Source organism: Myxococcus sp. MH1 (assembly GCF_059738865.1).
Map to the genome: position 1 here is coordinate 7,855,141 of NZ_AP026947.1, position 230,686 is coordinate 8,085,826.

177 protein-coding genes and 3 tRNA genes (2 of these 180 running past the window's edge) are annotated in these 230,686 nt (G+C 70.5%); 82 read left to right on the forward strand and 98 right to left on the reverse strand.

The annotated features are described in order from the left end of the window. The 3 genes from AC6JA9_RS30785 to AC6JA9_RS30795 all read right to left on the reverse strand — a co-directional run. Positions 1 to 1,044 carry the 5' portion of an LVIVD repeat-containing protein gene (locus tag AC6JA9_RS30785; protein ID WP_497958260.1) on the reverse strand. The gene continues 588 nt to the left of window position 1, outside the view, so the window shows 1,044 of its 1,632 coding nt (coding positions 1-1,044); the start codon lies at positions 1,042 to 1,044; its stop codon lies off the left edge, out of view. An 87-nt stretch (positions 1,045 to 1,131) separates the two neighbouring features. Beyond that, positions 1,132 to 1,623, reverse strand: a complete 492-nt coding sequence (locus tag AC6JA9_RS30790) for a hypothetical protein (protein ID WP_223745401.1) — start codon at positions 1,621 to 1,623, stop codon at positions 1,132 to 1,134. 154 nt (positions 1,624 to 1,777) lie between these two features. Continuing rightward, complete coding sequence (locus AC6JA9_RS30795; protein WP_473567212.1) at positions 1,778 to 2,494, reverse strand: hypothetical protein; 717 nt, start codon at positions 2,492 to 2,494, stop codon at positions 1,778 to 1,780. Between the two features lie 235 nt (positions 2,495 to 2,729). Here AC6JA9_RS30795 and AC6JA9_RS30800 point away from each other — a divergent pair, with 235 nt between their 5' ends. After that, positions 2,730 to 3,527: a helix-turn-helix transcriptional regulator gene (locus AC6JA9_RS30800; protein WP_223745399.1), complete on the forward strand. Its 798-nt coding sequence runs from the start codon at positions 2,730 to 2,732 to the stop codon at positions 3,525 to 3,527. Positions 3,528 to 3,544: 17 nt separating this feature from the next. Here AC6JA9_RS30800 and AC6JA9_RS30805 read toward each other — a convergent pair whose 3' ends face one another. The 3 genes from AC6JA9_RS30805 to AC6JA9_RS30815 all read right to left on the reverse strand — a co-directional run bounded on the left by AC6JA9_RS30805 (position 3,545) and on the right by AC6JA9_RS30815 (position 4,847). Next, a complete protein-coding gene (locus tag AC6JA9_RS30805) occupies positions 3,545 to 3,877 on the reverse strand; it encodes a hypothetical protein (RefSeq protein ID WP_267700059.1) in 333 nt (110 codons plus the stop codon). Between the two features lie 129 nt (positions 3,878 to 4,006). Beyond that, positions 4,007 to 4,354: a hypothetical protein gene (locus AC6JA9_RS30810; protein ID WP_223745397.1), complete on the reverse strand. Its 348-nt coding sequence runs from the start codon at positions 4,352 to 4,354 to the stop codon at positions 4,007 to 4,009. Between the two features lie 211 nt (positions 4,355 to 4,565). Then, entirely contained in the window at positions 4,566 to 4,847 is a 282-nt protein-coding gene (locus AC6JA9_RS30815; RefSeq protein ID WP_223745396.1) for a hypothetical protein, read from the reverse strand. A 183-nt stretch (positions 4,848 to 5,030) separates the two neighbouring features. Here AC6JA9_RS30815 and AC6JA9_RS30820 point away from each other — a divergent pair, with 183 nt between their 5' ends. Both AC6JA9_RS30820 and AC6JA9_RS30825 read left to right on the forward strand, forming a co-directional pair. Continuing rightward, positions 5,031 to 6,572, forward strand: a complete 1,542-nt coding sequence (locus AC6JA9_RS30820) for a gliding motility protein (protein ID WP_497958261.1) — start codon at positions 5,031 to 5,033, stop codon at positions 6,570 to 6,572. Between the two features lie 127 nt (positions 6,573 to 6,699). Next, positions 6,700 to 11,805 carry a CARDB domain-containing protein gene (locus AC6JA9_RS30825; RefSeq protein WP_497958262.1) on the forward strand — a complete coding sequence of 1,702 codons (5,106 nt, stop codon included), beginning with the start codon at positions 6,700 to 6,702 and terminating at the stop codon, positions 11,803 to 11,805. 62 nt (positions 11,806 to 11,867) lie between these two features. Here AC6JA9_RS30825 and AC6JA9_RS30830 read toward each other — a convergent pair whose 3' ends face one another. Both AC6JA9_RS30830 and AC6JA9_RS30835 read right to left on the reverse strand, forming a co-directional pair. After that, positions 11,868 to 12,065 carry a putative metal-binding motif-containing protein gene (locus AC6JA9_RS30830; protein WP_497958263.1) on the reverse strand — a complete coding sequence of 66 codons (198 nt, stop codon included), beginning with the start codon at positions 12,063 to 12,065 and terminating at the stop codon, positions 11,868 to 11,870. A gap of 425 nt (positions 12,066 to 12,490) precedes the next feature. After that, positions 12,491 to 13,399 (reverse strand): hypothetical protein, encoded by a 909-nt coding sequence (locus AC6JA9_RS30835; RefSeq protein ID WP_223781956.1) that lies wholly within the window; start codon positions 13,397 to 13,399, stop codon positions 12,491 to 12,493. Positions 13,400 to 13,549: 150 nt separating this feature from the next. Between AC6JA9_RS30835 and AC6JA9_RS30840 the strand changes: the two genes are divergently transcribed. Continuing rightward, positions 13,550 to 14,290: a hypothetical protein gene (locus AC6JA9_RS30840; protein ID WP_497958264.1), complete on the forward strand. Its 741-nt coding sequence runs from the start codon at positions 13,550 to 13,552 to the stop codon at positions 14,288 to 14,290. Between the two features lie 1,098 nt (positions 14,291 to 15,388). Then, positions 15,389 to 16,522 (forward strand): hypothetical protein, encoded by a 1,134-nt coding sequence (locus AC6JA9_RS30845; protein WP_497958265.1) that lies wholly within the window; start codon positions 15,389 to 15,391, stop codon positions 16,520 to 16,522. A gap of 21 nt (positions 16,523 to 16,543) precedes the next feature. Here the strand turns inward: AC6JA9_RS30845 and AC6JA9_RS30850 are convergent, their stop codons facing one another. After that, the gene (locus tag AC6JA9_RS30850) at positions 16,544 to 17,677 is read right to left on the reverse strand and encodes a hypothetical protein (protein ID WP_483578440.1); all 1,134 of its coding nucleotides are present in this window, start codon (positions 17,675 to 17,677) and stop codon (positions 16,544 to 16,546) included. 324 nt (positions 17,678 to 18,001) lie between these two features. Here AC6JA9_RS30850 and AC6JA9_RS30855 point away from each other — a divergent pair, with 324 nt between their 5' ends. Next, positions 18,002 to 19,480 carry a hypothetical protein gene (locus AC6JA9_RS30855; RefSeq protein WP_483578441.1) on the forward strand — a complete coding sequence of 493 codons (1,479 nt, stop codon included), beginning with the start codon at positions 18,002 to 18,004 and terminating at the stop codon, positions 19,478 to 19,480. 574 nt (positions 19,481 to 20,054) lie between these two features. Here AC6JA9_RS30855 and AC6JA9_RS30860 read toward each other — a convergent pair. Next, positions 20,055 to 20,534 carry a hypothetical protein gene (locus AC6JA9_RS30860; RefSeq protein ID WP_483578442.1) on the reverse strand — a complete coding sequence of 160 codons (480 nt, stop codon included), beginning with the start codon at positions 20,532 to 20,534 and terminating at the stop codon, positions 20,055 to 20,057. Between the two features lie 162 nt (positions 20,535 to 20,696). Here AC6JA9_RS30860 and AC6JA9_RS30865 point away from each other — a divergent pair, with 162 nt between their 5' ends. Both AC6JA9_RS30865 and AC6JA9_RS30870 read left to right on the forward strand, forming a co-directional pair. Continuing rightward, positions 20,697 to 20,984, forward strand: coding sequence for an alpha/beta hydrolase family protein (locus tag AC6JA9_RS30865; protein WP_483578443.1), 288 nt, complete (start codon positions 20,697 to 20,699; stop codon positions 20,982 to 20,984). A gap of 7 nt (positions 20,985 to 20,991) precedes the next feature. Beyond that, the gene (locus tag AC6JA9_RS30870; protein ID WP_483578444.1) at positions 20,992 to 21,420 is read left to right on the forward strand and encodes a hypothetical protein; all 429 of its coding nucleotides are present in this window, start codon (positions 20,992 to 20,994) and stop codon (positions 21,418 to 21,420) included. Between the two features lie 8 nt (positions 21,421 to 21,428). On the opposite strand, the gene AC6JA9_RS30875 is transcribed toward AC6JA9_RS30870, so the two are convergent. Together AC6JA9_RS30875 and AC6JA9_RS30880 are read right to left on the reverse strand one after the other, a co-directional pair. Continuing rightward, a complete protein-coding gene (locus AC6JA9_RS30875; protein WP_267700052.1) occupies positions 21,429 to 21,797 on the reverse strand; it encodes a cupin domain-containing protein in 369 nt (122 codons plus the stop codon). 203 nt (positions 21,798 to 22,000) lie between these two features. Then, positions 22,001 to 22,204, reverse strand: coding sequence for a cold-shock protein (locus AC6JA9_RS30880; RefSeq protein ID WP_046715299.1), 204 nt, complete (start codon positions 22,202 to 22,204; stop codon positions 22,001 to 22,003). Positions 22,205 to 22,555: 351 nt separating this feature from the next. Here AC6JA9_RS30880 and AC6JA9_RS30885 point away from each other — a divergent pair, with 351 nt between their 5' ends. From AC6JA9_RS30885 to AC6JA9_RS30900, 4 genes are read left to right on the forward strand one after another with little or no spacing between them, the layout of a single operon-like run. Further along, positions 22,556 to 23,071: a periplasmic heavy metal sensor gene (locus AC6JA9_RS30885; protein WP_267700051.1), complete on the forward strand. Its 516-nt coding sequence runs from the start codon at positions 22,556 to 22,558 to the stop codon at positions 23,069 to 23,071. 36 nt (positions 23,072 to 23,107) lie between these two features. Beyond that, complete coding sequence (locus AC6JA9_RS30890; RefSeq protein WP_408889644.1) at positions 23,108 to 23,350, forward strand: hypothetical protein; 243 nt, start codon at positions 23,108 to 23,110, stop codon at positions 23,348 to 23,350. Positions 23,351 to 23,364: 14 nt separating this feature from the next. Further along, positions 23,365 to 24,045, forward strand: coding sequence for a response regulator transcription factor (locus AC6JA9_RS30895; protein WP_046715302.1), 681 nt, complete (start codon positions 23,365 to 23,367; stop codon positions 24,043 to 24,045). After that, positions 24,045 to 25,640: a sensor histidine kinase gene (locus tag AC6JA9_RS30900; RefSeq protein ID WP_324289158.1), complete on the forward strand. Its 1,596-nt coding sequence runs from the start codon at positions 24,045 to 24,047 to the stop codon at positions 25,638 to 25,640. Before AC6JA9_RS30895 ends, AC6JA9_RS30900 begins: the two co-directional genes overlap by 1 nt. A 117-nt stretch (positions 25,641 to 25,757) precedes the next feature. Here the strand turns inward: AC6JA9_RS30900 and AC6JA9_RS30905 are convergent, their stop codons facing one another. The 5 genes from AC6JA9_RS30905 to AC6JA9_RS30925 form a co-directional block, all read right to left on the reverse strand. Then, on the reverse strand, positions 25,758 to 26,597 hold the full coding sequence (locus AC6JA9_RS30905) for a carboxypeptidase regulatory-like domain-containing protein (RefSeq protein ID WP_223745385.1): 840 nt from the start codon (positions 26,595 to 26,597) through the stop codon (positions 25,758 to 25,760). A gap of 83 nt (positions 26,598 to 26,680) precedes the next feature. Continuing rightward, complete coding sequence (locus AC6JA9_RS30910) at positions 26,681 to 27,538, reverse strand: ABC transporter permease (RefSeq protein ID WP_223745384.1); 858 nt, start codon at positions 27,536 to 27,538, stop codon at positions 26,681 to 26,683. Then, positions 27,535 to 28,524 carry an ABC transporter ATP-binding protein gene (locus AC6JA9_RS30915; RefSeq protein ID WP_223745383.1) on the reverse strand — a complete coding sequence of 330 codons (990 nt, stop codon included), beginning with the start codon at positions 28,522 to 28,524 and terminating at the stop codon, positions 27,535 to 27,537. Before AC6JA9_RS30915 ends, AC6JA9_RS30910 begins: the two co-directional genes overlap by 4 nt. Before the next feature lie 31 nt (positions 28,525 to 28,555). After that, positions 28,556 to 29,440 carry a heme o synthase gene (gene cyoE / locus AC6JA9_RS30920; RefSeq protein ID WP_223745382.1) on the reverse strand — a complete coding sequence of 295 codons (885 nt, stop codon included), beginning with the start codon at positions 29,438 to 29,440 and terminating at the stop codon, positions 28,556 to 28,558. A 288-nt stretch (positions 29,441 to 29,728) separates the two neighbouring features. Further along, positions 29,729 to 32,092, reverse strand: a complete 2,364-nt coding sequence (locus AC6JA9_RS30925; protein WP_223745381.1) for a tetratricopeptide repeat protein — start codon at positions 32,090 to 32,092, stop codon at positions 29,729 to 29,731. Positions 32,093 to 32,285: 193 nt separating this feature from the next. On the opposite strand from AC6JA9_RS30925, the gene AC6JA9_RS30930 reads away from it, so the two are divergent. From AC6JA9_RS30930 to AC6JA9_RS30945, 4 genes are all read left to right on the forward strand, one after another. After that, a tRNA-Ala gene (locus AC6JA9_RS30930) sits at positions 32,286 to 32,361 on the forward strand. 106 nt (positions 32,362 to 32,467) lie between these two features. Continuing rightward, a complete protein-coding gene (locus tag AC6JA9_RS30935; protein ID WP_223745380.1) occupies positions 32,468 to 33,076 on the forward strand; it encodes a DUF2760 domain-containing protein in 609 nt (202 codons plus the stop codon). A gap of 61 nt (positions 33,077 to 33,137) precedes the next feature. Beyond that, a complete protein-coding gene (locus tag AC6JA9_RS30940) occupies positions 33,138 to 35,000 on the forward strand; it encodes an Hsp70 family protein (protein ID WP_223745379.1) in 1,863 nt (620 codons plus the stop codon). Between the two features lie 25 nt (positions 35,001 to 35,025). After that, the gene (locus tag AC6JA9_RS30945; protein WP_223745378.1) at positions 35,026 to 37,803 is read left to right on the forward strand and encodes an Hsp70 family protein; all 2,778 of its coding nucleotides are present in this window, start codon (positions 35,026 to 35,028) and stop codon (positions 37,801 to 37,803) included. A gap of 115 nt (positions 37,804 to 37,918) precedes the next feature. Here the strand turns inward: AC6JA9_RS30945 and AC6JA9_RS30950 are convergent, their stop codons facing one another. The 3 genes from AC6JA9_RS30950 to AC6JA9_RS30960 all read right to left on the reverse strand — a co-directional run bounded on the left by AC6JA9_RS30950 (position 37,919) and on the right by AC6JA9_RS30960 (position 41,665). Next, positions 37,919 to 38,311 carry a hypothetical protein gene (locus tag AC6JA9_RS30950; protein WP_141332656.1) on the reverse strand — a complete coding sequence of 131 codons (393 nt, stop codon included), beginning with the start codon at positions 38,309 to 38,311 and terminating at the stop codon, positions 37,919 to 37,921. Positions 38,312 to 38,535: 224 nt separating this feature from the next. Further along, positions 38,536 to 40,329 carry a bifunctional metallophosphatase/5'-nucleotidase gene (locus AC6JA9_RS30955; RefSeq protein WP_497958266.1) on the reverse strand — a complete coding sequence of 598 codons (1,794 nt, stop codon included), beginning with the start codon at positions 40,327 to 40,329 and terminating at the stop codon, positions 38,536 to 38,538. Between the two features lie 46 nt (positions 40,330 to 40,375). Next, the gene (locus AC6JA9_RS30960; RefSeq protein WP_483578446.1) at positions 40,376 to 41,665 is read right to left on the reverse strand and encodes a myxosortase-dependent phytase-like phosphatase; all 1,290 of its coding nucleotides are present in this window, start codon (positions 41,663 to 41,665) and stop codon (positions 40,376 to 40,378) included. Between the two features lie 139 nt (positions 41,666 to 41,804). On the opposite strand from AC6JA9_RS30960, the gene gmd reads away from it, so the two are divergent. The 3 genes from gmd (at position 41,805) to ybiA (ending at position 44,299) form a co-directional block, all read left to right on the forward strand. Further along, positions 41,805 to 42,779, forward strand: coding sequence for a GDP-mannose 4,6-dehydratase (gmd, locus tag AC6JA9_RS30965; protein WP_223745375.1), 975 nt, complete (start codon positions 41,805 to 41,807; stop codon positions 42,777 to 42,779). After that, the gene (locus AC6JA9_RS30970) at positions 42,780 to 43,712 is read left to right on the forward strand and encodes a GDP-mannose 4,6-dehydratase (RefSeq protein WP_223745374.1); all 933 of its coding nucleotides are present in this window, start codon (positions 42,780 to 42,782) and stop codon (positions 43,710 to 43,712) included. It abuts the gene before it with no gap. A 77-nt stretch (positions 43,713 to 43,789) separates the two neighbouring features. Next, entirely contained in the window at positions 43,790 to 44,299 is a 510-nt protein-coding gene (ybiA, locus tag AC6JA9_RS30975; protein ID WP_473567233.1) for a riboflavin biosynthesis intermediates N-glycosidase, read from the forward strand. Here the strand turns inward: ybiA and AC6JA9_RS30980 are convergent. From AC6JA9_RS30980 to AC6JA9_RS30990, 3 genes are all read right to left on the reverse strand, one after another. Next, positions 44,296 to 45,021, reverse strand: coding sequence for a hypothetical protein (locus AC6JA9_RS30980; protein WP_497958267.1), 726 nt, complete (start codon positions 45,019 to 45,021; stop codon positions 44,296 to 44,298). The genes ybiA and AC6JA9_RS30980 overlap by 4 nt on opposite strands. Before the next feature lie 34 nt (positions 45,022 to 45,055). Then, positions 45,056 to 45,583 carry a hypothetical protein gene (locus AC6JA9_RS30985; protein ID WP_223745371.1) on the reverse strand — a complete coding sequence of 176 codons (528 nt, stop codon included), beginning with the start codon at positions 45,581 to 45,583 and terminating at the stop codon, positions 45,056 to 45,058. Between the two features lie 69 nt (positions 45,584 to 45,652). After that, positions 45,653 to 46,756: a glycosyltransferase family 4 protein gene (locus AC6JA9_RS30990; protein WP_223745370.1), complete on the reverse strand. Its 1,104-nt coding sequence runs from the start codon at positions 46,754 to 46,756 to the stop codon at positions 45,653 to 45,655. Between the two features lie 29 nt (positions 46,757 to 46,785). On the opposite strand from AC6JA9_RS30990, the gene AC6JA9_RS30995 reads away from it, so the two are divergent. The 4 genes from AC6JA9_RS30995 to AC6JA9_RS31010 all read left to right on the forward strand — a co-directional run bounded on the left by AC6JA9_RS30995 (position 46,786) and on the right by AC6JA9_RS31010 (position 55,280). Then, complete coding sequence (locus AC6JA9_RS30995) at positions 46,786 to 49,020, forward strand: glycosyltransferase family 4 protein (protein ID WP_408889634.1); 2,235 nt, start codon at positions 46,786 to 46,788, stop codon at positions 49,018 to 49,020. Further along, positions 49,017 to 49,853: a hypothetical protein gene (locus tag AC6JA9_RS31000; protein WP_223745368.1), complete on the forward strand. Its 837-nt coding sequence runs from the start codon at positions 49,017 to 49,019 to the stop codon at positions 49,851 to 49,853. The genes AC6JA9_RS30995 and AC6JA9_RS31000 overlap by 4 nt, the downstream gene beginning before the upstream one ends. A gap of 410 nt (positions 49,854 to 50,263) precedes the next feature. Next, complete coding sequence (locus AC6JA9_RS31005) at positions 50,264 to 51,094, forward strand: glycosyltransferase (protein ID WP_141328194.1); 831 nt, start codon at positions 50,264 to 50,266, stop codon at positions 51,092 to 51,094. Positions 51,095 to 51,500: 406 nt separating this feature from the next. Further along, positions 51,501 to 55,280 carry an FAD-dependent oxidoreductase gene (locus AC6JA9_RS31010; RefSeq protein ID WP_497958268.1) on the forward strand — a complete coding sequence of 1,260 codons (3,780 nt, stop codon included), beginning with the start codon at positions 51,501 to 51,503 and terminating at the stop codon, positions 55,278 to 55,280. A 16-nt stretch (positions 55,281 to 55,296) separates the two neighbouring features. On the opposite strand, the gene AC6JA9_RS31015 is transcribed toward AC6JA9_RS31010, so the two are convergent. Then, positions 55,297 to 55,968: a hypothetical protein gene (locus AC6JA9_RS31015; protein WP_223781947.1), complete on the reverse strand. Its 672-nt coding sequence runs from the start codon at positions 55,966 to 55,968 to the stop codon at positions 55,297 to 55,299. Between the two features lie 195 nt (positions 55,969 to 56,163). Here AC6JA9_RS31015 and AC6JA9_RS31020 point away from each other — a divergent pair, with 195 nt between their 5' ends. Both AC6JA9_RS31020 and cyaY read left to right on the forward strand, forming a co-directional pair. Next, positions 56,164 to 56,658 carry a SixA phosphatase family protein gene (locus tag AC6JA9_RS31020; RefSeq protein WP_141328200.1) on the forward strand — a complete coding sequence of 165 codons (495 nt, stop codon included), beginning with the start codon at positions 56,164 to 56,166 and terminating at the stop codon, positions 56,656 to 56,658. A 16-nt stretch (positions 56,659 to 56,674) separates the two neighbouring features. After that, positions 56,675 to 57,007: an iron donor protein CyaY gene (cyaY, locus tag AC6JA9_RS31025; protein ID WP_223745364.1), complete on the forward strand. Its 333-nt coding sequence runs from the start codon at positions 56,675 to 56,677 to the stop codon at positions 57,005 to 57,007. Here the strand turns inward: cyaY and AC6JA9_RS31030 are convergent. The 6 genes from AC6JA9_RS31030 to secA all read right to left on the reverse strand — a co-directional run bounded on the left by AC6JA9_RS31030 (position 56,995) and on the right by secA (position 64,539). Next, positions 56,995 to 57,963 carry a diguanylate cyclase gene (locus AC6JA9_RS31030; protein WP_497958269.1) on the reverse strand — a complete coding sequence of 323 codons (969 nt, stop codon included), beginning with the start codon at positions 57,961 to 57,963 and terminating at the stop codon, positions 56,995 to 56,997. The two genes, cyaY and AC6JA9_RS31030, sit on opposite strands and share 13 nt — an antisense overlap. Then, positions 57,963 to 58,520 (reverse strand): ribosome recycling factor, encoded by a 558-nt coding sequence (gene frr, locus AC6JA9_RS31035; protein ID WP_141328206.1) that lies wholly within the window; start codon positions 58,518 to 58,520, stop codon positions 57,963 to 57,965. Before frr ends, AC6JA9_RS31030 begins: the two co-directional genes overlap by 1 nt. 45 nt (positions 58,521 to 58,565) lie before the next feature. Continuing rightward, on the reverse strand, positions 58,566 to 59,318 hold the full coding sequence (gene pyrH, locus AC6JA9_RS31040) for a UMP kinase (protein ID WP_223745362.1): 753 nt from the start codon (positions 59,316 to 59,318) through the stop codon (positions 58,566 to 58,568). A 214-nt stretch (positions 59,319 to 59,532) separates the two neighbouring features. Further along, positions 59,533 to 60,186, reverse strand: coding sequence for a translation elongation factor Ts (gene tsf, locus AC6JA9_RS31045; protein WP_223745361.1), 654 nt, complete (start codon positions 60,184 to 60,186; stop codon positions 59,533 to 59,535). 159 nt (positions 60,187 to 60,345) lie between these two features. After that, the gene (rpsB, locus tag AC6JA9_RS31050) at positions 60,346 to 61,323 is read right to left on the reverse strand and encodes a 30S ribosomal protein S2 (RefSeq protein WP_370640295.1); all 978 of its coding nucleotides are present in this window, start codon (positions 61,321 to 61,323) and stop codon (positions 60,346 to 60,348) included. A 366-nt stretch (positions 61,324 to 61,689) separates the two neighbouring features. Next, entirely contained in the window at positions 61,690 to 64,539 is a 2,850-nt protein-coding gene (gene secA, locus AC6JA9_RS31055) for a preprotein translocase subunit SecA (RefSeq protein WP_223745360.1), read from the reverse strand. 343 nt (positions 64,540 to 64,882) lie between these two features. Between secA and rlmM the strand changes: the two genes are divergently transcribed. Together rlmM and AC6JA9_RS31065 are read left to right on the forward strand one after the other, a co-directional pair. Further along, the gene (rlmM, locus tag AC6JA9_RS31060) at positions 64,883 to 65,905 is read left to right on the forward strand and encodes a 23S rRNA (cytidine(2498)-2'-O)-methyltransferase RlmM (RefSeq protein WP_223781944.1); all 1,023 of its coding nucleotides are present in this window, start codon (positions 64,883 to 64,885) and stop codon (positions 65,903 to 65,905) included. Between the two features lie 57 nt (positions 65,906 to 65,962). Then, positions 65,963 to 66,670, forward strand: a complete 708-nt coding sequence (locus tag AC6JA9_RS31065) for a nucleotidyl cyclase domain-containing protein (RefSeq protein WP_497958270.1) — start codon at positions 65,963 to 65,965, stop codon at positions 66,668 to 66,670. Positions 66,671 to 66,989: 319 nt separating this feature from the next. Here AC6JA9_RS31065 and AC6JA9_RS31070 read toward each other — a convergent pair whose 3' ends face one another. The 4 genes from AC6JA9_RS31070 to AC6JA9_RS31085 form a co-directional block, all read right to left on the reverse strand. Next, positions 66,990 to 67,901, reverse strand: coding sequence for a M23 family metallopeptidase (locus tag AC6JA9_RS31070; RefSeq protein WP_141322888.1), 912 nt, complete (start codon positions 67,899 to 67,901; stop codon positions 66,990 to 66,992). 219 nt (positions 67,902 to 68,120) lie between these two features. Further along, a complete protein-coding gene (locus tag AC6JA9_RS31075; protein WP_046715334.1) occupies positions 68,121 to 68,918 on the reverse strand; it encodes a Stp1/IreP family PP2C-type Ser/Thr phosphatase in 798 nt (265 codons plus the stop codon). A gap of 60 nt (positions 68,919 to 68,978) precedes the next feature. Further along, a complete protein-coding gene (recN, locus tag AC6JA9_RS31080; protein WP_223745356.1) occupies positions 68,979 to 70,718 on the reverse strand; it encodes a DNA repair protein RecN in 1,740 nt (579 codons plus the stop codon). Positions 70,719 to 70,863: 145 nt separating this feature from the next. Then, entirely contained in the window at positions 70,864 to 74,136 is a 3,273-nt protein-coding gene (locus AC6JA9_RS31085) for a DEAD/DEAH box helicase (protein WP_223745355.1), read from the reverse strand. A 134-nt stretch (positions 74,137 to 74,270) separates the two neighbouring features. On the opposite strand from AC6JA9_RS31085, the gene AC6JA9_RS31090 reads away from it, so the two are divergent. The 7 genes from AC6JA9_RS31090 (at position 74,271) to AC6JA9_RS31120 (ending at position 80,148) form a co-directional block, all read left to right on the forward strand. After that, positions 74,271 to 75,257, forward strand: a complete 987-nt coding sequence (locus AC6JA9_RS31090; RefSeq protein WP_497958271.1) for a 2-hydroxyacid dehydrogenase — start codon at positions 74,271 to 74,273, stop codon at positions 75,255 to 75,257. Further along, positions 75,254 to 75,808: an adenine phosphoribosyltransferase gene (locus AC6JA9_RS31095; protein WP_223781941.1), complete on the forward strand. Its 555-nt coding sequence runs from the start codon at positions 75,254 to 75,256 to the stop codon at positions 75,806 to 75,808. The genes AC6JA9_RS31090 and AC6JA9_RS31095 overlap by 4 nt, the downstream gene beginning before the upstream one ends. A 104-nt stretch (positions 75,809 to 75,912) precedes the next feature. Continuing rightward, the gene (locus AC6JA9_RS31100) at positions 75,913 to 76,749 is read left to right on the forward strand and encodes an alpha/beta fold hydrolase (RefSeq protein ID WP_223781940.1); all 837 of its coding nucleotides are present in this window, start codon (positions 75,913 to 75,915) and stop codon (positions 76,747 to 76,749) included. 82 nt (positions 76,750 to 76,831) lie between these two features. Then, positions 76,832 to 77,428, forward strand: a complete 597-nt coding sequence (locus AC6JA9_RS31105; protein ID WP_497958272.1) for a TetR/AcrR family transcriptional regulator — start codon at positions 76,832 to 76,834, stop codon at positions 77,426 to 77,428. A gap of 166 nt (positions 77,429 to 77,594) precedes the next feature. Continuing rightward, positions 77,595 to 78,911, forward strand: a complete 1,317-nt coding sequence (locus AC6JA9_RS31110; protein ID WP_497958273.1) for an MFS transporter — start codon at positions 77,595 to 77,597, stop codon at positions 78,909 to 78,911. Further along, positions 78,908 to 79,405 (forward strand): pantetheine-phosphate adenylyltransferase, encoded by a 498-nt coding sequence (coaD, locus tag AC6JA9_RS31115; protein ID WP_497958274.1) that lies wholly within the window; start codon positions 78,908 to 78,910, stop codon positions 79,403 to 79,405. Before AC6JA9_RS31110 ends, coaD begins: the two co-directional genes overlap by 4 nt. Continuing rightward, positions 79,402 to 80,148, forward strand: a complete 747-nt coding sequence (locus AC6JA9_RS31120; RefSeq protein WP_223781937.1) for an MBL fold metallo-hydrolase — start codon at positions 79,402 to 79,404, stop codon at positions 80,146 to 80,148. Before coaD ends, AC6JA9_RS31120 begins: the two co-directional genes overlap by 4 nt. A gap of 54 nt (positions 80,149 to 80,202) precedes the next feature. On the opposite strand, the gene AC6JA9_RS31125 is transcribed toward AC6JA9_RS31120, so the two are convergent. Further along, positions 80,203 to 82,098: an alpha-amylase family glycosyl hydrolase gene (locus AC6JA9_RS31125; protein WP_223781936.1), complete on the reverse strand. Its 1,896-nt coding sequence runs from the start codon at positions 82,096 to 82,098 to the stop codon at positions 80,203 to 80,205. Between the two features lie 244 nt (positions 82,099 to 82,342). Between AC6JA9_RS31125 and AC6JA9_RS31130 the strand changes: the two genes are divergently transcribed. Then, positions 82,343 to 83,956 carry a bifunctional metallophosphatase/5'-nucleotidase gene (locus AC6JA9_RS31130; protein ID WP_497958275.1) on the forward strand — a complete coding sequence of 538 codons (1,614 nt, stop codon included), beginning with the start codon at positions 82,343 to 82,345 and terminating at the stop codon, positions 83,954 to 83,956. A gap of 227 nt (positions 83,957 to 84,183) precedes the next feature. After that, on the forward strand, positions 84,184 to 85,242 hold the full coding sequence (locus AC6JA9_RS31135; RefSeq protein ID WP_223781934.1) for a 2-oxoglutarate and iron-dependent oxygenase domain-containing protein: 1,059 nt from the start codon (positions 84,184 to 84,186) through the stop codon (positions 85,240 to 85,242). A gap of 4 nt (positions 85,243 to 85,246) precedes the next feature. Here the strand turns inward: AC6JA9_RS31135 and AC6JA9_RS31140 are convergent, their stop codons facing one another. Both AC6JA9_RS31140 and AC6JA9_RS31145 read right to left on the reverse strand, forming a co-directional pair. Next, positions 85,247 to 86,020 (reverse strand): YdcF family protein, encoded by a 774-nt coding sequence (locus tag AC6JA9_RS31140; protein WP_223781933.1) that lies wholly within the window; start codon positions 86,018 to 86,020, stop codon positions 85,247 to 85,249. A gap of 10 nt (positions 86,021 to 86,030) precedes the next feature. Continuing rightward, positions 86,031 to 86,876 (reverse strand): NAD(+)/NADH kinase, encoded by an 846-nt coding sequence (locus AC6JA9_RS31145; protein WP_223745343.1) that lies wholly within the window; start codon positions 86,874 to 86,876, stop codon positions 86,031 to 86,033. Positions 86,877 to 86,994: 118 nt separating this feature from the next. Between AC6JA9_RS31145 and AC6JA9_RS31150 the strand changes: the two genes are divergently transcribed. Continuing rightward, complete coding sequence (locus tag AC6JA9_RS31150) at positions 86,995 to 88,329, forward strand: replication-associated recombination protein A (protein WP_426745497.1); 1,335 nt, start codon at positions 86,995 to 86,997, stop codon at positions 88,327 to 88,329. A 78-nt stretch (positions 88,330 to 88,407) separates the two neighbouring features. Here AC6JA9_RS31150 and AC6JA9_RS31155 read toward each other — a convergent pair whose 3' ends face one another. The 3 genes from AC6JA9_RS31155 to AC6JA9_RS31165 all read right to left on the reverse strand — a co-directional run bounded on the left by AC6JA9_RS31155 (position 88,408) and on the right by AC6JA9_RS31165 (position 92,237). After that, a complete protein-coding gene (locus AC6JA9_RS31155; protein ID WP_141322903.1) occupies positions 88,408 to 89,868 on the reverse strand; it encodes a sigma-54-dependent transcriptional regulator in 1,461 nt (486 codons plus the stop codon). Further along, the gene (locus tag AC6JA9_RS31160) at positions 89,865 to 91,445 is read right to left on the reverse strand and encodes an ATP-binding protein (RefSeq protein WP_141322904.1); all 1,581 of its coding nucleotides are present in this window, start codon (positions 91,443 to 91,445) and stop codon (positions 89,865 to 89,867) included. Before AC6JA9_RS31160 ends, AC6JA9_RS31155 begins: the two co-directional genes overlap by 4 nt. Positions 91,446 to 91,613: 168 nt before the next feature. Continuing rightward, complete coding sequence (locus tag AC6JA9_RS31165; RefSeq protein WP_483578451.1) at positions 91,614 to 92,237, reverse strand: GGDEF domain-containing protein; 624 nt, start codon at positions 92,235 to 92,237, stop codon at positions 91,614 to 91,616. Between the two features lie 450 nt (positions 92,238 to 92,687). Between AC6JA9_RS31165 and AC6JA9_RS31170 the strand changes: the two genes are divergently transcribed. Both AC6JA9_RS31170 and AC6JA9_RS31175 read left to right on the forward strand, forming a co-directional pair. Next, the gene (locus AC6JA9_RS31170; protein WP_223745340.1) at positions 92,688 to 93,476 is read left to right on the forward strand and encodes a glycosyltransferase family 2 protein; all 789 of its coding nucleotides are present in this window, start codon (positions 92,688 to 92,690) and stop codon (positions 93,474 to 93,476) included. Between the two features lie 7 nt (positions 93,477 to 93,483). After that, positions 93,484 to 94,332, forward strand: a complete 849-nt coding sequence (locus tag AC6JA9_RS31175) for a ChbG/HpnK family deacetylase (protein WP_223745339.1) — start codon at positions 93,484 to 93,486, stop codon at positions 94,330 to 94,332. Positions 94,333 to 94,558: 226 nt separating this feature from the next. On the opposite strand, the gene AC6JA9_RS31180 is transcribed toward AC6JA9_RS31175, so the two are convergent. From AC6JA9_RS31180 to AC6JA9_RS31220, 9 genes are all read right to left on the reverse strand, one after another. Then, positions 94,559 to 95,230, reverse strand: a complete 672-nt coding sequence (locus AC6JA9_RS31180; protein ID WP_223745338.1) for a methyltransferase domain-containing protein — start codon at positions 95,228 to 95,230, stop codon at positions 94,559 to 94,561. Then, positions 95,227 to 96,360: a mannosyltransferase family protein gene (locus AC6JA9_RS31185; RefSeq protein ID WP_141322909.1), complete on the reverse strand. Its 1,134-nt coding sequence runs from the start codon at positions 96,358 to 96,360 to the stop codon at positions 95,227 to 95,229. Before AC6JA9_RS31185 ends, AC6JA9_RS31180 begins: the two co-directional genes overlap by 4 nt. Before the next feature lie 65 nt (positions 96,361 to 96,425). Beyond that, positions 96,426 to 98,657: a fatty acid oxidation complex subunit alpha FadJ gene (gene fadJ / locus AC6JA9_RS31190; protein ID WP_497958276.1), complete on the reverse strand. Its 2,232-nt coding sequence runs from the start codon at positions 98,655 to 98,657 to the stop codon at positions 96,426 to 96,428. Further along, positions 98,657 to 99,958 (reverse strand): acetyl-CoA C-acyltransferase FadI, encoded by a 1,302-nt coding sequence (gene fadI, locus AC6JA9_RS31195; RefSeq protein ID WP_223781928.1) that lies wholly within the window; start codon positions 99,956 to 99,958, stop codon positions 98,657 to 98,659. Before fadI ends, fadJ begins: the two co-directional genes overlap by 1 nt. Positions 99,959 to 100,161: 203 nt before the next feature. Then, the gene (locus tag AC6JA9_RS31200; RefSeq protein ID WP_223781927.1) at positions 100,162 to 101,652 is read right to left on the reverse strand and encodes a hypothetical protein; all 1,491 of its coding nucleotides are present in this window, start codon (positions 101,650 to 101,652) and stop codon (positions 100,162 to 100,164) included. Positions 101,653 to 101,897: 245 nt separating this feature from the next. Then, positions 101,898 to 102,944: a uroporphyrinogen decarboxylase gene (gene hemE / locus AC6JA9_RS31205; protein WP_267700020.1), complete on the reverse strand. Its 1,047-nt coding sequence runs from the start codon at positions 102,942 to 102,944 to the stop codon at positions 101,898 to 101,900. A 13-nt stretch (positions 102,945 to 102,957) separates the two neighbouring features. After that, the gene (locus tag AC6JA9_RS31210) at positions 102,958 to 105,435 is read right to left on the reverse strand and encodes an alpha-amylase family glycosyl hydrolase (RefSeq protein ID WP_497958277.1); all 2,478 of its coding nucleotides are present in this window, start codon (positions 105,433 to 105,435) and stop codon (positions 102,958 to 102,960) included. Further along, a complete protein-coding gene (locus tag AC6JA9_RS31215) occupies positions 105,426 to 106,925 on the reverse strand; it encodes a carbohydrate porin (protein ID WP_141322915.1) in 1,500 nt (499 codons plus the stop codon). Before AC6JA9_RS31215 ends, AC6JA9_RS31210 begins: the two co-directional genes overlap by 10 nt. 39 nt (positions 106,926 to 106,964) lie before the next feature. Next, positions 106,965 to 109,373 carry a glycogen debranching protein gene (locus AC6JA9_RS31220; RefSeq protein ID WP_223745331.1) on the reverse strand — a complete coding sequence of 803 codons (2,409 nt, stop codon included), beginning with the start codon at positions 109,371 to 109,373 and terminating at the stop codon, positions 106,965 to 106,967. A 268-nt stretch (positions 109,374 to 109,641) separates the two neighbouring features. Here AC6JA9_RS31220 and AC6JA9_RS31225 point away from each other — a divergent pair, with 268 nt between their 5' ends. From AC6JA9_RS31225 to AC6JA9_RS31255, 7 genes are all read left to right on the forward strand, one after another. Next, positions 109,642 to 110,730 carry an ABC transporter ATP-binding protein gene (locus AC6JA9_RS31225; protein ID WP_497958278.1) on the forward strand — a complete coding sequence of 363 codons (1,089 nt, stop codon included), beginning with the start codon at positions 109,642 to 109,644 and terminating at the stop codon, positions 110,728 to 110,730. Continuing rightward, complete coding sequence (locus AC6JA9_RS31230; RefSeq protein ID WP_483578455.1) at positions 110,727 to 112,901, forward strand: extracellular solute-binding protein; 2,175 nt, start codon at positions 110,727 to 110,729, stop codon at positions 112,899 to 112,901. The genes AC6JA9_RS31225 and AC6JA9_RS31230 overlap by 4 nt, the downstream gene beginning before the upstream one ends. Beyond that, a complete protein-coding gene (locus AC6JA9_RS31235) occupies positions 112,901 to 113,749 on the forward strand; it encodes a sugar ABC transporter permease (protein ID WP_046715363.1) in 849 nt (282 codons plus the stop codon). Before AC6JA9_RS31230 ends, AC6JA9_RS31235 begins: the two co-directional genes overlap by 1 nt. Before the next feature lie 6 nt (positions 113,750 to 113,755). Continuing rightward, positions 113,756 to 117,046, forward strand: a complete 3,291-nt coding sequence (locus AC6JA9_RS31240; protein WP_497958279.1) for an IPT/TIG domain-containing protein — start codon at positions 113,756 to 113,758, stop codon at positions 117,044 to 117,046. A gap of 141 nt (positions 117,047 to 117,187) precedes the next feature. After that, positions 117,188 to 117,259, forward strand: a tRNA-Val gene (locus tag AC6JA9_RS31245). Between the two features lie 7 nt (positions 117,260 to 117,266). Continuing rightward, a tRNA-Asp gene (locus AC6JA9_RS31250) sits at positions 117,267 to 117,343 on the forward strand. Positions 117,344 to 118,016: 673 nt separating this feature from the next. Then, a complete protein-coding gene (locus AC6JA9_RS31255; protein ID WP_223745327.1) occupies positions 118,017 to 118,571 on the forward strand; it encodes a cell wall protein in 555 nt (184 codons plus the stop codon). A gap of 210 nt (positions 118,572 to 118,781) precedes the next feature. Here the strand turns inward: AC6JA9_RS31255 and AC6JA9_RS31260 are convergent, their stop codons facing one another. Beyond that, the gene (locus AC6JA9_RS31260; protein WP_223745326.1) at positions 118,782 to 119,012 is read right to left on the reverse strand and encodes a hypothetical protein; all 231 of its coding nucleotides are present in this window, start codon (positions 119,010 to 119,012) and stop codon (positions 118,782 to 118,784) included. 172 nt (positions 119,013 to 119,184) lie between these two features. After that, positions 119,185 to 120,573, reverse strand: coding sequence for a hypothetical protein (locus AC6JA9_RS31265; RefSeq protein WP_223745325.1), 1,389 nt, complete (start codon positions 120,571 to 120,573; stop codon positions 119,185 to 119,187). 250 nt (positions 120,574 to 120,823) lie between these two features. Between AC6JA9_RS31265 and AC6JA9_RS31270 the strand changes: the two genes are divergently transcribed. The 3 genes from AC6JA9_RS31270 (at position 120,824) to AC6JA9_RS31280 (ending at position 124,219) form a co-directional block, all read left to right on the forward strand. Then, on the forward strand, positions 120,824 to 121,702 hold the full coding sequence (locus AC6JA9_RS31270; protein WP_223745324.1) for an alpha/beta hydrolase family protein: 879 nt from the start codon (positions 120,824 to 120,826) through the stop codon (positions 121,700 to 121,702). Positions 121,703 to 121,781: 79 nt separating this feature from the next. Next, a complete protein-coding gene (locus tag AC6JA9_RS31275) occupies positions 121,782 to 122,603 on the forward strand; it encodes a Rossmann-fold NAD(P)-binding domain-containing protein (protein WP_473567441.1) in 822 nt (273 codons plus the stop codon). Between the two features lie 269 nt (positions 122,604 to 122,872). Next, entirely contained in the window at positions 122,873 to 124,219 is a 1,347-nt protein-coding gene (locus tag AC6JA9_RS31280; RefSeq protein ID WP_223745322.1) for an alpha/beta hydrolase family protein, read from the forward strand. A gap of 74 nt (positions 124,220 to 124,293) precedes the next feature. On the opposite strand, the gene AC6JA9_RS31285 is transcribed toward AC6JA9_RS31280, so the two are convergent. Continuing rightward, complete coding sequence (locus AC6JA9_RS31285; protein WP_223745321.1) at positions 124,294 to 125,064, reverse strand: outer membrane beta-barrel protein; 771 nt, start codon at positions 125,062 to 125,064, stop codon at positions 124,294 to 124,296. A gap of 259 nt (positions 125,065 to 125,323) precedes the next feature. Then, positions 125,324 to 126,397 carry an NADH:flavin oxidoreductase gene (locus AC6JA9_RS31290; RefSeq protein WP_497958280.1) on the reverse strand — a complete coding sequence of 358 codons (1,074 nt, stop codon included), beginning with the start codon at positions 126,395 to 126,397 and terminating at the stop codon, positions 125,324 to 125,326. A 105-nt stretch (positions 126,398 to 126,502) separates the two neighbouring features. Here AC6JA9_RS31290 and AC6JA9_RS31295 point away from each other — a divergent pair, with 105 nt between their 5' ends. Continuing rightward, positions 126,503 to 127,198: a DUF6766 family protein gene (locus AC6JA9_RS31295; protein ID WP_497958281.1), complete on the forward strand. Its 696-nt coding sequence runs from the start codon at positions 126,503 to 126,505 to the stop codon at positions 127,196 to 127,198. A gap of 9 nt (positions 127,199 to 127,207) precedes the next feature. On the opposite strand, the gene AC6JA9_RS31300 is transcribed toward AC6JA9_RS31295, so the two are convergent. The 4 genes from AC6JA9_RS31300 to AC6JA9_RS31315 form a co-directional block, all read right to left on the reverse strand. Next, the gene (locus AC6JA9_RS31300; RefSeq protein ID WP_473567446.1) at positions 127,208 to 128,290 is read right to left on the reverse strand and encodes a fatty acid desaturase family protein; all 1,083 of its coding nucleotides are present in this window, start codon (positions 128,288 to 128,290) and stop codon (positions 127,208 to 127,210) included. 24 nt (positions 128,291 to 128,314) lie between these two features. Next, positions 128,315 to 134,869, reverse strand: coding sequence for an SDR family NAD(P)-dependent oxidoreductase (locus AC6JA9_RS31305; RefSeq protein ID WP_497958282.1), 6,555 nt, complete (start codon positions 134,867 to 134,869; stop codon positions 128,315 to 128,317). Between the two features lie 24 nt (positions 134,870 to 134,893). Then, positions 134,894 to 136,408, reverse strand: coding sequence for an SDR family oxidoreductase (locus AC6JA9_RS31310; RefSeq protein ID WP_408889599.1), 1,515 nt, complete (start codon positions 136,406 to 136,408; stop codon positions 134,894 to 134,896). A gap of 392 nt (positions 136,409 to 136,800) precedes the next feature. After that, positions 136,801 to 137,223: a YciI family protein gene (locus AC6JA9_RS31315; RefSeq protein ID WP_141322932.1), complete on the reverse strand. Its 423-nt coding sequence runs from the start codon at positions 137,221 to 137,223 to the stop codon at positions 136,801 to 136,803. Between the two features lie 306 nt (positions 137,224 to 137,529). Here AC6JA9_RS31315 and AC6JA9_RS31320 point away from each other — a divergent pair, with 306 nt between their 5' ends. Both AC6JA9_RS31320 and AC6JA9_RS31325 read left to right on the forward strand, forming a co-directional pair. After that, positions 137,530 to 139,365, forward strand: coding sequence for a fibronectin type III domain-containing protein (locus AC6JA9_RS31320; protein ID WP_408889598.1), 1,836 nt, complete (start codon positions 137,530 to 137,532; stop codon positions 139,363 to 139,365). 74 nt (positions 139,366 to 139,439) lie between these two features. Next, positions 139,440 to 142,508 carry a DEAD/DEAH box helicase gene (locus AC6JA9_RS31325; RefSeq protein ID WP_408889597.1) on the forward strand — a complete coding sequence of 1,023 codons (3,069 nt, stop codon included), beginning with the start codon at positions 139,440 to 139,442 and terminating at the stop codon, positions 142,506 to 142,508. 134 nt (positions 142,509 to 142,642) lie between these two features. On the opposite strand, the gene AC6JA9_RS31330 is transcribed toward AC6JA9_RS31325, so the two are convergent. Together AC6JA9_RS31330 and AC6JA9_RS31335 are read right to left on the reverse strand one after the other, a co-directional pair. Then, complete coding sequence (locus AC6JA9_RS31330) at positions 142,643 to 145,690, reverse strand: protein kinase domain-containing protein (protein WP_408889596.1); 3,048 nt, start codon at positions 145,688 to 145,690, stop codon at positions 142,643 to 142,645. Next, positions 145,687 to 146,583 (reverse strand): transcriptional regulator, encoded by an 897-nt coding sequence (locus AC6JA9_RS31335; protein ID WP_408889595.1) that lies wholly within the window; start codon positions 146,581 to 146,583, stop codon positions 145,687 to 145,689. The genes AC6JA9_RS31330 and AC6JA9_RS31335 overlap by 4 nt, the downstream gene beginning before the upstream one ends. Before the next feature lie 535 nt (positions 146,584 to 147,118). Between AC6JA9_RS31335 and uvrA the strand changes: the two genes are divergently transcribed. Together uvrA and AC6JA9_RS31345 are read left to right on the forward strand one after the other, a co-directional pair. Continuing rightward, positions 147,119 to 149,662 (forward strand): excinuclease ABC subunit UvrA, encoded by a 2,544-nt coding sequence (uvrA, locus tag AC6JA9_RS31340; RefSeq protein ID WP_408889594.1) that lies wholly within the window; start codon positions 147,119 to 147,121, stop codon positions 149,660 to 149,662. Between the two features lie 38 nt (positions 149,663 to 149,700). Beyond that, on the forward strand, positions 149,701 to 150,603 hold the full coding sequence (locus AC6JA9_RS31345) for a glycoside hydrolase family protein (RefSeq protein ID WP_223745310.1): 903 nt from the start codon (positions 149,701 to 149,703) through the stop codon (positions 150,601 to 150,603). Between the two features lie 15 nt (positions 150,604 to 150,618). Here AC6JA9_RS31345 and AC6JA9_RS31350 read toward each other — a convergent pair whose 3' ends face one another. From AC6JA9_RS31350 to AC6JA9_RS31365, 4 genes are all read right to left on the reverse strand, one after another. Beyond that, on the reverse strand, positions 150,619 to 151,989 hold the full coding sequence (locus AC6JA9_RS31350; protein ID WP_497958283.1) for a DNA/RNA non-specific endonuclease: 1,371 nt from the start codon (positions 151,987 to 151,989) through the stop codon (positions 150,619 to 150,621). Positions 151,990 to 152,109: 120 nt separating this feature from the next. Next, the gene (locus AC6JA9_RS31355; RefSeq protein ID WP_223781915.1) at positions 152,110 to 152,670 is read right to left on the reverse strand and encodes a gamma-glutamylcyclotransferase; all 561 of its coding nucleotides are present in this window, start codon (positions 152,668 to 152,670) and stop codon (positions 152,110 to 152,112) included. Positions 152,671 to 153,149: 479 nt separating this feature from the next. After that, entirely contained in the window at positions 153,150 to 154,394 is a 1,245-nt protein-coding gene (locus AC6JA9_RS31360) for a M28 family metallopeptidase (RefSeq protein ID WP_497958284.1), read from the reverse strand. A gap of 321 nt (positions 154,395 to 154,715) precedes the next feature. Beyond that, positions 154,716 to 155,657, reverse strand: coding sequence for a LysR family transcriptional regulator (locus AC6JA9_RS31365; RefSeq protein ID WP_223745306.1), 942 nt, complete (start codon positions 155,655 to 155,657; stop codon positions 154,716 to 154,718). A 152-nt stretch (positions 155,658 to 155,809) separates the two neighbouring features. On the opposite strand from AC6JA9_RS31365, the gene AC6JA9_RS31370 reads away from it, so the two are divergent. Further along, positions 155,810 to 156,373, forward strand: a complete 564-nt coding sequence (locus AC6JA9_RS31370) for a nuclear transport factor 2 family protein (RefSeq protein ID WP_426745449.1) — start codon at positions 155,810 to 155,812, stop codon at positions 156,371 to 156,373. A gap of 52 nt (positions 156,374 to 156,425) precedes the next feature. Here the strand turns inward: AC6JA9_RS31370 and AC6JA9_RS31375 are convergent, their stop codons facing one another. Beyond that, complete coding sequence (locus AC6JA9_RS31375) at positions 156,426 to 156,827, reverse strand: GFA family protein (RefSeq protein WP_426745448.1); 402 nt, start codon at positions 156,825 to 156,827, stop codon at positions 156,426 to 156,428. Between the two features lie 355 nt (positions 156,828 to 157,182). Between AC6JA9_RS31375 and AC6JA9_RS31380 the strand changes: the two genes are divergently transcribed. Further along, complete coding sequence (locus tag AC6JA9_RS31380) at positions 157,183 to 157,809, forward strand: LysE family translocator (protein ID WP_046715388.1); 627 nt, start codon at positions 157,183 to 157,185, stop codon at positions 157,807 to 157,809. Between the two features lie 49 nt (positions 157,810 to 157,858). Here AC6JA9_RS31380 and AC6JA9_RS31385 read toward each other — a convergent pair whose 3' ends face one another. The 5 genes from AC6JA9_RS31385 to AC6JA9_RS31405 form a co-directional block, all read right to left on the reverse strand. Then, positions 157,859 to 158,827, reverse strand: coding sequence for a hypothetical protein (locus AC6JA9_RS31385; RefSeq protein WP_223781914.1), 969 nt, complete (start codon positions 158,825 to 158,827; stop codon positions 157,859 to 157,861). A 37-nt stretch (positions 158,828 to 158,864) separates the two neighbouring features. Beyond that, a complete protein-coding gene (locus AC6JA9_RS31390; RefSeq protein WP_497958285.1) occupies positions 158,865 to 160,214 on the reverse strand; it encodes a hypothetical protein in 1,350 nt (449 codons plus the stop codon). Positions 160,215 to 160,467: 253 nt separating this feature from the next. Beyond that, complete coding sequence (locus AC6JA9_RS31395) at positions 160,468 to 161,787, reverse strand: DUF418 domain-containing protein (RefSeq protein WP_223781912.1); 1,320 nt, start codon at positions 161,785 to 161,787, stop codon at positions 160,468 to 160,470. Positions 161,788 to 161,867: 80 nt separating this feature from the next. After that, on the reverse strand, positions 161,868 to 162,293 hold the full coding sequence (locus tag AC6JA9_RS31400; protein WP_223745300.1) for an ATP-dependent DNA helicase: 426 nt from the start codon (positions 162,291 to 162,293) through the stop codon (positions 161,868 to 161,870). 534 nt (positions 162,294 to 162,827) lie between these two features. Beyond that, complete coding sequence (locus AC6JA9_RS31405) at positions 162,828 to 163,016, reverse strand: hypothetical protein (protein WP_141332274.1); 189 nt, start codon at positions 163,014 to 163,016, stop codon at positions 162,828 to 162,830. Positions 163,017 to 163,113: 97 nt separating this feature from the next. Here AC6JA9_RS31405 and AC6JA9_RS31410 point away from each other — a divergent pair, with 97 nt between their 5' ends. Genes AC6JA9_RS31410 through AC6JA9_RS31420 form a run of 3 tightly spaced genes read left to right on the forward strand, consistent with a single transcriptional unit; the run spans position 163,114 to position 167,472 of the window. After that, positions 163,114 to 163,497 carry a hypothetical protein gene (locus AC6JA9_RS31410; protein WP_223745299.1) on the forward strand — a complete coding sequence of 128 codons (384 nt, stop codon included), beginning with the start codon at positions 163,114 to 163,116 and terminating at the stop codon, positions 163,495 to 163,497. Positions 163,498 to 163,555: 58 nt separating this feature from the next. Continuing rightward, positions 163,556 to 167,113, forward strand: coding sequence for a DUF2135 domain-containing protein (locus AC6JA9_RS31415; RefSeq protein WP_497958286.1), 3,558 nt, complete (start codon positions 163,556 to 163,558; stop codon positions 167,111 to 167,113). 23 nt (positions 167,114 to 167,136) lie between these two features. Beyond that, the gene (locus AC6JA9_RS31420; protein ID WP_223781910.1) at positions 167,137 to 167,472 is read left to right on the forward strand and encodes a hypothetical protein; all 336 of its coding nucleotides are present in this window, start codon (positions 167,137 to 167,139) and stop codon (positions 167,470 to 167,472) included. Between the two features lie 16 nt (positions 167,473 to 167,488). Here AC6JA9_RS31420 and AC6JA9_RS31425 read toward each other — a convergent pair whose 3' ends face one another. From AC6JA9_RS31425 to AC6JA9_RS31450, 6 genes are all read right to left on the reverse strand, one after another. After that, complete coding sequence (locus AC6JA9_RS31425; RefSeq protein WP_223745296.1) at positions 167,489 to 168,403, reverse strand: hypothetical protein; 915 nt, start codon at positions 168,401 to 168,403, stop codon at positions 167,489 to 167,491. 97 nt (positions 168,404 to 168,500) lie between these two features. Further along, the gene (gene ypfJ, locus AC6JA9_RS31430) at positions 168,501 to 169,382 is read right to left on the reverse strand and encodes a KPN_02809 family neutral zinc metallopeptidase (protein ID WP_141331514.1); all 882 of its coding nucleotides are present in this window, start codon (positions 169,380 to 169,382) and stop codon (positions 168,501 to 168,503) included. 122 nt (positions 169,383 to 169,504) lie between these two features. Further along, a complete protein-coding gene (locus AC6JA9_RS31435) occupies positions 169,505 to 172,204 on the reverse strand; it encodes a M16 family metallopeptidase (protein ID WP_497958287.1) in 2,700 nt (899 codons plus the stop codon). 178 nt (positions 172,205 to 172,382) lie between these two features. Then, a complete protein-coding gene (locus AC6JA9_RS31440) occupies positions 172,383 to 173,945 on the reverse strand; it encodes a GMC family oxidoreductase (RefSeq protein ID WP_223745293.1) in 1,563 nt (520 codons plus the stop codon). After that, a complete protein-coding gene (locus AC6JA9_RS31445) occupies positions 173,942 to 174,559 on the reverse strand; it encodes a gluconate 2-dehydrogenase subunit 3 family protein (protein ID WP_223781909.1) in 618 nt (205 codons plus the stop codon). Before AC6JA9_RS31445 ends, AC6JA9_RS31440 begins: the two co-directional genes overlap by 4 nt. A gap of 99 nt (positions 174,560 to 174,658) precedes the next feature. Further along, positions 174,659 to 175,582, reverse strand: a complete 924-nt coding sequence (locus tag AC6JA9_RS31450) for a spermidine synthase (RefSeq protein ID WP_223745291.1) — start codon at positions 175,580 to 175,582, stop codon at positions 174,659 to 174,661. Positions 175,583 to 175,675: 93 nt separating this feature from the next. Between AC6JA9_RS31450 and AC6JA9_RS31455 the strand changes: the two genes are divergently transcribed. Next, the gene (locus AC6JA9_RS31455) at positions 175,676 to 177,805 is read left to right on the forward strand and encodes an ATP-binding domain-containing protein (protein ID WP_497958288.1); all 2,130 of its coding nucleotides are present in this window, start codon (positions 175,676 to 175,678) and stop codon (positions 177,803 to 177,805) included. Here the strand turns inward: AC6JA9_RS31455 and AC6JA9_RS31460 are convergent. The 3 genes from AC6JA9_RS31460 to AC6JA9_RS31470 all read right to left on the reverse strand — a co-directional run bounded on the left by AC6JA9_RS31460 (position 177,768) and on the right by AC6JA9_RS31470 (position 181,157). Then, positions 177,768 to 179,444, reverse strand: a complete 1,677-nt coding sequence (locus tag AC6JA9_RS31460; protein ID WP_223781907.1) for a sensor histidine kinase — start codon at positions 179,442 to 179,444, stop codon at positions 177,768 to 177,770. The genes AC6JA9_RS31455 and AC6JA9_RS31460 overlap by 38 nt on opposite strands. Positions 179,445 to 179,543: 99 nt before the next feature. Continuing rightward, complete coding sequence (locus AC6JA9_RS31465; protein ID WP_223745288.1) at positions 179,544 to 180,374, reverse strand: sensor histidine kinase; 831 nt, start codon at positions 180,372 to 180,374, stop codon at positions 179,544 to 179,546. Positions 180,375 to 180,464: 90 nt separating this feature from the next. Then, positions 180,465 to 181,157, reverse strand: coding sequence for a hypothetical protein (locus AC6JA9_RS31470; protein ID WP_223745287.1), 693 nt, complete (start codon positions 181,155 to 181,157; stop codon positions 180,465 to 180,467). Positions 181,158 to 181,325: 168 nt separating this feature from the next. Between AC6JA9_RS31470 and AC6JA9_RS31475 the strand changes: the two genes are divergently transcribed. Both AC6JA9_RS31475 and AC6JA9_RS31480 read left to right on the forward strand, forming a co-directional pair. Next, a complete protein-coding gene (locus AC6JA9_RS31475) occupies positions 181,326 to 182,633 on the forward strand; it encodes a pectin acetylesterase-family hydrolase (RefSeq protein ID WP_223781906.1) in 1,308 nt (435 codons plus the stop codon). 103 nt (positions 182,634 to 182,736) lie between these two features. Next, complete coding sequence (locus AC6JA9_RS31480) at positions 182,737 to 183,753, forward strand: metal-dependent hydrolase (protein WP_497958289.1); 1,017 nt, start codon at positions 182,737 to 182,739, stop codon at positions 183,751 to 183,753. Positions 183,754 to 183,867: 114 nt separating this feature from the next. Here AC6JA9_RS31480 and AC6JA9_RS31485 read toward each other — a convergent pair whose 3' ends face one another. From AC6JA9_RS31485 to rpiA, 3 genes are all read right to left on the reverse strand, one after another. After that, a complete protein-coding gene (locus AC6JA9_RS31485) occupies positions 183,868 to 185,307 on the reverse strand; it encodes a DUF1552 domain-containing protein (protein WP_497958290.1) in 1,440 nt (479 codons plus the stop codon). Between the two features lie 5 nt (positions 185,308 to 185,312). Then, a complete protein-coding gene (locus tag AC6JA9_RS31490; protein ID WP_267699977.1) occupies positions 185,313 to 186,926 on the reverse strand; it encodes a DUF1588 domain-containing protein in 1,614 nt (537 codons plus the stop codon). A gap of 327 nt (positions 186,927 to 187,253) precedes the next feature. Continuing rightward, entirely contained in the window at positions 187,254 to 187,967 is a 714-nt protein-coding gene (rpiA, locus tag AC6JA9_RS31495; RefSeq protein ID WP_223781905.1) for a ribose-5-phosphate isomerase RpiA, read from the reverse strand. A gap of 215 nt (positions 187,968 to 188,182) precedes the next feature. On the opposite strand from rpiA, the gene AC6JA9_RS31500 reads away from it, so the two are divergent. Then, a complete protein-coding gene (locus tag AC6JA9_RS31500) occupies positions 188,183 to 188,701 on the forward strand; it encodes a helix-turn-helix domain-containing protein (RefSeq protein WP_408891715.1) in 519 nt (172 codons plus the stop codon). 29 nt (positions 188,702 to 188,730) lie between these two features. After that, positions 188,731 to 189,279, forward strand: coding sequence for an IS630 family transposase (locus tag AC6JA9_RS31505; RefSeq protein ID WP_408891716.1), 549 nt, complete (start codon positions 188,731 to 188,733; stop codon positions 189,277 to 189,279). On the opposite strand, the gene AC6JA9_RS31510 is transcribed toward AC6JA9_RS31505, so the two are convergent. Further along, positions 189,276 to 190,562 carry an SBBP repeat-containing protein gene (locus AC6JA9_RS31510; protein ID WP_223745281.1) on the reverse strand — a complete coding sequence of 429 codons (1,287 nt, stop codon included), beginning with the start codon at positions 190,560 to 190,562 and terminating at the stop codon, positions 189,276 to 189,278. The two genes, AC6JA9_RS31505 and AC6JA9_RS31510, sit on opposite strands and share 4 nt — an antisense overlap. A 170-nt stretch (positions 190,563 to 190,732) precedes the next feature. After that, positions 190,733 to 191,386, reverse strand: coding sequence for a hypothetical protein (locus AC6JA9_RS31515; protein WP_223745280.1), 654 nt, complete (start codon positions 191,384 to 191,386; stop codon positions 190,733 to 190,735). Between the two features lie 228 nt (positions 191,387 to 191,614). Here AC6JA9_RS31515 and AC6JA9_RS31520 point away from each other — a divergent pair, with 228 nt between their 5' ends. Further along, positions 191,615 to 192,505: a LysR family transcriptional regulator gene (locus AC6JA9_RS31520; protein WP_223745279.1), complete on the forward strand. Its 891-nt coding sequence runs from the start codon at positions 191,615 to 191,617 to the stop codon at positions 192,503 to 192,505. A gap of 2 nt (positions 192,506 to 192,507) precedes the next feature. Here the strand turns inward: AC6JA9_RS31520 and AC6JA9_RS31525 are convergent, their stop codons facing one another. Next, a complete protein-coding gene (locus AC6JA9_RS31525) occupies positions 192,508 to 193,773 on the reverse strand; it encodes a right-handed parallel beta-helix repeat-containing protein (protein WP_497958291.1) in 1,266 nt (421 codons plus the stop codon). A gap of 68 nt (positions 193,774 to 193,841) precedes the next feature. Here AC6JA9_RS31525 and AC6JA9_RS31530 point away from each other — a divergent pair, with 68 nt between their 5' ends. Together AC6JA9_RS31530 and AC6JA9_RS31535 are read left to right on the forward strand one after the other, a co-directional pair. After that, entirely contained in the window at positions 193,842 to 194,210 is a 369-nt protein-coding gene (locus AC6JA9_RS31530; RefSeq protein ID WP_141328238.1) for a Spx/MgsR family RNA polymerase-binding regulatory protein, read from the forward strand. Positions 194,211 to 194,283: 73 nt separating this feature from the next. Beyond that, positions 194,284 to 195,162, forward strand: a complete 879-nt coding sequence (locus AC6JA9_RS31535; protein ID WP_497958292.1) for a GspE/PulE/PilB domain-containing protein — start codon at positions 194,284 to 194,286, stop codon at positions 195,160 to 195,162. 15 nt (positions 195,163 to 195,177) lie between these two features. Here AC6JA9_RS31535 and AC6JA9_RS31540 read toward each other — a convergent pair whose 3' ends face one another. The 4 genes from AC6JA9_RS31540 to AC6JA9_RS31555 form a co-directional block, all read right to left on the reverse strand. After that, positions 195,178 to 195,981, reverse strand: coding sequence for an SGNH/GDSL hydrolase family protein (locus tag AC6JA9_RS31540; RefSeq protein ID WP_223745276.1), 804 nt, complete (start codon positions 195,979 to 195,981; stop codon positions 195,178 to 195,180). A 76-nt stretch (positions 195,982 to 196,057) separates the two neighbouring features. After that, positions 196,058 to 196,813, reverse strand: coding sequence for an alpha/beta fold hydrolase (locus AC6JA9_RS31545; RefSeq protein WP_223781901.1), 756 nt, complete (start codon positions 196,811 to 196,813; stop codon positions 196,058 to 196,060). 1 nt (position 196,814) lies between these two features. Then, a complete protein-coding gene (locus tag AC6JA9_RS31550) occupies positions 196,815 to 197,642 on the reverse strand; it encodes an amino acid ABC transporter ATP-binding protein (RefSeq protein WP_223781900.1) in 828 nt (275 codons plus the stop codon). Beyond that, positions 197,639 to 199,120: an ABC transporter substrate-binding protein/permease gene (locus AC6JA9_RS31555; RefSeq protein ID WP_223745273.1), complete on the reverse strand. Its 1,482-nt coding sequence runs from the start codon at positions 199,118 to 199,120 to the stop codon at positions 197,639 to 197,641. Before AC6JA9_RS31555 ends, AC6JA9_RS31550 begins: the two co-directional genes overlap by 4 nt. 109 nt (positions 199,121 to 199,229) lie before the next feature. On the opposite strand from AC6JA9_RS31555, the gene AC6JA9_RS31560 reads away from it, so the two are divergent. From AC6JA9_RS31560 to AC6JA9_RS31570, 3 genes are read left to right on the forward strand one after another with little or no spacing between them, the layout of a single operon-like run. Further along, entirely contained in the window at positions 199,230 to 199,922 is a 693-nt protein-coding gene (locus tag AC6JA9_RS31560) for a response regulator (protein WP_223781898.1), read from the forward strand. Beyond that, the gene (locus tag AC6JA9_RS31565; RefSeq protein WP_497958293.1) at positions 199,922 to 201,247 is read left to right on the forward strand and encodes a sensor histidine kinase; all 1,326 of its coding nucleotides are present in this window, start codon (positions 199,922 to 199,924) and stop codon (positions 201,245 to 201,247) included. The genes AC6JA9_RS31560 and AC6JA9_RS31565 overlap by 1 nt, the downstream gene beginning before the upstream one ends. A 30-nt stretch (positions 201,248 to 201,277) precedes the next feature. Beyond that, positions 201,278 to 202,510: a cytochrome P450 gene (locus tag AC6JA9_RS31570; RefSeq protein ID WP_497958294.1), complete on the forward strand. Its 1,233-nt coding sequence runs from the start codon at positions 201,278 to 201,280 to the stop codon at positions 202,508 to 202,510. Between the two features lie 7 nt (positions 202,511 to 202,517). Here AC6JA9_RS31570 and AC6JA9_RS31575 read toward each other — a convergent pair whose 3' ends face one another. Next, positions 202,518 to 203,165, reverse strand: a complete 648-nt coding sequence (locus AC6JA9_RS31575) for a DsbA family protein (RefSeq protein WP_497958295.1) — start codon at positions 203,163 to 203,165, stop codon at positions 202,518 to 202,520. Between the two features lie 141 nt (positions 203,166 to 203,306). Here AC6JA9_RS31575 and AC6JA9_RS31580 point away from each other — a divergent pair, with 141 nt between their 5' ends. The 4 genes from AC6JA9_RS31580 to AC6JA9_RS31595 all read left to right on the forward strand — a co-directional run bounded on the left by AC6JA9_RS31580 (position 203,307) and on the right by AC6JA9_RS31595 (position 208,783). Next, positions 203,307 to 204,491 (forward strand): alanyl-tRNA editing protein, encoded by a 1,185-nt coding sequence (locus AC6JA9_RS31580; RefSeq protein WP_497958296.1) that lies wholly within the window; start codon positions 203,307 to 203,309, stop codon positions 204,489 to 204,491. Positions 204,492 to 204,707: 216 nt separating this feature from the next. After that, positions 204,708 to 205,259: an RNA polymerase sigma factor gene (locus AC6JA9_RS31585; RefSeq protein ID WP_473567721.1), complete on the forward strand. Its 552-nt coding sequence runs from the start codon at positions 204,708 to 204,710 to the stop codon at positions 205,257 to 205,259. Beyond that, a complete protein-coding gene (locus AC6JA9_RS31590) occupies positions 205,256 to 208,198 on the forward strand; it encodes a CHAT domain-containing protein (protein ID WP_497958297.1) in 2,943 nt (980 codons plus the stop codon). The genes AC6JA9_RS31585 and AC6JA9_RS31590 overlap by 4 nt, the downstream gene beginning before the upstream one ends. A 33-nt stretch (positions 208,199 to 208,231) precedes the next feature. Beyond that, entirely contained in the window at positions 208,232 to 208,783 is a 552-nt protein-coding gene (locus AC6JA9_RS31595; RefSeq protein ID WP_267699965.1) for a hypothetical protein, read from the forward strand. Between the two features lie 67 nt (positions 208,784 to 208,850). Here AC6JA9_RS31595 and AC6JA9_RS31600 read toward each other — a convergent pair whose 3' ends face one another. From AC6JA9_RS31600 to AC6JA9_RS31610, 3 genes are all read right to left on the reverse strand, one after another. Further along, positions 208,851 to 212,351 carry an AAA family ATPase gene (locus AC6JA9_RS31600; RefSeq protein ID WP_497958298.1) on the reverse strand — a complete coding sequence of 1,167 codons (3,501 nt, stop codon included), beginning with the start codon at positions 212,349 to 212,351 and terminating at the stop codon, positions 208,851 to 208,853. A gap of 156 nt (positions 212,352 to 212,507) precedes the next feature. Further along, a complete protein-coding gene (locus AC6JA9_RS31605) occupies positions 212,508 to 213,488 on the reverse strand; it encodes a type VI immunity family protein (RefSeq protein ID WP_497958299.1) in 981 nt (326 codons plus the stop codon). Beyond that, positions 213,481 to 214,110 carry a hypothetical protein gene (locus AC6JA9_RS31610; RefSeq protein ID WP_223781892.1) on the reverse strand — a complete coding sequence of 210 codons (630 nt, stop codon included), beginning with the start codon at positions 214,108 to 214,110 and terminating at the stop codon, positions 213,481 to 213,483. Before AC6JA9_RS31610 ends, AC6JA9_RS31605 begins: the two co-directional genes overlap by 8 nt. Positions 214,111 to 214,497: 387 nt before the next feature. Here AC6JA9_RS31610 and AC6JA9_RS31615 point away from each other — a divergent pair, with 387 nt between their 5' ends. From AC6JA9_RS31615 to AC6JA9_RS31630, 4 genes are all read left to right on the forward strand, one after another. Further along, complete coding sequence (locus tag AC6JA9_RS31615) at positions 214,498 to 216,513, forward strand: YgiQ family radical SAM protein (protein ID WP_223781891.1); 2,016 nt, start codon at positions 214,498 to 214,500, stop codon at positions 216,511 to 216,513. A gap of 63 nt (positions 216,514 to 216,576) precedes the next feature. Beyond that, entirely contained in the window at positions 216,577 to 217,035 is a 459-nt protein-coding gene (locus AC6JA9_RS31620; RefSeq protein WP_497958300.1) for a hypothetical protein, read from the forward strand. Positions 217,036 to 217,453: 418 nt separating this feature from the next. Then, complete coding sequence (locus AC6JA9_RS31625) at positions 217,454 to 218,509, forward strand: DUF3142 domain-containing protein (RefSeq protein WP_497958301.1); 1,056 nt, start codon at positions 217,454 to 217,456, stop codon at positions 218,507 to 218,509. Beyond that, positions 218,496 to 220,550, forward strand: a complete 2,055-nt coding sequence (locus AC6JA9_RS31630; RefSeq protein WP_497958302.1) for a hypothetical protein — start codon at positions 218,496 to 218,498, stop codon at positions 220,548 to 220,550. Before AC6JA9_RS31625 ends, AC6JA9_RS31630 begins: the two co-directional genes overlap by 14 nt. A 10-nt stretch (positions 220,551 to 220,560) precedes the next feature. Here AC6JA9_RS31630 and AC6JA9_RS31635 read toward each other — a convergent pair whose 3' ends face one another. Then, positions 220,561 to 221,226, reverse strand: a complete 666-nt coding sequence (locus AC6JA9_RS31635; RefSeq protein WP_223781887.1) for a cyclase family protein — start codon at positions 221,224 to 221,226, stop codon at positions 220,561 to 220,563. A gap of 229 nt (positions 221,227 to 221,455) precedes the next feature. On the opposite strand from AC6JA9_RS31635, the gene AC6JA9_RS31640 reads away from it, so the two are divergent. Continuing rightward, positions 221,456 to 221,944 carry a hypothetical protein gene (locus AC6JA9_RS31640; protein WP_223781886.1) on the forward strand — a complete coding sequence of 163 codons (489 nt, stop codon included), beginning with the start codon at positions 221,456 to 221,458 and terminating at the stop codon, positions 221,942 to 221,944. A gap of 45 nt (positions 221,945 to 221,989) precedes the next feature. Here the strand turns inward: AC6JA9_RS31640 and AC6JA9_RS31645 are convergent, their stop codons facing one another. Further along, a complete protein-coding gene (locus AC6JA9_RS31645; RefSeq protein ID WP_497958303.1) occupies positions 221,990 to 222,907 on the reverse strand; it encodes an RluA family pseudouridine synthase in 918 nt (305 codons plus the stop codon). A 297-nt stretch (positions 222,908 to 223,204) separates the two neighbouring features. Between AC6JA9_RS31645 and AC6JA9_RS31650 the strand changes: the two genes are divergently transcribed. Continuing rightward, complete coding sequence (locus AC6JA9_RS31650) at positions 223,205 to 225,019, forward strand: Hint domain-containing protein (protein WP_497958304.1); 1,815 nt, start codon at positions 223,205 to 223,207, stop codon at positions 225,017 to 225,019. Between the two features lie 319 nt (positions 225,020 to 225,338). Here the strand turns inward: AC6JA9_RS31650 and AC6JA9_RS31655 are convergent, their stop codons facing one another. Continuing rightward, complete coding sequence (locus AC6JA9_RS31655; protein ID WP_497958305.1) at positions 225,339 to 226,952, reverse strand: flavin monoamine oxidase family protein; 1,614 nt, start codon at positions 226,950 to 226,952, stop codon at positions 225,339 to 225,341. Between the two features lie 281 nt (positions 226,953 to 227,233). Here AC6JA9_RS31655 and AC6JA9_RS31660 point away from each other — a divergent pair, with 281 nt between their 5' ends. After that, a complete protein-coding gene (locus tag AC6JA9_RS31660; protein WP_267699953.1) occupies positions 227,234 to 227,473 on the forward strand; it encodes a hypothetical protein in 240 nt (79 codons plus the stop codon). Here the strand turns inward: AC6JA9_RS31660 and AC6JA9_RS31665 are convergent. The 3 genes from AC6JA9_RS31665 to AC6JA9_RS31675 form a co-directional block, all read right to left on the reverse strand. After that, a complete protein-coding gene (locus AC6JA9_RS31665; RefSeq protein ID WP_408889563.1) occupies positions 227,468 to 227,866 on the reverse strand; it encodes a hypothetical protein in 399 nt (132 codons plus the stop codon). The genes AC6JA9_RS31660 and AC6JA9_RS31665 overlap by 6 nt on opposite strands. A gap of 154 nt (positions 227,867 to 228,020) precedes the next feature. Continuing rightward, positions 228,021 to 228,917 carry a phosphatase PAP2 family protein gene (locus AC6JA9_RS31670; protein ID WP_497958306.1) on the reverse strand — a complete coding sequence of 299 codons (897 nt, stop codon included), beginning with the start codon at positions 228,915 to 228,917 and terminating at the stop codon, positions 228,021 to 228,023. Then, on the reverse strand, positions 228,910 to 229,845 hold the full coding sequence (locus tag AC6JA9_RS31675) for a fatty acid desaturase family protein (protein WP_497958307.1): 936 nt from the start codon (positions 229,843 to 229,845) through the stop codon (positions 228,910 to 228,912). The genes AC6JA9_RS31670 and AC6JA9_RS31675 overlap by 8 nt, the downstream gene beginning before the upstream one ends. 63 nt (positions 229,846 to 229,908) lie before the next feature. Between AC6JA9_RS31675 and AC6JA9_RS31680 the strand changes: the two genes are divergently transcribed. Next, positions 229,909 to 230,686, forward strand: the 5' portion of a protein-coding gene (locus AC6JA9_RS31680) for a DUF3419 family protein (protein WP_223745250.1). 197 nt of this gene lie beyond the right edge of the window; the window shows 778 of its 975 coding nt (coding positions 1-778); it begins with the start codon at positions 229,909 to 229,911; the stop codon falls past the right edge of the window.

The following is a 230,686-nucleotide window of genomic DNA, read 5'->3' on the forward strand; positions in this document are numbered from 1 at the left end:
GGGCGCCAGCGGGTCGGTGATGTCGTGCACGAACGTGCCGAGGCTGGGGGCCATGGAGTAGAGCCGGTCGCCGTCGGCGAGCACCGTGTGCGTGCCCGTGGCGCCCGTCGTGAAGCTCCGGACGAAGCGGGGGTTGGCGGGCTCGGAGATGTCATAGACGAGCGTCCCCGAGTCGTTGCTGGCCACGTACAGGGCATCGCCCTTGGCCCAGACGGCGTTCCAGTAGTTGTCGTGGGGCAGGGAGAGGGTGGTCTTGAGGACGGGGGCCGCGGGGTTGCTGACGTCGAAGACCGAGAGGCCGCCCAGCCGGACCTGCTTGGGGATGGAGACGACATAGGCGTGCCCCTTGGTGACGTAGAGGTCCAGGGGGTGGCCCAGGGGGGTGTACCCCTCGCCGTGCAGCGCGAGGCCGCCGGAGGACTCGGGCTCACCGCCCCAGTGGGAGACCCGGTGGGCCTCGAAGGTACCCGCGCGGGCGAACCGGTTGCGGTAGCAGTAGGCGAAGCAGCCGGTGATGAGGTCGGGCGACTTCTGCTCACAGCCCAGATAGGTGACGGTGGCGAGCCCGTTGGCCGAAGCGCCGCGGACGTGGAAGCGCCCGGGGCCCGTGTCCTTCACGGCCAGGGGCTGGGCGAACATGGTGCCGCCATCCTCGGTGAACCGGATGCCCCCGATGTCGGTCAGTCGGTAGCCTCCGTCCGGCACGTGCCGCCCGTCCCGCATCGGCGCGAGGTAGATGGCCCCGGGCTCGACGTCGGTGAGCGTGCCCAGGTCGCAGCCGGAGAGGTCGAAGCGAGACAGCTCCGTGCAGGCCAGGCCCCCCGCGTCCCGGGTATCGACGGTGCACGGGGCATAGGGGCCCGGGTCCTTGAAGTCTCCGTGCTCCTCGAGCTCGGTGTAGGTGCCATCCCAGGCGTCGGAGCCGGCGTCGGGGGTGCCGGCGTCCGCGGGCGGCCTCGGGTCGGAGTCGTCGTCGCAGCCGGAGAGGCCCGGCGACGACAGCAGGAGACAGGTGGACAGAAGGGCGCGGAGTGACGGCGTCATGTGAGGGCCTCCCGGAAGGCCGCCACGTGACAGCGGCGGCCTTCCGGGAGGAACGTCACGGCCCCTCATCCCCCCTCAGGGAATTTATTACTGACAGTTCGGCGGTCCCATGCACGAGAAGGTCAAGAACACCTCCGCCGAGGCGGACTCTCGTGTCGCGAAGCACTCGCCTCGCTCCTCCACCGCGTTGCAGACACCCCGGGGACACTGCGCCGCCGCGGCCGCCCGGGCGTCGTCGCTGGCCCTGAGATAGGCCCCGGCACACCTGGGGTGGGTGCCGCCCCCCGCGACCGAGTGCCTCTCGGGCTGACAGGTGCAGGCGGTGACGGCGGGACACCAGGTCCGCACGCCATCGCACTGCACCCAGCCCCCATTGTCCGCCCCCGAGGCACAGATGCCGCTCGCGGAGCTGCACGACACCGCGGTGTTCGTGCACTGCTGCGTCACCTGACAGGACACCGCCGCCTCGCTGCTCTCCAGCACGAGCTCGTCCCCGGTCGGGGCGTCGCCGCCACACGCCGTCAACGTCGCCACCAGGAAGACCACCCCCGCCAGGGGCACATCGAATCGCATCCGCATGCAGGCACCCTCCCATCCTCATCGAATGGTCAATGACACACACCGACGCTCCCACGCGTACCGATGAGCGTCGAAGGCACGCGGAGTCTGCACGCGCGCACGAGGGCGGAACAATCCCACGTTCCTGGGAGGATTCCGCCCTCGATGGCGCTGCTCAGTACATCTTCAAGTCATACGTCGGGGTGGGCCGCCAGTCGGAGCCCGCGGGGACGGTGCGCGTGTCGGTGACCTTCACGGCGTAGACGCCCGGCGCCACGTTGACCGACGTCCGGAACATCCTGCAGCTGGGCGTGAGGTCGGAGCAGACCAGGGTCTGCGTGCTGGCCAGCAGGGCCCCCAGGGTGCGGGTGGCGAAGTCATAGGCATGGACATCCACCCGAAGCTCTCCGGTGTTGCGCGGGTTGTAGACCTCCACCGTCAAGAGCTGGTGGAGGCTCGTTGCCCCGAGCACCCAGTCCGCGTCCTGCGCCTTGTGGAAGGTGTGCCCGAGCTGCGGCGTCCCCACGTAGGACGAGGCCGTGGTGTGGGAGTTATCGCTCTCGTACGCATCCGGCGGCGCGACCAGGCAATTGGCGGGCGGGCTGAACTTGCCGTTGTCGACGCAGACGTTGTTCGAGCAGGAGCAGCCCGACGCGCAGTCCGCCCCCGTCGTGCAGGCGCGCACCGGCGGCACGTCGCAGTAACCCGCGGGAGGAGGCGGACCGAAGCCCCCTCCGGAGCAGACGCCGTTGGTGCAGACACAGTTCGCGCGGCAGTCGAGCGACGTCGAACAGGCGCGCAGCTCCGCCGACTGCGCCTCCACGACCTCCGGCGGCCCCACGGCCTCGGAGGCGCCCTCGACGCTCCCACAGGCCGCGGCAAACACAGACACAACACAAAGACACCAACGAACCAGATGCATGAGTCTCTCCTGGGTGGACACAACCAAGGATGGAGACCCGCGAGACGATGCGTCGGCGCAAGGGTCCATCCCGCGAGGGCTTTGACGAATGTCGAGAAACCAGGAGACAGGCCCCGTCCTTCGGGAATCCAGCGCCTCGGTTCACACAGGATAGGGGCTGCCGAGGAGATGACCATTCCCCTGAACAGGGGATAGCCTCGGGAGCATGTCGGACCTCGTCACGTGGCGCGACGCACGCAACGCCTTCCGCCTGCTCGATGAGCTGGGGCAGCTGAGTCACGACACGCTGGCGTGGAGGCGTCACCTGGTCGCCGGGACGAGCACGCTCGTGGGCGCCCAGGTCGGCATGGCGGCGGAGACTCCGGAGGCAGCGCTCCTGGATGCGTCACGACACCAGGGCAGCGTGGACCTGGGGTGGGCCACGGCGTCCGACCGCCGCGTCTGGATGCAGGTCTGCGAGCGTCACGAGGCCGCGCTGGACCCTTCCGACGCCAGAATCGCGCAGCTCGGCGAGGACACCTTCACGGCGCCGAGGCAGGAGCTCGCGAGCGACCGGAGCTGGTATGCGTCCACCATCTTCAACGAGCACTACCGCCCCGCCCGGCTCAATCACTATCTGCTGTCGGCGCTCCACGTCCCCGAGCACCGGGCCATGCACTTCGTCTTCCTCTTCAGGGAGTCCTCCTCGGGTCCGTTCGACGCGCGGGAGCGCCAGCTCATCCACCTGCTCCACGGCGAGCTGGGGCTCCTGTGGCGCAGCGCCCAGGCCCTGCGACTCCCCCGGCGGCTCCAACAGGTCCTGGCGCTGTTCCAGGCGGGCCTCGGCGAGAAGGAGGTGGCCGAGCGGCTGGGGCTCAGCCCCGCGACGGTGCATGACTACAGCAAGGCCCTCCACAAGCGGCTGGATGCGCGCAGCCGCACCGAGCTGCTCGCGAAGGCCCGCGCCCTGCCCCGAGCGCCCCGCCTGTTGCTCCAGGAGGAGGACCTTCCCGCCCCGCGATGAGCGAGGGCGGGCCTTCCTCACTGCGCCGCCATCTCCTGGGCCACCAGGGGCGGCACGCCATAGCGATAGTCGAAGTGGTACCTGCCCTCCGCGTCGAGGCGGAAGAGCAGCCAGGTCCACGCCTCGCGCTGCCCCGCGGGGGTGTGCTCCTGCAAGGTGCGCAGCGCCTCCAACGCCTCCAGCGTCAGGTCCACGTCGGAGCGCTGTTCGTGAAGGAAGCCATTGGCCACGTAGATTTCAGAGGTGTCCCCGCCCCACGCGTAGCGCTCGTAGTGCACCTCGACGCGCTCCCAGGGCTCGGGGACGGACTCCAACAGTGCTTCGATGAACCGCTCCTGCAGCTCCAGCATGTCCGCTCCTGTCACCCGCGCACTGTAGACCGGGGCTGGTGGACGCGTGGTGTCGAGCACCGGAGGGCTGGCGACGGACGGGACTTCGAGGAAGCTGCGCTCGACCCACCTGGAGCCGGGGACGCGCCGTCAGGAGCCGCTGCAGCGGATCTGGAGCGGATGGCTCTCCAGCACCATGCACTCGCCGGAGCTGCACGTGAACAGGTCGCAGATGGCCGGGGACTGGACGCAGCGGATGTCACGGCCCGCCCCCAGGTCGAACCAGGCACAGGCGTAGCCCTCCGGACAGGTGAGCTCCACGCCCTCGCACTCCGGCCCCAGGACCTGGTCACCCTTCAACGACAAGGGGGAGTGGGAGGACGGGGGCGGCTCGCCTTCGGGGCCACGACAGCCGGCCAGGAACACCACCGCCACGAGCCACGTCCATCCCGGAACAGACCTGCCCGGCACCCTCGAGAGACCCTTGCTCGACGTCATGTGCGTCGCGAAAGCAAGACAGACGCCAGCAACGAACTCCGGCCGGAGGCCGCTGCCCTCGTCCGGAGCGCACCACGAACGTCACGTGGCCTCGCGTCCGGCCACGTGGAAATCCACGGCCCCCGCCCGCCCCTCTCAGTTTTCCGAGGCACCACGACGTCGAGGACCCGCCCCCGGAGCCCTGCGGCCCCGAGGGCGCAGCCGCGACCGCTCATTCACAGAGGAAGGCGTACTCGTCGTAGTACGACGTCACCACGCCGGACTGGGTGATGTAACCCAAGCAGTCCCCATGCAACGCCCCCGCCCACCGCGTCTTCGCGGCGTCGTGGTAGTACGTCCGGTGGAAGCCCTGGCGCCCCCCTCCCGGCGGCTCGGAGCGCTGCGCCACCGAGGCCGTGGTCTCCGGAGCAACACCCTCCTCCATCTCGGCCGGTCCACCACAAGCGCCGAGCAGCAACGCGGAGAATCCAATCACCCAACGAGACAGCGTCATCCGGGGCCCCTTGTCGTGAGAACTGTGTCGAAGTTGCAGTAACAACGATATCGAGTCCGGGTCCGCCCCGTCTACCCGGAGAGGGCCGTGAAACACGGGTGAACCGTGGCCGAGCGGACTGTTTCAAGCGAGGGCGCGACCTACACTGGGGCCACTCCACCCTGCCCTCGGATTCGCTCGCACATGAAGCCCACCGTCGGTGACATCTTCGTCGTCTACACCCCTCGGCTCGCGGCCTACACCGCGGTGCAGGTCACGGCTTTGAAGCAGGAGGGGAAGGACGAGCTGGCCTGTGTGCTGTCCCTGGATTGGGTGGGGCCCGAGCTCCCGGACGCGGCGGCGGTGGCGGCGATGAAGCCCATCGTCGTCAACTTCTTCTTCTGGAAGGAGCACCACGTCCACGTCTGGGCGCCCATCGACGTGCCGCATGGCTTCGTCCACGTGGGCAACCGGCCGCCGCTGCTCACGGAGAAGAGCGTCAGCTACAGCCACTGGCCCACGGGCCGCCACATCTTCAGCCAGCATCGTTGGGAGACCATTCCCCAGGCCACCCGGGACCTCTTCAAGCAGACCATCGCCAAGGAGGACCGCAGCGAGCTGGTGACGCTGGGCGGCCTGGAGCTGCGCCGCACGACGCAGCGGCTCGACACGGACCGGCTCCGCGCCGTCTCCGACCTGGCGGTGTTCGAGGCGCTGCCCATCCTGACGTCGGTCAACGCGGATGCACCTGTCACAGGATTGTTCGACTTCATCCGGCGCAGGCCCTTCGTCTACGAGTCCCAGGTGACGAACCACGGCCAGCGCGTGGTGGACGTGCGCGGGGCGCGGCTGAGCCGATTCGTGCTGGACGTCACGGGGGTCCAGGAGGTGTATCTCAACGACGAGTTGGAGACGCTGTCGCTGCTCGGAGAGGCCTCGCCCGGGCTGAGGATCCACGCCGAGGCGGACGGGCGCTGGCTGCACCTGCACACGAAGGACACCTCCTGGGTCTGGTCCGGGCTGGATGCCCTGGACGAGCTGCACGTGCATTCCTTCCGGGAGCTGGATGCCGGGAGCATCGTCCGCCGCTTCCCCAAGCTCACGGAGCTGCGGGCCACGGGCGCTCCGGGAAACCTGCGCGACACGGCGGAGCTGGGCGCGCTCACCGGGCTTCGCGTGCTCATGTTCAACGAGGTGTTCGGGATGTCCCCCGAGGAGTTCCCCGGGCCGGAGCGCTTCCCCGACCTGGGGCGGCTGTGGCTCACCAGCCTCCCCGCCGACGTCGCCGCCAGCGTGAAGAAGGCCTACAAGGCCGCCGCGCAGCGGGGCGTGGATGTGTCGGTGCGACAGCCGCGCAAGCCCGAGTGGCTGGCGGAGAACCTGGACAATCCCTTCCGCCACTGGGACGGCGAGGACAACATCCCCCCGGCCAAGGTGAAGAAGGCGGCGGCGCTGTATCGCCAGGCGCGCTCGGCCGCGCTCGCGGCCACGCCCCAGCACGGCGGCTCACCGTCCGCGCTCGTCTCCGCGCTCACCCCCATCGTCAAGGACTACACCGAGGGCTTCAACACGCTGGATGCGCGCCACGCCTTCATCTTCACCGTGGAGCGAGAGCACATCCACGACGCGCTGATGGGCATCCTCGACGCCGTGGATGGGAAGCTGAGGGCCGCCGGTGACGCGTCCGTCGTCCCCCTGGACCGCGACGCGCTCGTGGCGGTGATGGACTCGGTGCGCGACTTCTAGCGGGTCCTGGCACCCGCCCTGTTCTCCATGTTTTTCTGTCTTTTCACCTTAGACGCCGCGCACGTAATGGGAGACACGCCCTGGAAGGCCTCGGGGCACCCCATCCGTCGCGGCAAAGGGAGACGACATGAAGAGGGCAGCATGGAGAACGACCGCCAGCAGCGGTCTGCTGATGCTGGGTTTGATGGTCACAGGGAGCACCGGCTGTTCCGGCGGTGATGGGGCGTCACCAGCGACCCACCTGGGCGCCAGCACGGGTTCCCTGGTGAATGGACCGGACCTGGTCATCACCGACATGGTGGTGCCTCCGAGCTTCCGCGCCAGCAACTATCCCTACTCGCAGGCGCCGAAGGCGAAGGTCACCGTCTGCAACCAGGGCACCTCCCACAGCGACTCCACGGAGGTGGGCTTCTACATCTCCATGGACGACGTGCTGACGTCCCGGGGGCCCAGCGCGCCGCCTATCCCCGTCACGGACCAGGCGCAGGTGGGCAACGCCTGGGTGCCGGACCTGTATCCCAGTCAGTGCGCCACGCTCACCGCGGACCTCTGGCCCCACCTGCCGCCGGACGCCAATGGCCTCCAGGGGGCCTACTACTTCGGCGCCCTCGTCGATGAGTTCGAGAACGTGGCGGAGACGCGCGAGGACAACAACGCGTTCATCCACGGCCTGGTCGGCTTCGGCGACAAGTCGGACCTCGTCATCACCGCCATGAAGGTGCCGCCCAGCCTCCACATCGGCTGGCATCCTTCGTCGCAGCCCGTGACGGGCACGGTGACGGTCTGCAACCAGGGCACGCAGGACAGCGGGTCGACGCAGGTGCGGCTGTACCTGTCCATGGACGACGTGCTGACGGCGATGGGCCCCAACGCGCCGCCCAATCCGCCCATGGACCAGTCGCCGCTGGGCTTCGTCCCCGTGCCCTCGCTCTTCGCCGGGCGCTGCGCCACGGTGTCCACCCAGCTCACGCCCCAGCTGCCTCCGGACGCGCAGGGCAACAACGGCGCGTACTACGTGGGCGCCATCGTCGATGAGGACGCGAACGTCCAGGAGCTGCGCGAGGACAACAACACGTTCATCCATGGCCTCGTCGGCGCCGGCAACGGGTCCGACCTGGTCATCACCGCCATGGTGGTGCCGCCCAGTCTGCACAACAGCGGATATCCTTCGTCGCAGCAGCCCAAGGGCTCCGTGACGGTGTGCAACCAGGGCACGCAGCCCAGCGGGCCGACGCAGGTCCGGCTCTATCTCTCCATGGACGACGTGCTGACCGCCATGGGCCCCAACGCGCCGCCGCAGCCCGTCACGGACCAGGCGCCGCTCGGACATGCTCCGGTGCTCTCGCTCTTCCCCTCACAGTGCACCACCGTCTCCACGAACCTCTCGCCCGCGCTGCCTCCGGCGGCGCAGGGCCTCGAGGGCGCGTACTACGTCGGCGGCATCGTCGATGAGCAGGAAGACGAGCAGGAGCTGCGCGAGGACAACAACGCGTTCATCCACGGCCTCGTCGGCTTCGGAGTCCAGGCGGACCTGGTCATCACCCGCATGGAGGTGCCACCCAGCCTGCGCGGCAACAGCTACCCCTCCTCGTCGGCCCCGAAGGCGAAGGTCACCGTCTGCAACCAGGGTACCTCCCACAGCGACGCCACGGAGGTCCGGCTCTACATCTCCATGGACGACCAGCTGACCTCCATGGGCTCCGGCATGCCGCCCTATCCCGTCACCGACCAGGTGTACGCAGGCAGCGCCTGGGTGCCGAACCTCTACCCCACCCAGTGCATCACCGCCGCCGCCGACATCTGGGGCAACCGGCCTCCGGGCGCGCAGGGCCAGGACGGCGCGTTCTTCATCGGCGCCATCGTCGACGAATACGAGAACGTCCAGGAGCTGCGCGAGGACAACAACACGTTCATCCACGGCCTCGTCGGTATCGGCGACAAGCCGGACCTCGTCGTCACCGCGATGACGGTGCCGCCCAGCCTCCGCACCGGCTGGTATCCTTCGTCGCAGCCCGCGACGGGCACGGTGACGGTGTGCAACCAGGGCACGCAGGACAGCGGGTCGACGCAGGTGCGGCTGTACCTGTCCATGGATGACGTGCTGACGGCGATGGGCCCCAACATGCCGCCCTACCCGCCGATGGACCAGTCGCCGCTGGGCTTCGTCCCCGTGCCCTCGCTCTTCCCCGGGCGCTGCGCCACGGTGTCCACCCAGCTCACGCCCCAGCTGCCTCCGGATGCCTCCTACACGGACAGCACCTTCTACGTGGGCGCCATCGTCGACGAGGACTCGAACGTCCAGGAGCTGCGCGAGGACAACAACGCGTTCATCCATGGCCTCGTCGGCGTCGGCAACGGGTCCGACCTGGTCATCACCGGCATGGTGGTGCCGCCGAGCCTCCGCTCCCAGAGCTACCCGTCCCCGCAACCCCAGACAGGCTCGGTGACGGTGTGCAACCAGGGCACGCAGGACAGCGGGTCGACGCAGGTCCGGCTGTACCTGTCCGTCGATGACACGCTGACGGCCATGGGGCCCAATCCGCCGCCCTATCCGCCGATGGACCAGTCCACGCTGGGCTTCGCCACCGTGCCCTCGCTCTACCCCGGACGCTGCGCCACCCTGCCCACCCCGCTCGCGGCCTCGCTGCCTCCGGCGGCCCAGGGCCTCGAGGGCGCGTACTACGTCGGCGGCATCGTCGACGAGCAGGACGACGAGCAGGAGCTGCGCGAGGACAACAACGCGTTCATCCACGGCCTCGTCGGCTTCGGGAACAAGTCCGACCTGGTCATCACCGGCATGGTGGTGCCGCCCAGCCTGAACACCAGCGGCTACCCCTCCTCGCAGCCCCCGAAGGCGAAGGTCACCGTCTGCAACCAGGGCACCTCCCACAGCGACGCCACGGAGGTCCGGCTCTACATCTCCATGGACGACCAGCTGACGCCCATGGGCCCCGGCATGCCGCCCTACCCTGTCATGGACCAGGTGTACGCGGGCAGCGCCTGGGTGCCGAACCTCTACCCCACCCAGTGCATCACCGCCTCCGCCGACATCTGGCCCAACCGGCCTCTGGATGCACAGGGCCAGGACGGCGCGTTCTTCTTCGGCGCCATCGTCGACGAGTACGAGAACGTCCAGGAGCTGCGCGAGGACAACAACGCGTTCATCCACGGCCTCGTCGGCATCGGCGGCAAGCCGGACCTCGTCGTCACCGCCATGAAGGTGCCGCCCAGCCTCCGCACCGGCTGGTCTCCTTCGTCACAGCCCGCGACGGGCACGGTGACGGTCTGCAACCAGGGCACGCAGGACAGCACGTCGACGCAGGTGCGGCTGTACCTGTCCATGGATGACGTGCTGACGGCGATGGGGCCCAACGCGCCGCCCTATCCGCCCATGGACCAGTCACCGCTGGGCTTCGTCCCCGTGCCCTCGCTCTTCCCCGGACACTGCGCCACGGTGTCCACCCAGCTCGCGCCCCAGCCGCCTCCGGACGCGCAGGGCAACAACGGCGCATATTACGTGGGCGCCATCGTCGACGAGGACTCGAACGTCCAGGAGCTGCGCGAGGACAACAACACGTTCATCCATGGCCTCGTCGGCGTCGGCAACGGGTCCGACCTGGTCATCACCGGCATGGTGGTGCCGCCGAGCCTCCGGAACGGTCCTTCTTCTTCCGTGTCGGCCTCGGTGACGGTGTGCAACCAGGGCACGCAGGACAGCGGGTCGACGCAGGTCCGGCTCTACCTCTCCATGGATGACACGCTGACCGCCATGGGACCCAACACGCCGCCCTACCCCGTCATGGACCAGGCGCCGCTCGGAATGGCCCCGGTGCCTTCGCTCTTCGCCGGACGCTGCGCCACCGTGAGCGTCCCGCTCTCCTCCGTGATGCCTCCGGCGGCGCAGGGCCTCGAGGGCGCGTACTACGTCGGCGGCATTGTCGATGAGCAGGAAGACGAGCAGGAGCTGCGCGAGGACAACAACGCGTTCATCCACGGCCTCGTCGGTGTCGGCAACAGGGCCGACCTGGTCATCACCGGCATGGTGGTGCCGCCCAGCCTGCGCACCAGCGGCCCCTCCTCGCCGACCCCGACGGCCTCGGTGACGGTCTGCAACCAGGGTACCTCCCTGAGCGACTCCACGGAGGTCCGGTTCTACATCTCCATGGACGACCAGCTGACCTCCATGGGCCCCAGCATGCCGCCCTATCCCGTCACCGACCAGATGTACGCGGGCAGCGCCTGGGTGCCGAACCTGGCCTCCGGCCACTGCACCACCGTCACCACGGACATCTGGCCCAACCGGCCTCCGGACGCGCAGGGCCAGGACGGCGCGTTCTTCATCGGCGCCATCGTCGACGAGTACGAGAACGTCCAGGAGCTGCGCGAGGACAACAACACGTTCATCCATGGCCTCGTCGGCATCGGCAGCAAGGCGGATCTCGTCATCACCGGCATGAGCGTGCCGCCGAGCTTCCGGTTGGATGGGCCCCCTGCGCAGAACGTGACGGGCACGGTGACGGTGTGCAACCAGGGCACGGAGGTCAGCACGTCGAGCCACGTGCAGCTGTACCTGTCCATGGACGACGCGCTGACGGCGATGGGCGCCAACTCGCCGCCCTATCCGCCGATGGACCAGTCTCCGCTGGGCTACGTCCCCGTGCCCTCGCTCCTCCCTGGGAACTGCACCACCGTGCCCACGCAGCTCACGCCCCATCTGCCTCCGGACGCCTACAACACCGAGGGCGCCTACTACGTGGGCGCCATCGTCGACGAGGACGCGAACGTCCAGGAGCTGCGCGAGGACAACAACATCTTCATCAAGGGGCTCGTGGGCGTCGGCAACAAGGCGGACCTGGTGGTCACCGCGCTGACGGGTCCCTCCTTCGTCCGGATGGGGAACTCCTTCACCGCCACGGTGACGGTCTGCAACCAGGGCACCCAGCCCAGCGACCCGAGCAGCGTGCACCTCTACACCTCGCTCGGCACGGTGCTCACCCCGGACTCGGTGCAGCCCGCGCCGGATCAGGCCCTCCTCGGGGTCGCGAGCCTCAACTCGCTGAACCCGAACAGCTGCAGCACCCAGCCGCTGACCGTGTCGGCCAACCTCCCGCCCGGCGCGATGGGACTGGCCGGCGCCTACCACCTGGGCGCATTCGTGGATGCCACCGAGTCACTGCACGAGCTGCGTGAGGACAACAACACCCGCGTCACCGGGCTCATCGTCACCCCGTAGCCCGCGGCCTTGAAGCACCGCCGGGCATCCCACGACACGGGATGCCCGGCGGAGGGTCTCACTCAGGGCTCATGGCACAAGGGGTCGCCATTGCACGGGTTGGGATTGGGGTTCGTCGGCCCGCCGCAGTACGGGGCGATGTACCCATCGCAGTTGTTGTCGATGGTATCCAGGCAGGACTCCGGCTGGCCCGGGTTGATGGCCGCATTGCTGTCGTGGCAGTCGATGCCGTTGTTCGTGTAGCCCCCGGACGGTTGCACGCGTACTGCCAATGGCCACCGTGCCCGTAGCCGTCCCCGTCCTGGTAGCGAGTGGTACGCCCCCGGCGCGACCCGCGCCACCGACTGCCCGCCCGCGAGCGAACCGCGCTGGGTCCGCGACTCCGACTCCGACGCGTCGATGGGCAGCGTCTCGCCACAACCCATCCCCAATGCCAACAAGGCCGCCCGACACCAGCGGAACCCTGGGGGGCCTGCTGCCACTGTCTGCCTTTCAAGAGCGCCACTCCTGACACACCTCGGCCTTCCTCCCGAGACCGGGGTATCCGTGGGGGAATCAAGACATGGGAGGGCCGGTGACCGTAACCCAAGCATCGACAATGAAACACGGGTGAGCCGTGACACCCGAGCCAGGTGTCAGTCCCCCAGTTCCGAATGACCCGGTGTGGAAGGAGCGCCGAGGCGCGCTACTGGGCCGAGAGGACTTCCGGAGGGATGGGCTCCAGCGGCACCATGACGAAGCGCTGCGCGGAGTCCACGGAGACCACGCCCTTGGCAAGGGTGGCCATCTCCCCCGCGACGCGGCGCCAGCGGCCCTCCTCGACGAGGAACTCGCCGCGCCCCACATAGGACATCTCCATGGTGGCGGGGATGGGTTTGGCCAGCGCGGGGTTCTCGTAGCGGCCGGCGTGGCGCTCCGCGACGGTGAAGTCGATGACGGCCACCGTGGTGCCCTCGGCCTCGCGCTCCAGGGACACCAGCTCCACGCGGTTGATGGCGTCACTCTCGCCGTTCCAGTTCTTCCCCATGTCGACCAGGTCGGCGCTGTGGGTCCACACGTCGCCCACGGACACCGGGCGCGACGGCAGCTCCACCATGAAGGCCACCAGGTTGCGGTGCTCGCGCTTCAAGTCGCTGGTGACCAGCCCCGAGGGCGTGAGGGTGGCCCGAATCTGCACGCCGCCCTCCATGGCCTTCAGCTGCCGGGCCAGCTCCTTGGCCTCCTTCGACGCGCGCTTCGTCTTGGGAATCTCCATCTTCGTCACCACCACCCGCGCGGCCACGTCACCCGAGGGCTTCGGGGACAGCACGAGCGCCATGGCGGACTGGGTCGGCTGCGCCATCTCGAACAGCTTCTTGCGCTTGCCGGCGGGCTCGCCCCGCAGCCGGACGCCGGAGATGTCCACCTTCATGGTGCTCGACTTCGGGGACATCGTGTCCATCGTGTACGAATAGCCGAGCGAGGACGGCGGCACCTTCCAGCGGAGCGTCACCGGCGCGCTCCCCCCGGTCGGCGACGCCGCGACGGCCCACCCTGGCACCAGCATGGACAGGGCGACCAGCAACGTGACGCGGCATTCCAGAGACCTGGGCATGACACCATCATCAAGCGTGCGCGGGTGTTTTCGATAGTCCCCGCCCGCCACGAGCCTCGCCGCCGTCTGGCACTGGCATTGCTTTATCGTGAGGGGCGCGGTCCCGTGGCCACGCTCGCCCGTCATTCCCCCAACCCGCATGAGGCCGCAATGCCACGCCGTGGCAGTCTCGCCACCCTGCTCCTGGGCCTGGCCGTGTCGTGTCCGCTCCAGCCGGCGCCCCCACTCGCCCCCCGCGTCGTCCTGTGGGCGTGGGAGCGCCCCGAGGACTTGAGCTTCCTCGAGAATCCCTCCGTCGAGGTGTCCGTCCTCCTGGCGACGCTGGAACTGCGCGCGTCGCGATGGCGCACCCACTCGCGCCAACAGCCCATCCGGCTTCCGACCGGAAAGCGCCCTCGCGGCACCATCCGCCTGGAGATGCGCGACGGCGCCTCACTGGCGCACTACTCGCCCGCCCAGCTGCGCGGGGTGGCCCAGCGCCTGGTCGACCTGGCCCGCCCCCGGGACGTGTCCATGCTCCAGATCGACTTCGACGCCCGCGAGTCGGAGCAGGCGGCGTATCTGGCGTTGCTGCGCCAGACGCGCGAGCTGCTGGGCGCCTCGCGTCCCTTGTCCATCACCGGGCTCGCCTCGTGGTGCACGCAGGGGAGCTGGTTGGAGCAGGCCCCCGTGGACGAGGTCGTCCCCCAGCTGTTCCGCATGGGCCCGGAGGGGCCCACGTGGCGCGCCCGGTTCGCGCGCGGCGGCGCGGCGCCGTGTGGCCGAAGCGTGGGCCTCGCGCTCGACGAGCGACACCGCGCGCCCTCCGGCGTGGACACGCTCTACCTCTTCAACCCCCGCCCCTGGACGTCGGAGTCGCTCGCCCAGGCCCTGAAGGACCTGACGCCATGAAGCCCCTCCTCGCGCTCTGCCTGTAGCTCCTCCTGTCGTGGCCCGCCGCTCCGGCCGAGGCATGTGGTCCCGGGGGTGATCAGGCCAGCATGTACTCGCATCCCGACGCCCCCTTCGAGCGCTTCGCCGCGGGGCACCTGGAGATGCTCGCGGGCACACACCACCCCATGCACCTCGCCTATGCGTGGCGTTGGATGATGGGGGTGCCCACCACACCCGAGGAACAGCGCGCGGTGGTGGACACCTGGAAGCGCATGGAAGGCGAGCTGGAGCGCGGTGACACCTCGAAGGAGCAGGGTGTCTGGAACGAGGCCAGGTCGCTGGCCCTGCACTCCCTCGGCCTGGACTCCGCGAGACTCACATCCCCCCGCTCCGACATCCCGGAGGAGGAACGTCACATCCACGGCGACGCGTTCGAGCGCGCCGCGGAGACCGTGGGGACCTTGTCCCGGCTGTGGCGAAAGCACCCGGCGCTGCTGCTCGAGTGGGTCGACGCCCAGAACGCAATCTTCGCGGGCTCCTGCCAGCCCTTGCCCGCGCTGAGCGCCGGGGACCTCGATGACGTCGGGCGCCCCGTTAAACCCTCCGCGTCGGTGCAGGCCCGCCGGCAGGCCGAGCGCGACTACCAGGTCGCCGCCTCGCACCTGTATTGCAGCCGCTTCGACGAGGCCCTCGCCGCGTTCCAGGCCATCGAGGGACACCGCGACACCCCCTACCGGACCCGCGCCGCGTATCTCGTGGCCCGCACGCAGGTGCGCCGGGCCCTCAAGGAGCACAGCCCCTGGGGCAGCGGACGGCCCGAGGAGCAAGCCCGCTTCATGGCTCGCCTCGACGAGGCGGATGCGACCATCACCCGCATCCTCGCGAGGCCTCGACTGCGCGCCGTCCATGCGCAGACCCGGCGCCTGCGCAGCCTCGTCCGCTCCCGCACGCAACGCGAGGCGTGGGCCTGCACGCTGCCGACGCTCGTGCTCCAGCCCGGCACGGGGTCCGCGCTCGCGGCGGAGCTGGGCGACTTCGACCTGTCGTTCGAGCCGGGTCGCAAGTGTCCGTCGAGCCCCGCGCCCCCCCCAGGAGCTGCTCCAGTGGATTCACGTCATGCAGCAGGCCGCCGAGACCTGGCCCCCGGAGCAGGAGCAGCAGAAGCGGGAGGCCTATGTCGTGGCGCTCGCGAGATGGAAGCAGACCCACCTCGCCCCCTGGCTCGTCGCCGCGATGCTCAAGGCGCGGGGAGACTCTCCGGAGGTGGACGCGCTGCTCGTCGCGGCGGCCCGGGTGCCCCTCTCCGCCCCCCAAGGGCTGACCCTCGCGCTGCACAGCGTGAGGCTGCTGCGGGAGCAGCGATTGCTGGACGCGGCACGCGCGCGCCTGGCCGCCGTGCCACTCGAGCAGGTGCGGGCACGTCCCACGAGCAACAAGTTCGTCCACGCTGAGCGGCTCCTGCTCGCCACGAGCTGGGAGGCCTTCCTGGGCATCGCCCTGGAGCGCGTCGCCGAGGAAGCACCGTGGACCCGCCCCACCCTGGCCGACGGTCGCCTGGAGCAGCCCGCGGCCTTCAGCTACGCGGCGCTCTCCCTCCTCAACACGCCCATCACCGCGCGTCGCCTGGTCGCGCTGAGCTCTGACGAGCGGGTGCCCCCGGCCCATCGCCAGCAACTGCGATGGACCGCCTTCGTGCGAGCCGCCATCCTGGGCGATGATGAGACCCTCCAGGCCCTGGCGACAATGCTGGCCGAGTCGGAGCCCACCGCCCGGAGCGAGCTGCGCGCGATGCTCGGCAGGACGACCGTCGAGGAGCGGATGTTCGAGGCGCGGCTGCTCGTGATGGGGCTGCCCGTGCTCTCGGTCACCCTGGTGACCGACCCGAGGCGCATCTGGCACCCCGGCCTCACCACCTTCACCTCCGGGAAGGACAACTGGTGGTGCACACTGTACCCGGTGCAGGCGACACCGTTCTCCTTCGTGAGTGAGGAGGAGCGCGTGACGGCGGTCTCGGAATGGCAACGGATTGTCGAGGCGGGGAGCGCCGTGGTGTACTTCTCGAAGGTCGCGCTCGCATGGGCCAAGGAGCACCCGAAGGACCCTCGCTCGCCCATCGCCCTGTACCGCGCCGTGCGCGCCAGCAAGCGGGTCTGCAACCAGAACACCCCCGAGGCCATGGCCGCCTTCCGCCATCTGCACCGGCACTACGGCAAGAGCACCTGGGCCCAGCAGGTGCCCTATGTCTATTAGCGCCCCGTCACGGCCGGTCCGTCACTGAATCGTGGAGTTGGTGACGGTGATGGGCGTGTCCGAGTGATTCGAAATCTGGGGGTGCGTCACGTACCAGGAGCCGCCCAGGTTGTTCTGGATGACCGAGCGGTCGATGCGGATGTCGCCCGAGTGGTCATTGCTGACGAAGAAGATGGCGCTGCCGTGCGCGTTGACCTCGTTGTGCTCGATTCGCGTGCCGCACAGAGACAGCGTCATCCTGTTACCGTCGTTGTAGATGGCGCCGCCGCTGCCGCCACCCGGCGTCCCCGGACGCGAGGGATTGGCGCCGTTGCCGATGGCCCGGTTGTGGGAGAACAGGCTGTTGATGACGGTCCATGACACGCCGATGCTGCTGATGCCGCCGCCGTTCGAGCAGGCCCCGCCATAGCCCGCCTTGCCTCCGAAGGTCGTGTTCACCACGTACACGGGCAAGTCATTGTACTGGTCGAACACCCGCAGCGCGGCGCCGCCCACGTCGGGGCCGACATCCGCGCATGCGTTGTTGAAGAAGCGGGAGTTGATGACCTTCACGCGGCCACCGCGAACCCAGACCGCGCCGCCGCCGTCGAACTCCGTCTCGCTCTTGGAGCTGGCGTCGATGAAGGTGAGGTTCTGGAGCGTCAGCCGGGGGTGGTCCTGGTTGTCGCAGTGCGCGGTGGTCCAGACCTGATTCCTGTCACAGGTGTTCATGTACAGGATGCGGTGCCGGCCCGCGCCGCTGAGCGTCACCAATCCCTTTCCGTCGATGACGATGTCCGGCCCCTTGTCGTTGAAGACCTTCGCCGTCCGGTCGAGCGTGAGCGTCACCGGCTCCGGCCCACAGTCGAAGGTGATGACGCCGCCCTTGGCCACGGCGTCGATGAAGGCGGCGCTCGTGCAGCTCGCGGGCGTGCCCGTGCCGACGACGGTGGTGGGCCTGGAGACATCCGCGAGCCCCGCCTCCGCGGGCACGCCGCAGGTGGCCTCCGCGTTCGGGTTGCCGGCCGGGGGGCCGTCCTTGGGATTGGTCAACGGGTTTGGGACATCCACGCCGGGTTCATCATCGCTCGAGCAGCCCGGCGCGACGATGAGCGCGACGCCCAAGCCGAGCACCGCGCAGCGAGCAGACCATCGATGACGCCTCTTCGGATGCATGGGGTCTCCAGGAGGCGGCTGAGGGGCCACGCCTCGGCGCGAGGATACCCACCGCGCCCCCCTGCTGAAAGCGCCGTCTCCGGAAGGACGGAGCCCGCGTGGGGAAACGCAGGCGACGCATGGATGTATCGACGGGGCCAGGAATGATTGCACCGCGAAGGTCCGCGCCGAGCCTCCAGAGGCGCTCGTGTTACCGAGTTACTGGAGCAAACCCAATCCTTGGAGAGGTGGTCCTCGATGATGTCACTGCTGAGCAGGTCGACCCTGCGGGGGGCGACGTGTGCCCTCTGTCTGCTGGGATGCGGAGGCGGGCAGTCCGACGCCGTGAAGACGTCTTCGTCCCAGGCGCCGCTCGCCGAGGACGAGGTGCTGGTGACGAGCACCACGCGCTTCCACACCTCGGTGGGCATCGCGGAGCGCCTGGAGGACCTGTCAGCGGATCCTCCGGAAATCCATCTCCAGACGGGCACGTCGTTCACCCGCATCACCGGCGCTCCCGTGGCGGGCGGGTGGCGCTTCACGGGTGTGCCCAGGACGGAGTACTCCCTGCGCAAGGACTCGAGCACCCGGACCAGCCTCCTCACGTCCGCCCGCCACGTGGACATCGGCACCCACCGCATCGGGCGCGTGGATGCGGTGTATCCGAGCGTCGACTGGGTCCCCGTTCAGCTCGACGTGCGCAACCTCTCTCCCTGGCGTCGCCCGAGCGGCACGTATCAGCCCGGCTCCAGCCTTCAGGCGGTGGCCATGGACGTGGACCTGCTCGGGGACCTGCTCGTTCCGGAGGAGACGACGCCCGAGGGAGCGACCTCCATCGTCACCGACGAGGCCGTCCTGCTCTCCTACAACCGGATGGGCATCCCCGCCTTCCAGTCGAGCGCCGGGGACCGGATGTATGTCCATCAGCTCGGGGAGTTCATCGCGGGTGGGATGCCCGATGGGACGCGGGTGGGCTATTCCGCCGTCGAGCGCTCCGTGCACCTGCCGCCGCTCGACTTCGTGCCGGCCTGGGAGACAACGCCCCTGAGCGTCGACGCGGAACTCCAGCCGCTGGCGCTCCAGGAGTTCCCGCTCGACTGGCGTCTGTCCGAGTTCGCGCGTCAGGCCGTTCAGGTCCACCCGCGCGCGCTCCCGGGCACCGTCTGGTTCGAGGTCCATCCCACGCCCCACACCTCCGCGGAGCAATGGATGGGCGACGCCCAGCCGCTGCTCCGGCTGATCCTGCCCCGAGGGACTGCTTCGGACTTCGCGTCCCAGCTGCGGTTCGGCAATCCGTACCCCTCGGACTGGGATGTGGTCGGGAGGGTCAACTACAGCACCGTCTTCGCCACACAGATGCCGGGCAATCCCGCGCGCACCGTCAACCTGTTGGGAGGCTATACCGCCGTCGAGAAGCTCGAGGACCTGGCCTCCGGCCCCATCGTCCCCAAGCTGTCTCCCCCCCGCTCCCTGCGCATCGATTGGAAGTCGGCCAGTACGCCGCACGAAGTGAGCTCGGTCCATCCCTTGATTTCGTGGCGCCCGCCGGCCGTCGGAACGCCCACGGCCTATCAAGTGATTGTCCGACAGTTCTTTCCACAGGTCGGAGCGTTCGTGAGCATGGGCGCCATCAACGTGCCCGGTTCCATCCAGGAGCTGCGTGTGCCGCTCGACATGCTGGCCCCAGGCTCCCACTTCTATGTGAGCGTGCTTGCCATCGACGCGCCCCACTGGGACGTCGAGCACGCGCCGCTCGCCACACAAGAGCGGGCGCCCTACCGCGCCGCCATGACCTACAGCTCCATCTTCACCGTGGCGCCTTGAAGGCACCCGACGGGCGGCGGACAGTGCCGCCTCCGCCCTGTCGAGGTCATCCCGGGCCCTCCTGGTGACGCCCCATGAGAGCCATTGCCCTCCTCACCGTCCTGCCCGCCCTGGCGCTGGCCGGCCCTCGCCCGGAAGCATCCCGGCAACCCGCCGCGCCGAAGCGCTACACCGCCAAGCAGTTCATGGAGACGACCACGGTGCTCGGCGCGTCGTTCTACGCGGATGAGCAGCGGGTGCTGTATTCGTCGGACCAGACCGGGGTCTTCAATGTCTTCTCCATGTCGGTGAAGGGTGGCAAGCCCACGCAGCTCACCCACGCCACCAAGGATGCCACCCTCGCCGTCGGCTACTTCCCCAACGAGGACCGGGTCCTCCTCACCCGGGACTCGGGAGGCAACGAGCAGCACCACCTCTACGTGCGCACACCCGATGGGCAGGAGCAGGACCTCACGCCGGGCGACAAGCATCGCGCCACGTTCTTCGGATGGAGCCACGACGACGCGGCCTTCCACGTCCTCACCCACGAGCGCGACGCGCGCTTCCAGGACCTCTACCGCTACGACGCGAGGACCTATGCGCGCACGCGGCTGCACGAGGGGGACGGCGAGCACGTGCCCGCGGCCCTCTCACCCGACGGGAAGTGGTTGGCATTGGAGAAGTCCCGGACGCTGTCCGACAGCGACGTATCCCTGCTCGAGCTGGCCACGGGGAAGCTGCAGCACCTCACGGCGCATGCGGGCAACGCCACCTGGAAGGCGGCGACCAGCGACCCGACCTCCTCCTCGCTGTACCTGCTCACCAACGAGGGCTCCGAGTTCATACGCGTGGAGCGCCATGTGCTCGCCACCGGCCAGCGCGAGCATGTGGATGCGCCCGCCTGGGACATGCTCTCCACGACGTTCTCGAAGCGCGGCGCGCTGCGCGTCACCCGCGTCAACGAGGATGGGAAGACCACGCTCCAGGTCCACGACCTGAAGACAGGCACGCCTCGCGCGCTCCCGGCGCTGCCCTCGGGCACCATCTCGGAGGTGGCGCTGTCGGTGCGCTTCAAGTCCTTCGATGGACTGGAGATTCCCGCGCTGCTCTACAAGCCCCATCAGGCGAGCGCGAAACAGAAGGCCCCCGCCATCGTCTTCGTCCATGGGGGACCGGGCGGGCAGTCCGCGAAGGGATACACTACCAGGAGCTGGGCAATCCCCAGCCCCAGGCGGCGATGCTGCGGGAGATTTCTCCGCGGTTCCACACGGAGAAGATTCGCAAGCCCCTGCTCGTCATCCAGGGTGCCCAGGCCCCCCGCGTACCCAAGGCCCGGACGGACGAACTCGTGGAGGGCGTGCGCAAGAACGGCGTGCCCGTGGACTACTTCGTCCTCCCCGACGACGGTCACGGCTTCAGCAGCAAGAAGAGCGAGGCGGAGACGTCCGCCCGAATCCTCTCCCTCCTGGAGCAGCACCTCCGAAGAAGCGGTGCACGACCAGGAAGCGAGGCTGCTTCCGAATAGACAGGGGATGACCCTCTCGCGCCGAGCCCTCACCGCCTGCGTACCGCTGCTCTGCGCGGGCTGCGTCACGCCCTATCAGCCGATGACGGGCTCGGGCGGCTATCACGACATGGAGGTGGCCCCGGGCGTCATCCAGATTGAGGTGCGCGGCAATCCGCAGACACACCTGGGCACGCTGCAAGGCTACTTCCACCGGCGGGCCGCGGAGCTCTGTGGGGGGCGCGAGTACGACTGGTCCTTCGACACGGGGAGCCAGGGCGGGCCGCTCCTTTTCGTCGGGAAGAGCTCCAGTACGTCCGTCATCGTCACGGATTCGCCCGTGAACCGGCGGCACTGGGTGAAGGGCACCATCCAGTGCGGCGACGCCGCGCGGGCGAGCTCGGACGTCGCGCTGGAGGCGGCGGTGCCCCTCGAGGAGGCCCCGCCAGGCCCCTGAGCCCTCCGTCACGCCTTCGCGGGCTTCTGCTCGTGCGCGCCCTCGTCGCGGCCATGCACGGCGGCCGGAGGGCTGGTGGCCTCCACCGCGGAGAACGTCTCCAGGATTTTGTATGTGTGGCTGGCGCCGCGCGGCACGAGCCACGAGTCACCGGGGTTGAGCAGGATGAGCTGCCCCTCCAAATGCAGCTCCGCGCGGCCCTTCAGTACGAAGCCCACCGTCTCGTAGTCACGCGGCGCGGCGGGCTTGGGCTCCCCTGGCGGCTCGTCCTCCCACAGCCGCATGGACAGCCGCACGCCGGAGGCCAGGTACTTCTGCCCCATCTCTCCCCGGGGCGAGTGCCGGCTCTCCACCTTCTTCACGCTGGTATCCCCCATGGCTCGCGTCCCCTTCGCCCTCGGGCGTCTGGCGGCGGATGCGCCGCGCGTTCCCGTCGAAGGTAAGCCCCGACGCCCGGCCCGACGCGGCTGGCGCCCACGCCCGCCTGCCCCGCGGCCCTGAGCCCGCAAAGACGAAGGCCCAGCCTCCCCTAGGGAAGACCGGGCCTCGGGCTCACTCAAGGGTGGCCAGGATGACGCGATTAGCCCGCCGCGCGGACGTTCTGGGCCTGCAGCCCCTTGGGGCCACGGGTCACCTCGAACTCCACCTTCTGCCCCTCCTGCAGGGTGCGGAAGCCATCCATGTTGATGGCGGTGTGGTGGCAGAACACGTCCTCACCGCTGTCCTGCGCGATGAAGCCGAAACCCTTGGCGTCGTTGAACCACTTCACAGTACCGAATGCCATGTGACCTTCTTCTTTCTGCTAGACGGCGACCCGGGACCAGCCGGACCGCCAGTGCGGGGCGGACATCGCTCCGACACTGAAGCGAGAATCTACCTCAAGGACCGTTTTGTCCACCCGACCCCCACCCAGCGGGCAGGCGGTCGTCGGCCAGAGGACAGTCCCAGGGGCTGAAAATCGCTCCAGAGGTCAACAGGCCACATTCGCCCCTTCATCCCGGGACGGTGCGAAAGCCCTTCACGTTTCTTCACGGGGCCCCGGGCGTTGGCTTCACACCCGCCCTCTACCTTCCTGCCCATCCAAGACGGAGGCGCGCCATCCCGGCCCGCTCCGCTGGGAAGGAGCAGGACCTTCATGTTCGGATTTCTGTTCGGCTCGGCCTGTCTGGCCGGCCTCATCTACACCGTGCGGGGTGGCCGAGGCTGGCGCCAGCATGGACCTCGGCGGGGAGGTCGCTTCGGCTGGCGGATGCGCCTGCGCTGGCTGTTCGAGCGGCTGGAGACCTCTCCGGGCCAGGAGAAGGTCATCGTCCAGGCGACCGAGGAGCTCACCGAGGCCTTCGACAAGCTGCGTGACGAGGTGCGCCCCAGCCGCGCCGCGATTGGCACCGCGCTCAGGGGGGAGCACTTCGACGGCGCCGCGCTGCGGGAGCTCTTCGCCCGCCACGACGTCGCGGTGGACAACGCGCGCAAGACGCTCCAGGGCGCGCTGTCGCAGGTGCACGAGGCACTGGACCCGCGCCAGCGCCGTGAGCTGGCGGACGTGCTCGAGCACGGCTGGGGCCATGGCCACGGCGCGGGCCCCGGGTGGCACGGGCGCCGCTGCGGCGGGCACCAGGGCTGGCGAGGCGATGACCACCCGATGGTCTGAAACCCTCTCACACACGAATCGAGGAACCCCATGTTCATGATGCGACCCCGCCGCGGCATCCTCATCGTCGTCCTCACCCTGGGAGTCATCGGAGGCTTCATCTCCGGCTTCCAGAGCCTCTCGCGCCACCACGGTCCCTGTCCCGGCGACAGGGGCGCGGAGCGCTGGGGACGTCGAGCGCCTGCGGCCAACGGGCCCGAGTGCCCCCCGGACGCCACCGCGACCGCCGGCTCGCCGTCCTCCACCACGACCCAGGCTCCAGCGCCCGGGCCGCGTTAGTATCGACTCCGTCCATGTCCACACGCGTCCTGCTCATCGACGATGACACCCGCATGTATGAACTGCTCGCGCAGTACCTCGGGCAGAACGGCGTCAGTGTGACGCATGCCCCGGATGGGGGGCGGGGGCTCGCCGCGCTGGAGGCCAGTGCCTACGACGCGGTGCTGCTGGACGTGATGATGCCGGGCATGGACGGCCTCGAGGTGTGCAAGCGCATCCGCGCCAAGAGCCGCATCCCCGTCGTCATGCTCACCGCGAAGGGTGACGAGACGGACCGCGTGGTGGGGTTGGAGCTGGGCGCGGACGATTATCTTCCCAAGCCCTTCAGTCCCCGGGAGCTGCTGGCGCGCTTGAGGGCGGTGCTGCGGCGCTCGCAGCCGTCGGCGGTGGCGGACCGGTTGGAGGCGGGCGGATTGTCCATCGACGTGGCCGGGCGCGAGGTGCGAGCGGAGGGCAAGCTGGTGGACCTGACGGGGCTGGAGTTCGACCTGCTGGTGGCGCTGGTGCGCCGCGCGGGCCGCGTCATCCCCCGGGACGCGCTGCTGGGTGAGGCGGGGCGCAGCGACACGGTGGTGGGCGAGCGCACGGTCGACGTGCACATCTCCCACTTGAGGCAGAAGCTGGGCGACATCGGCACGCGGCTCATCAAGACGGTGCGCGGCGTGGGCTACGTCTTCGCCAAAGAGGGCCTCTGATGGGCCACCGGGACGACAAGGGTGGCAAGGGCGAGCCGAGGCGCTCCTCCCCCTGGCGCCGCGACGACTGCGGCCCGTGGGACTTGAGCTGCGAGGAGGCCGAGGAGTTCTCACGCTGGCTCCACCGCGAGGAGGAGGAGGCACGGGCCCAGGGACAAGGTGGACAGTGGGCGAACGACGACTCCTCGTCGGACAAGCGTCCGGGCTGGGGACGACGTTCCGGGGGTTGGGGGAAGCATCCCCGGCACGAGCACATCGAGCGGTGGCGGCGACACCATCAGGCGCGATGGAGTCACTGGCGCATGAGCCGGTTGGGCCACTTCGTGCGTTCCCGGCTGCACCGGCGCCTGTTCATGTGGTTCGGGTTGACCATCTCCCTGACGGGCCTGGTCGTGGGCCTGGTGTTCAACATCGTCGGAGGCACCACCTGGAAGCAGGAGATGGTCCGGCTCAAGAACTTCGCGAGCCACCGCTTCGAGGAGGTCTGGGACGAGCCCGCGCGCAGGGAGGCGCTGGCGCAGTCGGTGGCGCGGGACCTGGACATCGACGTGGAGCTGAAGGACGCGTCGGGCAAGCTGCTCGTGCTGGCCGGAGGGCTGTGCAACAGCACCGAGATGTCCCTCCCGGTGGTGCGCGGAGACACCACGCTGGGGCAGGTGCGGCTGTGCTACGGGAGCGAGCGCGCCAAGAACAAGATGAAGTTGATCCTCCCGCTGGTCGCCGCGTGCCTCATGCTGTGGATGGCCTCGGGGAAGATGGCGCGCAGGCTGGCCAAGCCCGTGGATGCGCTGGTGCAGGCCACCAAGGCGCTGGGCGCCGGACGGCTCGACGCTCGCGCCGAGGTCCTCCCCCACGCGACGGGTGAGTTCACCGTGCTGGCGGTCGCCTTCAACGACATGGCGGGGCGCATCGAGAAGCAGGTGGCGGACCAGCGCGAGCTGCTCGCGGCGGTGTCGCACGAGCTGCGCACGCCGCTGGCGCGGATGCGCGTGCTGACGGAGCTGTTGCGCGACGGCGGCGGGAATCCCAAGACGCTGGACCAGGTGGACCGCGAGGTGGTGGAGCTGGACGCGCTGGTGGGCGAGCTGCTGGCGAGCTCGCGGCTGGACTTCGGACAGCTCACGCCCCGGGTACTGGATGGGCGCACGCTGGCGAGTCAGGCGCTGGAGCGCGCGGGGCTGCCGCCCGAGCTGCTCGACTCGGAGCTGCCGGAGGCGGTGCTGGTGGGCGACGCGACGCTGCTGGGGCGCGCGCTGGTCAACCTGCTGGACAACGCGCGCAAGCACGGCGGCGGCGCGAGCACGCTGCGGGTGGAGGAGCGCGAGGAGGACATGTGCTTCTGCGTGGAGGACCGGGGTCCGGGGCTCCTCCAGGGTGAGGAGGAGCGCATCTTCCAGCCCTTCTACCGGAAGGACCGGGGCGGCGAGGCCCGCGAGGCGGGCTCACTGGGACTGGGGCTCGCGCTGGTGCAGCGCATCGCGAAGGCCCACGGTGGCGAGACGTTCGCGGAGAACCGCGAGGGCGGTGGCGCCCGCGTGGGCTTCACGGTGAAGAAGGCGGGGCCGCCGGGCTCGCTGGAGCAGCCCGCGGCGTAGGCGGGGCCTCCTCGCGAACGTGGCGAGGAGCCCTTTCCATCGAAGCGGACCCTGCGTCGTGCGCGAGGCCCGCGCCGCGAGGGGCCTTTCGTCTCGCGGAAGGCGCCCCTCCCAGCCCTACTTCTTCGCGGACGCGTCCTCGGCGGTGAACGCGAAGGCGACGGTGGCCGGCGCGTCGTCCTTCACCGTGACTTCTGCGCTCTTGGTGCCGAACGTCTCGTGCCACGCCTCCAGGGTGTACGTGCCCGCGGGCAGGCCCTGGATGGCGAAGGTGCCGTCCTCTCCCGTGGTGGCGAAGAACGGGTTCGGGTTGCTCACCACGAACGCGGTCATCCACGGGTGCACGTCACACTTGAGCTTCAGCACGTCATCCGCGGCGGGCACGGACTTCTGCACCGGCGCGCCCGAGGGCGGCTGGGCCACGTTGAAGGCCGACTTGGTGCCCACCACGCCGCGCACGTTGTGCAGCGTGCCGTCGCTGTTCTTGAAGACGACGGGCTGCCCCGCCACCGCGCCCTGCACCCGCGGCACGTAGGTGCACTTCGACTGGTCCACCACCACCGGCTCGCTCGGCACCGTGGAGGCCCCCGGCACAGCGCCTCGCACGCGCACCAGCACGTTGCGCAGCTTGCCGTCCTTCACCAGCACCGCCTCGTCCTTCGACGCCCGCCCCTCACAGGCAGGGTCCGCGCTGGGCGGCAGGTCCGCCGCGACGGGCGCCGTGCCCGTGAAGGTCACCGTGCCCTTCACCTCGCCCTTGCCCACGGGGACGTTCGTCGTCTGCCCCGGCGCCTGGATGGGCGTGGCGGCGTGCGGCGCCTTCTCCTCGGGCGCGCGAGCCGCCTGGGCGGGCGCGGCGGGCGGAGGCGTGGCCGGGGCCTCCTCCTTCTTGCAAGCGGGCAGGGCCAACAGCCCCGCGGCTCCCAGCATCGACAGGCCGAGCGTGCGCAGCGTCATGTGCAATCTCCTCGGTGAACCGGTACTTCGTCCGCGCTCCCTCGTAGTCAAAGGACGCGGACCTGTCCAACGGCCCGTCCGCGCTATTCGCGCCGGCTGACGCTCGCCGCCGCCAGCCCCAGGAACACCGCCGCGAACGCCAGCAGCACCGGCACCTCCCAGCCCGCGCCGGACAGGGGCGAGCCCACCGCCACGGACGCCTCGGCGCCGTACAGCGCGCGCCGCACGCCCTCCACGGAGAAGCGCATCGGGTTGAGCACCATCACCCACGACAGCCAGGTGTCCGCGCCCTTCAGCGGGAACATGGCCCCGGACAGCACCCACATGGGCAGCATCACGATGCTCATCACCGCGTGGTAGCCCGCGCTCGAGCGAACCCACCACGCCAGCGACATGCCCATGCCCGTCAGCGCCAGCGCCGACAGCACCATCACCGCCACGAGCAGCGGCAGGTCCAGGGTGGCCGCGCTCACGCCGGCGAGCGGCGCCAGCAGCAGGAACAAGGACGCCTGCATCAGGGCAATCGCGGACGAGCCCAGCGCCTTGCCCAGCACCACCGCCAGCCGGGAGCCCGGCCCCGCGAGCACCGCCTGGAGGAAGCCCTCGCGGCGGTCCTCGATGACCGTAATCGTGGCGAAGATGGCGCTGAACAACAGCACCATGGTGACGACGCCCGGGAAGAAGAACTGCTGGTAGCCCAGCCCCTGCGCGCCCTCGACGCGGAACGAGCCCGCGAAGCCCGAGCCGATGACGAACCAGAACAGGATGGGCTGCGCCAGCGCGCCCACCACGCGGCTGGGCTGACGGAAGAAGCGCACCACGTCGCGCGCCATCAGCACCCGCACCGTCGCCCACTGCAGCGCCAGCGTGCCCGGCGCACCCGGTGCCCGCGCGTCCTCGGCCACGGGGGGCGGCTGCGCGGTGGAAACCTCGGCGTTCATCGGCGTCTCCTCGGCGCGGCCTCCACGGCCGGCACGTCGGCGCCCAGCGCGCGCCCGGTGAGCTGCAGGAACACATCCGCCAACGTGGGGCGGCGCAGCGCGACGGACGTCATCCGCCCCGCCGGGAAGGACTCCACCAACCGGGGCACCAGCGCGTGGCCCTGCCGGGCCTCCACCTGCACCCGCCCCTCCACCACCTTCGCGTCCACGCCCAGCTTCTCGCGGACCTCCCGGGCCAGCGTCTCCGGCTCGGGCGCCTCCACCGTGAGGAGGTCCCCGCCCATGCGCGCGGCCAGCGCGGCCGGCGTGTCACACGCGACCAGCTTCCCCGCGTCGAGCACCGCCAGCCTGTCGCAGACCTCGGCCTCGTCGGCCCGGTGCGTGGTGAGCAGCACCGTCAGCCCCTCCGCGTCGCGCAGCCGCTTCAGGTGCGCCCAGAAGGTGCGGAAGGCGGCCTCGTCCAGGCCCTGCGTGGGCTCGTCCATCAACACCACGCGGGGCTGGTGCACCAGCGCGCGGGCCAGCTCCAGCCGGCGGCGCATGCCCCCGGACCACGTGCCCACCCGCTCGTCGCCCCGGTCCAACAGGCCGATGAGCCCCAGCATGGACTCCACGCGCTCGCGGGCCCGCTCGCCCGTCAGCCCGTACAGCCGGGCCCCGAGCATCAGGTTCTCCCGCGCGGTGAGCAGGTCATCCAGGCTGCCGCGCTGGAAGATGATGCCCATCTGCCGGCGCAGCGCCGGGTCGCTCAGGGACAGCTCGCGGCCGGCGAAGCGCACCTGCCCCGCGTCGGGCGCGAGCAGGCCCGCCAGTATCTGGAAGGTGGTGGACTTGCCGGCGCCGTTCGGGCCCAACAGGCCCAGGATTTCGCCGGGCCGCACCGACAGCGTGAGGCCGTCCACGGCCACGCGGTCCTTGAAGCGTCGGGTCAGCCCCTCGAGGTGGAGCAGCGCGGGTGGAGGGGTGTGAACCGAGGTATCAGGCATGGGCGGGCTTTCCGCCGGCTGCCCCGCGCGCCTAGCCGCGGGGAACGCGGTCCAGGCTCAGCGCCGCGAACAATCCGGTGAGGTAGATCAACGAGAAGATGAACGTCTGGCGCGCCCAGGGCTTCCCCAGCCGGCGGAAGAACCCCCACGCCCCCACTCCCAGGAAGCTCAGCCCCAGGCCCACCGCGGCCGCCAGGTACCAGGAGCCGGCGATGTGGAGCTGGAAGGGCAGCAGCGTCATGGGCACCAGCGCCACCAGGTAGAGGACGATCTGCGCGCGGCTGGACTCGTCGCCGCGCTCAATCGGCACGGACTTGAGGCCCGCCGCCGCGTACTCCTCCTTGCGGAACAGGGCGATGGCGATGAAGTGCGGCATCTGCCACAGGAAGAGGATGGCGAAGAGCGCGAAGCCGCCCGCGTCGATGCGGTCCGTCACCGCCGTCCACCCCATCAGCGGGGGCAGCGCGCCGGGGACGGCGCCCACCAGCATGGCCGCCGAGGTGCGCGCCTTGAGCGGCGTGTACGCCAGCACGTAGCTGAGCAGCGCGAGCAGGCCCAGCGCAGCCGTCAGGAGGTTGGCGCCCAGGGCCAGCGCCGGCAGGGACACCGCCGCCAGGGAGATGCCGAACCACAGCGCCACCGCCGGCTCCATGCGTCCGGAGGGCAGCGGCCGGTTCTGCGTGCGCGCCATGAACTTGTCGCTGTGGCGCTCCCAGTAGCAGTTGAGCGCGTTGGCCGCGCCCACCGTGCCGGCCGTGGCCAGCAGCGTCACCAGGGCATGGCCCGTGGACAGGGGACCTGGGGCCAGCCACATGCCGCCGGCCGTGGTGATGAGGACCAGGCTGGAGAGCCGGGGCTTCATCAGGGAGATCAGGTCGGACGCGGTCGTCGACACGGACTCGGCACGCGCGCTCAAGCGGACTCCAGGGGAGAGCGTGACAGGGACGCTGCCGACGCGGGAACCGCCCTCCCATACAGGCACCACCGGGGGGTGGGCAAGGACACGTCACCACGACGCGCCGGCCACGAACGGCCGCCCGCCCGGCGCCACACCGTGGCTCGGGCTCGCGTCCTCGTGTCTTGAAGGGTTCGGGAAGGCAAACACCCGGGGCATAGCCCCACTCGCGGGGGCCATCAACCCGGGGGGGCCGGGGCCGTGCGCGCCCTGCTGGCCGCGCGCATCAGCCCCACTTGTCCGACCTGCTCAGCCCCCGGTGAGGGTGCGCGCCGCGGTGGCGTGCTCGCCGCTCGGCTCGCGCTTGAGGTACTCCTGCGCCAGCATCTTCGCCTTGGGGCCCTGCTTGGCGTCCTTGGAGAGCAGCGTGGCGTAGAAGTAGTACGCCGGGGAGAAGGCCTCGTCGGCGTTGAGGGCGCGCTGGTACGTCTCGTCCGCCTTCGCCGCGTCGCCCTTGCCCTGGTAGACGCGCGCCAGCTCCGTGAGCGCGATGGCCGAGCGCTCGGGCTGGCCGACGAACTCCTGGCTCGCCTTCTCCAGCTGCGTCTGCGCGTTCGTCCAATCGGAGCGCTCGCGGTAGATGGCACCCATGGCCAGGCGGGCCTCGGGGTTCTTCGCCTTGGGGTCCTTCACCGCGCGCTCGTACTGCTTGAGGGCCTCATCCAGCTTGCCCTGGCGGCGGTAGGCGTTGCCCAGCATGACGACCAGCTTGGGGCTGTCGCCCATCGTCTTGAGGGCCGTCTGGAGCGCCTCGGCGGCCTCCTTCTCGCCGCCCTGCTTGCCCATCAGGGCCTTGGCCAGCTCGACGTGGAACTGCGCGCGCGAGCCGTCCACGCGGATGGCCTTGCGGATCTCCTCGGCGGCCTGGTCGAAGCTGCCCTCGGTCAAGAGCCGGCGGCCCTTGATGAGGTGCAGGTCCGGGTTCTGCTTGTCGAGCGTGAAGCCCGTCTCCTCGCTCTTGAGCATCTCCGCGCGCGCCTTCTGGGCGTCCAGCGGCACGCCCGTGGCCTCCACCAGCTTCTGCTGCATGTCCGGCTTCTCGTTGGGCAGCGACGCGGAGACGCGGCTGACCAGGAGCGAGCGCGCCAGGTGCGCGGCGGCCAGCTGACGGGGCGACGGCGGGGGCTCGGCGTCCAGCAGCTTCTTCAGCATGGACTGGACCAGGGGGTAGTTGGGCGAGTCCTGGTCGAGCATCAGGAGGGAGCGGCCCAGGAGCGACTCCGGGTGGTCCTTCTCGTAGCGCAGGGCCAGGTCGTAGTTCTTCCAGGCCGTGTTGTCCTGGCCCAGCCGGCGGTACACCGCGCCCAGGCCCGAGTAGATGCGCGGGTCGTCGGGCGCGAGCACCTGGGCGCGCTCCAGCGAGTCGCGGCCGCGGTCCAGGTCACCCGCGTTCATCTGGATGAGGCCGAGCGTCAGGTAGAGCAGCGAGCTGGAGCGCCCCTGGGCGTCCAGGCCCTTCACCGTCTCCTCCAGCTTGCCCAGGGCCTCCTTGCCCTTGCCGCCGTAGGTCTGCACCAGCGCCTCCGCGGCGATGAGGTGCGAGCTGACGTCGCCCGCCTTCATGCCCGCGGCCAGGTGCTCCTCGGCGCGGCGGCGCGCGTCGTCGCCGCCGCCGTGCTCACCCCAGCGGATGGCGTAGGCGTACGCCAGGTAGCCGTGGGCCAGGCCGGAGTCGGAGTTCACCTCCAGCGCCTTGTCGGCCGCCTCACACGCCTTCTTGTAGCTGTCGAAGGAGTCGCGCTTGAGCAGCTCCGCGGACGCCTCCAGGTGCTTCTTCAGCTCCCGGGCCACGTTGCGCGTGTGCCGCGTGTACATCATGTAGCCGGGGATGAAGAGGACCAGGGCGCCCAGCAGCGCCACCGTCACCCACTTGCCGCGTCCCCCACCCTGAGACGAATTGCGACGGCCGCGGGGCGAGTCGTCCTCGTCGTCGTCCTCCACCTCATCCACCACCACCGGCTGGGGGCGGCGGGGCTGGGCGGGGGCCGGACGCTGCGCGGGCGACTCGGCGCGCACCGGGGCCGAGGAGCCCGAGGGCGCGCGCGGCGTGGCCGCGGGCTTGGGCGCGGAGACAGGCTCGGCCGTGGCGGCGACGCCGCTGGCCAGCGACGCGGCGGACTGCTGCGTGGCGCTGGGCGCGAGCACCGGCGGCGCGGCGACGGGCGCCTGGGGCGCGGCCGGCCGCGGCGGGTCGATCTTGTGCTGCTGCAGCAGCGTGACGGTGTCCGGGTCTCCCGGGTCCACGCTGTACGCCTTGAGGAGGTTCGCCTTGCCGGGCTCGGCTTCGCCCGTCTTCAGCTGCAGGGCGCCGGCCATGCGCAACGCGCCCTTGTCCTCGGGCTGGACCTGGAGCGCGCCGAGCGCCTCCTCCAGGGCCTTCTTGTCCTTGCCCTGCTCCGCGTACACACGGGCGAGCAACAAGCGAGGGTCGGCGGCGTTCGGATGCGCCTTGACGCCCTTCTTGCAGACGACCATCGCCTCCATGAAGCGACCCATGCTCAGGTACGCTTCGGCTAGAGGCTTGTAGGCGGCGGACGAGGGGTCGGAAGCGAACGCGTGTTCGAGCTTCGCGAGCTCGGCCGGGCTCAACGTCTTCGAAGGGGAGGTAGACATTACCGGGGGGAGGGACACCGGGCGGAAAGGGTACGCCTGAGAAGAGGGGTTTTTATGGCATCCGCTGCGCGGCACGTCAATCGCACGGATGAGACCTGAAGGCTTGCGCTTGACAGCAGGGAAGGGGTCCGGTACTAGCCCGTTCACCTTCGGCGGCCCAAAACGCCGGGGCGCAGCACGCAGGGCCATTTGTGGGGGTGTAGCTCAGTTGGGAGAGCGTCGCGTTCGCAATGCGAAGGTCGTCGGTTCGATCCCGTCCACCTCCACCATGCAGCAAACGAAGGGCCTCACGGGAAACCGTGAGGCCCTTTGCATTTGGGGCTTTTCGAGCAACTGCCGAATTGCAAAGCAGGCGGGCTTTGTTATCCGGAGCCGATGACTGACCCGTCCGCCTCCCTGTCGTTCTTCGCGCGGTTCTGGCTCGCCTGGCTCTGCTTCTGGCGCTGCCTCGTCTCCGGAGACTTCGCCCGCGCGGTTCTGCCGGCCAGCCGGGCCTACGACGCCGGACAGCTGAACCTGCTCCCCTCCGGTGAGGCCACGCCCGCCACCCCGCCCCCAGCGGTGAAGCCCCCCGAGCCGCCCCCTGCCCTGCCGCCCGAGCGCGAGCACGCCAGCGCCCTGACGCTGCTGGCGATGCTGCAGCGGGAGGGTCGGCTGGTGGACTTCCTCCAGGAGAACGTGGCCGCCTACTCGGACGCCGAGGTGGGGGCCGCGTGCCGCACCGTCCATGAGGGGTGCCGCAAGGTGCTCGGCCAGTACTTCACGGTGAAGCCGGTGCTGCCCGAGTCGGAGGGCGCGTCGGTGACGGTGCCCGCGGGCTTCGACGCCCAGCGCATCCGCCTCACCGGGAACGTGACGGGCACCCCGCCCCACCACGGGACGCTGCGCCACCATGGTTGGGTGACGACGGAAGTGAAGTTCCCGGCGGTGAGCACCGCCATGGACCCGCGAGTGCTTGCCCCGGCGGAAGTCGAGCTCGCCTGAGCGTCACCCGGCGGACAGGCAGACCGGACAAAAGGGAGTCCCCCAGGAGTTCAAGCCCGATATGGCCCGCTATTCCATCGGCATCGACCTTGGCACCACCCACTCGGCGGTGTCGTACTTCAACCTCGAGGACGGCAAGCCTCGGGGCCGCTCGCAGTCCATGCTGCCCATCCCGCAACTGACGGCGCCCGGCACCCTCGAGGCCCGTCCGCTGCTGCCCTCCTTCTTGTACCTGCCCGCGGCGCAGGAGTTCCCGCCAGGGAGCCTCGCGCTGCCGTGGAACCCGGACGCGTCCTCGGTCATTGGAGAGCTGGCGCGCTCGCACGGGGCCAAGGTGCCCACGCGGCTGGTGTCCTCGCCCAAGAGCTGGCTGTCGCACCCGGGCGTGGACCGGCGCTCGCCGCTGTTGCCCTGGCAGGCGCCGGAGGACGTGCAGCGCGTGTCCCCGCTGGATGCGTCCGCCCGGTTCCTGCGCCACCTCAAGGAGGCGTGGGACTCCACCTTCGCCGCGGGGCGCGAGGAGGCCGACAACCAGCTGGCCCGTCAGGACGTCATCGTCACCGTCCCCGCCTCGTTCGACGCGGCGGCGCGCGAGCTGACGCTGGAGGCGGCCAAGGCGGCGGGAATCGAGCACCTCACCTTGTTGGAGGAGCCGCAGGCCGCGCTGTACGCGTGGCTGGAGGCGATGGGCGAGACGTTCCGCCAGCAGGTGAAGCCCGGCGAGGTCATCCTGGTGGTGGACGTGGGCGGCGGCACGTCCGACTTCTCCGTCATCACCGTGAAGGACCGGGACGGCGAGGTGGAGCTTTTGCGCGTGGCGGTGGGCGACCACATCCTGCTCGGCGGCGACAACATGGACCTGGCGCTGGCGCACACGCTCAACCAGCGCCTGGCGGCCGAGGGCAAGAAGCTGGACCCGTGGCAGTTCAACGCCCTCACCCATGGATGCCGGCAGGCGAAGGAGACGCTGTACGCGGACACCTCGCTGGACAAGGTGCCCATCTCCATCCCCAGCCGGGGCTCGTCGCTCATCGGCGGCACGCTGCGCACGGAGCTGACGCGCGAGGAGCTGGACCGGGTCCTCACCGACGGCTTCTTCCCGGTGACGCCGCTGTCGGAGCTGCCTCGCACGGCGCGGCGCACGGGCCTGGCGCAGATGGCGCTGCCCTACGCGCAGGACGCGGGCGTGTCGCGGCACCTGGCGGCGTTCCTCACCCGGCAGGCGCAGGCGCTGAAGTCCAGCCACGACGCGCCGGTGGACGTCGGCGACAAGTCCTTCCTGCACCCGACGGCGGTGCTCTTCAACGGTGGCGTCTTCAAGGCCGGGCCGCTCAAGGCGCGCGTCATGGAGGTGCTCAACCTGTGGTTGAGGGCGGACGGCGGCGAGCCGGCGAAGGAGCTGGAGGGCGCGGACCTGGACCTGTCGGTGGCGCGCGGCGCGGCGTACTACGGCTGGGTGCGGCAGGGGAACGGCCTGCGCATCCGCGGCGGCACGGCGCGCGCGTACTACGTGGGCGTGGAGTCGTCGATGCCGGCGGTGCCGGGCTTCGAGCCTCCGGTGAAGGCGCTGTGCGTGGCGCCCTTCGGCATGGAGGAGGGCACGCAGGCGGACGTGCCGCCGCAGGAGTTCGGGCTCGTCACGGGGGAGCCCACGAGCTTCCGCTTCTTCTCCTCCTCGATGCGGCGCGACGACCGCGTCGGCACGATGGTGGAGGACGTGGCGGACGAGCTGGCGAAGGGGGAGATGGAGGAGCTGGCCCCCATCGAGACCACCATGCCCGGACAGCCCGCGGCCTTCGGCGACCTGACGCCCGTCAATCTGCAGGCGGCGGTGACGGAGGTGGGGACGTTGGAGCTGCGGTGCCTGGAGAAAGGTGGCGACGGGCGTTGGAAGCTGGAGCTCAACGTCCGCATGAAGGAGTAGAACGCCGACCGGCAACCGGAGGTGTATGCGAATCGTCGGCATCGACCTGGGCACCACCCACTGCGCGGTGGCGTCCGTGGACCCCGCCCGGGGCGCGAGCGCGCCCGTGGAGGACTTCCCCGTCTCGCAGCTCGTCCGACAGGGGGAGGTGGCGCCGCGCGCGCTGCTTCCCTCCACCGTGTACGTGCCCGCGGGCCACGAGCTGAGCGCCGAGTCGCTGCGCCTGCCCTGGGGTGACGACGGCGGGCCGTGGGTGGTGGGAGAGCTGGCGCGCTGGCAGGGCTCGCGCGTGCCGGGCCGGCTGATTGCCAGCGCGAAGAGCTGGCTGTGCCACCCGGGCGTGGACCGCTCCGCGCCCATCCTCCCGTGGGGCGCGCCCGCCGACGTGGCGAAGCTGTCCCCGGTGGACGCCAGCGCGCTCCTGCTCACGCACCTGGCGCGCGCGTGGGACTTCGCGCACCCGGAAGCGCCGCTGTCGCGGCAGGAGGTGGTGATTACGGTCCCCGCCTCGTTCGACGAGGCCGCGCGCGCTCTCACGGTGAGCGCCGCTCGCAAGGCGGGGCTGGAGAAGTTCACGCTGTTGGAGGAGCCCCAGGCGGCCTTCTACGACTACACCGCGCGCCACCGCTCGGACCTGGAGCAGACGCTCTCCCACGTCCGGCTGGTGCTGGTGGTGGACGTGGGCGGCGGCACCACGGACTTCACGCTGGTGCACGCGGGCGTGTCGCCCGAGGGCCCCATGCTGCGGCGACTCGCCGTGGGCGACCACCTGATGCTGGGTGGCGACAACATGGACGCGGCGCTGGCCCGGCGCGTGGAGGAGAAGCTCTTTTCGGACGGGCGGCGGCTGTCCGCCACGCAGTGGACGCAGGCCATCCAGGCCGCGCGCACCGCGAAGGAGGCGCTGCTCGGCAAGGCGCCTCCGGAAAAGTACGGCGTGTCGCTGGTGGGAGAGGGCAGCCGGCTGTTGGGTGGAACGCTGTCCTCGGAGCTGTCTCGCGAGGAGGCCCACGCGCTGGTGCTGGATGGGTTCTTCCCGCGCACGCCGCCCACGGAGCGGCCTCGCCGGGCCGCGCGCATGGCGCTCCAGGAGCTGGGCCTGCCGTACGTGCAGGACGCGGCGGTGACGCGGCACCTGGCGGCGTTCCTCGCGCAGCACGCGGCGGCGGGCTTCGCGGCGCTGGGCGAGACGCCTGCTTTCGAAGGCGCCCTCCCCCGCCCCGACGCCATCCTGCTCAACGGCGGCGTCTTCAACTCGCCCTGGATTTCGGAGCGGCTGGTGGAGGCCGTCTCGGGGTGGTGGCCGGACGCGCCGCGCATCTCGCTGTTGCGCCACGAGTCGCTGGAGCTCGCGGTGGCGCGGGGCGCGGCGTACTACGGGCTGGTGCGGCGTGGGCATGGCCTGCGCATCGGCGGTGGCGCGGCGCGCGCGTACTACGTGGGGTTGCAGCGTCCCGCGGACAGCGCGGAGCAGCCCGCCTTGTGCCTCATCCCTCGCGGCTTCGAGGAGGGACAGAAGGTGGACCTGGGCGAGCGCCCCTTCACGCTCACCCTCGGCAGGCCCGTGCAGTTCCAGCTCTACTCGACGACGAGCGACCGCATCGACAAGCCCGGGGATTTGGTGCCCCTGGCGGAGGACCTGAAGCCGCTGCCGCCCATCCACACACTGCTCAAGGGGGCGGCGGGCAAGGTGGCGGAGGTGCCGGTACACCTGCAGGCGGCGCTGACGGAGATTGGCACGCTGGAGCTGTACTGCGTCTCCGACGTCGCGGACGAGCGGTGGAGGTTGGAGTTCGAGCTGCGCGGCACGGGGGGCTCGCACGAGCTGACCGTCACCGAGTCCATGCCCGCGCGCTTCGTGGAGGCCAAGGACAACATCGAGCGCGTCTACGGGAACAAGCCACTGCCGTTGGGGCCCAAGGACGTGAAGCAGCTGGGGCGGACGTTGGAGAAGGCGCTGGGGCCGCGCGAGACGTGGCGGGTGCCGGTGCTGCGCGAGATGTGGAGTACGCTGTACGCGGGCGCGAGCAAGCGCCGTCGCACCGAGGACCACGAGCGCGTCTTCTACAGCCTCACGGGCTTCACGCTGCGCCCGGGCTTCGGGTATCCGCTGGACGGCTGGCGCGCGGAGCAGACCTTCAGCCTGTTCGACGCGCTGGTGCAGCACCACACGGACAAGGCGGTGTGGACGGAGTTCTGGGTGATGTGGCGGCGCATCGCCGGTGGGCTGACGGAGGCGCAGCAGCAGAAGCTCTACGCGTACCTGCAGCCGCACCTGTCGAGGAAGGTGCCACCCAACGCGCCCGCCGCCGGGAAGCTCAAGGGCATCCAGCCCGAGGGGTTGGAGGAGATGGTGCGCACGGCCGCCTCGCTGGAGCACCTGTCGCCCGGGGACAAGGCGGAGGTGGGCCGGTGGATCGCCGAGCGGCTGAAGGCCGAGGCGAAGTCCGGTGGCCCGTGGGCGTGGTCCCTGGGACGGCTGGGCGCGCGGGTGCCGCTCTACGGCAGCAGCCACAAGGTCGTGGACGTGGAGACGGCCGAGGCGTGGCTGACGCTCCTGCTGGAGCTGGACCTGCGCAAGATCGACGGTGCGCCGTTCGCGGCGGCGCAGCTCGCGCGGCTCACCGGAGACAGGACGCGGGACGTGGACCCGGGCTTGCGCGAGCGCGCGGCCCAGGCGCTCGTCGCGGCCAAGGCGTCCGAGACATGGGTGCGCATGGTGCGTGAAGTCGTCGCGCTGGAGGCGGCGGACGAGGCGCGCGCCCTCGGCGACACGCTGCCCGCGGGACTCCGACTGTCCTGAGCGGCGAGGTGGCTCCACGGGCACCGAGCCCCGTGCGAGCCGAAAGGACTCCCTCACGGGTCGGTGCGGGGCACGCGACCTCGTGGGAGTCCTCGCTGGAGCCTCGACGGGGCGATCAGCCCCGGATGTCCGGGAGCACGTCGGACGAGGCGGGCTCGGCGACGGCCTTGGGCGCGGCACGCTCGACGACCTGGAGCACCGGCGTCGGCTCCGAAGGCGCGGCGGCCTCGCCCTTGCCCGCCTTGGGCTTCTTGGTCCCCGCGCCCGAGCGGCACGTGCGGCACCAGGGCTGGTTCCGGATGGCACCGTCCGCCATCTTCCGCAGCCCGAACTGGGCCAGCGGCTTCAGCGTACGGCACTTGATGCACATCAACGAGATGAGGACCTCGTGACCATCCGCGTCGTAGACGGCGGACTTGCGCCGCTTTCGCGGCTGCGGCTGCCCCGGTTCACGCGGCTTCGCCTTCTCCGGCGGAGGCGTCATCATCGGGGTCACTTTGTAGAGCATGTCAGTCCCTCCCGCTCTCGGGGGCCCTCGCACGCAGTCCCTGATGGGGCCACCTCGGCACGGGCACTCGCGAGCCATAGAGTAAGGTGCCTTCCCTCCGTTGAAAACTGATCCCAGGCCGAAAATTCGGCTCGGGAGCGTTTTCATCGAAGTTTCCAAGGGTTGGACGGCCCCGTTCACTCCCAGCGGATCAACCCCCGGGCGAATTTTCAGCCCTGGCTCCCTCAACGCGAGGCGGTGGGACACGCCTCCGCGACACCGCTGTAGCGCACCCGCCCCAGAGCGGGCGTGGGCAGGACACCCCCGTGGGAGCGGCCGTAGGCGATCAACGCCTCGCGCAGGTCCATTCCCTGGAACGGGGCCAGCTCCGCGCGCTCGGGAGGCAGCGGCCGCGTCACGCCCTCCACCCCGTCCCCACCCCGCGCGAGGAAGTCCGGCACCGCCACCCGGTAGCGCTTCTCGGCGACCAGGGGCTTTCCGCCCTCCAGCGTGACGGACAAGAGCCGCCCCGGCCCCGGGCAGCGCGCCAGCGTCAGCTCCAGCCCGGACACCGCGAACACCGCGCCCCGGTCCACGCCGTGCGCCAGCTTCAACAGGAGCTCCAGCTCCGTACCGGTGAGCGTCAGCACCGCCACCGTGTTGTCGAAGGGCAGCGCCTGGTAGACGTGGCCGAAGGACAGCACCCCACCCGGCAGGTCCGCGCGGATGCCACCGGGGTTCATCACCGCGGCGTCCGCGCCCACCGCCTCGCGCAGCGCGTCCGCGACGACGTTGCCCAGTGCCCCCTCCTCCGTGAAGCCCCGGACCAGCGGCGACGCACAGGACACACCCGCTTGCCGCCGCTGCGCCGCGTCCACCTGCGCCAGCGTGGGCGCGAGCAGCGCCTCCACGTCCGAATCCGGGCGCACCTCGGCGCCCAGGAACCTCGACGGCACCAGCGTCACCTCGGCGCGCTCGCGCAGCCGCCGGCCATCACAGTCCCCATGGACCGCGTCCACCTGCGAGCACAGGGGAATCGCCGCCTGGATGCGGGTGAGCGACGGCTCCACGCGTCGGCGGACGGGGTCGACGAACAGCTCCACCACGCCCACCGAGCGCGCCAGCCCCGTCGTCTCGATGACGGGCACGCCCTGGATGAAGTGGCCCATCACCTGGTGCGTGTGCCCCGCGACCACCGCGTCCAGCGTGCCCGGTGGCAGCGCGGCCAGCATGTCGACAATCTCCGCGTCGCCGCGCTCGCAGCTCGCGGTGTCGCGCGGGTTCGACAGGTCCGGGCAGTGCCCGCCCGCGTGCGCCACCGCCACCACCACGTCCGCGCCGCGCGCGCGCAGGGAGCGCGACGCCTCCAGCGCCGAGGACGCCAGGGGCAGGAAGCGCAGCGAGCCGACGTTGGCGGGGTTGGTGACACTCGGCGTGGACTCCGTGGTGAGCCCCAGCACGCCCACGCGCACGCCCTTCACGGTGAGCAGGTGCGTGCCGTCGTTGCCGAGCCACGCGGGCGTCCTGCCCGTGGCCGCGTCACGGAGATTGGCGGACAGCATGGGGAAGCGCGCCTGCTTCACCCGGGCCTTCAGCGCGCCGAGCGGATCCTCCCCCGGAGTCAGCGCCATGGGCGAGGCGCCCACCGGGCCGTAGTCGAACTCGTGGTTGCCGATGGCCGCCGCGGTGAAGCCCAGGTGGTTGTAGACGTCCACCACCACGGCGCCCTCGGTGAGGTTGGAGGCCAGCGTCCCCTGGAAGAGGTCGCCACCATCCAGCAGCAGCACGCCGCCCGGATTGTCCGCGCGCAGTCGGGCGACGTACGCGGCGAGGGTGGCCGCGCCGCCCTCCTCCACCACGCGCCCGTCGGAGAGCCGCGTGCGGTGCGGCTCCACGTTGCCATGGAAGTCGTTGAGGCCCACCAGGGTGAGCCGCACGGGCTCGGCCGGGGACGCGGCGGGCGTCGGGGTGGCGGGCGTGCCGGCGCAGGCGGCGGCACAGGTCGCGAGCGCGACGAGGAAGGGACGCGGTGAACGCATGAGCGTCCGCACTTCACCCCGCCGCGCGCCGTGATTCAACCGCGCTTCAGCGCTCGCGGCGACGACGCACCGACAGACCCAGGGCCAGCAGCCCGAGCACCACGCTGCCAGGCACCGACGCGGTGGCGCACGAGCAACCCGACCCGTCGTCCGCCTCGGGGAAGCCCCCCCCTCCCGGGATGCCAGGCCCGGGCCCACCGCCCCCACCTCCACCGCCGTCCGAGCCCGCGTCGGAGCCGCCATCCGTGCCGCCGTCCCCCTGCGAGGGACGCGTGTCGATGCGCAAGGGCGGCGTGAAGGCCTGCGCCACCTTGTCCCAACCCACCAGCTTCAGGTTCTGCTGGTTGCTGTTGTCGGAGTCCTGCGCGACGAACAGGCCATCGAGGAACTCGGGACCCACCGGCTGCGCGGACACGGCCAGCGCGAACGGCGACTCCACCGCGCCGATGCCGCCATCCCCCGCCACCATCTGGAACGAGCCCAGGAACGCGTACGTGCGGCGGTCCAGCACGCCGAACGAGTTGGAGGTCGTGTCCGCCGCCAGCAGGTAGCCCTGCGCGTTGGCGCCACGGTAGAGCGCGAGCCGGCTGACGGAGCCCGACAGGTTGCGGCCCGTGCCCGTCAGCGAGGCCACCTCGGTGCGGCTGGTCCCCCCGTTGGGCTCCGCGTTGTAGCGCCAGATGGCCACGCCGGACTGGACCACGTACACGTAGCCCAGCTCCTCGTCCGCCACGAGCCCGGTGATGGCGCCGCCCACATCCAGCGCGTCACGCGCCAGCGTGGCCGACATCCCACCGTCCTCACCGGACAATTCGAACTGCAGGAGCGAACCGGACGGGTTGCCCGCGAACACATAGAACCGACCGGAGGAGGGGCTGCGATAGAGCGCCACGCTGTTGAACTGCGTGCTGTTGTTGACGAGCGGCGCCACGTTGATGCGCTCCACCTTGTTCGTCGCCCGCCGCCCATCCACCCGGTAGGCCGACAGCCCGTTGACGCTGTTCGCCGTCACCGCGAGCGACAGGGTGTCGTTGCCCAGACGGAAGCCGTCACGCAGGGAGATGCCCAGCGTGGGCCCATCGAAGTCCGACTCCACCTGTTGACCATCCAACCCGAAGGTGAAGAGGCCGGAGTTGGCATTGTCATACGCCGTCAAGAGCAGGCTGTCGGTGCCCCCGTCCGCGCTGCCCACCCAGATGGCGACGTCGCGCAGGTTCGCCCCGCTGGCCCCGGGGTCCGGCGTCGTCTGACGGACAGGGGACACCCGCACGGGCTGGGCGGAGGCGGCCGCTCCGCTGAGGAACGCCGCCAGGGCGAGGATGAGAGGGTGACGCATGACCGGGCTCCAGGCAGGTGGGTCCGCCGTAACTTCGCACGCGGAGGATGCCTTTCAAGTGCGAAGGCTTCGGGAACGGTTGGCTCCGGCCAACCGTGTCGAGTACAAAGTGCGTCTTCCAGCCAACAGCGAAAAGACCATGGCGACCAAGCGCGCACTCATTACGGGCATCACGGGGCAGGACGGCAGCTATCTGGCGGAGCTGCTCCTTTCGAAGGGCTACGAGGTGCACGGAATGGTGCGCCGCTCCTCCGAGGAGAAGTTCGAGCGCATCCAGCACCTGCACGGGAAGATCCAGCTCCACCAGGGTGACCTGCTGGACCAGTTCTCGCTCGCGGCGCTGCTGAACCTGGTCAAGCCGGACGAGGTCTACAACCTGGCGGCGCAGTCGTTCGTGCCCACCAGCTGGAACCAGCCGGTGCTCACCGGTGAGTTCACCGCGCTGGGCGTGACGAAGATGCTGGAGGCCATCCGCCACACGCGCCCGCAGGTGCGCTTCTACCAGGCGTCCTCGAGCGAGATGTTCGGCAAGGTGCTGGAGGTCCCCCAGACGGAGGACACGCCCTTCTACCCGCGCAGCCCGTACGGCGTGGCCAAGGCGTACGGCCACCACATCACCGTGAACTACCGCGAGTCGTTCGGCCTGTTCGCGGTCAGCGGCATCCTCTTCAACCACGAGTCGCCGCGCCGGGGCCTGGAGTTCGTCACGCGCAAGGTCACGTACAACGTGGCGCGCATCAAGCACGGCCTCCAGGAGAAGCTGCCCATGGGCAACCTGGACGCCAAGCGCGACTGGGGCTTCGCGGGTGACTACGTGGAGGCCATGTGGCTGATGCTCCAGCAGGAGAAGCCGGCCGACTACGTGGTGGCCACCAACGAGACGCACACGGTGCGGGAGCTGGTGGAGATCGCCTTCGCGCGCGTGGGCCTGGACTGGCAGAAGCACGTCTTCATCGACCCGGCCTTCGTGCGCCCGGCCGAGGTGGACCTGCTCATCGGTGACCCGGCCAAGGCCAAGAAGGAGCTGGGCTGGGAGCCCAAGGTGCGCTTCAAGCAGCTGGTGGAGATGATGGTGGACGCGGACCTGGAGCGCGTGAAGGCGGGGCAGCGGTAGATGCGCATTCTCGTCACGGGAGCGGATGGGTTCGTCGGCAGGCATCTGTGCGCGCTGTTGCGCGCCTGCGGCGATGAGGTGGTGGAGGCCCACGGGCCCCGCGGCGAGGGTGTGAGCAGCAGCGCCCTGCATTTCGACGTGGCCAACGAGGCCGCCGTGAAGGCGGCCGTCGCCGAGGCCCGGCCCGAAGGCGTCATCCACCTGGCCGGCTTCAGCTCGGTGGCCAAGAGCCACCACAACCCCTCGCGCGTGTTCGCGGTGAACACGATGGGGGTGGTGAACCTCCTGACGGCGCTGCGCGAGAACGCGCCGAAGACGCGCGTGGTGCTCGTGGGCTCGGGCGAGGTGTACGGCCCGGTGCCGGAGGGCACGCGCGCCCCCGAGAGCACGCCCGCCGTGCCGCTGAGCCCCTACGCGGCCTCCAAGTCCGCGGCGGAGCTGGCCGGCGTGCAGTTCCACCGCAGCTACGGGCTGGAGGTGATGATGGCCCGGCCCTTCAATCACCTGGGCGCGGGGCAGGACCCGACCTTCGTCGTGCCCTCGTTCGCCTCGCAGATTCGCGCCATCGGCCTGGGCACGGTGGACCCGGTGCTGCGCACGGGCAACCTGGACGCGGTGCGGGACTTCTCGCACGTGCGTGACGTGGTGGAGGCCTACCGGCTGCTGCTCGACAAGGGCGAGCCCGGGCAGGCGTACAACATCTGCTCCGGCGAGGGCCGCACCATCCGCAGCCTGCTGGAGGAGATGCTCCTGCTGGCCGGCGTGGACGCGCGCATCGAGTTGGATCCGGCGCGCCTGCGCCCCTCCGACATCCCCAGCCTCGTCGGCTCGCCCGACAAGCTGCGCGCGCTGGGTTGGGCGCCCAAGCTGACCGTGACGGACGCGCTGCGCGACGTGCTCGGTCCCAAGGTGCCCGGCGCCCAGCGCGCCTGAGTCCTCCCCGAGACGCCTGTCAGGATGCCGGGCCCCTGGTCGTTGGTGTAAAACCAACACGAACCAGGAGGCTCGGCATGGCAGGCACGCGGCGGCAGGACAGGTTCACCTTCTTCTGGACCCAGGAGTCCCCGTTCTCGCAGTGGCATCCCTGTGAGTTCCTGGTGGAGGGGGCCCGCTACAACTGCATGGAGCAGTACATGATGGCGGGCAAGGCGCGCCTCTTCGCGGATGAAGAGATGCTCGCGCGCATCATGGCGTCCGCGTCTCCCAAGTCGCAGAAGGCGCTGGGCCGCAAGGTGCGCGGCTTCGTGGAGGAGACGTGGGTGAAGGAGCGCGAGCGCATCATCTACGAGGGCAACCGCGCGAAGTTCACGCAGAATGCCGCGCTGCTGGAGGTGCTGCTCGCGAGCCAGGGCACGGAGCTGGTGGAGGCCAGTCCCATGGACCGCATCTGGGGCGTGGGGCTCGGCATGGATGACGCGCGCATCATGGACCCGTCCAAGTGGCGTGGGCTGAACCTGCTGGGCAAGGTGCTGACGCGCCTGAGGGATGACCTCATCGCGCAGGGTGTGGTGGCTCGCTAGCGCTCCACATGGGCCCAGGCCTCCAGCCGCCTGTCCAGGGCGGTGAGGGTCCACAGGTCCGCGGGATTGTCGGAGCGCACCGCGTCCAGGGCCGCGCTCAACGGAGCCCTGGCGCGCGCCTCGCCCCACTCGGACAACACGCGCAGCGCCATCAACGAGGGCTGACGCGAGAGCAGTCCGAGCAGTTCCTCCACCACGCGAGGGCTGCGCTCGTCGGCGAGACGCTGCACCGACTCGTGTCGCTCCTCCGGTGTCGAAGCGGTGTCCCTCAGTCGCTCCGCGAGCGCGTGGAAGCGGGCCTCGTCCAGCAGCTTGCGCGGGCCCGGCGTGTCCCAGTGCTCCACCGTGACGCTCGTGCGCGCGAACGCGACACACTCGCGGCGCAGGCCGTCGTCGTCGAACAGACCCATGAGGCGCTCGGGCGCGGGCCGCCCGCCCACGAGCAGCCCCGCCGCGCGCTCCGCCAGCCCGTCCGCGACGCCGAGCAGGTGCACCCGAATCACCGTGGCCTCCGCGTCGGCGCGGACCTCGACGGGCACCCGCTCCGACTTGAGGAACACCTCGGCGAGGCCGCGCTGGGACACGTACCAGCGATACTCCAGCCACACCGCGCTCGGACGCTCGACGAAGCGCGCGTCCTCGGCCTCGACGAGCCGGGGCGCGCCTTCCGCCACGCCGCCGAAGCAGCGCTCCAACAGCGCCAGGGCCTCGGTGAGCTTCATGTCGCGTCCACGCGCATCAGGCCGGCGCTCCCGCTCAGAACGAGTACGGCACGGGCGCGGACACGCCGAGCAGCGACAGGTCCACCGTGCCGCGCGTGTTGCTCTGGCCGGACTGCGCCTGGGCGATGGGGCTCACGTCGAAGCGGAGCTCGGCGAACTTCATGGCCTTGCAGCGGTCCCCATGGCCATCGTGAATCAGGACCAGGTTCGCCACCGGCGTGGCCCCGGCCTTCGACTGGAGCTGCCCGTCCCAGGCCAGCTCGTACGTGTGCTCGGCGCAGCCGCCCCCGTGCGCGACGTTGAGCGTCAGCACGTTGCCTTCGAGCTTCGCGTTCTCGATGTTGATGGGGTCCTGGGGCTGAGGGTCCGCCTTCACCACGAGCGGCGTGGCGTCGGTCCGATTCGCCGGGGACGCCCCCTCTTCCGCGGGCGTCTCCGTCTCCGGAATGGCCACCGCGTCCTGGGGCACCGCCGGCTCCGCGGGCTCCTGCCGCGTGGACTTGCTCGCACAGCCGATGAGAAGACCGCTCAACACGAGGCCACTCCACATGAGCTTCCGCATCCGCATCCTCCCGTCACGACTCCTCGGCGGAGCCCGATTGCCCGCCGACCCGACACACGCTTGCGAGCCTCAGCGTCGGAGCGCGGCCTCGTAGGCCGCCAGCGTCCCCTCGGCCGTCCGTTTCCAGGTGAACTCCGCGGCCCGCGCGCGGCCCCGCTCCGCGAAGGCCCGCCGCTCCTCGGGGGAGCGCAGGAGCCGGTGGATGGACTCGGCGAGCCCCTCCGCGTCGTCCGGGCGCACCGCCAGCGCCGCGTCGCCGCAGACCTCCGGCAGCGAGCCCGCCGTCGAGACGATGGCGGGGGTGCCCAACCGCATCGCCTCCAACGGAGGCAGGCCGAAGCCCTCGTAGCGCGAGGGGAAGACGAACAGCGCCGCGCGCCGCATCAGCTCGTAGAACACGGGCTCGGCCTGATAGCCGAGCGGACGGATGTCGTGCCCTTCCGCGCGCAGCCGCGCGATGCGGGACTCCACGCGGCCGGAGCCGAACCAACTCTGCCCCGCGAGCACGAGCGACGCGGGCCGCCCCTGCGCGCGCAGCCGCTCCATCGCATCCAGCACCAGGTCCACGTTCTTGCGGACATCGAGCGAGCCCGCGTAGAGCACGTAGTCCCTGGGCAGCGCAAGCGAGCGCAGGTAGTCCGCGCTGGTCGCGTCCAGCACGGGCGCGTTCACGTGGTCCACGCCGATGGGGACCACCACCGCGCGCGAGGCGACCTCGGGGAAGCGCTCCAGCAGGTCATCGCGCGTGCGCGCGCTGATGCACAGCACCTGGTCCGCCAGCAGCAGGCTGCGCGACAACCACAGCCGGAACTGCCACCGGAACTTCGCGGACACGGTGTCCGGCATGATGAGCGGAATCAGGTCCAGCACCGTGAGCACGTAGGCGGTGCCGGGCACGCGCGTCAGGGGCAGGTTGAAGTTGCCCAGCGCGTGGTAGAGCGCGGGCCGCGAGCGCTCGAGCAGCTTGGGCAGCCGGGCGAGCGTCCAGGCGGTGCGGCCGCCGTTGCCCCTCGGATGGTCGCCGGAGTCGCGCGCGCCCAGCTTCTCCAGCGAGACGCCTCGGGCCTCGAGCGCGCCAGCGAGACAGCGGGTGTACAGGCCGATGCCGGTGGTGGGCTCATCCCAGAGCGTGGCGTCGAAAGCGATGGAGCCGATGGACACGGGGCGCCTCATAGCACGGCCGTGTGATAGGCAGGGCGCGCATGGCGATCCACCAGTTGATAGCGAGCTTCGTGCCCGGCGACGCCACCGGGCAGGCCGCGCTGCACCTCCAGCTCCTCCTGCGCCGACTGGGCGTATGGGGCGGCCTGTACGCCGACGAGGTGGGCGCGGGTCTGGAAGGGCTGGCGAGCCCCGCCTCCGAGCTGAAGCCGGCGCCGGATGACCTGGTGCTGTACCACCACGGCATCGCCTCGCCGCTGAGCAGTCGCCTGATGCACCTGCCCTGTCGCAAGGGGCTCGTCTTCCACAACATCAGCCCCGCGCGCTTCTACACGGGCCTGTCGCTGGAGAACGCGCTGCTCGCCGGACGCGCGCAGCTGGCCGCCATGGCGCCCTTCGTGGACGTGGCCATCGGCGTGTCGGACTACAACGCCGCGGAGCTGCGCGTCGCGGGCTATCGCAACGTCCACACGGTGCCGCTGCTCATCGAGCCGGAGCGCTTCGGGCCCGACCGCGCCGACGCGAAGCTCCTGAGCAGGCTGGCGGGCCCGGGGCCGGTGATGCTCGGTGTCAGCCGGGTGATGCCGCACAAGCGCTTCGAGGACCTCATCGCCCTGCACCGCGAGGTATTGCGGCTGCGGCCCCAGGCGCGGCTGTTGATGGTCGGCGGCTATGAGCCGGGCAGCCGCTACTTCCGCTCGCTCGAGAAGCAGGCCAAGGGGCTGAGCGGGGTGAGCTTCCTGGGGCGGCTGAGCCACGCGGAGCTGGTGGCCGCGTACCGCTCCGCGTCCGTGTTCGTGTCGATGAGCGAGCACGAGGGCTTCGGGGTTCCGCTCATCGAGGCCATGGCGTCGGACGTGCCCGTGCTGGCGTACGGCGCCGCCGCGGTGCCGGAGACGCTGGGCGGCGCGGGCATCGCGTTCGACCAGAAGCGCTTCGCCTTCCTCGCGGAGCTGGCGGTGGACCTGAGCGAGGACCTCTCCCTGCGTGAGCCCGTCATCGCGGGCCAGCGTCGAAGGCTGGAGCACTTCTCCGCGCCCTCGGTGCAGCGCGCGCTGTCCCGAGCGCTGGAGCCCTACCTGCCGGCGCCGCGAGTCCGTCGGGCGGCGCCGAAGCGGCCCCGGGTGGCGGTGGTGGTGCAGCGGTACGGCGAGGTGACGGGCGGCGCGGAGATGCTGGCCGCACAGGTGGCCGAGCGGCTCACGCCGCACTGGGACCTCACGGTGCTGACCACGTGCGCGAAGAACCACCTGTCCTGGGAGAATCACTTCCCCGCGGGACCGGACCGGGTGCGCGGCGTGGACGTGCTGCGCTTCCCCGTCACGCGCGTGCGCAACATCCGGGGCTTCAACGGGCTGTCGCGCAAGCTCTTCGACAAGAGCAACGAGCGGCTGCGCGAGGAGCAGTGGGTGGCCGAGCAGGGCCCCCTGGCACCGGGGCTGCTCCACCACCTGGCCTCCACGCGCGACGCGTATGACGGCTACCTGTTCTTCACGTACCTGTATGCGCCCACGGTGTGGGGCATGCCGCTGGTGGCGGACCGCTCGCTGCTCGTGCCCACCACGCATGACGAGGCGCCCATCCGCTTCGATGCGTACCGCGACGTCTTCGAGCTTCCTCGCGCGCTGCTGTGCCTGACGCCGGAGGAGCTGACCATCATCGAGAAGTACTTCCCGAACCACGCGAGGACACGCGTGGTGGGCGTGGGCGTGGAGCGGCCCTCGGCGGACGGGGCGCGCTTCCGACAGAAGCACGGCGTGCACCGCGACTACCTCCTGTACGTGGGCCGTCAGGAGCCGGGCAAGGGTGTCCCCGAGCTGCTCGAGTTCCATCAGGCCTTGAAGCACCGGTACGCGGATGCGCCGGACCTGGTGCTCGCGGGGGACGCGCACATGTCCCTGGAGGGCGATGGCGTGCGCTATCTGGGGCGCATCCCCGAGCAGGACAAGCACGACGCGCTGGCCGGAGCGCTGGCGGTGGTGGTGCCGTCGCGCTACGAGAGCCTGTCGCTCCTGACGTTGGAGGCGTTCGCGCAAGGCACGCCGGTGTTGGTGAACGGGCGCTCGGACGTGCTGGTGGGACAGGTGGAGCGCAGCGGCGCGGGGCGCGCCTATACGGACCTGGCGTCGTTCATCCAGGGGCTGCGCGAGGTGGGCGAGGCGCGCAAGGCGCTGGGGGCGAAGGGGCTGGCGTACGTGAAGAAGCAGGGATGGCCGCAGGTGGTGGCCACCTACCGGGACGAGCTGCAACGCATCCTCGAGGAGAAGCACCGATGAAGCTGCTGGGACGCGACATTCCCGCGCGGGAGCTGCTGGCCCGCATCGAGGAGCGCCTGCGAACGCGCGGGCTGCCCACCTCCGAGCCGGTGGAGGTGCCCGCCGAGGGCGTGGAGCCCCGGCTGGAGCCGCTGACGTTCAACCTGCACGCGCTCGAGGAGAACGCCGACGCGACGCGCGCGCTGCCGCTGCAGACGCACCGGGGCGGCGTGGGGCAGCTCGTCGTGGTGGCGAAGTGGGCGTTCCGCAAGTCGTGCCAGGTGTTCATCAACGAGGCCCTGGGACGGCAGCGCGTGTTCAACGGGCACGTGCGTGACTCGTACGCCCAGCTCTCCGCGGAGGTCCTCCGACTGCGCCGCGAGGTGGAGCAACTGCGCGCGCGACAGGCGAGCACCCCGGTCGAGGAGTCGCGAGGCCCAGTGACGTCGGGTACTCCGGAAACGGCGCCACGCCCCTCGCTGACGAGGAGCACGTCCAGAACGGAGAGACAGGGGTCACACGCGCCGACGAGCGTCGAGCCGCCTGCTCCACGGCCTCCGCGCGCCGCCGGAACGGCGCACACCGACGAGGGGCCAGGCGCGGACAAGGTCATGCAGCAGAAGGGGACTTCGACCTCGCGGAGTCACGAAGCGAAACAGGGTCGTGAGGCGACGTCGTCGCAGGACGGGCATGGCGCACGGAGCACGCCGCGCGATGCCGCGGAGGTACTGCCCAAGCCTCGCACCACCAGGACGGAGACCGTGACGTCGGCGAAGGAGCAGACGCCACCGACCGACAAGTCGGCCCGCCCCAAGGATGGCGCGAAGTCCCGTCGCCCCAAGCGACGCCGATAGAGCACCTCGCTCCATGGGATTCCTGGGGCAGCGCGAAGCCTCGCCGCCCCATGCGATGTCACCGCGCTCCTGGCGGCTCCCAGAGCGCGCCGAGCCCCCCGGTCCAAGCGGCGCCGCCAGGACACAGCGCGGCGCCAGGCCCCGCCACTCCCCGCGGTGCGGTGGAGCCACGGCGCGCCTCGGGTGACTCGAAGCCGCATCCGCGCCAACCTGGTGCACCTCGCTCACCGGGCGAGGAGCCTCCATCGGCGTCGCGCGACGGCCCGTCCGGAGGCCATGACCGATACAGCAACCCCGTTGCGATTCCCGCTTCGCCCAAGCACGGAGTCCGGAGGGCCTCCTGAAGTACCGGCCCACACGCCTGCCCCCCTCGCGTTGACGCCCCTGCCCCACCGTGCTCAAACCGGCGCGTGGGAGCTCCGTCCATCAGCGTCGTCATCCCCGCGTACAACGAGGGGCAGCGCCTGCCTCGCTTCGTGGCGTCGCTCACCCACGTCGCCCTCGGGCAGCCGACGCCGCGGGTGGAGTTCCTCGTCGTCGACGACGGCAGCGCGCCCGAGCACGCCACCCTTCAGCGAGCCAGCGTCGAGCAGGCCCAGGCCCGGCTCTCCGCCGCGGGCTCGCACCACCGCTTCACCTACGTCGCCGCGCCTCGCAATGGCGGCAAGGGCTCCGCCATCCGACTCGGCTGGCGCCATGCCTCCACTGACTCCACCTGGCTCGCGTTCCTGGACGCGGACGGCGCCATCAGCGCGGACGAGCTCTTCCGACTGGTCCGCCTGTCCGACGCCCCCGAAGCCCAGGCCGTGGATGTCCTCGCCGGCTCACGCATCCTCATGGCCGGCCGCCGCGTGGTGCGAAACCTGGGCCGGCACCTGCAGGGCCGCATCTTCGCCACGCTGACGGACATGAACTTCGGCCTGCACTTCTACGACACGCAATGTGGCGTGAAGCTCATCCGCGCCCGCGTGCTGCACCCGCTCCTCGACGTGCTGCGCGAGGAGCGCTGGCTGCTCGACGTGGAGCTGCTCGCCCTCCTCAAGCGCCAGGGCGCCCGCTGCCTGGAGGTCCCCATCGACTGGGAGGACTTCGGCGGCTCCAAGGTCATCCCCGGGCTCGACGCGGCCCGCATGTTCTGGGGGCTGTTCAAGCTCCGCCGCCGACTGGACCACCTCACCCTCCCCGCTCCGGGCTCGCGCGAACCACTCCCCGCGAACCTGCCCCCCACTGATACCCGGTGACAGCCGCAGCGGAATGGCCGGGCCCCGGGTGCGATACGCCCTCCCCAGGGCGACATGTCGGAGGGGTACGGAGCACCCTCTCCCGAAGGGCGAGCGGCCGGCGGGCCGTCCGAGCCACCCGCCCCTCGTCGGGCCAACCCATTGGCCTCATTCCAACCCACGAGCGTCCCGGTGCGGGCCGCGCGGGCCCTGGCGCATCCTGCCGACGGCCCCGACCTGTCCCGGAGGCCAGCAGATGGAGGGCGGCTGATGTCCGCCCTTCGCGTTACAACCCCAGGGAAGCCACTTGCTCCCATCGCCCGGTTTCACGCGGCGTCGCGAGGCCGCTTGCTTTCCGGGCGGCTCACCGCGAAATAGGCCCCGCACGCGAGCCGTTGCTCCGGGTTCCTCCTACACCTTCAGTGATATGCGCGCCCTGACCGACCTGCCCAATGACCCTGGCCCCTCCCTCCAACTGGGCCTGCCGGGCTTCACCTTCGAGGACCTCTACCGCCCGCGCGGCCTGCGCCGGCTGGCCCAGAGCTTCGACGCACGGCTCGCCGAGGACGAGCCGGAGCTGTTCCAGGCGTTCGACGCCTATCGCAAGTCCCAGGGCAAGAGCCTCACCGGCCCCGCCGAGTCCGACCTGCTGGTGCGCGTGGCCCGCCACATGTCGCGCTTCGTGGCCCGGCTCTTCCGCGTCGAGTCCGAGCTCGACAGGCTGATGGGCCACCTCAAGGGGGAGCTGCCCCTCTTCGACTTCAAGCGCGAGTTCATCACCCGCCGCGTCTTCAAGAAGGGCGCCCCGGACCGCCCGACGCTGGCCGAGTTCCCCTCGCTGGACGGCCGCATGCGGCTGATGTTCCAGCTGGGCTTCCCGGAGGCCCTCTCCACCGGCGACTTCGAGCGCGGGCTCGCCGAGTCCGTCCTCAGCCTGATGGAGCTCGAGCGCCTGTTCTCCGGCAACCTCCCCGCCGAGCAGCAGCAGAAGGCCCCTGCCCTGCGCGAGCGCTGGACGGCCCTGCGCGCAGCGCTCGTGGCGACCGCGGAGGGCCGCGAGGCGTTCGGCTCCAGCCTCGTCACGCAAGGCGATGACGCCGCGGAGCTGCAGGCCGTGCGCGCCCTGCTGTCGCTGGCGGACCGCTGGACGTACGCGCGCGCGCTGCACCCGGAGACCAAGGACCAGTTCCACACGTGGCCCACCCACCGCGTGCCCAAGCCGCTGGTGTTCGACCAGCTGGTGCACCTGCAGCGTCCGGACGCCGAGCTGCCCGAGGCCACCGAGGGCCTGGAGCACCACCTGCGCCACCGCGACGGCTTCAAGCTCACCGACCGCCGGGGCACCCAGCGCGACGTGATGAACGAGGTGGACTACTGCGTGCTCTGCCACGAGCGCCAGAAGGACTCCTGCTCCACGGGCTTCCCCGCCAAGGACAAGGTCGCCGAGGGTCACAGCTACAAGAAGAACCCCCTGGGCATCCCCCTCACGGGCTGTCCCCTGGACGAGCGCATCTCCGAGGCCCACCTGCTCAAGCGCGAGGGCAACTCGCTGGCGGCGCTGGCCATGGTGACGCTGGACAACCCGATGTGCCCGGGCACCGGCCACCGCATCTGCAACGACTGCATGAAGGCCTGCATCTTCCAGAAGCAGGAGCCGGTGAACATCCCCCTGGCGGAGACGGCCGCGCTGACGGACGTGCTGGACCTCCCGTGGGGCTTTGAAATCTACGGCCTGCTCACGCGCTGGAACCCGCTCAACGTGCGCCGGCCGTACGCGCTGCCCTACGTGGGCCGCAACGTCATGGTCGTGGGCCTGGGCCCCGCCGGCTACACGCTGTCGCACTACCTGCTCAACGAGGGCTTCGGCGTCACGGGCGTGGACGGCCTCAAGATCGAACCGTTCTCCGACGAGCTGGTGGGCCGCAACGGCCACGCGCTCACGCCCATCCGCGACTGGCGCTCGCTGACGCGCGAGCTGGACGAGCGCGTGCTCGAGGGCTTCGGCGGCGTGTCCGAGTACGGAATCACCGTGCGCTGGGACAAGAACTTCCTCACGCTCATCCACCTGACGCTGGCCCGGCGCGAGGGCTTCCGCATCCACGGCGGCGTGCGCTTCGGTGGCACGCTCACCATCGAGGACGCGTGGGAGCTGGGCTTCGACCACGTCGCCATCGCCGCCGGCGCCGGGCGCCCCACCATCATCGGGATGAAGAACAACCTCATCCGGGGCATCCGCAAGGCGAGCGACTTCCTCATGGCGCTGCAGCTCACCGGCGCCTTCAAGAAGGACTCGCTGGCCAACCTCCAGGTGCAGCTGCCCGCCATCGTCATCGGCGGCGGCCTCACCGGCGTCGACACCGCCACGGAGCTGATGGCGTACTACCCGGTGCAGGTGGAGAAGGCGCTCGCGCGCCACGAGAAGCTCGCCGCCGAGCTGGGCGAGGAGGCCGTCTTCGCGCGACTGGACGCCGAGGAGCGCGCCACCTACCAGACCTTCCTCGAGCACGGCCGCGCGGTGCGCGCCGAGCGTGAGCGCGCGAAGGCCGAGGGCGGCACGCCCGACTTCATCAAGCTGGTGCGCGCCTGGGGCGGCGTCAGCCTGGCCTACCGCCGCAGCCTCACCGAGTCCCCCGCCTACCGCCTCAACCACGAGGAGGTGACGAAGGCGCTGGAGGAGGGCATCCGCTTCATCGAGCGGATGAGCCCCGTGGAGGCCATTCCGGACACGACGGGCGCGGTGCGCGCGCTGCGCTTCGAGCGCATGGTGACCGTCGACGGCAAGCTCAAGGGCAGCGGCCAGTTCTTCGAGCTGCCCGCGCGCACGGTGTGCGTGGCCGCCGGCACCTCGCCCAACGTCACCTACGAGCGCGAGTACCCGGGCACCTTCCAGCTCGACGAGGGCGGCGACTACTTCCAGGGCCACTCCCTGGTGGAGACGGCGGACGGCTTCACGCTCGAGCGCGTGGAGGCCAGCGAGGACCTGGACGCCAGGGTGGGCTTCTTCACGTCATACGCGAAGGACGGCCACTTCATCTCCTTCTACGGCGACAACCACCCCACCTACGCGGGCAACGTGGTGAAGGCCATGGCCAGCGCGAAGGACGGCTACGGTGAGGTGGCCCGCCTGTACGCGAAGGAGGTGGCCGCGCTCGACTTCGACGACGAGGTGGCCCAGGCCCGCCGTGACGAGCAGCGCGCCGCGCACTTCGCGAAGCTGGACGCCGCGTTCAACGCCACCATCGTCGCCGTCAAGCGCCTCACCCCGACGATCGTGGAGGTGGTGGTGAAGGCGCCCTACGCGGCCAGCCACTTCCAGCCCGGCCAGTTCTACCGGCTCCAGAACTTCGAACGGAACGCGCCCGTGGTGGACGGCATGCGCCTCACCATGGAGGGCCTGGCCCTCACCGGCGCGTGGGTGGACAAGGAGAAGGGGCTGATGGGCACCATCGTGCTGGAGATGGGCTCGTCCTCGCGCCTGTGCTCCGCGCTCACCCCGGGCGAGAGCGTGGTGCTGATGGGCCCCACGGGCGCGCCCACGGAGATTGGCCACAACGAGACGGTGGTGCTCGTGGGCGGCGGCCTGGGCAACGCGGTGCTCTTCTCCATCGCCCGCTCGCTCAAGGCCGCGGGCTGCCGCGTCGTCTACTTCGCCGGCTACCGGCTCAAGTCGGACTCCTTCAAGCAGGACGAAATCGAGGCGGGCACGGACCAGATTGTGTGGTCGGTGGACACCGGGGAGACGATCGAACCCCGGCGCCCGCAGGACTCGGCCTTCCGAGGCAACGTGGTGCAGGCCATGCTGGCCTACGCCGAGGGCAAGCTCGCCGCGCCCTCGCTCATCCCGCTCTCGGAGGTGGACCGCATCATCGCCATCGGCTCGGACCGGATGATGCGCGCGGTCGCCGAGGCCCGGCACGGCGTGCTCCAGCCGTACCTGAAGCCGGACCACGAGGCCATCGGCTCCATCAACTCGCCGATGCAGTGCATGATGAAGGAGATCTGCGCCCAGTGCCTCCAGCGGCACGTGGACCCGCGCACCGGCAAGGAGACGTGGGTCTTCTCCTGCTACAACCAGGACCAGCGCCTGGACCAGGTCGACTTCGTCAACCTGAACCAGCGGCTGCGCGGCAACACGGTGATGGAGAAGGTCGCCGACCTGTACCTGGCGCAGCTGCTCAAGAAGGCCCCGCACCTCAAGCGCGTGTGAGGGGCCTCGCGCGTCTTCACCGTCGTGTGCCGGTGAAGACGCGCAGCATCTCCTGGTAGTTCTTCATCAGCTCGTCCTCGCGCGTGAGCACCACGTCCACGTTGGCGTCGCCGTACTCGCGGCGCACGTCGGTGAGCTTCTGGAAGGACTCCACCTGGCGGCGCATGGAGGCCACCTGCGCGGCCAGCTCCTCGCGCTGCTCCGGCGGCAGCTTCTGCTGGAGCTCCTCCAGCTTGCGCAGCTCGTCCTCGTACTGGAGCGTGCGCCCCAGCTGCCGCTGACCGATGACGGCCGTCACCACCTGGGCCAGCCCGTTGATGTCCGCCACGCTCAGCCCCGCGGACGCCCGGGCCTCCGCCTCCGCCTTGGCCTTGGCCTCCACCACCTTGAGGCCCGCGCGCACCTCCGCCATCGCCTCCGGCGTGCCCGCGTCCACCAGCACCCCCAGCCCCTGCAGCCCCTTCACCTGCGAGCCGTACACCTCCAGCATCCGCCGCTGGTAGGCCACGTAGGCCGTCAGCTTCTCGGGCGTCACGACATAGGCCGCGCCGACCTCGGCCGCCTCCAGGGCGTCCAGCCCGGCGGCGCCCGCATCCTCCACCCCGGGTGCCTCACTACCCGCGGCCCCATCCTTCTTACATCCCGAGAGGGCCAGCGCCCCCGCCAGGACCCACAGCGCCTTGCGCATCCGGACTCCTTCCCTGAAGAGACGGCTCGTCAGCCTCCGCGTGTATGCTGCGCGGACGCGTGCGGAGGAGGGCGGCCCCCTCCTGTCTGTCACGTTGAAGGTTGTTCAGGCCACTGAACAATCGCCGCATTACCTTTGACCAACCCGGCGGCGGTCGTGTACGAACCGCGGTCCGGTTGCTCCGGTGGAGGGACTTTGAGGATTTTCCTGGTTAGGCACGGCGATGCGGACGCGGAGATCCCCGAGGGTCTCGGCGATGAAGCACGCTGGCTCACGGCGAAGGCGCGAGCGAACACGGCGGCACACTTCGCATCGTTGTCCGAGCGCATGGGGCCCATCAGCCTCATCCTGACCAGCTCGCTGGTTCGCACGGTGCAGACGGCGCAGATCCTCTCCATGGCGATGAAGTACGAGGGGCTGCTGCAGGTGCACAAGAGCCTGCTGCCGGACATGCCCGTGGGCACGGTGGACTCGCTCATCAAGGAGCACGAGGGCGAGAACCTGGTCCTCGTCGGCCACCAGCCGACCATGGGCGCGCTGGCCGCTCACCTGCTCGGGATGCAGTCGTTCCCCAAGCCCGTCAACCCGGGCACTGTCATCGCCCTGGAGCGTGCCGAGGGTGAGAACGCGCAGTACAAGCTCCTGTTCTACGCGGCCCCCGGCCACCCGGTCCTCGACGTCATCCAGTGAGGGCCCCCGGTCGGCCATGATGGACGAAGCACGCTACAACCAGCTCGTCGCCGCCGTGTTCAAGCGGATGCTCGCCGCGGCGGACGCCATCGACCCGGACGTGCTGGAAGCCGAGAGCACGGGTGACATGCTCACCCTGACGGCCCGCTCCCGGGAGAAGTGCATCGTCAACACCCAGCGCGCCGTGAAGCAGATCTGGGTGGCGGGTCAGGGCCAGGGCATCCACTTCAGCCACGACGAGGCCACCGGCACCTGGCTGGACGACAAGGGCCGGGGCCTGGAGCTGTTCCGGTTCGTCGCCGACGTGGTGCACCACATCAGCGACGTGGACTTCGTCTACCCGTCCTGATTCCGGCTGGCGTCGCTGGCCACCTCCACCCAGTCGCCTCCCGCCGCCTGCGCGCGTCGCAGCGCGTCTCCCGCGTCCTTCAGCATCCCGCCGAAGCTGATCTGCTGGACGGGAGCGCCCGGCCCCGCGCCCTTCCCCGCCGGAGGCTCCGACACGGAGACACCGACCGAGGCCGTGCCCGCGGGCAGCGAGGTGACGCCCTTGAGCTTCTCGCGCAGGCGCTCGGCCACCACCCGGGCTCCCGAACGGGGCGTGTGCGGCAGGAAGACGACGAAGCGGCTGTCCGCGAAGGGCACCGCCACGTCGATGTCGCGCACCCCCGCCACCAGCAGGCCCAGCGTCTCCGCCAGGGCGCCCTTGCGCGCGGCCGGCGCCAGCGATGAGGCCCGCTCCTGGAAGCGGTCCAGCTCCACCATCAGCAGGGCGATGGGGTAGCGGTAGCGGCGGCTGCGCTTTACCTCCATGAACATCAGCCGCTTGAGGAACTCGAAGTCCGCGGACGTCGCCCCCACGGGGGCCTGCGGCGCGCGCGGCGCTGGAGGCTCCACCGGCGCCGGAGTCACGGGCGCCGGAGCGGCCTGGGGCGCGCGCCGGGCCTCCTCGCGCTGCACCAGCAGCGACACGCACGTCAGCACCGTGGCGCGCTTGAGGGGGCCCACCAGGCTGCCGTCCGCGCCCGACTGCAGGGCGCGCTCGTCGGCGTGCTCCTCGTCCGGCGGGTACATGAGCAGCACGGGCGCCGTGAGGCCCTGGGCGCGCACGCCCCGGCACAGCGCCTCGCCGTCCAGCGCTCCCGTGCCGGAGGCCAGGAGCACGGAGGGCGGACGCTCCCGGGCGGCGCGCAGCGCCTCGTCGACGCTGGCCACCCACGCCACCTCGTGGCCGGCGCCCTCGAGGTACCGGCGCAACACACCCGCCACCGGAGCGGCGGGCTCGGCCAGGAGCACGAAGGCCATCAGACCGACATGACCTCCTTCTCCTTCGCCTGGACGATGGAGTCGACCTGCTTGACGCCGTCGTCGGTCTCCTTCTGGACCTTCTCCGTGATTCGCTTCTGGTCGTCCTCGGTGATCTTCTTGTCCTTCAGCTGCGTCTTGAGGACTTCGTTCGTGTCGCGGCGGATGTTGCGGATGGCGACCTTGTGGTCCTCACCCTTGGTCTTCACCTGCTTGGCGATCTCCTTGCGGCGCTCCTCGGTGAGCGGCGGGAAGGGCAGGCGGATCATCTCCCCGTCGTTCATGGGGTTGATGCCGAGGTTGGCCTCACGCAGGGCCTTCTCGATGTCCTTCAGGACGCTCTTCTCCCACGGCTTGATGGTGATGAGCCGGGGCTCCGGGGCGTTGACGCTGGCCACGCCGGACAGGGGCGTGGGCGTGCCGTAGTAGTCCACGCGGACGTTGTCGAGGATGGCGATGTTGGCGCGCCCGGTGCGCACCTTGGTCAGCTCGCGCTTGAGGTCCTCGAGCGTCTTGTTGATGCGCTCCTTCAGCTCTTTGACGAGGTCGTCGCTCATTTGCGTGTTCTCCTTGAACTCTGGAATCGGGATGAGTGCGTGACGTCAGGCCCAGACCGTCTCACTGCCGCCCACGACGGTACCAATCTCACCGCCGCCCAGCACCGCGCGGCGGATGTTCCCCGGCACGGTGAGGTCGAAGACGATGATGGGCAGCTTGTTGTCCATGCACAGCGAGATGGCCGTGGAGTCCATCACATTGAGGTTCTGCTTCAACACATCCATGTACGTCAGCGAGCGGTAGCGGCGCGCGGTGGGGTCCTTCTTCGGGTCCGCGCTGTAGATGCCGTCCACCTTGGTCGCCTTGAGGATGACCTGGGCGTTGATTTCCATGGCGCGCAGCGACGCGGCCGTGTCCGTGGTGAAGTACGGGTTGCCCGTGCCCGCGGCGAAAATCACCACGCGGCCCTTCTCCAGGTGGCGCACCGCGCGCCGGCGGATGTAGGGCTCGGCGATCTGCTCCATCTTGATGGCGGACAGCACGCGCGTGTGCAGGCCCTTCTTCTCCAGCGCGTCCTGCATGGCCATGGAGTTGATGCACGTGGCCAGCATGCCCATGTAGTCCGCGCTGGCCCGGTCCATGCCCTCCGTCGCCCCGGCGACGCCGCGGAAGATGTTGCCTCCGCCAATCACCAGGGCCACCTCCACGCCCGCTTGCGCCAGCTCGATGACCTCATCGGCGATGGCGCTGAGTGTGGGTGGGTGGATGCCGTACTTCCCCTCTCCCATCAGGGCCTCGCCCGAGAGCTTGAGGAGAATGCGCTTGTATCGGAGCGGTTGGGTCGTGTCGGAGGACATGCGCGTCCGCTTCTATCCCCCGGATTGCGGCATATCAACGCCCGAGTCGGACAAGGCGGCCACACCGTCCACGGCCAACGCCCCAAGGGCCCTGGGAAGCCCTCCCGGGGCCCGAAAAGAGGAGGGCCGCGTCCCCCGGCTCCCCAGCAGGGAGTCGGAAGGGTCGCGGCCCTCGGGGCCAACCAGGAGGACCTCCGAGCGAGGCCCTGGGGAATCAGCCCTGGCCCAGCGTCTTGGCCACTTCGGCGGCGAGGTCGTCCTTCTTCTTCTCGATGCCCTCACCCACCTCGAAGCGGACGAAGCGGCGCACGGAGACCTTCTCGCCAATCTTCGCGGCGCGCTCGGTGATCATCTCGCCGACCTTCTTCTTGTCGTCCTTCACCCACAGCTGGTCCACGAGGCAGACCTGCGTGTAGTACTTCTCCATCTTCCCGACGAGGATCTTCTCGAGCATCGCCTCGGGCTTGCCCTGCTGCTTGAGCAGCTCGCGCTCGATCTCGCGCTCCTTCTCGAGGTTCTCGGAGGGCACTTCCTCGCGGCGGACGAACTTGGGGTTGGCGGCGGCGATCTGCATGGCCACCTCCTTCACCAGGTCCTGGAAGTCCGGGTTGCGCGCGACGAAGTCGGTCTCACAGTTGACCTCCACCAGCACGCCGATGCGACCGCCGTGCACGTAGGTGCCCACCAGACCTTCGGCGGCGACGCGGCCTTCCTTGCCGGCGGCGCGGGAGATGCCCTTCTTGCGCAGCCACTCCTCGGCCTTCGTGAAGTCGCCGCCGGACTCGGCCAGCGCCTTCTTGCAGTCCATCAGGCCCGCGCCGGTCCGCTCGCGGAGGTCCTTCACCATCTGGGCGGTCACTTCGGCCATGTTCTTCTCCTGCCTCCGCCACCACGTGGGCGCCATGCGCCGGGCGGAGCATTGATGTTCAAGGGGTACGGCGTACGACGGGAAACACGGACGGCCGGGTGACAGGCGTTCTGCTCCGCCACCCGGCCGCCACGAAGACACTGGAGTGAAACGGGGGGATTACTCCGCCGCCGTCTCGCCCGCGGCCTCGCCGCCCTCGGTCGCGGGCTGCTCGGCGACGGCCGGCGCGCCCTTCATCTCGACGAGGGGGCCACGGCGCTCGCCGCCACGGTCACGGTCGCCACCACGGCGGTCGCCGCCGCGGTCATTGCGGCGCGGGCCACGGCGGTCATCACGCTCACGGCGGTCGTCACGGCCCTCGCGCTCCTCCTGCTCGTCGCGCTCCGCCGCGCCCGAGGCACGGTAGCGGGCCGCGCCCTCGATGCAGGCCTCGGCGATCTTCGACGTGAAGAGCTTGATGGAGCGGATGGCGTCGTCGTTGCCGGGAATCACGAAGTCGATGCCGTCCGGATCGCAGTTCGTGTCGACCAGGCCAATCACGGGGATGCCCAGGCGGGTCGCCTCGTGGATGGCGATGTGCTCCTTCTTCGGGTCGATGATGAAGACGCAGCGGGGCAGCTTGGACATCTCCTTCACGCCGCCCAGGTTCTTCTCGAGCTTCTCGCGCTCGCGCTCCAGCGACGCGACTTCCTTCTTGGGCAGGCGCTCGAAGGTGCCGTCCTCGGCCATCTTCTCCAGCGTCTTGAGCCGGTCGATGCCCTGCTTGATGGTCTTGAAGTTGGTCAGCGTGCCACCCAGCCAGCGGCTGGTGACGAAGAACTGACCGGCGCGCGAGGCCTCCTCGCGGATGACGTCCTGCGCCTGCTTCTTGGTGCCGACGAAGAGCACCGAGCCACCGCGGGCCGTCACGTCCGCCACGAAGCGGAAGGCCGAGCGGGCCATGGTGACGGTCTTCTGGAGGTCGATGATGTAGATGCCGTTGCGGGCACCGAAGATGTACGGCTTCATCTTCGGGTTCCAGCGCTTGGTCTGGTGGCCGAAGTGGACGCCGGCCTCCAGGAGCTGCCGCATCGTGATGCCGCCGGCGGCGGCCATGGCCTGCTGCTGGTTCTGCGTTTCCTGCGTGTCGATCGACATGTTGTTTCTCCGGTTCATCCGCCACACCCGATGCGATGCTCCGGCCGTGACATCCGGGAGAGGGCCGCTCCTTCCGGAGGGGCTCACCCACGGTTGCACCGGCGACCGGCACGGGCGTGTGTGAAGTGGGTACGACTCGGGGTAGATACCCCCACCCCAGACTACGAGGCGGGGCGTCCTTAACAGAACCCTTCCGGGCGGCGCAAGCTTCGCCTCACCGTCCGTGCCGGGAAGCGGGCGGAAAGCCCCCTCCCCTGCCCTCCAGGCGCCCTCCGTGTCCCTGAAACACCACCGGCGCGGACCACCGCCCGGACCTCGGGGCGGCGCCGCGCCGGCGCGTGGGACACCGTGGGAGCGACAGGCGGCCTAGACGTTGGCCTCCGCCGCGCCGTGGCACTTCTTGTACTTGCGGCCGCTGCCGCAGGGGCAGGGATCATTGCGGCCCACGCGGGGGCCCTGCTGGGCCGCCGGAGGACGGGCCGCCTGGGCGACGGAGGCCTCGTCCAGCTTGCCCTCCGCCGTGCCGCGCCCCTCCACCGCCTTGCGCTGCTGCTGGGCCAGCTGCCGCTGGATGCGGACGGCCTCTTCCTCGGCGCTGGTGGCCGAGCGCGGCTGCACGCGCATGAGCTGGGAGACGAACTGCGCCTTGATGGAGGCCAGGGTCTGGATGAAGCCCTGGTAGCCCTCGCGCTTGTACTCCTGCTTCGGGTCCTTCTGACCGTAGCCACGCAGGCCGATGCCCTGGCGCAGGTGGTCCATGCCCAGCAGATGCTCCTTCCAGAGCCGGTCGATGGTCGCCAGGTAGTTGTACTGGAGGAAGCGCAGGAAGTTCTCGCCGAACTCCTCGTCGCGCTGGCGGAAGACCTTCTCCGCCGCCCGGTAGATGTGGTCCTGGAGCTCGTCGCGGTTGCCGACGTTGTCGAAGTTCATGTCCAGGTCGAACGTCTCCTTCACCGTCCTGGTGAGGGAGTCCAGGTCCCACCCGTCCGAGCTCTTCGTCGGCGCATACGTGTCCACCGTGGAGACGATGACGTCCTCCACCGCGTCCAGCACCATCTCCTTGAAGTCCGCCCAGCTCACCATCCGCTCGGAGCGGCTCTTCACCCGCGTCTTCGGGTCCTCGGTGAACTCGACGAGCGGCAGGCCCGCGCCCGCGGCCAGCACCTGACGACGCAGCTTGTAGATGGTGCGTCGCTGCTGGTTCATCACGTCGTCGTACTCGAGCAGGTTCTTGCGGATGTCGAAGTTGTGTCCCTCGACGCGCTTCTGGGCCCCCTCGATGGCGCGGGTGAGCCAGATGTGCTCGATGACCTCGCCCTCCTCCATGCCCAGCCGCTCCATCAGCCCCTGGATGCGCTCGGAGCCGAAGATGCGCATCAGGTCATCCTCGAGGGAGAGGAAGAACCGGCTGCCACCCGGGTCACCCTGACGACCGGCGCGGCCGCGCAGCTGGTTGTCCACGCGGCGCGACTCGTGGCGCTCGGTGCCGATGATGAACAGGCCGCCGGCCGCCATCACCTCCTCGCGCTCCTTCTTGGTCTCCGCCTCCAGCTTCGCCTGGGTGTCGGCGAGCTTCTGCTCCCACTCGGCCAGGGCCTGCTGATACGCGGCCTGCGGGTCCGGCTGGGCGACCGCGCCCTCGACGGGGGCCTGCGGGGCCACGGGCGGAGGGGCCTCCGGCGGGGGGCCCACGGCCGCCTTCGCCAGCACCTCCGCGTTGCCGCCCAGGAGGATGTCCGTGCCGCGGCCGGCCATGTTGGTGGAGATGGTGACCGCGCCCTTGCGGCCCGCCTGCGCGACGATGTCCGCCTCGCGCTGGTGCTGCTTGGCGTTGAGCACGTTGTGGGGGACGCCCCGCTTCTTCAGGAAGTTGGACACCACCTCGCTCTTCGCGATGGAGACCGTGCCCACCAGCACCGGCTGCCCCACCTTGTGCAGCTCTTCAATCTGCGCGGCCACCGCCTCGAACTTCTCGCGCTCCGTCTTGTAGACCACGTCCTGCTGGTCCTTGCGGATGTTGGCGCGGTTGGTGGGGATGACGCGCACGTCCAGGCTGTAGATCTTCGCGAACTCCTCCGCCTCCGTGTCCGCGGTGCCCGTCATGCCGGACAGCTTGGAGTACATGCGGAAGTAGTTCTGGAACGAGACGGTCGCCAGCGTCTGGTTCTCGTTCTCGATCTTCACGCCCTCCTTGGCCTCGATCGCCTGGTGGAGGCCATCGGACCAGCGGCGGCCCGGCATCTGGCGGCCGGTGAACTCGTCGACGATGACGACCTCGCCGTCCTTCACCACGTAGTCCTTGTCGCGCTTGTAGAGCGTGTGCGCGCGCAGGCCCTGCTCGACGTGGTGGAGGGTTTCAATCTCCCCCGGGTCGTACAGGTTGGAGACGCCCAGGCGCTTCTGGAGCTTGTCGATGCCGTCGTCCGTCAGCGACACGGAGCGGTGCTTCTCGTCCAGGGTGAAGTCCTGGTCCGGGACGAGCCCGGGGATGACCTGGTCCACCCGGTAGTACTTGTCCGTGCTGTCCTCGGTGGGACCGGAGATGATGAGCGGCGTGCGGGCCTCGTCGATGAGGATGGAGTCCACCTCGTCGACGATGGCGTAGTTCAGCTCGCGCTGGACGTAGTCCTGCAAGCGGAACTTCATGTTGTCGCGCAGGTAGTCGAAGCCGAACTCGTTGTTCTGCCCGTACGTGATGTCCGAGCGGTACGCCTCCTGGCGCTGCTTGTCGGACAGCTCGTGGAGCACGCAGCCGGTCGTCATGCCCATGAACTTGTAGACCCGCCCCATCCACTCCGCGTCGCGGCGGGCGAGGTAGTCGTTCACCGTCACCACGTGCACCCCGCGCCCGGACAGGGCGTTGAGGTAGCTGGGCAGCGTGGCCGTCAGCGTCTTGCCTTCACCGGTGCGCATCTCCGCGATGCACCCCTCGTGGAGGAACATGCCGCCGATGAGCTGCACGTCGTAGTGGCGCTGGCCGATGACCCGGCGCGAGCCCTCGCGGATGAGCGCGAAGGCTTCGAACAGCATGCTGTCGAGCGGCCGTCCGTTCTGGATCTCCTGCTTCAGCCGAGCCGTCTCGGCAGGAAAGTCCTCGTCCTTGAGGGCCCGCATCCGGCTTTCCAGCTCGTTGATGCGGATGACCTTCTCGCGGGCCTTCTTGAGCTCGCGCTCATTCTTGGTCCCGATGAGCTTCTTCAGCGTCCATTCGATCATTCGTTGACTCTCTCGCGGCCGGAGAATCCTCGAAGGACGGCGGCGAGTGAAGGGAAATCCCTGGAGATGTAAGGGAGGGCTGGTGGGAAACCACGCGCGCCTCCGTAAACTTCCTCTCGGCCGGTTGCCCAGCGCGCATCGGTTCAGAGTAAAGCGGAACCGAGCCCACGCAATGTCCCCTTCACGAAATCCCCGCCGCCGGCCTGTCCGGGGCGCTTCCTCCAAGCCCCCCGCGCGCCGCCCCGGCCCTCCGCCCTCCAGGAAGCCCTCCCCCCAGAAGGCCCAGGCCGCCCCAGCGCGCCCCACGCCGCCCCCCGCCCCACCGAGGGCGCGGATTCCCTCCATGCCCGCACAGACGCAGCCGCCGGTGGCCGGGCGCTGGCTGTGGACGTGCCGGGCGGGCTTCGAGTCGCACCTCTTCGAGGAGCTCGCCTGGGCGGGAGCGGCGCCCCGGCTGCTCGGAGATGCCCTGGTGGAGAGCGAGCGGAGCCCGAGCCCTCCTCCGGCCTTCGCGCGGGCGGGCTACCAGGTGGTCGCCTCCCTGCCCCCTGGCGCGCCCGAGGTCCTGGCGGAGGCGGCGGCCCGGTCCATCGGCGCCCTGCCTGGGACGGGGCCGTGGCTTCTCCAGTCCTTCACGCCCGACAGCCCTCGGGGCAATCCCCTGGCGACGACGGCGGAGGCGCTGGAGGCGGCGGTGAAGGCGCGGCTCCCCTCGGAGCGGCTGCTCGAGGATGGGGCCCGGGCGAAGGAGGCGGGCGCGCGGCTCGTCTCGCTCTGCGTCGCCCCGGATGGTGTGACGGTGGTGGGCAGCGTCTTCGCGCGGGAGGCCTTGTCGCTGGCCCCGGGTGGACGCCGGCGCATGCGCCGCGAGGTCGAGTCCCCCTCCCGGGCGGCCATGAAGCTGGAGGAGGCGCTGGACGGGCTGGCCTTCGAGCCCGGGCGCGGCGACGTCTGCGTGGACCTGGGCGCGGCGCCAGGTGGGTGGACGCAGCGACTGGTGTCCCGGGGCGCGCGGGTGGTGGCGGTGGACCCCGCGAAGCTGATGCCTGAGCTGGCGTCCCATGGCCGGGTGAAGCACGTGCAGGAGAGCGCCTTCGCCTACGCGCCCGAGGAGCCCGCCGACTGGCTCTTCTGCGACATGGCCTGGCGCCCGCTGGAGGTGGCGCAGCTGCTCGCCAAGTGGGGGCGCCGGGGCTGGGCGAGCCATCTGGTGGCCAACATCAAGCTGCCCATGAAGGACAAGAACCCGGTCCTCGTGCGCGTGCGGCACACGCTCGTCGAGGAGGGCGGCTGGGAGGGCCTCACCGTCCGCCAGCTCTACCATGACCGGGACGAGGTCACGGTGACGGCCCACCGCCTTCGCTGACAGTCGAGCGGGAAGCGCCTGCGCGAGGGCGCGCGACGCGCTAGAGAAGCGCCTGAGATGCCCTATCCGCTCGACGACGCCACCGCCACCGCCCTCATCGCCTTGTATCCCTGGGTGCTGACCCGCTCGCCCCAGGCCCCCGTGCAGGCCGCCGTCGAGGCCCTGCTCCAGGCCGAGCAGGCCCGGCGCGGCCATCCGGACGCGAAGACGGGCGCGCTCCAGGTGCCCGCCCTCACCCAGGGCAGCCTCCTGAAGGAGGAGTACGACCTGTCCACCCACGCCCACCACGACGGCTGGCGCGTGGGGGCCGTCATCGCCGACGTGAAGGGCATGATTTCGCACAACGCGCGCTTCGGCTTCGGCGTCGGCGACGCGATCCTGCGCGCCACCGTGGAGTCGCTCGGTGCGCAGTACCCGGGCGCAAAGGTGATTCGCCTGCACCCGGATGCCTTCGCGGCGCTCCTCGTCCCCACCTCGCAGCTCACCGTGAAGGAGGACCTCGCGGGCCCCACCCACGAGCGACTGGTCCAGGACGTACGTCGCGTGCTGCCCGAAGGTACGCCCGACGCCGAGGTGCCGGAGTGGACGGTGAGCCTGCTGGAGGTGACGGTGGACGCGCCCTCGCACTGGCAGGTGCTCGGGCCCCTCATCTGGGCCGAGCTGGAACGCGCGCACGTCATGCAGCGCAGCGGCCGGGCCGATGGGCTCCAGCGTCGCCGGCTGCGCCTGGACGCATCCATCCCAGGGCAGGCGACGTTCCTCTGACGGCAGCGACGCGGCATCCTGGCACCGCGCTGCACCTCGGGAGCACGGCCTCGGAGTCGAACGGGTCTGGACGCGTCGCTCCGGCGCCGCATTCCCTTCCGGCACACGGGCTCCGAGTCGAACCTGGAGGAAGGAGCGGCCCGGTGCCTCCATCGGGCTTCGCGGCCTCGTGGGACTCTCGTGAGCCCACCTTCCGAGGACCGCGCTTCGGAGCACCTGTCACCGGGGCGGGCCCGCGAAGGTCCGGCGTCCCTGGGTGTCACGTGCTCCGCGAACCACCTGCCCCGAACAAGCCGCCCGGGGCCCTGCGCGCCTCGGGCTACTCCTCGAGGATGAACTTGCGCGGGTTCTGCGGGATGCCGTTGACGCGGACCTCATAGTGCAGGTGCGGTCCGGTGGAGCGGCCCGTGTTGCCGACCGCGGCGATGAGCGCGCCGCGCTTCACCCGGTCACCGGCCTTCACCAGCATCTTCGCCAGGTGGCCGTAGCGCGTCTTGATGCCGTAGCCATGGTCCACGACGATGACGTTGCCGTAGCCACCCTCCAGGCCCGCGAACACCACCGTGCCGTCCGACGGCGCGTACACTTCCTTGCCGTGCGGGGCCGCGATGTCGAGGCCCGAGTGCATCACCCGGTCCGCCGTGTACGGGTCCACGCGCTGACCGAAGTCGCTCGTCACCCAACCGCGCGCCGGCCACACCGACGGCGTGGAGGCAAGCAGCGACTTCTGGTCCTGGAAGTACGCCTGCAGTTCCTGGAGGCTCTGCTCCTGCCGGGTGGCCTCCGCGCTCAGCTTGTCCAGCCGGCCCATCAGCAGCTTGGGCGTCTCCGTCGTCGTCAGCTGGGTGAACTGGGTGTCCGTCGTCGGCACCCGCGCTTCGGGCTCCGTGGGGCCCATCGCCAGGTTGCGCTGCGGGTCCGACAGCAGCGTCATCGCTCGCAGCTTCTGGTCGAAGCGCTCCACCCGGTCCAGCGTCGAACCGATGTGCTCGATGCGCTCACGCACCGACTTGAGCTGCGAGCGCAACGTCAGGTTCTCATCCCGGAGGATGCGGTTCTCCGAGGCGTCCGCGGCGACCTGGAAGTAGTGGATGCTCGCGCCCGCGCCCAGTCCCACGACCAACATCAGCCCCATCCCCACCTGCATGAGGAACGAGCGCTGGATGGTGTACCGCTTCACCGGCGCGTCGTGGTCCGGGATCACCATCAACGTGAAGGACTTTTTCGCCACGGGACAGCTCCCTGCTTGCGTGGGACATCCGGCGCCAGAAGCTAAGTCGCTCCCCGGCGCTCAACACCTCCCCCCACCGCCACACCCCTCCAGCTCCGTCACCTGACGGCGTCTGTCAGGATTGGAAACGTTTGGGCAGCTACCATTCAGCTTCCAAGAGTGTCAAGGTCAACAGTGACCTGACGAGGTGTTTGGCGGCCACCACTTCGTGAGTCGCCGTCAGGCGGCGACCCGCACCAGGATGACGGTGATGTTGTCGTCGCCGCCGCGCTCGTTGGCGAAGTCGATGAGGCGCTTGGGGATGTCCTCGAAGGACTTCGCCTGGGCCACCACCTCGTGGATCTCCTTGTCCTCGAGCATGTTGGCCAACCCGTCCGAACACAGCAGGAACACGTCGTTGGGCTCGGAGACGAGCCCCATGACGTCCACCTGCACCTCCTCCTCGAAGCCGACGGAGCGGGTGATGATGTTCTTGTAGCGGGAGTGCTTGGCCTCCTCCGGCGTGATCATCCCGGCCTTGATCTGCTCGTTGACCAGCGAGTGGTCCTCGGAGATCTGCTGGATGAGGTCGCCCCGGATGAGGTAGGCGCGGCTGTCTCCCACGTGCGCGAAGAAGGCATGCTCCTCGCGGACGACCAGGGAGATGACGGTGGTGCCCATGCCGGACAGGCGTGGGTCCTCCTGCGCCGCCGTGTAGATGGCCAGACACGCCTTCTCCACGGCCGTGCGCAGCGCCTCCGGAATCGGTGAGTCCTGGAGGTGAGGCACGGAGAGGAAGGGGTTGTCCTTTCCTTCCCGTGCCCGGCGCAGCTCCTTGTCGATGGTCTCGACGGCGATGCGCGACGCGGTACCACCTCCCGCGTGACCGCCCATGCCGTCCGCCACGACGTAGAGCTGGAGCTCATCGTCGATGAGGAAGCTGTCCTCGTTGTGGTTACGCTTCCGCCCGACGTCCGTCAGGCCAGCGGAAACGACTTTGAGGCGGGAGGCCGCGGTCTGCCCTGCGGTGTTGGACACACCAAGGATGCTATGTGAGACCCAAGGATGGGGCAAGGACACGGATGACCTTGCAGCGCGTCAAGCCGTCCGCCTGAGGCGTCCCCGGGGTCCTCCCTCGGGTCCGGACTCCCGGCGGGTCCTGGGCGCCCCCAGGGAACGGTGGGCCGAGCGCACCAGGGCCTCCGCCGCCCCCAGCGCCTCGCGCGTCACCTCCACGCCGGACATCATCCGGGCCAGCTCCCGCGTCCGTTCGCTGCCCGCCGCCAGGACCGTCACCTGGGAGACGGTCCGCTCGCCCTTCACCGCCTTGCGGATGAGCAGGTGCGCGTCCGCGTAGGCCGCCACCTGCGGCAGGTGGGTGATGCAGAGCACCTGACGGTGGCCGCTCACCTCCTTGATCATCCGCCCGACGACGTCGGCAATCGCGCCGCTGACGCCCGCGTCCGCCTCGTCCAGCACGTACGAGCCGCACGCGTCGCTGTCCGCCAGGGCCCGCTTCAGGGCCAGCAGCAGTCGGCTCGCCTCGCCGCCCGAGGCCACCTTCGCCAGGGGCCGGGCGGGCTCGCCGGGGTTGGCGCTGAAGAAGAACTCCACGTCGTCCAGGCCGTCCGGACGCAGCACCTCTCCAGGCGTCACGCGCACCTCGAAGGCCGCCTTGCCCATGGCCAGGTGCCCCAGGCCCTCGCGCACCTGCGCGGAGAACTCCACCGCGCTCTTCGTGCGGGCCCGCGACAGCGCCAGGGCCGCCTTGCGCGCGCGCTCCTCCACCTTGCGGCGCTCCGAGGCCAGCTCCTCCAGCACCTCCTGGCGGTTCTCCAGCGTGCCCAGCTCGGCCTCGATTTCGCCGCGCTTCTTGAGCACGCCGTCCAGCGTGGCGCCGTGCTTGCGGCACAGCCGCTTCAGGCCATCCAGCCGCTCCTCCACGTCCCGCAGGCGCGACGGGTCCGACTCCAGGCCCTCCACGTACCGGTTGAGCCGCCGCTGCGCCTCCTCCAGCTCCGACAGCGCCGTGCTCAGCGACTGCGCCACGGGCGCAAGCGTCGCGTCGCACTTCACCGCGTCGTGCACCAGCCCCAGCGCGCGGCCCACCGTCTCCAGCGCCGAGGACTCGTCGCCGGCCACCAGCAGCTCCGCCTCCGCCCCGTGGCGCTTGAGCTTCTCCGCGCTCGACAGGCGCTTGCGCTCGGCGTCCAGCCGCGTGTCCTCGCCCGCCTCCGGGTCCAGGCGCGAGATTTCGTCGAGCTGGAAGCGCAGGAACTCCGCGCGCTCGCGCACCTTCGCCTCGTCCCCGCCCAGGGCCTCCATGCGCGCGTCCACCTCCCGCAGCGCCTGGTACTCCCCGAAGTAGGTCGCCAGCGGCGCCTCCATCTCCCCGTACCTGTCCAGGAGCACCCGGTGCAGGCCGGAGTCGAAGAGGCTCACGTGCTCGTGCTGTCCGGCGAGGTCCACCGCCCCCCGCGTCAGCTTCCCGAGCACGCCCACCGTCACCAGCGCGCCGTTGACGTAGACCTTGCCCCTTCCGGTGCGCCCCAGCACCCGGCGCACCAGCACCTCGTCCCCGAGGTCCGGCAGGCCCAGCTCCTCCAGGCGTGTGCCCAGGACAGGCGTCCGCGCGAAGACGCCCTCCACGGACGCCTCCTCGCAGCCGGCGCGGATGACATCCGCGTCCGCCCGCCCTCCCAGCAGCAAGCCCAATGAATCCACGAGGATGGACTTGCCCGCACCTGTCTCACCCGTGAGGACGGTGAGGCCGGCTCCGAACGCCACCTCCACCTCCTCGATCACCGCCACGTTCGAAATCCGCAGACCCAGCAGCACGCGCGCCCTCCAATGTCCGTACGACGGCTCTGGCACTGAACACCCTAACAGGTCCCCCTGACACTGCACAGGCATTCAGCCCAACCGGACGGACGGCGGGCGGGTGAGGGCGGGGCCCGTTGGAGCCCCAACCCTTTGTTCCGACTCAGGTCTCGGTGAAGAGCTCCTGGATGTCCTGCTCGGTGAGCGTGCGGGCCATCTCGTCGCCCTCCCCACCGAGGACGCCCGCGGCGAGGTCGCGCTTGCGACGCTGCAAGGAGAGGATCTTCTCCTCCACCGTGCCGCGGGTAATCAGCTTGTAGCTGATGACCGCGCGCGTCTGGCCGATGCGGTGCGTACGGTCCGTGGCCTGGTCCTCGACGGCGGGGTTCCACCACGGGTCGAAGTGGATGACGTAGTCGGCCGCCGTGAGGTTGAGGCCGGTGCCGCCCGCCTTCAGCGAGATGAAGAACAGGGGCGGTCCGTCCGGGCGGTTGTACTCGTCCACCTTGCCCATGCGGTCCTTGGTGCGACCGTCCAGGTAGAGGTAGCGCAGACCCTTCTTGTCCGCCTCCTGCTTGAGCAGCTCCAGCATCTCCGTGAACTGGCTGAACACCAGGGCGCGGTGGCCTTCCGCCACCAGGTCCTCCACCAGCTCCAGGAAGCGCTCCACCTTCGCGCTGGGCGGCAAGAGCGTCCCGGGAGGCAGCTTGAGCAGGCGTGGATCACAACACACCTGCCGCAGGCGCATCAGCGCGGCCAGAATCGACACGCGGCTGCGCTTGAAGCCGACCTTCTCGATGCTCTCGCTGACCTTGCGTTTGCTCTCCTCCATCACCTCCCGATAGAGCGCGGCCTGGCCGGGCTCCATCTCGCACCACGCGACGCTCTCCGTCTTCGGCGGCAGGTCCTTGGCCACCTCCGTCTTCAAGCGGCGCAGGATGAAGGGCTGGATGCGGCGGCGCAGCCTGTCCCGGGCCGACGCGTCGTTGGCCACCTGGATGGGCTGCTCGTAGCGGTCTCCGAAGCTGTCCGCGCTGCCCAAGAAGCCCGGCATCAGGAAGTCGAAGATGCTCCACAGCTCCGACAGCCGGTTCTCCAGCGGCGTACCGGTGAGCGCCAGGCGCGTGTCGCTCGGCAGCGACTTGCACGCCTGCGCCGTGGCGCTGTCCGCGTTCTTGATGTTCTGCGCCTCGTCCAGGATGACGAAGCGGAAGCCCACCTGGGACAGCTGGTCCAAGTCGCGTCGCACCAGCGCGTAGGACGTGAGCACCAGGTCCATGCCCTTCAGGTCCTCGGCGCGCTCCTTGCGGTCCTGCCCGTGCCACACCATGGCCTTGAGGCCCGGCGTGAAGCGCTCCGCCTCGCGCTCCCAGTTGGCGAGCACGCTGGTGGGCGCCACCACGAGCGACGGCTTGCGGCCCTCCTCGTTGGCCATCTTCTGCAGGAGGCTGAGCGACTGGACCGTCTTTCCCAGACCCATGTCGTCCGCGAGGATGCCGGACAGGCCGTGGCGGCGCAGGAACCAGAGCCAGGACAGGCCCGCCTCCTGGTAGTGCCGCAGCGTCGCCTGCAGGCCGTCGGGCACCGCCACCTTCGGCACGCCCGCCGTCTCGCGCAGCTCCAGCATCGCCTGGCGCGCCTTCGCCTCCACCTCGGTGAACTCACCCAGGTCCGCGAGCAGGTCCAACGCCACCGCCTGATGCAACGGCAGCCGCGTGCGCGAGCGGCCCGGCATGGCGCCCGCCTCCTCCAGGAGGTCCGCCACGCGCTTCAACTCGACGGCGTCCGCCTCCGCGAAGGTGCCGTCCTTGAGCGGCACGAAGCGCCGCCCCGAGTCCAGCCACATGCGCACCGCGCCCAGGTCCACCGCCTGGTCGTCGGTGACGAACTCGGCGTCCAGGTCGAACCACTGCACGCCGCTCATGCCCACGCGGATGCGCGGCTTGAGCTTGGGACGCAGCCGCACCTTGGGCGCCTGCACGCCGAAGCGCTCCCACTCCGCCGGCAAGGACGCCAGGCCCCGCGCCCAGAACTCCAGCGCCACGTCACCCGTCGCGTCGAACGCCTGCGACTGCTGCTCGAAGCGCAGGCCCAAATCGAGCAACTGCTTGCCCGCGGCGCGCTCCAGGTCCTCGCGGCGGCGGTACAGCTTGCGGCTGTCCCCGCCCACGCCGCTGGCGTAGCCCAGGTGCGTGGCCGTGGGGGACACCGGCGCCGTGGTCTGCCCGTAGCGCGCGGCCAGCTGAACCTTCACCTTCTCCGGGTTGCCCTCGAGCGTCAGCACGAAGTGCGGCTCGACCGCCTCGTCGACCTCGATGTCGTCCGCCTTCAGCGACATGCGGAAGCGCGGCAGGTGCGCGGCGAAGAAGGTCAGCACGCGGTCCAGCTGTCCCGAGGGGAAGGACATGTTGGGCTCGAGCAGCCACTTGCGCAAAAGGCGCGGCGGGAAGTCCGGCTCCACCGGGTGGAGGTTCTGCGCCTGGATGACCCAGGTGCGCCGCCCCGACAGGATGATGACGTCCTTGAGCGAGAAGCTGCCCCCGTCCGGGAACAGCAGCTCGATGCGCGCCGTGGCGCCGTCCGGCCGGGACTCCAGCCGGATCTGCGGGCGCACGGGTGTCTCCGTGTTGATGAGCGCGGTGCCCCGGTAGATGACCCGGCGCTGGCGCAGGATGTCCATCACCTCGCTCAGGTCCTCGTCGGAGAGCACCAGGCGCGAGTCGTAGCGGTGCTCGTGGCGGGAGAGCGCCATGAAGACGCGCTCGTCGGCCGGAGACAGCCGCCCGCCCGTCTGCAGCGTGCGCTTGACGTGGATGGGGCCCTTGGTCTGCGCGTCCTGACGACGCACGTCCACCACCCACTGACGGGTACCGGCGTTCGTGTTCGCCGCCGTCAGCCGGTAGAAGAACTCGTAGTCCGGCTGCGAGGACAGGCCCAGCCAGCTCTCCACCTTGGCGAGCGCCGGCAGGTTCGCGGCGTCCACCGGAGGCGAGTCCGGCTCGATGGGGACCTCGTTGTCCACGACCTCGTTGCTGGCGCCGGACGCGGTGGCCTGTGGCTGCTGCTCCACGGGCTGGGGCGCCACCGGCTGCGGGCGAGGCGGAGGACGGAAGCGCGCGGCATAGATGAGCGCCGCGGCGACGACGTGCTTGCAGTGGGGGCCATCCGCGTTCCACGACTGACAGGTGCAGGTGGACGTGGCCTTGCCGTCCCCCAGCGCAATCACGACTTCATAGCGCTCGCCGGTGGAACCGGCGACCTGCGCGCGGATGTGGTCCCCTTCGCGCTGGAGCCCGAAGACGCGGCGCGACTCCGCCACCTCCCGGCCCTTCTTGAAGATGGTGGGTTGGACTTCGGCCTTCAGGGCCCTGAGCCACTGGGTGTCCTGAGGAGGGAGGGCGTCTCGGATGTCGGCGGTGGATTGCACGGCTGGCACAGGCCCCAGGCTCCTAGCGCCGGGGAACCCCTGCCACTAGCACAGCAAGGGGGCTCCCGCTCGCGGGAAATGTGGATGAGTCCGCCAGCGGAAGCAGCCACCGGCATCAGGCTATGAGAGCATCAACGTTCGCCATGACCCGGACCGTCCGCCCCCGTGTCTTCGTGACCCGCCAGCTCCCCGGGGAGGCCCTCGGGCGACTGGGCAGGCTCGTGGACCTCCACGTCTGGCCCCAGGAGCTGCCACCCTCCCGTGACACCCTGCTCGCCGAGGCGGCCCGCTCCCAGGGGCTCGTCACCCTGCTGACGGACCGGGTGGACGCTCGCCTGCTTGCCCAGGCCCCCAGCCTGCGGGCGGTCAGCAACGTGGCCGTCGGCTACGACAACATCGATGTACCGGCCTGTACGCAACGGCGGGTGGTGGTGGGTAACACCCCCGGCGCCCTCACGGAGACGTCCGCGGACTTCGCCTTCGCGCTGATTCTGGGCCTCGCCCGGCGCGTGGCGGAGGCGGACGCCCATGTCCGGGCGGGGCACTGGCGCACCTGGAGCCCCACCCTCCTGTTGGGGACGGATGTGTACGGCGCCACGCTGGGCATCGTCGGCCCCGGGGCCATCGGCTCGGCGGTGGCCCGGCGCGCGAGGGGCTTCGGGATGCGCATCCTCTATGTGGGCCGCGAGCCCAGGCCCGCGCTGGAGCAGGAGACGGGGGCCCGGCGGGTGGACAAGGCCACGCTGCTCTCCGAAGCGGACATCCTCACCCTGCACGTGCCGCTGACGCCCCAGACGCGGCACTGGGTGGGACGCGAGGAGTTGGCGGCGATGAAGCCCGGGGCGCTGCTCGTCAACACCGCGCGCGGCGGCGTGGTGGACCCGGACGCGCTCGTCGAGGCCCTGCGCGAGGGCCGCCTGGGCGGCGCGGCCCTGGATGTGACGGACCCCGAGCCGCTGCCCTCGGACAGTCCGCTGCTGGGCCTGCCCAACGTCCTGCTGGCGCCCCACATCGCCAGCGCCACACACGCCACCCGGGGGCGCATGGCCTCCATGGCGGTGGACAACCTGTTGGCCGCGCTGGACGGACAGCGGCCTCCTCACTGCGTCAACCCCGAGCTCTTCCCATGACCCTGCCCGCCGCGAGCCTCGCCGACACCACCCTCGTCGATGACCTGAAGGCCCGTCTGCGCGACGTGCCGGACTTCCCCAAGCCCGGCATCGTCTTCAAGGACATCACCCCCGTGCTGGCCGACCCGAGGCTGTTCGGCCGCGTCATCAACGCCATGTCCGCGCCCTTCCGGGGACAGCACATCTCCAAGGTGGTGGGCGTCGAGGCGCGGGGCTTCCTGCTGGGCGCGCCCATGGCCCTCGCGCTGGGCGCGGGCTTCGTCCCCGCGCGCAAGCCGGGCAAGCTGCCCTATCGCTCCGTCGTCGAGCGCTACTCGCTGGAGTACGGCGCGGACGGCCTGGAGATACACGAGGACGCCCTGGCCCCGGGTGAGCGCGTGCTGGTGGTGGATGACGTCCTCGCCACGGGCGGCACGGCGGAGGCCACGGGGCGGCTCGTGAAGCGGCTGGGTGGAGAGCTGGTCGGCTTCAGCTTCCTCATCCACCTGGGCTTCCTCGACGGTGGCAAACGCCTGGCGCCGACGCCCGTGACGAGCCTGCTGACGTTCTGAGGCAAGGGCCGACCCGGGCCCCCGCCCCTTCCCCGCTCGCCTGCTGCGACGCTCCATTCAGGTGTCCACCCTCTGACGAGAAGCCTCGTTCCACAGGGGGAGACATGCCCGAGGTGCGCTCCACCGGCGATGCCCGCATCCGCTTCGACGACGTCGGCGAGGGCGAGCCCACGCTGCTCTTCATCCCCGGCTGGTGCACGCGCCGGGAGGTCTTCGCGCCCCTGGTCCCCCTTTGCTCCGCGCGACACCGCATCCTCTGTGTCGACCTGCGGGGCCACGGCGACTCCGAGCAAGGCGAGGGCGACTTCGACAGCGGCACGGTGCTCGAGGACCTGAAGGCCGTGGTGGAGGCCAGCGGCGCGAAGCAGGTGGTGCCGGTGACGGTGTCCCACGCGGGCTTCTTCGGACTGGAGCTGCGCCGGGAGCTGGGCGCGGAGCGGGTTCCCCAGCTCGTCCTGCTGGACTGGATTGTCACCGAGCCGCCACCGCCCTTCCTCGCGACGCTGCGCGGCCTCATGTCGGAGCGCTGGGGACGCACGCGCGACGCGCTGTTCAAGGAGTGGACGCGCGGCGTGGAGCACGAGGACGTTCTGCGCGTCATCCACGAGGACATGCTCGAGTTCTCCGAGGAGATGTGGGCCCGCGCGGCGCGCGAAATCGCGGCGGCCTATGCCCGGGAGGGCTCGCCCCTGCGCGCGCTCGCGGGACTGAATCCGCCCACGCCCACGTTGCACCTGTACGCGCAACCGGACGCGCACGACTACCTGGAGACGCAGGTGGCCTTCGCAGTGCGGCACCCCTGGTTCCACGTCATGAAGCTCCCCGCCGTCAGCCACCTGCCCTCGCTGGAGGTGCCGGCGCTGGTGGCGACGGGAATCCAGGCCCTCGTCTCGGGGCGACACACCGCGGTCCAGACGGGGGACCTCTCCACCCCACGGTGAGCCCACTCCATCCCGAGGACGGGTTGACGACTTCCGCTCGCCTGTTTATAAGTTGGTCACACAACCAATAAACAAGGCCACCATGCCCCGTCCGTCCAACACCGAGGAGCGCCGCCAGCAGATCGTCGCCGGCCTTTTGCGCGTGATGTCCGAGCGGGGCTACGAGCGGGCCTCGGTCAACGAAATCGCGAAGGCGGCGGGGCTGAGCCCGGGGCTGGTGCACTACCACTTCAGCGACAAGCAGGAGATTCTGCTCGTCCTGGTGGAGCAGCTCGCGGCGCGGGGCCGTGCGCGGGTGGCCGCGAAGCTCGCGAAGCTCGCGCCCGAGGACACCCGGGGCCGCGTGGACGCGTTCGTGGACGCGTTCCTCTCGCTGGGGCCCGACGCGGACACGAGCGCGGTCGCGGGCTGGGTCACCATCAGCGCGGAGGCCATCCGTCAGCCCGAGGTCCGCGCGGCCTATGAGCAGGTGGTGCGCGCGGACCTGGAGCAGTTGGAGTCGCTGGTCGCGGCGAGCGTGGGCAAGCGCAAGGCGCGGGCCCTGGCGGCGGGGCTCTTCGCGGCGGTGCAGGGCTACTTCGTGCTCTCGGCGAGCGCGCCGGGCCTGGTGCCCACGGGTACGGCCGCGAACACCGTGAAGCGCATGGCCGCGGGTGTGCTGGATGGGGAGGAGGCATGAGCCCGCTCCTCCCACACTGGACCGGTGGCCGGGAACCCGGCGTTGCGCGATGCGACGACACCCATGCCACGGGGCCCACGCCCGTCGCGGCCCTCGCCCGGCGCATCGCGGCGACAGGCTGCCGCGACACGACGTCGCGCGATGCCATGTCCGCGCGGAGGCTCGCATGAGCGCCCTCCCAACCCCGCCCAGCGGGCGCGGACAACGCGAAGACACGCTCACCCCTTCGACGCTGCTCCCTGGAGCGAGCCTCGTCGCGAGCCCCGACCTGGGCACGGTGACGAAGCTCGGGCTCCTGTCGAGCCTCTACCTCTCGCAGGGCCTGCCCTTCGGCTTCTTCACCCAGGCGCTCCCGGTGCTGCTGCGCCACCAGGGCCTGTCGCTGCCCGCCATCGGCCTGTCGCACCTGCTCGCGCTCCCATGGGCGCTGAAGTTCCTGTGGGCGCCGTACATGGACCGGCACGGCTCGGCGCGCTGGGGCCTCAGGCGCGGCTACATCCTCCCGCTCCAGTGCCTGAGCGCGGGCCTGCTGCTCTCGCTCGCGCTGCCCGACACCACCGTGAGCACGCAGGTCCTGTTCGCCGCGGTGCTCGGCGTCAACCTGCTCGCGGCCACGCAGGACGTGGCGACCGATGGACTCGCGGTGACGCTGCTCTCCCCTTCCGAGCGCGGCTGGGGCAACGGCGTGCAGGTGGCCGCCTACCGCGTGGGCATGATCCTGGGCGGCGGCGTGATGCTCGCGGTCTTCGATGCCGCGGGCTGGCGCCCCACCCTCGTGGCCCTCGGCCTCATGCTGCTCGTCGCCACCATCCCCGTGGCCCTCTACCGCGAGCCTCCCTCCGAGCCCCCGCCCCGCGTGAGCCTGGGCCTCGGCTGGTGGGTGCGCCGCCCGGGCGCCGGGACGTGGCTCGCCCTGCTCGTCGTCTACAAGGCCGGTGAAGCACTCGCCACGGGCATGCTGCGCACCTTCCTCGTGGACCGGGGCCTGACGCTCACGGACATCGCGTGGTTGCTCGGAATCGTGGGCTTCACCGCGGGCCTGGTGGGCGCGCTCCTCGGCGGCAGCCTCGTGGTGAAGCTCGGACGCAAGCGGGCCCTGCTCTTGTTCGGCGTCATCCAGGCCACCGCCGTGCTCCTGTACGCGCTCGTCTCCAGCGGCACCGTGTCGGGCCTGCCCTGGCTCACCGCCGTCTGCGCCGTGGAGCACGTGGCCAGCGGCATGGCCACCGCCGCCGTCTTCACCGCGATGATGGACGTCTGCCGTCCCGACCACGCCGCCACCGACTACACCGTGCAGGCCTCGCTCGTCGTGCTCGCCACCGGCGCCGCTGCGGCCCTCAGCGGCTTCAGCGCACAGGCCCTCGGCTACACGAGCCACTTCCTCCTGGCCGCGGCCCTCTGCGTCGCGGGCACCCTCTTCGTCACCATCGCCTTCCCGAAGTCACAAGCGCTCACGCCCGGAACACCCGAGGTGTCGCCATGACCATCGCCGTCTACGCAGGCAGCTTCGACCCCGTCACCGCCGGGCACCTGTCCGTCGTCCGCCAGGCCGCGCGACTGTTCGGCCACGTCGTCGTCATCGTCGCCATCAACCCCGCGAAGAACACGCTCCTGTCCCCCGACGAGCGCGTCGCCCTGGTGCGAGAGGCCGTGGCCCCCCACCCCAACGTCACCGTGGCGTGGACCGAAGGGCTCATCGTCGACTACGCGCGGGCCATCGGCGCCAGCGTCCTGCTCCGCGGCGTCCGGGGCGCGACCGACGCCCAGTTCGAGACGGAGCTCGCGCACAACAACCGCGTGCTCGCGCCCGAGCTCGCCACCCTCTTCCTCCCCGCGGAAGCACACCTCGCCGAGGTGAGCAGCAGCGGCCTCAAGGCGCGCATCCTCCGGGGCGAGGACGTTTCCGACTTCTGTCCTCCCGCCGTCGCGGCGAAGCTGCGCGAGCGTCTCCACCCGTCCCACCGGAGCCAGCCATGAGCATGACTTTCATCCCCCTGGGTGTCGGTGACGCCTTCTCCGCGCTCCACTACTCCTCGTGCCTGGCCGTGGAGGTCGAGGACCAGGTCCTCCTCATCGACTGTCCCCACCCCATCCGGAAGATGATGCGCGAGGCGTCACTGACGTCCGGCGTCCCGCTGGACGTGGACCGCGTCAGCGCCGTGGCCCTCACCCACCTGCACGCGGACCACTCCTCGGGCCTGGAGGGCCTGGGCTACTTCTCCTTCTTCATCCTGCGAAAGAAGCTGGAGCTGCTCGCGCACCCGGACGTCGCCGAGCGCCTGTGGGAAGGCCACCTGGCCGCGGGCATGGAGTGCCTCATCGAGAAGCGCGGAGAAGCCCCCAACCCCAAGCACTTCGAGGACTACTTCGAGCACACGCCCCTCTCCACCGAGTCGGCCGTGCGCCACGGGCCCTTCCTCATCGAGGCGCGGATGACGTACCACCACGTGCCCACCACCGCGCTGCGCATCCACGCGGGCGGGCGGTGCCTGGGCTACAGCGCGGACACCGCCTTCGACGAGGGCCTCATCGACTGGCTGTCCCGCGCGGACCTCGTCATCCACGAGACGAACTACGGCGTGCACACGCCCTACGAGAAGCTCGCCGCGCTGCCGGAGGGACTGCGCGCCCGCATGCGCCTCATCCACTACCCCGACGACTTCGACACGGCCGCGAGCGTCATCGAGCCGCTCCAGCAGGGCCGCCGCTACACCGTGTGAGGAGCTTCCAGGCGCCCCAAGTGACTCCGGGCGCCCGGATGCGTCCTCCACGCGCTACTGCGAGAAGATGAGCAGCGAGTAGGGCCCGATGGCGAAGGACGCGTTGTTGCCCATGCCGTCCTTGCCGCCACTGTATGCCGTGGTGTTCGCCGACGGGGTGTTGCCGAAGTCACCCGAGTACCCGTTCCAGTCGCTGTTGAAGCGCAGGTGCCAGGTGCCGGTGCGCGGGAAGCCGATGTTGTAGCTGTTGAACGTGGTGCTGCTGAAGTTGGCCACGACGATGACGTCGTCGCCCGGGCCACCGTTCTCCCACCGGTGGTAGGCAATCACCTTGTTCGTGTTGTTGATGTGGTGGACGTTGAGGCCACCCCCGCGCAGGCCGCGCGTGTTGTTGTTCCAGTTGCGGCGCAGGCGGATGAGGTCGCGGTAGAGGTTGTGGATGCCACCGAAGTCGGTGAGCTTCTGCCAGTCCACCGGGTCCTGGTCGGAGAAGAAACCGTTCTCCAGAATCTCCTGCCCCTGGAAGATCATCGGGATGCCCGGCGACGTCATGGTGATGCCCGCGGCCAGCGTGGAGCGCTTCTTCGACGCCCAGCTCCCCGCGTTGCCCGGCCAGATCTCCTCCGGCACGCGGCTGTGGCCGTTGGCCACCTCGTCGTGGCTCTCCGAGTAGATGATGCGCGCGTGCGTCCGGCCACTGAAGCTCTGGCCAATCGCGGCCGCCACCGCGCCCATGTTCCGGTTGGCGTCGTTCTGCTCGATGACCGCCGCGCGGATGGGGTGCACGAACTCCGCGGACCACTGCGCGTCGAACCCCGCGCCTCCCGCGAAGTCGCCACTCGCGTTGTCGGTGATGGAGTTGCCGCCACCGAAGTCCTCGGCGATGGAGATCTTGTAGCCGTTGCGCGTGTTGATTTCGTTGTTGATGGAGCGGAACACCTGCCACGCCGACGGGATGTCACCCGTGCCATCAATCGTGCGCATGTACTTGGTGGCGTCCCAGCGCAGGCCATCGCCCCGGAAGTTGTCGAGCAGATTCATCATCGAGTCGCGGATGTAGGCGCGCACCTCGGCACGGCCGTAGTCCGGGCGGGTGTTGCCCCACGGCGTCACCTTGCGACCGTCATCGAAGAAGTACTCGCCGCCGTTGTTCAGGCAGTTGCCGCTGAAGCACCACATGGGCAAATCACTCGGCCCCCAGTGGTTGTGCACCACGTCGAAGATGACGCCGATGCCGCGCATGTGCGCCTCGTCCACGAAGCGCTTCATGTCGTTGGGCGAGCCGTAGGCGCTCTCCGGCGCGAACGGGAAGGCCACGTTGTAGCCCCAGGAGAAGTCGCCGGCGAACTCGTACGCCGGCATCACCTTCACCATGTTGATGCCCAGGTCCTGCAGGTAGCCGAGCTTCGCGATGGCGCTGTTCCAGTTGCCCGGCCCCCAGCCCGGCGAGTCGTGGAAGGTGCCCACGTGCATCTCGTAGATGACCATCTCGTTGAAGCCCGGCGTGCTGAACTGCTGCGCGTTCCACCAGTACTCGCCGTGGTCGTAGATGATGCTCGCGCCCGTGGAGTTCTCCTGCCACGCCGCCCGAGGGTCCGCGCGCCACGCGTCGCTACCCCAGGCGTTGCGCGTGACGAACTTGTACTTCTGGCCCTTCACCGCGCCCGCCACGTCGCCAGAGAAGTTGCCGTTGCCCTCGCCGCCCAGCTCAATCCAGCCCCAGCCGCTGAAGTCGCCCGCGACGAAGACCTTCTGCGCCAGCGGCGCCCACGTCCGGAACGTCACGCCCCCCGAGTAGATGGTGGCGCCCATGCCCGGTCGCCCCGAGGGGCCGAGCCGCTGAACGACCTCCGCTGTCTCCTCACCGGAGCGCTGTTGATTCTCGAGCGCGCTCTCGCCGCAGCCCAACAAGCCGGCCAACAGCAGCGCGCTCCATGTGTTGTGTCGCATGGTGACGACCTCCCTAGGGTTGTTCAGGGCGGGTCCTAGCAATCGCAGTGAAGTACGGGCAAACCGGCTTCATCAGATTTCTGTAACTTTCACCCATGACACACTGCGGCGGTTTTCCTGGCTGTCCTGGGATGGTGGTGACTCAGGGGCCTGAGGTGAAGGCGGGTGTGCTCGCGTTCGTCGCGTGAGTGCGCTACTCCGGCGAGCCCGGCGCCGTGCGGGCGCCCCTGGAGAACGACTCGCGATGACGACGACGACAGCGCTGGCCCGACGTGGGGCCCTGCTCCTGCCGCTCGCGCTGCTGCTGACGCTGGCCCCGGGCCTCGGCCAGGGCGCGGCGCCCGCGGGCACCACGCGCCTGACGTTGCTCCACCTGGCGGACGTGTACCAGGTGCAGCCCCAGCAGGAGCACGGGGGCCGGGGGGGCCTGGCGCGGGTGGCCACGCTGCGCAAGCGGGTGCTGAGCGAGTCGCCTGCCCCGCACGTGCTGACGCTCCTGGGCGGCGACACGCTGTCCCCGTCGGTGGAGTCGTTGCTGGAGGTGGACGGCAAGGCGCTCAAGGGCCAGCACATGGTGGACGCGTGGAACGCGCTCGGGCTGGACGCGGCGGTGCTGGGCAACCACGAGTTCGACTTCGGTGACGACGTGCTGAAGGAGCGCATCCGCCAGTCGCGCTTCACCTGGCTGGGCGCCAACGTCGTCGACGGGAAGACGGGCGCGCTGTTCGAGGGCGTCAAGGCGTACGAGGTGCGGGAGCTGGGTGGCGTGCGCGTGGGCCTGTTCGGCGTGGTGCTGCCGGAGACGAAGACTTCGACGAAGGCGGGGCCCGACACGCTGTTCACCGACTTCTGCCAGGCGGCGCGGGAGGCGGTGGCGAAGCTGCGCGAGGACGGGGCGCAGGTGGTGGTGGGCCTGACGCACCTGGAGCTGGCGCAGGACCGGCAGCTGGCGAGGTGCGTGAAGGTCGACGCCCTCCTGGGCGGGCATGACCACGTGGGCGCGAATGACCGCACCACCGGCACGCCCATCTTCAAGGTGCCCGCGGACGCGCTGGAGCTGGGCCGGCTCACGCTGGACGTGGACACGGCCACGGGCAAGGTGCGCAAGGTGTCCTGGGCGCGGCTGCCCGTCACGAAGAAGGTGCCCGAGGACGCGGAGTTCAACGCGGCCATGAAGCCCTATGAGGCGCTGTTCGCCAGGCTCGCGGAGCCGGTGGGCAGGACGCCCGTGGCGCTCGACGCCCGCGGCACGCAGGTGCGCTCGCGCGAGACGAACCTGGGCTCGCTCGTCGCGGACATCTTCCGCGAGGCGGCCGGCGCCGAGGTGGCCTTCGTCAACGGGGGCGCGCTGCGCGCCGACACCATCCTCCCCGCCGGCACGCTCACGCGCAGGGACCTGCACGCGCTGATGCCCTACACCGACGAGCTGGTGGTGGTGGAGATTCCCGGCGCCACGCTGCGCGCCGCGCTGGAGAACGGCGTCAGCCTGAGCCGCGAGGACGCGCGCCCCGGCCGCTTCCTCCAGGTCTCCGGCATGCGCTTCACCTTCGACGCACGCAAGCCGCCGGGCTCGCGCGTCGTCGACGTGAAGGTGAACGGCAAGCCGCTCGACGACGCGGCCACGTACCGGCTCGCCACGCTGAGCTTCCTCACCAGCGGCAAGGACGGCTACGACATGCTCAAGGGGCTGCCCTCCACGCCCGCGATGAAGGACGGGCGCACGCCGCTGGACCTGCTCGCGCAGGCGCTGCACTCGGGCAAGCCCGCGCCGCGCGCGAAGGCCGAGGGCCGCATCATCCGGCTGGATGGCGCGACGCTCTCACGCGATGCGCGCCGCCCCGCGCCTCCCCTGAAATAAACCCTGGGCGGAATTCGCGCGCCCACACATCCACTTCCCGACAATCTGACCGCCCGAAACCTGGGTGGATTTGGCCCCGTGTCTGGCGATGAACGCGAGGGATTGCTCCACTCGCGCGCCGGCGGAGCGCCCCCGCCGCATCTTCCGACTCGGCCAGCTTGTTTCCGGGAGCGCCCCCAGCCCACCCCCACCCGGGAGCGCCCATGGCCGAGTTGGAGACATTCCGTTTGCCGCACGTCGTGAGTGGAAGTGAAACCGATGTCGCGCTCGGGCTCGCGATGATTCGCGCCTGGCGACGCGACGGCATCTTCCAGATTCGCATGAGCCCCGCGCAGGCGGACAAGGCCCGTGACGCCTTCGAGCTGAGCCGGCGCTTCTTCCGTCAGCCGCTGGAGGAGAAGCAGCGCTGCGTGAGTGACTCGACGTACTCGGGCTACGTCGCCTCCGGCGAGGAGCTGACCGCAGGCGAGGCCGACTACTCGGAGGTCTTCACCGTCTGCAAGGACGTGCCCCTCACCGACGCGCGCGTGCACTCCGGCTGGCCCTGCCATGGCCCGGCGCCCTGGCCGGACGAGGCCTATCGGCTGGGCATGACGGCGCACACCGAGGAGCTCGGCTCCGCGGGCGAGCGGCTCCTGCGGCTCACCGCGCTGGGACTGGGCCTGGACATCGACGCGCTCACCGCGCTGACGAAGGACGGCTGGCATCACATGCGCGTGCTGCGCTTTCCCGCACGCTCTCCCGCAACGACGCGAGGCATCGGCGCGCACACGGACTACGGCATGCTCGTCATCGCCGCGCAGGACGACGTGGGCGGCCTGTGGGTCCGCCCGCCCGTCGAGGGCGAGCCGCGCAAGCGCAACTGGCTGCAGGGCGAGAGCTCCGCGGGCATGTACGAGCACGACGAGCCGTGGACCTTCGTGAAGCCCGTCCCCGACGTGCTGACGGTTTTCCCCGGAGACATCCTGCAGTTCCTCACGCGGGGCTATCTGCTGTCGACGCCGCACAAGGTGGTGCTCGCCTCACGCGAGCGCTTCGCGATGGCGTACTTCCACGAGCCCCACTTCGAGGCCTGCGTCCGCCCGCTGAAGGACCCCACGCGCGACGAGTTCATCCACTACGGCACGCACTTCACGCACATGTTCATGCGCTGCTACCCGGACCGCGTCACCACCCAGCGCATCCTCGACGAGGACCGGCTGACGACGCTCGCGTGGCTGCGGGAGGAGGCCGTCCAGCGCACCGCCCCCGTGGAAGAGGTGCCTCGACGACTCGCCGCGGGCTGACACGTCAGGGCGAAGTCCAACCCCGGAGCCGGTAGACGACGCGCCCCGCGAGCTCCCGGAGCACGTCCGTGCTCTGCGACAGCGCTCCGGCGCGGGGCAGCCACCCGAGCCGGCCCATGCGGAAGGCCGGCATCCTCGCGTCCACCGGCAGCGTGTCCGGGCGCAGGCCCACCGCGGCGAAGCACCCCTGCGCCCGGGGCATGTGGGCTGCGCTCGTCACCAGCAGCAGCCGCTTCCAGCCGCGCTCCTGGATGATGCGCGCGGACTCCACCGCGTTCTCGCGCGTGTTGCGGCTCTGGCCCTCGGTGACGATGCGCTCGGCGGGGATGCCCCAGTCCTGGAGCATGCGCGAGAGCACGTCCGCCTCCACCACCGCCGTGGGGCGCGGGTCCAGCGAGCCGCCGGAGATGAGCACGAAGCGGGCGTGTCCCTCGCGCATCAAGTCATAGCCCCGGAGGATGCGCTCCGGCGCGGCGTTGAACTCGAGCCGCCCCGAGCGCTCCATCGCGGAGGGGTCCAGTCCTCCACCCAGGACGATGACGGCGTCGTAGGGCTCGCCGGGCTGGAACGTGTCGTGGGCCCCCTCCTCCACCTGGTACGTCAAGAGCGTGGACATCGCCTCGGTGGAGAAGACGTAGAGCACCCCGACCCCCGCGACGAGGAGCCCTCGGGCGAGCGCGGGGCGCAGCCGGGGCAGCCGGCTCACGAGGATGAGCAGCAGCGCCCAGGTGAGCGGCGCCAGGAACAGGTCCAGCACCTTCGAGAGGAACAGGAACACGGAGCGTCCGTCAGCGCTCGCCCCAGTGGAGCTTCTGCCGGAGGATGGAGAAGTAGGCCACGCGCGGGTTGCGCACCAGGTTGACCCGGTTGGCCGAGCGCACCACCTCGATGCAGTCACCGCCCTGCAGGCCGTGGCCCGTCTGTCCGTCCAGCGTCAGGTACGTGTCGGCCGTCTCGCTGCGCAGGGTGATGCGGATGGTGCGGTCGGCGGGCACGACGATGGAGCGCTGGGTGAGCGCGTGCGAGCAGATGGGCGAGAGCACCGTGCAGTCCACGGACGGATGGACGATGGGGCCGCCGGCGGACAGCGAGTACGCGGTGGAGCCCGTGGGCGTGGCGAGGATGACGCCGTCCGCCTTGTACGTGGTGATGGGCACGCCATCGATGGAGGTCTCGTGGTCGGCGATGCGCGCCAGCGCGCCCTTGTTGATGACCACGTCGTTGAGGATTTCGTCCTCGATGAGCACGCGTCCGCCGCGAATCAGCCGGCAGGTGAGCTTCATGCGGGAGTCCACCTGGAAGCGGCCCGCGAGCACTTCCTCCAGCGTGGTGAACAGCTCCTCGACGGGGACCTCCGTCATGAAGCCCAGGCTGCCCAGGTTGACGCCGAGGATGGGCACCCCGCGTCCGCCGAGCAGCCGCGCCGCGTAGATGAGGGTGCCGTCCCCGCCGAGCACCACCGTGAGGTCCGCGCGCGCCGCCAGCTCGCGGTCCTCCACCCGGGGCCAGCCCAGCTCGTGGGCCAGCGAGCGGTCTCCCAGGATGGTGAGGTGCGGGTAGGTCTCGCGGATGCGGGACGCCAGGGCCACCGCCTCGGGGTTGTCCTTCTTCGCGACGATGACGAGGGTCTGCACGCAGCCTGCTTCATAATCCAGCCAGGCGCCCGGGCGCTCCCCTGAATTGTCGAAGGTCCCGCCCACCGGACAGACGCCCCGGCGTGCCCGCCTCCGGGGCGCTAGCTTTGAGGGGTCCATGGACCTCTTCGAACACGCGGGACAGAAGGAGCAGGCCCGCCGGGCGCCCCTCGCCGAGCGCATGCGGCCGCGCGCCCTGGATGAGTTCGTCGGTCAGGAGCACCTCACGGGCGAGGGCCGGTTCCTGCGGCGGGCGCTGGAGGCGGACCAGGTCCCGAGCCTCATCCTCTGGGGCCCTCCCGGCACGGGCAAGACGACGCTCGCCTGGCTGGTGGCGCGCTCGACGGGCGCCGCGTTCGATTCGGTGTCGGCGGTGCTCGCGGGGGTGAAGGACATCCGCGAGACGGTGGCGCGGGCGCAGGAGCGCTGGAACCTGCATCGCCAGCGGACGTTCCTGTTCATCGACGAAATCCACCGCTTCAACAAGGCGCAGCAGGACGCGCTGCTGCCCCACGTGGAGAAGGGCACGGTGACGCTCATCGGCGCCACGACGGAGAACCCCTCGTTCGAGGTGAACGCGGCGCTGCTGTCTCGCTGTCGGGTCGTCACGCTGCGCGGGTTGGAGGACGAGGAGCTGGTGGCGCTCCTGCGTCGAGCGCTCTTGGACACGCGCGGGTTGGGAGGACGGGTGACGGCGGACGACGACGCGCTGGAGTTCCTGGCGGCGTCGGCGGGCGGGGATGCGCGCAAGGCGCTGACGGGGCTGGAGGTGGCCGCGGCGCATGCGGGGGCACACGTGGACCGCAAGGCCGCGGAGGAGGCGCTCCAGCAGAAGACGCTGCTGTACGACAAGGGCGGCGAGGAGCACTACAACGTCATCAGCGCCTTCATCAAATCGATGCGCGGCAGTGACGTGGATGGGGCGCTGTACTGGATGGCGCGGATGCTGGAGGCGGGCGAGGACCCCATCTTCCTGTTCCGGCGCATGGTCATCTTCGCGTCGGAGGACATCGGCAACGCGGACCCGCGCGCGCTGAGCGTGGCGGTGGACGCGCTGAGGGCGTTCCAGTTGGTGGGCCTGCCGGAGGGCACGCTGCCGCTCACGCAGGCCGTCACGTACCTGGCGCTGGCGCCCAAGTCGAACGCGGTGCTGACGGCGTACACGTCCGCGCGCGAGGCCGTGACGAAGGAGGGCGCGCTGCCCGTGCCGATGCACCTGCGCAACGCGCCCACGAAGCTGATGAAGTCGCTGGGCTACGGCGGCGGCTACAAGTACCCGCACAACTTCGAGGGCAACTACGTCCCCGAGGACTACCTGCCCGACGAGCTGCGCTCACGGAGCTTCTACACGCCGACTCGCAACGGCGAGGAGGCGCGACTGGCGGAGCGGTACGAGGACATCCAGCGCCAGCTCGCGGAGAGGACACGCGAACCGGGCGAAGACGAAGGGTGAGGCCTCTCGTAACGAACAGGCGCCGGTGAGGGAGTCCCTCACCAGCGCCAGGAGTTCATCCAGTTCGTCCCGTCGCGACTACGACGCGGCCTCGAGCGGCTCAGCGCCCTCGTCGTCCTTGAGGACGCGCGGCTTCATGGAGCGGCCCGCCACCTCGTACTGCTTGAGCAGCCGGCGGAAGTTGGAGCGGTCCACGCCCGCGGCGCGCGCCGCGCTGGAGACGTTCTGGTTGTTCTTCTCCAGGAGCGCCGACAGGTAGCGCCGCTCGAACGCCCGCATCGCCAGGCGCTTGGCCTGCGCGTACGGCAGGTGCGCCAGGCTGAACACCTCCACCGCCGAGTCGGCCTGAGGCGCCGACTGGAAGCCGGGCGGCAAATCCTCCACGTCGATGACGTCATTGCCCGTCAGCACCACCGCGCGCTCGATGACGTTCTCCAGCTCGCGCACGTTGCCCGTCCAACGGTTGCAGGTCAGGGCCTCCATCGCGCGCGGGGAGATGCCCGTCACCTTCTTGTCCGCCTTGGACGCGTACAGCTTCAGGAAGTGGTGCGCCAGCAGCGGCACGTCCTGCGGACGGTCCCGCAGCGGCGGCAGGTCGATGGTGATGACGTTGAGCCGGTAGAACAGGTCCTCGCGGAACTTGCCCTGCTCCTTCGCCCGCGACAGGTCCACGTGCGTGGCCGCGATGACGCGCACGTCCACCTTCACCGGCTCGTTGGCGCCCACCCGCTTGACCTCGCCCTCCTGGAGGACGCGGAGCAGACGCACCTGGGTCGCCGGCGGCACGTCGCCAATCTCGTCCAGGAAGATGGTGCCGCCGTCGGCCGCCTCGAACAGGCCCTTCTTGTTGCCCGTGGCGCCCGTGAAGCTGCCCTTCACGTGGCCGAACAGCTCGCTCTCCAGCAGCGTCTCCGTCAGCGCCGAGCAGTTGACGGCGACGAACGGCTTGTCCTTGCGCGAGCTGCGGTAGTGGATGGCGCGCGCCACCAGCTCCTTGCCCGTGCCGCTCTCACCCTGGATGAGCACCGTGGCCGTGGAGTGGCTCACCGTCTCCACCAGCTTGAACACCGAGCGCATCTGCGGCGACTGGCCGATGAGGTCCTCGAACTGGCTGCGCACGGTGAGCGCCTCTTCCAGCGCGCGGGTGCGGTCCTTGAGCGCCTTGCGCTCGGCCGCCTTGGCCACCGTGAGGCTCACCTCGTCGATGTTCTCGAACGGCTTGGTGAGGTAGTCGTACGCGCCCGCCTTCACCGCCTCCACCGCCGTCTCCACGGTGGCGAAGGCCGTCATCATGATGACCTCCACGTCCGGACGCTCGGCCTTGATGCCGCGGAGCAGGTCCATGCCGGACAGGTTCGGCATCTTGATGTCCAGGACGACGACGTCGATGGTCGGGTCCTTGGCCGCCGTCAGACCTTCCACCGCGTCATCAATGGCCACCACCGGGTGGCCCTCGCGCTGGAGAATCTGCGTCACGGCCTTGAGGACGACCGAATCGTCATCCACGACGAGGACTTTGGCGCGCTTGACTTGGTTCACGGCAACCTCTCGAGCTGCAGGGGAATGGGCAGGAAGACGGTGAAACGGGAGCCGGCGCCCACCTGGGTGTCGACGTGGAAGCTGCCCCCGTGGTCCTGGACGATGCGGTACGCGATGGACAGGCCCAGCCCGGTGCCTTCACCGGGGGGTTTGGTGGTGAAGGAGGGCTCGAAGATGCGCGGCAGGTGCTTCTCCTCGATGCCGCACCCCGTGTCGGTCACCGCGAAGAAGCAGCGGTCACCCTCACGGCCCGTCTCCAGCTTGAGCTGGCCTACACGCTCTGGAAGCGCCTGCAGGCCGTTCTGCAGCAGGTTCAACACCACCTGCGCGAGCGTGCCCGGGTCGCCATAAACCTTCGGAAGCCCGTCCTTCAAATCGAGCGACAGCTCCGCGCGCGGCGTCGTCTTCAGCTGCGCCCGGAAGAGCACCGCCGCGTCCTCCACGCACCGCGACAAGTCGAACAGCCGCCGGTCCTCCACGCGGCTGTGCCGGCTGAACTTCAGCAGGCTCTCGACGATGCGCTTGCACCGCAGCGCGCTCTCTTCAATCAGCCCCAGGGACTCCAGGTCCGCGTCGCTGCGGCCCGCGTCGCGGGACATGAGCTGGGCGAAGGCCAGGATGCCCCCCAGCGGATTGTTGATTTCATGCGCCACGCCCCCCGCCAGCTGCCCCACCGCCGCCATCTTCTCCGTCTCGATGAGCCGGCGCGTCATCGCCTGCTCCTCGGTGACGTCGCGATAGGTGCACACCACCCGCTCGTCCCCCGCCATGGGGTAGGCGGCCACCACGTACGTCCTGCCCCCCTGCTGCACCTCTCCGCGCGCGCCCTTGCCGCTCTCCATCGCCGCCGGCAGCGGGCAGCCCGTGCACGGCTCGTTGCGACCGAAGAGATACCGGTAGCAGGCCATGTCGGACGGAATCTGCTCGATGGAGCGCCCCGCCACGTGCGCGTACGCCAGGTTCGCCCGCCGCACCGCGAAGTCGCGCCCGCGCACCACGCACAGCGGCGTCTCCATGCAGTCGAACGACAGCTCCCACTCGCGCTTGGCCTGGCTGAGCATCCGCGTGCGCTGGGCGACGCGCTCCTCCAGGTCCGCGTTGAGCAGCTTCAGCTCCGCGTTCTGCGCCGTCGTCACCCGGTACAGCCGCTCGTTCTCCGCCTGCAGCGCGTACTGCTCGAACGCGCTCTTGACCGTCAGCACCAGGTGGCTGTCGTTCCAGGGCTTGGAGATGAAGCGGAAGATCTCCGAGCGATTGATGGCCTCTTCGATGGCCTGCTGGTCCGCCTGGCCGGTGAGCATGATGCGCTGGGCGCGCGGCTCCTGCTGCTTCACCCGGGTGAGGAACTCCACCCCGTTCATGCCCGGCATCCGGAAGTCGGAGATGACGACCTCGGGGCGGAACGCCTCCACCGTGCGCAGCGCCTGCTCCGCGTCCGTCGCCGTCTCGATGTCCCAGTCCCCCCGGCGCAGCACCCGCCGGATGGACTTGAGGATGTTCTCCTCGTCGTCCACGAGCAGCAGCCGCCCGCGCGGCGCTGCTTCCGTCTGAGTGATCTGTGCGGCGAGGGGGCCCATGGGATTCTTTCCGTCCCATGACATTTGCAATGTGTCTGCCAGCCGGTGGGGCGTCGCAAACCCATGGAATCACGGGATGATTCGACTCCCCGACAATCGAGGAGCGGGGTCATCCTAGACTCCCCCCATCCTTATGGGTCAAGACCACCCCAGGGTCTTTGACCCAGGTCACTCGCCCTGCGAGGGATTGGGCGGCAACAGGGGCATTTGAGAGTGGAGACAGACCCTGTCCCTGCCCTCCGCCTTGGCCCGGTAGAGGGCCTCGTCGGCGGTGAGCAGCAGCTGCTCGGGGCTGAGGACGGTGCGGTGGGGGAAGCTGGAGAGGCCCAGCGATGCCGTCACCCGGAGCGAGCCCTGGGGCCCTACCTGCAAGGTCGCCAAATCCTTGCGCACACGCTCCGCCACGGTGAGCGCGCCCGTCAGGTGGGTCCGGGGCAACAGGACGGCGAACTCCTCGCCTCCGTAGCGGGCCACCAGGTCCGTCTCCCGCACGCTCTGCTGGAGGGCCGCCGCCACCTCTCTCAGGACGCCGTCCCCCGTGGTGTGGCCGTGCCTGTCGTTGACCTGCTTGAAGTGGTCCAGGTCCATGAGGATGAGCGACAGCGGGTCGTCGTAGCGCTGGGCCCGGCGGAACTCCTCGCGCAGCCGCTCCTGGAAGTGGCGGTGGTTGTGGACCCCGGTCAGCCCGTCCGTCGAGGACAGCCGCTGCAGCTCACCCACCTGGTTGGATAGCTGCGAAAATCGGGCGTGGACCGTCAGGCACCGGGCCACCCGCGCCCGTAATTCTTCCACGTCCCATGGGTCGAACATGACCTCAGCGCCGCGGGTGAGCGCCTCCAGCCAAGACTCGCGAGGTTCCCGGGGGGTCAGAACCATCACCGGAGGACCTGGCGGGCCCTCCTGGCCCAGCAGCTTGTCGAGCCAGTCACCGGTGACCTGTCTTCCGCCCACCCACACCACCAGGTCCACCTCCCTCGCCAGCCGGCCCACCTCCGGGCCCGGGGAAATCAGACGGAGGCAGTAGTCCTCCGGACCGAGGGCCCTCGCGAGGCGGGCCAGGGTTGACTCCGCTTCATCCACCACCAGCAGGGTATGAGGCCTAGAGGTCACAGTGTCCCCGTAAAATGGTGATTCCACGGTAGCACAGGGGTGTTCGCGAGTGGGAGCCCCCTGATTGATTTAGGACCCGGGCCTTGCTACCGAGCCGCCCGGAATCCCCTTCTCCGAGCATCGAGGTCCGTCGTGGCCAAGTACCCCAGCATCAGCCTCTTCCTCCCCGCATGGAACGAGGAGGACTACGTGGAGCGGGCGGTGAGTCGGGCGCTGGAGGCGCTGCCGCAGCTGACGGACGACTTCGAGATCATCGTGGTCAACGACGCGTCGACGGACCGCACGCAGGAGATTGCGGAAGGGATGGCGAAGCGGATTCCGCAGCTGCGGGTCATCAACCATCCGGTGAACCTGAAGCTGGGTGGGGCGATGCGCACGGGGCTGGCGGCCTCGACCAAGGACATCGTCGTCTACTCGGACATCGACCTGCCGTGGGACCTGCGGGAGCTGGAGCGCTCGCTGCACCTGATGGACTACCTGGAGGCGGACATGATCTGCGCCTTCCGGTTCGACCGCACGAGCGAGGGCCCCAAGCGCATCGTCTACTCGTTCGTCTACAACATGCTCATCCGGGCGCTGTTCGACATCCAGATCAAGGACGTCAACTTCAGCTTCAAGGTGATGCACCGGCGGGTGCTGGAGTCGATGGAGCTCAAGAGCCAGGGCTCGTTCATCGACGCGGAGCTGGTGGTGAAGGCCATCCGCAAGGGCTTCCGCGTGTTCCAGATGGGCGTGGACTACTTCCCGCGCACGCGTGGCGTGTCCACGCTGGCCTCGCCGTCGGTCATCGTGAAGATGGTGAAGGAGCTGGTGAAGCTCTACCCGGAGACGCGCAAGCCCGCGCCGCCGTCGCAGCCGGTGCGCCTGCCGCCGTCGGTGCAGCCGCTGCGCACCGCGAACAGCCGCTCGGCGCGGGGCTGAGTCGTCCGTGAGCACGCGGCCCCGGCGCCTCATCGTCAACGCGGATGACCTGGGGCTGCACCCGTCCCTGGACGCGGGCATCCTCCGCGCGAACCGCGAGGGAATCGTCACCAGCGCCACGCTGCTCGCCATGGGGCCGACAGCGCCCGAGGCGGCCACGCGCGCGCGCGGGCAAGGGCTCGCGGTGGGGTTGCACCTGGCGCTGTCGACGCGGCTCGAGCCCGCGGCGGGCGCCCACCGGGTCCCCACGGTGGCGCCTGACGGGCGGCTGCGTGCGAGCTGGGCGGAGTTCGCGAAGGCGTGGCTGACGGGCAAGGTGCGACGCGCGGAGGTGGAGCTGGAGCTGGAGTCGCAGCTTCGGCGCGCGCGGGAGCTGGGCGTGGTGGTGGACCACCTGGATGGACACCAGCACCTGCACCTGCTGCCCGGCATCCGGCCGATGGTCGAGGCGATGGCCGCGCGGGAGCGGCTCCCCGTGCGCTGGCCGGACGCCCTGCCCCGCGCGCGGTGGCTGCGCACGCCGGGCCCCGCGCTGAAGACGACGCTGCTCACGGTGCTGGCGCGCACGGCGCCCCGGGCTCGGCACGGCGTGCGTAGGGTGAGCGCGGGCGGCGTGTTCGAGGCGGGCCGGTTGGATGAGGCCGCGCTGCTGGCGGTGCTGGACGCGATGCCGGCGGGAGACTTCGAGGTGGGCTGTCACCCTGGCGAGGGCACACCGCAGGTGCCCGAGGACCCGGCGTGGACCTACGGCTGGCAGGCGGAGCTGGAGGCGCTCACGAGTGCCCGCGTGAAGGCGCGGCTCGCCGAGCGAGGCATCCAGCTCCACTCCTACGGGACGCTCGCTTCCGCGACGTAGAGCACGTGCGATGGCGTGGATGCCCCGCGCCTCCGCTGCGCATGGTTGCGCGCGTTGCAGCCACCTCGCATGAGCAACGCGCGCCTCGGTGCGATGGCGCTCTACGGCTCGGCGTATTCACCTCGCCCCTGTGCCCGCCGAGGGGACTCCGCCTCCGCGGACGTAGCGCCCACAGGACGTAGTGGCGCCCGACGCCACCACCTCGCGCACCGTGAGGCCCCAGCGACTACGGAGCACTCGCCTCCGCGACGTAGAGCACGTGAGGTGTGGTGTAGCCACGTCCCAGGTCCACCACCTCGCGCACCGTGAAGCCCGCATCCTCCAGGAGCGCTCGCATCGCCGAGCGAGGCTTGAGCACCATGCCCCCGCTCGCCTTCGTGCGCCCCAAGAGCGACACCATCACCCACTCCTGCGCCAACGCCTTGCGGTGCTTCCAGGAGCCATCCCCCTCCACCTCCTTCAACAACAGGCGCCCACCGGGGCGAAGCAGCCCGCGCGTCGCGCGCAGGAAGCCGGGCCACTTCTCCTCGGGCAACAGGTAGAGCACGTCGCACACCACCGCCGCCTCACACGTCCCCGGCAGCGCGGGCGCGAGCACATCCTCCAACGTCCCCTCCGCGAGCTTCACCCGCGGCAGCCCCGCGAGCGCCTCGCGCGCCCACCCCACCTTGCGCGGGTCCGGATCCACCGCGTGCACCTCGCGCTTCGGGTCCGACAGCGCCAAGAGCGCGGACAACAACCCGTGTCCACAGCCGATGTCCGCCACCGTGCCACCGGCGGGCATGCGCTCCACCACCGCGAGCAGCGGCGCCGAGGACGCACGCGCATGCACATGGAACCGCTCGGCCGCGGGCAGCCGGGAGTACAACGCGAGGGCCTCGTCGAGGAGCGTGCTCATGAGATGTAGTAGTCCGCGCCGAACGCCCACGACAACACGAGCAACGACACCGCGCCCACCGCCAGCGCCCCCTGGAGCACGCGCGGCCGCTCACGCAAGAGCATCGCCCCCGTCAGGAACACGGGGAACGACGACAGCAGATACCGCCCCATCCCCATGAAGTCCTTCGTGGACCACGCGGGCAGCCCGACGATGGCCAGCACGTAGACGGCGTACCCCCACCCGAGCAGCTTGCGCGTGGGCCACACCAGCGCGAGCGCCAGAAGCGTGAAGAACGCGTGTGCCGCCAGCCGGAACGCCTCGCGCTTGTCGGTGGGGTTGAGCACCACGTGCTCGAACCACGACACCTTCAGCCACGTCCTCCACCCCGGCGTCTGCGCCCACCCCGCCGCGCCCTGCACCTTCACGAAGGCGAACGGGTCTCCGAACTGGTGCCACAGGTAGAGCATGTAGCAGCCGAACCCCACCCCCGAGAGCACCGGCAGGAAGTCCACCGCGGTCCACTTCTCGCCCCGCGCGTGCTTCCACTCGAGCCTGCGAACCAGGAGTCCCAGCACCACCGCGGGCGCCACGGGCCGTGCCGCCGTGGCCACCGCCGCCACCAGCACCGCCGGCCCCAGGTGCCCCTTCTCCAGGAGCACGAAGGACGTCACCACCAGCAGGACGAACAGCGCGTCCGAATACATGGCCCCGTAGAAGTACATCGTGAACGGGTACATCGCCATCAAGAGGCCCGCCTTGAGCGCGGTGTCCTCGTCCGCGAGCAGCCTGGCCCAGCGCGTGAACATCACCAGCGCCAGCGGGCCACACAGCAGCGTGATGAGCACCCCCGCCTGATAGACGTTGGGCCCCAGGGTCTCCACCGCGCGGATGAGCAGCGGGTAGAGCGGGAAGAAGGCCACCGAGCTCTGCTCGCCCGGCGTGTACTGGTAGCCGTCCTGCGCGATGCGCATGTACCAGCTCGAATCCCACGCCACCCAGCCCATGGTGACGTACTCGTCGAGCCGCACGACGGGGTTCTGCGGATTCTTGTGGAAGTAGCGCCACGCCCCGGCCGCGGCGGCGGCGCTGCAGAGCAGGACGGCGACCAGGACGACCAGGGCGATGGTGCGAGACGCGGAGCGGGCCATTCGGCCGGCAGGCTGGTCCCAGAACGCCGCCCCGGTCAAGCACCGGAGCGGCGGGAACCCACGCCTCAGCGCGGGTAGAACGTCTTGCCTTCCTTGACCATCTCCACCAGGAGCGGCGCGGGCGTGAAGCGCTCACCCAGCTTGTCCTGGTAGTGCTCCAGCTTGCGCAGCACCTCCGACAGCCCCCGCGCGTCCGCGTAGTGGAACGGACCGCCAAGGAACGGAGGGAAGCCCAGGCCGAAGATGGCCCCCACGTCGCCGTCGCGCGCGCTGCGGAGGATGCCCTCGCCCAGGCAGCGGATGGCCTCGTTCACCATCTGCAGCACCAGCCGCTCCGCCATCTCCGACGCATCGAAGCCCTTGCGCTCCTTGCCGTGCGGCAACAGCCCGTAGACGGTGGGGTCCACCTCCTTCTTCTTTCCGTTCTCGTAGAGGTAGAAGCCCTTCTGGCTCTTGCGGCCCAGCCGGCCGTCGGCCACCACGCCGTCCAGCGCCTTGGGCGCGGCCATGCGCTTGCCGAAGGCCGCCTCCATGATGGGGCCGACCTTGTGGGCCACGTCGATGCCCACCTCGTCCAGCAGCGTCATCGGTCCCACCGGGAAGCCGAACTCCACCAGCGCCTTGTCCAGGGCGGCGATGTCCGCGCCCTCGGCCAGCAGGTACGCCGCCTCGTTCAGGTACGGCGCGAGGACGCGCGAGGTGTAGAAGCCCGGCCCGTCGTTGACGACGATGACCGTCTTGCCCTGCTTGCGCCCCACCTCCACGCACGTGGCCGTCACCTGGTCCGCGGTGCCCGCGTGGGTGATGATCTCCAACAGCGGCATCTTGTTGACCGGGCTGAAGTAATGCATGCCGATGACCTGGGCGGGCCGCTTGCTGCCCTTGGCCAGCTCGGTAATCGGGATGCTGGAGGTGTTGGACGCGAAGATGGCGTCGGGCCCGGTGACGGCCTCCACCTCCGCGAGGATGCGGTGCTTGAGCTTCAGGTCCTCGAACACCGCCTCGATGACCAGGTCCGCCGACTTGAAGCCGCTGTAGTCGGTGCCCGCGGTGATTCGCGCCTGCTTCGCCGCCGCCTCGCGCCAGGTGAGCGAGCGCTTCTTCACGCGCTCATCCAGGATGCCCTGCACCTGCTTGAGCGCGCGCGCCACACCCGCGTCGTCCTTGTCCTTCACGCGCACCTGCGCGCCCTGCAGCACGCCAGCCACGTAGGCGATGCCCCCGCCCATCAGCCCGCCGCCCAGCACCGCGACCTTCTTCACCTCGCGCGGCTTCACGCTCGCGTCCGACGTGCCGTTCTCCTTCTTCAGCGCCGTCGTCGCGAAGAACACCTCCACCAGCCGCTTGGAGACGTCCGACATCACCAGCTCGCCGAACGCCTTCGCCTCGGCCGCCAGCCCCGCCTCGCGCCCGGACTCCAGGCCCGTGCGAACCACCCGCAGGGCCTTCTCCGGAGCGGGGTACTTGCCGCGCGTCTTCTTGAGCAGCTGCTTCCGGGCCGCATCGAAGAGGACCTTGCGCCCCAGCGGGTTGTCCTCCAGCGCCACCTCCGCCCACAGCTCCTTGTTCGCCAGTCCCTGGAAGAAGCCCGCGAGCCCCTTCTTCTGCCCCACTGACTTCAGCCCCTGGCCGTGCGCGCGCACCGGCTTGAGCGAGCCCGCCGCCAGCTCCCTCGCGCGCTGCACCGCGATGGCGCGCAGGATGGGCACTGGCACCACCTCGTCGACGATGCCCAGCTTGCGGGCCTTCGCCGGCTTGACGTTCTTGCCCGTGAGGATGAGGTCCAGCGCCGCCTGCGCGCCGATGAGCGCGGGCAGCCGCTGCGTCCCGCCCGCGCCCGGAAGCAGGCCCAGCTGCACCTCCGGCAGGCCGAGCGTCGTCTTCGCGCTGTCCGTGGCGATGCGGTAGTGGCACGCCAGCGCCCACTCCAGCCCGCCGCCCAGACACGCGCCGTGGATGGCAGCCACGACAGGTTTGGGGAAGGCCTCCAGCCGGTCGAACCCCGCCTGCCCCTGCTGGCTCATCGCGGTGGCCTCCTCCGCCGTCTTCAGCGTCTGGAGGTAGTCAATCTTCGCCCCGGCGACGAAGCTGTCCTTCTTGCCGGAGATGAACACCAGGGCCTTCACGTCGGCCTCGCGCTCCGCCTCGTCCAGCAGCCGGGAGAACGCCGCGCCCACCTCCGGGCTCAGCGTGTTCACGGCGGAGTCCGGCAGGTCGAACGTGACGACGGCGACGCCGTCCTCGACCTGGAGGGAGAAGCCCTGCTTCGCCTGAAGCTCTTCGAGTTGGATGGCCATCACGCACGCTCCAGGACCACCACGGCGCCCAGGCCGCCGGCGGCGCAGACGGTGCACATCACCGTGTTCTTGTTCCGACGCTTCAGCTCGTTGAGGGCCTGCGTGACGATGCGCGCCCCCGTCGCCCCGAAGGGATGACCGATGGCGATGGAGCCGCCCGTCACGTTCAGCCGCTCGCGGTCCACCTCCCCCACCGGCTCCGCCCAGCCCGCCTTCTTCGCGAAGCTCTTCGACGCCAGCGCCTGGAGGTTGCTCGCCACCTGCGCGGCGAACGCCTCGTGCATCTCGACGAGGTCGATGTCCGACAGCTTCAGCCCCGCGCGCGCCAGCGCCGTGGGCACCGCGTACACCGGGCCCTGCAACAGCTGGTCGCCCGGGTCCGTGGCCGCGTACGCGTACGAGCGCAGGTAGCCCAGGGGCTCGTAGCCCAGCTCCCGCGCCCGCTCCTCGCTCATGAGCAACAGCGCCGCCGCGCCGTCCGTCAGCGGCGACGCGTTGCCCGCCGTCACCGTGCCGTACTTCCGGTCGAACACCGGCTTGAGCTTGCCCAGCGCCTCCAGGCTGGTGTCCTCGCGGATGATGTTGTCGCGCGTGGCCGTCTGCTCGTACTTCGGCGGCACCGACACGTGCATCACCTCGTCGTCGAAGCGGCCGTCCTTCCACGCCGCCGCCGCGTTCTTGTGCGACGAGAGCGCGATGCGGTCCTGCTCCTCGCGGGAGATGCCGTTCTCCTTCGCCATCTTCTCCGCGCTCTCCCCCATGGACAGGCCCGTGGAGTACTCGGCGATGGCGGGCGGCACGGGCACCAAATCTTGCGCCTTGAGCTTCTGGAAGGGCTTGAGCTTCTCGCCCAGCGAGCGCCCCTTGGACGCCGCCGCCAGCGCGTGCGCCAGGGGTCGGCTGGTGAACACCGGCGGGTCCGACATCGCCTCGGTGCCTCCGGCGATGGCCACGTCCGAGTAGCCCAGCGCAATCGCGTTGCCCGCCGTCGTCAGCGCCTGGATGGACGTCGCGCACGCGCGCGTCACCGTGGCCGCTTCAATCTTGAGCGGCAGCCCCGCCGCGATGACCACCTCGCGCGCGATGGACGGCCCCGTCAGCGTCGGAATCACCTGCCCGAAGACGAGCTGGTCGATGACGTTCGGGTCCAGGTCCGAGCGCTGCACCAGCTCCTGGACCACCATCCGTCCCAGGTCCAGCGCGGTGAGCCCGGAGAACACCGTGCCCGCCTTCACGAACGGCGTCCGCAGCCCCCGGACGATGGCCACCCTCCGGTGACTGTTGCGCTTCTGGCTTGCCATGTGTGCCTCACCCTCCTGGACGTCGAGTGGGGCACTTCTAATGAGCGCTGATGCGGCGCGTCAACCCTCTGTTGATTCAAGAGTCAATCCGCGAGCACTTGGCGCGCTCCCTCCTCCAGCGAGGGAGCCACGGGGCGGAGGGGGTGAGGCCTCCGCCCCGTGTGCTTCGGTCGTCCCTCACTCACGCGAGGGACACGCCTTCGCTACTTCTTTCCGTCGGCCTGCGGTCCCAGGACGATGTCGAAGCGGACACCGCCCGCCTCCTCGACCTTGTCGGGCTGCTCGGGGCTGGCCGAGTGCTGCACCACCTCGACGGCGAAGCGGCCCTGCTCCACGGCGGTGCCCTGCGAGACGAAGCGCACGTTGACGTGGTGCGCGCCGTCCGGGTCCAGCCACAGGCCGTCCAGCCGGGCGCCCTGCGGATTGACGATGCGCACGGTCTGCTCGCCCACCACCTCGAAGCCCTGGCCCTCGTGGCCCCAGCGGTCCCACAGCTCGGTCGGCAGCGTGACGAGCACCTGTCCACGCTCCAGGAAGGACGGCAGGTCCACGTCGCCGTTGCGGATCTCCAGGTGCGCCAGGCTCGGCCTGTCGCGCAGCAGGTTGCGCACGCGGAAGTCGAAGTCACGCACGGGCGCGAAGGGCGACAGGTTGACGACGTTGACGTTCTTCCACGCCAGGTTGTTGTTCCAGCGCGTGTTGTTGAGCGTGTTGGAGTTGGTCGCCTCCACCAGCGTCATCGGGTCCTGCGAGGACACCCAGCGCGTCAGCAGGCAGTAGTGGCCCGGCGCGGGCACGCCGTTCCACGGCACCATCACCTCCACGTTGGCGCCCGGGGCGATGCCCGCCACGGAGATGGAGCCGATGGGCGCCCAGTCCATGGGCCACAGCGCCGCGCCACCCGAGCCCGTGTAGTAGACGTGCAGCGTGCCGCTGGCCGTGTTGCCCACGGGCACGAGCGGGCCGTTGTTGCGCAGCGTGACGTAGACGTAGTTCGTCTGGCCGAACTCCGGGTTCTGGTGGCCCACGCAGCCGGCGTTCTGGCACACGCGGATGTCCGGGCTCACCCAGATGGGGTCCACCGTCGGCGTGTTGCCGAAGTCGCCGCCGTTGTCCTTCGAGTACACGTCCACGCGGCACTGCGTGACGACGAGCGTGACGAAGTCCACCGCCGAGTCATCCTGGGCGAAGACGTCCACGAAGCCCTGCGCGTTGAGGGTGGGGATGAGGTTCACGCCGCCGGGCAGCGCGGCCAGGTTCAGCGAGACGGTGCCGGAGCCGTAGAGCGGGATGCCCAGGCTCGCCAGCGACGCGCCCCAGCCCGTGGCCAGCTGCGTGCCCGCGGGGCCCATGAAGAGCAGGCCCATGGAGTCGTTGGTGTCACCGTTGCGCACCACCATGCGCAGCGTGGCGCCACAGATGGGGCCCAGCCGGCGCAGGTTGGTGAAGGTGGTGGCGAACCACCGGTCGATGCTCATGTCGTCGAACGGACGCGAGCCGGGATAGGTGTAGTTCGCGGCGATATAGTTGAGCATGCCCGTGCTGGGCGACACCGCCTCGGTCGGCGCGGCGAAGTTGTCCGCGATGCCGTGGGTGAAGGTCTGCGCGCGCGCGGCGCCGCCCCAGGTGACAGCCAGAAGGGCGAGCATGCTGAAGACGGTGCTGAAGTGGACTCGGGGATGAGGCGAAGACATGGAGCTCCTCGGGGTGTGGCGGGTTCGGCCGCGCCAGGCCACGTCGGAGAACTCCAGGTCGAGAAGAAGGAAGGGCGCGCCGCGGCCGGCCACTGAGCAACCGCCATGCCCTCCCGTCCGTCAGAGGATGACGCGCCGCTCGAGGACCTCGCGGCGAGACATTCCACGCCACAGTCCGAGCGGACTGTGGCGTGTCCGGTTACGCCCGCGCGCGTGGAGGAGCCACGCCGACCTGCGGGAAACCGCTACGGCTTGAGCGTGCCCTGACGCAGCGCCGTGCCCAGGCGGTGCACGGCCTCGACGGCGAACTTCGCGGCCTCCGGGTCCGTGGGCGGGAGGATGCCGTGGCCCAGGTTGAAGATGTGCCCCGTGGGGCCCGCGCGCAGGAGGATGTCCTTCACGCGGCCCTCCAGCTCCTCGCGCGGCAGGAACAGGTGCAAGGGGTCCAGGTTGCCCTGCACCGCGACGTCCGGGCCCAGCACCTTGCGGCCCTCGTCCATGGGCAGCGTCCAGTCCAGGCCCACCACGTCCGCGCCCGTGCTCTTGAGCAGGGACAGGTGCGTGGACATGCCCACGCCGAAGACGATGACGGGCACGCCCGTGGCCTTCAGCTCGGACACCATGCGCGTCAGGTACGGCAGACAGAAGCGCTCGTAGTCCCACGGCGACAGCTCGCCGCCCCACGAGTCGAAGATTTGAACGATGCTCGCCCCCGCCTCGACCTGCATCTTGAGGTACGGGATGAGCGTGTCGGTGAGCTTGCCGAACAGGCGGTGCGCCAGCTCCGGCTGCTCGAACATCAGCCGCTTGATGAGGATGTAGCTCTTGGAGCCGCCGCCCTCCACCATGTACGCGGCCAGCGTGAAGGGCGCGCCCGCGAAGCCGATGACGGGCACCGAGTCGTTGAGCGCCTTGCGCGTGCGGCGGATGGCCTCCGCCACGAAGCCCGTGCCCTCCACGGGGTCCGGCACGCCCAGCTTGTCGATGTCCGCCGCGGTGCGCACGGGGTTCGGGAAGTGCGGCCCCTTGTCCCCCAGCTCCAGGTGGATGCCCATGGCCTCCACGGGGATGAGGATGTCGGAGAAGATGATGGCCGCGTCCACGCCCAGCCGCGTCACCGGCTGCACGGTGACTTCGGCGGCCAGGTCCGGGTGCTTGCACAGGTCCAGGAAGGCGATGTTGCCGCGGATGGCCCGGTACTCGGGCAGGTAGCGGCCGGCCTGGCGCATGAGCCACACGGGCGTGGTGTCGGTGGGCTGGCGGCGCGCGGCGCGGAGGAGTCGGTCGTTCACTTCGGGCTCTCGGTCAGTCGGTGCACAGCTTGGAGGTCGACATCGCCAACAACGGCGGACAGAAGCGGAGGAAAGGCGGCCCCTTCACGGAGCGCTGCTCCCACGCCACGGGCACCTGCACGGGGCCCTCCTCCGTCTTCAGCTCCGGGACGAAAAGCAGGCGGTTGGGGCCGCCCTCCCAGGAGAACTTCCCCGGGCCGTCCTCTCGCACGAGCTTGTACTCGAAGACCCCGCCCTCGGGCAGCGACAGAGTGACGGCGCCGGCTTCCGGGCGCAGCGAGCGCTCGGGCTTCCAGCCTCCCAGCTCCGGGCCTCCGCCCACCACCCTTACCGCCGCGTCTCCCGTCTGGAGCACCACGGTGCGTCGAGGCCCCTCCCCCTTCCACCCGGTCCGAGCCATCTCCACCAGCGCCGCGTGGCCGCCCGGCGTGGCCGCCTTGAGCCGCACCAGCGACACCTCGCCCGGCTTCACCTCGACGTGCCAATAGGCCGACTCCGCGAGCCGCCCCAGCATGGAGCGCTTTCCCGTCAGCGGCTCGATGCCGTGCCCATCCCCGAGCCCCGAGGGCAGGAACGCGACACGCCGCTCGGTCCCGGAGTTGATGCCGACGAAGAACGCGTCATCCGGCGTCACGCGGACGTAGGCGAAGAAGTCCTCCCGGGCGGCGAGCACCATCGTCTCGCCACGCTGGAGGGCCTCACTGCCTCGACGCGCTTCCAACAACCGGGCAATCCACGCGCGCAGCGGATGGTCCGCGGTGAAGCGCATGTCGCCCCGGTTCTCCGGCTCCTTCGCGCCAGTGAGCCCCTCTTCGATGCCATACGTCAGCGCCGGCACGCCGCGCGCCGTGAGCTGCACCGCGAGCGCCCGCTTCACCTTCTCCACATCCCCGCCACACTCGCTCATCACCCGGGGCAGGTCGTGGTTGTCCAGGAGCGTCACCAGCGACTGGGGAGAAGGCTGGAACCGGTCGTTGAACAGGATGGCGCCCAGGTGCGAAGGAGAGCGCCCCCGGCAGAAGACATCCACCAGCGCGAAGGCCAGCGGGAAGTCGAACATCGTCCCGAAGCGGCCCTCCTTCATCACCCGCGCCAGCAGCACCGGGTCGCCGTCGAGCAGCTCGCCCAGCAGCAGGAAGTCCTTGCCCGCGTGCGCGCGCAGGTCATCGTTGTAGCGGGCCCAGAAGTCCATGGGCAGGTGCTTGACGGCGTCCAGCCGGAAGCCCGCGGGCTTCACCGTGTCCACCCACTTCAGCGAGTGCGAGAGCAGGTGCTGGTAGACCTCCTCCTGCTCCACCGCCAGGTCCGGCAGCCCGTGCACGTCGCGCATCACCAGCTCGCGCGAGTCGTTCCAGTTCTCGATGGGCCCCAGCCCGTGGAACCACGTCGGCTTCTCGCGCGTGAGCCGCGTCTCCGGGCCCACGTGGTTGAGCACCACGTCCAGCACCAGCCGCATGTCGCGGCGGCGCAGCTCCGCGGACAGCTCCTTCAGCAGGGCCTCGTCACCGAAGCGCGGCTCCACCCGGCCGAAGTCCTCCACCCAGTAGCCGTGGAAGGCGCCGTACCCATGGAACTTGTCGGTCCGCATCTGGAAGACGGGTGAAAGCCACACCGTGCGGACACCGAGCGCCTTGAGCCCGTCCAGTCGGTCGATGACGCCACGCAGGTCTCCGCCGTGAAAGGCCTGCGCGTCCTTCGCATCCACCGCCCCGTCGTTCTTCACGTCCCCGTTGGCGAAGCGGTCCACCATCACGAAGTAGATGGCGTCCCCTTCCGGCGGCGTCCACTGGCCCCGGTACGGCTGGGGCGCGGGCTTGGGCGGAGGAGGCGGCTCGGTGGGCGTGCTCGTGCCCGGCTCGATGCCCTCTCCGGCCGGCGCCGACAGGCCGGGCACCAGCCCCGGGCCACCGTCGGTGGACGGCACCAGCATGGGCGAGGCGAGGAACGAGTCGAACAGCGCGCCCACCTGCCCCGAAATCTGCCGGGCCACCTCCAGCTGCGCGTCATCCTCGCGCTGCTGGTCGAACTGGAGCGCGGCGCCGTAGTCCGCCGAGTCGCTCGTGGCCTCCAGCGCGGACGTGGCGCGGTTGGCCGTGGTCTTCACGTACACGTCCCACGAGAAGCGCCCGCCCACCTGCCCGAAGAACGTCACCCGCGTCTCCACCAGGAGCAGCAGTGGCGCGTCCCCGGCGCGGGCCTTGAGCATCGCGAAGCGGCGCTGCGTGTCCGTCACCTTCGCGAACTCGGCGGCGTACTCGTCGTAGGGAACTTCACGCGCCTGGAGGTTTCTCTTGGCCAGCACCTCCGCCACGCGCTGACGCACGCCCTCCGGCACGTTGGCCACCGCGCCGCGCCGCGCGTCGTCGCGGATGTACGCCACCGCCACCACCGTCCCTTCCGGCGCCAGCACCGGAGGCCCCTGCCGCTTCAGGCAGCCCGAGGCCACCAGCGCGAGGACCAGGGACCACAACCACCGCTGTCTCAGAACCATCCTTCGGCCTCGATGGCGACCACCGAGTGCCAGTGGCGCTCGGGGCCGACGTACTGGTTGTACTGGTTCAGGCTGTCCACGAACGAGTTGCCGAACGCCGCGTGCTGCGACGAGTACTGCAAGCCGTACAGCAGCCGCAGGCTGGGGCGCGCGTAGATGCCGCGGCCGGTGGGGTTGAGCACCACGCCCACCTTGCCCTGCCACGTGTCGCGCGTGTCGCTGTCGCCGAACTCCAGGCCGCGCGCGTCGGGGATGCCGCGCGTGCTGGTGAACACCGAGTCCACGTGGTTGCGGTACGCGTTGCCGTTCTGGCTCTTCTCGCGCGCGATGCTCGTCTCCATCAGGAGGTGCACGCGCTCGGTGAGGAAGTACTGCAGCCGCACCACCGTGGACGCGATGATGCGGTCGTCGTCGCCCGGCTTGATGGCGTTGTCGTTGTTGTAGGCGTAGCCCAGCCACACGCCCCACAGCGCCTCGAGCTTGTCGGGGATGAGCTTGATGTACGCCTCGTTGCCGAGCGACGCCTCGTAGCGCTCGTCGGTCTGGTCCGCGATGAATACCGTCCAGTCGCGATTGCGGTAGCGCTCCGTGTACGCCTGGTCCGGGTGCTTCTTCTCGAACGTGAGGTAGAGGTTGTCCCAGATGAGCGGCCCCAGCCCGCCGAAGCCCACGTAGCCGATGGCGCGGTAGGACAGCGCGCTGCGGGGCGCCAGGTCCGGCACCAGGTAGTCCTCCAGGCCCGGGTTGGCCTCGAAGTAGCGCTGCACCACCTCCCGGCGCACGTAGTCCTCGTAGTTGACGTACTCCGAGCGGTAGAGCGCGTTGCGGTTGCCCCGCACCTTGGGCTCGTAGCCCAGCTGGCCGCGCAGGCCGACCTCCAGGTGTCCGGGAATCAGCCGGTAGCGGAAGGACGCGGCGCCGGTGAGCACCGTGTTGTACTTCTGGGGCCGCAGCGTGTAGCCGCTGTCACCCACCGCGAGCAGCACGTCGTAGCGGTCGCCCTGGTACGTGCCGGACAGGCCCACCGTGTCCCAGAGCAGCGTCGCCGGGCGCTGGTCGTAGATGTGCAAGTCGTTCCAGCGGTCCTCGAGCGTGCCCAGCTGCCACGTCACGCGGTCCAGCAGGATGTTGCCCGCGCGCACGAAGAGGTAGTCGGCGCGGAAGTTGAGGAACGAGCCGTTGCCCGGGTCCGCGGAACGGAACGAGGTGCCGGAGAAGCGCGAGTGCACCTCCGCCCAGACCTCGTCGGAGCCCGGCGCGGCCTGGAGCACGTCCAGGCGCAGGTTGAGCTCACCGTAGGGGCTCTCGTTGAGGAGCCGGCCGTAGAGCCAGTAGTAGCCCAGCTGGCCGGAGCCGCCCGAGAAGTCCGGGCGGGTCATGATGCGGAAGTAGCCCGCGGCGCCGAAGCGGTCCCTCGTGGCGTCGGCCAGGGTGACGAGCGGGATGAGGAGCAACAGGAGGGCGCCGAGGCGCGCTGGCAGGACTCGCATGGACGGGCCCCGCTTATAGCGCACCTCGCCTGCCTGCCCCTACTCCGCGCGCAGGACGACGATGGTCCGCTCCGGCACCCCGTAGGTCGCCCCCGTCACCGGGGACGGCGCGTCCAGCCACGAGTTGCCCGTGGCCCTCGGGTCCAGGCCCGTGGCGGACAGGTACTCGGGGCTGTCGAAGTACGCCTGCGTGTCGATGAGCCGCTTCCACTGACGCCCGGGCGGCAGGGTGAACTCCACCGCGCGCGGCTCCATGTTGATGAGCACCACCAGCTCCGGGCCGTGCGTCGTGTCCGGGTAGTGCATCATCAGCTGCTTGGTGTCCCAGCCCACCTCCTCGCTGTTCTGTGCGCTCTTCCACACCAGCGGCGAGCCCTTCTCGTAGTCGGGCGGCGCGAAGGCGTAGGCGTGCTCCTTGCGCAGGCGGATGGCGGCCTTGACGAACTCGTACATCCGGTGGCGCTCGTCGCGCGCGAGGTACGCGCCCCACTGGTACCAGTTGAAGGGGTTGTCCGCGCGCGTGGAGTAGGCGTTGTTGTTGCCCAGCTGCGTGCGCATCCACTCGTCGCCGCCGAGAATCATCGGCGTGCCGTGGCTGACCATCATCGCCATGAAGGCGTTGCGCATCATCTGCCGGCGCATGCTCTCCGCGCGCGCGTCGCCGATGGGGCCCCAGTTGCGAGAGCGGTTGTGGTCCTCGCCGCTGACCTTGTCGCAGAAGGGGCTGTTGGGCGTGTCGCAGCACACCGGGTTCAGCGGGCCGCACTTGTTCTGCTTCACCTCGTAGGCGAACAAGTCGTAGAGCGTGAAGCCGTCGTGCACGGTGATGAAGTTCATCGAGTGGTACGGCCTGCGCCCGTTGCGCACGTACCACTCCTTGCTGCCGTACATCAGGAACGCGCCGTCCGCGGAGCCGGGGCGCCCGCACAGCGAGCCCTCGTTGGAGTTGAGCTTCCAGTCGTCGCGGTTGATGAACGCGCGCCACCAGTCGCGGAAGCGGCCGTTCCACTCGTACCAGCCGTTGCCCGGCTGGGTGAGCGAGTTGGGGAACTCGCCCATGGGCATGCAGTACCAGCCGCCCGCGCTCCACGGCTCCGCGATGATGCGGGTGTTGTACTTCTGGAGCACCGGGTCGTCGATGATCTCCTGCAGCACCGTGTTCTTCGGGTCGTCCCAGCGGTTGTAGTCCTGATCTCTCTCGCCCAGGATGGGCGCCAGGTCGAAGCGGAAGCCGTCCACGTGCAGCTCTTCGACGTAGAAGCGCAGGCTGTCGATGATGAGCTTGCGCATGGGGCGGTGGTTGGGCCGCGTCTGGTTTCCCACGCCCGTGTTGTTCCAGTACGTGCGCCGGTCGCCGTTGAGCCCGTAGTACGCCTGGTTGTCGATGCCGCGGAACGAGTACAGGCCCGCGACCTCCGCCGGGTCCAACGAGTCCAGCGGCTCACCGGGCAGCACGTCGTCGGACTCCAGCTTCTCGCGCCACAGCCCGCCCTCGCCGGTGTGGTTGTAGACGACGTCGACGATGACCTCGATGTCGCGCTTGTGCAGCTCCTCCACCATCCACTTGAACTCGTCGATGACCTGGTGGGGCAGCTTGTGCGCGGCGTAGGAGACCTCCGGCGCGAAGAAGTTGATGGTCTGGTAGCCCCAGTAGCCGCCATCCAGCGGCTTCTCGTGGATGGGGAGCAGCTCCACGGCGGTGATGCCCAAATCCTTGAAGTAGTCGGCCTTCTCGCCCATGCCCCGGTAGGTGCCCGGGAAGCGCACGCCGCTGGCGGGGTCCGCGGTGAAGCCCTTGGCGTGGACCTCGTAGACGATGAGGTCCTGCCACTTGTGGCCCGCCCACTGCTCGTCCTCGCGGTTGGCGCGGTACTGCCGCTCCAGCTCGCCCCACTGGTAGCCGCTCTGCACCAGCACGCTCTTGGCGGAGGCCGCGTACGTCACCTCGTTGCGCGCGGGGCCACTGGCGGTGCTGCCCTTGCTCCAGTCGTGGTCGCGGTGCAACGCCTTCGAGTACGGGTCCGTCAAGAGCTTGTTCGGGTTGAAGCGGTTGCCATACACGTCCGCGTCCGCGCGGAAGCCGTGGATGGAGCCGGGGAACCAGCGCGGATCGAACTCCCAGTTGGGACCCCAGGCCCTGAAGCCGTAGTGCTGGCCCAGGCCCACGCCCTCCACGTAGACGTTCCACACGTCGCCGTAGCGGGTGAGCTGATACGTGCGCGAGGGCGAGTTCACCTCCGGGTCGTCGAACAGGAGCAGCTCGATGCGCGTCGCGTTCTCCGAGTACAGGGCGAAGTTGACCCCCTGATCCACGAAGGTAGCGCCCATGTGCTTCAGGGACTCCACGTCCTCCACCGTGTAGCTCGGGGCACGTGCCTCGCTGTGATACAGCCGGACGTAATCGCTCTCGCTGCACCCGAGGGCGAACAGCAGCGAGACCAGGGTCATGCCCCTCGGAAGGGACCAGCGGGGAGTGCTCATGCGGTGGGGTAGACCTCGACGAACCAGGTGCCGGCTTCCATAACAAGCGACTTCCAGGGCTGACAAGGCGGCCATCCCCGCCCCGTCCCCCTCCGGGCATTGGTACGGACACCGGAAACTTCCGGATGACTTCCGTCGAGAATAACGCACTGCGCCCAACCGGGGAGGTTTGGGGAAAGCGCGAGGCTCCGGGTAATGTGCGCGGCCGTTCTCCCCCCATTTTTCCGAGAGCGTCTTGTCCGAAGTCACCCTGAACGGCATCAAGAAGTCGTTTGGCTCCAACCTCATCGTGAAGGGCGTGGACCTTCAGGTGGGACAGGGCGAGTTCCTGGTCATGGTGGGCCCGTCCGGCTGCGGGAAGACGACGCTCCTGCGGCTCATCGCGGGGCTGGAGCAGGTGGACGCGGGCGAGGTGAGCATCGGCGGCAAGCGGGTCAACGACGTGCCTCCGAGAGACCGCGACGTGGCGATGGTGTTCCAGTCGTACGCGCTCTACCCGCACATGACGGTGCGCGAGAACCTGGCCTTCGGCCTGACGCTGCGCAAGCTCCCCCAGGCGGAGATCGACTCGCGGGTGGCGGAGGTCGCCTCGATGCTGGAATTGGGGCACCTGCTGGAGCGCAAGCCCAAGGCCCTGTCGGGTGGTCAACGTCAGCGCGTGGCCATGGGACGCGCCATCGTCCGGCGGCCCCAGGTGTTCCTCTTCGACGAGCCCCTGTCCAACCTGGACACGGCGCTGCGCGTGCAGATGCGCGGGGAGCTGGCGCGGCTGCACCGCCGGCTGGGCGCGACGATGATCTACGTCACGCACGACCAGGTGGAGGCGATGACGCTGGCCACCCGGGTGGCCGTCTTCAACGGCGGCGTATTGCAGCAGGTGGGGCCGCCGCTGGAGCTCTACAACCGCCCGGCCAACCGGTTCGTGGCGGGCTTCCTGGGCTCGCCGTCGATGAACTTCCTGGAGGCCCGGCGCGACGGCGGAAGCCTCGTGGGCAAGGGCTTCACCCTGCTGAGCCCTCAGGATCTACCCCAGGGCGGTGAGCGGGTGCTGGTGGGCCTGCGGCCTCAAGACCTGCGCGTGGCGGCGCTGGGGCCGCTGTCCGGGACGGTGGACGCGGTGGAGCGGCTGGGGTTCGACGGTTACGCCTTCGTGACGACGGAGGCGGGCCCGGTGGCCGCGCGCTTCGACAAGGGCACCCAGGTCTCGGTGGGGGACAACGTGGCGCTCGCGCCGGTCGCGGACGCGCTGCATGTGTTCAGCGAGGACGGCGCCAAGGCCCTGCGCCACCCCACCCAGCGCGAGACGCTGGAGGTGGCGTCTTGAGGAGACTCTGCGCCCTGGTGCTCCTCGCGGCGGCCTGGTGCGCGCACGCGGCGGAGGGCCCGGCGCCCCTCAAGCTGTGGCACGCGTACCGGGGCGGAGAGGAGACGGCGCTGCTGGAGGCGACGAACCTCTTCACGAAGGAGACGGGCGTGCGGGTGGACCTGCTCGCCCTGCCCTATGACGCGTACGCGGCCAAGCTGACCAACGCCATCCCCCATGGCGCGGGCCCGGACGTCTTCATCTTCAACCACGAGCGGCTGCGCAACTTCCACTCGCAGAACCTGGTGGCGCCCACGGCGGGCGCCTTCCAGCGCGCGGACTACTTCTCCAACACGGTGGAGGCGCTGGAGGTGGATGGCCAGGTGTTCGGCTATCCGATGTCGCTCAAGTCGCTGGCGCTCTACGTCAACACGAAGCTGGTCCCCCGGCCGCCCGCGACGACGGCGGAGCTGCTGGCGCTGTTGCCCACGCTGTCCAACTCCGCGCAAGGGCGCTTCGGCCTGGCGTACGAGAGCGGGGACTTCTACTTCCACGCGCCCTTCCTCTTCGGCTTCGACGGCAAGCTCTTCGACGAGGCGGGCAAGGCGAGCTTCGACACGCCGGGCATGGCGCGCTCGCTGGCGTTCGTGAAGAAGCTCCAGGACGAGAAGCTGATGCCCCAGGAGGTGAGCGGGGCGCTGGTGAAGACGCTCTTCAACGACGGCCGCGCGGCGATGATCATCAGCGGCCCCTGGTTCGCGGGGGAGATTGCCCCGTCGGTGTCCTACCGCGTGGTGGCGCTGCCCACGGTGAGCGAGACGGGCACGCCCCTGCGTCCCTTCCTCGGCGTCGAGGCCGCGTTCGTCTCGGCCCGCACGGAGCAGGCGCCGCGGGCGCACCAGCTGGCGCGCTTCCTGTCGCTGGGCGAGGCGTCTCGGGTGCGCACCACGGTGGGCAGGCAGATCCCGGCGGACGTGCAGGCATACCAGCTCCAGGCGGTGAAGGACGACACGCTCATCTCCTCGTTCCGCGAGGCGGCGGTGAACGCCACGCCCATGCCCAACACGCTGGAGATGGCCCGGGTGTGGGAGCCGATGAAGCTCACCCTGCGCGCGGTGCTCCAGGGCGGCGCCCAGCCCGAGGACGCGGGCGCGCTGGCGGACCGCCGCTACCGCGCGCTGCACCGCGAGCGTCCCCCCGAGGCCAACCCCGTGCCCTGGCTGGGGCTCGCGGGCGTCATGGCGCTGGGCGGCACCGCGTGGGTGCTGCGCCGGCCCGCCCCGGGGATGACCTTCCGGCAGCGCTACCCGGACGTGGCCCGCGCGGCGAGGTACGTGGCGCCCGCGGCGGTGGGCCTGCTGGTGCTGGTGTTCATCCCGTTCTCGGTGGGCCTGGGGCTGTCGCTGTTCCACCACGACGCGGGCCAGTACACCTTCGTGGGCCTGGCCAACTTCGTCGACATCCTGGCCAGCCGTGGCTACAGCATCACCGAGCCGCTCTCGTTCTACTTCACGCTGGTGGTGACGCTGCTGTGGGCGGCGGTGAACGTGGTGCTGCACGTGAGCATCGGCCTGGGGCTGGCGCTGCTGCTCAAGGACCCGCTGCTCAAGCTGCGCGGCGTGTACCGGGTGCTGCTCATCATCCCGTGGGCGGTGCCCAACTACATCACCGCGCTGATGTGGAAGGGCATGTTCCACCAGCAGTTCGGGGCCATCAACGGGCTGCTCGTGGCGCTGGGGCTGGAGCCGGTGAGCTGGTTCACGCGATTCTCCACCGCGTTCGCCGCCAACGTGGCCACCAACACGTGGCTGGGCTTCCCCTTCATGATGGTGGTGGCGCTGGGCGCGCTGCAGTCGATTCCCCCCGAGCTCTACGAGGCTGCGGAGGTGGACGGGGCCAGCCGCTGGACGCAGTTCCGGCACATCACCCTGCCCCTGCTCAAGCCCGCCATGCTGCCAGCGGTCATCCTGGGCAGCGTGTGGACGTTCAACATGTTCAACATCATCTACCTGGTGTCCGGAGGCGAGCCGGGCGGCGCCACCGACATCCTGGTCTCCGAGGCGTTCCGCTGGGCCTTCCAGCGCAACGAGCAGTACGGCTTCGCCGCGGCGTACTCGGTGCTCATCTTCGTGGTGCTGCTGGGCTGGTCCGTCTTCACCAAGCGGCTGATGCGCACCGAGGAGGCGGCGTGATGAAGAAGCCCTCGGGCCTGAAGATGGCCTTCATCCACGCCGGGCTGAGCCTGATGTGCATGGTGACGCTCTACCCGGTGCTGTGGGTGGTGAAGATGGCGCTGTCCCCGTCGGACGGCCTGTCGCTCACGGCCAACCCCTTCCCGGACGCGGTGACGTTCGACCACTTCCGGGAGGTGCTCCTGAGCACCGACGTGCATGGCCGGTGGGTGTTCGGCAGGCAGGTGCTCTCCAGCATCATCGTGTCCGGCGCGACGACGGTGGTGGGGCTGACGCTGGCGGTGACGGCGGCGTACGCGCTGTCGCGCTTCCGCTTCCCGGGGAAGGAGGGCGGCATGCAGGCGCTGCTCATCACCCAGATGTTCCCGGCGACGCTGATGCTGGTGCCCATCTACAGCATCCTGCAGAAGCTGCGGCTGCTCGACAGCCTCACCGGGCTGGTGCTGGTGTACGCCACCACCGCCCTGCCCTTCTGCATCTGGATGTTGAAGGGCTATTTCGACACGCTGCCGCGCGAGCTGGAGGAAGCGGCGGTGATGGACGGGGCCTCGCCCCTCCAGGTGTTCCTCCGTGTGGTGCTGCCGCTGGCCCGCCCCGCGCTGGCCGTGACGGCGCTGTTCTCCTTCATGACGGCGTGGAACGAGTTCGTCCTCGCCGCCACGCTGATAAACGACCCTACCCGCTTCACCCTGCCCGTCGCCCTCCAGCGGTACGTGGGCGAGTACAAGGTGGAGTGGGGCAAGTTCGCCGCCTGCGCGCTCGTGGTGTCCGCGCCGGTCATGGCGTTGTTCTTCGCTCTCCAGAAGCACCTCGTCGGCGGGTTGACCGCCGGCGGCGTCAAGGGGTGATGGCCGATGTCCCGTTGTCTGCGGTCCCTTCTTCTCGTGTTGCCGTTGCTCGCCGTGGCCTGTGGTGATGACAAGGAGGGCAACCAGCCCTCCGAGCAGACCGCGCCCACCGTGAGGGAAATCACCCCCTCGGGCGGTCCCATCGCGGGCAACACGCTCATCAATGTCTACGGGTCCGGCTTCAAGGACGGCGCGAAGCTCTACCTCGGCGAGCAGGAAGCCCTGCGCGTCGTGGTGGTCAACGCGTTCCGCATCTATGGCTACTCGCCCACGGCGACCACCGCGCAGGTGGACGTGCGGGTGGTGAACCCCGACGGCGCCTACGGCGTGCTGGTGAAGGGCTTCACCTACGAGGGCCCGCCGGGCAGGAACATCGACCAGGCGGAGGTCATCAACGGCAACACGGAGGCGGTCAGCGGCGGCCAGCCGGTGGGCGTGCTGGTGCGCGGCGCGATCACGGTGGCGGGCCTGACGCGCGGCGTGGGCCAGGGCGGCGGGGTGCGCGCGCAGGTGGGCTTCGCGCCCGCGGACTCGGCGCTGCTCCAGCAGGACAGCTACACCTGGGAGGAGGCCACGTACGAGGGCGACTCCGACAGCGGCGAGGCGGACATCTACAAGGGCAACGTGCTGCTCCAGCCGGCCATCGGCGGGGAGAGCCGCGAGTGGGTCATCACGATTCGCTTCTCCATCGACGGCGGCACCACGTGGGTGATGGCGGACGGTGACGGCATGGCCAACGGCGTGGCGGAGAACATGCTGCGCCGGGTGTTCATCTCCCGGCCGCGCGTGGACTACTGCAAGCTGGGCCCGGACGGGAACCGCGCCAACCCGGAGCTGTTCTACCGCCCCACGGACACCACGCTGCTCAAGGTGCAGGGCCAGGTGTACGCGGCGGGCATCACCCAGGGCGCCGGCGCGGGCTCGGGGCTGGTGGCGCAGCTGGGCTACGGCCCGGTGGACAGTGACCCTCGTGACTCCGCGGCGTGGACGTGGATTCCGGCCGTCTACAAGGCCGAGCACGGCAACAACGACGAGTGGGAGGCGGAGCTGCCCAACCCCGGCACCGAGGGCCAGTACAAGCTCGCCTTCCGCTTCAGCATCAGTGAGAACGCCTGGCGTGTCTGTGACGCGGACGGCGTCAACGACAGCACCGAGGGCGAGCTGACGTTCAGCCTGGCCAAGCTGGGCACGCTCACCGTGGGCACCGAGGCGCCGAAGCCGCCGGTGGGCTGGTGCAAGATTGGCGAGGACCAGAAGGACCCGGAGGTCATCAACTACCAGACCACGCAGACGTCGGGCTTCAAGACCGTCTACGCGCAGGTCTACATGGCAGGGGTGACGGACAAGGTGGGCGCGGGCCCGGGCCTGTCCGGTCAGCTCGGCTGGGGGCCGGCGGGCGAGGACCCGCGCACCTCGCAGCTGTGGAACTGGTCCACGGCGCTCGCGTTCAACAAGGACAACTTCCAGGTCAACGACGAGTGGAAGGCCACGCTGCCCAACCCGGGCACCAACGGCGAGTACCGCTACGCGGTGCGCTTCAGCGGCAACGGCGGCCCGGTGCGCGTGTGCGACGGCAACGGCGTGGATGACGGCGGCCAGGAGTTCGAGCTGGACAAGCTGGGCCAGCTCACCGTCACCGGCGAGGTGGTGGTGCCCAAGGTCATCGGCTTCTGCAAGCTGGGCCCTGCGGACAATCAGACCCCGGAGACGGTGACGTACGCGTCGGGCGCCGCGGGCACCCGCAAGGTGCTGGCGCAGGTGTTCGTGCAGGGCGTGACGCAGGGCGCGGGCGCCGGCGCGGGAATCGTGGGGCAGCTGGGCTGGGGCCCCGCCGGTGAGAACCCGGCCACGTCCGCGCAGTGGAACTGGACGACGACGGCCGCCTACAAGGACGAGTCCGGCAACAACGACCAGTTCGAGACCACGCTGCCCAACCCGGGCGCCGAGGGCAGCTATCGCTTCGCCTACCGCTTCAAGGTGAACGACGGCGCGTACCTGCTGTGCGACTCGGACGGCAACAGCGGCGGGGCCACGGGCTTCGACCCGGCGAAGACGGGCACGCTCACCGTGAGCGCGGCGCAGGACATCTCCGTGGGCTGGTGCAAGCTGGGCGGCGAGTCCAACGAGCCTCCCCCCAACGAGGTGTACCAGGTGGGCCAGGCGCCCATCGACATCTACGCCCAGGTCTACATGGAGGGCGTCACTCCGGGCACGGGCGGCGGCGCGGGCATCCAGGGCGAGGTCGGCTACGGCCCGGAGACGGACGAGCCGACGGCGGCGAGCTGGCAGTGGACCACCACGGGGACGAGCTTCAACCGTGAGTCCGGGAACGGAAACAACGACGAGTGGAAGGCCGCGCTGCCCAACCCGGGCACGGTGGGCCGCTACAAGTTCGCCATCCGCTTCAATGTGAATGGCGGCGCGTACCGCTACTGCGACGCGGACGGGCTGGGCAACGGCTTCTCGCTCGCGCAGGCCGGCACGCTGACGGTGCAGGCGCCGGCGGCGGCGGACTTCTGCCGGCTGCAGAGCGTGAGCGGGACGACGGTGGGCAGCGGCGCGGCCGTCACCGTGACGGGCCGGGTGCGCCTGGCGGGCGTCACCAACGGCGCGGGTGCGGGCGCTGGGCTCCAGGTGCAGGTGGGCCTGGGCAACGCGGACGTGGACGCCTCCGCGACTCCCGCGGCCTTCTCCTGGAAGGCCGCGGCGTACGCCCGCGAGGCCGAGGGTGAGGCGGATACCGACGAGTTCTCCACCAGCATCCACCCGGCCTACACGGGCAGCCGTGCGGTCAGCCTGCGCTACTCCACGGACGGTACGGCGTGGACGTACTGCGACAAGGACGGCAGCGACGTGGGCGGGTACACCCCGGGTCAGCAGCACGCCCTCACCGTCGGCAACCACCAGGACATCGAGTACTGCAACCTCCAGTGGCCCTTCTCGGTGACCGTGGGCCCCAACCCCACGACCATCTATGGGCAGGTCTACAAGGCCGGCGTCACGACCGAGAGCGGCGCGGGCGTCGGCCTGGTGGCGCACCTGGGCTACGGCGATGCCCAGCAGGACCCGGGCGTGGGGGGCTGGACCTGGATTGCCGCCCCGTTCCTCAGCGAGGAGGGCGGCGGCAACAACGACCAGTTCTCCGCTGAGCTGCCGGGCAACCTCCCCGCCGGCACCGTCTACGCCTACCGCTACGCCCTCAACGGCGGTGCCTACTGCTTCGGCGACCGGAATGACCGGGATGGCAGCGGCAACGGCTTCCAGGCCGCGGACGTGGGCGTCGTGAGCGCTCCCTAGGCGGATGACTCACCGACCGCACGGGCGATTTCACGCTCCGCGCGGTCGGTGACGGAATGATCAGGGCCTTCGAAACGTATGCTTGACAGTGGAGGGAGCCCTTTATAAAAGCCCCCCCGTCGCAACGCGGAACACGCCCTCGGGCGGATAGCTCAGCGGCAGAGCGTCGCCCTTACAAGGCGAGGGTCACAGGTTCAATCCCTGTTCCGCCCATAGTTGTGGGGAGTTAGTTCAGTTGGTTAGAACGCCGGCCTGTCACGCCGGAGGCCACGGGTTCAAGTCCCGTACTCCTCGCCAATAAGAAGGCCCCCAAGTCCTAGTGGCTTGGGGGCCTTCACCTTTTCGGGCTCCCGACATCGCGACGCACTCCGCTCCAACCGCGTCGATGGCCGCGCGGCTCGGATGTGGTGGCGGAGCAGCTCGACGACGAACCGCCCAGCGGCTCCACGATGGCTCGCGGGCCGGTGGACTCCCGCGACGAGCAGCACGCTCACGGCAACCCAGTCCAGCCCCAGGCGCATCACGGTTGCTACGTTCGACCGGAGGCCCGCGGCCTGCCCGACCACCACGGAGGCTGCCCATGCAGCCACGGGACGAGTGTGGCGCGCAGCCGCCGACAGTGGCCGTGGCCTCGGTGTTCGCCGTCAATCGGGACAGCGACGTCGCCACTGCATAGGCATTGAAACGCGAGCGTCCGCGTTACATCGATACCCGCGTGTACCGTGACGGCGCTTCGACTGCAGTGCTCAGCATGCTCGAGCAGCGTGAAGTCAGCTCGACGGCTCGCCCGGAGTGCCCGCCAGTGAGCGGTGAACATTCACGTATAGTCGAACCACCTGAGCCGTGCTACGCCAGCCACGACATGCCTAGAGCCCGTCGCGTTTCCCCCTCCCCCCGAAACACCCGCTCTCAGCCCGCGCGCGGCGCTCCCTCGGCGACGCCGTCCCTGGATGAGGCCTTCCAGTCCATCGTGCAGGGCGCCGTGCAGGAGTCGTTCGCCTCGCTGGTGGCCTCGCTGCGCCGCCTGTCCGAGCGCATGAGCGGGCAACCCATCACCACGCCGCGCGCGGCCCCCAAGGCCCCCGTCGCGCCCCAGCCTCCTCCCAAGGTCGAGGCCGTCGTCGAGCAGCCCGTCGCCTGCGCCGTCATCGGCTGTCGCCAACCGGTCCGCACGCTCGGCTACTGCTCGGCGCACTACCAGAAGCGTCGCCAGATGATCGCGACGGGCCGGCTGCACTCCGCCTGGGTGGAGCACGCCGCGCCGCACTCCCTGCCGGATGTCATCCTGTCGCGCCGCCGTCGCTCGGAGTCGCGTGAGGAGAAGCCCACGCCCGCGGCCACGCCCGCCGCTCCCGCGGGTCCGCGCGTCTGGGTTCGCAAGAAGGGCCAGACGGCCGCCCAGGGTGATGATTCCACCAATCCGGCCACGCTGGCCGCGGCCCTGCGCGCGTCCGACGGCACCGACGCGGCGGACACGGTGAAGCGCTGGGCCGAGGAGTTCCTGGCGAACAAGCGTCGCAATTAGTTGCACGGACGCACGAAGGCCCCGTGCTCACCCGGAGGAATGCGTCCCTCGCTTCGCGAGTCGAGACGCTCCGAAGGAAGCGCGGGGCCTCACACCACCGGGCACAGTCCCGGGGGACACCCACGGCGACTTCCCAACCACAGCCAAGATAGACACGGTCGACCGCCCATCCCCGGGGGCCCGGCCCCGGAAACGAGCATCAACCCAGGCTCAGGGACAGACGTAGGACTCTTCGACCCAGTCCCCGCACACGCTCTTGCGGCACAGCGTGTAGTTGCACGCGTCACCCATGTAACCACAGCAGGCGACGTCCGCGTCCGCCGTGCCCGAACACGTCACCCGCTTGGCTTCCTTGTAGGTCTCCGGCGACGTGTTGTCGTCGCACGAGTCCGAGTCACTGCCACATCCCGCCAGCACCAGCAGCGGGACCGCCCACAGCATGCAAATGAGTCTTCGCATGCTTCGCATTGGAACATGTCGACGGCGCGGAGCGCCAGCGAACCTGGGTGAAGGCTGACCACTCCTTGCGCCACGAAACCATTTCTTGTGTCTCGTTTTCAGAGAACACAGCACATCAGGAATTCGTGAGCGCCACGCCTGGCTCGAAAGCCTGTCAGAAACGGGCCTGGAGCATCACCGTGGCACCCCACGCGCTCGCCTTGATGAAGACGGGCTGCGCCACCCCCGTCACGTCGTCTCGGAACTCCGTCTGGTTGGGGTCATTCACGTAGGAGATTTCGCCCACGACACCAGCCACGCGTCCCAGGTCCCATCTCGCCGTGGCCTTCAGGGTGAGAACCCTGGCGCGGTCCTCGCCGACCGGCAGCACCTGGAACTGGTTGCGTCCCTGGACGATGAAGACCCGGTCCACCCCCAGCGCCTCGGCGGAGCTGAACGCCGCCGGCAAGGAGACACGCGCCAGCAGGCCGGGCGTCAGGCCCCAGTCTGGCAGGTGGTAGTCGACGCCCAGCGAGCCGGAGACCTCGACGCGAGGGTCCGCGTCGCGCGGGAAGGCCATGAACGGAGGGAAGCCGGGCCCATCCATCTGGAGGAAGCTCGCCGTCCGGAACCAGGTCAGGGCATGGAAGCGCCACGCCCCCAGTCGCAGCCGTCCATCCAGGGCCGCCGCCTGGGATGTCTCGGTGAGCTTGCCGAAGCCGCCGTCCCCGTCCTCCAGGTCCTGGGAAATCAGGCTGCCCTCCAGCGAGAGCGACGCGGAGACCCCCGTCGAGGACGCCGAGGGCGTGAAGAACCGCTCGAAGAAGGTGGGGTCCCCCCGGAAGAGCGACAGGTCCACGTTGTCGCCGATGGGCTCGCCCCGGCTCCAGAACACCCGAGCGGAGCCACCTCGCAGGATGACCGACAGCTCACGCCCCATGTTGGCCAGCCCGGGACTGTCCCCCCGGTCGACGTACATCCCCTCCAGCTCCACCCGCAGCCCGGGCGCGAGCTCGACCTGTCCGCCCGCGAGCACCGCGTAGTGCCGCGCCCGCTCCAGCTCCCACGTCGTCAACTCCGCGGACTTGAGCGCCACGAAGGCCGCCCAGCGCTGACGCACGAGCCGCAGCTCCACCGCGGGCTCGCTGCTGCTGTCACCGGAGGGAAAGACGTCCCGCCCCCACGTCACCGGGTAGACGGAGCCCAGGTACACCCGCGTGGAGCTCAGCGGAAAGACACTCAGCGCCAGGCTCTCGTCAGCGGCCCAGGCGGCGGGACGGTAGCGCAGCCGGAAGTTGCTCCCATTGTCCGCGAAGCTCACGCCCTGCGCGTTGTTGGCGTTCACGAAGAACGACAGCTCCGCCTCCGCGCGCAGCCCCGCCGTCAGCTCCGGCGAGCGCGCATCCAGCGCCGCGTTCCAGCTGGTCGTGGAGCCCGAACGGTCCACGTTCGGGTCACTCGCCAGGAAGGACAGACGGGCCTGCCACGAGGACGCCTCCGGGGTTGACTCGGACACCTGGGGCACGGTCGACAACAGGGACAGCAGCAAGAGCGAAGGAGACATGGCGCGCCGCCTCTATCACGCGCGACAGGCCTTGTCCTTTCGCGGTGCGGAATCCACCGCGCTCGCGCGCTTTCGCTTCGCGAAACAATCCCAGCCATGTTTCGCGAAGCGGAACAAATCATGAAATAACTGAACAGATAGAAAAATAAGATAGACACGACTCCGGATGCGCCGCTTTGATTCCGGATGGGACGCCCGCGCCTGGCTTGCGCGGCGCTCCCATGACTGTCGACAACCACGAGGAGAAGTCATGAAGAAGAGCGAGCTGAGCTTCCGTCTTGGATTGCTGCTGGCCCTGGCCTGGTCCTCCGCCGCGGGGGCACAGACGTTGAGCAGTTTCTCGGCGACGTACCGGGGTGGTGGCACGTCGCTGTGTGGCTCCACGTACAACCTGCGCGGCCAGGAGCCCGCGGCCTCGGGCAAGTACCCTGTGTTCATCTACACGGTGGGCACCACGGAGAACTATGACCACTCCTCGGCGCTGGCGGCGGTGGAGGAGATGGCGCAGCGCGGCTATGTCGCGGCCACCGTCGAGTACGACAACGCCACGTTCGGCTCGTGCTCCACGCTGACGGCCCGCTCGCGCTGCATCTTCGACGGCAGCCGGTCCACCAGCGCGGTGGGCACGCTGTGCTCGCGCGCCAAGGCGGACTGCTCGAAGGGAATCGTGGTGGCGGGCTTCAGCCAGGGCTCCGTCATGGCCATCCTCGCCAAGAACCACGACTCGCGCGTGCAGGCCGCGTATGGCCTGGGCGCCGGCGTCCAGTACTCCATCTACAACCTGTCCTCCTGCGTCGCCAATGGCAACCGCGCACTGCCCAGCAGCCGCCTGCGCATCATCAACGGCGAGCAGGACGTCTTCGTCGGCCCGACGGAGGCCCAGGTGCGCGCGCAGAACACGGACACGACGGGCTACTCCTGCCCGCTGGCCACGTCCTGCCTGCAGAGCAACGGCAGCGGCTGGTACATCATCAAGGACAGCCAGGTGGGCGACCTCAACGCCGACCACTGCTACATGCGCACGGGCAGCTGCGTGGGGCTCCTGCTCGACTCCACCTGGCGCTCGGGCAGCCAGCCCTGGTCCCTGCGTCCCAACCTGAACTGGTTGACCCAGTTCACCACGCCCTGAGCGTGCGCTCTGTTGAGTAATCCATCCGCGCCCGCCTCGCGCGTCCCGAGGCGAGGCGCGGCTGTGTATGCCTCACGCCATGACCTCCTCCCCGAGCATCCTCATCCTGGGCGCGAGCGGCACCACCGGACGACGAGTCACCCGGCTGCTGCGCGGCCAGGGCCACACCGTGAGGGCCGCCTCCCGGCACTCCGACATCCGCTTCGATTGGACGGATTCGAGCACCTGGGAGGCCGCGCTCGGCGCGTCCTCGCGCCTGTACCTCATGGCGCCCCATGAGCAGCCCATCCCCGCGGAGTTCGTGTCGCTCGCCGTGTCCCGGAGCGTGCGCCGCATCGTGCTCCTGTCGAGCCAGGCCATCGAAGTCATGGGGGACGAGCGCCTGATGGCCGCCGAGCGGCTGGTGCGCGGCGCGGGCGTGGAGTGGACCCTGGTGCGCCCCGACTGGTTCAACCAGAACTTCGACGAGGGCTTCTTCCGCCCGTCCATCCTCGCCGGACGCATCGCCCTGCCCGTCGGGGACACGAAGCAGGCCTTCGTCGACGCCGACGACATCGCCGCCGTCGTGGCCACCGCCCTGACGGAGGACGGCCACGCGGGCCGGAGCTACGAGCTCAGCGGCCCCCGGGCCCTGGGCTTCGCCGAGGCCGCCGCCATCATCGGCCGCGCCGCCGGACGCGCGGTCCACTTCGCCGGCGACCCGGACACCTACCGCGCCGAGCAGAAGACGCTGGGGCTCCCCGACGAGACCATCCAGGGCGCCATCCAGGCCTTCTCCGCCCTGAAGGAGCGCGGGGACGCCGCCCCCACCGACACGGTGCGCGCCGTCACCGGACGGGCCCCCAAGCCGTTCGAGACCTACGCCGCCGAGGCCGCGGCCTCCGGCGCCTGGGCCCCTTGACAACCGACACCTCCAATCGCACGATTCAATCAGCTGATTGAATCCCCTCCGGGAGGCACGGGCGAGCCATGCCCTGGCCTCCCGTGCTCGAGAGCCGCGCGCCCGGGCCCTGTCGACGCCGACGTGTCACCTCGCGCCGCCCGCGCCTCGCCCTCCGTCTGTCTTCACCTCTCCGCGCGGGAATCATGTCTGTGATTTCCACCGGGCGATGACAGAAATAAAGGGCCACGGTGTTCGAGCCTGCAATCCCTCACAGGAGATTGCACACCATGGGTTTCACCCTGAATCGACGTTCCCTGCTGCACGTGGGCCTGGGGCTCACCGGCGGGCTCGCGCTGCTGCGCGCGCCTTCCGCCCTGGCGGCGCCGGCCTCCACGCCGGGCACGACGCCCCCGGCCGAGGAGCCCCAGCGGCCCTGGTACGAGCTGGGGTTGCTGGAAGACGACCCCGTCATGCAGAACCAGCTGCTGCACTTCCTGGCCGCGACCTACAGCGCCCAGGCGGACATCGGCGAGGTGCTGGACACCGCGACGCGCATCGACGTGAGCGATGACTGGAGCTGGCCCACCGAGTGGGTGAGCACCGCGGACCGCCTGCGCGGCATGGCCGAGGCGAGCCTTGCCCGTCACCACAAGACGAGCGCCGGCCACGCCTACCTGCGCGCGGCCAACTACTACCGCGCCGCGCTCATCCACCACCCCGAGCCCAGCCACCCGAGCGTGCTGCAGACGGGGCGCCGCGCGGTGGACGCGTACAACAAGGCGCTCGTCCTGCTGAAGATGCCGGGCACCCCCGTGCGCATCCCCTACGAGAACACCACCCTGCCCGGCTACCTCTTCCGGGCGCGGGGCACGCGGGGACCCGCGCCGCTCCTCATCTTCCAGCAGGGCCGCGACGCCTGGCCGGAGGAGTCCAAGTACGTGGTGGACGCCGCGCTGGAGCGTGGCTACCACTGCCTGCTCGTCCACGCCCCCGGCCAGGGCATGGCCATCCGCGAGCAGAACCTGCCGTTCCGCCCGGACTGGGAGAAGGTCATCACGCCCGTGGTGGACTTCGCGGTGCGAATCTCCGGGGTGGACTCCCGCAGGATTGCCCTGCTCGGCTGGAGCATGGGCGGCGCCCTGGTGCCGCGCGCGGCCGCCTTCGAGCGGCGCATCAAGCTGCTCATCCCCAACCCGGGCGTGCTCGACTGGGGCCAGTCGCAGTTCGACAACTTCAACGGCTACTTCCCGGAGCTGATGGCGCTGCTCGACACGGACCCGGCCGCCTTCGACGCGGCCATGTACCAGCTCATGACCCAGGTGTTCCTGTACCGCTGGTACATGCGCGACGCCATGCACAAGCACGGCGCCAGCTCCCCCTCGGACCTGATGTTCAAGCTGAGGAGCTTCACCAACCGGCCCGTCGTCGAGCGCATCCGCTGCCGCACGCTCGTCATGGACGGCACCGCGGAGGCGTACTCCGGCGGCCAGGGGAAGCTGCTCTTCGACGCGCTGACCTGCCCCAAGGACTACCTGCTCTTCACCGAGGAGGACACCGGCCTGTTGCACTGCCAGGAGGCCGCGCAGGCCGTCGCCAATCACCGCATGTTCGACTGGTTCGACGAATACATCTGAGCCCTGAAACGACGACGTCGGGCCAGGAGCGAACCTGGCCCGACGTCATGGACAGCCAAGGCGCGAAGCGGTGATTAGAACCGGAACTGCGCGCGCACGCCGCCGTTGATCCACCCGTGGATGGCCTTCTCCTCGATGTCCTGCGACTGCTCCTCCTCCTCGCCGTCGCCAGACAGGGAGATGGACGCCGACGAGTACTGGCCCACCGTCGCGGTGATGTAGGGGCCCACCGAGAACTTCGGCGAGATGCGGAAGTCGACGCCGCCCTGCGCGGAGATGAACTCGAAGCCCTTCACGGACGTCTTCGCGGAGATCTCCTGGCCCAGGGCCTCGGCCGAGACCTTGGAGTTCAGGATTTCGTAGCCGATGCCCACGCCCACCCAGGGGTCGACCATCGGCGTCGCGTCGAAGTGATAGGCCGCGTTGACACCGAAGCGCAGCTGGGTGGCGCTGCAGCTCACGCCGTCGACGCTGCAGGGATCCTCCTCGCCATCCTCGGTGTCCGTGTTGAGCGAGCCCAGGCCGTACTGGAAGAAGGCGCCCAGGTAGAAGTTCTTGTTGAAGAAGTAGCCCGCGTTGAGCTCCAGCGGAATCACGCTCGAGACCAGGTCACCCACCGGAGCGCCATCACCCTCGCCGTTCGGGTTCCCCGCCAGGTCGCCGTACGGAACGGCGAAGCCCGCGCGCAGGCCGAGCGCGAAGCCCTTGCCCTCACCCGCGGACGAGTCCTCGCGGACATAACCCTCTTCGGAGTAGCCCTCCGCGGCGTCATCCTGCGCGAACGCGGGGGCGGCGATGAGAGCGAAGGACATCGAGCACAGCATCATCTGGGTGCGGCTGGTCATGAAGGTGGTCCCGCGAAAAGTGATGTGAGTTGCCCCACACCGTCGAGGTGTCGGACGCGTGTAGAGACGCCCGGAGGCGTCACTTATTTAAAACGGACGGGACATAAAAGGCCGGGTTTCAGGAGACCCAGGCATTTTTCCAGTCCACACGCCTCACATCGCGAGACTTCGTTTCACGGCCAAGAATCTTGACGCGGCGGGCACACTCCCGGAGTGAAACGCCCTTTTTCCGCGTCGCGACCCATGCAGCTTCAACGCATCAGGTCGCGACGAAGTTCTTCCAGCCCCGCAGATAGTCGATGAAGCCCGGGGAGACGCCCTCGGCCCGCAGCAGGTCGACGGAGAGAGGCGGCTGGTGGATGGGCGCACCGCGATGGATGCGCTCGGGCCAATCGTGGTTGGCGATGGCGGAGCGGCCCAGGGCCACCGCGTCCGCGCCGCGCGACAGCTGCGCCTCCGCGTCCTCCTTCGTCCAGATGGCGCCGGCGACGACCATCTTCACGCGCGCGGGCACGGCCCGGCGGAACAAGTCCGTCGCGTGCTCCTGGGGGCGCTTGGTCGTGTTGAGCCCCGCGCGCCAGAGCGACAGGTGGAGGATGTCCATGCCCTCGTCCGTGAGCATCCGCGCGACCTCCAGGCTCTCATCCAGGTCCAACCCGCGCGCCTGACCGAAGTCCTCGGGTGACAGGCGCACCGCGAGCACCAGCGAGGGGGCCGCCTTTCGCACCGCGGCCAAGGTCTGGCGGATGAGGCGCGAGCGGTTCTCCAGCGAGCCACCCCAGCGGTCCGCGCGGCGGTTGTAGATGGTGCTCAGGAATTGCGACAGCAGATAGCCATGCGCGCCGTGCAGCTCCACCGCGTCGAAGCCCGCCTGGGCGCAGCGCCGGGCCGCATTCGCGAAGGAGGCGATGACGGCTTCAATCTCACCTTCCGTGCCCTCGCGGCACTCGTCCGCGCCGCCGTGCGCGCTCGCGCTCCAGCGCGGCATCCCGCTCACGGTGGGGTCCGCGCGCAGACCTCCGTGGAAGAGCTGCGCGGACAACAGCGCGCCGCCCTGGTGGACCTTCTCGGCGAGCCGGCGCAGGCCCGGCAACATCGCGTCGTCGTGCACGCCCAGCTCGCCGGACCAGGCCTTGCCATCCTGCTGGACGTGCGCCGCGCAGGTCTCCACCAGCCCGAAGCCACCTTGAGCACGACGCTCCAGGAAGTGGAGCTCCGCGTCGGAGAGGGTTCCGTCGGCTTGGCTCTGCTTGTTGGTGAGCGGCGCCAGCCAGACGCGATTGCGCGCGACGACGCCTTCTCGCAGCACCAGGGGGTCGAACAGTCCTGCCATGTCTCGTGTCTCCGGAGGGTTCCAAGCCGGTGGGGGACCGGGGAGGCGGACAGTCGCCTTCCCGAGGCGGCTGCACCCCGACATTTCGTGTCCAGACTTCGGGAGATGGCGGATACCACTCAATCGGGGTCTCCGAAGAGAGGCCCGCGCGCATTCCTGTCCAACAATGGGCTGTCGCTCGTCCTGCTCGCCGCGTTCCTCCTGTGCTGGGTGGGGCAGGCCGTCTCCGGCTTCCTCCATCACAACGAGGAGCAGCGCCAGCATGGCCAACCCGAGGCGCGGTTCGGCGAGTACCTGCGCTCGGGCGACTTCCTGGAGGCCACGTTCGAGAACCGGGAGAGCGAGTTCTTCCAGATGGGCGCCTTCGTCATCCTGGCGGCCTTCCTCAAGCAGCAGGGCTCCGGTGAGTCGAAGGACCTGAACGGCGGCAAGAAGGAGGAGGACAAGGATTTGGAGCCCCAGGAGGGCTCCCCCGCGCCGCTCCATCGCGGAGGGCTGGTGCTCAAGCTCTACAGCCACTCGCTGTCCATCGCCCTCTTCTCGCTGTTCATCGTGTGCTTCGGCCTGCATGCCGTCACCGGCGCCGCGGCCCGCAACGAAGAGGCCCTGGCGCACGGTGAGGCGGCAGTCACCGTGCTCCAGTACCTGGTGTCCTCCCGGTTCTGGTTCGAGTCCTTCCAGAACTGGCAGAGCGAGTTCCTCTCCGTCGCGGCCCTCGTCCTGCTGTCCATCTGGCTGCGCGAGAAGGGCAGCCCCGAGTCCAAGCCCGTCAACGCGCCCCACGCCCGGACCGGGAAGTAGCGCCTTTCGTCAGGCGGGGGACTCGAGGCGGCTTCGCAGCTCGCCGCTCGTCACCGTGGGGGTCCCATGGGGCCCCACCCACGTCCCCGCCTCGGTGGGCGAGTACAACGCGGGCCGCGAGTACAGCGTGCGCAGCGCCTGGACGTGGGGATAGACGGTGGAGGCCTCCGGGCTCAGCTCCCGCAGTCGCTTGCGCAACAGCGGCGCGAAGCGGGGGCTCATCGCCGGGAAGATGTGGTGCTCCTGGTGATAGCTGAAGTTGAGGTGGGCCCAGTCCATCACCGGGTGCGTCTTGACGCTCGCGGTGTTCACGAAGGGGTTGTCGTGCTCCTCGGACGCCGGCTGCAGCCAGTGGTTGGTGGCGATGTAGACCATCAACGTGATGTTGGCGACGACGAGGGGGAACACGAGCGCGAAGAAGGCCCCGCGCGGCCCCATGGCCCAGCCCAGCGCCCCCCAGCCGAGCACCAGGAGCACCGTGAGGATGCGCTCCTTCGCGCGGTTCATGCGCACGTGGCGCAGGTGGGGCTGGTCGATGTGGTGCCACAGGAAGGCCTGCCCCTGCGCGGTGAAGAACACGCTGAAGCTGACGTAGCTCAGCCAGGTGCCGGAGCCCGGTGAAATCGCGTGGAACATCCGCGCGAAGCGCTGCGTGCCCAGGTCCGGCTGTCGCGGGAGGATGTCCGGGTCTCTCTGGTGGATGTTCGCGGCGCTGTGATGCGCCTGCACATGCCACGCGCGCCAGTTGCCCGGGGTGACGAGGAACGGGCCGAAGCCGACCCAGCCGATGACATCCTCCCAGCGCCGGCTCCTGAAGACGGCGTGGTGCAGCGCCTCGTGGGCCGCGAGCCCCACGGTGGTGACCATCTGTCCCAACACGAAGGAGAGCGGGAGGCAGGCCCACCAGGGCAGCCCGCCCCAGGCGAGCAGCCACATGGAGGCCAGCATCACCGGCACCAGGGCCAGCGCGATGACACCCCGGTGGGGTTGAGGTTCGAAGGATTCGGCGGGCATCACCCGGCGCAGCTCCGCGCGGAGCGGCTTGGGGTCATCGAACGGCAGGGCAACCGGCGACGGTGTGGAGGAGCTCATGGGGTCCATTCCGTGGAAAGGGTTTCAGGCCATGGGGCGCGCGAGGCCGCCCTCGAGCAGCATCCGCAGGCGCCCCGCTTCATCGACCGCCGCGACGGTGCCGCACTGGAGGACGTCACCTTCCAGTCGCGGGCGCAGGGCCTTGAGGGAGAGCTGGAGCGGCGCGCGGCTCCGCCCGTCCACCAGCTCCCGGTCGAACGTCGCGCGCTGGAACTGGATGGGCGCGAAGACGTCGTTCGACACACCGTGCACGTGCATCGCGCTCAAGCGCAGCGCCGCGTCCAGGACGAGCGCGGGCACGGTGGCCCCCGCCTCCTCCCGCCGCGTCGGCAGGCCGAGCTTCGCGAAGCGCGCCGCGGGCTCCAGGCGGATGTCCTCCAGGCAGTCGAACATCTTGCGCAGCTCGATGGGACCGCCCGGGGCGCAATGAGGGTCCTCGACCAGGATGCCTCGCCCCGAGGGCGCCGCCGCGTCGAGTCCCGGCACGCCCTGGGGTGGCTGCCGGGTCAGCGTGAAGCGCGCCTCCGCGTAGACGAGGTCACGCTCGAGCACCACGCCGGAGGCGTGGACGATGTCCCCCAACAGCCGCACCCGCACACCATGCACCCCGGGTTCATCGACCCACGGTGTGCACTCGGCGCGCAGGGCCTGGTGGCCGCCGGGCCGCACGCGGATGAAGCGTGAGAAGCGGACGTCCTCGATGGTGACGGTGTTCAGCTCCGGCAGCCGGTCTCCCACCGCGGCCCGGAGCATCAGGTCCAACGCCCAGGCCCCCGGGAGCGTGGGCGTGCCGCGCACCAGGTGGTCCTCCAGGCACGGCACGCTCGCGGCGTCGACCCGCACCTCGCGGACGACGGGGCGCGGCGCGGTGGCCCCCGCGGAGCCTTCGAGGAGGAGTCGCAGGCCGTAGAACTCGCGCTCGTTCTGGGTGAGCTGCACGTTGATGGCCTCGCGCGGCTGGCCGTCCACGAGCTGTAGGAACAGGGCCTCGCCCTCCTCGGCACGAATGCCTCGGAGCTTGCGGCTGGCGCCGAGCACCCGGTACTCGGAGCCCCGGGTCATCCCGATGCCATCCCAGGCGAGCCACCCCACGCTGCACCAGTGTGCGCGGGGGTTGACGTCGTCCACCCAGGCGCAGAGCCGGTCCAGCGCCTCGTTCGCCGCGCCGTAGTCCGCCTGTCCGTCATTGCCGATGAAGCTGAAGGCGGACGTGAGCACGTGGAAGGGCACCGTGCGTCCGAAGCGACTGGCGCAGGCCGCGTGCAGGTGGTGCAGCCCGAGCAGCTTGGTGTCCAGGTTCGTTCGCAGCTCCGCGAGCCGGCGGCGGTTGAGCTTCTTGGAGGTCTGCGTGCCCGCGCCGTGGACCACGAGGTCCAGTCGGCCGAACTCGCGGACGAGCTCGTCCATGACCTTCGCCACGTCCTGGGGCCGGGTGACGTCCGCGACGCGGTAGACGGTCCGCCCTGGCAGCCGGGCGAGCCCCATGAGCGTGGAGCGAAGCTCGCGGGCGGCTAGGTGACGCTCGAAGCGCGCGCGCAACTCCGGCATCCGGACGCCCCACGTCGTGGCCAGCTCGTGGGTGTAGAACTCCCGCTCCAGCGCGGGGAGTTGCTCGTCCGTCGCGACGAGGATTCTCTCGGGCGCCGCCTCCGGGTCGCTCCGGCCCAGGAGGACCACCGTGCAGCCGTAGCGCTTCAACAGCGCGCCCGCAAGCACCGCCGTGACGCCACGGCCGCCGCCTGTCAGCAGGACCACGGAGCTCGAGTCGAGCAGGGCCGGTCCCGAGGACGGTGACGAGGTGGGGCGCAGCCTGCGCACGCAGCGCGTCTCGCCGTCGAAGCAGACCTCGACCGACGGGCCTTCCTCGTCCTCCTCCGAGCCCAGCTCGAGGAGCGCCTGGTCCAGGGACTCGGGCAGCAGGGTGCTCGTGGTCGAGATGGCCCGGACGTTCCTGGCCGGGACTTCCCTCGCGATGGACTTGAGCAGCCCCGCGAACAGCCCCGTCACGGGATGCAGGACACGCCGAGGTCCCAGCCCGCCCATGCAGAGACTCGCCAGCTCGACTTCTCCGGCGACGAGCTTCTCGTAGGAGCGACGGGCCGCGAGGAACAGCAGCTCGAGTGCCTCGTGGCGCAGGGCGGTCTGCTCGACGACCTGGGGCTCGTCGCCACCGTGGACACGCGTGACGGCGAGGATGAGCTGGGGCTCGAAGCCGAGGGCCTCCAGTCCCGCCTCGGCGATCTCCTCGCTCGACAGGTCGATTCCGCGCACCCTGCCCTTCGTGCTCGTCGCGGGGCCCGCGAAGAGGATGAGGTGGTCCGACACACCGAGCCGGCGCGCCTGCTCCTCCAGCTCATGTGCCAGGGTTTCGTCTCCCGCGATGAACAGGACCCGTCGCCCCGTGAGCACCGAGGCCCGCGTCACTCGCGCTGGATGCTCGACGAGCACAGGGGCGTGGTAGCCGATGGACGCACTGAGGTCGAAGCCACTCGCCTCTGCCTGGGGCGCGGACGCATCCACTCTCGCGCTCACGGCTTGAGCCCTCGCTACCGTCTCGCCCACCTTGGAGGTCGACATCGCGGCGGCTGGGTGCGCGGTCCTCGCTGTCGAGGCCGCCGCCTCATTCCGAGCCCCCTCGATGCGCGGGTTCTCCATGACATGAGTTCGCGCTCCGGTGACACGTGCCTGCGGAGGGATGAGCTCCACCGACAGACGCGTGCCCTTCGCCGCGTCCGGGTGGAAGCACAGCGTCCCCGCGCGTCCCTCACTCGCCGCCTGCACCGCGCGCAGCACCGCGAGCCCCTCGCTCGCCGAATGCGCTGACAGTCGCGTCACGGCGTCCTCTCGTACAGGCTCCGACGAGGACAGGCGCAAGCCGCACATCACCTTCAGCCCTCGCTGTGCGGCCTTCTCGGCGGTGGTGACCGCCAGCAACATCACCCCCTCCGACGCGCTCGCCGCATCCACTGCGCCCGGTCGGAGCACGTTCGCGCTCCCGACGAGGACCAGCTCGAAGCCCGTCTCCAACACGTCCCTCGCGGCCTTCAGCGCCTCGGCCAACGAGGCCGCTCCCGCGTCGATGACGAAGTTGGGCCCCTTCGTATCCAGCGCCCCCGCCACCCGCCCCGGCGTGACGTTCGCCATCATCCCCTGGAGCGTGTAGGGCCCCGACGTCCGCACACTCCCCAGCACCGTGTCGTGCAGCGCCTCCGCCAACGGAAGCAGCGCCGCGCGCTCCGGAGTCCCCAGGACCAGTTCGCGAAGCCCACGCCGCGTCGACGCGGCCAGCACCCTCTGGATGGCCTCCACGCCCCTGCGCGTCTTTCCCTCGAGCCCCAGCACGATGGCCGTTCCCGAGCGCAGCCCGTCGAAGCCACCCAGCTTCTCCACGAGCGCGCTCGCCGCCGTGAGCGCGAGCCCCTGCGTCAGGTCCATGTCCTCGGCGATGTCCGGCAACAACCTCAACGAGGAGGGCAGACGGAACGCTCCGACCTCGAAGCGCGTCCCCACCTCCGACGGCACGCCCACTCGCGGCGTCCCTCGCGCATCCGGGTACACGCCCTCCGCGGCGACGACCACCAGCTCGCTCATCGACCCGGACCGCGTCGACACGGGCGACGCATCGCCTCGGTACTCCTCGAGCACCAGGTGCGCGTTCGTCCCCCCGAAGCCGAAGCCGTTCGTCGCGGCCCGCCGGGGATTCGCCCCGTTCTCCGGCCAGGGCTGCTCACGCTGACTCACCTCGAAGTCCGCGCCGAGCGCGCGCAGCGCGTCGCCAGGCCGCTCGAAGTTCGCCTGCCTCGGGAACAACCGGTGCTCCAGCGCCTTGCACAGCTTGATGACCGACGCGGCGCCGGCCGCCCAGCCCACGTGTCCGATGAGCGCCTTCACGCTCGCCAGTTGGATGCCCGCGCGCTTGCCCGCGAAGACCCGGCCGATCGACTTCAGCTCGGTGGCGTCTCCCGCGGGCGTCGCGGTGCCGTGCGCCTCCAGGTACTGGATGGAGGCCGGGTCCACCTCCGCCGCCGCATAACAGGCGGTCATCGCCGCCACCTGTCCCTCCACGCGAGGGACATTCGCGGAGCTGCTGCGGCCATCGCTCGACAACCCCGTGCCTCGGATGACAGCGCGAACAGGCAGGCCCCGCGCGAGCGCATCCGACAGGCGCATCAGCCCCACCACCCCCGCGCCCTCACCGAAGATGACGCCATCCGCGCTCGCGTCAAACGGCCTGCTCCCCGTCGCCGACAGCCCGTTGAACTGCGAGAAGAGGCAGTTGTTGCCAGGCCCCGGAGAGAAGACTCCTCCCGCCAGCACCAGGTCCGCCTCCCCTCGCTGGAGCGTCTTCATCCCCAACGCGATGGCGTAGAGCGAGGACGCGCAGGCCGCATCCAGAAGCACCGTGGAGACACCGCGCCCCACCACGTCCGTCACCACCGCCTGGAGCGTGGGATGCGGTGCCAGCTCCGACGAGCGGGCCTCGACGCCCATCACCTCGCGCGCGGCCCGGGACAGCAGGGCCACGTCCGCGCCATGCATCCCCTTCGCGCGCAGCAGCGCCTCGCCCGCCTCCAGACTCAGCGCGGCGTCGTACTCGGAGGAGCCCTCCGCCGTGGAGCCGAGCAGGCACTGGATGCGCTCCGGAGCATGCGCCCCGAGGCCCTCCATGGACTGGGCCAGCGCGATGGCCAGCAGCTTCTGCTCGCGGACATAACGCCGGAAGCGCTCCGGGTCCGCCCCCTCCGGCGCCACCAGGTCCTCGTCACGCACGGCTCCCGTGAGCAACGTGTAGGCCCGGTCCGGCGTGCCCACCGGCCCGATGAAGTCCGTCACCAGCGACGGCTCGAGGGCCCCAGGGTCCACGATTCCACTGATGCCCTGCCGGATGTTGCGCCAGAAGGATTCGGGGTCCTTCGCACCTCCCGGCAACATGCAGCCGAGCGACACGATGGCAATGGTCGCATCCGCCTTCGGCGGCTCGCTCTTCACGGGAGCCGACGCCACCGGCTCGGAGCGAGGCGGCAGCAGCGCGGAGATGGCGCGCACGTCGAGCGGCCCCGTCGGAACCGGGATGCGCTGGACGATGCGCGCCAGCCGTCCGTCCGTGCCGCAGTCCAGGAAGCGCGTGCACCCCGCGCTCGACAGCCGCTCCACCGCGCCGAGGAAGTCGAACGGCTTGAGCAGGTGCGCCGCCAGCGCCTCCGCCAGCTCGCCCGGAGCTCCCGCGTACACGCGCCGCTCGATGGGCGAGTAGATGAGCCCCCGCGGCGTCTTCATCTCGACCCGCGACAGCGCGACCCGAAACGCCTCCGCCGCGGGCCGGAGGCCTGGATGGTGGAAGGGGTACCGGCTCGACACGAAGGTGAAGCCCTGCCCTCGCTGCTCCAGGTGGGCTCGCAGTCGCTCCAGCTCCCAACGGGCCCCCGCCACCACCGTCTGCTTGGCGTGGTTGCGCCCCGCCACCGTCACCCCCGTGACGCCACTCTCGACCAGCGCACGCGCCGTGTCCGCCTCGCCCAGTGCCACGGCGGCGAGTGTCCCCAGGTCCTCCGGCACCGTCTCGAGCGCGAGGACCCGCAGGCACACGACCTCCGCGCCGGAGCGCAGGTCCATCGCCCCCGCCGCCGTCATCGCGGCAATCTCCCCGAAGCTGTGCCCGACGAAGACGTCCGGCGCCGTGCCCTCGCGCATCAACCACCGCGCGCCGAGCACACCGGACAGGAAGATGCCGAGCTGGTCGAGCCGCGGCTCCTGCTCCAGTGCGTGACGCACCTCGGCCGCGTCCCGCGCCTCCACCAACGGGCGCACGTCGAACCCGTGTCCTCGGGCCACGTCCACGACGGACATGAGCTCGTCGCGGAGCTCGGGCTGCAGGGACTTGAGCCGCGCGAACAACTCCGGCTCGAAGGACCCCTGCCCCGCGAAGAGGAACGCGGTGGCCCCCGTCGGCAACTGGAGCGTGGGGCTCCGCGCCGGCTCCACCGCGACCGGAGCGCTCGCCACCAGGGCATCGACGTCGACCAGCCTGGAGGTCCCCAGCGAGGCCGGGTCCTCCAGCAGACGCCGGGCCAGCGCACGCACCGGCTCGGAGAACAGCTCCTGGATGGCGGAGCCGCCCTTGAGCACGCGCTCGCGGAAGCTCTGCGCGGACGCGGGCTCGAACATGTTCGACAGCGACTCGAAGCAGGGGCGGAACGAATCCGGGAAGGCGCACAGGGCGCCGGTGGCCCTGTCCGCGCAGAGGACCGTCTGGTAGCCGCACGCCACGGGCGTCCCGTCCCGCTTCAGCGTCCGGAAGCAGAAGCGCACGCCGACCTCGCCCCGCTCCTCGAACGTGGTCAGCACCACGAGGCTGTCCCCCAGGTTCGCGGGCGAGAGGTTGCGCGAGTACCCCTCGTAGGTGAGCAGGAGCACCCGGTCGAAGTCGCGCCGGAACTCCGGCACCTCGAAGAAGTGCGGGCTGAAGAGTAGGTGCTCACGGCCCGCGCACTGGAACTTGAAGTTGGTGAGGAAGTGATGGCTCCCGTAGGCCATCGTGTCATCGAAGTGGATGACGTACGGGACGGCGAAGTAACCCATGGCAGGTCTCCCGAGCGAAAGGGTTCAGGCATCCAGGGCGAGCTGTGCCCGGTCATCGTGTCCGTGGGTTCGCGAGGGCCTCGAGGGCAGCAGGCCATCCACCGTTCCGGAGAGCCCACCGTCCACGACCCAGACCGCGCCGTTCACCCGCTGCGTCCTGGAGCCCAGCAAGAGCTCCGTCACGTCCGCCACGTCGTCCGCGGTGCAGAGCTGTCCTCCCGGCGTCGCGGCCTCCCAGCGCGCCACCCGCCCGGGCGCATCCGGGAACATCCCCAGCAGCTCGCCGTGCACCGGGCCCGCGGACACGCAGTTGGTGCGGATGCCCTCGGGGGCCAGCTCCGCCGCCAGATACCGGGTGAGCGACTCGACCGCGGCCTTCACCACGCCCTGGCACCCCAGGTCGTGCATGTACCGCTGGGACATGGACGTCGACATCGTGACGATGGCCCCGCCCCCGCGCCGCGCCATCAGCGGGCGGGCCCGCATGGCGCACTCGTACGTCCCGGTGACGCAGGTGCGGAACGCCTTGTCCCAGTCCCGGGGCGCAATCCGGTCGAACGGACCGATGAGCCCGTTGGACGCGTTGCACACCAGGAAGTCCAGCCCGCCGAGCCGCTCGCCGATGGCGGAGAACAGCCGCTCCAGGTGCTCCTCGTGCGCGACGGAGCCCCACAGGTGCAGCGCCTTGCCGCCCGCCGCGAGGATCTCCTGCGCGGTCCGCTCCCCGTCGTCCCGCGAGTGGAACGAGTTGACCACCACCGTGGCCCCCGCGCTGGCCAGGCGCATGGCGATGACCTTGCCGATGCCCTTCCCCGAGCCCGTGACGAGCGCGACCTTGCCCTCGAACGGCAGCGGCGGCTGGCGCCTGGACGGCGGTGCGACCCGCACGGGCGCCTGCTCCACGGGAGGGCTCGTCACCGTCGCCGCGCCCTGCTGGGAGCGGATGGCCTCGCAGATGGCGGAGAGGGTGCGCAGGCGCTGGGACGGCTTGGGCGCCACCTCCCAGCCGAGCTCCTTGATGAGCACGGCCACCACCTCCGCCTGCTTGACGGAGTCGATGCCCAGCTCGTCCTCCAGGTCGGCGTCGAGCGTCAGCAGCTCCTCCGGATAGCGCGTCACCCGCGCGAACACGGCGCGGACCTTCGACTCCAGGTCCACCGACGCGCCCTCCACGGGCCGCGGCGTGGCGGCCGCCTGGACGCGAGCCGCGACCGACGCCCTGGGCGTCGCCTCCGCTGCGACGGGAGGCGCCACGACGGGCGCGGACTCCGCGAGCAACGAGGCGACGCCCTCCGCGATGGCCCCGAGCGTGCGCGCCTTCGCGCCCCTGGGCAGCCGGTCCGCGGAGAGGTTGAACTCGCGCGCCACGACGGCGGCGATCTCCGCGAGCTTCACCGAGTCGATGCCCAGCTCGTCCTCGAGCGAGGCCTCCGCCGTGAGGATGTCGAGCGGATACCGCGTGACGGACGCCGCGCACTGACGAATCCGCTCCAGGACCTGAGCGGAAGAAGGAATGCCCTGCGGGGATGACGGAGACATGCTGAACCCTCACGATTCTGACAACGCATGGATGAATGAGACACGTGCGTTGTGCATGAGGGGTCTGACATTGCGTGTCCGGACCCACGGAGCGTGAAACAATGACAACCATGAACGGACGTTCGTGGTGTCCGTGCATGGGAATGAATTGACGCTGCCCGGGTTTCTTCCCGCAATGCGGGCCGCGCCCACGAGGGGCATGCGGGTGAACCCACGCATGCGCTCTCAAGCGAGCGTTCGCTCGTCCATGGCCATACATGGCCTCATGGACAATCCAGACACACTGAAACACAGCCATCGTCGAATGGCCGTACGGGCGACAAAAAGACTTGCACGGGCCCGCGAGGTTCCCGGGGCCCCGTGCCTTGGGGTGTGGTGGTGGGGCGAGGCGCTCAATTCTTGGCGGTCGCCTCACGCAACCGCTCTTCCTGGGCCCGCAGCTCCGGCGTCATCGCCTCGCCGAAGTCCTCCATCTCGAAGACCTGGCGGATTTCGATCTCGGACTCGCCCAGCATCGGGTTCGGGCAGCGCTTCACCCACTCGATGGCCTCCTCCTTGGACTTCACCTGGAAGAGCCAGAAGCCGGCCACCAGCTCCTTCGTCTCCGCGAAGGGCCCGTCAATCACCGTGCGCGAGGTGCCGTTGAAGCGAACGCGCACGCCCTTCGAGCTGGGGTGGAGCCCCTCGCCGGCGAGCAGCACCCCGGCCTTCACCAGCTCCTCGTTGTACTTCCCCATCTCGGTCATCAGCTTCTCGTCCGGCATCACTCCGGCTTCCGAGTTCTTGTCCGCCTTCACAATCACCATGAATCGCATTGCGTGCTCCTTGTCGTTCCGAGGTTCCGCGCCGGTTGTTCTCCGGCTTCATTGCTTCGTCGAACCGGCGCGCGGGAGATCGACACGGCCTCGATTTATTTTGAGGACCGCCGCCAACCCCCTGGAATGACTCGCCTCTTAGGACCTTCTTCCGAAAATAGGGACGGAAATGGGCGTCCGCGCGGGCGGGGCGGCGCGAGGGTCGCCGGAAGCCGGAATCGAGGTTTGACCCGAAAAATGGGAGCCGCCTCTCTCTGCCAGGGGGTGCCTCCGGGCGCCTCTTCCCCCAGCTGAAAGGCAGATGCCATGCAGCTTCCAGGTCTCCTCCACCGGGCGGGCCTCACCGCCTTCGTGGCCCTCACCACCCTGCTGTGCCTCCTGCTCCCCGCGCACGTGCTGGCGGCGGACCGGGGCGCATGGGCGCCCAACACGCCGTACACGGTGGGCGACATCGTCTCCTATTCCGGCAAGGGCTACGACTGCCGGCAGTCCCACACGTCGCTCGTCGGCTGGGAGCCGCCGAACGTTCCCGCCCTCTGGCTGGAGCGTACGGGGAATCCACCGCCGGACACCCAGGCGCCCTCGGCCCCACCTTCGCTCACGTCCACGGCGAAGACCCATGAGAGCGTGTCGCTGTCCTGGGGCGCGTCCACGGACAACGTGGGCGTCACCGGCTACGAGGTCTTCACCAACGGAGGCACGGCCGCGTCGGCCACCACGTCGGGCGCCACCAGCGTCACGGTGACGGGCCTCTCGGAGAACACCACGTACACCTTCACCGTGAAGGCCCGGGACGCCGCGGGCAACCGCTCGGCCGCGAGCAGCGCGCACAGCGTGACGACCTCTCCGCGGCCCCCGGTCGACACCGTGCCGCCGTCCACGCCCGGCAGCCTGCGCTCCACGGGCGTGAGCAACAGCAGCGTGTCGCTGAGCTGGAGCGCGTCCACGGACAACGTGGCCGTCACCGGCTACGAAGTCTTCGTCAACGGCGGCGGCAGCGCCTCGGCCACCACCACGGGCGCCACCAGCGTCACGGTGACTGGCCTCAACGCGAACACGACCTACACCTTCACCGCGAAGGCGCGCGACGCGGCGGGCAACCGCTCGGCGGCGAGCAACAGCGTGTCCGCGACGACGACGGGCACGCAGCCCACGGGCAACAAGCTCATCGTGGGCTACTGGCACAACTTCGACAACGGCTCGACGAACATCCGCCTTCGCGACATCTCCGCGAAGTTCAACGTCATCCAGGTCGCCTTCGCCGAGCCCGTGGGCGGCGCGGGCTCCGGCAACATGGCCTTCACGCCGTACAACTCGAGCGTCGCGGACTTCAAGGCGGACATCGCGCTGCTCAAGAGCCAGGGCCGCAAGGTGCTCATCTCCATCGGCGGGGCGAACGGCACGGTGCACCTGGACGACGCCACCGCGCGGCAGAACTTCGTCACCACGATGCAGAACCTCATCACCACGTACGGCTTCGACGGATTGGACCTGGACCTGGAGGGCAGCTCGCTGTCGCTCAACGGCGGGGACACCGACTTCCGCAACCCGACGACGCCGCGCATCGTCAACATCATCCAGGCCACGCGCCAGCTGCTCAACCAGAACGGCACGGGCTTCATCCTCACCATGGCGCCCGAGACGGCCTACGTGCAGGGCGGCATGTCCGCGTACGGCGGCCCCTGGGGCGCGTACCTGCCCGTCATCCACGCGCTGAGGGACAGGCTGACGTACCTGCACGTGCAGCACTACAACACCGGCACCGTCATGGCGCTCGACGGCCGGGCCTACGCGCAGAGCACGCCGGACTTCCACGTGGCCATGGCGGAGATGATGATTCAGGGCTTCCCCGTGGGCGGCAACACCAGCGCGATGTTCCCGGGGCTGCGCGCGGACCAGGTGCTCATCGGCCTGCCGTCGTCACCGCAGGCGGCGGGCGGCGGGTACACCACGCCGGCCAACGTGCACAAGGCGCTCGACTACCTGCTCAAGGGCCAGTCCTTCGGCGGCACCTACGTGCTACGAAACCCCGCGGGCTACCCCGGCTTCAAGGGCCTGATGACCTGGTCCATCAACTGGGACCAGTTCACGAACTTCGAGTTCTCCAACAGCCACCGCGCGTACCTGGACACCTACCCGTAGGCCCGTCTCCCACGGACCCGGCGCAGGCGAGGATTGCGCCGGGTCCGCCGCGGCGCTAGGGAGGCGGTCCCCGTATGTCCGCGACCGCCGACCTGCTCGAAACCATCCAGGAGGAAGCGCGCCCGGAGACCTGGTCCGCCGGCATGGGCCTGGCCCGCGCCGGCGCCGTCTCGGTGCAGTCCGTCGGCGAGGAGGAGACGGTGCTGCGCGTGCGCGCCACCGGCCGCCCCGCCCCCGTGACGACGGTCCTCTATCCCGAGGACGAAATCTGGGAGTGCGACTGCCGGGGGAAGCATGACCCGTGCGAGCACGTGGTCGCCGCCGCCCTCTTCCTCCACCACGCCGCGCAGAAGGGCGCTCCGCCCCGTCCCGCGGCTCCCGCACGTCCCGCCGCGCCCGCGCGGCCCATGGCGTCCGCGCGGCCCTCGGCGCCCGCCGCGCCCGCTCGTCCCACGACGGCCCCAGCGCCCGGTGCGCGGCCTGGAGCGACGGCCAAGCCGGAGCGGCTGGTGTACCGCTTCAAGCGCGTGGACGGGGGCCTCCAGCTGGAGCGGCTGGTGGTCCGTCCGGACAACACCGCGCGGCTGCTGGCGCGCAGCCTGTCCTCGCTGCTGACGAACCCCGTGGAGGCCGCGCGCATCCAGGTGGAGCCGTGCGACCGCGTGGTGGACGCGCTGCTCGCCAGGCCCACGCGCGGCGCGCTCCCGCCGGAGCGACTGGATGCGCTGCTGCGAGCGCTGGAGCCCGCGCGCACCATCCTCTTCGACGGGATGTTGATGTCCGTCTCCAGCGAGCTGCTCCTGCCCCGCGTCACGGTGGAGGACCGGGGCGAGCAGACCGTGATGAAGGTGGACAGGGACCCGCGCGTCACCGAGGTCATCAGCCCCGGCATCGCGGTGGGCGGCGGCGTGCTGTTCCGGCTCGGCGAGCAGTCCCTCTCCGGTTCGCGGCTGGAGAAGCTGCCGCAGGAGCGCGCCTTCTCGCCGGACCAGATGGGCGAGCTCACCGGCAAGGTGCTGCCGGAGCTGGCCAGGCGCCTGCCGGTGGACGTGAAGAGCAAGCGGCTGCCGGCCATCGACCGCACGCTCAAGCCGCGCATCTCCCTGGAGCTGGACCCGCTCGAGGGCGGGCTCTCCGTGTTGCCCACGCTCGTGTACGGCTCGCCGCCCACGGTGCGCATCGACAACGGGCGCATGGTGTACCTGAGCGGCGCGGTGCCCGTGCGCGACGAGGGCGCCGAGCAGAAGCTCATCCACGGCCTGCGCGACGAGTTGAACATGGTCCCCGGCCGGCGCGTGGCGGTGCAGGGCAAGGAGGCCGTGCAGCTCGCCGACAAGCTGCGGCGCTGGCGCGGCGGGCTCACCGGCGACGCGGCGCGCTTCGTCAGCCCGGACGTGAAGCTCAAGCCCGTGCTCGGCGTGCAGACGGGCACCACGGAGGTGGGCGCGCCGAGCGTCGGCGTCTCGTTCAACTTCGAGGTGGAGGGCGCGGGCCCGGACGCGCCGCGCATGGTGGACGCGGCCGCGGTGATGAAGGCCTACGAAGAGGGCCTGGGCCTGGTGCCGCTGGAGGGCGGAGGCTGGGCGCCCCTGCCCACCCAGTGGCTGAAGTCGCATGGGCAGCGCGTGACGGACCTGCTGGCGGCGCGCGACTCGAATGGCCGCATCGCCAACCACGCCATCCCCCAGCTCACGGACCTGTGCGAGGCGCTGGAGCACCCGCCCCCGCCCGGCCTGGAGAAGCTGGCGCCGCTGGTGAAGGGCTTCGAGAAGCTGCCCGAGCCCCACCTTCCCCAGGACCTCACCGCGAAGCTGCGCCCGTACCAATTGCACGGCGTGAGCTGGCTCACCTTCCTGCGGCAGGCGGGACTGGGCGGCGTGCTCGCGGACGACATGGGTCTGGGCAAGACGCTGCAGACCCTCTGCATGATCGGGAAGGGCACGCTCGTCGTGGCGCCCACCAGCGTGCTGCCCAACTGGCACGCGGAGGTGCGGCGCTTCCGGCCGTCGCTGAAGGTGTCCGTGTACCACGGCCCCGGCCGCTCCCTGGACGAGACGGCCGACGTGACGCTCACCACGTATGCGCTGCTGCGGCTGGACGCGGAGGTGCTGGGCGCGAAGACGTGGGACATGGTGGTGCTCGACGAGGCGCAGGCCATCAAGAACCCCGACAGCCAGGTGGCGCGCGCGGCGTACGAGCTGGAGTCGAACTTCCGGCTCGCGCTCAGCGGCACGCCCATCGAGAACCGGCTCGAGGAGCTGTGGAGCCTGATGCACTTCACCAACCGGGGCCTGCTCGGGGGGCGCAAGGACTTCGAGGAGCGCTGGGCGCGGCCCGTCTCGGACAACCTCAAGGGCGCGGCCGAGCGGCTTCGCGCGCGCATCCGGCCCTTCGTGCTGCGCAGGCTCAAGCGGGACGTGGCGCCGGAGCTGCCGCCGCGCACCGAGTCCGTCCGCCACGTCACCCTGAGCGAGCACGAGCGCGCCGTCTATGACGCGGTGTACTCGGCCACTCGGGAAGAGGTGGTGTCGCAGCTGGAGGCCGGCGGCAGCGTGCTCAAGGCGCTGGAGGCGCTGCTGCGCTTGCGGCAGGCCGCGTGCCATCCGGCGCTCGTCCCGGGTCAGCACGCGAAGTCGTCGTCGAAGGTCCAGGCGCTGGTGGAGGCGCTCGCCACGGCGGTGGAGGACGGGCACAAGGCGCTCGTCTTCTCGCAGTGGACGTCGATGCTGGACCTCATCGAGCCGGCGCTGCGGGAGGCGGACATCGGCTTCATCCGCCTGGACGGCGGCACGTCCAACCGAGGCGCGGTGGCGGAGGCCTTCCAGGACCCGAAGGGCCCGCCGGTGATGCTCATCTCCCTCAAGGCGGGCGCCACGGGCTTGAACCTCACGGCGGCGGACCACGTGTTCCTGGTGGACCCGTGGTGGAACCCCTCCGTGGAGAACCAGGCCGCGGACCGCGCGCATCGCATCGGCCAGCAGCGACCCGTCATGGTGTACCGGCTGGTGTCCCAGGGGACGGTGGAGGAGAAGATCCTCACGCTCCAGGACAAGAAGCGCGCGCTCTTCGAGTCCGCGCTGGGAGGCGCCTCCGGTGGCGGCGCCGCCATCACCCGCGCGGACCTGATGCAGCTGCTCGACTGAGGTGGTGGGCCTCGGCTCCGTTCGAGGCTCGCGACGCACTGGCGCGGAAGAATCTGCCGCGTCGCTCACGAAGGCGGTCGACCGCACCATGGGACTCGACCTGGCGGTGCGACCGGTTCTTGGGAGCGCGACCGCTACTCTCGACAGAGTCCCAGTTCGGCCCGCGCCTCGCGCGTCTCCAGGGCGTAGGCCTTGCTCCAGGCGCCCAGCTCCTCCCACGCGCGCCTCGCCTGCTCGCAGCCCTCCTCAGTCGCTCCCGTCAGCCGCAGCGCCCGCGCCAGGCGACGACGCACCCTGGGCACTCGCGCGGAGACCACCTGGCGCTGCGTGAGCGAGGCCAGCGCCGTGCGCAGCGGAGGGAGTGCCTCCGCGGGCTGGCCTCGCGCGAGCTGGACGTCTCCCAGGAGGAGCAGCGCCTCGATGCGCTCGGATGACGAAGGCCCCAGGTCCTTCTCCATGCCCACGAGTGCCTGCTCCACGTGACGCTTCGCCTCGTCCACCTGCCCCAGGAAGAGGAGCGCGTCCGCGAGGGCTCGCAGCCCCGTTGCGTCCACCTCGCCCTTCGCGACGAGCGGCTGCTGGAGCGCGACACCTCGCGCATGGACACCTCGCGCTTCCTCCTGGCGCCCCAACAGCCGCAGCAGCCGGCCCACCTCGTGGAGGTCCAGGGCCACCTCCGGATGAGCGGCACCGTAGACCCGCTCCCGGTGCGCCAGGACGCCTCGCGCGTGGGTGAGCTCCCGCGCGCGCTCGCCCTGCTCGCCCAGGACCCCGAGCCGGTTCGACGCCAGGCCCATCAACACCGGGCTGTCGGCGGCCACGCTCTTCTGCGCCACCGACCAGCTCTCCTCCGCGGCCTCGCGTGCCTGGGCGCCGTGCCCCCATTCGAAATGGACGAGCGCCAGGTTCGACCAGGCCCGGGCCACCGAGAGGTTCGCATCCCCCAACGTGTGACGGAGGATGTCGAGCGCGCGGTGGAGGACGACCTCCGCCTGGGACAGCTCCCCCAGCATCGCCAGCGTCCCGCCCAGGTTCACCAGGGCACGTCCGGTGTCCCGGTGCGTCGGTCCGAAGTACGCCTCGTGGAGCCGCACCGACTCCTGTTGCCAGTGCCTCGCCTCCATGAAGCGCCCCTGCTTCCGGGCGAGCATGCCCAGCCTTCCGCTCAGCTCCGCGTGCGCATGCGTCCGCCCCTTCGCGCTGGCGGCCTCCAGCGAGGCGCGCAGCAGCGGCTCGGCCTCCGCGAAGCGCCCCTCCTGCTCCAGCAGCTCCGCCTGCACGTGGTCCAGCAGCGCATCCAGTTCGGCGTCCCTCAGGGACTCCGCCACGGCCCTCGCGCGATGGAAGTAGGGCCAGGCCTCTTGCGTGCGCCCCAGGCTGTACCCGTGCAACCACGCCTGGGACTTGAGCACCCGCCCGAGCACGCCCAGGTGTCGCCCCGCCTCGGCCGCCAGCGAGCCCTGGGCCAGGGACTTCCGGGCCTCGTCGAACGCCCCCGCGTCCTCCTGCAGGAACGCACAGAGTTGATGTGCCTCCGCTTCGAGCGGCCGGTGACGCGTCGCGAGCGCGCGCTCCCGCGCAGGCAGTGCAATCTTGAGCGCCTCGGGCGTGTGGCCCGCGAGCAGCTCCGCGTTCGCGCGCGCCAGCTCCACACGTACCGCGTCCACCTCCGCGCGAGCCTTCGGGTCCTGCGGAAGGGAGACCGCCTCCTGCAACGTGCGCACGTCCGCGCAGTGGACCACGCCGCCAAGCGACGTCCCGAGTCCGAAGCCTCGCTCCACCGTCCGCGCGTCCGCGCCCTGGAGCGCCACCGTCAAGCGCGACAGCTCGTCCAGGCGCTGGTCCAGACACGTCATCCGCAATCCCAGCGCCGCCTCCGACTGCTCGCCGAAGACCCGCGTCGCCTCGCACGCGGATTGATGCGCGTGTGTCCAGTCGCGGGTCCACCGGTCCAGCGAAGAGGCCACGGCCTGGAACGAGGCCTCCGCCGAGACGTCCCCCGTCCGAAGGAAGGCCTGATGCACCGACTCGCGCACGGGCACGTCCCAGACGCCCACGAGGTGCCGCTCGCTGCCATGACAGACCTCGCTGGAGTCCTTCGAGGACGGCCCCAACACGAGGAACCCCAGGCCCACCACTCCACCCGCGAGCACGGCCACGGCGGCGCTGCGCTTCCAGGCGCCGACCTCGCGCGAGAGGTGTGCGCGGAGGACCTCCATGGACTCGAAGCGTCGCGCCGGGTCCACCGAGAGCCCTCGTCGGACCACGGCCACGAGCCACGAGGGCAGCCCGCGTTTCTCGGGACGCACCTCCATGCGCCGCATGGACGCCAGCAGCTCGTCGCGCGTGTTGCCCTCGAAGGGGCGCTGTCCGTTGAGCGCCTCATAGAGCGCGACGCAGAAGGAGAACTGGTCCGAGCGCGCATCCCCGCGCTCGCCGCGGAGCTGCTCCGGCGAGGCATACCCGGGGGTCCCCAGGAACACGCCCGTGAGGGTGAGCGCCTCGCCGCCGGTGACGGCGGGGCCTTCCGCCCGAGAGGACTCCTGCGCCGCCGCGTTGGACAGACCGAAGTCGGTGATGCGCACCTGCGCGTCACGCGTGAGCAGGACGTTGTCGGGCTTGAAGTCGCGGTGGGTGATGCCCAGCGCATGCGTGGCCGCGAGCCCATCGGCGGCCTGGACGAAGCGCTCGAGAATCTCCCGGCGCGTGCGCGTCTTCCCCGCGAGCCACTGGCGCAGCGTGCCGCCCTCGACCAGCTCCATCACCAGGAAGAGCTGCCCCTGGAACTCACCGACGTCGTGCAGGTGGGCCACGTGGGGGTGCGACAGCCGGGCCATCGTGCGGGCCTCGCGCTCCAGTCGCTGACGTGCCTGCCCGAGAGAGCCCTCCCCGAGCCTCGTGAGGTTCAGCAGCTTGAGCGCGACCTTGCGGTCCAGCTCCGGGTCGTAGGCCGCATGGACGCGGCCCATGCCGCCCTCCCCCAGGAGCCCCAGCACCACGTAGCGCCCCACGCGCGCGCCCGTTCCGACCCATGGGGCAGGCGTCTGCAGGCCACTCAGCGCGGCGAGCACGCTCCGACACTCCGAGCACCCCGCGACATGCTCGCGGACGCGCGTCGTGCGCTCGGGGTCCAGCTCACCCCTCGCGTAATCGGAGAGCGTGTTCTCGTCGGGACAGCTCACGGCCTCGCCTCCAGCAGGCCCGAGAGGCTCAAATCCAACCGGCCTTGGATGGCGCGCATCAGGCTGTCCACCTCCGGCCCGGGCAGCGACAGGCGCTCGGTGAGCGCGCGTCGCGTGCGCTTCTCCAACAGGGACTGCACCGCGGAGAGCCGGCGGGAGAGCGTGGACTTGTGCAGGCCGAACAACGCGCCCATTCGCTCGAGGGACAACCGCTCGACGAAGTGCAGGCGCAGCAGCTCGCGGTCCTCGTCATCCAGCGACGCCACCGCCCGGACGAAGGCCGCGCGCACGTGCCCTCGGGCCTCCTCGCGGACGAAGCCCAGCTCCAGGCCTCCAGGCGCGGGATGCGCGGCGAGCACCTCGGCATCGACCAGCGATTCGTCTCCGAGCGCCTTGCGCATCCGCAGCGCGAGGCGCACCGCGGAGATGCTCACCCAGTGCAGCAACGGTCCCGAGCCCGCGTAGCCGAGCAGCCGCGAAGGCGCATCCGGGCGAGGCATCAGGAGGTTGGCGCGCAGCACCTGAAGCACCTCATCCACGAACATGGGCGAGGGATGGATGCGCGACAAGGGGACGTGCAGCTCGCGGAAGACCTCCTGCTCCAGCAGCGCACGGGCCGCGGGCACGCCCTCCGCGCACGCGAGCGCGAGCGCGAGGTCCCGGCTGTGCAGCCGCTCCAGCGTGAGCCTCGGGTCCGAGGCGCGCGCGAGCTGCGCACCGAGATGGCTTGCGAAAGCGCGTGACTCGGGCGCGGCGTCACCGAGGGCCGCGGCCTCGGAGACAGCGCGCGCCACGGCCTCCCGGGCGCCTGGAGCTTCGCGAAGCCGTGTGGCGGACGACTCGCCCGCGGACCGCAACACCACCTCGAACGGCTCGGAGTCAGCCCCATGCATCCCAAGCACTCCTGTCATCAAAGCCGCAAGTCGACGGAGCCAGGGCCTCGCGCATTCAGACCTCGCGCACGAAGGATGAACCGGGGTCCACGCCACCGAAAAATACCACGGAGGCCCAGGGCCTTCGAACGTGGCGTCTTTCTCCGCGGGGCTGAGCCCCGCTCGCGTCCCACGGATGAAACGACCCACACTCCAGGAGAAGCGTCTCGCGACTCCGAAGACGGCAGGAAGGCGAGCCGGGCCCCAGACGTGAGTCCCCACGAGCAACACCTCAGGAGATGCTTCGCTCCGAGCCACCACTCGGGTCTTCGCCTCCGTCTGGTGCCCCCTCGGGGGCACCCGTCCAACGGGCCTCATGCACCGCCTGAGGTGTGGCCCACCTGGACCGCCCCGTCTGACAACCCGCTCGCAGGGCCGCCGTCTCCGGTGAGCCTCACGCAGCCGGGGCCATCTCACGAGGCTTCGTCGCTCCCCCGCTGTTCGTTGCTCCCTCCCGACATCAGATTCGGTAGGACCCCCGGCAGGAGCCCACTTCATGAGCCGACCCCGCCGTCCCTCCCATGCAGGCACGCCCAGCGACCGCCCGACAGGCTTCGTCCGCGTCCGTGGCGCCCGGGAGCACAACCTCAAGAACGTGGACGTGGAGATGCCACGCGACGCCCTGGTGGTCTTCACCGGCGTCTCCGGCTCGGGCAAGTCCTCGCTCGCCTTCGGCACGCTCTACGCGGAAGCCCAGCGACGCTACTTCGAGTCCGTGGCCCCGTACGCCCGCAGGCTCATCGACCAGGCGGGCATCCCGGAAGTGGACGCCATCGAGGGCCTCCCTCCCGCGGTGGCCCTCCAGCAACACCGGGGAGCGCCGACGACGCGCTCGTCCGTGGGCAGCGTGACGACCCTGTCGAACTCGCTGCGCCTCCTGTACTCGCGCGCCGGCACGTACCCGGCGGGCCAACCCCACCTGGACTCGGACGCGTTCTCGCCCAACACGCCCGCGGGCGCCTGTCCGAACTGCCATGGCCTGGGCCGCGTGTACGAAGTCACGGAGCGCTCGCTCGTCCCCGACGACTCGCTCACCATCCGCGAGCGGGCCATCGCCGGCTGGCCTCCCGCGTGGCACGGGCAGAACCTGCGCGACATCCTGGTGACGCTCGGCTACGACGTGGACCGCCCCTGGCGCGAGCTCCCCAAGAAGGACCGCGACTGGATCCTCTTCACGGACGAGCAGCCCACCGTCCCCGTCTACGCGGGCTTCACCCCAGCCGAGACACGCCAGGCCCTCAAGCGCAAGTCGCCCCCCAGCTACATGGGGACCTTCAGCAGCGCGCGGCGCTACGTGCTCCAGGCCTTCGCCACGACGCAGAGCCCGCTCATCAAGAAGCGCGTGTCCCAGTACATGGAGAGCGGCGAGTGCCGCGTCTGCCACGGCAAGCGGCTGCGTCCCGAGTCCCTGTCCGTCACCTTCGCGGGCCTGGACTACGGCGAGCTGTCCCGCCTGCCGCTCAAGCGCGTCGACGCGCTCCTGCGCCCCTTCTCCGACGGCACCGCCCAGGGCCTGAAGAAGCTCACGCGCGAGCACCCCGAGAAGGCGCTCGTCACCGAGCGCATCGCGAAGGACCTGGTGGAGCGCCTGCACGTCCTGATGGAGCTGGGGCTGGGCTACCTGTCGCTGGAGCGCGCCACCCCCACGCTCTCACCCGGTGAGCTCCAGCGGCTGCGGCTGGCCACCCAGGTGCGCTCCAACCTGTTCGGCGTGGTCTACGTGCTGGACGAGCCCTCCGCGGGCCTGCATCCGGCGGACACCCAGGCCCTGCTGCGCGCATTGGACTCGCTGAAGGGCTCGGGCAACTCGCTGTTCGTGGTGGAGCACGAGGTGGACGTCATCCGCCACGCGGACTGGGTGGTGGACGTGGGCCCCGCCGCTGGCGAGAAGGGCGGCGAAATCCTCTACAGCGGCCCGCTGGACGGGCTCCAGGAGGTGGAGTCCTCCCAGACGCGGCGCTACATCTTCGGCGAGCAGACCACGCGCACGCACGCGCCCCGCGCCCCCAAGGGCTGGCTGCGGCTGAAGGACGTGTCGCGCAACAACCTGCACGGGCTGGACGTCGACTTCCCGCTGGGTGTCTTCACCACCGTGACGGGCATCTCCGGCTCCGGCAAGTCGAGCCTGGTGAGCCAGGTGCTGGTGGAGCTGGTCGCCACGCACCTGGGCCACGCGCCGCCCGAGGAGGACGAGGAGGGCGAGCCCCTGGAGCGCTCCGAGGTGAAGACCACGGGCGGCCGCATCGTCGAGGGGATGGAGGGGCTGCACCGGATGGTGCGCGTGGACCAGAAGCCCATCGGCCGCACGCCGCGCTCCAACCTGGCCACGTACACCGGCCTGTTCGACCACGTCCGCAAGCTCTTCGCCGCCACGCCCGCCGCGCGCTCGCGCAAGTACGACGCGGGCCGCTTCTCCTTCAACGTGGCCAAGGGCCGCTGCGAGACGTGCGAGGGCGAGGGCTTCGTGAGCGTGGAGCTGTTGTTCCTGCCCAGCGTCTATGCGCCCTGCCCCACCTGCCATGGCGCCCGCTACAACGCGAAGACCTTGGAGATCCGCTACCGCGGCAAGAACATCGCCGAGGTGCTGGGCATGACGGTGGACGCGGCGCACGCCTTCTTCACCGAGGAGCCCCACGTGGCCCGCGCGCTCGGCGTGCTGCGCGAGGTGGGCCTGGGGTACCTGCGCCTGGGACAGCCAGCCACGGAGCTGTCCGGAGGAGAGGCCCAGCGCATCAAGCTGGCCACCGAGCTGCAGCGGCCGCAGCGAGGGCACACGCTCTACGTCCTGGACGAGCCCACCACGGGCCTGCACCCGGCGGACGTGGACAAGCTGATGACGCAGCTGGAGGGCCTGGTCGACGCGGGCAACACCGTCATCCTGGTGGAGCACGACATGCGCGTCGTCTCCGCCAGTGACTGGGTCATCGACATGGGGCCGGGGGCGGGAGACGAGGGTGGGAGCATCGTCGCGGCGGGCCCTCCCGCGAAGCTCGCCCGTTCATCGACGAGCCGCACGGCGCCGTTCCTCACACTAGGATGACCGTCCCCAAGCGCCCTGACGGGCGGAGGTGACGGTTCATGAGACGCTGGCTCGCGCCGTTCTGCATCGCGTTCGTCCTGCTGCTGGGCTGCGACCCGGCCGACCCCGTCAAGCCGGGCCGGCCCTCCACGGAGACGGACGCGGGCACACAGCAGCCGCCGCTCACCAAGAGCGTCAAGCGAGGCCTCGCCTTCGACCTGGCCACGCCCGAGGACCTGGCCGCGGTCTCCCCGGGCGTGAGCTGGTGGTACAACTGGAGCCCTCAGCCGCACGCCAACGTCCCCACCGACTTCCGCACCCGCTACGGGATGGACTTCATCCCCATGCTGTGGAACGGGAACTTCGACGCCGCGCGCATCGAGCAGATGCTGCGCGCCAATCCCCACATCCAGTACCTGCTCCTGCTCAACGAGCCCAACCTGACGGACCAGGCCAACATGTCGCCGCAGGCCGCGGCGCGGCTGTGGCCCCGCTACGAGAGCGTCGCCGCCAACACCGGCGTGAAGCTGGTGGGCCCGGGGATGAACTGGGGGACGCTCGCCGGCTACTCGGACCCGGTGGTGTGGCTGGATGCCTTCTACGCCGCGTATCGCGCGGAGAACGGCAACCGGGAGCCCCGCATCGATTACCTGGCGTTCCACTGGTACGACTACGGGCTCGACGGGCAGCTCAACCGGCTGACGAAGTACGGCAAGCCGTTCTGGGTCACCGAGTTCGCCAACTGCCACCAGCAGCGGGACGGCGCGCAGATCGACTCCGTGGCGAAGCAGAAGGCGCAGATGACGGAGATGGTCGCCGTGTGCGAGCGGCGCGCGGACGTGTTCCGCTACGCATGGTTCACCGGCCGCTGGACGAACGACCCCTGCTTCGCGAGCCTGCTGGGCCCCAACGGCGTGCTCAACGAGCTGGGCCAGCACTACCTCTCGCTGCCCGCGCAGTGAGCGGGTGCTGGAGGCTCAGCGCTGCGTCAGCAGCGTCATGGACTCGTACTGGCTGCCCTCGAGCTGGAACGCGCCGGGGGCCTTCGAGTCCTTCTCCAGCTGGTTCTGGATGCCCTTGGGGAGCTGGGCGTACAGGTCCTGACCGAGCAGTTGCTCGATGCGGTCCACCGGCACGCGCGCGTCCTCCAGCAGCGGGACGATGGCTTCCTTCTTCGAGGGGCCGTCCTTCAGGTTCGGCACCATGTACGCGAACATCGTCAGGTTGCCGTTGGGCAGCTCCAGCAGCACCGTCTTGAAGTTGTGCGTGGGGACGGCGATCTTCCGGTCCTTCGCGCCCATGGTCTCCACCTGGTCCTTCGGCAGGGGCTTGCCCTTGTCGTCCAGGAACAGGTTGCCCGTCACGATGTAGGCCTTGCCGCCCGTCTCTTCCACCAGGCCGTGGATGGCCTTCTCCAGCGTGCGCCACACCTGCTGGTTGTGGTTGCCGTACTGGGGCGCGATGTTGGTCATCTGGTGGCTTTCGTTCATCGCCTCCTGCGTGGGCGAATCCTCCGCGGGCTTCATGTGCCCACGGTCGAAGCCGGTGTTGTTGTAGTCGGAGTCGGTGATGCCCGTGAGCGGCAGCGACGGGTCTCTCACGAAGGTGCTCTTGTTGCGGTTCACCTCCACGGGCGTCTCGTGGATGTCCGCGGCGGAGAGCATGTGGCTGACGAAGGTGGGCAGGTTCTTGCCCTCGTCCAGCATCAGCCGCGAGTACTGCTTCACCATCTCCAGGCCCTTGCCCGCGCCTCCCTTGGGACGCAGCGGGTCCACCTCACCGGCGGCCTCCGCGACGCGGCTCTGGAAGGCGGCCATCTGCTGGTCGGGCACCCACTTCGTGCCGTCCACCTGGTTGGCCTTGGACTTCTGGATGTAGGCCGCGAGCTCTTCCTGGCTGACCTTGCCGTCGCCGTTGCCGCCCAGCAGGTCGGCGCGCTTGGCGAGCCCGTCCTGCCACTTCGCGTCGAAGGCATCCACCTTCACGGAGCCACCGGCCTCGGTGAGCTTCGCGTCGAGCGCGGCGCGGCCCTGCTGGAGCGCGGTGGAGGTGAGGTAGCGGCCGTCGGTGGGGGCGGTGAGGTAGGCCTGGATTTCAGCCGCGGAGACCTTGCCGTTGCCTCCGCGCGTCTTGGTGCCCGCCTGGTCCGCCGCCTTCAGCAGGCCCGCCTCCCAGCTCTGGTCCGTCCAGCCGAACCTGGTCTGCAGCTCGGTGATGGAGACCTCACGGGCGCTGGAGCGAGCCCAGGCGCTGGTGTCCTGGGGCTTGAGGCCATTGACGGGCGCGGACTCGGTGGACACCGAGGGCGACGGGGTGCTGGCACGAGAAGTGGGTCGCAGCGTCGTCATGGCGGTGACTTCCTTGGGCCGACCAGGGGCTGGCGCGGAGTGAGGCCCGGCCTCTCTATCGTCGGCCCGACGGGGTGCCCGGTTGCGTCATGGCCCCACATTTCTGTCACGAAGTCGTGACTACGGCTTCTTGCCCTGGGACGCCTGGACGGTCCGTGCGTCCGCCTTCGCCTGCTGGAGCGTGCCGACGATCTGCGCCTCGGCCTGGAGGCGCTCGACGTAGTCGGCGGCGAGCCCCGCGCGCTCGGCGGCCAGGGCCAGCGTGACGAGGAAGGCCTCGCTGATGGGGCCCTGGGGGGAAGGGGTGGCCCTGGGCGGGGGCGTGAAGGCGTGGGCGGAGAGCAGCGCGCCGGTGGCGGTGCGCACCTTGACGGGGCGGGAGGTGGAGGCCTCGGCGATCACCGATTCCAGCCGGCTCACCGCGTCCCACGCCTCCGGGGAGAGCCGGCGCAGCACGCCGGGGAGCTTCTTGCCCGGGGCATCCACCAGCCGGGCCACCTTGCCGCCCCAGGCCAGCGAGGGCACGTCGTAGACGACGTCCACGTCCAGGGCCTCGGCCAGCTCTCCGTCCGGCAGCGCGGGCAGGACCGGCAACCCCGGCAGGCGCTCACGCGCCGTCACCGGGGACAGGTCGACGGAGTAGGCGAACCAGGAGCGCGGCGAGGGCGTGGCGGCGGGCATGGTGTCGAGTCTCGACGGGGCGAGGCCCCGGGACAAGCCCCCGTGGGTGTGGGCCGGGGCGTCGGGCGCGAAGCCTGGTGGGGTGAGCGCCAGGGTCGTGGGCCCGCAGCGACGACGCATTCCGGCGCAACACCGGGCGAGCGCACGACCGGGCGGAGGGCCTCAGCGACGACGCCTTCCGGGGCTACACCTGGCGAGCGCGCCACCGGGCGAGGGCGTCAGCGACGACGCCTTCCGGAGCACCACTGGCGAGCGCGCGACCGGGCGAGGGCGTCAGCGACGACGCCTTCCGGAGCACCACTGGCGAGCGCACTACCGGGCGGAGGGCGTCAGCGACGACGCCTTCCGGAGCACCACTGGGCGAGTGCGCCACCGTGCGGAGGGCGTCAGCGACGACGCATTCCGGAGCACCACTGGGCGAGCGCACTACCGGGCGGAGGGCGTCAGCGACGACGCCCTCCGGGACGAGGCAAGGAGGGCTACTCCTCGGTCGTGCGGTTCGCGGCGAGCTCGATGACGTTGACCATCAGGTCCTTCACGCGACGGGGCTTCTCGCCACCGTTGTCGCGGAGGATGAGGTCGATGTCGTCCTCGGGCTCGTGGTACTCGGGGATGAGGTCGCCGCCGCCCTTCGGATTGGACAGGCCCTCGAAGAGGAAGAGCACGTCCTCGCCCTTGCGGCCGAAGACGGCGCCGTCCTGACGGTCCCGGTACATGTTGATGTCGCGGTTGATGCGGTCGAACGGGTCCGGCAGCTGCGCGTTGGCCTGCTCCACCACGTCACGGAAGTAGTTCGCCTGCCCGCGACGGTCCGTGTCGACGACGGACAGGCGCTGGTCATCCCAGCGGCCCACCATGTCCACGTTGATGACGCCGGTGATCTGCTCGGTGCCCAGGCCCGGAATCGGGTGGTCCACGAAGTACTGCGAGCCGACCAGGCCCTTCTCCTCCGCGCCCGTCCAGATGAAGAGCACGGAGCGGTCCAGCTCGCCGCGCTTGGCGGCCTCGGCCAGCTCCGGCACCGCCGCCATCAACACCGCGCTGCCGGACGCGTTGTCGTCCGCGCCGTTGTGGACGTTGCCCCGACGATCCGTACCCACGTGGTCCAGGTGGGCCATCACCACGATGACCTCGTCCTTGTGGGGCCCCGAGCCCGGCAGGAGCGCCATGGTGTTGACCGCCTGCCCGGACTCCGTCGCCAGCGAGCGCAGCTCCTCGACACTGCGCAGGCCGCCGTCGCGCGCCGGCGCGAGCGGCTGGCCCTCGGCCTTCATCGCGCTCTCGTACTTCTTGTTGAGCATGGCCAGCGTCTCCTGGGGCATGCCCTCCTCCAGGTAGAAGCCCTCCTCGAAGAGCTTGTGGCCGAACTCCTTGTGCGCCTTGTGCCCCTCGCCGCCGTGCACGTGGTTCTCGCCCGGGTTGCCCAGGAACGAGTACACGTCGAAGCGCTGCTGGTACGGGTTCTCGGGGCTGTTCACGTTGGGGCCGACGAGGCCGTACTTCTCGACGTGGGCCTGCACGTAGGCCGACGCCGCGTCGAGCCCGGGCGACGGGCTGTCACGCCCCTGCAGCTCGTCCGAGGCCAGGTACGCGATGTGCGTCATCGGGTCCGAGTCCGCGACATTCGGCGCGGGCTCGGTGGGCGTCTCCGGCGTGGGCTCCACCGGGCCCTGGCACGGAGGCGGGGGCACGGGAGCGGGCAGCTGCGGGAGCGGCTGGGGCACCGGCGCGGGAAGCTGCGGTAGTTGCGGCGCGGGGAGGCGGGGCAGCGGCTGGGTGGAGCCGGTCTCGAAGCGGTCCTTGTTCCAGCTCAAGTCGGGCGCCTTCGCCTTGTTCTCGGGCGGCGGAGGGGCCTTCGCGGCCGGGGCTCGCGACGACGCGGTGGGCAGGGGACGAGGCGTGTCGCTGATCTTCGAGGCCATGGTTTGGGGGATCCCGATGGAGAGCGTGAATGGCGCGCTTCGGGATTATCGCCACAGTGTGCCTCCAGGTTGCGAGGAGACCTCACTTCACCGTGATTTCAGTGGGTTGTATCAACACATGTTTCAGCGGCGGCGGATCACCGGGCCCCGAGGGCCAGGGTGGTGGGCGCGCAGGGCGTCCACGAAGGCGCTCAGCGCCGGCTCCCGCTCCCCTGCCCGGGTCGCCACCGCCCAGTCCAGCCAGAGGCCCCGAGGGCCGACGCGCACGGCGTGCAGCCCGCCCTCGGCGAGCCACGGCGTCACGGCCCACCGGGGCAGCACGGTGACGCCCAGGTTGGCGCGGACCATCTCCAGTGCCACGCCCCCCGTCATGGGGATGAGCGTCGCCTTGCGTGGCGAGAGGTTGCCCGCCTTCGCGAGCGCCCGGCCCAGCGGCGTGTGCGCCGCGAGCGCGCCCGCGTCGACCCAGACGTGCTCCTCCGCGAGGGCCCGGACCTCCACCTCCTTGCGACGCGAGGTGGCCCACGCATGCTCCCGGCCCACCACGGCGACCAGCTCGTCCCGGAAGAGCGGCTCCACCTGGATGCGGGGACCGGGCCGGGCCTCACCGGCCACGAGCGCGACGTCGAGCCTGCGCGACAGCAACCACTCGGTGGGCGCCTCCCCCGCCTCGGCGACGATGGTGACCTCCAGCCCGGGCCAGTCCCGGGAGAAGCCGCGCAGGAGCTCCGGCAGCCAACGGTAGGACTGCAGACACGCGGTCGCCACCCGGAGCGTGCCGCTGGCGCCGCTCAACAGCTCCCGCGTCTCCGCCTCGGCCCGGACGAGCTCGCTCAGCACCGAGCGCGCGGCCTCGGTGAGACGCCTGCCCGCGGAGGTCGGCTCCAGCCGTCGCCACTGACGATGGAACAGCGGCCCCCCGAGCCGGTCCTCCAGCTCCCGCAGTTGCTGGCTCAACGCGGAGGCAGACAGGTGGAGCTTGCGTGCGGCGGCGTTGAGGCTGCCCAGCTCCTCGATCGCGGCGAGCAACAAGAGGTGACGTGTCTCCACGAGCGGGCTCGGCATCGATTCAGCCTGCCTTAACACTGCCTCCGGAACAACGCGTTCGACTGAATCGAAGCCAGCTCGCATCTTCGCGTGACGGAACACCCCGCCGCGAGGTCCGGGTCTGGCTCGCGCGCCGGGAGGAACACCGACCCGAAGGATGGATGGACACCATGAATCGTCACCTGCGCACGTCACTCGCGGCGCTCCTCGTCACCCTGCTCGGCTGCGCGGGCTCGACGACGGGCGGCCCCTTGGCTTCCCGGTCCACGTCTCCGAGCACATCGAACGTCGAGGCGTATCCCGTCGAGCACCTCGCGGTGCGCTCGCTCATCGAGCGCTTCGCGGACGCGGCCAACCATCAGGACTGGCAGACCATGGAGTCGCTCTTCACCGAGGACGCGGTCTGGGAGGTGAAGGCCGCGCCGCCCATGGGCTGGACGTTCGAGGGACGCAACGCCATCCGAGAGGGCATGACGGGCAATACCGCGCGCGTCGAGCTGCGCGTCATGAGCGTCACGCCCATCGTCGTCCACGTGCAGGGCCCCGAGCGGGCCACCGCGCGCTCCACCCTGGACGAGGTCCTCCGCGTCAGGCAGACGGGCAAGGACCTGCGGGTGGTGGGCACCTACTCCGACCAGCTCGTGAAGCAGGACGGCCAGTGGCGCTTCGCCCGGAGGACCTTCGAGTTCCGCTACGAAGAGGAGCTCGGCACCCCCACGGGAGATGCGCGATGAGCGCCGCGGCGACACCGCGCGTGGCGCTCTGAGGCTGGGCGACGGGCTCGGCTCAGAGGTGACGGACCTCGGCCGGGGGCTTCGTGAAGTCGTCGTCGCGTCCGTTGACGTAGGTGATGGGCGAGCGCATCAGCTCGTCCACGTCCACGTCGTCCAGGCAGTTGACCTTGATGGTGTAGTACTTGCCCAGCTCCGTGTCGTCGCCCCAGCCGAACGCGTGCACGCCGCAGTGCTTGCAGAACAGGTGATGGAGCTGCCTGGTGCGGGACTGGTACTCGGTGAGCGCGGACTCACCGGCCAGGAGCCGGAAGTCCTCGGGGCCGATGACGGATTGCCACAGCCGCGCCTTGGTGCAGATGGAGCAGTTGCACTTGTAGGTGCCCTGGCTCAGGTCGACATCCGCTTCGTACCGGACCGCTCCACAGTGACAGCCGCCGACGTACGTCTTCTTCACGAGTGACGCTCCTCATGGCCCCAGCCACGAGCCCCTCCCTCCCGAGAGCCCCGCCGCCAGCCCCCTCTCGTGGGGGCTTTTCCGTTCCGGAGAAGCAGAGCACGAGACGGCGCCCGGGCCACGGCCGGATTTCGCCCGACCGCGCCCTCCTCCACGAGGGCGACATCCGGGACGTCGTCACGCCAACGACCCGCCGCGCGAGCGTCGCATACCGTCGACGAGGCCCGGGGCGGCACGTCCGACATCCGACGGAGGACCGGGCGCCCGAGCGCTCGTCATGCGCGCCCACCCCACCGCGTCCGTGCCCCGGCACGGACAGTCCGGAGCTACTCTCCGGCCGCGCGCACCCGACCTCATGGACCTCACGCTCTGGGCCACCTTCACGCTGACGATGGCGCTCTTCGCCATCACTCCGGGACCCGCCGTCTTGCTGGTGGTCTCGCAAGCGATGTCGCGGGGCTTCCGGGCGGGGATGAGCGCGACGCTGGGCATCCAGGCCGGCAACGCCGTGTACTTCCTCGTCTCCGTGGCGGGCCTGGGCGCCGCGCTGGCCACCTCGCGAATCGCCTTCAACGCCATCCGCTACGCGGGCGCCGCCTACCTCGTCTATCTGGGCGTGAGCACGTTGTGGGCCGCGAAGCAGAGCCTCACGCTGGCCGAGCGCCCCAAGCCGCCCCTGTGGCAGGGCGCCTTCGTGCAGGGCTTCGCCAAGCAGCTCGCCAACCCCAAGTCCATCCTGTTCTTCGGCTCGCTGCTGCCGCAGTTCGTCCAGCCGGGCCCTCACGCGGGGCTGCAGTTCACCGTGTACGGCGTCTCCTGCATCGTGGTGGAGGTGCCGGTGCTGGCCGGGTACGCCTGGCTGGGCGTCGCCGGAGGCCGCGTCTCCAGCTCACCGCGCGCCCAGGTCTGGCGGGAGCGGCTGTCGGGCCTGGCGCTCATCGGCATCGGCGTGGTGCTCATCACGATGCGTCCGCCGGCCTGAGGCCCACGCACGGCGCCCTCGGACCCGGGGCGCCGTGCCGGACGTCCTCTCAGGGCGACGGCGTCGACTCGGCGGGCGCGTCCGCGGGCGGCTCCTTCAGCGCCTCCAGCTCCCGCGCGTTGGCCGCGCGCGTCTTGGGCTTGCCCTTCTCGATGCTGATGAGCGTGGCCTTGTTGCCCAGGACGCACGCCAGGGTCTCCCCCAGCGCGGGGGCCTTCTTCACCGCGTCGCAGCGGCCCACGTAGGCCACTTGACGGCGCGCGGGCTCGATGCCGAACGCCATCGCGAAGAACTTCCCCGGGGTACCAGCGAAGGGGCCTCCGGACACGAGCGTCACCCAGGTGTCCTTCAGGAGCTCCGGCGTGTAGAGCACGTCGTAGCTCTCCGGCTTGCACTCGCGCTGGGTGCTCCCGGCCTTGCAGCGCTGCGCGCCCCGAATCTTCTCGAAGAGGCCGTTGTCCACCCGCGCGGTGAACATGGGCGCGGGCAGCTCGTAGCGCACGGGCCCGGCCTTCTCCAGGCCCGCGCAGGTGCGCTTGCCATCCGTCGCGGAGACTCGCAGCGTCAGCGGCATCTGCTGCGTGCCCGTGGACGAGGTGAGGATGAACGCGGTGCCCGTCTGCGCCAGGGACTCGGGGACGGTGACGGAGAAGGCCCCGATGAAGTCCGAGGGCCCCTCGTCCGAGTCGGTGAGCAGCAGGTGCAGTGAGCCGCCCACGCCCACCGGGAGCCAGGCCCCCGAGCGCGTCTCCTCCAGGAAGAGGCTGTTCCACAGGAGGACGCTGGCGTCCTCCTGCTTCGGGCCGATGACGACGGGCGAGGCGCCCTCCACGTCGACCGCCATCGCGGTCAGCTCCGGGTCCGCCGAGGAGCCTTCGTCCCACGCGGAGCCGCTGGCGTTGGTCGACTCGACCTTCGCCGCCAGCGGGGACACGAACAGCTCCTTGCACGCCCGATAGTCCTGCGCCCACGCCTGCGTGGAGACACAGAGCCCCAGCAACAGCCACCCTCGCATCATGCTTCCTCTCACTCCAGCCTGGGCGTCAGCGCCTCGGCTATAGCCCCAACGCGTATACCTTGTTCCGGTCCACCACGTAGACACGGTCCTTCACGATGACCGGGTCCCGCAGCGCGCCGCCGTCCGACGTGCCCACCAGCGACAGCTTGGTGGCGCTCCACAACGTCGACAACGTGGAGACGGCGACGACATGCAGCCCGGTGCGCGAGGTGATGACCAGCGTGGGGATGCTCACGCCCGAGTCGTCCTTCGTCCCCGACGCCGCCGCGATGCTCGTACTGCGCCTGCCCGCGAAGGGCGTGGTGGAAAAATCCAGCAGGTCTCGCCCGTAGAACGGGACGACGACGTCATACACCCCCGTCAGCGTGGTCGTCAGGGGCGCGCCGCCGGAGAGCGCGTCGAAGGAGTACAGGACGGTGCCCAGGTTGGAGCCGGAGGTCTCCTGCGCCGCGAAGATGGCCCGTCCGGCCACGAGCACCGGCGCCTGGAAGCCGGTGAGGTGCGAGGCGGGGAGCGGCGCGGAGCGGAAGAGGCTGGCGCCGTTGTAGCCCGCGTTGCGGATGTTGAACGTCACGGTGCCGGTGGCCGGGTCCCGCTCCAGCAGATAGATGCGATTGCCCGACACGCTGATGTGGCTTGCGGGCTCCAGCGCCACGCGGGGCCAGCGCGCCGTGCCCGTGGCGACATCCCAGCCATACAGGCCCGTGGCGAAGGGACGGGGCTCGGTGGCGGAGCAGTTGGTGGAGCACTGGAAGTTGTAGAGGGCGGCCAGGTAGATGAAGCCGCCGTCCGCGGCGATGGAGCCCAGCCGGTCCTCGGCCGTGTCCCACTGGTGCTGCGGGAAGACGCGCGTGCCGCCGTAGTAGCCGTAGGTGTTCAGCTCCAGGAGCAGGTTGCCGCGCTTGTCGAAGGAGCGCAGGCCCAGCTTGGGGCCGTGGTAGTGGAGCTGGTTGTAGACCCACAGGCGCGTGCCGTCCGACAGCGACTGGCCCCAGCTGTCGTTGGGTGCCTGCTCGTACTCGGCATAGGGGATGGTGCCTCCGGAGTAGTAGTTGGCGCCGAACTGCTGGCTCCAGGTCCGGATGCCGTCGTCGTTGCGGACGATGCCCTCCTTCGCCTCGAAGACACCGCCGCCCACGTTCTTCTCGTAGGTGAACATCGTCGGCCAGTGGCCCCGGTTGTCATTGAGCTGGCGGTCCACGCTCCACACGTTGGCGCCGGTGTCCACGGCGAGCTTGTCCAGCGCGGGGCTGCCGCCGGAGCCGACGTAGTTGGGATTGGAGTTCCACGTCAGGTAGACGCCGCCGGTGTTCGCCACCACGCGCTCGACGCCCTGCACCGTGCGCCCCACGCCGGCGGTCGGTGCGTACTCCCAGAGCTTGCGCAAGGGATGCCACGCACAGCCGTCGGAGGTGGAGGAGCGGCGGGCATCATGCCCCAGCGTCGTCCAGGCGTTGGTTCCCGTGCACGGTGGCACCACGGCGGAGGTGACGACTCCCGCTGTCTCGGCTGGCGGGGGCGGGGCCTCCGTCCCCGGGCCTCCACAAGCGACGAGCCCCACGGCGGACCCCATCAGCACCACGCTTCGTGTCTTCAGCGTCATGGCACGACCTCCCCGTTTGTGGGCCCACGCTAGCGGTTCACGACACCGCTGTCCCCACCTCCCCCTTGCCCGCTTGCAGCCGGAGGGGCTGGGCACGGCCATACGTGAGCGAGCGCCACAGCCACTCCACCGGTCCGAAGCGGAAGCGCGAGAGCCACAGGTGGCTGAGGACAATCTGGAGCGCGAAGATGCCGAGCGACAGGAAGATGACGCGTGACGGCGGCAGCTTCGTGATGAGCCCCAATCCCCAGCCGTTGTAGATGAAGACACTGACGACCGACTGCATCAGGTAGTTCGTGAGCGCCATGCGGCCCACGGGCATCAGCACGGCGAAGACGCGCTGGACCCAGCCACGCCGGGACAGGAGCGCGAAGATGGCGACGTAGGCCGCGCCCAGGAAGAGGCAGCCGAGATCCTGCACCTGGTTGAGCAGGATCGACGTGTCACGGCTCATCTGGTCCATCAACCCCAGCGAGCGCAGCCGCCAGAGCACCAGCCCCAGGCCATTGCCGATGACGCCGAGGAAGAGCCCCCAGAACAACAGGCGGTGGTGCACGGGCCGGTTGCCCTCGATGTCCTGGAGCAGCAAGAGCCGCCCCGCCAGCAGCCCGAAGAGGAAGCGGCCCAGCGCGAAGCTCATCCAGACGAGGCGGTTGGGTTGAAGGAAGGTCTCCACGTTGAAGCGCATGCCGCCGAGCATCGCCGTCCAGAGCGAGTCACTCGAGTACGCCTCCAGCAGGCGCGTGCGCGCCGCCAGCTCCGCCGCGCGCGTGGCCGTCGCCGCGGCCTTCGCGGCCTCCGCGCCGTGGAGCCATATCGGGATGTGGTGTGAGAGCAGCTGGACGGTGCTGGGTATCACCGCCATGCACAGCACGGCCCAGATGAGCACCGTCCTGTTGGAGGCGTTGCGGAACAACAGGAGCAGGAAGCCCACCAGCGCGTAGGTGTGCAGGATGTCGCCCACCCAGATGACGTACTGATGGAACAGCCCCAGGCCCAGGAGCACCAGCAGGCGCCGGGCATAGAGCCGGGTGATGGAGTCGCCCCGCTTCTCCGCGCGGGACATCTGGATGCTGAAGCCCAGGCCGAAGAGGAACGAGAACAGCGTCACGAACTTCTGGTTCACGAAGAACAGGTAGAGGTTGTTGATGACGGTCTCGAAGAGCGGCGCCGTCAGCGCTCGCGCCTCCTGGGGCGGCATCAACACCCGACCACTGAACCAGGCCGCGCTGTTGGAGACGAACACACCGCAGAGGGCAAAGCCTCGCAGGGCATCCAACAGCGTGACGCGCTCACCGACGTCCACCGGGCGAGCCTCGGCGGAGGGCGGCGAGGAAACGACAACGGGCTCGGACATCGCTCAAGCAGATGTCCGAGCCCGTTCGTCGTCAACCGGGACTTGCTACGTGAGCACCATCCAGCTCGACCCGAGGTCGACTACCCCCGGCGCGGCGAGTTCGACGCGCACCAGCCATACCCGCGGCGCTCGCACTCGACGCGCTCCCGACGCTCACGCTCCAGCCGGGCCAGACGCTCACGCTCCTGACGCTCGCGCTCCAGTCGGGCCTGGCGCTCACGCTCCAACCGCGCCTGCCGTTCGCGCTCGACGCGGGCCTGACGCTCACGCTCCAACCGCGCCTGCCGCTCACGCTCCAACCGCGCCTGACGCTCACGCTCCTCACGCTCACGCTCCAGTCGGGCCTGACGCTCACGGTCCGCGCGCGAGACGTTGCGCTGCCCCTCCGCCCACTCCGTCACCTTCTGCGTCGCGACGGGGGAGGCACCATGAACCGACTGCGCGAGGACGGGAGAACCCATCGTGAGGGAGCACACCACCAGGACTCGCATCAGCTTGCTGTTCATGACGACCTCCTTCGCAGCGGGTTGCGCCGCGCTCTGTACCTTCTGACGCGCCTCCCTCGGGTCTATTCAGGATCCGTCCCCCGCACCGGGCAGGGCACACACGGAGTCCAGGCGCCACTCGGGACGGCATGGGAAACAACGCCACGCTGCGTCCTGGCGGCGGCCTCGCATACATCCACCTCCTCACGGTGAGGGACGACGCGAGAGGCATCGCCCTCATCGCCGCACATCTCGCACGGAGGCGTCGGAGGACCACCGGGTCGCCAGCCGTCTGTCCTCCTCGTGCGAGGAGCCCGCCGAGGTGCTTCGGTGCACCTTCGCGCCCGGCGCGCGCAGGAGCCTGAGCACCTCCGCAACCTCGCGTGGCTGGCAGTCGGCCCTCGTTGCGCGATGACCGCGCCGAGGTGCTTCAGCCTCAACTCCTCATGCCCCCCGCACGAAAACGCCGGAGTCTCGGCGACCTCGTGCCGCGAAGACACAGGACAGACGCCTGACGTGATGCCGTACCGGGCCTATCGTGCAGGCAATGGCTGCTCAGCCCTCCGCGCAGCCGGGCGTCTTGTCCGGGTCCGGGAAGGGATGCTCCCGGTGGGGTGCCTCGTCATCGTCACCTTCCGCCACCCCGGGCGTGTGCCCGGGCACCTCCTCCTCGTAGCCCGTCTCCCGCGCCGTCCTGCCCTCCGAGGGGTCGCCCGCGCGTTGGCGCTCATCGATGTCCGGCATCACGTCCTCCTGGGTCGTCCTCGCGAAAAAGATAGGCAGTGCCGCGCACGAAGACGGCGCGCCGGGCGATGATGCGCGGCACAGCGGAGGCGGCGGCATGGGCACACACCTGGGAAGCACCTTGCGACAGTGGAAGGACCACGCCTCGCGGCTCGTCCAGAACACCGTCTCCCTGGCGGCGACGGTGTACGTCACCCTCCGGCCCGACCGCGCGGGGAGCGAGCGGGCCCAGCAGAACGCCGAGCGGCTCATCGCCGCGTGTCGCGAGTTCGAGGCGCGACGTGGCCGGCTCCCCGAGGCGCTGTCCGAGCTCGTCCCCGACCTGCTGCCCGAGCTGCCCCGGGCGAAGTTCGACGGCCCGCACTTCGGCTTCACCTATGACGTGACGCAGCAGCGCCACGTGCTCGGCTGGACGGACCGGCTTCCCTTCGGCCGCCCCTACTACGTCTTCGAGGAGGACCGCTGGGGGTATCTCGACTGACACCCGTCCGGAGGGCGTCCTCCACGCGTGACACGGTGTTGGGCTAACGTCCCCCGACATGCGCGTCTCGCGACTGTCGGCCGCCGCCCTGTTGCTGTGCCTCGCCATGGTGGGTTGTGAGCGCAAGGCCTCCACGGCCCCGCCCTCGGCCCCCCAGCCCGCGACGACTCCCGACAGCTTCGCCAAGGCGGGCCTCACCGCGCCCGCGACGGTGCCCGGTGTCATCGAGCCGGGTGAGGTGGACGTCGCGGAGCTTCGCGACGCCCTGGCCAACCCCACGCTCCTCGACGACGAGGCGATGGAGCGCCTGCTGAACCACCTGCGGGCCGAGAGTGGCTTGCCTCCAGACACCACCGGAGAGCTGCTCGAAGGAGCGCCCGGAGGCGCGCCGCCCAGGCCACAGGCGCTCCGAGCGGCCATCCCGCCTCCCGCCGCCGCACCCGCGCCCCGAGAGGCCCAGGAAGCTCTCTCCCTCGAGAGGCGAACAGCGGACGCCGTGGCCCGTCAGGCCGTCATCCGGTCGCGTGAAGCCATGCAGGTCATCCGCGGGAGCAGCGGTGGCGGTGGCGAGCTCACGCAGGAGCCTTCCAAGAAGGAGCGGGCCGACGGCGCTCCACCGCCCACGAACCTGCCCACGCCCGTGTTGCCCAAGGTGGACGCGGCGCCTCGCGCGGCCAAGGTCCTGGTGCGTGACGAGTCCGGCCGCTACCAGCCGCTGAAGACCCGCGCGATTCGCGTCGTCACGTACATCCAGGGCGCCCGCGCGCGCACGGTGGTGGACCACCTCTTCGAGAACGACACGCCCCACGCGCTCGAAGGCACCTTCTACTATCCGCTGCCCGGAGGCGCGTCCGTCGCGGGCTTCGCGCTCTACTCGGGCGCCGTCGCGGTGAACGCCCCTTCCCTCTTCCAGTCCTCGGACCTGCTGCCCGCGCTGGGCGACGGCACCGCCGACCTGGAGCGCCTCACCGCCGCCGCGCCTCCCAGTCCGAAGGGCGCGAAGCGCTCATGGGGCGAGGTGCAGGAGGCCCGCGTCGTCGAGCAGAAGCGCGCCCGCGAGGTCTACGAGGACATCGTCCGCGACAACGTCGACCCCGCGCTGCTCGAGTGGGCGGGCGCCTCCACGTTCAGCGCGCGCGTCTTCCCGCTGCCGCCCCGCTCGCTCAAGCGCGTGGTCATCGCCTACGAGCAGACGCTCATCCACGACGGCCAGCACCTGCGCTACACGTGGCCCCTCCCCGTCGGCGCGGGCAAGGACGTGCAGGTGTCCGCGCGCGTCCACGTGGACCCGACGCAGGTGCGGCAGGAGCTCGTTGCTCCCGACGCCAAGGGCAGCGCTCGAATGCTCGGCGCGTGGCGGGTGCATGACTGGCCCCAGCTGAAGGGTGACGGAGCGCTGTCCGTCGCGCTCGCGCCGAAGGACGCCGACGCGGACGTGCTCGTGGGCAAGGACGACGCGGGCCTTCCCGGCCAGGCCTTCCATGCCCGCGTCCGTCTGCCCGCGAAGCTGACGTCGACGGCCGAGGGCCCGCCCACCGGGCGCGCCGTCCTGGTGGTGGACACCTCCCTCTCCACCGAGGACGGGAACGCCTGGGCGCTCCAGGCCGCCACCCTGCGCGCGCTCCTGGAGAAGGACACCACGCTGAAGGAGTACGCGGTGCTCCTCTTCGACGTGCGCCCCCGCTGGCTGCACGGCACGGGCTGGAGGACGAACGACGCCGCCCGCCGTCGGGAGACGTTCTCCGAGCTGGAGCGCGTGTACCTGGAGGGTGCGTCGCACGTGGACGGGATGCTGGCGGAGCTGGACCGTGCCGGCGCTGACTGGCTCAAGCCCGCCCAGCCCGGCACGCGCGTGACGGCCCTCCTGCTGTCGGACGGCAACGTCACGTGGGGCCCGAGCACCGTCGAGTCGCTCATCTCCCGGCACACCAGCGCCGAGTCGCTGCGGTGGGTGACGTACCGCTTCGGTGAGGCCGCGGTGAACACGGAGCTGTTCGACGCGCTCGCCCGGGCCAGCGGAGGCCGGGGCGTGTCGGTGCTCTCCGGAGCCCAGGTGGATGCCGCGGCGACGGCGCACCGGGCCAGTCCCGTCGTGCTCTCCCGCGTGGAGGTGAAGGGCGCGCCGGTGAAGGACCTGGTCATCGCGGGCCGCCCGCACCTGGTGTTCCCGGGCCAGGAGCTGCTCGTGGCCGGGCGGCTGACGGAGCCCGGGGCCGCGGCGCTCGTGGTGTCCACCCGCGCGGGCGAGGAGGAGAAGACGCTCGAGGTGCCCCTGCCTCGCGACACGAACAGCGCGTTCGCGCCTCGCGCCTGGGCGGACCTCTTCGTCGCCCGACTCGTCGCGCTGGACGACGTGCGGCTGGACCGGATGGTGGTGGCGCTCAGCCAGCACTACCACCTGGCCAACGCGCGCGCGTCCATGCTCGTGCTCGAGACGGCGGCCGACTACACGCGCTTCGCCCTGAGCGACGAGCGCGTGGAGCTGACCGACCTGGAGCTCCTGCGCAAGCGCGAGCAGGACCAGCGCCGGGATGCGCTCGTGGGGCTGGACCTGGACGCCGTCCCCAAGTCGGGGCGCGCCGTGGTGGACGCCCTGACGCGGCAGCGCGCGGCCCTCGCGCCCACCCATCCGCGCCAGCCCTTGCGCGACGAGCCCTACGCGGGCGGCGAGGCCCGCCTCACCGCGGAGCTCACGTACCGCAAGGCGCGTCGGGAGAACCGGGACGATGTGACGCTGTACGAAGGCATCGCCCGGGAGCGCGCCTTCGCGGGTGACACCGGAGGCGCCGTGCGGGCCCTCTCGTCCCCCGTGGAGCTGCGCCCCAAGGACCCGGAGGCGCTGCGACTGGTGGGCTACGGCCTGCTCGCCCTGGGCCAGTACGCCGCGGCGACGGAGCTGTTCGAGCACCTGCGGCTCAGCCGCACCTTCGAGGGACAGGCCTACCTGGAAGAGGCGCTCGCGCTGGACGCCGCCGGCCGCTACGCCGAGGCCGCGCGCAACTACGAAATCCTGCTCGCCCGCCCCTTCCCGCGGCACCCCGGTGAGCTGAGCCTGGTCGCGACGTACCACTACGGCCGGATGCTCTCCGCGCTGGCGCGACACCCGCGCGCGGAGCCCATCGTCCAGGAGCTGCGCGCGCGCCTCGCCGAGCTTGGGAGCCCCGGGACGTCGGGCATGTACGGCGACGCCTTCTCCCGCGCGCCCATCGGCTATCAGCTCACCACCCACTGGAACTCGGACCAGACGGACATCGACCTGTGGGTCATCGAGCCCGACGGCGAGCGCTGCTACTACCAGCACAAGCAGACGCGGCTCGGAGGCCAGCTCTACTGGGACATCACCGATGGACTGGGGCCGGAGCTGTACCACGCGCGCAAGCTGGTGCCGGGGCCCTATCATGTCGTGGTGCACTTCTACGGACACCGCGCGCCCAAGCTCGCCGTGCCCACGGCCGTGCTGCTGGTGAGCGACAGGAACGTGTTCTCCGTCGACGAGCCGACGCAGCGCCGCTTCCAGCTGCGCATCCTCCCGAAGAAGGATGCGAAGCTGCTGCTGCGCCGCGAGGAGTTCATCTCCCGGAAGACGGCGACCATCGCCACCCAGCCCCCACCCTGACGTCTCCCCCCGCGAGGTCCGGCATGAGTCACCATCGCAAACCCCGAGGCCCCATCGGTCGCGTCGGAGGCCTGCGCCGCGTCGAGGGCGCCGACGCCATCCTCCGCGTCCGCGCCCTCGAGCGCGTCTCGGGGCCCCAGCGCGTCGAATCCAACGACGTGGCCCGACGCTCCTTCGCCGAGGCGCTGGATCGCGCCTCGCGCGGGCTGCACAGCCCGGAGCCCCTGCCCACCGTGCACCGCCCTCCGCCTCCCCCCGCGCGACGCACGCGCGAGGAGGACGAGCCGATGACACCTCCGGAGCCTCCTCCGGAGAGCTTCATGGGAATCCTGTGGTGGAAGATGCGGGGCCACCGCTAGCGACCCGCCGTCCCCGTCAGAAGGTGAAGCCGCCGCCGAAGTAGGGGCCGTGCATCCTGTCCACGTGGGCCACGCCGTCCACAGTCCCCAGGTCATCCAGGTACAGGCCGCGCCAGCCGCCGCGCAGCATCAGGCTGCCCAGGTGCAGGGCCAGGCCCACCGTGGCGTCGACCTGGAGGAACGGCAGCGGCGTCAGCTGCGCGCGCGCCTCGAAGTCCAGCGGGGAGAACAGACATGCCTCGAAGGACAGCGCCACGCTCGGGCCCGCCAGGGTGATGTCCGGGGCGTGGGCCGTGCTCAGGCCGCCCTCCGCGCGCAAGCGGAGCGCGTCGTGCACCACGAAGGCATACGTCAGGTGCGCCGACACGAGCATGAGGTCGTCCTCGCCCGGCGTGCCGTCATCCGTGGGCTGCTTCAGCCACATCATGCGGGTCTCCACCCCGAAGCGCTGGCCTTCCAGCCCCGCGAGCAGGTCCACCCCGCGCACGTCGTCGAGCATCACCAGTCGCTGCGCGCTCAGCCGGAAGGACAGCGGCACCGCGTGCCGTCGCCCCGCCAGGAGGGGCTGGGACGTCTCCGGGTCGAGCCGCTCCGACAGGTGCGTCCCCGTGTTGGCGATGGTCCGGGCGGCGCCCTGGAACAGCCCGCTGAGCAGGCTCGCCACGATGCCGCCCGATTCGTCGTCTCCTTCGTCCGAGCAACAGTCATCGTCGGTGAACGCGTCGCGCGAGCGGGGCTTCTTCCCGTCGTCATCGTCGTCCTCGGTGCCGATGGCCGAGGCCTCGTGCGTGTCCGGGTCCGCGCTGGAGTCGTGCGTGCTCGACTTCGAGTCGCTCGGGGTGTTTTTCTTGCCGAAGCGCGCCTCGGCGGCGGGCGCCCAGACGAGCCCCGCAAGCACCCCCAGACACCACAACGTCTTGATTGGGAACACGCCCGCTCCCGCGTCGATGGACGCGGACCGGCCACCGCGCGGAGGGCATTCAACCGCGAGCCGGGGTCTGATTGTCAATCAGCCCCGTGGCGGCGCTTCAGCGACGACGGCGTGGAACGGATTGGGCCCCGAAGGTGTCACACGCCTCCAGGGTGCCCTGCGTCAGGCCGCGCTTGAACCACTCGACGCGCTGCGCGGACGAGCCGTGGGTGAACGACTCGGGGACGACGTGCCCCTGGGCGCGGCGCTGAAGCGTGTCGTCGCCGATGGCGGACGCGGCGCCCAGGCCCTCCTCCACGTCACCCGCCTCCAGAATCTGGCGCTCGCGCTGGGCATGGTGCGCCCAGATGCCGGCGAAGCAGTCCGCCTGGAGCTCCTGGAGCACCGACAGCGCGTTGCCATCCTCCGGCGACGCGCGCTGCCGCGCGGCCTGCACCTGACGGGAGATGCCCAGCAGGTTCTGCACGTGGTGCCCCACCTCGTGCGCCACCACGTAGGCCTGCGCGAAGTCGCCGGGCGCACCGAAGCGGCGGTCCAGCTCGTCGAAGAAGTCCAGGTCCAGGTACACGCGCTGGTCCGGCGGACAGTAGAAGGGCCCCACCGCGCTCTGCTGGAACCCGCAGGCCGAGCGCACCGCGCCGGTGAAGAGCACCAGGCGCGGGTCCACGTACTCGACGCCGTGGGGCTCCAGGAGGCCGGGCCAGGTGTCCTCCGTGTCCGCCAGGATGACGGAGACGAAGTCCTTGAGCTCGGCCTGCCGCGGGTCATCGGGTACGCCCGAGCCGCCCGTGCCGTAGTCGCTGGACGGCCCGCGTCCACCGCTCGGTGTGGTGACGACCGACGGGTCTCCCCCGAGCAGCATCACCAGCAGCGCCACCACCAGCGACGCCGCCCCGCCGCCCACCGCGAGCGGGCGTCCCAACCCCGCCCCCCGCCGGTCCTCCACATTGGAGCTGCGACGTCCTCCCTGCCACCGCATGCCTGCCCCCTCGCGGATGTCTTCCTGTCCAGGCAAGGTAGTCAGCGTCGGAGCGGGAGGACGCAGGGCCCCGCCTGCCTCGCCTGGGTGGACGGACACCAGGCGAGGGAGCACGCCGCCCGTCAGGGTGACGACAGGGCCTGGAGCATCGGCAGGACGCGGCTCTTGTCCGCGACGACGCCCACCACCAGACGCTTCACGCAGCCGTCGAACTCCTGCTTCACCTGCTCGGCCGTCACCGCCTGGAGGTGCGCGGGGCGCTGGGCCAGCGACTCCGCGGGGAAGCCGCGCACGCGCGCGTCCAGGAGCGACTGGACCCACGACTCCGAGGAGACGAACGACACCGCGTCGCGGGACAGCAGGCGCTTCCTGGCGCGCGCCAGCTCCGCCTCGTCCACGCCCTGGGCGAACGACGCGAGCGTGTCCTGCACGGCCTTCGCGCCCTCCGCCATGCGCTGCGCGTCCACCAGTCCCTCCACCAGCAGGTGCGAGGCGCCACCGCGTCCCAGCCAGGTGCTGGCGCTGAAGCCATACGACGCGCCCTGGCGCGCGCGCACCTGGTCGAAGATGCGCCGGCCCACCAGCTCCGCCATCACGTCGTAGCGCGCCGCCGCCTCCGGCGTGGCCGTGGGCAGCCGACACGCCAGCTGCAGGTGGCCCTGCGTCGCGCCGGGGCGGGACGTCACGAGCGTCCGGGGCTTCGCGGCGGGCGACGGCAGCCCCGGCGCGGCGGGCACCTCCACCGGCGAGGCCGGCCCGTGCTTCCAGCCGCCCAGGTACTCGCGCACCAGCGGCTCCACCGTCGCCACGTCGAACTCACCCGCGATGACCACCACCGTGTTGGCCGGACGGTAGACGTCGCGAATCCAGGCGGTCATGTCCTCCTCCGACACGCGGGACAGCTCCTCGCCCGTGGCGTGGCGCGAGTAGGGGTGCGGCTCGTAGAGCAGCTGCATCAGGTCCCGCTGCGCGCGCTCCTCCGGGTGGGAGTCCAACGTCTTGCGCCACGGCACCAGCTGCTCCTGGAGGAACCGCCACGCGTCATACGAGGTCCGCGTGGAGGAGAGCTGCTCGGCCAGCATCGCGAGCATGTTGCCGACGTTGCCGGACGTCCCGGCCACCTCGAAGCGCTGGTGGTCCCGGTGCATGCCGCCGTGGACGTGCAGGCCCCAGTGGCTCGCGTTGCCCTCGAACCAGGACTCGCGGAAGGAGCCATACTCCGCCATCTCCGCCACGCCCGCCTTGGGCCCGTACGTGCGCCCTCCGCCCAGCACCGCGCCCACGCGCACCACGGGCAGGCCCGGCCGGGGCGCGAGCAGCACCTCCATCCCGTTGTCGAGCTTCAGCGTCCGCACCGGCGCGGACAGCGCGGCCTGGGCCGCCTGGGCGACGCGCTCGGAGCGGGCGCTCGCGGGCGGCTCCTCCGGCAGCGCCACGGGCGCGGCCACCACCGCGCCGCCCGACTCACCGGGCCGCACGAGGATGACGCGCGCGCGCTCGCGCTGGAGCCACTTGTAGGCGAAGTCCGTCACCTTGCCGCCGTCGAGCGTCATCAGCGCCCGCTGCGAGCGCGTGTACCCGCGCGCATCCAGCATGAAGTGCGTCAGCTCCGCGCGGCGCACGGTGCGCGAGAGCAGCTCCTCGGACTCCAGCACCATGCCGGTGATGACGTTGCGGCGCAGGGCCTGGAAGTCGTACTCGCGGCCGAGCACCGCCCCCGCCTGGCCGGCCTCCTGGCTCCACGTCCACTGGACCTCGTCCAGCATGTTGTCCGCGGACCTGCGAGGGTGGCTGCCCTGGGTGAGCACCACCCTCACCACCAGCAGCGACGCACGCGTGCCGGGCAGCAGCATCGTGGAGAACCCGGCGATGTCACCGTCCCGCCGCATGGAGCCCCCCAGGCTGCGGCCCAGGTTCACCCGCACGAAGTCGTGGATGGCGCTCGCCTCGTCGAAGGAGCGCGGCAGCACCCAGGAGATGTACAGCTCCGGGGAGCCGACGGCGGCCTGGTACTCGGGCATCTGCGCGGGCGCGGCGCGCAGGGGCGGCTCGGACACGGGGGGCATGCGCGAGTCCACCGCCAGCGGGGCCCCGGTGCCCACCCAGTCCGGGGGGAGGTTGTCGAGCAGCACCGCCTCCACCCTCGCCAGGTCCACGTCGCCGGCGATGACCAGCGTCGTGTTGTCCGGCCGGTAGTGGGCGCGCGTGAAGCGCTGCGCGTCCGCCAGCGACAGGGCCGTCAGCGACTCATGCGTGCCGATGACGGGGCGCGAGTACGGGTGCTCCGGTGCATAGACGGACGCGTGCACCCAGCTGAAGACCTGGCCCACGAAGCCCGTCTCGTTGCGCTGGCGCAGCTCGTTGCGCACCACCTCCCGCTCCACCGCGAACATCTCGGGTGTGAGGCCCGAGAGGGGCGCGGACAGCCGCTGCCCCTCCATCTTCACGAGCAGGTCCAGCGACTCCTTGGGCGCCACCGTCTGGTACACGGTGTGGTCCATGCTGGTGAAGGCATTCGAATAGCCGGCCGCCGCGTCCTCCAGCCGGGTCGACACCGAGGGGCTTCCCCCATGGCGCGCGCGGAAGGCCAGGTGCTCCACCACGTGCGCCAGGCCCTCCTTGCCCATCGGGTCGCCGGAGCCGCCCACGCCCACCAGGGCCACCATCGCCACCACGGGCGCTCGCGGGTCCTGCTCCACCACCACGCGAAGCCCCGACGGCATGCGGAAGTCGCGCAGCGGGAAGGACACGTCCCGCATCACCACCTGTCCGCGCTGCGGCAGCGTGGAGCACGCGCCCAGCACGACGCAGAGCAACCCCACGACAGCCGACACCACCCTCCGCCCACGCGGAGGATTCCCAACCTGGATTTGTGAGCTCATATGAAGCGGACTCGCGCGACTGCGGGACGGACACACCGCGCCCCCTCCGGGCGCCAGCCCCAGGTCCATAGACCAAAGGCAGCCTGGAGCGCCATCAGCGCCCGGTCTGGAATCACTGTCACGCGGAGCCACTCACCGCGGCGGCGACGTGCTGGCTGCCCCAATGCGCGACGCCGAGGATGCTCTCCATCGGGTTGACGCCCAGCGCGGTGGGGAAGACCGAGCCATCCACGACGAAGAGGTTGTCACAGTCCCAGTAGCGCAGCGTGCTGTCCACCACGCTCGTCTCGGGGCTCCCCCCCATGGCGCACCCTCCCATCTGGTGGGCGCTGAGCACCGAGCACTCGAGCGGGGCGTAGGGCGCGTCATCGAGCAGCGGGATGTCCTGCTCGCTCCGCATCACCACCGGCTTCGAGTGCGGGCTGAGCACCACCTCCGCCCCGGCGGCGAACTGGATGCGCGCGGCGACCTTGAGCGCCTCTCGGAAGGCCTCCCAGTGCAGCGCCGTGAGGGGATAGTCCACCTTGAAGCGCGAGTACTCGCCCGCGCCGCGCAGGGCCACGGTGCCGCCCTCGTCCCCGGGCTGGACGCCATCCAGGCAGATGGAGATGAGCGCGTTGGCGTGGGGCAGGCCCGCCATCAAGTCCTGGTGCCCCGCGCCGAAGCCGTTGAGCGCCACCGCGCTCAGGAGCGGCAACAGCGGGGGGACCTCCAGGAGCCACCCCATCCGCCCCTGCCCCCGGTCGATGAACTGCCGCGAGTACACGGTGAGCGGCGCGCCCGAGTACGCCTCCACGCGCTCGCGGAAGCGCGCGTTGGACACGACCACCGGATGCAGGAACAGCCGCTTGCCCACCCGTCCTCGTCCGGTGAGCCCGCTGCGCAGCAGCAGGCCCGGCGAGTTGATGGCCCCACCGCACACCGCCGTCACCTTCGCCTTCACGGTGAGCCGCCTGCCCGTGGGCCGGTTCGTCCTCGGGTCGAGGATGTCCCCGTGCACGGCCGTCACCCGGCCGCCGTTCGTCTCCAGTCGCCGCGCGCTGACGTTGGCGTACAGCCGCATGCCCCGCTCCACCGCCTCCGGGATGAGCGTCACCAGCGTGGACTGCTTGGCGTCCGTGGGACAGCCCAGTCCACACGCGCCCAGCGACGCGCACGCGCGCACGTTGCGCTTCACCGTGCCTCGGCCATACCCGAGCGCGCCCAGCCCGTCCCAGAGGATGCGGTTGTTGCGATTGGCCTGCTCGATGGGCCAGTCACGGATGTTCAGCCGATCCTCCAGCCAGTCCCAGTGCGGCGCGAGCGTGGCCGCGTCCAGGCCCTTCACGCCGTGCGCGTCGCGCCAGTGCTCCAGAATCTCGGGCGGCGTGCGGAAGCATGCGCACCAGTTGACGGCGGTGCCGCCGCCCACGGTGCGCCCCTGGTAGATGCCGATGGACAGGTCGTCCGTCGCCCGGTTGCCACCCTCCTGGTAGAAGGTCGCGTAGGCCTTGGCCTCCTTCAGGTCGAAGTCGCGACGGGTGTGGTAGCCGCCCTCCTCCAGCATCACCACGTCCAGCCCGCGCCGGGCCAACTCCAACCCGAGCACTCCGCCGCCCGCGCCGCTGCCCACCACGCAGACATCACACGTGAGCGCCTGGTCCCCGGTCAGCTCAGCTCCCGTCCGGATGCGTCCCGTCATGGCGTGCCCCCTCCCGAGCCCGCGAAGGGTCCATCCTCGGGCCCACGCCACACCGGCGCGTCCGCGACGTGGAAGCCCTCCGGCGCCGCGTAGCCCGTGGCGGCCATGGCGGCCGGGTGCGAGTAGTAGGCGGCGTAAAGGAGCCCGCGCAGCGCGTGGTAGCCACCGCGGCGGAACACCAGCCGCGACGTCCTCCAGGACTCGAGCACGGCATCCTGCGCCTCGGGACCGAGCCGCGAGAACGGCGTGACGCGTCCGGTGAAGAGCAGCCCCGCGAGCGCGTTGTCGAACAGACCCACCACCGCCTTCACCTCGTTCGCGACGGCCGGGTCCAACCCCGCCAGCAGCCCATCCACCAGGAAGGCCACGCGCACCGTGTCCGCGTCCGGCCAGCCGTCTCGCGGTTGGAAGGCGCGGCGGGCCATGGCCTGGAGCGTGGCGTACTCGCGCGCGCCGAGCACCTTCAGGCCCTCGGGCGGAAGGGGCAATGACAATCCCTCACGCGTCCACAGGAAACCGCCGCCCCCCAGCGCGAGCAGCGCGCCTCCGAACAACCCTCGCTTGAGCAACCCTCGGCGCGACAACGAGGGCGGCCCCACAGGAGACGGGGACATTCATCCTCCGGGACGACACGGGTACAGGGGCGTGACGAGACGGACGGGACTCTAGCGCGCGGCCCCCGCCGCGACGCAATCACTCACGTGTCCCAGGGGTCACGGCGCGGGAGGCGAAGGCTTCGACTCAGGAGCAGGCGGCGGAGCGGCGGGAGCGGGCGCATCCCTCAACACCTGCCCCGTCAATTCCTTGCGCGTGGTGGCGTCGGCATAACCTTCCACCACCAATGCGCTCAGGTCGAAGGGGACGCCCTGCGCCTTCTCGACCTTGTTGGCAATCGTCTCCAATGCCTGACGCGTCTGCTTCTCCGGGTAGGGCACGCCCACGAAGATGCGATTGGCGGCGTTGGCCACCTCGAAGGTGTAGAGCTGGGTGAAGCCCGCCTGCCACGTGCGGAGCATGGAGGGGAACAGGGGGTTGGGCGGGTATTCCCAGACGTTGCCCACCACCGCGCCACGCGCCGTCAGCCTCGCCCGCACGGCGGCGAGGAACTCCACGGTGCCCAGGTGCTCGGGGATGCTGTCGGGGCCGTAGGCGTCCAGGAAGATGAGGTCGTACGCAGGCCGCTTCGCCTCGATGAAGGTCCGGCCGTCCGCCACGTGGGCCTTCAGGCGCGCGTCCTCACGGAAGCCGAAGAAGCGCCTGGCCACGTCCACCACGTCCGGGTCGATGTCCACCACGTCGATGTGCGCCTCGGGCAGCACCGCGCGCAGGAACATGGGCATCGCGCCGCCGCCCAGGCCCACCACGAGCACGCGCTGGGGCTTGGGTACGAAGGCCAGCGCCACCATGGACACGCGCGTGTACGCCAGCTCCAGCTTCTTCGGCTGCCCGGGCCACACCACGCTCTGCAGCGCGCCGGAGTCATCGAACTGGAGATAGCGCCGGCCCTCCCGGTCCTCCGTCACGGTGATGAGCGTGAAGGGTGACTGGCCGCGGTGCAGCTCCGTGCGCGGACTGGAGGACGAGCACGACAGGAAGGCCAGCACCAGCAGCACCAGCCGAGGGGTGAACCGCCGCATGCCCGCTCCTTGCTCTCACGATTCAAAGTAGCACTTCCGTCAGGAAAACCAACGGGTTGACGCGCCAGTACCCCCAGGTTCACCTTGCCGCCCATGACGCACGCCCCGCACGCTCTCGCCGAAGCCGACCAGGCCCTCATCGCCGAGGAGGAGGCGCTCCTGTCGCGCGTCCAACAGGCGCTCGAGGCGGCGCGGCAGAAGGCCGGACGCACGCAGGAGAACCGCCTGCTCGTCGCGCAGCTCCAGGCCCTGCGCGAGGACGCGGCCACCGCCGCCGAAGCGGACCTGCCCCACCTGTTCTTCCAGATGGACCAGACGCGCGCCCTGCTGGACCGGCAGGAGTCCGCGAACCTGCCCGACGCCCAGGCGCCCTACTTCGCGCACCTGCGGCTCGTCGGCGAGGCGGGACCGCGCGACTACCTGCTCGGGCGCACCACCTTCGCGGACGTGGGCGCGGGCGTGCGGGTCATCGACTGGCGCTTCGCCCCCATCGCCCGCGTCTTCTATTCGTACGAGGAGGGCGACGCGTTCGAGGAGCAGTTCGGTGAGCGGCTGTCCGAGGGCACCGTCGAGGTGCGCCGGCTCGTCGTCATCGAGAAGGGCGTGCTCACGCGCATCATCTCCGGCGCGCGCGTGCTGGAGCGCGCCGCCGACGGCACGTGGCGCTCGGTGGGGCGCGACTTCACCTCGCTCCAGGCGGGAGGCGCGGGCACGGCGGCACGTCCCGGCGCCCTGGGCACCGGCAAGGGCGCCCGGCGCGTCGAGGATGTCTTCGGCGTCACGGCGCTGCTGGACGCCGAGCAGTACGAGGCCGTCACGGTGGAGGCGGGCCAGCCCCTGCTGGTGCTGGGCAGCGCGGGCAGCGGCAAGACGACGGTGGCGCTGCACCGGCTGGCGAAGATCGCCTTCGACGACGCGGAGCGCTTCCCGCAGTCGCGCATGAAGCTCATCGTCCCCGAGGAGGGCCTGGCGCGGCTGTCGCGGCGGCTGTTGGCGCCGCTGGGCCTGGGGCGCGTCACGGTGGAGACGCGGGACGCGTGGCTGCTGGCCGCGGCGCGCTCGGCGTTCGACCTGCCGGGCATCAAGCTGAGCCCGGAGACCCCGCCCCTGGCCGCGCGCCTCAAGCGCCACCCCGCCCTGCGCCGCGCGCTGCTGGCGCGCATCGGCGCGCCGAAGACGGAGGCGGGCACCACGCTGGAGCGACTGCACCGCAGGCTCGCGGACGCCTACCTGGACCGGCGCTTCCTGGAGGAGGTGGTGCGCGCGGCGAAGGGCGAGCTGCCCTTCACCGCCATCGACGAGGTGCTCGAGCACACGCGCCTGCAGCGCTCCACGCCGCTGTCGAAGGAGCTCAAGGACATCACGGACCCGGACCGGCTCATCACCGTGGACGGCAAGGCCATCGAGGAGGACACGCCCTACGCGCTCGCGGGCACGGTGGACCTGGAGGACCTGCCCATCCTCATGTTCCTCAAGGCCCAGCAGGGCCCGCTCGGCCTGGATCGCCTGGCCCACGTCGTCCTCGACGAGGCGGAGGACTTCTCCCTGTTCGAGCTGTTCGTGGTGCGGCGGCTGCTGGGCAAGGGCAGGAGCTGCACGCTCGCGGGCGACGAGCTGCAGCAGACGGACGCGGGCTTCGCGGGCTGGCCGGAGGCGCTGGACGAGCTGGGCATCCGCGACGCCGCCACGTGCCGGCTGCAGGTCTCCTATCGCTGCCCCGCGCCCGTGGTGGAGCTGGCCCGGCGCGTGCTCGGCACCCAGGCCAAGGCGGAGTCCGCGTCGCGGCCCCAGCGCCCGGGCGCGCCGGTGGGCTTCCACCACTTCCCCGTGGAGGCCCAGGCGCAGCTCTTCATCGGCGAGGCCTTGAGGGACCTCGTCGCGCGCGAGCCCCACGCCTCCGTGGGCGTCATCGCCAGCAGCCCCGAGTCCGCGGACGCCGTGTACCGCGTCGTCGCGGACCAGTCCTGGGCGCGCCGGGTGAAGGACGGGGAGTTCTCCTTCGAGCCCGGCGTGGACGTCACGGATGTGGGCAGCGTGAAGGGCCTGGAGTTCGACTACGTCATCCTCCCGGACGTCACCGCCAGGGCCTGGCCCGTGGACGACGAGACGCGCCGCCGCCTGCACGTGGCCATCACCCGCACGTCCCACCAGCTCTGGGTGGTGTCGTCGGGCGCGCGCTCGCACCTCATCCCGCGGGAGGTCGACGCGGCAGCTCCACGGTGAAGGTGGAGCCCTGGCCGGCCGCGCTGCGCACCAGGATGCGGCCGTCCATGGCGTCGACGATCTGCCGGACGATCCAGAGGCCCAGCCCCAGCCCGCCGTAGTGGCGCTCGCTGGCGAGCCGCTCGAAGCGCTGGAACAGCCGCGACTGCGCCTCCACCGCGATGCCCACGCCCTCGTCGCGCACGAGCAGCCAGGCGCGCTGCTCGTCCACGCCCACCTGCACGTCGATGGGGCGGCCCCGGCCATACTTGATGGCGTTGGACAGCAGGTTCTGGATGACCTGCTCCACGCGCAGCTTGTCCCACGAGCCCGTCGCCGTCGGAGGCGTCTCCAGCCGGAGCGCGCACCCCGCCCGGGCCAGCTCCTCCGCGTAGCGCGGCACCAGCTCTCGCACGAGCGCCGCCAGGTCCATCTCCTCGCGCTCCAGCCGCAGCTTGCCCGCCGTGATTCGCGAGACGTCCAGCAGCTCCCGCACCAGCCCGGACATGCGCGACAGCTGCCGCTGCACGGACAGCACCTTGCTGGAGATGGACTCGGACGCCACGTCCCCGATGCTCGCCGGGTGCGCCTCCAGTTGCCGCCGGAGCGCCTGCACGTTGAGGGTCAGCGAGGTGAGCGGCGTGTTCAGCTCGTGCGAGGCCACGGACAGGAACGAGTCGCGCGCCCGCACCGCCTCGTGCGCCTCCGTGTAGAGCCGGCCGTTGTCCAGCGACGTGGCCGCGCGCCGGGCCAGGTCCTCCGCCAGCCGCACGTCCGCCTGCGTGTAGCGCCGGCCCTTCTCCGTGTTCACCAGCGAGAGCGCGCCCAGCACCCGCCCCCGGCTCATCAACGGAACGATGATGTACGCCGACATGCCCAGGGCCAGCGTGGCCCGCCCGTGCGCTTCGTCCTGGAACGCCCGCGCGACGATTTCCGGCCGCAGCTCCGCCACGTACTCCGTGGTGCCCGTGCGCAGCACCTTGCCCACGCCGTGGGGCGCGTCCATCAGGATGGGGTAGCGCGCGTGGTACGCGCGGGTGGCCTCCACCATCTCCGGCCGCACGTGCGCCATGGCCACCCGCCGCACGCTCCCGTCCGGCATGGGCACGTCCACGCTGCACCCGTCCGCCAGCGGCGGCACGGCCAGGTGCGTGAGGCGCTGGAGGATTTCGTCGTGCTCCAGCGACGAGGTGAGCACCTCGCTGGCCTGCGCCAGGAAGGCCGCGTGCCGCTGCGCCCGGCGCGTCTCGTCGTAGAGCCCGCGGAGGATGGCCTCCTGCTTCTTCTCCGACGTGTTCTCCCGCGAGAAGACGTAGACGCGGCCCCGGCCCCGGAACAGGCGCAGCACGAACCAGCGCTCACGGCTCGCGAAGTGCCACTCGAACTCCTCCGGCTCGCCCGTGGCCGCCACCCGGTCGAAGCGCTCCTGGAGCTGCTCGCGCAGCACCTCCGGGTACGCCTCCCAGGGCATGCGGCCGAAGAGCTCCTCGCGCCGGCCACCGAAGGCGCGCTCCAGCGCCGGGTTGGCGTAGAGGCACACCCCTTCCAGGGAACAGATGGCGACGCTCTCCGGGAACTGGTCCCACAGGGCGGTGTCGTCGCTGGCAGGCCCCTCTGCGGTCAAATGGTGTTCCACGCGCTCGGTGCGGATGCGGGTCAAGGCCCCTGCTCCCGCTTAACACTTCCCTCGTCCCGGCCCACCGGCTCCTCCCACGCGTCTGCTCGTCAGACAACACTCCAAGGCCCCGGAGTGCAAGTTTCAGGGCCTGTCCAAGGGCGGCGCGGGAAGCGGCAGGCGGACGCTGAAACAAGCCCCCTTGCCCGGCGTGCTCTCCACGGACACGCGCCCTCCGTGAAGCTCCACCAACTGCCGGGAAATCCAGAGCCCCAGACCGAAGCCCGGCCGCCGCGAGTCCAGTCGGGTGAAGCGCTGGAACAGCCGCGCCTGGTCCTCCTCGCGGATGCCCGGGCCCCCGTCGCGCACCCACAGGAGCGCGAAGCCGCCCTCCGTGGTGAGCACCACCTCGATGGGCGTCCCCGCCGCGTGCCTGAGGGCATTGGTGAGCAGGTTGGTGAAGACCTGCTCCACCCGCGTGCGGTCCCACGCGCCCACCACGCCCGGCGGGGCCCGCACGTACAAGTCACAGCCCGCCCGCCGCACGTCCTCCTCCATGCGCTCCACCGTGCCGCGCACCAGCGCGCCCAGGTCCACCTCCTCCAAATCCAACACGGGCCGCTGCGTGGACAATTGCGACACGTCCAGCAGCGTGGCGATGAGCCGGTCCAACCGGCGGCACTGGTCCTGGACACGCCCCAGCCTCCGGGGCACGTCGTCGGGCGTGAGCGCCCCCACCTGCGCGGAGCGCACCAGCCCGTCCACGTAGAGCCGCAGCGAGGTCAGCGGCGCGCGCAGCTCGTGCGAGGCCACGGACAGGAACTCGTCGCGAACCCGCAGCGCGGCCTCCAGCGCCGCCGTGCGCTCCGCCACGCGCTCCTCCAGTTCCCCCGCGGACCGGTGCACCTGCTCCGGAGAGCCCGCCTCGGGCTCGCCCGCGCCGGGCGCTCCCGTCCGACTCGTCTCCACCGCCATGCGCCAAGTCCTAGCGCCAGGGGGGCCATGGCTCCAATCCGCCCCCCGCACGCGCCAGCCCGCAAGCTTCCACTACCCAACACGCCCGCGTCAGGGAGGCGTCTGCTCCCCCTGCTGCTGCTGCTGTTGCTGGCGCCACTGCTGGCGACGCGCCTCCTGCGCGCGGCGGTGGGCGAGCGCGTCGGCCTCCTGGCGCGGGTACTCCGACAGCCGGGTGCGGTGCATGTTGATGCTCAGCTCGTACAGGCCCCGGTCGCGGTCCGGCAGCTCGTCCCCCTGCTCCTCCAGCACCGTCGTGGCGAAGAGCAACATGTCCTCTGACACCTTGCGTCGTCGTTCGTAGTACTGCTGGATTTCCGCCTCCGTGGCGTCACCCGCCTGCACGCGGCCGAAGAGCTCGTTCCACCGCCGCGTCTCCTCCTCGCGCTTGCGGATGAGCTCCGGGTCCTTCGTCGGCGCGCCCAGCTCCCAGTACAGGTTGTCGGGCAGCCTCGCGCGCAGCGCCTCCAAATCCAGGGGATAGGGCTTGGGCTGCTCATCCTCCGGCTCGGGGGCCTGGAGCGCCGGGGGAATGACGCTGCTTGTCATTCCTGGCGGCTTCACCGGCTCCGGCGCGGGGGTGGGCGGCGCGGGCGGAGGGGTGGGCGCGGCGACGGGGGCTTCCGGCTCGGGCGGAGGCAAAGGCGCCTCTTCCCAGAGGGAGAACACGAGCGCGGCCACCAGCGCCCCCCCCGCGAGCCCCGCCAGCCAGCCCATCCGCTTCGACCCCGCTTTGTCGGACATGACGCCCGAATACCGCGCACCTCGCACACATGGCAACCAACGCTTGTCATGCCGCAATGCATCACAAACCAGGCGGATGCTCGAAACATGAAACAACACATTCAAGACTGACTCGGGTGTCAACGTGGGCTATAGACCGGACTTCCCCCCAAACCCGGAGGAGCCTGCATGAAGCGCGTACTCGTGGCGTGCCTCGCTGTCGCTGCGCTGATGGTGCCCAGCGCCGCCCGCTCGGAAGTCATCGTCTCGTCCATCGTCAGCGTGCTGGTGGATGGCGGCAACAACTACAACTGGCAGAAGGTGGAGCTGCCTGGGACGAAGTGTGGCAATGGCTCCCAGTTCAAGTTCTTCATCCACAAGACGAACTCGCCCAACCTGCTGATGCTGCTCGAGGGCGGCGGCGCGTGCTGGGACTACGACACCTGTAGCGGCCGCGCGGGCCTGTTGGGCGCGGCGAACCCCAACGGCATCGCCGACGACTACATCACCCAGTTCACGGCGAAGTACGTCTCGCCGCTCGTCAACGGCGCGGACCCGGGCCTGCCGGGCCGCAGCAAGACGAACCTGGTGACGAACGGCTGGAACATCGTCTACGTGCCGTACTGCACCGGCGACGTGCACATCGGCAACAACGTGAAGACGTACGTGGACCAGACGGGCGCGAACCCGCCGCTCACGTGGCACCACAACGGCTACACCAACACGCTGGCGGTGGCGAACTACGCGAAGACGCAGTTCCCCAACGTGCAGAAGTTCCTGATGACGGGCTACAGCGCGGGCGGCACGGCGACGTCGGCGGGCTACTACTTCGCGCGGCGCATCATCAACCCGGCGCGCGGCTACCTGCTCAACGACTCCGGCCCCATCTTCCTGGCGCCCAACGCCAACTTCAAGTCGCGCGCCCTGCACGACAAGATTCGCGAGTCGTGGAACCTGAACTCCGTGTTCGGCCTGCTGCCCGCGTCGTTCAGCCAGAACGACTTCGGCACCATCAACCGCATGGTGGCCACCGAGTTCCCGAATGACCAGCTGGCGTACACGGGCTACACGCGGGACTACAACTACTCGCGCTTCTCCTATGAGCGCTTCCACACGCCGAACGACAAGGAGTCCGTGCACGCGTACTGGAAGACGGACGAGGCGGCGCTGGTGACGGAGCTGAGCAAGTACAACAACTTCAGCTACTTCATCCCGCACGAGCGCGCCATCAACTCCAGCCACTGCAGCACCATCATCACCTTCATCGGCGCGCACGCCTGCCAGCAGATGGAGAAGAAGAAGTGGTACGAGTACATCTCCGCGCCGTGGCAGTCGTGGACGTGCCGCAGCGAGTTCGTGGGCATGGACGTGTTCCTGCAGCGCTTCGTGGGCAACAACCAGCGCGTGCGCATCTACGAGCCGCCCAACGGCTACAACGCCGAGGACCCGGGCATGGGCATCGTCGCGCCGCTCATCAACGGCGCGCTCGGCGGGTAATCCCTTCCGAGGCGTGAGGTGACTGGCGGCGGGGCGGCGGAGGCGACTCCACGTCCCGCCGCTGGTGTTTGGAGGGACAAAGGCGCTAGAGGCCCAAGGCGCCATGGACAACCTCACCCACGGGCTGCTCGGACTGGCCATCGGCGCGCTGCGCCGCCCCGACGTGCGCCCCGGCGCCCCCGAGCGGTCGACGCCCACGGACCGGGCGGTGCTGCTGGCGAGCGTGCTGGCCGCGGAGCTGCCGGACCTGGACACGCTGCTGGCGCGGGGCGACGCGGTGACGGTGGCGCTGCACGCGCACCGGGGGTTGTCCCACTCGCTGCTCTTCACGCCCGTCGTCGCCCTGGGGGCCACGCTGGTGGCGCGGGCGGTGTTCCGGGGCGCGCGGTGGACGCCCGTGCTGGTCACCAGCCTGGTGTCGGTGGTGTTCGCGCACCTGCTGCCGGATTTGTGGACGGGCTGGGGCACCCGGGTGCTGCTGCCCTTCTCGGACGCGCGGCTGAGCCTGGACTGGACGGTGGTGGTGGACCCGTGGGTGACGCTGCCGCTCGTCGTGGGCGCGGTGGTGGCCTGGCGGCGGCGGGCGGTGTGGCGCAAGGCGGTGCTGGTGGGGCTCGCGTGCTCCATGGCGTATGTCGGCGCGAGGGTGGTGTCGTGGGGCGCGCTGACGGGGCGCGTGGACCGGGCCTATCCCGAGGCCCAGGCGGTGCGCGTCTTCCCTGCCCCGCTGTCGTTCCGCACGTGGCGGTACGTGGCCCGGCTCCCGGGCGACGTGCTCGCGGCGGGGGAGCTGTCGCTGTTCGGGGAGCCGCGCGAGGACCGCCGGGTGGAGGCGCCGGTGGAGGTGCTGCCCGCGGACCTGAAGGCCATCCCCACCGTGCGCGAGGCGCTGGCGTGGGCGCGCTTCCCCGTGGTGACGGTGGTGCCGGTGGAGGGCGGGCGCGAGGTGCGCATCGCCGACCTGCGCTACCACCTGCGCGGTGAGCCGACGCTCACGTTCGTGGTGCGCGTGGACGCGGGTGGACAGGTGACGGACGCGCGGCTGGAGCGCGGAGGGAGCGCGTCCGAGCTCTTGCGGCGGTGGCGTGGTGAGGATGCGCGCGAGGCACGCCCCGACTGAGGCGGAGTCATGCGCCCGGGCGAAGGAGGCCGCGACTCGCGCACCGAGGCGGCACGCTCGCCCCCGGAAAGAGCCTCGCGGCGGGGTGGTGCTTGCCGCCGCGAGGAAGGACCGTCAGGTCAGCCCCGACAGGGGCCCCTTGAAGTCCTGATGGCCGAAGGTGTTCACGTTCACCCCGAAGGCCTGGGCGATGGACACCAGCAGCTTGTTGTGCGCGACGGCGCCCGGCAGCGGCGTGCCCGGCCCGCCCCAGTTGTTCAGAGGGTTGGAGCCCGCCGGACGCAGCCGCAGGAAGCGGCCCATGCGGAACTTCCCGCCCGCGCCGCCCGCGAGCACAGTGGGCACGCGCACGTTCATGTGCCCGGACGCATCCCCCAGCTCGTTGCCCCAGAGGATGAGCGTGTTGTCCAGCGCCGTGCCGCTGCCCTCCTGCACCGAGGCCAGGCCGTTCATCAGGTACGCCACCTGCTCGGCGTACCAGCGCTGCACCTTCACCATCTTCCCGCGGATGTCCGAGCGCAAGGGCTCGTCCGTCACGTCCAGGCGGTGCGCCAGGTCGTTGTGCGTGTCCTCGTGGATGCCGAGCCAGGGCATCGACGGACCGGGAATCGTCAGCGTCGCCACGCGCGTCAGGTCACACGCGAAGGCCCGGACGATGAGGTCCAGGTGCAGCTTGGTCAGCGCCGGCATGTTGTCGAGGTTGCCGAGCTGGCCCAGGTCGAACGCCGGGGGCGCCGTGCCGCCGCTGCACGCGGCCTCCGCCGGCAGCGGCTCCTGCTGCGCCGGCGTGGGCGTGGTGCTCAGCGTGCCCAGCCGTCGCTCGATGTCGCGCAGCGACTCCAAGTGCGTCTCCAGCTTCTGCTTCTCCGCGCCCGCCAGCCGCTTGCTCAACCGGGTGGCGTCCTTGATGAGGTAGTCCAGGAGGCTCTTGCGACGCGCGGTGTTCTGCGCCGCCTCGCCCGGGTCCTGCGAGGGCGACGGCGCGTTGCCGAACAGGCGCTGGTAGACGCCCGCCGGGTCTCGCTCGAAGGGCACACGGCCCCCGTTCGGCGTGAAGCTGATGCTGTTGTAGACGTGCTGGCCCCCGAACTGCTCCCAGGCGTTGAGCTGGATGGAGCGGAAGCGCGTGGCGCCACCAATCTGCGCCGCCAGCACCTGGTCCAGCGAGGCGTTCTCCGGCAGGTCGTCACCGCTGGCGGTGTTGACCTTGCTGCCGGTGAGGAACGTGAGCGGACCGCCCTCGTGGCCCGTCAGGCCGTGCTCGTAGAGCACCTGGTAGTCCAGGCCGTCCAGCACCAGCAGCTTGGAGCGGTGGGCCTGGAGCGGCTGCAGCATGGAGTTGGGGAAGTCGAGCGTGAAGTCCGTCTCCCCACCCTGCGGGTTCCAGTACTCCGGAAGGCACCCGTGGGCAGTGAAGATGGCGATGAAGCGCAAAGGCGGCGTGGTGGCCTGGGCGTACGCGTCCGTGGTGCCGAGCAGGTTGGCCAGGGGCAGCGCCGCCGTCGAGCCCGCCAGGGCCTGGAGCAGGGAGCGTCGGGAGAGATTGCGGAGCATGGTGGCTACTCGGGGGAAGTGGTGCGCCGGTGGACGAAATAGGGGGAGCGGACGAGCGCCACGAGCGCGTCGCCCAGCTTCAGCTTCGGGTCCGCGCGGAAGCTCCTGCGCATGTCCTCCAGCGTCCTGGCATCGACGGTGTCCTCGTCGCGGCCCATGACGTAGCGGAACAGCTGCAGCGGCACGCAGTTGGCCACGTCCGGGCTCTCCGACAGGAAGCGCGCGAGCGCGGCGCCGCCGGTGAACGGGTGCGTCCCGTCCTCGGTGACGACCGAGCCGCTGGCGTCCACCGGCAGGCCGTTCTCCTCCGTGCGGTACTTGCCCAGGCCGTCGTAGTCCTCCATGCCGAAGCCGATGGGGTCCAGGTCGCGGTGGCAGCCCGCGCAGGCCGGGTTGTTGGTGTGCGCGGCGAAGCGGGCGCGCGTCGTGGCGGTGGGGTCCACCGCGGGCGGGATGATGATGATGGACGGCGGCGGCGGCGGCACCTCGCGGCACAAAAGGCGCGTGAGGACGAACTTGCCGCGGCGGATGGGCGAGCTGGAGTCGAACAGCGCGTACGTCGTCAGCACGCTGGCGTGCGTGAGGATGCCCACGCGGTTGGCCGGCAGCGGCACGCGGCCGATGGTGCCATCCGGCGTCAGCGTCGTGCCGTAGAACAGCGACATGCGCCCGTCCGCGAACGTGTAGTCGGCGCCGAGCAGCGTCTTGATGGACGCCTCCTCGTTGGCGAGCACGTGGTCGATGAACGTCAAGGTCTCCCGGCGGCTGGAGTCCTTGAACGCCACGCTGAAGTCCGGGAACACCTGGTTGTTCTTGTTCAGGCTCTCCAGGCCGGACAGGCCCAGCCACTCGATGATGAAGCGCTGCAGGTACTGCTGGGACTGCTTCGTCTTCAGCAGGCGGCGCGCGTGCGACTCGCGCACGTCCGCGGACTTGAGCACGCCCGCGGCGGCGGCGGCCGTCAGCTCCACGTCCGGCGGCGAGCCGGTGATGGCGAACGAAATCGCGGAGGCGATCTCCTGCTGCGTCAGCCACACGACTTGATTGGCGGGCGCGCCGGACTCACCCAGCTCCGTGCGGTACAGGAAGGACGCCGACGTCAGCACGGCCTGGATGACGTACTCGGCCGCGGCCTTGGGGCTCGTGTCCTTGCGGACCGCCTTCCACAGCTCGAGCAGGTCCGTCTCCTCCTCGGCCACCACGGGGCGCCGGAAGGCGCGGGCTCCCAGCGCGCGGATGAACGCGCGGGCGCAGTCCTCCTCGTCCTTCCCCGCGGCGCACTCGTACTCGCTGGCCAGGTTGTTGGCGGCGACGGGCCCCCAGTTGCGCTCCGCCGCGCTGTCGAGCTGGTCCGCGAGCAGCGGCGTGACCTGCAACCGGTCATGCGTGGTGAAGCCCAACAGCGTGTCCTCGGGCGCGAACAGCTGCGCCATGGGCACCGGCGAGGGGTTCTTCACGATGGAGTAGACGCTGTTGTCGTACTCGGCGCGGGTGATGCGGCGCACGCGCGCGGGGGCTGCCTCCGTGACCTCTGGAGGGTCTCCGCCGGATGAGTTGCCTGAGCAGGAGGCGGTCACCAACAACAGCGCCGCGGGGAGGCAGTAACGGATGATTCGCATACGAAAGGCACCCTCTGAGCCAGCAGCCCCTGGAAACCCCCTCTTGAAGCGCCGGAACGCAGCGGAGTCTAACCGCGCGCCCTGTCGCGTCCTCCGGACTTTTTGGTGAGTTCAGTGAGGGCCGCGCTCCACGCTCTTCCAAGCCTGCGAGAAACACTCCCGCTCGCCCGACAGTGGCCTACGTCCACATCGCGCTCCACACGCGCAAAGCCTGCGTGCATGGAGTGGGAGTGGACCCACGCGACACCTGACCACCCACACGCGGCGCACCGGGTGGCTCGTGCTCCGAGCGGACGAGCACGCCGCGCGCGGGCGACAGGGATTGACTCAACCTGGACGCACGCGGTGCTCGACGCCCGAGGAGCCCGCGACGACGAGGTCCGTGACGAGGTTGAGGAACAGGCCGTGCCCCACGACGCCCGCGCGCGAGTCCAGGCGCGCGGCGAGTGACGCGGGCGTGTCGATGGGACCGAAGGCGCAGTCGAGCACGAGGTTGCCCTGGTCCGTGTGGAAGGGGCTGCCATCCGCGCGAGTGCGCGGTGTCACGCGCGCGCCGAGCGACTCCAGGAACAACTGCTGCGAGCGCCAGCCGAAGGGCAGCACCTCCACCGGCACGGGCCAGTGCGTGCCGAGCCTCGGTGACAGCTTCGCCACGTCCGCGACGATGACGAAACGGCGGCTGGCCTGCGCGACAATCTTCTCGCGCAGCAGCGCCCCGCCGCCGCCCTTGATGACGGACAGCTCCGGAGCGACCTCGTCCGCGCCGTCGAGGGTGACGTCCAGCACCGGCTGCGCGTCCAGCGTGGTGAGCGGCACCCGCAGCTCCCGCGCGAGCGCCTCGGTGGCGAGCGAGGTGGGGACGCCGAGCACATCGAGCAGCAGCCCGCGCTCACGCCGCGCCGCCAGCGCGCGCACCACGAAGGCCGCGGTGCTGCCCGTGCCCAGGCCCACCCGCATGCCCGCACGGAAGAAGCGCTCCACCGCCGCCTCCGCCGCCTCGCGCTTGTAGCGCGCCGTCTGCTCGGCCGCGTCGTCCGCCATCACCCGCTCCTTCCTCACCTCGCGAGAGAAACGTACAACGCCCCCCTCGCGCCCATCAGGGACAACCTGCTTCCCACCCCGCACGGGGACAGGGTGGGAGGCAGCCCGCACGGGCCCGCACCGAGCGCTCACCTGGCGGGTGGTGAGCGGATGGGGCTAAGTAGGTCGCCGGAAGTTCCGAGACAAATGCCGGTCGCATGCGCATTTTCTGGACCATGCGACCGGCAAGGAGCCCTGCCGAACTGGGGCTGACAGCAGAGGACAGGCGGAAGCTGGAGCATGCGCTGCGAAGCGTGCGCGACGCCCGCCACTTCCGTCGACTACTGGCAGTGAGACTCCTCGCAGAGGGCAAAGGCCCGGGCGAGGCTGCGCATCTGGCAGCCCTGAGTCGGCCAGCCGTCTACTTCTGGCTGGAGCGCTATCTGGCGCAGCGTGACCCCGAAGCGCTGCGAGATGCCCCGCGGCAGGGGCGGCCGAGGAATGCGCCGCGCCTGACGGCCGAGCGCCTGCGCGAAGTCGTCCGAGGCAGCCCAGAGAAGCAGTCCTGGGCGAGCCACGGCTGGACGGTGCCGCTGCTGTGCACGCACCTGAAGCGACAGGGCATCGAGGTGTCGCCCCGTACACTGCGCCGCCGGCTGCACGAGGCGGGCCTGGCGTGGAAGCGGCCACGGTACGTGTACGCCACGGCGGCGCCCCATCCAGGGCAGAAAAAGGGGGCCTTGTCCGCCGTCTGAAACGGCTCAAACGCCTGTTCCCCCGGGCCGTGCTGCTCGTCATGGACAGCACGGTGCTGCGGTGGTTTCCGCCGCTGCGCGCCGCCTGGGCCCCCAGGGGAGAGCAGGCCGTGGTGCCGATTACAGGCGAGAACGCCAAGCGCACACTGTGGGGCGCCATCAACCCTCGCACCGGCAAGCGCGTGCTGCTGGCAACCCAGCGCGCCAGACGCGAAGACTTCATGGATTTTCTGCGCGCCCTGCGTGCCGCCTACCCCGGTCGCCCTCTGCTGCTGGTGTTGGACCGCGCCAGCTGTCACACGGCCCAGAAGTCCCAGCAGCTCGCCGCTCGCCTCGGAATCCACCTGCTGCTGTTGCCCAAGCAGCGCTCAGAACTCAACTGCATGGACCACTTGTGGCGCTCCCTGAAGCAACGCGTTTCCGCCAACCGTCAGTACCCCACGGTCGAGCAGCACGTCGGCGCCGCCATCCGATGGGTGCTGGGCCTTTCTGCACGGGACGCCCTCCGCAAGGCCGGCTGCCTCGCCGAGGGCTTCTGGCTACGCGATTTGTTAGAGAACTTCTGGCGACCTACTTAGAAGCGGAACACGGTGGCGTCGAAGCCGCCCGCGTTGACGTTCCCGGGCAGGCTGCCCCAGGAGTAGCCCACGACGTACACGCCGCCGTCGGCGCCCACCGTCACCGCCTGGCCCCGGTCGGAGGCGCTCGAGCCCACCTGCCGCGTGCCCAGGGGCTTGCCCGCGGTGTCGTACGAGCTGACGAACACGTCGCTGCCACCCAGCACGACGTTGCCGTCCAGCGCGCCCGACGTGTGCCCCACCAGGTGCACGCGACCGTCAGCCCCCACCGCCACGCCCTGTGCGTAGTCCGTCGTGGTGGTGCCCAGCTGCCGCGTCCACTGCTTGTCGCCCGCCTCGTCGTATTTCACCAGCACCGCGTCGTAGGTGCCCACGCGGACATTCCCGTCGAGCGCGCCGAAGGTGTAGCCGGAGACGTAGGCCGCGCCGGACGCATCCACGGCGACCCCCGTGGCGTAGTCGTCACTGTTCGAGCCGAGCTGCCGCACCCACGCCTGGTTCCCCGCCACGTCGTACTTCGCCAGGAACAGGTCCACCGTGTTGTTCGTGGACGTGACGCCGTCGAGGCTGCCCTGCGTGTAGCCGGCCAGGTAGATCTCCTCGCGCGAGCTCACCGCCACGCCCAGGGCCACGTCGCCGCGCGAGCTGCCGAACTGGCGCATCCAGTACGGATTGCCCCCGGTGTCGAGCTTCGCCACCACCACGTCGTAGTTGCCCGGCGTCGGCGTGCCGTCGATGCGGCCCAGCGAATAGCCCGCGAGGAAGAGGCCGTCCTGTCCCGACGTGCGCGTGACGGCCAGGCCCGTGGCGAAGTCATCCGTCTGCGTGCCGTCCTGCCATACCCACTGGAGCACGCCCGACGCGCTGAGCTTCAGCACGAAGAAGTCCGTGCCGCCCTTGTTCACGTACGGCAGGAAGCTGCCCCAGGTGTAGCCGGCGACATAGACGTTGCCCGCCGCGTCCGCCGTCACCGCGAGCGCCCGGTCATTCATCGCCGTGCCCACCTGATGCACCCAGTGCACCTTGCCGTCCGTGCCCTGCTTCACGACGAACACGTCCTGTCCGCCCGCCGCCGGCGCTTCGCCGAACTGCCCGCCGGTGTGCCCCGCGACATAGACGGCGTCACCGACCGAGGCCACGGCCAGCGCCTGCTCATCCGCGGCGCTTCCGAGCTGTCGTTGCCAGACGGGTGCGTTCAGGGCCTGCGCACTCGCCAGCGGTGCTCCCAGGATGGCCACCGCGCTCGCGACCGCACCTGCGCCACACCACCACTTCCGAACCATGGGCGACTCCTCTCGAGATGAAGGTTCCGCCCCGTACTCTGGCGCGGGGGAAGGCCCTGGCGCATCTCGCAAAGGACTCCGCACCTCCTGTCCGAAAGGTGCGACGCGGAGCGTTGTGCACTCCGCGTCCTTGCGGGGGCGCGCCGACGCGTGCCCCCCACTTCACAAGCTCAGATGTTCCAGCTGCCTCGGACACCCAGCATGACCGACCCGTACGGGCCGTCGTCCGCGTAGCCGAGCGGCGACGTGGTGGTGGGCAGCGGCGAGGGCAGCGTCAGCGTGGTGTCGCCCGAGCGCGTCGTGTAGCGCCCGACGGTCGCCGTCAGGAACGGGCCGAACGACAGGGAGTGACCCAAGCGCCACTTGCCACCCACCGTGACGTTGGCGAACTCGGGGCCCCGCGTGCTGCTCTTCAGCTTCAGGTTCGCCGCGAGCGGGCCCTGCGGTCCCTGCACCTGCGTGGGGCCGGAGTTCTCGTTGCGCAGGATGACCATGCCGAAGCCCAGTCCGACGAACGGGTCGAACGAGGCCGTGGGCGAGAAGTGATACTGGACCTGCGGACCGAAGCGAAGCTGCGAGGCGGCGCACTCCCAACCCTCGAAGCAGGAGTACGGATTCTCCTTGGTCAAGATGTGCGTGTAGCTGCCGTAGGCGCCGATGAACCAGTTCGGCGTCACCCGGTAGCCCACCTCCGCCACCACGGGCACCGCGCCGTTGGCCGCGTCGCTGAGCTTCACATCACCGATGGTCTGATTCAGCCGCAGACCATTCTTGTAGACATACCCCACGCCTGCCTGGAACCCGAGTCCGACGGTGACTTCCAAACCTGTCGGCGCACTGTACGTCGCGACTTCCTGCGCGCTCGCGCCCGCCGAACCCAGTGCAACCGCTGCCGCCAGGGCCCAACTCAGCCTTCCCGTCATAAACCCCTCCGTCGAGTGGAGCGTTGAATCTAGAACAAGCCGCATCTCACAAGTAAGCCGCGTTGCGTCAGGGTGACAGTTGTGACGGTGGGTCAGCGATGACTGTCAGGGACGTGCACAATGCGGGGCATGAACGTCACCCTCGAACAGGCCCGGGCACTGGACGCATTGGCACGACACGGCACCTTCGCGGCGGCGGCCCAGGCGCTCGGAAAAGGGCACACGGCGGTGCTCTACACCCTGCGGACGCTCGAGGGACAGACGGAGCTGGAGCTGTTGGACCGGCGGGGCTACCGCACCCGGTTGACGGCCGCGGGCGAGCGGGTGCTGGAGCACTGCCGCAAGTTGTTGGCAGTTGAGCGCGACCTCGAGGCGACATGTGCGGAGATACGCGCGGGGTGGGAGCCCACGTTGCGAATCGTCTTCGACGGCGTCTTCCCGGCCGAGCCGCTGTTACGCGTAGTGAAGGCGCTGAGGGCGGAGGGCGCGGGCACGCGCTTCCACGTGTCGTCGGAGTTCCTCGCGGGCGTGGAGGCGGCCTTCACGCGGGACGACGCGGACCTCATGGTGTCGGTGCTGCCGCCCGCGCTGCCGGGGCTGAAGAGCTACGCGTTGCCGGAGCTGGAGGCGATGCTCGTGGCCCACCGCTCCCATCCGCTGGCGAGGCGGCGTCGCGGCGTCATCAGTGAGGAAGAGCTGTCCGAGCACCTGCTGCTCACGGTGCGTGGCTCGGACCCCCGGCTGCAGTTGAGCACGGTGTCGCTGGAGCTGCGCTCCACGGTGCACCTCAACGACTTCGCGGCGAAGAAGGCGGCCATCCTGGAGGGCCTGGGCTACGGGTGGCTGCCCGAGCACCTCGCGTCGAAGGAGCTGCGGCGCGGAGAGCTCAAGCTGCTCAAGCCCGCGAGCGGCTCCACGCACGCCTTCCTCCCCAAGCTCCACCACCGCGCGGGCGTGAGGCTGGGCCGCGCCGCGCGCCGCGTGGTGAAGGCGCTCACCGGCACCGAGCCGCCGCAGTAGCGCTACTTCGTCGCCGTGGTGCAGTCGCCCGACACGTTCGTCGCCGCGCGGCCGTCCACCATGTTGTCGCTGAAGACGTTGTCGTCCGTCACCACCAGCTCCACGCCGCCGCTGCCGCGGTTGCACACCACCACCGCGCCCGCGCCCGCGCGGTTGCCGACGAACCGGTTGCCGCGCAGGGTGAGCCCGCGCGTGCCCACGTCCTCCAGGTAGACGGCCGCCGCCGGTCCGCGCGTCACGGTGTTCCCCACGAAGACGTTGCCCTCCACCAGGTCGTTGTTCGGCTGGAAGTAGTGCAGTGCCCCGCCGCCGCCCAGGTCGTAGATGCCCTGCGCGTTGGGCCACGCGAGCAGCGGGCGCTGCGCGAGCGAGCTGTCGGTGGCGCCCCGGTAGGCCTCCAGGACGTTGTCACGGAAGGTGTTGCCGCGCACCACCGAGTCACGCCCGTGCGTCACGCACATCGCCCCGCCGCCCGCCATGGAGGACGTGCCGTCCTGCGCGAAGCGGTCCACGTCCCGGGTGCGGTTGTTCTCGAAGAGGGAGTCCTCCACGCGCGAGCCCACGGTGAACATCAAATCCAGCGCGCCGCACTTGGCGGACACCTCGTTGTCGCGGAACACCGCGTGGCGAATCGTCACCGGCCCCGGGTAGTAGGCCCACAGCGCGCCGCGCGTCCGGTCGCGGTTGCCGTTGTAGTCGTTCTTCTTCACCTTCTCGAAGACCATGTGCTCGAAGACGGGGTCGCCGTCGCCCACCGAGCCGTCTCCGAAGAAGTTCATCCCCCACCAGCCGTGGGGATTGGTGGAGGTGAAGAGCACGGGCTTGTCCGCCGTGCCGCGCACCTGGATGCCGCCGTACACGCGCACCTCCACGCGGCCCTCGTGGTGGTTCATCACGCTGTCGGCCGCGCCGGGGTCCACGTCGGCTTGCGTGACGTCGGGGCGCCCCTTGAAGTCGAGGATGACGCCCGGCTCCACCGTGAGCACCTGGCCCTTGGGGATGGTGACGACGCCCTCTGCGTCCCCGACGACGCGGTAGGGAGAGCCCGCCTCGGTGAGCGTGCCCGCCAGGGTCCCCGTCACCACGGTGCCGCCGTCTTCAGGGACCACGATGACGGGCCCTCCGTCACCGCCACCCGGAGTCCCTCCGTCCTCACCGCCGGGCACCACGCCGGGCTTCTCGGGCGTGGAGGAACACGCGGCGTAGGACAACCCCAGGACCACGGCCCACAAGAGGCGCTTCACGGACTCGGAGGCGGACAGGTGCATGGCTTCGCGCGCTAGCACGGCGCCGAGGCGCGCCGCAAACCGCGCCCGGGCTGATAGAAGCCCGCGCCATGGCGAACGACCTCCTCGTGCTCTCCTATTCGGGCTGTTCCACCTGCAAGAAGGCGCTGAAGTGGCTGGAGGCGAAGGGCCTCTCCCCTCGCGTGCGCCCCATCGTGGACGAGCCCCCCACCCTCGCCGAGCTGGACGCGTGGATTGCGAAGAGCGGCCTGCCCGTGCGCAAGTGGCTCAACACCAGCGGCCTGAGCTACCGGGCGCTCGGCAAGGCGAAGGTGGACGCGGCGAGCGAGGCGGACGTGCGGGCCTGGCTCGCCGCCGATGGCAAGCTGGTGAAGCGGCCGGTGCTCGTCACACCCTCGGCGGTGCTGGTGGGCTTCCAGGAGGAGGCCTGGGAGCGCGTGTTCTCCCAGCGAGGCTGAGGGCCGAGCAGCCGGGCGGGCGGACGTGCGCCCGTCCCTCGCGAAGCGCGGCCGCGCGTGAAGATTCCTCTCTATGGAATCCAGCACCAGGCGTCCGCTCGGAGAAATCCTCCTGGAGATGGGGGTGCTCAACCGCGCCCAGCTCCGGGTGGGGCTGGTCCACCACCACGAGACGCAGGTCCCCCTGGGACGCGCGCTGGTGCGCGAGGGCGTGTGCACCGAGGCGGACGTGCTGCGCGGCCTGTCGGCGCAGCTCGGCGTGGGCGCGGTGGACCTGGACCTGCAACCTCCCGAGCGCGGCATGGCGGACCTGCTGCCCGCGCGCATCGCCCGGCAGTATCGCGCGGTGCCCCTGCGCGTGGAGCTGGTGCCCATGGAGCAGGGCGAGCGCGAGGTGCTCCACATCGCCCTGCCCGCCCCCGTGTCGCTGGAGGCCGTGGACGCCGTGCGCGCCGTCACCGGCAAGCCGCGCGTCGAGGCCTACGTGGCCTCCGACCCCGCCATCACCCGCGCGCTCTCCGAGCTGTACGGCTTCGAGGAGCCCGCCGAGCCCGCCGCCACGCCCGCGCCCGCCCCCGGTGGGCACCTGCTGCTCTACGGCTGGCCTCCCGTCACCGCCGTGCTCATCTCGCGGCAGCTGGCGCGCAGCGGCTTCCAGGCCCGGGTCGCGACCCCACTGGAGGTCCTCCACACCAGCGCCAACGACGTGGTGCTCGCGCCCCTGCAGGCCATGGAGGGACTGTTGGCCGGCGAGGTCCACATCGAGGGCGCGCTCATCGTCCACGGCACGTCGGACGACGAGGGCTTCGAGCGGGCGCGGAAGCTCGGCGCGCGGGGCTTCCTCGCCAATCCCCGCGACGAGCAGCTGCTCCTGCGCGCGGTGCGCCGGCTGATTCCCGGCGGAGGCTCCTCCATCTCCGGAGAGTCCGGCTCGTCACACCACTCGCACTGACGTGGGCCCGGCGCGCTACCCCTGGAGCAGGCCCAGCGCGTCGAGCACCTCGGGGTACACCTTGCTCGCGAAGTAGCGCCCGCCCGCGATGGTGAAGTGCACGCCGTCGCTCATGCGCAGCTTCATCGGCTTCCTGAAGCCCTCGACGCGCGCCTGGAGCAGGGCCTTGCCCTTGGCGTCCGTGAAGTACGGGCGCGTGTCGACGTAGCGCGCGTCCGCGCGGGAGCCGATGACCTCGCGCTGGAGGCCCCGGATGAGGCCCAGCTTCTGCTCGAAGCGCTTGAGCCCCGTCGCCGGCAGCTCCAGCCAGATGATCTTCCGTCCCGGCGCGGCGAGCACGCTCGCGAAGGAGTCGATGCGCTGACGGTACGCGTCCTCCCACTCGGGCTTGCCCCAGTGGACGGGCTTCTTGCCATCACGCTCCAGCAGGGACTGGCCATCGTTTCCCCCGAGGATGACCACCACCACGTCCGGCTGGTGGCGCTTCACCTCCTCCTCGCCCACGGCCATCCAGTCGAAGAAGTCCGGTCGGGCCAGCCCCGTGGAGGAGCGGGCGCGGCGCGACGCGCGAATCGTCGGATGCGCCTCCAGCCGGGCGAGCAGGTAGTCCCCGAAGCCCGTGGCGATGAGGCTGTCACCGAGCAGCAGCACGGAGCGCGGACGCTCGGCCGCGGGAGCCGCCGCGTCAGCAGGCGACGCCGGCGCCGCGAGCACGGCCTCGGACGCGGGGCCCGCATCCGGTCCGGAGGGAGCAGCCCAGGAGAGCCCGGTGGAGAACACGACGAGGACGACGAACCAACCCGTGAAGCGCTTCCGCATTCGGGCCGCACGCTAGCGGCACACCGCCGTCAGGTACACTCCCTTTCACGACGCCTCCCGGGGCCCACCGCCCGACTCACGCCGCCGACACCTTCGGGGTGGACGTCAACCTCGCGAGCCACGGCGCCAGCAGCTCCGCGCAGGCCTCCGGGTGGGTGAAGTAGGGCACATGCCCCGCCCCCTTCAGCATGTGGTGCGGCGTCCCTGGCGGAAGCGATTGCAGCAGTCGCTCCACGGTGGAGGGGGGCACCAGCACGTCCCTGTCCCCCTGGATGCAGAGGCAGGAGACGTCCAGCCGTCGCAGCTCGGGCGGGTGGGCCTCGCGTTGGATGGCGAGCGCGCGATGCCACGTGGTGCCGCGCTCCACCACCGTCGTGGGGACCACCTCCGCCACCTGCCCGAAGGGAACCGGCTTCCACGCGGCCAGCCCCGCGGCGACCACGCCGGGCCGTGCCCACACGGCGATGGGGCCCATCATCCCGATGAGCAAGCCACGCACCCCCAGGTGGGTGGTGCGCGTGAAGGCGCCCAGGAAGGCCACGCCGCGAGCGACGCCCGCCGCCGCCAGGTGCGCGGCCACCATCCCACCGAAGGAGCTGGCCACCACCGCGTCCACCGGGCCCGCCGCGTGCGCCACCTGTCGCGCGAGCGCGCCCGCGCCCACCGCCGCATGCGCTCCTTCCGGATACTCGACGAGGACGGGACGACAGAGGGGTGACAGCGCCTGGGCGAGCGCGCGGAAGCCGGAGCCTCTCGCCCCCAGGCCGGGCAGCAGGAGCACCCTCGGCCCCTCGCCTTGCCCCACCTCTGTCAGCTGCACGTCCGAGCGCATCTCATTCCCTCGCGGTCGCGGCGGGGAACAGCGTGACGACGCCGCTTCTGCCCGCCTCCAGCGTGGACACCTCCGGCTCCGGGGCGGGCTGCTCCCGCGCCAGCCCCAGGAAGGTCCGGGTGCGCTCATGTCGGGGCCGCTCCAGCACCTGCGCGGGAGGGCCCTCCTCCAGGATGCGCCCGCCGTGCAGCACCAGGACGCGCGAGGCCAGCTCGCGCGCGAAGCGCATCTCGTGCGTCACCGCCACCAGCGTGAGCCCGTCCTCGCGAAGCCGCGACAACAGCGCCACCAGCTCGCCCACGCGCTCCGGGTCCAACGCGCTGGTGGGCTCGTCCAGGAGCAGCGCCTCGGGCTCCATCGCGAGCGCGCGGGCGATGGCCACCCGCTGCTGCTCACCGCCGGACAGCTCGGACGGGTAGGCCTCCTCGCGGTGGGACAGGCCGACCTTCGCGAGCAGCGCGCGCCCCAGCTCCGTGGCGCTCCTCGCGTCCAGGCCCCGCACGTGTCGGGGCGCCTCGATGACGTTGCCCAGCGCGGTGCGGTGCGCGAACAGGTGCCACTGCTGGAAGACGAAGCCCACGCGGCGGCGGATGTTGGAGACGGCGGCGCCGCTCGCTCGCGACGCACTGGGGCCGAGCACGTCGTCCCCCACCCGGATGCTGCCCGCGTCGAAGGGCTCCAGCCCGTTCAGGCACCGCAAGAGCGTGCTCTTGCCGCCGCCCGAGGGGCCCACCAGCGCCACCACCTCACCCGGCGCGAAGGCCGCGCTGATGCCGTCCAGCACCATGCGCCCCTCGTACCGCTTGCACAGGTCCTTCACTTCAATCATCCGCGCGCCAACCTCGCTTCCAACCGCCTCGCCAGGAGGGACAGAGGGTAGCTCATCGCCAGGTAGAGCGCCGCGCACAGCGCCCCGGGCAACAACCAACTGCGAACATCCACCGCGGTAATCGTCATCCGCTTGGTGAGCTCCACGACGGAGATGACGGACACCAGCGAACTGTCCTTGAGCAGCGCGATGAAGTCGTTGGTGACGCTCGGCAGCGCCACCCGGAAGGCCTGCGGGAACACCACCCGGCGCAGCGCCAGCGGCGTGGACATGCCCAGCGCCAGCGCCGCCTCCATCTGCCCCCGGGGCACCGCCAGCACCCCCGCCCGGTACACCTCCGCCTCGTAGGCCGCGTAGTTCAGCCCCAGCCCCAGCACCGCCGCGCTCAGCGCGTCCAGCCGCAGCACGCCCGCGAGCCCGTAGTACAGGACATAGAGTTGCAACAGCACCGGGGTTCCACGGAACACCTCCACGTAGAAGGACGCCATCCCCGACAGCCACCGGGGTCCGTACAGGCGCACCAGCGCCAGCCCCGCGCCCAGCGGCACCGCGAGCGCCATGGCGCCCACGGACACCACCAGCGTCACCAGCGCCGCCTGGAGGAACATCAGGCCCTGGCCCCAGCCGAGCTTCGCCGTGCGCGTCTGCGACAGCACCTCGCGCGTCTGCGCGTCCGTCCACTCCACCATCTTCTGCTGCTGGGCACTGTCGATGTTCCACCGGGCGAAGATGCGCCGCAGCTCCCCCGAGCGCGCCACGTGCCCCAGCGCCACGTCCAGCGCCGCGCGCAGGTCCTCGTCCCCGGGCCGCACCGCGATGGCGTAGTAGCCCTCGCCCACGTCGCCCACCACGCGCAGCTGGGGCCTCGGCTGGCCGTAGCGCTGGGCGATGAGGTCGTCCATCAGCACCGCGTCCACCCGCCCCTGCTCCAGGTCGATGTAGGGCTCCTCCACGCCTTCGTACGGCACCGCCTGGATGCCCTCGCGCTGGAGCAGGTCCCACGCCTGCGAGTTGGCGAGCGTCCCCACCCTCCTGCCACGCAAGGACGAAAGCCCCGTGACGCTGTCGTCCTGCCGCCGGGCCAGGAGCCGCAGCTGGAAGATGAAGTACGGCCGCGTGAAGAGGATGCGTCCGCTGCGCGCCGGGGTGACTTCAATGCCGTTGAGCGCCACGTCGAACGAGCCCCGCTCCAGGGAGGGGATGAGGCTGGACCAGTCGTTCTGCACGAAGCGCGCGCGCACGCCCAGCTCCCGCGCCAGCGCGTCCGCCAGCTCCACCTCGAAGCCGCGCATGTGCCCGGGCACGTCCGGGTCCTCCATGGCGTACGGCTCGCCGCCCTGCGCGTCCGCGCCCCAGCGAAGCTCGCCTGCCCTCCGCACCCGCTCCAGTCCGGGCTCCTCCCGCTGGACGCAGGACGTCAACACCACCGCGAACACGAGCAGCGCCCCGCCCCTCCTCCACACACCGCTCACATCCATTTCAGGGACTCCCACTCTGTAGCAGGTGCAGGTGTGACCCAGTATTCAGGTCCTGACACTTTCTCCGGGACTGCGTACTAGAGTGTCGCGACAGAGGAGCCAAGGCGTCATGGAAGCATACAAGGTGCTGGTGGTGGACGACGAGCCGCAGGTGGCGCACGCCTTGAGGCGGCTGCTGCGGCGCGAGGGTTTCGACGTCCAGCTCGCGTTCAACGGAGAAGAGGCGCTCGAGCGGCTGAAGACCTTCAGCCCGGACATCGTCCTGACGGACTTCCGGATGCCGGGGATGACGGGCAGCGAGCTGCTCCAGCGCATCAAACGCAGCCACCCGCTGGCGCTGCGGCTCATCATCTCCGGCTACGCCGACTTCAAGTCGGTGGTGGCGTCGGTGAACGAGGGCGAAATCTGCCGGTTCATCAGCAAGCCCTGGGATGACGCGGAGCTGGTGACGTACCTGTCGGGCCTGCTGCGCCACCGCGAGACGATGGCCCAGCTCTACGCCCCGTTCCGCGCCGCGCCCCAGGGTGTCAGCGCGGAGGTGAGCCCCACGGACGCCGCGCTGGTCCTGAAGGTCCAGGTGGCGGACCCGTCGTTCCCCGCCGAGCAGGCCGTGTCCATCATCGAGCGCTTCGCGGGCCTGCTGGCCGACGACAGCCTGAAGGTGGTGGGGGGCCTGCTGGAGCGCTTCGGTGGCCGGCTGTCCTTCGTGGCGGAGGTGGGCGGGCCGCAGCGGCTGCGCCTGGAGCTGCCCATGCGCGCCCAGAGCGCGCCGAGTGTTCGACCGGGGCTGGGCGAGGCGTGATGGCCCCGGAGGTCGACGCGGATTGGGTGAACAGCCGCCTCAAGCGCTTCACCCTGCTGGCGTGCCTCCTCATCCACGGTCTGCTCATCGTCAGCCTCTGGGGGCGCTGGCACGAGGTCCTCGTCGTGACGGTGGCCTTCGCGGGGGTGACGGGGGCCAACGTGGTGCTCGCGCGGGGGTTCTTCTCGCGGCACACCCAGGCCGCCGAGGCCACGCGCTTCACGCTGAACATGGTGGGCACCGTGTTCTACGGCGTGGTGAGCGACTGGGCGCTGCCCGTGTGGCTGTACCTGCCGCTCAACGCGCTGTGGGTGGACCGCTTCGCGGACTCGGGCGCCCGGCGCCGGCTGGGGTTGATGCTGGTGCTGGTGGCCGGCGCGGCGCTGTCGGACGGGGCCGCGCCCGAGGTCGCCGCCAGCTTCGTGCTGCTGTCGGTGCTCACGTACGCGCTCTCCGAGGGCCGCGTCTTCCTCACGCACTCGACGCTGCGCGAGCTGGCGCGCCAGCACGACGAGCTGGCCCTGGCCCACGAGCAGTTGGAGATGGCCCACCGGCGCGCCCGTGAGCAGGAGCGGCTGTCCAGCCTGGGCATGCTGGCCGCGGGCGTGGCACACGAAATCAACAACCCCATGAGCTACGTGAAGAGCAACGTGAACGCGCTGCTCATGGACCTGCGCGCGTGCAAGAACCTGCCGCCGGAGCTGCAGGAGTACGTGGACGACGTGCTGCCCGCCACCGCGGACGGCATCCGGCGGGTCGTGGCCATCGTCGCGGACCTGCGGCGCTTCGCGAGGGGAGACCCGGGCGCGCTGGAGGAGTACGACCTCAACGAGGAGATCGCCGTCGCGCTGCGCATCACCCGCACGCAGGTGCAGTCGCGCTGCGAGGTGGAGGTGACGCTGGGGGATTTGCCGCGCCTGCTCGGACGTCCGGGGCAGCTGGCGCAGGTGGTGGTCAACCTCCTGATGAACGCCGCGCAGGCGATGCCCTCGGGCGGACGCATCTTCCTGAGCACGCGCATGGAGGCCGACGAGGCCGTCCTGTGCGTCCAGGACTCCGGGCACGGCATGACGCCCGAGGTGCGCGCGCGGCTGTTCCAGCCCTTCTTCACCACCAAGCCCGCCGGTGAAGGCACGGGCATGGGGCTGGCCGTGGTGCACGGCATCATCACCTCGCACCAGGGACGCATCGACGTGGAGACCTCGCCCCAGACGGGCACGCGCTTCACCGTCCGCCTCCCACGCATCCCTCCGCTCGCCATGCACCTGCCCGGACTGTCAGGCGGAGTCCCCACCCCGCCGAAGTCGCATCCGGACACGGCCTGAGCCCGCACGCGACTGTCCCTCGAGAGCGCCATGTCCTCCTCGCCGCCCGCCTTCGCCAGCCGCTTCGAGCCTCGCTACGTGGAGGACCCGTATCCGCTCTACGAGCGCCTGCGCCACGAGGCTCCCGTCCACTTCAGCGAACAGATGCACCTGTGGGTCGTCTCCCGCTACGAGGACATCAAGGCGGTGGTGCTCAACCCGGACGACTTCCTGTCGGCCAACGCCTTCCGCAACCCCGTGCCGCCCGCGCCGGAGGTGCTCGCGGTGCTGGCGGAGGGCTACCCCCAGGTCCCCGCGCTGGTGGATGACGACCCGCCCAACCACACGCGCATGCGGGTCATCGTCAACAAGGCCCTGGCGCCGCATCGGCTGAGCGCGATGGAGGCGCGGGTGTCCGCGATCGCGACGGAGCTGCTGGACGGCTTCGCCCACGAGGGGAAGGCGGACCTGGTGGAGAGGCTGGGCTACCCGCTGCCCGCGCGCGTGGTCGGCGCCATCATGGGGCTGCCGGACTCGGACGTGACGCGGCTGAAGCAGTGGACGGAGGACCTGGTGGTGATGTCCGCGGGCAACGCGCCCGTGGAGCGCCAGGTGGAGTGCGCCAGGGGGCTCGTCTCCATCCAGAAGTACCTGGCGGAGCACATCGCCGCGCGGCGACGCGCGCCCACCGATGACCTCATCAGCGCGCTCATCGAGGCGCGGTACGAGGACACGCCGCCGTTGAGCGACGTGGAGCTCATCAGCCTCATCTCCATGCTGCACTTCGCCGGGCACGAGACGACGTCGAACCTGCTGGGCAACCTGCTCGTGTGGGTGCTGCGCGCGCCGGAGCGGCTGCGCGAGCTGCGGGACGACCCGGGCCGCATCCCCCGGGCCATCGAGGAGACGCTGCGGCTGGACGCGCCGGTGCAGGGGATGATGCGCACCACGCGCCGCCGGGTGACGCTGGGCGGCGTGGAGGTGCCCGAGGGCGCGCGGCTGCTGGTGCTCTATGCGTCGGGGAACCGGGACGAGACGGTGTTCCACGCGCCCGGCGAGGGGGTGCTCCGCCGTCCGGACGTGGGCAAGCACCTGGGGTTCGGGATGGGCATCCACTACTGCATCGGCGCGCCGCTGGCGCGGATGGAGGTGCGACTGGCGACGGAGCTGCTGTTGAAGCGGCTGCCCGGGCTGCGACTGGCGCCGGGCGAGGCCGTCCGCTACCTGCCCAACTTCCTGCACCGGGGCCCGCGGCAGCTGCTCGTCGAGTGGGACCCGGCCTGAGGTTGTTTCAGCGCTTGAGCGCGGCGTCGATGTGCGTGGCGAAGGTGTCGAGCGACTGCGCGCCCGTCACGCCGGTGCCGTTGATGAAGAAGGTGGGCGTGCCGACGATGCCTCGGCGCTGGGCCTCCAGGCGGTCGGCCTCCACGTAGTTGTCCCAGGCCTTGGTGTCGAGCGCGCGCTTGAAGCTCGCGACGTCCAGCCCGAGCGCCTTGGCGTACTTCTCCAGCGAGGCGCGGTCCAGGGCGCCCTGGTTGTCGAAGAGCACGTCGTGCATCTGCCAGAACCTGCCCTGCTCGTGGGCGGCCATGGCCGCGGCGGCGGCGAGCTTCGCGTTCTCGTGGCGGGGCAGCGGCATGTGGCGGAAGACGATGCGGATCTTGTCGCCGTAGCGCTCGCGCAGCCCCTCGACGGTGGACGCGCCGCGCTGGCAGAAGGGACACTGGAAGTCGCTCCACACCTCCACCGTCACCTGGGCGTCGCGGGGCCCCAGCGCGGGGGCCTCCGAGCGCGGGGTGGCGGAGATGAGCTTGGGCTGGGCGCGGGCGGCATTGGGCTGCTTGTCGCAGTCGGGGGTGGGCTCGTCACCGGCGAGGGCGGGGTTGAGCGAAGAGAACACGACGGCGGCCGCCAGGAGGGCGGGAGCGCGGAGCTTCATGGTGGACCTCTGGAGTGGGATGGATGCGGCACGCCCGGCGTCCTGCCTGGAGGCCTGGCGTGACGAGGGGCGATGCCCTCGCACGCAAGGAGTGACGCGAGCGGCGCGGGAGTTTCAGCGCCGTGTTATTTCCCGCGCACCATGACGACCGAGCGCCTCGACTACGCGGACCCCTTCCTCCATCGATTCACCGCGCGGGTGGTGGGCCACGGCGCGTGGAATGGCGCGCCCTCGGTGGTGCTGGACCGCACGGCCTTCTATCCGGAGGCCGGTGGGCAGATGGGGGACCAGGGCGTGCTCGGGGGGCTGCCCGTGCGCGACGTGCAGGTGGACGACGCGGGGGTGGTGCATCACCTGGTGGAGGGCGTGCTGCCCGCGCCCGGTGAGGCGCTGGAGGGCGTGGTGGATTCGGAGCGGCGGCGCGTGCACATGTCGCTGCACACGGGGCAGCACATGTTGTCGCGGGCGCTCTTGGACCTCGCGGGCGCGGCCACGGTGTCGTCGCGATTGGGGGCCACGTGCACCATCGACACGGACCAGGACACGCTGGACGAGCAGCTCGTGGCGAAGGCGGAGGCGCACGTCAACGCCATCATCGACGCGGACCTGCCCATCCGGGCCTTCTTCCCCACGCCGGAGGAGCTGGCGGCGCTGCCGCTGCGGCGTGCGCCCAAGGTGACGGACAACATCCGCGTCATCCAGGTGGGGGACTTCGATGTGTCGCCGTGTGGCGGGACGCACTGCACGCGCACGGGACAGGTGGGGATGGTGCGGGTGCTGGGCGTGGAGCGCTACAAGGGCAAGGGGCGGGTCCTCTTCTCGGCGGGGCCGCGTGCGCGGCGCGAGCTGTGGGAGGAGGCGGGGGTGCTGCGCGCGATGAGCCGGGCGTTCACCTGTGGACCGGCCGAGGTGCCCACGGTGGTGGAGAAGCTGCGGCGTGAGCTGACCGAGGCCCGCGAGGCGTTGGGCGCGGCGCGAGCGCGGCTGGCGGAGCACACGGCCGTGGAGCTGGCGCAGGCGCTGGAGGCGTCGGCGGACAAGCAGGTGGTGGCGGTGCTCGACGGCGCGGGGCCGGAGCAACTGCGCGCGGTGGCGGCGAGGCTCACGTCCCGGCCTCAGGCCGTGGTGTTCCTGGCGGGCCGCGCGCCCGAGGGCCTGGCCGTGCTCATCGCGCGGGGCAGTGCGTCCACGTTCGGCTGCGGCGCGTTCCTGAAGCGGGCGGCGGAGGCCGCGGGAGGACGCGGGGGTGGACGCCCGGAGCACGCCGAGGGACGGCTTCCGGCGAGCACGGATTGGGCGGCGCTCGTGGCGTCCCTGCGGGGCTGAAGCAGGCCCCACCCCACCTCCGGGGCGGACCGTGGGAGCGGAAATCACCCTCCCCCTCCCTGGACATGAGTCTTTTCCACCCGCACCCACCCGCAACGCATCGCGTCACGAATCACTCCACCCGAAGGGATTTCCTCGGACGCGTTCACATCGTACGGAGGGGGCGCTCCACCGGTGGAACGACATGAGAAGATGGGTGTAGGGGTTCGCGCCACGATGGACGACGGGCAGCACCGCCAGTTCGATGCTTTCGCACGCTCGCGACGACCGGGGCTGCTTCGCCTTGCCCGACGCCTGTGCTCCGGGGGTGGAATCGACCCGGAGGACCTGGTGCAAGAGACCCTCGAGCGCGCCTACCGGAACTTCGACCGGCTGGTGGCGGAGAACCCAGGCGCCGTCAGCGTGTGGCTCAGCACCACGCTGAGCAACCGCTTCCTGGACCATTGTCGTCGCAGACGCACCGAGGTCCTGGGGGCCCCCGCGCTGCGTGTGGTGCAGGACACGGAGTCCTCCGGCGAACCCGCCGCCCTGGAGCAGTGGGAGCAGGTCAGCCGCGAGGACTTCCAGCGGGCCATCGACAAGCTGCGGCCTCCCCATCTCCAGGAGGCCTACCGGCTCCACGTGGCGGGACTTCGATACCGGGCCATCGCTCAGCGGTTGGATGCGCCCGAGGGAACGGTGGGACGGTGGCTCAGCGAGGCGCGGCAGGCTCTGCGGGGGCTGCTGACCCCTAGCGCCGCCTCGAGTGAAGGCAGGGCCAGACCATGACCGAGCAGTGCGACAGACTGGAGTCCTTCATCGACGGTGAGCTGGCCCCGGCGGACGCGGAGAACTTCCGTCACCACCTGACCGGCTGCACCGCGTGCGAGACACGGATGAAGGAACTGCTCGCGCTCGAGCTCCTCGCCGACGACGCCCTGCACGAACCCGGGGACTCCACACTGGCCTTCGTCCCCCCACCTCCCCAGCTCAAGCGGCGCAGGAACTGGATGATGGTGGTGCCGCTGGCGCTGGCCGCGGGCCTGGCGGCGTGGGTTCTCGTGACGCGGACCGACTCGTCCCCCACCTCCCCCGAGCTGTGGCTGGGGCAGGACCCGGGCCGCACGCTCGAGGCCCGCCTCACCCATCCGGGCGCCGACCGCCATCGCCCCTACGAGGTGATGCGCAGCGGCGGCAATTCGCCCCGCGCGCTGTCCCTGCGCGAGCTGGCGAAGCTGGAGGAGACCGGTGACGAGCGAGGCATCGCCTCCGCCTACCTGCTGCGCGGAGACCCCGCCCAGGCCGCCGCCTTCCTCGACAAGCTGCCCGCCTCCCCCGACCTGGACTCGGACCGCGCGGCGCTCGCCCTCCAGCGCGGCGCCCACGAAGAGGCCCTCGCCCTGGTGGACCGCGCGCTGAAGGCGAAGCCCGGCCATCCCCAGGCGCTGTGGAACCGCGGCCTCGCGCTCGAGAAGCTGGGCCTGTCCCTGCAAGCCGCCGAGGCCTTCGAGCAGGTGGCCGCGCAGCAGGAGCCGGGCTGGAGCCAGGAGGCCGCCGAGCGCGCCGCCGACCTGCGCCGTCAAGAGGACACCCAGCGCAAGGGCTGGAAGGGCACCAAGCAGGACTGCGACCAGATGGTGTCCGGCGGCCCCGTGCTCGCCCAGGCCCAGGTGGAGCAGCACCCCGGCCTGTCCCGCCTGTGCTTCTACGATGCGCTGCGCACCGCCCCCTCCCCCGAGCGCGTCGAGTCGCTGCGACCCCTGGCCCGCCAGCTCGACGCCGTGGACGGCGGAACCCACCTGGAGGACGCCCTCCAGCGCGCGGCCCGCACGGACTTCTCCGCGCGCGCGCCCTTCGTCGCGGACTACGTGCGGCTGACGCGCAACGAGCTGTCCCCGGCGCAGCTCGACACCTTCCTCGTGAAGCTGCGCGAGGCCCGGCAGGACGACCTGCTCCTGGGCGCCCTGCTCTTCCCCAAGGACCTGCGACAGCACGAGCGTGAGTACCGCGAGCTCGCGCTGGCCACGAGAGACCCGTGGTTCGCGCTGCTCGCCGAGGAGCGCCAGGCGCGCGCCGACATCCAGCGCGGACAGATTCCCCAGGCGCGCACGCGGCTGACCGAGGCCCTGCGCACCTGCCCTGACGGCGCGCGCTTCAACTACCGCTGCCTGGAGCTCGAGCGGAACCTGGCCCTCGTGGAGCGGCAGCTCCACCGCCCCGTCGAGTCCCGTGCGCACGGCCTGCTCGCGCTCGCCCGGGCCCGCGCGGGGCACGAGTGGACCAAGGAGTGGCGGCTGCTCCAGGAGCTGGGCCAGGTGGCCCTCTTCCACGGAGACCTGTCGCTGGCGCGCGCCTACCTGGAGGAGAACATCCAGCGGCTGCCCGAGCGGTGCGCGGACCATGAGTCGGCCTACGTCAACCTCGCGCTCGCCTTCCACCGCACGCTCGACTTCAACGGCGCCCGGGAGCAGCTGGACCGCGCCGCGCGCTGCGGCAACCCGCCCTCCCTGGCGCGCGCCTTCGCCATCGCGGACCTGGCCCACACGCAGGCCCGCCGCGCCGAGGACACCGAGGTGCTGACCCGGGGCCTGGAGGCGCTGCGAGCCTCACCGGCCCGACTGGAGACCGCGGGCGAGGGCGCGATGCTGCGCCACATCGAGGGCCGCTTCTTCGTCGAGCAGGACCGCCGTCGGGGGCAGGCGCTGCTGCGTCAGGCCATCGAGGAAGCGGCGCCGCTCGTGGGCTCGGACGTCAACGCCCGCAAGGCGCGCGTGTACAGCTTCACGTCCCTCATCCTCGACGCCTCCCGGCACGAGGAGCTGGAGCGGGCCATGGCCCTCTTCGCCGAGGAGCGCGCCCTGCCCCTGCCCGAGCGCTGCGCGCTGGGCGTCACCGTGGACGACGAGCGCACGGCCCTGGTGGCCCGCGACGCGTCGGGGCGTTGGGTCGGCCACTTCGACACCCAGCGCCGTGAGCGGCTGGAGAGCGTGGAGGGGCTGGTCCCCGAGCGCCTCGCACAGGCCCTGCGCGACTGCCCCCACGTGGACGTGCTCGCGCGGCCGCCGGTGCTCGGCAAGCCGGACCTGCTGCCGCCGGACATCGCCTGGGCCTACCGTGTCGGAGCGACCCCCGACGAGCCCACCGGACAGCCCTCGCGCCGGCTGGTGGTGGCGGACGTGCATGCCCCCGCGGAGCTGCGCCTGCCCTCGCTGCGCGCCTGGCGCCCCTCGGAGGACGAGGACGCGACGCTGGCCACGCTGCGAGGCGCCTCCGCCACGCCGTCGCAGGTGCTGCGGGCGATGCGCGAGGCCACGGAGGTGCAGATTCACGCGCACGGCGTCGTCGACCCGAGCGCCGCGGATGGCTCGCTGCTCGTGCTGTCTCCGGAGGCGCAGGGCGGCCGCTACGCGCTGACGGCGTCGGACCTGCACGGTGAGCGGCTGCAGGGCCGGCCCGTGGTGCTGCTGGCGGCGTGTCATGCCGCGCACAGCAAGGCGTACTTCCATGAAACGTTCGGCCTGCCGGTGGCGTTCGTCGAGTCCGGGGCCCGGGCCGTGCTCGCCGCCACGCAGGAGATTCCCGACGCCGAGGCGTCGGACTTCTTCGAGCCGGTGCTGGCGCGCATTCGCGAGGGGCTGCCCGCGGCCCGCGTCCTTCGCGATGCACGTCAGGACTGGCTCCGCAGTCGGGGAAGCGCCTGGGTCCGCCAGGTGCTCCTCTTCGAGTAGTTGCCTCGTCTCATCCCAGAGTCTCGAAAACCCATGAAGAAAGTCCTCCTGTTGGTCCCCCTGCTGCTCGGCGTCGCGGCGTGCCGCCACATCGAGACGGTTCCGTCGACCGAGCAGATTCAGCGCAAGGCGCCCAAGGGCGCGCTCGTCCGCGTCATCCTCCGCGACCGGGCCAACCCCCAGCGGCTCACCGCCTACGTGGTGGACGTTAGCCGCAACGAAATCGTCGCCCAGTCCAACCGCGACCCGTCCTCGACGCGCGGCGCCCAGGGGGAGACCTCGTCCGAGAAGGCCACCACGGACGGCGACACCTCCGCGATGCAGTCGGGCGGACCGCTCTACGTCGGCGACGTGGAGCTGCTCACCGACTGTGTCCCCCAGACGGACAAGGAGGGCTGCCTGAGCGTCGCCGACCTGCATGACGGAGACCCGGGTGGCGCGTCGGGCGGCGGCGGCGACCCCACGGGCCACCAGCAGCTGGTCGAGAAGGTGAAGCGGCTGGCCGCGCTGACCTACTGGTCCACGCTCGAGGTGGGCATCCCGACCGTCAAGCGGACGGCGGCCCCCGGACGCGTGAATCAGTAATCACGTGAGGCGCTGAGGACAGGAGGCTCCGGTGTCGCGAAGGTGCGGCGCCGGGGCCTTCGTCGTTTCAGGCAGACCTGCCACCCTCGGTGGGGGCCAGGCCCGAGAGCGTCTCCACGTAGGACGCGGCGACGCGCAGGAAGCGCGCGCCCTTCACGCCGGTGAGGTACTGGCGCTTCATCGCGCGCGTGGCGCCCACGTAGAACATGGCGCGGCGGATGCGCTCGTTCTCCCGCGCGTTGCGCTCCTTGGCGCCGGCCATCCAGTTCTCCACGGTGTCCAGCGCGTCCAGGCCCGCGAAGAAGACGACGGGGCACTCGTGGCCCTTGCAGGAGAACACGGTGGTGGCGCGCACGTGGTCCACGCCGCTGACGCGGAAGTCCGTCACGTCGCGGCCGCCCTTGCCACCGTAGGCGTGCGCGGGCACGCCGGCCCGGTTGAGGGCCTCCGTGTACTGCGACGGCATGACGGGCGCGACGACGAGGATGTCGCCGGGGTGCACGCCCTCGTCGCGGATGAGCCGCGCCACCTCCCTGGCCACCTGTCGGGCCTCGCTCGCGCCGGAGGCGAAGCCGCGCACCTGGGGCAGCACGCCGCCGCGCTCGGTGGACTGCACGCGGTAGAGGCCCTCCAGCGTCTCCTCGGGAAGCCACAGCAGCCCCTCGCGCGCGAGCTCTCCGGCCTTCATGTACTCGCGCATGCCCGGGTCGCTGGTGCCGTGCTGGCGCAGCGGGTCCAGCACCACGTTGAAGGCCACGTCGAGGATGTCGCGCGTGGCGCGGAAGGTCTCCTTGAGGATGCGGGTGCGGCCCCGGAAGGACAGCCCCTCCGGGAGCTGCTCCTTGAGCGCGTCGATGGGCACCTGGCCGTAGACGTTCTGCGAGTCGTCCATGAACAACTGGAGGCAGCGCACCCCCTTGCCGTCCTGCGACGCGCGCGGGCGGACCAGGGCGTGGAGCATGGCGAGCGCGCGGGCGTCCATGTCCTGGGCCTCGTCGACGAAGACGCCGTCGAAGGACTCGGGCTCCACGCGGCGCAGCGCGCCCACGTGCTTCACCGTCACGCGGGCCCGGAGCGCGCGCACCCGCTCGCGGCCGGCGCGCTGGGCAATCGCCTCCACCAACAACTTCTCCACCAGGGGCGAGAGCGCGCGGTTGAAGAACGAGACGAGCACCTGGGTGTCCTCGTGCTCCAGCAGATAGCGCGCCACCCAGTGGGCCAGGACGAACGTCTTGCCGCTGCCCGCGACGCCGCGCACCAGGTGGTGGCCGTCATCGAAGCGTCGCTCGAAGAGGGACACCTGCTCCTGGGTGAACAGGGGCCGCGTGGGGCGCGAGCCCTCGATTTCCCCGCCGAGGCTGGTGGGCGCGGCGGGGGGCGGTGGCGGCGGCGGGGGTGCCTCGCGCGGCAGGGGCAGCGCCTCCAGTCGGAGCGGCGAGCCGGGGAGGACGCGCAGGCGCGGCAGGAGCGAGAGGAAGCGCTGGGGAATGGTGGCGCCCCGGGCCTCGTCGCGCGAGGCGAGCACCAAGAGATAATCGCGCGCGCGGCTGGCGGCCACGTTGAGCATGGGCACCAGCGTGTGCGGCGGGAAGGGCCGGCCTCCGGCCACGGTGTCCACGAGCACCACGTCGTACTGGGTGCCCTGCTGTCGGTGGATGGTGGAGGCGCTGAACGCGTCGCCCCGGAAGCCCGCGGAGTTGCCGAGCCGGCGCAGGAGCGAGGCCTGCGCGCGATAGGGCGTGACGCACAGGACGCTGAGGCCGGCGCGCACGGCCTCGCGCGCGAGCGACACGGCGAGCTCGGCGGACAGCTCGCGCTGGTAGCCGGAGCCCGTCTCGCCGCGGCCGTGCGTCAGGCGCTTCGCGTCGCGGCTGAGGCCATCGAGCACCACCCAGCCCGCGCGTGTCCCGGCGAACGCGGGCACGGGCGGGGCCTTCTCGGCGCGGGCCTTGACGATGTCACCGTCCTCGAGCGCGCCGCCGTAGCAGAAGTGGCTGACGACGCGGGCGATGTCCGGGTGCATGCGGTGCTGGGTGCGCAAGAGCAGCACGTCCGGGCGCGCGGCGTCGCGCACCGCGTCCTCCAGGTGGGACAGGCCGCTGGCGCGCAGCCACTTCTGGGAGCCGCGTCCGGCGCCCTCGGCGGCGCGGCTGACGGGGCCGATCTGCTTGGGGTCTCCGGCGAGCGTCACGCGCTCGGCCAGGGGGGCCATGAGCGCGGTGGCGGCGCGGGTCACCATGCCGGCCTCGTCCACCACGAGTCGCGCGAAGGTGCACTTGCCCTCGAGCTCCGACACCAGTCGCAGGGCGCGGTGGACGGTGAGGACCATGAGGGGACAGTCGCCCTTCTCCGCCTCCTTGAAGGTGGGGTCCTTCATCTTGCCGCGCAGGCCGCGCAGCTCGGCCTGGAGCTTGGCGAGCTCGTGCGCGGGGCCGCCCCGGACGCGCTGGAGGTACAGCTCGCGCTCGCGCTCCTCGATGCTCGCGCGCAGCTTGCCGCCCTTGGTGTCCTCGAGCGTGACGGTGGGCAGCTTCGCCAGGGCGTCGCTGGCGCCGGTGCCGCCGCGGAAGATGCTGCGCGCCAGGGGGCGCAGGGGGATGGGCTGGCGCTCCAGGAGGGCGCTGACGCGCAGGACGAGCTCATCGGCGGCGCGGTTGGTGGGGGCCACCGCGAGGATGCGCTCGTTGGGGAAGGCGCGCAGGGCGCGGGCGATGAGGTCGGCGACGGCGGTCGTCTTGCCGGTGCCGGGAGGTCCCCAGATGCAGCCCCAGGGCTGGGCCCAGAGGCGGTCGGTCGGGAGGAGCTCGGCGTCCTGGGGACGCGGGGTGGGCGCGGGCTCGTCTCCGCTGGCGCGGCGCAGGGCCTGATGGAGGGCGGGTTGGCGGTCCTCGTACGCGGAGGCGGCGGTGCAGAGGGCCTCGGCGAAGTCATAGGGCCGATAGCACCAGCGGTCGGCGGCGAGGGCGCGGCGGTCCACGTCGTCACCGTGGTCGGGGGCGGCGAAGACGCGGCCGGACTCGAAGTCGAGGTGGACGACGTCTCCGCCGAAGACGCACTCCTCGCCGAGGAAGCCGAGCAGCGAGCCACCGGACCAGTCCGGGTCCGCCGCGGGCACGGGGACGAGGGACAACACGCCGGGGCCCTGCAGGGAGACCTGACGCGCGTCCTGGAGCAGCTTGGCGCGGTACTGGCTGCGCTCGGAGAGGAGCGCGTCGCTCAGGTCCTCGGGGAGGTATTCGGGAGGACGCCAGGCCTCGCGGCGCTTCCCGGTGGCGACGGCGGCCTGGATGACCTGGCGCTCGGACGCGGTGACATCGGCGGGCGCGGCGACGTCGCGTGCGGGTGGAGGGGCGTCCGGGCGCGGAGCGGGAGGCTTGGGGCGCTGGGACCTGGCGCGGGAGAGGGCCAGCAGCGGATTGGGCGAGCGCGGGATGTCCTCGGGGACAGTGCGGGAGGACGGAGGTGGGACGGGCGCGTCGTCGTACTCGACGTGAAGCTCTCGGACGGAGTCTTCCTTTTGCGGCGCGGGGCGCCCTTCGGAGACCTCGTTGTGCGTCCGGTGCGTCATGGCGGCGGGCCCCGGGCCCCTCGGCCCAGGCCGGGTACGGGCGCGCGAAGGTAGGGGAGGCGTGGATCCACGTCAATGCAAGCCCCAGGGGCGAGGCTGTGCGCTCACGTACGGCTGGCTCCCAGCAGCCGGCCAGGCGCGGGGCGCCGAGGGGAGTCAGTCGAGAAAACGTCGCCACCAGCAGTGGACTTCGTCTTCCGAAAAGCCACGCCACGCGAGTGCGTATCCCGGCCTGAAGGGCTCCAGGACAGGCTCCAGCACACGCGCGAGTTCGCGATACGCGGGCAGGTCGTCGCCCTTCGAGAGGTCCCCCGACTCAGGCCCCGGCCCCAGGGTCACCGCGACGGCTGCCGAAGTCCCCACTTCTCGGACCGTGGTCTCCGACGACTGGAGGCGCCCGCTAAGCGTCGCGATACCTCCCACAGCCTGAAGCAACGAGGCCCCCAGGAAGTTCAGCCAGTGCACCCCCTCCACATGTCGCCCCACGGTCAAGTGAGCGTCCACCCTGGGAACATCCACGCCTGGGTATCGGCGAAGCTCTTCACTAACGAGCGGCAGGACCTTCCGCCGCGCGCCTGCGAACTCCAGCGCGAGCCCCGCATGACCCGAGGCAAGAGGCAGGACCGAGGCCAACGACATGGCCAGGTCCCTCACGCGTCCTGGGCCATGCAGTTCCAGGTACTCCGTGGGCAACGTGGCGCTCAGCACGCTGACACTTCCCTCCAGCGGTGTCTTCGACGGGAGCCGAGCCAGATAGCGGAGTGAGTACCCATCGAAATCATCACCCGTGAGGGTCCAGGAACACTCCGCCTGAAGTCGGGTCATCCGCTGGAACGAGTCGGAGTCTTCGGCAAGCTCTTCGATGAAGCGAAAGGAGGCACTGGGCCGCAGCGAAGCCTGGACCTCTCCCCATCCCGCTTCCGTCAGGGGAAACGACTCCCCATCCGAGTCCCAGGCACGCGTGAGCACATCCCCCACCGCATGCCGGTAGAGGGGCAGTACCTGTTCGACCCCGGCCCCCAGTTCCACATGGTCATGAGGCAGGTAGAACACGATGCGCACCACGTCCCGGGCCAGCAGACGCGCATCTTCGGCATCCGAGTCGACCAGACGAATGCGTGGGTAGGACTCAGTCACGGCTGACTCCGAGTTGAGGCGTGATGATGGCCGGTGGGCAGTGTCCACCCAGTGCCTCGTACCGTTCCAACTGCTGGAGAAGCTCGGGGCTGGCAAGCGGATTGCTCTTGCTGGCCTTCGTGCAAGGGAACTTGAAGTCGTAGACACACTGGACGCGACTGGGCTCCTTCGCGAAATGAATCACGACATCCGGACGGAGTGAGCCCACCCATCGTTCCGTCAGGACGGGGCGCCCCGTCCTTGCATCGAACCCATAACGAGGCTCCACCGAGACATTATCGGGGAAGAGTCGCGACAGCTCACGCCGAACGCAGGCAAATGCCGCTGCGTGTTTCATCGTCCCCAGTTCCATGCGGCGCCTGAGCGGCTTGCCATCGATGTATCGGACCACCCGCTCACACTCCGCATCATCCGGCTTCTTCCCGGGTCCGTATTCGCGCTCGTTGACTTCCTGGTCCGCCGCCTTGGAGCACTGGACCAAGAGCTGCTCGATTCGCGCCAGTTCAGCGGCGTCCAATATCCGCAGCGCCGTGCCCACCCCTCTGGCCGCGGTAACAGAACGTCCGACGCCTGGAAGGATGGCCTCGCTTCCCGTTTGGGAGTAGCAGGCGGGATTCCGCATGCAGCCGCTCGTCGCCGAGTCCAGGCTCTGCTCATAGCGAGTCACACCCTCGGCACCCGACGGCCCTACACCGCTCCGAGGCGGAGTCGCACACGCTACGAACAGCAGGAACGTCACGCCCCAAGCCCTCAGGCTCATTGTCAGAACGCTCCCACTCCAAGGGAACCACGCCGAGCGCCCCCTTTACCGTGTTTTCCCGGGCGGCCGTGTGCCGGGTTCAGGAACGGCCTCTCCCAGAAGCCCCACCGGGGCCTCGCCCCATCCCCCACCCAGCAAGGGTGTAGGCCCTCCACCCCTCTTGGGTGTACACCCACGCCCCGCCCTGTTTGCTTCGGGCACCTGGGGGTGTTTAGGAGAGAAGCCCCCCGCCGACGCCGCCCCACCGCCATGGCCCAGACGACGCGTTACGCCCATCCCTTCCTGCCCATCACCCGCGCCGACATGCAGGCGCGCGGCTGGGAACAGTGCGACATCATCATCGTGACGGGAGACGCGTACGTGGACCACCCGGCGTTCGGCCCGGTGCTCATCGCCCGCTTCCTGGAGGGACGGGGCTTCAAGGTGGGGCTCATCCCCCAGCCCGACTGGCACTCGGCCGAGCCCTTCAAGGCCCTGGGCCCACCGCGCATGTTCTTCGGGGTCGCCGCCGGCAACCTCGACTCCATGCTCAACCGGCTCACCGCGCAGAAGAAGAACCGCTCCGCCGACCAGTACAGCCCCGGCGGCCGCACCAACTGCCGGCCCGACCGCGCCACCATCGTCTACGCCCAGCGCTGCCGCGAGGCCTACCCCGACGTCCCCATCGTCCTCGGCGGCATCGAGGCCAGCCTCCGCCGCATCGCCCACTTCGACTATTGGAGCGAGAAGGTCCGCCGCTCCATCCTCTTCGACGCCAAGGCCGACCTGCTCGTCTTCGGCATGGGCGAGCGCCCCATCATGGAGGTCGCCGACCGGATGCGGAACGGCGAGCGCATCCAGGACATCCGCGACGTGCGCGGCACCGCCTACCTCATCAACGACGAGGAGATGCGCGCCCACGAGGCCGACCCCGCCCGCCGCGCCGCCGACCGTAAAACGGTCGTCCTCCCCCCCTACGAGGCCGTCGTCTCCGACAAGCAGGCCTTCGCGGTCATGAGCCGCGACTTCCAGATGGAGACCAACCCTGGCAACGCGCGCCCCCTCGCGCAGCGCCACGGCAACCGCGCCATCTTCATGAACGCCCCCGCCCTCCCGCTCGAGGACGGCGTGGGTGACACCGCCGCCGGCAAGGCCACGGTGGCCATGGACGAGCTGTACGACCTGCCCTTCAACCGAGTCCCCCACCCCATCTACAAGAGCGAGGGCATCCCCGCGTACGAGACGGTGAAGCACTCCATCGTCCTCATGCGCGGCTGCTTCGGCGGCTGCACCTTCTGCTCCATCACCGAGCACGAGGGCCGCGTCATCCAGAGCCGCTCCGCGGAGAGCGTCCTGCGCGAGGTGCGCGCCCTGCGCCGCATGGGTGACTTCCGCGGGACGATTACGGACCTCGGCGGCCCCACCGCCAACATGTACAAGCTCAAGTGCAAGAGCGAGGACATCGAGAAGCGCTGCCGCAAGCTGTCCTGCGTGCACCCGGGCGTGTGCGAGAACCTCCAGACGGACCACGGCCCGCTCATCAGCCTGATGAAGGACGTGCGCGAGGAGGACGGCGTCAAGCACGTCTTCATCGCCAGCGGCGTGCGGTACGACCTGGCCGAGCGCTCCCCCGAGTACGTCAAGGAGCTCGCCGCGCACCACGTGGGCGGCCAGCTCTCCGTGGCGCCCGAGCACGTCTCGCCGCGCGTGCTGGAGAAGATGAAGAAGCCCGGCATCGAGAGCTTCGAGCGCTTCCAGCAGATGTTCGCCTGCGCCAGCGAGGAGGCCGGCAAGGAGCAGTACGACATCCCCTACTTCATCAGCGGGCACCCGGGCTCCACCCTGGAGGACATGGTGGACCTGGCGCTGTGGCTGAAGAAGAACGGCAAGCGCCCCCGTCAGGTGCAGGACTTCATCCCCACCCCCATGGCCATGGCGACGGCCATGTACTTCACCGGCATCGACCCGCTGAAGATGGAGCCCGTCTACACGGCCCAGGGTCTGCGCGAGAAGCGCCTCCAGAAGGCGCTGCTCCTCTACTGGAACCCCGAGCACTGGCCCCTGGCCCGCGAGGCCCTGAAGCAGGCGGGCCGCGCGGACCTCATCGGCCGTGGCCCGCACGCGCTCGTCCCGCCGGAGACACCCGCCGAGGCCGCCCGACGCCAGCGCACCGAGGAGCGGGATGGGCGCGAGCTGGACGACGCGCCGCGTGAGTCCCAGGCCCCCGCGCCCCGAGGTCCGCGCCGTCCCGGTGGCCCACGCCCCCACGGCTCCAGGGCCCGCTGAGCGAAAAGCGGCCGTCCAGCCGACCGTTTGAATAAACGGCGGTGACGTTCGTCGGGGGGCCACATGCTCCCCTTGATTGCCCTGTTGCTGTTGACCGCGGCGCCGCCGACGCCGCCCCAGGTCACGCCCGAGCCCAAGCCGCCCCCGGAACAGCCCAGACCCCAGTGCATCACCGCCCAGGGGCGCGAGCTGTGCGGCTTCCAGTGCAGGACCAGCGGCTCGAAGGCGGGCTGTGCCCAGACGCCCTATGGGACGTGTCAGGTCCTCCGCGACGAGGTCCACTGCTGGGACCCGCCACGGGTGGCCATCCAGCATCCGCCCCGCACGCCGGTGCGCCCCGAGTGCAAGGCGGTGCGCGGCAAGGTCGACTGCGGCTTCAACTGCCGCATCTTCAATGGCGAGGTGGCGTGCAACTCCACGCCCTACGGGCTCTGCGACACGCACTTCGGCAGGCTGGTCTGCTGGGACCCGCCCGACAGCGTCATCCATGAGTACGCGCAGGCCATGCCCGCGGCCCGCTGACTCAACGCCTCCGAGGCGATTGCGTGCGGCTTCGACTGCAAGGCCAGCCGCACGGAGGTGCGCTGCACCAACACGCCCCGAGGCGTCTGCACGCTGAACGACCAGCGGCTCACCTGCTTCGACCCGCCCTCCCTCCTGCACTGCGACCACAGCAACCCGCCGCCGCCGCCCAACTGACGGCCCCGTCCCAAGCGGAGTGCTCGCCTCCTCGCTCGCGTGGCTACGAATCCCTGGGGCTCCACGCAGTCTCACGACGCGAGACAAAACCGGTGCGCACGCGCGCAGAGCTTGCACGCCCCGGTTGTGGCACCATTGACGTCGCATCCACTCCCGCGATGCGTGTCGTCTCACCATGCGCACCCCGTTTCTGTCTTCGTCGCGCCGACTCGCGAGCTTCGCGTTCATGGGGCTGTGCCTCATGCTTGGCTGCACCCGCGCGCCCCCGCCGCCGCTCGGGCACGCGGCCTACGTGTGGCAGCGGGACTGGAGCCCGTCGCTCGTCGAGTCCCTCACGCGGATGCCCCCGGAGCTGGGCGCGCTGCGCGTGCTCGCGAGGGAGCGCTCCGGCGACACACGCGCCCCCGTCTCCATCGCGGTGGATGTCGCGGCCCTCGCGAGGACGGGGCGCGACGTCGTGGCGGTGATGCGCGTGGATGGCACCGCGCCCCTCGACGGCATCTCCCTGGAGGAGGTCGCCGCCATCGCCCGCGACTGGAAGGCGCGCGGCGTGCGCGTGCGCGGCGTGGAGCTGGACCATGACTGCGCCACCACCGCCCTGCCCGCATACGCGGACTGGCTCGCGCGTGAGCGGCGACTGCTCGGCGAGCTGTCCCTGTCCATCACCGCCTTGCCCACCTGGGCCGGCGCGCCCGAGCTGGAGCGCCTGACATCCATCCCCGACGACGTCGTCGTCCAGGTGCACGCCATCCGCGCCCCCACCCTCTTCACCCCCGAGGAGGCGCGCGGCTTCATCGAGCGCTGGTCCCAGGCCACGCGCAGACCCTTCCACGTCGCGCTGCCCACCTACCGCGTGCGCCTGCGCGACGGCACGCCCCTGGTCTCCGAGCCTCGTGAGGTCTCGCGCTTCCTCGCGGAGCTGCGCGCGCGACCGGTGCAGGGCGTGAAGGGGCTCGTGTGGTTCCGCTGGGGCCACGCGGGTGATTCGGAGGCCTGGAGCCCGTCCACGCTGACCGCCGTCCTCCGACAGGAGCCGCTGACGCTCCAGGTCGAGCCCCGGCTGGTGGACGCGGGCGGAGGCACGCTCGACATCGTCCTCGAGAACACGGGCCGCCTGGACGGCGAGGCCCCGGCCCGGCTCACCCTTACTGGAAACCTGGAGGTCCTCGACGGCGTGGGCGGCTATGCCCCGCGGGGGAGCTCACTCGTGGCGCGCAAGCCTCCCCGCCTGCGCGCCGGCGAGCGACGCGTCGTCGGCTTCGTGCGGGGAAGCGAGGTGTCCCTTGTGGCTCCGTAGCCTGCTGTCCGCCGTGGTCATCCTGGTCGCCCTGACGCCCATCCGCTCCGCGAAGGCCTGTGGCCCCGGCTTCCAGGACCGCCTCCTCGCCGACCGCGCGCTCACGCTCGGCGAGTTGCCCGGTGGGCTCTTCGCGCTGGAGGTCCACCGGCTCCTGCCGAAGCCCTCGGACGCGTTCGCGGTGAACGAGTTCCCCGACGAGCCCCCCGACGCGCGTCAGGGCGCCGGGGCCCGGGAGACCGCGCTGTACGAGGCCGGCGCCAAGGCCTTCACCGCCGGAGACGCCGTGACGGCGCGGGCGCGCTTCCTCGAGGTGCTCGCGCTGCCGGCCGCGGAGCGACGCCGCTTCTCCACCTTCGCCGCGTACATGCTGGGCCGCAACGCGGGCGCCGGCTTCGAGGACGACGCGAAGTACGGCTTCGAGCTCACCCGGCAACTGGTCCGCGAGGGCTTCGACGACCCGCTGGGCCTCGCGGTCTCCAGCCTGGGCATGCAGGCGCGCGTGCTGCTCCAGCGTGGGGACGACGTGGGCGCCATCCACCTGTACGCGGAGCAGGCCGCGCACGGCAGCGGGAGCGCGGAGGTGTCGCTGCTCTTCGTCGCGCGCGCCCTCGCCCGCAACCCCGAGCGCCTCCAGGTCGCGCTGAAGGACCCGCTGGCGCAGCGGCTCATGGCCACCTTCGTGTGGACGCGCGGCCGCGAGTCCGCGTGGTCCGAGGAGCCCTCGGCCGGAGGGCTCGGCGCGGTGCTGGACGCGCTGGCCGCGGTGCCGGACCTCGCGGGCGCGGACCGGCTGGCCGCGGGCGCCTGGCGCGCGGGCCGCTTCGACCTGGCCGAGCGCTTCGTCGCCTCCGAGCAGACCCCGCTGGCCTCCTGGGTGAAGGCCAAGCTCGCGCTGCGCCGGGGCGACGCGTCCTCCGCGGAGACGTACCTGGCCGAGGCCGTGCGCGGGCTTCCCGAGCGGGAGTGGTGGCATGACTGGTACCTGGACGACACCAACCGCCCCCTGTGCCGCGCGGAGGGAGAGCGCGGCGTGCTCGCGCTGACGCAGGGCCAGTTCACCCGCGCCACCGAGCGACTGTGGGCGGGCTGCTCCTGGCCGGACGTCGCCTACGTCGCGGAGCGGACGTTGAGCCTGGAGGAGCTCCAGCGCTTCGCGGCCACCCACCCGCGCACGGAGAAGAGCCACTGCGACCTGGTGCCGGAGTCGGAGCCGGAGTCACCCGACAGCGTCGGGGACGGCAACACGTCGCTCGGGATGCCCGAGCGGCTGCACCTGCTGCTCGCGCGGCGACTCCTGCGAGAGGGCCGGCACGACGAGGCCCTGGAGGCCTTCCGCGGCACCGCGGTGGAGGACGCGGCGCGTCGGTACGTGGCGGCGCTGCGCCGCGCCGACAGCGCGTGGGACGACCTGGACCGGGCCGAGGCGCTCTTCGCGGCGGCCAGGCTCGCGCGCTCCGAGGGCATGCGCCTGCTGGGGACCGAGGCCGCGCCGGACTGGGGCTGGGTCGACGGCAACTACGACGTCTCCCGCTATGACCGGGACGACGAGGAAGGGGACGCCACCGAGGACGAGCAGCGGGCCCGCGCGATGTTCCCCCGCGCGTCGCTCATGGGCGCGCAGGAGCAGCGGCTCGCGGCCCTCCACGGCCCGCCCCTCACCGAGCGCTTCCACTACCGGCACGTGGCGGCGCGGCTGGCCCAGCGGGGCGCGGAGCTGCTGCCGCCGCGCACTCAGGCCTACGCGATGATGCTGTGCCACGCCGCGCTCCACGTCGCCAACCGGGACCCGGCGATGTTCGAGCGCCTGTACCTGACGTACATCCGCAACGGCGCGCGCATCGACGACGTGCAGTGGTCCTTCGGGGCGTCGTGCCTGGAGCCGAACTTCGCGAAGGTCCGCGCCGAGCGCCCCTTCTACGCCCAGGCCCTGCCCCAGCGGCACCGGGTCAAGCTGATGGTCGGCGGGGGCATGCTGCTGCCGACGGTGATGGGCGTCGCCTTCTTCCTGCGCCGCAGGCGCCGCGCCCCCTCCGACTGAACCGGGCACTTCAGCGCGCGCGGAGGATGGCGCGCGCCGGAGCCCCGTCGCCCCCCGCGATTCGCAGCGGCAGACACACCAGCTCGTACGTCCCCTCATGCACCTGGGACAAGTCGAGCCCCTCGATGATGCAGATGCCCGCGTCCAGCAGCGCGCGGTGCGTGGGAACGCCCTCGTCCGGGCTGCCGATGGACAGGTAGTCGATGCCCACCGTGCGCACCCCCAGCTCCGCCAGGTAGCGCGCGCCCTCGAGCGACAGGTACACGAAGTCCGGCTGGAAGGGCTGGGAGGGCCACCGCCGCGCGGAGTTCGCCGTCTTGAAGAGCAGCCGCTCCCCCGGCTGGATTGCGTGCGCCTTCAGCTCCTCCACCTGGATGGCGCGCGCGTCGCGAATCTCCAGCACGCGGGCCACGCCCATCAGCCGGTCGAAGGACAGCGCGTCCACGCCCTCGGCGCCCTTGACGAAGTGCACGGGTGCGTCGACGTGGGTGCCCGAGTGCGCGCCGAAGGACAGGTCCGACACGTTGGCGTCGTCCCCCTTGTCCAAGTCCTGCGAGCGGGTGATGCGCACCTCGGGGTTGTCCGGCCAGTGAACCATGCCGTCGCGCAACGGCACGGAGATGTCCACCCACGGCGACGCAGGGGCGGAGCGGCTCGTCTCGGCAGCGGTCTCCATGACTCTGAATCCTGGCCATCCCCCGCGCGCCGCGCCGACGGCCACGGGGCCCGGCCCCCTGCTCGCCCCGAGGCCGGACGAGCCGCCACCCGCACCTCGCGAATAACGAGACAGCCGAAGGCGCGAAGGTCCGCGTCGAGCGTCCACGCAGGGACATCCGACCACCTTTTCTCCTCGGGAGGGGTCGGCTAGGGTGCGCCGCCCTTCACGGTTCACAGGAGCACAGAAGATGCCGAGGACGTCCCAGGAGCAGACCCAGGAGCGACACGCGTTCCTGCTCACCCTCTTCCGCCAGCAGCCGGACATCAGCAGCAAGGACGCGCTGGAGTCCTTCAAGACGAAGTTCGGGGCGACCATCAACCTGAAGACCTTCAACCAGCTGCGCGCGGAGGCCGAGGAGGAGGTGGCCGCCGCCGCCCCGGTGGCGGCCGAGGAGCCCGAGGTCGAGGTGGACAGCACGCCCGAGCCCACCGTCGATGACGCCGCCCTGCAGCTCAAGGCCGCCGCCAACCCGGAGGCCCTCAACGGCGCCGCCGCCCCGGCCAAGAAGCCGAAGGCCAAGGGCAACGGCCCCAAGAACGTCTTCGTGGACGCGCCCAAGGAGCACCTGACCTTCCTGGAAGGCATCGTGCAGCAGCTCCAGGAGGCGGGCGCCGCCAACGTCCGCATCGACCACTCCACGGACCGCTGGATGGTCCTCGTGGTGGACGCGAAGTAGGCCCCGACGGTCCGGGCTCCCCGTCGAACGTGGGGGCCCGGCGCGTCAGCGACGCAAGAGCTCCAGGGCGCGCTGGAAGTCCTCCGGAAGCGCGGCCTGGACTCGCACCAGCTCCCCGTTCAACGGGCCCGGCAGCTCCAGCTTGAATGCATGGAGCGCCTGTCGGCCCAGGGCCTTCGCCGCGGGGTGCTCACGGGCGGCCTCGGTGCCGTAGAGCGAGTCCCCCAACACCGGGAAGCCAGCCTCGGAGAGCTGCACGCGAATCTGGTGCGTGCGCCCCGTGTCCAGGTCCACCTCCAGGAGCGCGGCCCCCGCGAAGCGCTCGCGCACCTCGAAGGAGAGCGCCGCCCTGCGCGCGGAGTGCACCCGGGTGGTGAAGCGGCGCGGGTCCTTCGGGTCTCTCGTGTAGGGCCCCTCCAGGCGCCCCTGCTCCGGCGGGTGGCCCAGGACGAGCGTCCGGTAGCGCTTGTCCACCTGCTTCTGCTGGAAGGCACGCAGGAGCGCCGCCGCCGCGGTGTCCGTGCGCGCGAAGGCCAGACACCCGCTGGTCTCCCGGTCCAACCGGTGCACCACGCCGGGCAGCGCCTGTCCCTCCACGTCGAAGGGTGGGCGCTGGCTCGCGAGCAGGTCCACCACGGAGGCCGCGCGCCCCTCGGGCTCCACCACGAGGCCGGGCGGCTTGTCGATGATGACCAGGGCCGCGTCGTCGTGGAGCACCGTCAGCGCGGGCCCCTCGACGGGCGGGCGCGTGGGGGCCTTGGGCTCGGGACGCTCCAGCTCGATTTCCTCGCCGCCCCACAGCTTGCGCGTGGGCTGACACTTCTTGCCGCGGATGCGCACCCCGCCCGACTCGATGAGGGCGCGGGCGCGCTCCAGCGAGAAGCCGGGCACGTGCTTGGAGACGAAACGGTCCAGCCGCTCTCCCGCGACCTCATGCGGGACGAGGAGTTTCTGCTGCGCCATGTCCACCCCGTCCCTCATGCGCCGCGGGGAGTCAACGCCCACGTGGCGCCACCTACCCCTGGAGTCCCCCTACGCTCCGCCCGCCGCGCGTGTCACACCCGGAAAGGCTCGCGATGTGACAGGCCGGGTCGCGGCTGACCAGCGAGGCCGATGACTTGTCATTCGTTGACTTTCCGACACGGAGCGTATGACAGTGTTTGTCCGGGCTCGAACCAGGCCCGCTCTGAGGGGGAGCTCATGGATTTGACGCATAGTCGCATCGCGACACGTCTCGTCGTTCTCGCAGGATGCCTGTCTTTGCTGCCCGGATGCCCGTGGGTCATCAAGCCCACGCCCAAGCCCAGGAGCATCGAGGAGCAGCGAGAGGTCGTGATGGCGGCCTTCCAGAAGCGTCCGCCTCACGAGGACTTCGTGATGCTGGACCTGGCCGATGACGACCAGTACGAGTACGCGCGCCACCGGCTCCAGGAGGCCGCCGCCGCGCAGGCCACCCAGGGCGGTCAGGACACGCCGGGGCCGACGGTGGCCCGCGACTTCGCGCGCGCGCTGAAGACACTGGAGATCGCCCGGGCCAAGGCGGTGCGGGGAGGCCCGCGCCCCAAGCCCACCGACTGGGACTGCGACCACTTCATCCACGTGAACGACTCGCGCACGTTGGGCGGTGGCAAGGTGCAGCAGGCGGACAAGGCGCAGGACAACCGGCCCTCGTTGATCCTCAACCCCTACGCCACGTGCGCGGGCGGCGCGACGCACGTCTTCACGGACGTGACGGCGTACGACAGTGACTTGTCTGGCAAGAAGCTGACGGTGCTGGCCAAGAGCGCCAACGAGGAGCACAACGACGGCAAGACGTTCGACGACACGGCGGTGTCGGTGCGCCCGTCGATGGCGCCGGAGAGCAAGGTCGTCGTGGAGTCGCTGATGGTGGCGCACAACGACCAGACGGGCGAGGAGCACGTCTCGTTCGCGAGCCTGGACACGACGCTGACGCCCGAGCCGGTGAGCTTCACGATGGACCACCCCCGCTTCGCGAGCAACGAGCCCCGCTCGAACATCAACCTCACCACGTGCCAGCTGCGCGGCGGCGCGGACTGTGACTACGCCATGGTGACCAACGCCCAGGGCACGCTGGCGCCATACCCCCAGACCCCGGTGGGGCTGGCGCTGCGCAAGACGGGCAACCCCTGGACGGGAGACCCCGCGGCCTACTTCCCGTTCCAGACGGGGCAGACCTTCGACATCACCAACATCTACGTCCCCACGCAGCTCACGTTCGACGCGGGCGCGATGTCGCAGCCGTGCACCATCCAGGCGATGAAGAACGGCCCGACGACGACGCGGATGCGCCTCATCAAGACGGACTCGGGCGGCACCTGCACGACGCTCGCGGACCTGTCGGACCTGTTCGCCATCAATGGGAAGACGGCGAGCATCCAGCGGCTGGTCAACCTCTCGCAGAACACCACGGCCAACGGTGGCACGGGCTGCACGATGGAGAAGATCGTCAACGAGCCCGTGGTGATGTCGATGACCCTCTACTCGATGGCGACGTGTGGCGGCGCCGCCGCGGTGCCGCGCCTGACGACCTTCACGAGCACGGCGCTGCCCACCAACCCCTTCAACCTCAACGTGCTCAACAGCTGCATGGCGGAGGGCACGAAGGTGACGCTCGCGGACGGGACGCGGGCCCCCATCGAGACGCTGAAGGTGGGCGACAAGGTCCGCGCCAACGCGAGCGGCCGGGTGCTGACGGTGCAGGACTTCATCTTCGGGCGGGAGCCCAAGCCGCTGGTGCGGCTGCGCGATGACCAGGGCCACGACGTGCGGCTGACGGAGAAGCACCCGGTGCTGCTCACCTCCGGGCTCGTGGTGCCCGCGGACAAGGTCCAGGTGAAGGACCAGGTGCGCACCGAGTCCGGCACGGCCTTCATCACCGCCACCGAGCGCGTGCCGTACGACGGCAAGGTCTACAACCTCAAGCTGGGCACGGCCGAGGAGCTCGAGTCGCTCGGCCCCAACGAGCGGACCCTGTTCGCCGATGGCGTGCTCGTGGGCGACGACACCATGCAGCGCGAGCTGACCTCGCCGCGCCGCGCGTCGGCCACGCCGTAGTCCACCCCCGATGTGCTGTGCCGCGCCGGGGGCGCCTCTTCGGCCATGACGGCCGGGTTGTCGCCCTCGGCGCGAGTCCTCGCGGAGCCCGTGAACGCGCTGGGAGCGCGCCTTCGTCCAAACGTGTCGCCCTCGGCGCGAGTCCTCGCCGAGCCCGTAAACGCGCTGGGAGCGCGCCTTCGCTCAAGCGTTTCGCCCTCGGCGTGAGTCCTCGCTGAGTCCGTGAATGCGCTGGGAGCGCGCCTTCGTTCAAGCGTGTCGCCGGAGGCCCAGGGCGCGCGAAGCGGAGGCAGCGGTGCTCCACCTTCGCCAGTGCGCTTCAGCCGAGGGCCGCGATTCGCGCCGCCGCCAGGATGGCCGCCGCGGTGCTCCTTCCCGAAGCCGCCGCGCCCTCCATGTAGCCCTGGGCTTCGTAGAACGAGCTGGTGTGCTCGCCCGCGAAGAACAGGTGGCCCACGGGGGGTGCCTCGTAGCCCGCCAGGCTCGTGAACTGTCCCGGTCCGTAGGCCGTGTAGCTGCCCAGCGTGAAGGGGGAGCTCGGCCAGTGCTCCAGGTGCGCGAGGATGCGCCGGTCCACGCCGCGCTTCACCGCGCTCGCGGTGCCCGGCACCACCCGGTTCATCGCCGCCACGAAGCGCTCGGCCTCCAGCGCCACGTTGCCCGGGTCCATCGCCGCGCCGCGCGCTCCGCTCGCGTAGTCCGTCAGCACCGCGTCCCTGGCCGTGGCCCGGCTCGGGTTCGTCTCCCACGTCGCCTGGTGGTGCATCAGGTCCGAGTACGTCGCGCCGCTGCCCCCGCCCGCGCGCCACACCGGCCCCTGGTAGCCCACCATCATCTTCGCATTGGTGCCGTAGCCCAGCTCCTGGATGACCTTCGTCTTCCAGGGCGGCAGCCCCAGCGAGCCATCCAGCGCCACGCGCCGCAGGGTGGTGAAGGGCACGGCGAGCACCACGACGTCATAGGTCGCGGTGAAGCTCCAGGAGTCCCGCCGCAGCGACAGGGCCAGCGCTCCCGCGGGCGTCCTGCGTACGGCCTCCAGTCGCTCGCCCCAGCGGACCTGACCGGGCAGGCGCGCGGCCAGCTCGCGAGGAATCTGCTGATTGCCGCCGAGCAGCCGGTAGCGCTCGTCGCTCTCGCCATAGGGCTCGAAGCGGCGACACTGCTCCGTCCCAATCAGGAACAGCAGGTTGAGACAGCTCAGCGTGTCCGCCGTCCGTCCATACTCCGCTTCGTACGCGGCGATGATGGCGGCCGATATCAGGGGCCCCGCGTCGCGGGACTCCAGATAGGTCATCAGGTCCATCACGTCGAAGGCGCGGTCCACGGGCGTATGTCGCGCGGCCGTGGGCGCGTCGGAGAGCCGTGACAGGTCCTGGCGGATGGCGGCGATGAGCGGGCAGTACTCCGCCAGGATGGCGGACTCCGCGTACCGCTGCCCTCCGAAGAAGTACGTCACCTCGCCGTGGAACCGCGCGAGGTCCTCTCGCTCCAGATGGAACTGGCGCGCGTAGCCCAGCATCGTCGCATGTCCGGAGTCGATGAACTCGCCTCCCCGCTCGACGACCTGTCCCGGGAACGTGACGGGCCCGCCGAACGCGCCGCCCATCGAGTACACCCGGCCGCCGGTGCGCTCACTCGCCTCGTGCACCGTGGCGATGACGCCCGCTCGCCGCAGCTCATAGGCACACGCGAGCCCGGCGAGCCCCGCGCCGACAATTCCCACCCGCGGCGATGGGAGCGCATGCGCCTCCTGCGCCCGCGCGCTCCCGACGGCGAGCCCCAGCCCCAGGACCGTCAGCCCCTTCAACACGGAGCGGCGGTCCACGCCGCGCCGGGCCTCGAACGGACGGGTGACCTCGCGTCGCGTGATGGAAGCGGCGAGTGCCTTCCGGGTGGTCTGGCGGAACGAATCGAAGAGCGCGGTGCGGGGCATGCGGGGCTCCAGGAGGTGCGAGGACGACTGCCCTCTCCTTCCGGAGCCCGCCTTCTGGCGCAGCGCCGACCTCCGGCGTGCCCTTCACCGGACACCCCGAATGTGAAGCAGCGCGCCCTTTTCCGACGCGCCCAACCCCGCTAAAGCCGCCCGCACGCGGACAGCCTCATGCCCAGGGGACCCATGCTTTGCAGAATCGCCGACCGCCAGGTGCCTTGTTCGTGGCTGTACTTCCGCGAATTCGACGACGGGCGCGGGAGGACGACGAGGACATCCTGCGGTTGCGAGCACTCGGGTGGCCGCCCCTGACCGGGTTGGTCGAGCGACACGCCCACGTCCTGGAGACCTTCATCTCCAGACACATCGGTTACGACGTCATCCAGTGCCTGTTCCCGCCCACGGCGGGAGCGAGTCCCCGCTACCTGATTGACAGTGTCGAGCGCGCTCGCATCGCTGCCCAGGTCATCACCCTGAGGGGCCAGGCCATCGCCATCCCCCGCGCGACAGCCACGTCCTCATGACCCGACGTGGCTCGCGCGCCCCACCCCGCGTCGGCCCTCCGCGTTGCGCCAGCCCGTGTCGCGGTGAGGTCGTCCACCGTTGAGCCGGTGCTTCGACTTGCGCCGAAGGAAGCTGCTCGCATCCGCGCGGCGGTAACAGGTGAGGAGGCGCTCGTCGTCGCTCACCAACACAATCCAGCCACGCGCCTGCCGCGCGAGAGACGAGTCGCGCAGGGCCCGCGAGAGGTCTCGCTCCAGCACCGTGACGTGCGTCGCCCCCGCCGCGCGGACCCGCAGGCCGTAGTCGAGGATGAAGTCCAGGACCTCCTGACGCAGCATCCCGCGCGCGCTGTGCTCCAGGAACGTGAAGGTGGGGAGAGTCGGGCGGGAACTGGACGGGCGACACCGGGCCATGGGGCTTCCTCCTGTTGCCTCCCCTCCTCTTCACATGCCGTTCCAAGCCACCCCCTACGAGATTCCAGGGGGTTGCGGGCTCAACGCCCGGGCCGCGCGAGACATTTCGTCAATGCGCCGCCGCCCGCGTGACAGCGCGACGCACGCCCCTCCGTCACTCCGGCGGAATCAGCACCGCAGGCTCCACTGTGCTCCCGCGCCGCCAGGACTCCCACCCACGAAGCAGTCGCGGATACAGCGCGCGGAAGGCGACGAACCACACGACGCCCGCGAGCAGGTCGACCGCGTAGTGGTAGCGCAGCACCAGCGTGGAGACGAAGAGCAACACCGCCACCGGCAACATCCCCCGGAAGCGCCACGGATGCGCGAGCCTGTCGTGCGCGAGCAACACCAGCGTGATGTACACGTGCAGGCTCGGGAACAGGTCGTAGGTGGACGAGCCATGGGCCACGACGGCCGCGTTCAGCCAGGTCACCCACCCTCCCTCCACGGGCACGGTGAACAGCTCGGGATACGCCGCCACGGGTCCCACCGCGGGCACCAGGTAGTAGCCCACGAGCCCTGGCACGTAGGCGGAGAAGACCTGACCGAAGAACGCCTCCGCGCGCTCCCGCGAGCCCACCACCGCCCACGCCATGGACAGGTGCAGGTAGACGTGGAACGACAGGTAGCTCGCGCTGAACACGTCGTTCACGGCCGGCGAGCTCCAGCGCTGCAGCCACACCGACGGCGTGCTCCCACCGAACACCCACGCGTCCAGGCCGAACAACACGGCATCCCTCGTCGGAAGCCCGAGCGCCGGGAGGGTGTCCTTCACCGACGCATAGAAGAAGAACGTCGCCGCATAGGCGCACAGCAATCGGACGCGGAAGGCGTGTCCCCAGCGCTCCAGACGCGCGAGCCCCACCACCGCGAGGATGAACAGGAGCGTCGCGCCGAGCACCTGGAGGAAGATCGCCGAGCCCGCTCCCGCGACGACGAGGAGCCCACACGACAGCACGACCCCGAAGCCCGCGAGCAACCCCTCGTGCAGGAAGGGACGCTCAGACATCCGGGGACGCGGCGCGCCGGGCCTCGCGCATCAGCGAGCCACTCAGCACGCCGCGGACGAACGAGAAGTACGACGGGATGAAGGGCGCGCCCTGCGCGACGAGCCCGGCCCGCAGGGACTGGTGCAGCGCGGGCAGGTTGTACCAGGGCACCCGCGGATACAGGTGATGCTCCAGGTGGTAGTTCTCGTTGCACATGAAGAAGCGCGTCACCGGATTGGAGAGGATGGTCCGCGAGCCCCGGACCGGATGCGTGTTCTCCGTCAGGAAGGTGTGCTGGCTCATGCCCCGGATGTTGACCAACGTGTTGATGATGACCATGGGCAGCACCCACGCATGCAGCAACACCTCCCACGGCACGAAGCGCGCCGCGAACACACCCGCCACGAGCACCATGGCGACCTCGAACCCAATCCATCGGCGCTCGGGCGGCGTGCCGTGCTTGAAGCCCAGGATGGGAATCATCGTGATGTACGCGGGATAGCCGAGCAGCAGCCGGCCCAGGTGCATCGCCAGCTCCAGCCAACGCCGCCCCGTGTAGTTCGCGTAGTGGTCGGGGTCCAGGCCACCGCCCAAATCGCGGTGGTGCCGCAGGTGCAACACCTTGTAGGCCGCGAAGTTCTGGAGCACGGGCCAGGCACACAGCATCCCGCCCAGTCGATTCAGCCAGGGCCGCGAGGACAACCCACCATGCACCGCCTCGTGGGTGAACAGGCTGATGCCGTGCAGCGCGGCGGCCGAGACCAGGTAGAGCGGCAGCCGGACGAGCCAGCTCGCCACCGAGTCACCGTCCCTCGCCAGCAGGACGACGAGCCACGCAGACACGCCCTGGAGCAGGAGGAACAGGACGAGCCGGGGCAGATGACGGGCGTCGACCCGCTCCAGCTCGCGCAGGGACTCGGGAGACAGCACTGCGGAGGGCGTGGGCATGGCGCGTCCTGATGACTTACAATCCCGCTCCGAGTCGAAGCAACCCTCGCCCCCCACCCGGCCTTGAGCGCACCTCTCCCTCGTCTGAAGTTCGCCGTCGTCCGCGAAGACCCGGCGCTGGAGCAGGCGCTCATCGAGCACACCCGGGCCCGCGCGCTCCTCACCGTCGCCTCCGGCGGCTGCACCCTGCTGACGCTGGCGAAGGACAACCCCACGCTCGAGCTGGTGGGCTTCGACTTCAACCCGAGGCAGTTGGAGCACGTGAAGGAGAAGGCGCGCTGCCTGGGCACCGCCGCGCCCCAGCACTTCAACGTGCTCTCCAACGACGCCGCGGGGCTGAATCAGCGCGGCGAGTTCGAGGGCCTGTTCCGCACGCTGCGCCTCTTCGTGGAGGAGTTCGTCGCGCCCCGCCGCGAGCTCAACACGTTCTTCGACCCCGGCGTCCCCGAGTCGGAGCGCGAAGCCCTGCGCGCCGGCTGGTTCGCGTCGCACTACTGGCCCGTGGCCTTCCAGCTCGCGTTCGCCGACCCGCTCCTGCACGCCATGTTCGGCCCCGCGGCCACCCAGCACGCCCGCCCCGGCTCCTACCCCGGCTACTTCCAGGCGCTGTTCGAGCGGGGCCTGCGACGCGAGGACGCCTGCCGCAATCCGTATCTGCAGCACGTGCTGCTCGGCGCCTACCGCCCCGGCGACGCGCCCGGCTACCTGCGCGCCACCGCGCCGCTCCAGGTCTGCCTGGTGCAAGGCTCGCTACCGGACGTGCCCGACCTGGGCCGCTTCGACGTCATCTCCCTGTCCAACATCTTCGACTGGTCCGATGACACGCTCGTCGAAGCGTGGG

Excerpts from the sequence above, each read along its gene's own strand:
- AC6JA9_RS31540 (WP_223745276.1), bottom strand. The coding sequence starts at position 195,981 with ATGCGGAAGCGCTTCACGGGTTGGTTCGTCGTCCTCGTCGTGTTCTCC.
- AC6JA9_RS31470 (WP_223745287.1), bottom strand. The coding sequence starts at position 181,157 with ATGTCCGACAAAGCGGGGTCGAAGCGGATGGGCTGGCTGGCGGGGCTC.
- AC6JA9_RS31125 (WP_223781936.1), bottom strand. The coding sequence starts at position 82,098 with ATGCGACACAACACATGGAGCGCGCTGCTGTTGGCCGGCTTGTTGGGC.
- AC6JA9_RS31655 (WP_497958305.1), bottom strand. The coding sequence starts at position 226,952 with ATGCCCCGCACCGCGCTCTTCGATTCGTTCCGCCAGACCACCCGGAAG.
- AC6JA9_RS31265 (WP_223745325.1), bottom strand. The coding sequence starts at position 120,573 with ATGTCTCCTTCGCTCTTGCTGCTGTCCCTGTTGTCGACCGTGCCCCAG.
- cyaY (WP_223745364.1), top strand. The coding sequence starts at position 56,675 with ATGATGGACGAAGCACGCTACAACCAGCTCGTCGCCGCCGTGTTCAAG.
- AC6JA9_RS31670 (WP_497958306.1), bottom strand. The coding sequence starts at position 228,917 with ATGTCTGAGCGTCCCTTCCTGCACGAGGGGTTGCTCGCGGGCTTCGGG.
- AC6JA9_RS30870 (WP_483578444.1), top strand. The coding sequence starts at position 20,992 with ATGACCCTCTCGCGCCGAGCCCTCACCGCCTGCGTACCGCTGCTCTGC.
- AC6JA9_RS31285 (WP_223745321.1), bottom strand. The coding sequence starts at position 125,064 with ATGACCAGCCGCACCCAGATGATGCTGTGCTCGATGTCCTTCGCTCTC.
- AC6JA9_RS31355 (WP_223781915.1), bottom strand. The coding sequence starts at position 152,670 with ATGCCCGCCGCCACGCCCTCGCCGCGCTCCTGGTTCGCCTACTCCGTC.
- AC6JA9_RS31615 (WP_223781891.1), top strand. The coding sequence starts at position 214,498 with ATGGCCCAGACGACGCGTTACGCCCATCCCTTCCTGCCCATCACCCGC.
- AC6JA9_RS31290 (WP_497958280.1), bottom strand. The coding sequence starts at position 126,397 with ATGGCAGGACTGTTCGACCCCCTGGTGCTGCGAGAAGGCGTCGTCGCG.
- AC6JA9_RS30915 (WP_223745383.1), bottom strand. The coding sequence starts at position 28,524 with ATGCCTGATACCTCGGTTCACACCCCTCCACCCGCGCTGCTCCACCTC.
- AC6JA9_RS31260 (WP_223745326.1), bottom strand. The coding sequence starts at position 119,012 with ATGCTGTGGGCGGTCCCGCTGCTGGTGCTGGCGGGATGTGGCAGTGAC.
- AC6JA9_RS31485 (WP_497958290.1), bottom strand. The coding sequence starts at position 185,307 with ATGCTCCGCAATCTCTCCCGACGCTCCCTGCTCCAGGCCCTGGCGGGC.
- AC6JA9_RS31620 (WP_497958300.1), top strand. The coding sequence starts at position 216,577 with ATGCTCCCCTTGATTGCCCTGTTGCTGTTGACCGCGGCGCCGCCGACG.
- AC6JA9_RS30850 (WP_483578440.1), bottom strand. The coding sequence starts at position 17,677 with ATGCATCCGAAGAGGCGTCATCGATGGTCTGCTCGCTGCGCGGTGCTC.
- AC6JA9_RS31440 (WP_223745293.1), bottom strand. The coding sequence starts at position 173,945 with ATGACGGGACGCATCCGGACGGGAGCTGAGCTGACCGGGGACCAGGCG.
- AC6JA9_RS31280 (WP_223745322.1), top strand. The coding sequence starts at position 122,873 with ATGGGTTTCACCCTGAATCGACGTTCCCTGCTGCACGTGGGCCTGGGG.
- AC6JA9_RS30820 (WP_497958261.1), top strand. The coding sequence starts at position 5,031 with ATGAAGCCCACCGTCGGTGACATCTTCGTCGTCTACACCCCTCGGCTC.
- AC6JA9_RS30790 (WP_223745401.1), bottom strand. The coding sequence starts at position 1,623 with ATGCGGATGCGATTCGATGTGCCCCTGGCGGGGGTGGTCTTCCTGGTG.
- AC6JA9_RS30895 (WP_046715302.1), top strand. The coding sequence starts at position 23,365 with ATGTCCACACGCGTCCTGCTCATCGACGATGACACCCGCATGTATGAA.
- AC6JA9_RS30880 (WP_046715299.1), bottom strand. The coding sequence starts at position 22,204 with ATGGCATTCGGTACTGTGAAGTGGTTCAACGACGCCAAGGGTTTCGGC.
- AC6JA9_RS30840 (WP_497958264.1), top strand. The coding sequence starts at position 13,550 with ATGCCACGCCGTGGCAGTCTCGCCACCCTGCTCCTGGGCCTGGCCGTG.
- AC6JA9_RS31600 (WP_497958298.1), bottom strand. The coding sequence starts at position 212,351 with ATGACGCACCGGACGCACAACGAGGTCTCCGAAGGGCGCCCCGCGCCG.
- AC6JA9_RS30955 (WP_497958266.1), bottom strand. The coding sequence starts at position 40,329 with ATGCGTTCACCGCGTCCCTTCCTCGTCGCGCTCGCGACCTGTGCCGCC.
- AC6JA9_RS30800 (WP_223745399.1), top strand. The coding sequence starts at position 2,730 with ATGTCGGACCTCGTCACGTGGCGCGACGCACGCAACGCCTTCCGCCTG.
- AC6JA9_RS30980 (WP_497958267.1), bottom strand. The coding sequence starts at position 45,021 with ATGAAGCTCACCGAGGCCCTGGCGCTGTTGGAGCGCTGCTTCGGCGGC.
- AC6JA9_RS31000 (WP_223745368.1), top strand. The coding sequence starts at position 49,017 with ATGAAGCTGCTGGGACGCGACATTCCCGCGCGGGAGCTGCTGGCCCGC.
- AC6JA9_RS31585 (WP_473567721.1), top strand. The coding sequence starts at position 204,708 with ATGGACGACGGGCAGCACCGCCAGTTCGATGCTTTCGCACGCTCGCGA.
- AC6JA9_RS30810 (WP_223745397.1), bottom strand. The coding sequence starts at position 4,354 with ATGACGTCGAGCAAGGGTCTCTCGAGGGTGCCGGGCAGGTCTGTTCCG.
- AC6JA9_RS30950 (WP_141332656.1), bottom strand. The coding sequence starts at position 38,311 with ATGCTCTACAAAGTGACCCCGATGATGACGCCTCCGCCGGAGAAGGCG.
- AC6JA9_RS30815 (WP_223745396.1), bottom strand. The coding sequence starts at position 4,847 with ATGACGCTGTCTCGTTGGGTGATTGGATTCTCCGCGTTGCTGCTCGGC.
- AC6JA9_RS31185 (WP_141322909.1), bottom strand. The coding sequence starts at position 96,360 with ATGGCCCGCTCCGCGTCTCGCACCATCGCCCTGGTCGTCCTGGTCGCC.
- AC6JA9_RS31560 (WP_223781898.1), top strand. The coding sequence starts at position 199,230 with ATGGAAGCATACAAGGTGCTGGTGGTGGACGACGAGCCGCAGGTGGCG.
- AC6JA9_RS31665 (WP_408889563.1), bottom strand. The coding sequence starts at position 227,866 with ATGGCCCGGTGTCGCCCGTCCAGTTCCCGCCCGACTCTCCCCACCTTC.
- AC6JA9_RS31275 (WP_473567441.1), top strand. The coding sequence starts at position 121,782 with ATGACCTCCTCCCCGAGCATCCTCATCCTGGGCGCGAGCGGCACCACC.
- AC6JA9_RS31465 (WP_223745288.1), bottom strand. The coding sequence starts at position 180,374 with ATGGCGGTGGAGACGAGTCGGACGGGAGCGCCCGGCGCGGGCGAGCCC.
- AC6JA9_RS31305 (WP_497958282.1), bottom strand. The coding sequence starts at position 134,869 with ATGGGTTACTTCGCCGTCCCGTACGTCATCCACTTCGATGACACGATG.
- frr (WP_141328206.1), bottom strand. The coding sequence starts at position 58,520 with ATGAGCGACGACCTCGTCAAAGAGCTGAAGGAGCGCATCAACAAGACG.
- AC6JA9_RS31240 (WP_497958279.1), top strand. The coding sequence starts at position 113,756 with ATGTCCCGTTGTCTGCGGTCCCTTCTTCTCGTGTTGCCGTTGCTCGCC.
- AC6JA9_RS31410 (WP_223745299.1), top strand. The coding sequence starts at position 163,114 with ATGGGCACACACCTGGGAAGCACCTTGCGACAGTGGAAGGACCACGCC.
- AC6JA9_RS31180 (WP_223745338.1), bottom strand. The coding sequence starts at position 95,230 with ATGAGCACGCTCCTCGACGAGGCCCTCGCGTTGTACTCCCGGCTGCCC.
- AC6JA9_RS30985 (WP_223745371.1), bottom strand. The coding sequence starts at position 45,583 with ATGCGGAAGCTCATGTGGAGTGGCCTCGTGTTGAGCGGTCTTCTCATC.
- AC6JA9_RS31015 (WP_223781947.1), bottom strand. The coding sequence starts at position 55,968 with ATGCGCAAGGCGCTGTGGGTCCTGGCGGGGGCGCTGGCCCTCTCGGGA.
- AC6JA9_RS31555 (WP_223745273.1), bottom strand. The coding sequence starts at position 199,120 with ATGGATGTGAGCGGTGTGTGGAGGAGGGGCGGGGCGCTGCTCGTGTTC.
- AC6JA9_RS31105 (WP_497958272.1), top strand. The coding sequence starts at position 76,832 with ATGCCCCGTCCGTCCAACACCGAGGAGCGCCGCCAGCAGATCGTCGCC.
- AC6JA9_RS31405 (WP_141332274.1), bottom strand. The coding sequence starts at position 163,016 with ATGCCGGACATCGATGAGCGCCAACGCGCGGGCGACCCCTCGGAGGGC.
- AC6JA9_RS31310 (WP_408889599.1), bottom strand. The coding sequence starts at position 136,408 with ATGTCTCCGTCATCCCCGCAGGGCATTCCTTCTTCCGCTCAGGTCCTG.
- AC6JA9_RS31550 (WP_223781900.1), bottom strand. The coding sequence starts at position 197,642 with ATGATTGAAGTGAAGGACCTGTGCAAGCGGTACGAGGGGCGCATGGTG.
- AC6JA9_RS30945 (WP_223745378.1), top strand. The coding sequence starts at position 35,026 with ATGCGAATCGTCGGCATCGACCTGGGCACCACCCACTGCGCGGTGGCG.
- AC6JA9_RS31300 (WP_473567446.1), bottom strand. The coding sequence starts at position 128,290 with ATGAGCTCCTCCACACCGTCGCCGGTTGCCCTGCCGTTCGATGACCCC.
- AC6JA9_RS31030 (WP_497958269.1), bottom strand. The coding sequence starts at position 57,963 with ATGGCCTTCGTGCTCCTGGCCGAGCCCGCCGCTCCGGTGGCGGGTGTG.
- AC6JA9_RS31215 (WP_141322915.1), bottom strand. The coding sequence starts at position 106,925 with ATGCGAGTCCTGCCAGCGCGCCTCGGCGCCCTCCTGTTGCTCCTCATC.
- AC6JA9_RS30885 (WP_267700051.1), top strand. The coding sequence starts at position 22,556 with ATGTTCGGATTTCTGTTCGGCTCGGCCTGTCTGGCCGGCCTCATCTAC.
- AC6JA9_RS31335 (WP_408889595.1), bottom strand. The coding sequence starts at position 146,583 with ATGCATGGGGCTGACTCCGAGCCGTTCGAGGTGGTGTTGCGGTCCGCG.
- AC6JA9_RS31475 (WP_223781906.1), top strand. The coding sequence starts at position 181,326 with ATGAAGCGCGTACTCGTGGCGTGCCTCGCTGTCGCTGCGCTGATGGTG.
- AC6JA9_RS31645 (WP_497958303.1), bottom strand. The coding sequence starts at position 222,907 with ATGGCGCAGCAGAAACTCCTCGTCCCGCATGAGGTCGCGGGAGAGCGG.
- AC6JA9_RS30825 (WP_497958262.1), top strand. The coding sequence starts at position 6,700 with ATGAAGAGGGCAGCATGGAGAACGACCGCCAGCAGCGGTCTGCTGATG.
- AC6JA9_RS30890 (WP_408889644.1), top strand. The coding sequence starts at position 23,108 with ATGATGCGACCCCGCCGCGGCATCCTCATCGTCGTCCTCACCCTGGGA.
- AC6JA9_RS31450 (WP_223745291.1), bottom strand. The coding sequence starts at position 175,582 with ATGCGGCGGTTCACCCCTCGGCTGGTGCTGCTGGTGCTGGCCTTCCTG.
- AC6JA9_RS31490 (WP_267699977.1), bottom strand. The coding sequence starts at position 186,926 with ATGCGAATCATCCGTTACTGCCTCCCCGCGGCGCTGTTGTTGGTGACC.
- AC6JA9_RS31385 (WP_223781914.1), bottom strand. The coding sequence starts at position 158,827 with ATGATGCGAGGGTGGCTGTTGCTGGGGCTCTGTGTCTCCACGCAGGCG.
- fadI (WP_223781928.1), bottom strand. The coding sequence starts at position 99,958 with ATGGCAAGCCAGAAGCGCAACAGTCACCGGAGGGTGGCCATCGTCCGG.
- AC6JA9_RS31090 (WP_497958271.1), top strand. The coding sequence starts at position 74,271 with ATGACCCGGACCGTCCGCCCCCGTGTCTTCGTGACCCGCCAGCTCCCC.
- AC6JA9_RS31270 (WP_223745324.1), top strand. The coding sequence starts at position 120,824 with ATGAAGAAGAGCGAGCTGAGCTTCCGTCTTGGATTGCTGCTGGCCCTG.
- pyrH (WP_223745362.1), bottom strand. The coding sequence starts at position 59,318 with ATGTCCTCCGACACGACCCAACCGCTCCGATACAAGCGCATTCTCCTC.
- AC6JA9_RS30905 (WP_223745385.1), bottom strand. The coding sequence starts at position 26,597 with ATGACGCTGCGCACGCTCGGCCTGTCGATGCTGGGAGCCGCGGGGCTG.
- AC6JA9_RS31350 (WP_497958283.1), bottom strand. The coding sequence starts at position 151,989 with ATGACGACGCTGCGACCCACTTCTCGTGCCAGCACCCCGTCGCCCTCG.
- AC6JA9_RS31295 (WP_497958281.1), top strand. The coding sequence starts at position 126,503 with ATGGCGGATACCACTCAATCGGGGTCTCCGAAGAGAGGCCCGCGCGCA.
- AC6JA9_RS31575 (WP_497958295.1), bottom strand. The coding sequence starts at position 203,165 with ATGAAGCTCCGCGCTCCCGCCCTCCTGGCGGCCGCCGTCGTGTTCTCT.
- AC6JA9_RS30910 (WP_223745384.1), bottom strand. The coding sequence starts at position 27,538 with ATGAACGCCGAGGTTTCCACCGCGCAGCCGCCCCCCGTGGCCGAGGAC.
- secA (WP_223745360.1), bottom strand. The coding sequence starts at position 64,539 with ATGATCGAATGGACGCTGAAGAAGCTCATCGGGACCAAGAATGAGCGC.
- AC6JA9_RS31545 (WP_223781901.1), bottom strand. The coding sequence starts at position 196,813 with ATGCGCTCGGACGTGCAGCTGACAGAGGTGGGGCAAGGCGAGGGGCCG.
- AC6JA9_RS31530 (WP_141328238.1), top strand. The coding sequence starts at position 193,842 with ATGGCGAACGACCTCCTCGTGCTCTCCTATTCGGGCTGTTCCACCTGC.
- AC6JA9_RS31635 (WP_223781887.1), bottom strand. The coding sequence starts at position 221,226 with ATGGAGACCGCTGCCGAGACGAGCCGCTCCGCCCCTGCGTCGCCGTGG.
- AC6JA9_RS31590 (WP_497958297.1), top strand. The coding sequence starts at position 205,256 with ATGACCGAGCAGTGCGACAGACTGGAGTCCTTCATCGACGGTGAGCTG.
- AC6JA9_RS30940 (WP_223745379.1), top strand. The coding sequence starts at position 33,138 with ATGGCCCGCTATTCCATCGGCATCGACCTTGGCACCACCCACTCGGCG.
- AC6JA9_RS30865 (WP_483578443.1), top strand. The coding sequence starts at position 20,697 with ATGCTGCGGGAGATTTCTCCGCGGTTCCACACGGAGAAGATTCGCAAG.
- AC6JA9_RS31565 (WP_497958293.1), top strand. The coding sequence starts at position 199,922 with ATGGCCCCGGAGGTCGACGCGGATTGGGTGAACAGCCGCCTCAAGCGC.
- AC6JA9_RS30970 (WP_223745374.1), top strand. The coding sequence starts at position 42,780 with ATGCGCATTCTCGTCACGGGAGCGGATGGGTTCGTCGGCAGGCATCTG.
- AC6JA9_RS31365 (WP_223745306.1), bottom strand. The coding sequence starts at position 155,657 with ATGCCGAGCCCGCTCGTGGAGACACGTCACCTCTTGTTGCTCGCCGCG.
- coaD (WP_497958274.1), top strand. The coding sequence starts at position 78,908 with ATGACCATCGCCGTCTACGCAGGCAGCTTCGACCCCGTCACCGCCGGG.
- AC6JA9_RS31535 (WP_497958292.1), top strand. The coding sequence starts at position 194,284 with ATGGAATCCAGCACCAGGCGTCCGCTCGGAGAAATCCTCCTGGAGATG.
- AC6JA9_RS31010 (WP_497958268.1), top strand. The coding sequence starts at position 51,501 with ATGCGCGCCCTGACCGACCTGCCCAATGACCCTGGCCCCTCCCTCCAA.
- AC6JA9_RS31100 (WP_223781940.1), top strand. The coding sequence starts at position 75,913 with ATGCCCGAGGTGCGCTCCACCGGCGATGCCCGCATCCGCTTCGACGAC.
- AC6JA9_RS31200 (WP_223781927.1), bottom strand. The coding sequence starts at position 101,652 with ATGTCTTCGCCTCATCCCCGAGTCCACTTCAGCACCGTCTTCAGCATG.
- AC6JA9_RS30990 (WP_223745370.1), bottom strand. The coding sequence starts at position 46,756 with ATGAGGCGCCCCGTGTCCATCGGCTCCATCGCTTTCGACGCCACGCTC.
- AC6JA9_RS30805 (WP_267700059.1), bottom strand. The coding sequence starts at position 3,877 with ATGCTGGAGCTGCAGGAGCGGTTCATCGAAGCACTGTTGGAGTCCGTC.
- AC6JA9_RS31415 (WP_497958286.1), top strand. The coding sequence starts at position 163,556 with ATGCGCGTCTCGCGACTGTCGGCCGCCGCCCTGTTGCTGTGCCTCGCC.
- AC6JA9_RS31220 (WP_223745331.1), bottom strand. The coding sequence starts at position 109,373 with ATGACCCTGGTCTCGCTGCTGTTCGCCCTCGGGTGCAGCGAGAGCGAT.
- AC6JA9_RS31525 (WP_497958291.1), bottom strand. The coding sequence starts at position 193,773 with ATGCACCTGTCCGCCTCCGAGTCCGTGAAGCGCCTCTTGTGGGCCGTG.
- AC6JA9_RS31625 (WP_497958301.1), top strand. The coding sequence starts at position 217,454 with ATGCTTGGCTGCACCCGCGCGCCCCCGCCGCCGCTCGGGCACGCGGCC.
- AC6JA9_RS30835 (WP_223781956.1), bottom strand. The coding sequence starts at position 13,399 with ATGCCCAGGTCTCTGGAATGCCGCGTCACGTTGCTGGTCGCCCTGTCC.
- AC6JA9_RS31345 (WP_223745310.1), top strand. The coding sequence starts at position 149,701 with ATGAGACGCTGGCTCGCGCCGTTCTGCATCGCGTTCGTCCTGCTGCTG.
- AC6JA9_RS30935 (WP_223745380.1), top strand. The coding sequence starts at position 32,468 with ATGACTGACCCGTCCGCCTCCCTGTCGTTCTTCGCGCGGTTCTGGCTC.
- AC6JA9_RS30995 (WP_408889634.1), top strand. The coding sequence starts at position 46,786 with ATGGCGATCCACCAGTTGATAGCGAGCTTCGTGCCCGGCGACGCCACC.
- AC6JA9_RS31420 (WP_223781910.1), top strand. The coding sequence starts at position 167,137 with ATGAGTCACCATCGCAAACCCCGAGGCCCCATCGGTCGCGTCGGAGGC.
- AC6JA9_RS31520 (WP_223745279.1), top strand. The coding sequence starts at position 191,615 with ATGAACGTCACCCTCGAACAGGCCCGGGCACTGGACGCATTGGCACGA.
- AC6JA9_RS31110 (WP_497958273.1), top strand. The coding sequence starts at position 77,595 with ATGAGCGCCCTCCCAACCCCGCCCAGCGGGCGCGGACAACGCGAAGAC.
- ypfJ (WP_141331514.1), bottom strand. The coding sequence starts at position 169,382 with ATGCGGTGGCAGGGAGGACGTCGCAGCTCCAATGTGGAGGACCGGCGG.
- AC6JA9_RS30875 (WP_267700052.1), bottom strand. The coding sequence starts at position 21,797 with ATGGGGGATACCAGCGTGAAGAAGGTGGAGAGCCGGCACTCGCCCCGG.
- AC6JA9_RS31595 (WP_267699965.1), top strand. The coding sequence starts at position 208,232 with ATGAAGAAAGTCCTCCTGTTGGTCCCCCTGCTGCTCGGCGTCGCGGCG.
- AC6JA9_RS31065 (WP_497958270.1), top strand. The coding sequence starts at position 65,963 with ATGCCCTATCCGCTCGACGACGCCACCGCCACCGCCCTCATCGCCTTG.
- tsf (WP_223745361.1), bottom strand. The coding sequence starts at position 60,186 with ATGGCCGAAGTGACCGCCCAGATGGTGAAGGACCTCCGCGAGCGGACC.
- AC6JA9_RS30900 (WP_324289158.1), top strand. The coding sequence starts at position 24,045 with ATGGGCCACCGGGACGACAAGGGTGGCAAGGGCGAGCCGAGGCGCTCC.
- AC6JA9_RS31160 (WP_141322904.1), bottom strand. The coding sequence starts at position 91,445 with ATGGGCCCCCTCGCCGCACAGATCACTCAGACGGAAGCAGCGCCGCGC.
- rpsB (WP_370640295.1), bottom strand. The coding sequence starts at position 61,323 with ATGTCGATCGACACGCAGGAAACGCAGAACCAGCAGCAGGCCATGGCC.
- AC6JA9_RS31570 (WP_497958294.1), top strand. The coding sequence starts at position 201,278 with ATGTCCTCCTCGCCGCCCGCCTTCGCCAGCCGCTTCGAGCCTCGCTAC.
- AC6JA9_RS31610 (WP_223781892.1), bottom strand. The coding sequence starts at position 214,110 with ATGCGGAATCCCGCCTGCTACTCCCAAACGGGAAGCGAGGCCATCCTT.
- AC6JA9_RS31455 (WP_497958288.1), top strand. The coding sequence starts at position 175,676 with ATGACGCACGCCCCGCACGCTCTCGCCGAAGCCGACCAGGCCCTCATC.
- AC6JA9_RS31510 (WP_223745281.1), bottom strand. The coding sequence starts at position 190,562 with ATGGTTCGGAAGTGGTGGTGTGGCGCAGGTGCGGTCGCGAGCGCGGTG.
- AC6JA9_RS31380 (WP_046715388.1), top strand. The coding sequence starts at position 157,183 with ATGGACCTCACGCTCTGGGCCACCTTCACGCTGACGATGGCGCTCTTC.
- rpiA (WP_223781905.1), bottom strand. The coding sequence starts at position 187,967 with ATGGCGGACGACGCGGCCGAGCAGACGGCGCGCTACAAGCGCGAGGCG.
- AC6JA9_RS31400 (WP_223745300.1), bottom strand. The coding sequence starts at position 162,293 with ATGAACAGCAAGCTGATGCGAGTCCTGGTGGTGTGCTCCCTCACGATG.
- fadJ (WP_497958276.1), bottom strand. The coding sequence starts at position 98,657 with ATGGCCATCCAACTCGAAGAGCTTCAGGCGAAGCAGGGCTTCTCCCTC.
- AC6JA9_RS31640 (WP_223781886.1), top strand. The coding sequence starts at position 221,456 with ATGCCGAGGACGTCCCAGGAGCAGACCCAGGAGCGACACGCGTTCCTG.
- AC6JA9_RS31210 (WP_497958277.1), bottom strand. The coding sequence starts at position 105,435 with ATGGTTCTGAGACAGCGGTGGTTGTGGTCCCTGGTCCTCGCGCTGGTG.
- AC6JA9_RS31130 (WP_497958275.1), top strand. The coding sequence starts at position 82,343 with ATGACGACGACGACAGCGCTGGCCCGACGTGGGGCCCTGCTCCTGCCG.
- AC6JA9_RS31120 (WP_223781937.1), top strand. The coding sequence starts at position 79,402 with ATGAGCATGACTTTCATCCCCCTGGGTGTCGGTGACGCCTTCTCCGCG.
- gmd (WP_223745375.1), top strand. The coding sequence starts at position 41,805 with ATGGCGACCAAGCGCGCACTCATTACGGGCATCACGGGGCAGGACGGC.
- AC6JA9_RS31500 (WP_408891715.1), top strand. The coding sequence starts at position 188,183 with ATGCGACCGGCAAGGAGCCCTGCCGAACTGGGGCTGACAGCAGAGGAC.
- AC6JA9_RS31480 (WP_497958289.1), top strand. The coding sequence starts at position 182,737 with ATGGACAACCTCACCCACGGGCTGCTCGGACTGGCCATCGGCGCGCTG.
- AC6JA9_RS31445 (WP_223781909.1), bottom strand. The coding sequence starts at position 174,559 with ATGTCCCCGTCTCCTGTGGGGCCGCCCTCGTTGTCGCGCCGAGGGTTG.
- AC6JA9_RS31325 (WP_408889597.1), top strand. The coding sequence starts at position 139,440 with ATGTCCGCGACCGCCGACCTGCTCGAAACCATCCAGGAGGAAGCGCGC.
- AC6JA9_RS30960 (WP_483578446.1), bottom strand. The coding sequence starts at position 41,665 with ATGCGTCACCCTCTCATCCTCGCCCTGGCGGCGTTCCTCAGCGGAGCG.
- AC6JA9_RS31675 (WP_497958307.1), bottom strand. The coding sequence starts at position 229,845 with ATGCCCACGCCCTCCGCAGTGCTGTCTCCCGAGTCCCTGCGCGAGCTG.
- AC6JA9_RS30925 (WP_223745381.1), bottom strand. The coding sequence starts at position 32,092 with ATGTCTACCTCCCCTTCGAAGACGTTGAGCCCGGCCGAGCTCGCGAAG.
- AC6JA9_RS31150 (WP_426745497.1), top strand. The coding sequence starts at position 86,995 with ATGGACCTCTTCGAACACGCGGGACAGAAGGAGCAGGCCCGCCGGGCG.
- AC6JA9_RS31370 (WP_426745449.1), top strand. The coding sequence starts at position 155,810 with ATGAATCGTCACCTGCGCACGTCACTCGCGGCGCTCCTCGTCACCCTG.
- AC6JA9_RS31395 (WP_223781912.1), bottom strand. The coding sequence starts at position 161,787 with ATGTCCGAGCCCGTTGTCGTTTCCTCGCCGCCCTCCGCCGAGGCTCGC.
- AC6JA9_RS31320 (WP_408889598.1), top strand. The coding sequence starts at position 137,530 with ATGCAGCTTCCAGGTCTCCTCCACCGGGCGGGCCTCACCGCCTTCGTG.
- AC6JA9_RS30845 (WP_497958265.1), top strand. The coding sequence starts at position 15,389 with ATGCAGCAGGCCGCCGAGACCTGGCCCCCGGAGCAGGAGCAGCAGAAG.
- AC6JA9_RS31315 (WP_141322932.1), bottom strand. The coding sequence starts at position 137,223 with ATGCGATTCATGGTGATTGTGAAGGCGGACAAGAACTCGGAAGCCGGA.
- uvrA (WP_408889594.1), top strand. The coding sequence starts at position 147,119 with ATGAGCCGACCCCGCCGTCCCTCCCATGCAGGCACGCCCAGCGACCGC.
- AC6JA9_RS31235 (WP_046715363.1), top strand. The coding sequence starts at position 112,901 with ATGAAGAAGCCCTCGGGCCTGAAGATGGCCTTCATCCACGCCGGGCTG.
- AC6JA9_RS31095 (WP_223781941.1), top strand. The coding sequence starts at position 75,254 with ATGACCCTGCCCGCCGCGAGCCTCGCCGACACCACCCTCGTCGATGAC.
- ybiA (WP_473567233.1), top strand. The coding sequence starts at position 43,790 with ATGGCAGGCACGCGGCGGCAGGACAGGTTCACCTTCTTCTGGACCCAG.
- AC6JA9_RS31580 (WP_497958296.1), top strand. The coding sequence starts at position 203,307 with ATGACGACCGAGCGCCTCGACTACGCGGACCCCTTCCTCCATCGATTC.
- rlmM (WP_223781944.1), top strand. The coding sequence starts at position 64,883 with ATGCCCGCACAGACGCAGCCGCCGGTGGCCGGGCGCTGGCTGTGGACG.